216 protein-coding genes, 1 tRNA gene and 5 pseudogenes (1 of these 222 running past the window's edge) are annotated in these 227,119 nt (G+C 70.4%); 105 read left to right on the plus strand and 117 right to left on the minus strand.

All coding sequences use genetic code 11. The features are described from left to right. Positions 1-171, plus strand: the end of a protein-coding gene (locus AB0K15_RS13985) for a hypothetical protein (protein ID WP_364049300.1). Its footprint begins 285 nt before the window's first position; the window shows 171 of its 456 coding nt (coding positions 286-456); the start codon falls outside the window, past its left edge; its stop codon occupies positions 169-171. A 725-nt stretch (positions 172-896) separates the two neighbouring features. Here AB0K15_RS13985 and AB0K15_RS13990 read toward each other — a convergent pair. The 7 genes from AB0K15_RS13990 to AB0K15_RS14020 form a co-directional block, all read right to left on the minus strand. After that, complete coding sequence (locus AB0K15_RS13990; RefSeq protein ID WP_364049302.1) at positions 897-2,312, minus strand: trypsin-like peptidase domain-containing protein; 1,416 nt, start codon at positions 2,310-2,312, stop codon at positions 897-899. Between the two features lie 79 nt (positions 2,313-2,391). Further along, positions 2,392-3,474 (minus strand): galactose-1-phosphate uridylyltransferase, encoded by a 1,083-nt coding sequence (gene galT, locus AB0K15_RS13995; RefSeq protein WP_364049304.1) that lies wholly within the window; start codon positions 3,472-3,474, stop codon positions 2,392-2,394. After that, positions 3,471-4,271, minus strand: coding sequence for a DeoR/GlpR family DNA-binding transcription regulator (locus AB0K15_RS14000; RefSeq protein WP_360593821.1), 801 nt, complete (start codon positions 4,269-4,271; stop codon positions 3,471-3,473). Before AB0K15_RS14000 ends, galT begins: the two co-directional genes overlap by 4 nt. Before the next feature lie 105 nt (positions 4,272-4,376). Beyond that, on the minus strand, positions 4,377-5,807 hold the full coding sequence (locus AB0K15_RS14005; RefSeq protein ID WP_364049306.1) for a HAMP domain-containing sensor histidine kinase: 1,431 nt from the start codon (positions 5,805-5,807) through the stop codon (positions 4,377-4,379). Further along, positions 5,804-6,496, minus strand: a complete 693-nt coding sequence (locus tag AB0K15_RS14010; RefSeq protein WP_364049308.1) for a response regulator transcription factor — start codon at positions 6,494-6,496, stop codon at positions 5,804-5,806. Before AB0K15_RS14010 ends, AB0K15_RS14005 begins: the two co-directional genes overlap by 4 nt. 52 nt (positions 6,497-6,548) lie before the next feature. Next, positions 6,549-7,169, minus strand: coding sequence for a trimeric intracellular cation channel family protein (locus tag AB0K15_RS14015; RefSeq protein ID WP_364049310.1), 621 nt, complete (start codon positions 7,167-7,169; stop codon positions 6,549-6,551). Between the two features lie 3 nt (positions 7,170-7,172). Continuing rightward, positions 7,173-7,826 carry a response regulator transcription factor gene (locus tag AB0K15_RS14020; protein WP_364049312.1) on the minus strand — a complete coding sequence of 218 codons (654 nt, stop codon included), beginning with the start codon at positions 7,824-7,826 and terminating at the stop codon, positions 7,173-7,175. 368 nt (positions 7,827-8,194) lie between these two features. Between AB0K15_RS14020 and rph the strand changes: the two genes are divergently transcribed. Further along, entirely contained in the window at positions 8,195-10,783 is a 2,589-nt protein-coding gene (gene rph, locus AB0K15_RS14025) for a rifamycin-inactivating phosphotransferase (RefSeq protein ID WP_364049314.1), read from the plus strand. Between the two features lie 51 nt (positions 10,784-10,834). Here rph and AB0K15_RS14030 read toward each other — a convergent pair whose 3' ends face one another. Next, positions 10,835-11,305: a DUF4190 domain-containing protein gene (locus AB0K15_RS14030; protein WP_364049315.1), complete on the minus strand. Its 471-nt coding sequence runs from the start codon at positions 11,303-11,305 to the stop codon at positions 10,835-10,837. A 225-nt stretch (positions 11,306-11,530) separates the two neighbouring features. Between AB0K15_RS14030 and AB0K15_RS14035 the strand changes: the two genes are divergently transcribed. Further along, positions 11,531-11,603, plus strand: a tRNA-Arg gene (locus AB0K15_RS14035). Between the two features lie 223 nt (positions 11,604-11,826). Here AB0K15_RS14035 and AB0K15_RS14040 read toward each other — a convergent pair. Then, positions 11,827-12,153, minus strand: a complete 327-nt coding sequence (locus tag AB0K15_RS14040; RefSeq protein WP_364049316.1) for a transcriptional regulator — start codon at positions 12,151-12,153, stop codon at positions 11,827-11,829. A 1-nt stretch (position 12,154) separates the two neighbouring features. Then, positions 12,155-12,649, minus strand: coding sequence for a hypothetical protein (locus AB0K15_RS14045; RefSeq protein WP_364049317.1), 495 nt, complete (start codon positions 12,647-12,649; stop codon positions 12,155-12,157). Between the two features lie 122 nt (positions 12,650-12,771). Here AB0K15_RS14045 and AB0K15_RS14050 point away from each other — a divergent pair, with 122 nt between their 5' ends. Next, positions 12,772-13,200 (plus strand): SDR family oxidoreductase, encoded by a 429-nt coding sequence (locus tag AB0K15_RS14050; RefSeq protein WP_364049318.1) that lies wholly within the window; start codon positions 12,772-12,774, stop codon positions 13,198-13,200. Positions 13,201-13,365: 165 nt separating this feature from the next. Here AB0K15_RS14050 and AB0K15_RS14055 read toward each other — a convergent pair whose 3' ends face one another. From AB0K15_RS14055 to AB0K15_RS14080, 6 genes are all read right to left on the minus strand, one after another. Next, on the minus strand, positions 13,366-14,961 hold the full coding sequence (locus AB0K15_RS14055) for a ubiquinol-cytochrome c reductase cytochrome b subunit (RefSeq protein ID WP_364049319.1): 1,596 nt from the start codon (positions 14,959-14,961) through the stop codon (positions 13,366-13,368). Between the two features lie 146 nt (positions 14,962-15,107). Beyond that, the gene (gene catC / locus AB0K15_RS14060; RefSeq protein ID WP_364049320.1) at positions 15,108-15,389 is read right to left on the minus strand and encodes a muconolactone Delta-isomerase; all 282 of its coding nucleotides are present in this window, start codon (positions 15,387-15,389) and stop codon (positions 15,108-15,110) included. Between the two features lie 7 nt (positions 15,390-15,396). Beyond that, complete coding sequence (catA, locus tag AB0K15_RS14065; protein ID WP_364049322.1) at positions 15,397-16,242, minus strand: catechol 1,2-dioxygenase; 846 nt, start codon at positions 16,240-16,242, stop codon at positions 15,397-15,399. A 27-nt stretch (positions 16,243-16,269) separates the two neighbouring features. Then, complete coding sequence (locus tag AB0K15_RS14070; RefSeq protein ID WP_364049324.1) at positions 16,270-17,370, minus strand: enolase C-terminal domain-like protein; 1,101 nt, start codon at positions 17,368-17,370, stop codon at positions 16,270-16,272. Positions 17,371-17,394: 24 nt separating this feature from the next. Then, entirely contained in the window at positions 17,395-17,808 is a 414-nt protein-coding gene (locus AB0K15_RS14075) for a hypothetical protein (protein ID WP_364049326.1), read from the minus strand. A gap of 396 nt (positions 17,809-18,204) precedes the next feature. Beyond that, a complete protein-coding gene (locus AB0K15_RS14080) occupies positions 18,205-18,729 on the minus strand; it encodes a PadR family transcriptional regulator (RefSeq protein ID WP_364049328.1) in 525 nt (174 codons plus the stop codon). A gap of 56 nt (positions 18,730-18,785) precedes the next feature. Between AB0K15_RS14080 and AB0K15_RS14085 the strand changes: the two genes are divergently transcribed. The 3 genes from AB0K15_RS14085 to AB0K15_RS14095 all read left to right on the plus strand — a co-directional run bounded on the left by AB0K15_RS14085 (position 18,786) and on the right by AB0K15_RS14095 (position 20,836). Continuing rightward, positions 18,786-19,379 carry a hypothetical protein gene (locus tag AB0K15_RS14085; protein WP_364049330.1) on the plus strand — a complete coding sequence of 198 codons (594 nt, stop codon included), beginning with the start codon at positions 18,786-18,788 and terminating at the stop codon, positions 19,377-19,379. A gap of 349 nt (positions 19,380-19,728) precedes the next feature. After that, positions 19,729-20,421: a class I SAM-dependent methyltransferase gene (locus AB0K15_RS14090; RefSeq protein ID WP_364049332.1), complete on the plus strand. Its 693-nt coding sequence runs from the start codon at positions 19,729-19,731 to the stop codon at positions 20,419-20,421. Between the two features lie 7 nt (positions 20,422-20,428). Then, positions 20,429-20,836, plus strand: coding sequence for a hypothetical protein (locus AB0K15_RS14095; protein ID WP_364049334.1), 408 nt, complete (start codon positions 20,429-20,431; stop codon positions 20,834-20,836). 20 nt (positions 20,837-20,856) lie between these two features. Here AB0K15_RS14095 and AB0K15_RS14100 read toward each other — a convergent pair whose 3' ends face one another. Both AB0K15_RS14100 and AB0K15_RS14105 read right to left on the minus strand, forming a co-directional pair. Then, positions 20,857-22,278 (minus strand): neutral zinc metallopeptidase, encoded by a 1,422-nt coding sequence (locus tag AB0K15_RS14100; protein ID WP_364049336.1) that lies wholly within the window; start codon positions 22,276-22,278, stop codon positions 20,857-20,859. A 57-nt stretch (positions 22,279-22,335) separates the two neighbouring features. Further along, positions 22,336-23,259 (minus strand): hypothetical protein, encoded by a 924-nt coding sequence (locus AB0K15_RS14105; RefSeq protein ID WP_364049338.1) that lies wholly within the window; start codon positions 23,257-23,259, stop codon positions 22,336-22,338. Between the two features lie 178 nt (positions 23,260-23,437). Between AB0K15_RS14105 and AB0K15_RS14110 the strand changes: the two genes are divergently transcribed. Beyond that, positions 23,438-25,438: a BTAD domain-containing putative transcriptional regulator gene (locus AB0K15_RS14110; RefSeq protein WP_364049340.1), complete on the plus strand. Its 2,001-nt coding sequence runs from the start codon at positions 23,438-23,440 to the stop codon at positions 25,436-25,438. Next, a complete protein-coding gene (locus AB0K15_RS14115; protein ID WP_364049342.1) occupies positions 25,375-26,151 on the plus strand; it encodes a tetratricopeptide repeat protein in 777 nt (258 codons plus the stop codon). The genes AB0K15_RS14110 and AB0K15_RS14115 overlap by 64 nt, the downstream gene beginning before the upstream one ends. Here the strand turns inward: AB0K15_RS14115 and AB0K15_RS14120 are convergent. Beyond that, complete coding sequence (locus AB0K15_RS14120; protein WP_364049936.1) at positions 26,137-26,409, minus strand: SRPBCC family protein; 273 nt, start codon at positions 26,407-26,409, stop codon at positions 26,137-26,139. The genes AB0K15_RS14115 and AB0K15_RS14120 overlap by 15 nt on opposite strands. A 59-nt stretch (positions 26,410-26,468) precedes the next feature. On the opposite strand from AB0K15_RS14120, the gene AB0K15_RS14125 reads away from it, so the two are divergent. Together AB0K15_RS14125 and AB0K15_RS14130 are read left to right on the plus strand one after the other, a co-directional pair. Next, positions 26,469-26,594, plus strand: coding sequence for a hypothetical protein (locus tag AB0K15_RS14125; RefSeq protein WP_364049344.1), 126 nt, complete (start codon positions 26,469-26,471; stop codon positions 26,592-26,594). After that, positions 26,591-26,770 carry a hypothetical protein gene (locus tag AB0K15_RS14130; protein ID WP_364049346.1) on the plus strand — a complete coding sequence of 60 codons (180 nt, stop codon included), beginning with the start codon at positions 26,591-26,593 and terminating at the stop codon, positions 26,768-26,770. Before AB0K15_RS14125 ends, AB0K15_RS14130 begins: the two co-directional genes overlap by 4 nt. A gap of 384 nt (positions 26,771-27,154) precedes the next feature. On the opposite strand, the gene AB0K15_RS14135 is transcribed toward AB0K15_RS14130, so the two are convergent. After that, on the minus strand, positions 27,155-27,943 hold the full coding sequence (locus AB0K15_RS14135) for a CDP-alcohol phosphatidyltransferase family protein (protein ID WP_364049348.1): 789 nt from the start codon (positions 27,941-27,943) through the stop codon (positions 27,155-27,157). 69 nt (positions 27,944-28,012) lie between these two features. Between AB0K15_RS14135 and AB0K15_RS14140 the strand changes: the two genes are divergently transcribed. Genes AB0K15_RS14140 through AB0K15_RS14150 form a run of 3 tightly spaced genes read left to right on the plus strand, consistent with a single transcriptional unit; the run spans position 28,013 to position 30,162 of the window. Continuing rightward, complete coding sequence (locus AB0K15_RS14140; protein ID WP_364049350.1) at positions 28,013-28,987, plus strand: zinc-binding alcohol dehydrogenase; 975 nt, start codon at positions 28,013-28,015, stop codon at positions 28,985-28,987. Positions 28,988-29,014: 27 nt separating this feature from the next. Continuing rightward, complete coding sequence (locus AB0K15_RS14145; protein WP_364049352.1) at positions 29,015-29,413, plus strand: 6-carboxytetrahydropterin synthase; 399 nt, start codon at positions 29,015-29,017, stop codon at positions 29,411-29,413. A 5-nt stretch (positions 29,414-29,418) separates the two neighbouring features. After that, complete coding sequence (locus AB0K15_RS14150) at positions 29,419-30,162, plus strand: class I SAM-dependent methyltransferase (RefSeq protein ID WP_364049938.1); 744 nt, start codon at positions 29,419-29,421, stop codon at positions 30,160-30,162. 22 nt (positions 30,163-30,184) lie between these two features. On the opposite strand, the gene AB0K15_RS14155 is transcribed toward AB0K15_RS14150, so the two are convergent. Together AB0K15_RS14155 and AB0K15_RS14160 are read right to left on the minus strand one after the other, a co-directional pair. Beyond that, on the minus strand, positions 30,185-31,153 hold the full coding sequence (locus AB0K15_RS14155) for an ATP-dependent DNA ligase (protein ID WP_364049354.1): 969 nt from the start codon (positions 31,151-31,153) through the stop codon (positions 30,185-30,187). Positions 31,154-31,194: 41 nt separating this feature from the next. Continuing rightward, positions 31,195-31,992 (minus strand): oxygenase MpaB family protein, encoded by a 798-nt coding sequence (locus AB0K15_RS14160; RefSeq protein ID WP_364049356.1) that lies wholly within the window; start codon positions 31,990-31,992, stop codon positions 31,195-31,197. 117 nt (positions 31,993-32,109) lie between these two features. Between AB0K15_RS14160 and AB0K15_RS14165 the strand changes: the two genes are divergently transcribed. From AB0K15_RS14165 to AB0K15_RS14175, 3 genes are all read left to right on the plus strand, one after another. After that, positions 32,110-32,961 carry a class I SAM-dependent methyltransferase gene (locus AB0K15_RS14165; protein ID WP_364049358.1) on the plus strand — a complete coding sequence of 284 codons (852 nt, stop codon included), beginning with the start codon at positions 32,110-32,112 and terminating at the stop codon, positions 32,959-32,961. Positions 32,962-32,965: 4 nt separating this feature from the next. Beyond that, entirely contained in the window at positions 32,966-33,409 is a 444-nt protein-coding gene (locus AB0K15_RS14170; RefSeq protein ID WP_364049360.1) for a transcriptional regulator, read from the plus strand. A gap of 222 nt (positions 33,410-33,631) precedes the next feature. Then, positions 33,632-35,092 carry a SulP family inorganic anion transporter gene (locus AB0K15_RS14175; RefSeq protein ID WP_364049362.1) on the plus strand — a complete coding sequence of 487 codons (1,461 nt, stop codon included), beginning with the start codon at positions 33,632-33,634 and terminating at the stop codon, positions 35,090-35,092. Here AB0K15_RS14175 and AB0K15_RS14180 read toward each other — a convergent pair. Next, positions 35,089-35,964, minus strand: coding sequence for a LysR family transcriptional regulator (locus AB0K15_RS14180; RefSeq protein ID WP_364049364.1), 876 nt, complete (start codon positions 35,962-35,964; stop codon positions 35,089-35,091). The two genes, AB0K15_RS14175 and AB0K15_RS14180, sit on opposite strands and share 4 nt — an antisense overlap. A gap of 70 nt (positions 35,965-36,034) precedes the next feature. On the opposite strand from AB0K15_RS14180, the gene AB0K15_RS14185 reads away from it, so the two are divergent. The 3 genes from AB0K15_RS14185 (at position 36,035) to AB0K15_RS14195 (ending at position 40,048) form a co-directional block, all read left to right on the plus strand. Beyond that, positions 36,035-37,177: an FAD-binding oxidoreductase gene (locus AB0K15_RS14185; protein ID WP_364049366.1), complete on the plus strand. Its 1,143-nt coding sequence runs from the start codon at positions 36,035-36,037 to the stop codon at positions 37,175-37,177. A 111-nt stretch (positions 37,178-37,288) separates the two neighbouring features. Next, a complete protein-coding gene (locus AB0K15_RS14190; protein WP_364049368.1) occupies positions 37,289-37,717 on the plus strand; it encodes a hypothetical protein in 429 nt (142 codons plus the stop codon). Positions 37,718-38,008: 291 nt separating this feature from the next. Beyond that, positions 38,009-40,048: an alkaline phosphatase family protein gene (locus AB0K15_RS14195; RefSeq protein WP_364049370.1), complete on the plus strand. Its 2,040-nt coding sequence runs from the start codon at positions 38,009-38,011 to the stop codon at positions 40,046-40,048. A 58-nt stretch (positions 40,049-40,106) separates the two neighbouring features. Here the strand turns inward: AB0K15_RS14195 and AB0K15_RS14200 are convergent, their stop codons facing one another. Then, positions 40,107-40,322 carry a hypothetical protein gene (locus AB0K15_RS14200; RefSeq protein WP_364049372.1) on the minus strand — a complete coding sequence of 72 codons (216 nt, stop codon included), beginning with the start codon at positions 40,320-40,322 and terminating at the stop codon, positions 40,107-40,109. Between the two features lie 119 nt (positions 40,323-40,441). Between AB0K15_RS14200 and AB0K15_RS14205 the strand changes: the two genes are divergently transcribed. After that, a complete protein-coding gene (locus AB0K15_RS14205; RefSeq protein ID WP_364049374.1) occupies positions 40,442-41,593 on the plus strand; it encodes an acyltransferase in 1,152 nt (383 codons plus the stop codon). A gap of 18 nt (positions 41,594-41,611) precedes the next feature. Here the strand turns inward: AB0K15_RS14205 and AB0K15_RS14210 are convergent, their stop codons facing one another. Then, positions 41,612-42,019: a nitroreductase family deazaflavin-dependent oxidoreductase gene (locus tag AB0K15_RS14210; RefSeq protein ID WP_364049376.1), complete on the minus strand. Its 408-nt coding sequence runs from the start codon at positions 42,017-42,019 to the stop codon at positions 41,612-41,614. A gap of 119 nt (positions 42,020-42,138) precedes the next feature. On the opposite strand from AB0K15_RS14210, the gene AB0K15_RS14215 reads away from it, so the two are divergent. Then, positions 42,139-42,600, plus strand: coding sequence for a MarR family winged helix-turn-helix transcriptional regulator (locus tag AB0K15_RS14215; protein WP_364049378.1), 462 nt, complete (start codon positions 42,139-42,141; stop codon positions 42,598-42,600). Here the strand turns inward: AB0K15_RS14215 and AB0K15_RS14220 are convergent. Both AB0K15_RS14220 and AB0K15_RS14225 read right to left on the minus strand, forming a co-directional pair. Continuing rightward, the gene (locus tag AB0K15_RS14220; protein WP_364049380.1) at positions 42,581-43,153 is read right to left on the minus strand and encodes an oxidoreductase; all 573 of its coding nucleotides are present in this window, start codon (positions 43,151-43,153) and stop codon (positions 42,581-42,583) included. The genes AB0K15_RS14215 and AB0K15_RS14220 overlap by 20 nt on opposite strands. Before the next feature lie 90 nt (positions 43,154-43,243). Further along, positions 43,244-43,912: a GNAT family N-acetyltransferase gene (locus tag AB0K15_RS14225; RefSeq protein ID WP_364049382.1), complete on the minus strand. Its 669-nt coding sequence runs from the start codon at positions 43,910-43,912 to the stop codon at positions 43,244-43,246. 52 nt (positions 43,913-43,964) lie between these two features. On the opposite strand from AB0K15_RS14225, the gene AB0K15_RS14230 reads away from it, so the two are divergent. After that, entirely contained in the window at positions 43,965-44,813 is an 849-nt protein-coding gene (locus AB0K15_RS14230) for a PaaX family transcriptional regulator C-terminal domain-containing protein (RefSeq protein WP_364049384.1), read from the plus strand. On the opposite strand, the gene AB0K15_RS14235 is transcribed toward AB0K15_RS14230, so the two are convergent. Then, on the minus strand, positions 44,803-45,195 hold the full coding sequence (locus AB0K15_RS14235) for a RidA family protein (RefSeq protein ID WP_364049386.1): 393 nt from the start codon (positions 45,193-45,195) through the stop codon (positions 44,803-44,805). The two genes, AB0K15_RS14230 and AB0K15_RS14235, sit on opposite strands and share 11 nt — an antisense overlap. A gap of 68 nt (positions 45,196-45,263) precedes the next feature. Between AB0K15_RS14235 and AB0K15_RS14240 the strand changes: the two genes are divergently transcribed. Genes AB0K15_RS14240 through AB0K15_RS14250 form a run of 3 tightly spaced genes read left to right on the plus strand, consistent with a single transcriptional unit; the run spans position 45,264 to position 49,543 of the window. Next, entirely contained in the window at positions 45,264-47,612 is a 2,349-nt protein-coding gene (locus tag AB0K15_RS14240; RefSeq protein ID WP_364049388.1) for a bifunctional salicylyl-CoA 5-hydroxylase/oxidoreductase, read from the plus strand. Next, positions 47,612-48,751, plus strand: coding sequence for an acyl-CoA dehydrogenase family protein (locus AB0K15_RS14245; RefSeq protein WP_364049390.1), 1,140 nt, complete (start codon positions 47,612-47,614; stop codon positions 48,749-48,751). The genes AB0K15_RS14240 and AB0K15_RS14245 overlap by 1 nt, the downstream gene beginning before the upstream one ends. Positions 48,752-48,811: 60 nt before the next feature. Beyond that, a complete protein-coding gene (locus AB0K15_RS14250) occupies positions 48,812-49,543 on the plus strand; it encodes a dienelactone hydrolase family protein (protein ID WP_364049392.1) in 732 nt (243 codons plus the stop codon). Here AB0K15_RS14250 and AB0K15_RS14255 read toward each other — a convergent pair. Continuing rightward, entirely contained in the window at positions 49,540-50,256 is a 717-nt protein-coding gene (locus tag AB0K15_RS14255; RefSeq protein ID WP_364049394.1) for a decarboxylase, read from the minus strand. The two genes, AB0K15_RS14250 and AB0K15_RS14255, sit on opposite strands and share 4 nt — an antisense overlap. Positions 50,257-50,266: 10 nt before the next feature. After that, a complete protein-coding gene (locus AB0K15_RS14260) occupies positions 50,267-50,980 on the minus strand; it encodes a DUF2306 domain-containing protein (protein ID WP_364049396.1) in 714 nt (237 codons plus the stop codon). Between the two features lie 187 nt (positions 50,981-51,167). Here AB0K15_RS14260 and AB0K15_RS14265 point away from each other — a divergent pair, with 187 nt between their 5' ends. Next, positions 51,168-52,007: a TIGR03619 family F420-dependent LLM class oxidoreductase gene (locus AB0K15_RS14265; RefSeq protein ID WP_364049398.1), complete on the plus strand. Its 840-nt coding sequence runs from the start codon at positions 51,168-51,170 to the stop codon at positions 52,005-52,007. Here AB0K15_RS14265 and AB0K15_RS14270 read toward each other — a convergent pair. The 8 genes from AB0K15_RS14270 to AB0K15_RS14305 all read right to left on the minus strand — a co-directional run bounded on the left by AB0K15_RS14270 (position 51,998) and on the right by AB0K15_RS14305 (position 61,367). After that, positions 51,998-52,354, minus strand: a complete 357-nt coding sequence (locus tag AB0K15_RS14270) for a nuclear transport factor 2 family protein (RefSeq protein WP_364049400.1) — start codon at positions 52,352-52,354, stop codon at positions 51,998-52,000. The genes AB0K15_RS14265 and AB0K15_RS14270 overlap by 10 nt on opposite strands. Before the next feature lie 128 nt (positions 52,355-52,482). Further along, the gene (locus tag AB0K15_RS14275; RefSeq protein ID WP_364049402.1) at positions 52,483-53,889 is read right to left on the minus strand and encodes a GH1 family beta-glucosidase; all 1,407 of its coding nucleotides are present in this window, start codon (positions 53,887-53,889) and stop codon (positions 52,483-52,485) included. Between the two features lie 13 nt (positions 53,890-53,902). Then, positions 53,903-54,919 (minus strand): ABC transporter ATP-binding protein, encoded by a 1,017-nt coding sequence (locus AB0K15_RS14280; protein WP_364049404.1) that lies wholly within the window; start codon positions 54,917-54,919, stop codon positions 53,903-53,905. Beyond that, positions 54,916-55,914, minus strand: a complete 999-nt coding sequence (locus AB0K15_RS14285) for an ABC transporter permease (RefSeq protein WP_364049406.1) — start codon at positions 55,912-55,914, stop codon at positions 54,916-54,918. The genes AB0K15_RS14280 and AB0K15_RS14285 overlap by 4 nt, the downstream gene beginning before the upstream one ends. Before the next feature lie 3 nt (positions 55,915-55,917). Beyond that, positions 55,918-56,898, minus strand: a complete 981-nt coding sequence (locus AB0K15_RS14290) for an ABC transporter permease (protein ID WP_364049408.1) — start codon at positions 56,896-56,898, stop codon at positions 55,918-55,920. Beyond that, the gene (locus tag AB0K15_RS14295; RefSeq protein ID WP_364049410.1) at positions 56,895-58,007 is read right to left on the minus strand and encodes an ABC transporter ATP-binding protein; all 1,113 of its coding nucleotides are present in this window, start codon (positions 58,005-58,007) and stop codon (positions 56,895-56,897) included. The genes AB0K15_RS14290 and AB0K15_RS14295 overlap by 4 nt, the downstream gene beginning before the upstream one ends. A gap of 21 nt (positions 58,008-58,028) precedes the next feature. After that, on the minus strand, positions 58,029-59,699 hold the full coding sequence (locus AB0K15_RS14300; RefSeq protein WP_364049412.1) for an ABC transporter substrate-binding protein: 1,671 nt from the start codon (positions 59,697-59,699) through the stop codon (positions 58,029-58,031). Between the two features lie 201 nt (positions 59,700-59,900). Continuing rightward, positions 59,901-61,367, minus strand: a complete 1,467-nt coding sequence (locus tag AB0K15_RS14305; protein WP_364049414.1) for an ROK family transcriptional regulator — start codon at positions 61,365-61,367, stop codon at positions 59,901-59,903. A 121-nt stretch (positions 61,368-61,488) separates the two neighbouring features. On the opposite strand from AB0K15_RS14305, the gene AB0K15_RS14310 reads away from it, so the two are divergent. The 5 genes from AB0K15_RS14310 (at position 61,489) to AB0K15_RS14330 (ending at position 69,206) form a co-directional block, all read left to right on the plus strand. Then, entirely contained in the window at positions 61,489-62,739 is a 1,251-nt protein-coding gene (locus tag AB0K15_RS14310; protein WP_364049416.1) for an ROK family transcriptional regulator, read from the plus strand. Between the two features lie 350 nt (positions 62,740-63,089). Further along, positions 63,090-64,334: a family 16 glycosylhydrolase gene (locus tag AB0K15_RS14315; protein WP_364049418.1), complete on the plus strand. Its 1,245-nt coding sequence runs from the start codon at positions 63,090-63,092 to the stop codon at positions 64,332-64,334. Between the two features lie 531 nt (positions 64,335-64,865). After that, a complete protein-coding gene (locus tag AB0K15_RS14320; RefSeq protein ID WP_364049420.1) occupies positions 64,866-65,948 on the plus strand; it encodes a ricin-type beta-trefoil lectin domain protein in 1,083 nt (360 codons plus the stop codon). A gap of 2 nt (positions 65,949-65,950) precedes the next feature. After that, positions 65,951-67,822, plus strand: coding sequence for a lectin (locus AB0K15_RS14325; protein WP_364049422.1), 1,872 nt, complete (start codon positions 65,951-65,953; stop codon positions 67,820-67,822). 19 nt (positions 67,823-67,841) lie between these two features. Then, positions 67,842-69,206: a ricin-type beta-trefoil lectin domain protein gene (locus AB0K15_RS14330; protein WP_364049424.1), complete on the plus strand. Its 1,365-nt coding sequence runs from the start codon at positions 67,842-67,844 to the stop codon at positions 69,204-69,206. A 609-nt stretch (positions 69,207-69,815) separates the two neighbouring features. Here the strand turns inward: AB0K15_RS14330 and AB0K15_RS14335 are convergent. Next, a complete protein-coding gene (locus AB0K15_RS14335; protein WP_364049426.1) occupies positions 69,816-70,523 on the minus strand; it encodes a GntR family transcriptional regulator in 708 nt (235 codons plus the stop codon). A gap of 124 nt (positions 70,524-70,647) precedes the next feature. On the opposite strand from AB0K15_RS14335, the gene AB0K15_RS14340 reads away from it, so the two are divergent. The 6 genes and pseudogenes from AB0K15_RS14340 (at position 70,648) to AB0K15_RS14365 (ending at position 75,915) form a co-directional block, all read left to right on the plus strand. Then, positions 70,648-71,922 (plus strand): MFS transporter, encoded by a 1,275-nt coding sequence (locus AB0K15_RS14340; RefSeq protein WP_364049428.1) that lies wholly within the window; start codon positions 70,648-70,650, stop codon positions 71,920-71,922. Next, positions 71,919-72,706, plus strand: a pseudogene (locus AB0K15_RS14345) (putative hydro-lyase). The gene AB0K15_RS14340 and the pseudogene AB0K15_RS14345 overlap by 4 nt, the downstream one beginning before the upstream one ends. Then, positions 72,697-73,446: a 5-oxoprolinase subunit PxpA gene (locus AB0K15_RS14350; protein WP_364049430.1), complete on the plus strand. Its 750-nt coding sequence runs from the start codon at positions 72,697-72,699 to the stop codon at positions 73,444-73,446. The pseudogene AB0K15_RS14345 and the gene AB0K15_RS14350 overlap by 10 nt, the downstream one beginning before the upstream one ends. After that, positions 73,446-74,046, plus strand: a pseudogene (pxpB, locus tag AB0K15_RS14355) (5-oxoprolinase subunit PxpB). The gene AB0K15_RS14350 and the pseudogene pxpB overlap by 1 nt, the downstream one beginning before the upstream one ends. Then, entirely contained in the window at positions 74,046-74,912 is an 867-nt protein-coding gene (locus AB0K15_RS14360; RefSeq protein ID WP_364049432.1) for a biotin-dependent carboxyltransferase family protein, read from the plus strand. The pseudogene pxpB and the gene AB0K15_RS14360 overlap by 1 nt, the downstream one beginning before the upstream one ends. Positions 74,913-75,327: 415 nt before the next feature. Continuing rightward, on the plus strand, positions 75,328-75,915 hold the full coding sequence (locus tag AB0K15_RS14365; protein WP_364049434.1) for a helix-turn-helix domain-containing protein: 588 nt from the start codon (positions 75,328-75,330) through the stop codon (positions 75,913-75,915). Here AB0K15_RS14365 and AB0K15_RS14370 read toward each other — a convergent pair. The 6 genes from AB0K15_RS14370 to AB0K15_RS14395 form a co-directional block, all read right to left on the minus strand. After that, positions 75,884-76,513, minus strand: coding sequence for an alpha-ketoglutarate-dependent dioxygenase AlkB (locus tag AB0K15_RS14370; protein WP_364049436.1), 630 nt, complete (start codon positions 76,511-76,513; stop codon positions 75,884-75,886). The genes AB0K15_RS14365 and AB0K15_RS14370 overlap by 32 nt on opposite strands. Before the next feature lie 198 nt (positions 76,514-76,711). Continuing rightward, positions 76,712-77,782 carry an alcohol dehydrogenase catalytic domain-containing protein gene (locus AB0K15_RS14375; protein WP_364049438.1) on the minus strand — a complete coding sequence of 357 codons (1,071 nt, stop codon included), beginning with the start codon at positions 77,780-77,782 and terminating at the stop codon, positions 76,712-76,714. A gap of 225 nt (positions 77,783-78,007) precedes the next feature. Beyond that, on the minus strand, positions 78,008-78,328 hold the full coding sequence (locus AB0K15_RS14380; RefSeq protein ID WP_360593710.1) for a transcriptional regulator: 321 nt from the start codon (positions 78,326-78,328) through the stop codon (positions 78,008-78,010). A 74-nt stretch (positions 78,329-78,402) separates the two neighbouring features. After that, positions 78,403-79,224, minus strand: a complete 822-nt coding sequence (locus AB0K15_RS14385; RefSeq protein ID WP_364049440.1) for an LLM class flavin-dependent oxidoreductase — start codon at positions 79,222-79,224, stop codon at positions 78,403-78,405. A 69-nt stretch (positions 79,225-79,293) separates the two neighbouring features. Next, on the minus strand, positions 79,294-79,977 hold the full coding sequence (locus tag AB0K15_RS14390; protein ID WP_354874811.1) for a metal-dependent transcriptional regulator: 684 nt from the start codon (positions 79,975-79,977) through the stop codon (positions 79,294-79,296). Positions 79,978-80,088: 111 nt separating this feature from the next. Beyond that, positions 80,089-80,529: a GNAT family N-acetyltransferase gene (locus AB0K15_RS14395; RefSeq protein ID WP_364049442.1), complete on the minus strand. Its 441-nt coding sequence runs from the start codon at positions 80,527-80,529 to the stop codon at positions 80,089-80,091. Positions 80,530-80,584: 55 nt separating this feature from the next. On the opposite strand from AB0K15_RS14395, the gene AB0K15_RS14400 reads away from it, so the two are divergent. After that, positions 80,585-80,914: a hypothetical protein gene (locus AB0K15_RS14400; RefSeq protein WP_364049444.1), complete on the plus strand. Its 330-nt coding sequence runs from the start codon at positions 80,585-80,587 to the stop codon at positions 80,912-80,914. Position 80,915: 1 nt separating this feature from the next. Here AB0K15_RS14400 and AB0K15_RS14405 read toward each other — a convergent pair whose 3' ends face one another. Beyond that, the gene (locus AB0K15_RS14405) at positions 80,916-82,493 is read right to left on the minus strand and encodes an amidohydrolase (RefSeq protein WP_364049446.1); all 1,578 of its coding nucleotides are present in this window, start codon (positions 82,491-82,493) and stop codon (positions 80,916-80,918) included. Between the two features lie 47 nt (positions 82,494-82,540). Here AB0K15_RS14405 and AB0K15_RS14410 point away from each other — a divergent pair, with 47 nt between their 5' ends. The 4 genes from AB0K15_RS14410 to AB0K15_RS14425 are packed head-to-tail and all read left to right on the plus strand — an operon-like array spanning position 82,541 to position 85,827. Next, positions 82,541-83,284, plus strand: coding sequence for an enoyl-CoA hydratase/isomerase family protein (locus AB0K15_RS14410; protein ID WP_364049448.1), 744 nt, complete (start codon positions 82,541-82,543; stop codon positions 83,282-83,284). Further along, positions 83,281-84,813 (plus strand): ATP-dependent acyl-CoA ligase, encoded by a 1,533-nt coding sequence (locus tag AB0K15_RS14415; protein WP_364049450.1) that lies wholly within the window; start codon positions 83,281-83,283, stop codon positions 84,811-84,813. Before AB0K15_RS14410 ends, AB0K15_RS14415 begins: the two co-directional genes overlap by 4 nt. Continuing rightward, complete coding sequence (locus AB0K15_RS14420; RefSeq protein ID WP_364049452.1) at positions 84,804-85,457, plus strand: TetR/AcrR family transcriptional regulator; 654 nt, start codon at positions 84,804-84,806, stop codon at positions 85,455-85,457. The genes AB0K15_RS14415 and AB0K15_RS14420 overlap by 10 nt, the downstream gene beginning before the upstream one ends. 46 nt (positions 85,458-85,503) lie before the next feature. Then, positions 85,504-85,827, plus strand: a complete 324-nt coding sequence (locus AB0K15_RS14425; protein ID WP_285972176.1) for a hypothetical protein — start codon at positions 85,504-85,506, stop codon at positions 85,825-85,827. A gap of 107 nt (positions 85,828-85,934) precedes the next feature. Here the strand turns inward: AB0K15_RS14425 and AB0K15_RS14430 are convergent, their stop codons facing one another. Continuing rightward, on the minus strand, positions 85,935-87,104 hold the full coding sequence (locus tag AB0K15_RS14430; protein ID WP_364049454.1) for an acyl-CoA dehydrogenase family protein: 1,170 nt from the start codon (positions 87,102-87,104) through the stop codon (positions 85,935-85,937). A gap of 147 nt (positions 87,105-87,251) precedes the next feature. Here AB0K15_RS14430 and AB0K15_RS14435 point away from each other — a divergent pair, with 147 nt between their 5' ends. Beyond that, complete coding sequence (locus AB0K15_RS14435; RefSeq protein ID WP_364049456.1) at positions 87,252-87,941, plus strand: 4'-phosphopantetheinyl transferase superfamily protein; 690 nt, start codon at positions 87,252-87,254, stop codon at positions 87,939-87,941. A gap of 10 nt (positions 87,942-87,951) precedes the next feature. Here the strand turns inward: AB0K15_RS14435 and AB0K15_RS14440 are convergent, their stop codons facing one another. Next, on the minus strand, positions 87,952-89,106 hold the full coding sequence (locus tag AB0K15_RS14440; RefSeq protein ID WP_364049458.1) for an isochorismate synthase: 1,155 nt from the start codon (positions 89,104-89,106) through the stop codon (positions 87,952-87,954). A 103-nt stretch (positions 89,107-89,209) separates the two neighbouring features. After that, entirely contained in the window at positions 89,210-89,521 is a 312-nt protein-coding gene (gene mihF, locus AB0K15_RS14445) for an integration host factor, actinobacterial type (RefSeq protein ID WP_204093133.1), read from the minus strand. Positions 89,522-89,984: 463 nt separating this feature from the next. Here mihF and AB0K15_RS14450 point away from each other — a divergent pair, with 463 nt between their 5' ends. The 4 genes from AB0K15_RS14450 to AB0K15_RS14465 all read left to right on the plus strand — a co-directional run bounded on the left by AB0K15_RS14450 (position 89,985) and on the right by AB0K15_RS14465 (position 94,756). Further along, positions 89,985-91,613 (plus strand): long-chain fatty acid--CoA ligase, encoded by a 1,629-nt coding sequence (locus AB0K15_RS14450; protein ID WP_364049460.1) that lies wholly within the window; start codon positions 89,985-89,987, stop codon positions 91,611-91,613. A 100-nt stretch (positions 91,614-91,713) separates the two neighbouring features. Further along, positions 91,714-93,018, plus strand: a complete 1,305-nt coding sequence (locus AB0K15_RS14455) for a sugar ABC transporter substrate-binding protein (protein WP_364049462.1) — start codon at positions 91,714-91,716, stop codon at positions 93,016-93,018. Continuing rightward, entirely contained in the window at positions 93,015-93,929 is a 915-nt protein-coding gene (locus tag AB0K15_RS14460; protein WP_364049464.1) for a sugar ABC transporter permease, read from the plus strand. Before AB0K15_RS14455 ends, AB0K15_RS14460 begins: the two co-directional genes overlap by 4 nt. Positions 93,930-93,973: 44 nt before the next feature. After that, on the plus strand, positions 93,974-94,756 hold the full coding sequence (locus tag AB0K15_RS14465) for a carbohydrate ABC transporter permease (RefSeq protein ID WP_364049940.1): 783 nt from the start codon (positions 93,974-93,976) through the stop codon (positions 94,754-94,756). On the opposite strand, the gene AB0K15_RS14470 is transcribed toward AB0K15_RS14465, so the two are convergent. Further along, positions 94,714-95,649, minus strand: a complete 936-nt coding sequence (locus AB0K15_RS14470) for an FAD-dependent monooxygenase (protein WP_364049466.1) — start codon at positions 95,647-95,649, stop codon at positions 94,714-94,716. The two genes, AB0K15_RS14465 and AB0K15_RS14470, sit on opposite strands and share 43 nt — an antisense overlap. A gap of 124 nt (positions 95,650-95,773) precedes the next feature. Between AB0K15_RS14470 and AB0K15_RS14475 the strand changes: the two genes are divergently transcribed. From AB0K15_RS14475 to AB0K15_RS14485, 3 genes are all read left to right on the plus strand, one after another. After that, complete coding sequence (locus tag AB0K15_RS14475; protein ID WP_364049468.1) at positions 95,774-96,253, plus strand: DUF4190 domain-containing protein; 480 nt, start codon at positions 95,774-95,776, stop codon at positions 96,251-96,253. A gap of 161 nt (positions 96,254-96,414) precedes the next feature. Then, positions 96,415-98,142 (plus strand): TIGR03767 family metallophosphoesterase, encoded by a 1,728-nt coding sequence (locus AB0K15_RS14480; RefSeq protein ID WP_364049470.1) that lies wholly within the window; start codon positions 96,415-96,417, stop codon positions 98,140-98,142. A gap of 52 nt (positions 98,143-98,194) precedes the next feature. Beyond that, positions 98,195-98,578 (plus strand): PaaI family thioesterase, encoded by a 384-nt coding sequence (locus AB0K15_RS14485; protein ID WP_364049472.1) that lies wholly within the window; start codon positions 98,195-98,197, stop codon positions 98,576-98,578. On the opposite strand, the gene AB0K15_RS14490 is transcribed toward AB0K15_RS14485, so the two are convergent. Continuing rightward, the gene (locus AB0K15_RS14490; RefSeq protein WP_364049474.1) at positions 98,575-99,363 is read right to left on the minus strand and encodes a hypothetical protein; all 789 of its coding nucleotides are present in this window, start codon (positions 99,361-99,363) and stop codon (positions 98,575-98,577) included. The genes AB0K15_RS14485 and AB0K15_RS14490 overlap by 4 nt on opposite strands. A 122-nt stretch (positions 99,364-99,485) precedes the next feature. Between AB0K15_RS14490 and AB0K15_RS14495 the strand changes: the two genes are divergently transcribed. After that, positions 99,486-100,748: a peptidase C39 family protein gene (locus AB0K15_RS14495; protein WP_364049476.1), complete on the plus strand. Its 1,263-nt coding sequence runs from the start codon at positions 99,486-99,488 to the stop codon at positions 100,746-100,748. A gap of 48 nt (positions 100,749-100,796) precedes the next feature. On the opposite strand, the gene AB0K15_RS14500 is transcribed toward AB0K15_RS14495, so the two are convergent. The 3 genes from AB0K15_RS14500 to AB0K15_RS14510 form a co-directional block, all read right to left on the minus strand. Then, positions 100,797-101,423: a gamma-glutamylcyclotransferase gene (locus tag AB0K15_RS14500; RefSeq protein WP_364049478.1), complete on the minus strand. Its 627-nt coding sequence runs from the start codon at positions 101,421-101,423 to the stop codon at positions 100,797-100,799. Next, the gene (locus AB0K15_RS14505; RefSeq protein WP_364049480.1) at positions 101,424-102,521 is read right to left on the minus strand and encodes an S-(hydroxymethyl)mycothiol dehydrogenase; all 1,098 of its coding nucleotides are present in this window, start codon (positions 102,519-102,521) and stop codon (positions 101,424-101,426) included. Between the two features lie 1,136 nt (positions 102,522-103,657). Continuing rightward, positions 103,658-105,067, minus strand: a complete 1,410-nt coding sequence (locus AB0K15_RS14510) for an FAD-binding oxidoreductase (protein ID WP_364049482.1) — start codon at positions 105,065-105,067, stop codon at positions 103,658-103,660. A 217-nt stretch (positions 105,068-105,284) separates the two neighbouring features. Between AB0K15_RS14510 and AB0K15_RS14515 the strand changes: the two genes are divergently transcribed. From AB0K15_RS14515 to AB0K15_RS14535, 5 genes are all read left to right on the plus strand, one after another. Next, positions 105,285-105,929, plus strand: coding sequence for a TetR/AcrR family transcriptional regulator (locus AB0K15_RS14515; RefSeq protein ID WP_364049484.1), 645 nt, complete (start codon positions 105,285-105,287; stop codon positions 105,927-105,929). A gap of 34 nt (positions 105,930-105,963) precedes the next feature. Further along, positions 105,964-107,499, plus strand: a complete 1,536-nt coding sequence (locus AB0K15_RS14520; RefSeq protein ID WP_364049486.1) for a glycerol-3-phosphate dehydrogenase/oxidase — start codon at positions 105,964-105,966, stop codon at positions 107,497-107,499. A gap of 87 nt (positions 107,500-107,586) precedes the next feature. After that, complete coding sequence (locus AB0K15_RS14525) at positions 107,587-108,498, plus strand: ATP-binding cassette domain-containing protein (RefSeq protein ID WP_364049488.1); 912 nt, start codon at positions 107,587-107,589, stop codon at positions 108,496-108,498. Further along, positions 108,495-109,688 (plus strand): ABC transporter permease, encoded by a 1,194-nt coding sequence (locus AB0K15_RS14530; RefSeq protein ID WP_364049490.1) that lies wholly within the window; start codon positions 108,495-108,497, stop codon positions 109,686-109,688. Before AB0K15_RS14525 ends, AB0K15_RS14530 begins: the two co-directional genes overlap by 4 nt. A gap of 96 nt (positions 109,689-109,784) precedes the next feature. Next, positions 109,785-110,954, plus strand: coding sequence for a serine hydrolase domain-containing protein (locus AB0K15_RS14535; RefSeq protein ID WP_364049492.1), 1,170 nt, complete (start codon positions 109,785-109,787; stop codon positions 110,952-110,954). Positions 110,955-110,993: 39 nt separating this feature from the next. Here the strand turns inward: AB0K15_RS14535 and AB0K15_RS14540 are convergent, their stop codons facing one another. The 4 genes from AB0K15_RS14540 to AB0K15_RS14555 all read right to left on the minus strand — a co-directional run bounded on the left by AB0K15_RS14540 (position 110,994) and on the right by AB0K15_RS14555 (position 115,492). After that, positions 110,994-112,334 carry a deoxyribodipyrimidine photo-lyase gene (locus AB0K15_RS14540; RefSeq protein WP_364049494.1) on the minus strand — a complete coding sequence of 447 codons (1,341 nt, stop codon included), beginning with the start codon at positions 112,332-112,334 and terminating at the stop codon, positions 110,994-110,996. Positions 112,335-112,404: 70 nt separating this feature from the next. Beyond that, positions 112,405-113,721 carry a citrate synthase gene (locus AB0K15_RS14545; protein WP_364049496.1) on the minus strand — a complete coding sequence of 439 codons (1,317 nt, stop codon included), beginning with the start codon at positions 113,719-113,721 and terminating at the stop codon, positions 112,405-112,407. A 191-nt stretch (positions 113,722-113,912) separates the two neighbouring features. Continuing rightward, complete coding sequence (locus tag AB0K15_RS14550; RefSeq protein WP_364049498.1) at positions 113,913-114,854, minus strand: carbohydrate kinase; 942 nt, start codon at positions 114,852-114,854, stop codon at positions 113,913-113,915. Between the two features lie 41 nt (positions 114,855-114,895). Further along, positions 114,896-115,492: a TetR/AcrR family transcriptional regulator gene (locus tag AB0K15_RS14555; RefSeq protein ID WP_364049500.1), complete on the minus strand. Its 597-nt coding sequence runs from the start codon at positions 115,490-115,492 to the stop codon at positions 114,896-114,898. A gap of 126 nt (positions 115,493-115,618) precedes the next feature. Between AB0K15_RS14555 and AB0K15_RS14560 the strand changes: the two genes are divergently transcribed. Continuing rightward, positions 115,619-116,764, plus strand: a complete 1,146-nt coding sequence (locus AB0K15_RS14560) for an acyl-CoA dehydrogenase family protein (protein ID WP_364049502.1) — start codon at positions 115,619-115,621, stop codon at positions 116,762-116,764. Positions 116,765-116,815: 51 nt separating this feature from the next. Here AB0K15_RS14560 and AB0K15_RS14565 read toward each other — a convergent pair whose 3' ends face one another. The 3 genes from AB0K15_RS14565 to AB0K15_RS14575 are packed head-to-tail and all read right to left on the minus strand — an operon-like array spanning position 116,816 to position 119,438. After that, the gene (locus tag AB0K15_RS14565) at positions 116,816-118,036 is read right to left on the minus strand and encodes an amidohydrolase (RefSeq protein ID WP_364049504.1); all 1,221 of its coding nucleotides are present in this window, start codon (positions 118,034-118,036) and stop codon (positions 116,816-116,818) included. Between the two features lie 11 nt (positions 118,037-118,047). Continuing rightward, positions 118,048-118,566 (minus strand): GNAT family N-acetyltransferase, encoded by a 519-nt coding sequence (locus tag AB0K15_RS14570; RefSeq protein WP_364049506.1) that lies wholly within the window; start codon positions 118,564-118,566, stop codon positions 118,048-118,050. Next, on the minus strand, positions 118,533-119,438 hold the full coding sequence (locus tag AB0K15_RS14575; RefSeq protein ID WP_364049508.1) for an aldose 1-epimerase family protein: 906 nt from the start codon (positions 119,436-119,438) through the stop codon (positions 118,533-118,535). The genes AB0K15_RS14570 and AB0K15_RS14575 overlap by 34 nt, the downstream gene beginning before the upstream one ends. Positions 119,439-119,526: 88 nt before the next feature. Between AB0K15_RS14575 and AB0K15_RS14580 the strand changes: the two genes are divergently transcribed. Further along, positions 119,527-120,105, plus strand: a complete 579-nt coding sequence (locus AB0K15_RS14580; protein WP_364049510.1) for a TetR/AcrR family transcriptional regulator — start codon at positions 119,527-119,529, stop codon at positions 120,103-120,105. Continuing rightward, positions 120,105-120,908: an MBL fold metallo-hydrolase gene (locus tag AB0K15_RS14585; protein ID WP_364049512.1), complete on the plus strand. Its 804-nt coding sequence runs from the start codon at positions 120,105-120,107 to the stop codon at positions 120,906-120,908. The genes AB0K15_RS14580 and AB0K15_RS14585 overlap by 1 nt, the downstream gene beginning before the upstream one ends. Here AB0K15_RS14585 and AB0K15_RS14590 read toward each other — a convergent pair. From AB0K15_RS14590 to pdxH, 4 genes are all read right to left on the minus strand, one after another. After that, a complete protein-coding gene (locus tag AB0K15_RS14590) occupies positions 120,886-122,256 on the minus strand; it encodes an APC family permease (RefSeq protein WP_364049514.1) in 1,371 nt (456 codons plus the stop codon). The two genes, AB0K15_RS14585 and AB0K15_RS14590, sit on opposite strands and share 23 nt — an antisense overlap. A 38-nt stretch (positions 122,257-122,294) precedes the next feature. Next, positions 122,295-122,825 carry a hypothetical protein gene (locus tag AB0K15_RS14595; RefSeq protein ID WP_364049516.1) on the minus strand — a complete coding sequence of 177 codons (531 nt, stop codon included), beginning with the start codon at positions 122,823-122,825 and terminating at the stop codon, positions 122,295-122,297. Positions 122,826-122,849: 24 nt separating this feature from the next. After that, a complete protein-coding gene (locus AB0K15_RS14600; protein ID WP_364049518.1) occupies positions 122,850-124,190 on the minus strand; it encodes an MFS transporter in 1,341 nt (446 codons plus the stop codon). A gap of 238 nt (positions 124,191-124,428) precedes the next feature. After that, positions 124,429-125,112 (minus strand): pyridoxamine 5'-phosphate oxidase, encoded by a 684-nt coding sequence (pdxH, locus tag AB0K15_RS14605; protein ID WP_364049520.1) that lies wholly within the window; start codon positions 125,110-125,112, stop codon positions 124,429-124,431. A gap of 230 nt (positions 125,113-125,342) precedes the next feature. Between pdxH and AB0K15_RS14610 the strand changes: the two genes are divergently transcribed. Next, complete coding sequence (locus AB0K15_RS14610; RefSeq protein ID WP_364049522.1) at positions 125,343-127,019, plus strand: hypothetical protein; 1,677 nt, start codon at positions 125,343-125,345, stop codon at positions 127,017-127,019. A 22-nt stretch (positions 127,020-127,041) separates the two neighbouring features. Here the strand turns inward: AB0K15_RS14610 and AB0K15_RS14615 are convergent, their stop codons facing one another. The 7 genes from AB0K15_RS14615 to AB0K15_RS14645 form a co-directional block, all read right to left on the minus strand. Then, positions 127,042-127,659, minus strand: coding sequence for a TetR/AcrR family transcriptional regulator (locus AB0K15_RS14615; protein WP_364049524.1), 618 nt, complete (start codon positions 127,657-127,659; stop codon positions 127,042-127,044). A gap of 497 nt (positions 127,660-128,156) precedes the next feature. Next, positions 128,157-128,855 (minus strand): urease accessory protein UreD, encoded by a 699-nt coding sequence (locus AB0K15_RS14620; protein WP_364049526.1) that lies wholly within the window; start codon positions 128,853-128,855, stop codon positions 128,157-128,159. Then, positions 128,852-129,571: an urease accessory protein UreG gene (ureG, locus tag AB0K15_RS14625; RefSeq protein ID WP_364049528.1), complete on the minus strand. Its 720-nt coding sequence runs from the start codon at positions 129,569-129,571 to the stop codon at positions 128,852-128,854. The genes AB0K15_RS14620 and ureG overlap by 4 nt, the downstream gene beginning before the upstream one ends. Then, the gene (locus tag AB0K15_RS14630; RefSeq protein ID WP_364049530.1) at positions 129,561-130,247 is read right to left on the minus strand and encodes an urease accessory UreF family protein; all 687 of its coding nucleotides are present in this window, start codon (positions 130,245-130,247) and stop codon (positions 129,561-129,563) included. The genes ureG and AB0K15_RS14630 overlap by 11 nt, the downstream gene beginning before the upstream one ends. After that, positions 130,247-131,968, minus strand: coding sequence for an urease subunit alpha (locus AB0K15_RS14635; RefSeq protein WP_364049532.1), 1,722 nt, complete (start codon positions 131,966-131,968; stop codon positions 130,247-130,249). The genes AB0K15_RS14630 and AB0K15_RS14635 overlap by 1 nt, the downstream gene beginning before the upstream one ends. 2 nt (positions 131,969-131,970) lie before the next feature. Beyond that, positions 131,971-132,276: an urease subunit beta gene (locus AB0K15_RS14640; RefSeq protein WP_364049534.1), complete on the minus strand. Its 306-nt coding sequence runs from the start codon at positions 132,274-132,276 to the stop codon at positions 131,971-131,973. 9 nt (positions 132,277-132,285) lie between these two features. Next, entirely contained in the window at positions 132,286-132,588 is a 303-nt protein-coding gene (locus AB0K15_RS14645) for an urease subunit gamma (protein WP_364049536.1), read from the minus strand. 305 nt (positions 132,589-132,893) lie between these two features. On the opposite strand from AB0K15_RS14645, the gene AB0K15_RS14650 reads away from it, so the two are divergent. Then, positions 132,894-134,039, plus strand: a complete 1,146-nt coding sequence (locus AB0K15_RS14650) for a citrate synthase 2 (protein ID WP_364049538.1) — start codon at positions 132,894-132,896, stop codon at positions 134,037-134,039. Between the two features lie 149 nt (positions 134,040-134,188). On the opposite strand, the gene AB0K15_RS14655 is transcribed toward AB0K15_RS14650, so the two are convergent. Continuing rightward, complete coding sequence (locus AB0K15_RS14655; RefSeq protein WP_364049942.1) at positions 134,189-134,776, minus strand: TetR/AcrR family transcriptional regulator; 588 nt, start codon at positions 134,774-134,776, stop codon at positions 134,189-134,191. A 14-nt stretch (positions 134,777-134,790) separates the two neighbouring features. Next, on the minus strand, positions 134,791-136,494 hold the full coding sequence (locus AB0K15_RS14660; protein WP_364049944.1) for an SDR family oxidoreductase: 1,704 nt from the start codon (positions 136,492-136,494) through the stop codon (positions 134,791-134,793). Between the two features lie 228 nt (positions 136,495-136,722). Between AB0K15_RS14660 and AB0K15_RS14665 the strand changes: the two genes are divergently transcribed. The 7 genes from AB0K15_RS14665 to sepH all read left to right on the plus strand — a co-directional run bounded on the left by AB0K15_RS14665 (position 136,723) and on the right by sepH (position 143,895). Continuing rightward, a complete protein-coding gene (locus AB0K15_RS14665) occupies positions 136,723-137,562 on the plus strand; it encodes an ABC transporter ATP-binding protein (RefSeq protein ID WP_364049540.1) in 840 nt (279 codons plus the stop codon). Further along, a complete protein-coding gene (locus tag AB0K15_RS14670) occupies positions 137,559-138,383 on the plus strand; it encodes an ABC transporter permease (RefSeq protein ID WP_364049542.1) in 825 nt (274 codons plus the stop codon). The genes AB0K15_RS14665 and AB0K15_RS14670 overlap by 4 nt, the downstream gene beginning before the upstream one ends. Beyond that, the gene (locus AB0K15_RS14675; protein ID WP_364049544.1) at positions 138,380-139,552 is read left to right on the plus strand and encodes a sensor histidine kinase; all 1,173 of its coding nucleotides are present in this window, start codon (positions 138,380-138,382) and stop codon (positions 139,550-139,552) included. Before AB0K15_RS14670 ends, AB0K15_RS14675 begins: the two co-directional genes overlap by 4 nt. Next, entirely contained in the window at positions 139,549-140,172 is a 624-nt protein-coding gene (locus AB0K15_RS14680) for a response regulator transcription factor (RefSeq protein WP_220244584.1), read from the plus strand. The genes AB0K15_RS14675 and AB0K15_RS14680 overlap by 4 nt, the downstream gene beginning before the upstream one ends. A 24-nt stretch (positions 140,173-140,196) precedes the next feature. Then, complete coding sequence (locus tag AB0K15_RS14685; RefSeq protein WP_364049546.1) at positions 140,197-141,543, plus strand: serine hydrolase domain-containing protein; 1,347 nt, start codon at positions 140,197-140,199, stop codon at positions 141,541-141,543. Positions 141,544-141,659: 116 nt separating this feature from the next. Then, a complete protein-coding gene (gene serC, locus AB0K15_RS14690; protein WP_364049548.1) occupies positions 141,660-142,787 on the plus strand; it encodes a phosphoserine transaminase in 1,128 nt (375 codons plus the stop codon). Positions 142,788-143,046: 259 nt separating this feature from the next. Beyond that, entirely contained in the window at positions 143,047-143,895 is an 849-nt protein-coding gene (gene sepH, locus AB0K15_RS14695; RefSeq protein WP_364049550.1) for a septation protein SepH, read from the plus strand. Positions 143,896-143,898: 3 nt separating this feature from the next. Here sepH and AB0K15_RS14700 read toward each other — a convergent pair whose 3' ends face one another. The 4 genes from AB0K15_RS14700 to AB0K15_RS14715 form a co-directional block, all read right to left on the minus strand. After that, positions 143,899-144,249, minus strand: a complete 351-nt coding sequence (locus tag AB0K15_RS14700) for an MmcQ/YjbR family DNA-binding protein (RefSeq protein ID WP_364049552.1) — start codon at positions 144,247-144,249, stop codon at positions 143,899-143,901. Positions 144,250-144,267: 18 nt separating this feature from the next. Further along, positions 144,268-144,864 (minus strand): DUF2537 domain-containing protein, encoded by a 597-nt coding sequence (locus tag AB0K15_RS14705; RefSeq protein WP_364049946.1) that lies wholly within the window; start codon positions 144,862-144,864, stop codon positions 144,268-144,270. 129 nt (positions 144,865-144,993) lie between these two features. Beyond that, complete coding sequence (locus AB0K15_RS14710) at positions 144,994-145,311, minus strand: DUF6176 family protein (protein ID WP_364049554.1); 318 nt, start codon at positions 145,309-145,311, stop codon at positions 144,994-144,996. Between the two features lie 140 nt (positions 145,312-145,451). Beyond that, entirely contained in the window at positions 145,452-146,255 is an 804-nt protein-coding gene (locus AB0K15_RS14715) for an RNA methyltransferase (RefSeq protein ID WP_364049556.1), read from the minus strand. A 226-nt stretch (positions 146,256-146,481) separates the two neighbouring features. Here AB0K15_RS14715 and AB0K15_RS14720 point away from each other — a divergent pair, with 226 nt between their 5' ends. The 5 genes from AB0K15_RS14720 to AB0K15_RS14740 all read left to right on the plus strand — a co-directional run bounded on the left by AB0K15_RS14720 (position 146,482) and on the right by AB0K15_RS14740 (position 151,142). Beyond that, positions 146,482-147,981 carry a glutamate-cysteine ligase family protein gene (locus AB0K15_RS14720; protein WP_364049558.1) on the plus strand — a complete coding sequence of 500 codons (1,500 nt, stop codon included), beginning with the start codon at positions 146,482-146,484 and terminating at the stop codon, positions 147,979-147,981. 63 nt (positions 147,982-148,044) lie between these two features. After that, positions 148,045-148,662, plus strand: coding sequence for a TetR/AcrR family transcriptional regulator (locus AB0K15_RS14725; protein WP_364049560.1), 618 nt, complete (start codon positions 148,045-148,047; stop codon positions 148,660-148,662). A gap of 66 nt (positions 148,663-148,728) precedes the next feature. After that, the gene (locus AB0K15_RS14730; protein WP_364049562.1) at positions 148,729-149,397 is read left to right on the plus strand and encodes a biliverdin-producing heme oxygenase; all 669 of its coding nucleotides are present in this window, start codon (positions 148,729-148,731) and stop codon (positions 149,395-149,397) included. Positions 149,398-149,606: 209 nt separating this feature from the next. Then, positions 149,607-150,230: a superoxide dismutase gene (locus AB0K15_RS14735; RefSeq protein WP_364049564.1), complete on the plus strand. Its 624-nt coding sequence runs from the start codon at positions 149,607-149,609 to the stop codon at positions 150,228-150,230. A 99-nt stretch (positions 150,231-150,329) separates the two neighbouring features. Further along, entirely contained in the window at positions 150,330-151,142 is an 813-nt protein-coding gene (locus AB0K15_RS14740; RefSeq protein WP_364049566.1) for an arylamine N-acetyltransferase, read from the plus strand. 311 nt (positions 151,143-151,453) lie between these two features. Here AB0K15_RS14740 and AB0K15_RS14745 read toward each other — a convergent pair whose 3' ends face one another. The 3 genes from AB0K15_RS14745 to AB0K15_RS14755 all read right to left on the minus strand — a co-directional run bounded on the left by AB0K15_RS14745 (position 151,454) and on the right by AB0K15_RS14755 (position 154,931). Beyond that, positions 151,454-152,713, minus strand: coding sequence for an MFS transporter (locus AB0K15_RS14745; protein ID WP_364049948.1), 1,260 nt, complete (start codon positions 152,711-152,713; stop codon positions 151,454-151,456). Between the two features lie 200 nt (positions 152,714-152,913). Continuing rightward, positions 152,914-153,345, minus strand: a complete 432-nt coding sequence (locus tag AB0K15_RS14750) for a MarR family transcriptional regulator (protein ID WP_360593601.1) — start codon at positions 153,343-153,345, stop codon at positions 152,914-152,916. A gap of 119 nt (positions 153,346-153,464) precedes the next feature. Then, on the minus strand, positions 153,465-154,931 hold the full coding sequence (locus AB0K15_RS14755) for an NCS2 family permease (RefSeq protein WP_364049568.1): 1,467 nt from the start codon (positions 154,929-154,931) through the stop codon (positions 153,465-153,467). 107 nt (positions 154,932-155,038) lie between these two features. Here AB0K15_RS14755 and AB0K15_RS14760 point away from each other — a divergent pair, with 107 nt between their 5' ends. Then, positions 155,039-155,266 carry a DUF2530 domain-containing protein gene (locus AB0K15_RS14760; RefSeq protein WP_364049950.1) on the plus strand — a complete coding sequence of 76 codons (228 nt, stop codon included), beginning with the start codon at positions 155,039-155,041 and terminating at the stop codon, positions 155,264-155,266. A gap of 7 nt (positions 155,267-155,273) precedes the next feature. Here the strand turns inward: AB0K15_RS14760 and AB0K15_RS14765 are convergent, their stop codons facing one another. Next, a complete protein-coding gene (locus AB0K15_RS14765) occupies positions 155,274-158,039 on the minus strand; it encodes a molecular chaperone Hsp90 (protein ID WP_364049952.1) in 2,766 nt (921 codons plus the stop codon). Positions 158,040-159,232: 1,193 nt separating this feature from the next. Next, positions 159,233-160,111: pseudogene (locus AB0K15_RS14770) on the minus strand (DUF3027 domain-containing protein); the annotation flags it as partial. Positions 160,112-160,162: 51 nt separating this feature from the next. Here AB0K15_RS14770 and AB0K15_RS14775 point away from each other — a divergent pair. From AB0K15_RS14775 to AB0K15_RS14785, 3 genes are read left to right on the plus strand one after another with little or no spacing between them, the layout of a single operon-like run. Further along, positions 160,163-160,960, plus strand: a complete 798-nt coding sequence (locus tag AB0K15_RS14775; RefSeq protein ID WP_364049570.1) for a glutaminyl-peptide cyclotransferase — start codon at positions 160,163-160,165, stop codon at positions 160,958-160,960. Between the two features lie 38 nt (positions 160,961-160,998). Further along, positions 160,999-162,996 carry an MFS transporter gene (locus AB0K15_RS14780; RefSeq protein ID WP_364049572.1) on the plus strand — a complete coding sequence of 666 codons (1,998 nt, stop codon included), beginning with the start codon at positions 160,999-161,001 and terminating at the stop codon, positions 162,994-162,996. A gap of 10 nt (positions 162,997-163,006) precedes the next feature. Beyond that, a complete protein-coding gene (locus AB0K15_RS14785) occupies positions 163,007-163,483 on the plus strand; it encodes a DUF2771 family protein (RefSeq protein WP_364049574.1) in 477 nt (158 codons plus the stop codon). Between the two features lie 60 nt (positions 163,484-163,543). Here the strand turns inward: AB0K15_RS14785 and AB0K15_RS14790 are convergent, their stop codons facing one another. After that, on the minus strand, positions 163,544-163,930 hold the full coding sequence (locus AB0K15_RS14790; protein ID WP_016337551.1) for a cold-shock protein: 387 nt from the start codon (positions 163,928-163,930) through the stop codon (positions 163,544-163,546). Positions 163,931-164,061: 131 nt separating this feature from the next. Here AB0K15_RS14790 and AB0K15_RS14795 point away from each other — a divergent pair, with 131 nt between their 5' ends. Further along, positions 164,062-164,292, plus strand: a complete 231-nt coding sequence (locus tag AB0K15_RS14795) for a hypothetical protein (protein WP_364049576.1) — start codon at positions 164,062-164,064, stop codon at positions 164,290-164,292. 3 nt (positions 164,293-164,295) lie between these two features. On the opposite strand, the gene AB0K15_RS14800 is transcribed toward AB0K15_RS14795, so the two are convergent. Then, positions 164,296-164,901: an HAD hydrolase-like protein gene (locus AB0K15_RS14800; RefSeq protein WP_364049578.1), complete on the minus strand. Its 606-nt coding sequence runs from the start codon at positions 164,899-164,901 to the stop codon at positions 164,296-164,298. A gap of 102 nt (positions 164,902-165,003) precedes the next feature. Between AB0K15_RS14800 and AB0K15_RS14805 the strand changes: the two genes are divergently transcribed. Beyond that, entirely contained in the window at positions 165,004-165,618 is a 615-nt protein-coding gene (locus AB0K15_RS14805; RefSeq protein WP_364049580.1) for a TetR family transcriptional regulator, read from the plus strand. 16 nt (positions 165,619-165,634) lie between these two features. Continuing rightward, positions 165,635-166,603 (plus strand): R2-like ligand-binding oxidase, encoded by a 969-nt coding sequence (locus AB0K15_RS14810; RefSeq protein ID WP_364049582.1) that lies wholly within the window; start codon positions 165,635-165,637, stop codon positions 166,601-166,603. Positions 166,604-166,989: 386 nt separating this feature from the next. Here the strand turns inward: AB0K15_RS14810 and AB0K15_RS14815 are convergent, their stop codons facing one another. Both AB0K15_RS14815 and AB0K15_RS14820 read right to left on the minus strand, forming a co-directional pair. Next, on the minus strand, positions 166,990-167,808 hold the full coding sequence (locus tag AB0K15_RS14815; RefSeq protein ID WP_364049584.1) for a hypothetical protein: 819 nt from the start codon (positions 167,806-167,808) through the stop codon (positions 166,990-166,992). Between the two features lie 367 nt (positions 167,809-168,175). Continuing rightward, complete coding sequence (locus AB0K15_RS14820) at positions 168,176-169,834, minus strand: AMP-binding protein (protein WP_364049586.1); 1,659 nt, start codon at positions 169,832-169,834, stop codon at positions 168,176-168,178. A 157-nt stretch (positions 169,835-169,991) separates the two neighbouring features. Between AB0K15_RS14820 and AB0K15_RS14825 the strand changes: the two genes are divergently transcribed. The 8 genes from AB0K15_RS14825 to AB0K15_RS14860 all read left to right on the plus strand — a co-directional run bounded on the left by AB0K15_RS14825 (position 169,992) and on the right by AB0K15_RS14860 (position 176,127). Continuing rightward, positions 169,992-170,741: an ESX secretion-associated protein EspG gene (locus AB0K15_RS14825; RefSeq protein ID WP_364049588.1), complete on the plus strand. Its 750-nt coding sequence runs from the start codon at positions 169,992-169,994 to the stop codon at positions 170,739-170,741. 239 nt (positions 170,742-170,980) lie between these two features. Then, the gene (locus tag AB0K15_RS14830) at positions 170,981-171,316 is read left to right on the plus strand and encodes a hypothetical protein (RefSeq protein WP_364049590.1); all 336 of its coding nucleotides are present in this window, start codon (positions 170,981-170,983) and stop codon (positions 171,314-171,316) included. A 113-nt stretch (positions 171,317-171,429) separates the two neighbouring features. Then, positions 171,430-171,984, plus strand: a complete 555-nt coding sequence (locus tag AB0K15_RS14835; RefSeq protein WP_364049592.1) for a hypothetical protein — start codon at positions 171,430-171,432, stop codon at positions 171,982-171,984. Between the two features lie 57 nt (positions 171,985-172,041). Continuing rightward, positions 172,042-172,596, plus strand: a complete 555-nt coding sequence (locus AB0K15_RS14840; protein ID WP_364049594.1) for a hypothetical protein — start codon at positions 172,042-172,044, stop codon at positions 172,594-172,596. Positions 172,597-172,695: 99 nt separating this feature from the next. Then, complete coding sequence (locus AB0K15_RS14845; RefSeq protein WP_364049596.1) at positions 172,696-173,172, plus strand: hypothetical protein; 477 nt, start codon at positions 172,696-172,698, stop codon at positions 173,170-173,172. After that, a complete protein-coding gene (locus AB0K15_RS14850; protein WP_364049598.1) occupies positions 173,172-174,626 on the plus strand; it encodes a hypothetical protein in 1,455 nt (484 codons plus the stop codon). The genes AB0K15_RS14845 and AB0K15_RS14850 overlap by 1 nt, the downstream gene beginning before the upstream one ends. Positions 174,627-174,988: 362 nt before the next feature. Further along, positions 174,989-175,753 carry a PhzF family phenazine biosynthesis protein gene (locus tag AB0K15_RS14855; protein ID WP_364049600.1) on the plus strand — a complete coding sequence of 255 codons (765 nt, stop codon included), beginning with the start codon at positions 174,989-174,991 and terminating at the stop codon, positions 175,751-175,753. Then, positions 175,753-176,127 (plus strand): YccF domain-containing protein, encoded by a 375-nt coding sequence (locus tag AB0K15_RS14860; protein WP_364049602.1) that lies wholly within the window; start codon positions 175,753-175,755, stop codon positions 176,125-176,127. Before AB0K15_RS14855 ends, AB0K15_RS14860 begins: the two co-directional genes overlap by 1 nt. On the opposite strand, the gene AB0K15_RS14865 is transcribed toward AB0K15_RS14860, so the two are convergent. The 6 genes from AB0K15_RS14865 to AB0K15_RS14890 all read right to left on the minus strand — a co-directional run bounded on the left by AB0K15_RS14865 (position 176,124) and on the right by AB0K15_RS14890 (position 180,962). Further along, a complete protein-coding gene (locus AB0K15_RS14865; RefSeq protein ID WP_364049604.1) occupies positions 176,124-176,918 on the minus strand; it encodes a metallophosphoesterase family protein in 795 nt (264 codons plus the stop codon). The genes AB0K15_RS14860 and AB0K15_RS14865 overlap by 4 nt on opposite strands. 37 nt (positions 176,919-176,955) lie before the next feature. Next, the gene (locus tag AB0K15_RS14870; RefSeq protein WP_364049606.1) at positions 176,956-177,750 is read right to left on the minus strand and encodes an HAD-IIA family hydrolase; all 795 of its coding nucleotides are present in this window, start codon (positions 177,748-177,750) and stop codon (positions 176,956-176,958) included. A 108-nt stretch (positions 177,751-177,858) separates the two neighbouring features. Then, on the minus strand, positions 177,859-178,935 hold the full coding sequence (locus AB0K15_RS14875) for an ABC transporter ATP-binding protein (RefSeq protein ID WP_364049608.1): 1,077 nt from the start codon (positions 178,933-178,935) through the stop codon (positions 177,859-177,861). Then, positions 178,932-179,732, minus strand: coding sequence for an ABC transporter permease (locus AB0K15_RS14880; protein WP_364049610.1), 801 nt, complete (start codon positions 179,730-179,732; stop codon positions 178,932-178,934). Before AB0K15_RS14880 ends, AB0K15_RS14875 begins: the two co-directional genes overlap by 4 nt. 22 nt (positions 179,733-179,754) lie before the next feature. Beyond that, positions 179,755-180,561: a molybdate ABC transporter substrate-binding protein gene (gene modA / locus AB0K15_RS14885; RefSeq protein ID WP_364049612.1), complete on the minus strand. Its 807-nt coding sequence runs from the start codon at positions 180,559-180,561 to the stop codon at positions 179,755-179,757. Further along, positions 180,558-180,962 carry a TOBE domain-containing protein gene (locus AB0K15_RS14890; RefSeq protein WP_354875326.1) on the minus strand — a complete coding sequence of 135 codons (405 nt, stop codon included), beginning with the start codon at positions 180,960-180,962 and terminating at the stop codon, positions 180,558-180,560. Before AB0K15_RS14890 ends, modA begins: the two co-directional genes overlap by 4 nt. 426 nt (positions 180,963-181,388) lie before the next feature. Between AB0K15_RS14890 and moaA the strand changes: the two genes are divergently transcribed. The 3 genes from moaA to AB0K15_RS14905 all read left to right on the plus strand — a co-directional run bounded on the left by moaA (position 181,389) and on the right by AB0K15_RS14905 (position 184,054). After that, entirely contained in the window at positions 181,389-182,462 is a 1,074-nt protein-coding gene (gene moaA, locus AB0K15_RS14895; protein ID WP_364049614.1) for a GTP 3',8-cyclase MoaA, read from the plus strand. Between the two features lie 25 nt (positions 182,463-182,487). After that, complete coding sequence (locus AB0K15_RS14900; RefSeq protein ID WP_364049616.1) at positions 182,488-182,739, plus strand: MoaD/ThiS family protein; 252 nt, start codon at positions 182,488-182,490, stop codon at positions 182,737-182,739. Between the two features lie 667 nt (positions 182,740-183,406). Continuing rightward, positions 183,407-184,054, plus strand: a complete 648-nt coding sequence (locus AB0K15_RS14905) for a transglycosylase family protein (protein WP_364049618.1) — start codon at positions 183,407-183,409, stop codon at positions 184,052-184,054. Between the two features lie 143 nt (positions 184,055-184,197). Here AB0K15_RS14905 and AB0K15_RS14910 read toward each other — a convergent pair whose 3' ends face one another. The 4 genes from AB0K15_RS14910 to AB0K15_RS14925 form a co-directional block, all read right to left on the minus strand. Then, positions 184,198-185,229, minus strand: coding sequence for a molybdenum cofactor biosynthesis protein MoaE (locus AB0K15_RS14910; protein WP_364049620.1), 1,032 nt, complete (start codon positions 185,227-185,229; stop codon positions 184,198-184,200). Then, entirely contained in the window at positions 185,226-185,699 is a 474-nt protein-coding gene (gene moaC, locus AB0K15_RS14915) for a cyclic pyranopterin monophosphate synthase MoaC (RefSeq protein WP_364049622.1), read from the minus strand. The genes AB0K15_RS14910 and moaC overlap by 4 nt, the downstream gene beginning before the upstream one ends. A 90-nt stretch (positions 185,700-185,789) precedes the next feature. Continuing rightward, a complete protein-coding gene (locus tag AB0K15_RS14920; protein ID WP_364049624.1) occupies positions 185,790-187,187 on the minus strand; it encodes an NAD-dependent malic enzyme in 1,398 nt (465 codons plus the stop codon). 126 nt (positions 187,188-187,313) lie between these two features. Continuing rightward, positions 187,314-187,496: a hypothetical protein gene (locus tag AB0K15_RS14925; protein WP_364049626.1), complete on the minus strand. Its 183-nt coding sequence runs from the start codon at positions 187,494-187,496 to the stop codon at positions 187,314-187,316. Positions 187,497-187,588: 92 nt separating this feature from the next. Between AB0K15_RS14925 and AB0K15_RS14930 the strand changes: the two genes are divergently transcribed. Further along, positions 187,589-189,829 (plus strand): helicase-associated domain-containing protein, encoded by a 2,241-nt coding sequence (locus AB0K15_RS14930; protein WP_364049628.1) that lies wholly within the window; start codon positions 187,589-187,591, stop codon positions 189,827-189,829. 4 nt (positions 189,830-189,833) lie between these two features. Here the strand turns inward: AB0K15_RS14930 and AB0K15_RS14935 are convergent, their stop codons facing one another. Both AB0K15_RS14935 and AB0K15_RS14940 read right to left on the minus strand, forming a co-directional pair. After that, the gene (locus AB0K15_RS14935; protein WP_364049630.1) at positions 189,834-190,241 is read right to left on the minus strand and encodes an aldo/keto reductase; all 408 of its coding nucleotides are present in this window, start codon (positions 190,239-190,241) and stop codon (positions 189,834-189,836) included. 79 nt (positions 190,242-190,320) lie between these two features. After that, positions 190,321-190,821 (minus strand): annotated as a pseudogene (locus AB0K15_RS14940) (aldo/keto reductase); the annotation flags it as partial. 52 nt (positions 190,822-190,873) lie between these two features. Here AB0K15_RS14940 and AB0K15_RS14945 point away from each other — a divergent pair. Continuing rightward, entirely contained in the window at positions 190,874-191,398 is a 525-nt protein-coding gene (locus tag AB0K15_RS14945) for a helix-turn-helix domain-containing protein (protein ID WP_364049632.1), read from the plus strand. Positions 191,399-191,402: 4 nt separating this feature from the next. On the opposite strand, the gene AB0K15_RS14950 is transcribed toward AB0K15_RS14945, so the two are convergent. The 6 genes from AB0K15_RS14950 to AB0K15_RS14975 form a co-directional block, all read right to left on the minus strand. Continuing rightward, positions 191,403-193,010 carry a DUF742 domain-containing protein gene (locus tag AB0K15_RS14950; RefSeq protein ID WP_364049634.1) on the minus strand — a complete coding sequence of 536 codons (1,608 nt, stop codon included), beginning with the start codon at positions 193,008-193,010 and terminating at the stop codon, positions 191,403-191,405. Positions 193,011-193,013: 3 nt separating this feature from the next. Continuing rightward, on the minus strand, positions 193,014-193,439 hold the full coding sequence (locus AB0K15_RS14955) for a roadblock/LC7 domain-containing protein (RefSeq protein WP_285972090.1): 426 nt from the start codon (positions 193,437-193,439) through the stop codon (positions 193,014-193,016). Between the two features lie 393 nt (positions 193,440-193,832). Continuing rightward, complete coding sequence (locus AB0K15_RS14960; RefSeq protein WP_285972089.1) at positions 193,833-194,441, minus strand: ATP/GTP-binding protein; 609 nt, start codon at positions 194,439-194,441, stop codon at positions 193,833-193,835. After that, positions 194,422-195,186 carry a DUF742 domain-containing protein gene (locus tag AB0K15_RS14965; RefSeq protein WP_364049636.1) on the minus strand — a complete coding sequence of 255 codons (765 nt, stop codon included), beginning with the start codon at positions 195,184-195,186 and terminating at the stop codon, positions 194,422-194,424. Before AB0K15_RS14965 ends, AB0K15_RS14960 begins: the two co-directional genes overlap by 20 nt. A 27-nt stretch (positions 195,187-195,213) precedes the next feature. Then, a complete protein-coding gene (locus tag AB0K15_RS14970; RefSeq protein WP_220247186.1) occupies positions 195,214-195,672 on the minus strand; it encodes a roadblock/LC7 domain-containing protein in 459 nt (152 codons plus the stop codon). 14 nt (positions 195,673-195,686) lie between these two features. After that, a complete protein-coding gene (locus tag AB0K15_RS14975; protein WP_364049638.1) occupies positions 195,687-198,821 on the minus strand; it encodes a nitrate- and nitrite sensing domain-containing protein in 3,135 nt (1,044 codons plus the stop codon). 708 nt (positions 198,822-199,529) lie between these two features. Here AB0K15_RS14975 and AB0K15_RS14980 point away from each other — a divergent pair. From AB0K15_RS14980 to AB0K15_RS14995, 4 genes are read left to right on the plus strand one after another with little or no spacing between them, the layout of a single operon-like run. Further along, positions 199,530-200,492 carry an ABC transporter substrate-binding protein gene (locus AB0K15_RS14980; protein WP_364049955.1) on the plus strand — a complete coding sequence of 321 codons (963 nt, stop codon included), beginning with the start codon at positions 199,530-199,532 and terminating at the stop codon, positions 200,490-200,492. Position 200,493: 1 nt separating this feature from the next. Beyond that, entirely contained in the window at positions 200,494-201,261 is a 768-nt protein-coding gene (locus tag AB0K15_RS14985) for an ABC transporter permease (RefSeq protein WP_364049640.1), read from the plus strand. Beyond that, the gene (locus AB0K15_RS14990; RefSeq protein WP_364049642.1) at positions 201,258-202,085 is read left to right on the plus strand and encodes an ABC transporter permease; all 828 of its coding nucleotides are present in this window, start codon (positions 201,258-201,260) and stop codon (positions 202,083-202,085) included. Before AB0K15_RS14985 ends, AB0K15_RS14990 begins: the two co-directional genes overlap by 4 nt. A 22-nt stretch (positions 202,086-202,107) precedes the next feature. Further along, positions 202,108-202,965 carry an ABC transporter ATP-binding protein gene (locus tag AB0K15_RS14995; protein ID WP_364049644.1) on the plus strand — a complete coding sequence of 286 codons (858 nt, stop codon included), beginning with the start codon at positions 202,108-202,110 and terminating at the stop codon, positions 202,963-202,965. A gap of 51 nt (positions 202,966-203,016) precedes the next feature. Here AB0K15_RS14995 and AB0K15_RS15000 read toward each other — a convergent pair whose 3' ends face one another. The 5 genes and pseudogenes from AB0K15_RS15000 to AB0K15_RS15020 all read right to left on the minus strand — a co-directional run bounded on the left by AB0K15_RS15000 (position 203,017) and on the right by AB0K15_RS15020 (position 209,796). After that, entirely contained in the window at positions 203,017-204,234 is a 1,218-nt protein-coding gene (locus tag AB0K15_RS15000) for an acyl-CoA dehydrogenase family protein (protein ID WP_364049646.1), read from the minus strand. Between the two features lie 44 nt (positions 204,235-204,278). Beyond that, positions 204,279-205,862 (minus strand): benzoylformate decarboxylase, encoded by a 1,584-nt coding sequence (mdlC, locus tag AB0K15_RS15005; protein ID WP_364049648.1) that lies wholly within the window; start codon positions 205,860-205,862, stop codon positions 204,279-204,281. Between the two features lie 35 nt (positions 205,863-205,897). Continuing rightward, positions 205,898-206,815, minus strand: a complete 918-nt coding sequence (locus AB0K15_RS15010) for a class I SAM-dependent methyltransferase (protein WP_364049650.1) — start codon at positions 206,813-206,815, stop codon at positions 205,898-205,900. A 96-nt stretch (positions 206,816-206,911) separates the two neighbouring features. Then, positions 206,912-207,876 (minus strand): annotated as a pseudogene (locus AB0K15_RS15015) (IS481 family transposase). Between the two features lie 279 nt (positions 207,877-208,155). Next, positions 208,156-209,796 carry a S53 family serine peptidase gene (locus AB0K15_RS15020; protein ID WP_364049652.1) on the minus strand — a complete coding sequence of 547 codons (1,641 nt, stop codon included), beginning with the start codon at positions 209,794-209,796 and terminating at the stop codon, positions 208,156-208,158. Positions 209,797-210,215: 419 nt separating this feature from the next. Between AB0K15_RS15020 and AB0K15_RS15025 the strand changes: the two genes are divergently transcribed. Continuing rightward, positions 210,216-210,800 carry a sigma-70 family RNA polymerase sigma factor gene (locus AB0K15_RS15025; RefSeq protein ID WP_364049654.1) on the plus strand — a complete coding sequence of 195 codons (585 nt, stop codon included), beginning with the start codon at positions 210,216-210,218 and terminating at the stop codon, positions 210,798-210,800. Positions 210,801-210,812: 12 nt separating this feature from the next. Here the strand turns inward: AB0K15_RS15025 and AB0K15_RS15030 are convergent, their stop codons facing one another. The 4 genes from AB0K15_RS15030 to AB0K15_RS15045 all read right to left on the minus strand — a co-directional run bounded on the left by AB0K15_RS15030 (position 210,813) and on the right by AB0K15_RS15045 (position 215,831). Beyond that, on the minus strand, positions 210,813-211,553 hold the full coding sequence (locus tag AB0K15_RS15030; RefSeq protein WP_364049656.1) for a GAF and ANTAR domain-containing protein: 741 nt from the start codon (positions 211,551-211,553) through the stop codon (positions 210,813-210,815). A 24-nt stretch (positions 211,554-211,577) separates the two neighbouring features. After that, complete coding sequence (locus AB0K15_RS15035; RefSeq protein ID WP_364049658.1) at positions 211,578-212,315, minus strand: hypothetical protein; 738 nt, start codon at positions 212,313-212,315, stop codon at positions 211,578-211,580. A 66-nt stretch (positions 212,316-212,381) separates the two neighbouring features. Next, positions 212,382-213,059, minus strand: coding sequence for a copper homeostasis protein CutC (locus AB0K15_RS15040; RefSeq protein ID WP_364049660.1), 678 nt, complete (start codon positions 213,057-213,059; stop codon positions 212,382-212,384). Positions 213,060-213,074: 15 nt separating this feature from the next. Beyond that, positions 213,075-215,831, minus strand: coding sequence for a nitrate- and nitrite sensing domain-containing protein (locus AB0K15_RS15045; RefSeq protein WP_364049662.1), 2,757 nt, complete (start codon positions 215,829-215,831; stop codon positions 213,075-213,077). Between the two features lie 196 nt (positions 215,832-216,027). Between AB0K15_RS15045 and AB0K15_RS15050 the strand changes: the two genes are divergently transcribed. Next, positions 216,028-216,993 carry an ABC transporter substrate-binding protein gene (locus tag AB0K15_RS15050; RefSeq protein WP_364049664.1) on the plus strand — a complete coding sequence of 322 codons (966 nt, stop codon included), beginning with the start codon at positions 216,028-216,030 and terminating at the stop codon, positions 216,991-216,993. On the opposite strand, the gene AB0K15_RS15055 is transcribed toward AB0K15_RS15050, so the two are convergent. After that, positions 216,990-217,628 (minus strand): hypothetical protein, encoded by a 639-nt coding sequence (locus AB0K15_RS15055; RefSeq protein ID WP_364049666.1) that lies wholly within the window; start codon positions 217,626-217,628, stop codon positions 216,990-216,992. The genes AB0K15_RS15050 and AB0K15_RS15055 overlap by 4 nt on opposite strands. Positions 217,629-217,717: 89 nt before the next feature. On the opposite strand from AB0K15_RS15055, the gene AB0K15_RS15060 reads away from it, so the two are divergent. After that, complete coding sequence (locus AB0K15_RS15060) at positions 217,718-219,364, plus strand: DNA repair helicase XPB (RefSeq protein WP_364049668.1); 1,647 nt, start codon at positions 217,718-217,720, stop codon at positions 219,362-219,364. On the opposite strand, the gene AB0K15_RS15065 is transcribed toward AB0K15_RS15060, so the two are convergent. Further along, positions 219,365-219,811 (minus strand): nitroreductase family deazaflavin-dependent oxidoreductase, encoded by a 447-nt coding sequence (locus AB0K15_RS15065; RefSeq protein ID WP_364049670.1) that lies wholly within the window; start codon positions 219,809-219,811, stop codon positions 219,365-219,367. It abuts the gene before it with no gap. 338 nt (positions 219,812-220,149) lie between these two features. On the opposite strand from AB0K15_RS15065, the gene AB0K15_RS15070 reads away from it, so the two are divergent. Together AB0K15_RS15070 and AB0K15_RS15075 are read left to right on the plus strand one after the other, a co-directional pair. Beyond that, positions 220,150-220,911, plus strand: a complete 762-nt coding sequence (locus tag AB0K15_RS15070) for a DUF4253 domain-containing protein (protein WP_364049672.1) — start codon at positions 220,150-220,152, stop codon at positions 220,909-220,911. 983 nt (positions 220,912-221,894) lie between these two features. Continuing rightward, positions 221,895-222,740, plus strand: a complete 846-nt coding sequence (locus AB0K15_RS15075; RefSeq protein WP_364049674.1) for a DUF72 domain-containing protein — start codon at positions 221,895-221,897, stop codon at positions 222,738-222,740. 174 nt (positions 222,741-222,914) lie between these two features. Here AB0K15_RS15075 and AB0K15_RS15080 read toward each other — a convergent pair whose 3' ends face one another. Beyond that, the gene (locus AB0K15_RS15080; protein ID WP_364049676.1) at positions 222,915-225,668 is read right to left on the minus strand and encodes a BTAD domain-containing putative transcriptional regulator; all 2,754 of its coding nucleotides are present in this window, start codon (positions 225,666-225,668) and stop codon (positions 222,915-222,917) included. 57 nt (positions 225,669-225,725) lie between these two features. Here AB0K15_RS15080 and AB0K15_RS15085 point away from each other — a divergent pair, with 57 nt between their 5' ends. Both AB0K15_RS15085 and AB0K15_RS15090 read left to right on the plus strand, forming a co-directional pair. Then, entirely contained in the window at positions 225,726-226,661 is a 936-nt protein-coding gene (locus AB0K15_RS15085) for an o-succinylbenzoate synthase (protein ID WP_364049678.1), read from the plus strand. A gap of 164 nt (positions 226,662-226,825) precedes the next feature. Further along, entirely contained in the window at positions 226,826-227,047 is a 222-nt protein-coding gene (locus AB0K15_RS15090; RefSeq protein WP_220244657.1) for a PspC domain-containing protein, read from the plus strand. The last annotated feature ends 72 nt before the right edge of the window (positions 227,048-227,119 follow it).

Here is a 227,119-nt window from a genome sequence, read left to right on the forward strand (position 1 = left end):
ACCTACGGCGTCATCCCCAAGCCGGGCCTGCACGACGGCAACACGTGGGCCGGGCTGCTGCTGACGCTGGCGGTGGTGTGGGCCGTCGTGATCCTCACCGGAGTGGCCCGCATGGTGCTCGCTCGCCGGAAGCCGCGCCGTCCCGCGCCGGAGAGCGTCGCCGCTCAGTAAGCCGGGAAACGCCGGAGACCTCTCCGTACCGCCTCCGACTCGGTACGGAGAGGTCTCCGTGCGGGGTGTGAGGTGCCCACAGGTTGCGCGAGCCAAACATCAATTGCTCACGAATTTTCCTTGGTGGACAAAGAGCCTGGTCACAGTGTTGGGATTCGCTGAGGAATCTTCCGGACAACGCGGCCGGCCGCGCCTGGAGCGCTCGGAGCCGAGTGCGGCCCCCACCGCTCGAGGGGACCGAATAGCCGTGCCTACCTTGGCCGGCCAAGGGTTCTTCGAGTCGCCGAGCACATCGGGCCGCGAAGCCCGGGACCGCGCGCTGGACCGGCACCGACCGGCAACCGCAGCGAGGTGGTCGGCCCGAGGCTGTGGAAGCCCCGGCAACGCAGACGACCACGCGTGGCGCACTGCAAGCCGGGTGCTGCCGTGCCGCTCACGGTGACCGACGAAGGTGCCGGCCGAACTTGCCGGCCAAGGATTCTTCGAGCCGCCGAGCGCATCGGGCCGCGACGACCCCGGACCAGCTCGTGGAGTTCCGCCGCACGCTGGTCCCGGCGGCGATCGCCGCAAGGCCGTGCGTCCGTGGGCTGTCGAAAGCCCCGGCAACGCAGACGGCCACGCGCGACCGGCATCGAGTGCCCGGTCGCGCGTGGCCTTCAAGGGTCCGGCCCCTGCCCAGGGGGTCGAGCCGTGGCTGGTCTCGGCCGCGCACTGCGGCCGAGCGATCAGTTCGCCGGTACCGGCTGGCCGCCGAGGGTCACCTGCAGGGTGCGGCCGTCGGAGAGGGTGAACGTCGCCTTCTCGTCGGGGGCGCGGGTACGGATGGCCGCGATGAGAGTGTCGGCGCTGTCGATGGTGCGGTCGTCGATCTTCGTGACGATGTCGCCCGACTTGAGGCCGGCCTTCTCGGCGGGGCTGCCCGGCGTGATGTCACCGAGCTGAGCGCCGCCCTGCGGAGCGTCGGCGACCTTGGCGCCGATGAACGTCTGCGTGGCGTGGCCGGTCTTGATGATGTCGTTGGCCGTGCGGCGCGCCTGGTCGATCGGGATGGCGAAACCGATGCCGACGTTGCCGCCCTGAGCCTCGCCGCCCTGGCCACCCTGCCCGCTGTTCGGGCTGTAGATGGCGGAGTTGATGCCGATGACCTGGCCGTTCATGTTCGCGAGCGGGCCGCCGGAGTTGCCGGGGTTGATCGCCGCGTCGGTCTGGATGGCGTCCATGACCGTGGTCTGGTCGGTCTCGTCGCCGCCGGCCTGCACCGGCCGGTGCAGGGAGCTGACGATGCCGGAGGTGACCGTGCCGCTGAGCTCGAACGGCGAGCCGATGGCGACCACTGGCTGGCCGACGCGCAGGTCGTCGGACCGGCCGAGCTCGACCGGGGTCAGGCCGCTGACGTTGTTGACCTTCACCACGGCGATGTCGGTCGTCGGGTCGCGCCCGACGACGCTCGCGGCGGCCTTCTTGCCGTCCTGGAACACGGCCTGGATCTGGCCGCCGTTGGCGGCGACCTCGACCACGTGGTTGTTGGTCAGGATGTAGCCGTCGGTGCTGAGCACGAACCCGGAGCCCTCACCCGCGGCCGTGCGGCCGGAGACCTGCAGCTCGACGACGCTCGGCGACAGCTTCTGCGCCACGGACTCGACGGAGCCGGACGGCGCGTTGCCCGTCTGCTGCGCGGGCTTCGGCTGGTCGAGCGCGTTGACCGACGGACCGGACGAGCCGCCCGTGAGGTAGCCGACGGTGCCGCCCGCCACGCCGCCGATGACGAGCGCGATCGCGGCGACGCCCGCCAGCAGCTTGCCCGGGCCGGACTTCTTGGGCGCGGGGGCCGGGGAAACGCTGTAGGTACCCGGAGCGGCGTACTGCTGCTGCGTCGTGCCGCCGGTGGGCGGGTACGGGTTGTTGTAGCCCATCGGACCGGTCTGCGCGCCCTGCGCGGACCACGGGTTCGCCGTGGCGTACCCGGGGTTCTGCTGCTGCGCCTGCTCGGCGTACGTGGGCTGCTCACCGGAAGCGGGCGCGGGTGACGCGCCGGGGGCGGTGGGCTGACTCCAGGCCGCCTGACCCTCGGTGCCCGGCTGGGCACCCGGGTTCTGGCGACCCGCCGCGGAGTCGTGCGCGTGGGGGTCGTTCTCGGTCATGTCCTCACCTAAGCGGCCGGGCCTGAGAGGTTCCTGAGCCGAACCTGTGTTTCGGAGATGAGTATGCCGCGCCCGGTACTCAGCCCACCGCGCGAAGCCGCTCCGCGATCTGCTCGGGCGTCGCGTCGTTGATCCACACGGCCATGCCGGACTCGGAACCCGCGAGGTACTTGAGCTTGTCCTTGGCCCGCAACACGGAGAACAGCTCGAGGTGCAGCCACGCCAGGTCGCGGTCACGGCGCACGGGTGCCTGGTGCCAGGCGGCGATGTAGGGCAACGGGCGGTCGTACAACGCGTCGCAGCGGCGCAGCACGTCGAGGTAGACGCGGGCGAAGTCGTCGCGCTCGGCGTCGGTCAGCGCGGGGATGTCGGGCACCTGGCGGTGCGGCACGACCTGGATGTGCACCGGCCAGCGCGCGGCCGGCGGCACGAACGCCGTCCAGTGCTCGCCTTCCACCAGCACGCGCGCGCCGGACTTCCGCTCGGCCGCCAGCACGTCGCCCATCACCGCGCGGCCGTGTTCTTCGCGGTACGCGCGCGCGACGTCGAGCATCCGCTCGGTTTTGGGCGTGACGAAGGGGTAGCCGTAGATCTGCCCGTGGGGGTGCGAGAGCGTCACCCCGATCTCTTCGCCGCGGTTCTCGAACGGGTAGACCTGCTCGACGCCCGGAGTCTCACCCAGTGCGAGCGTGCGGTCGGCCCACGCGTCCACGACCAGACGCACGCGTTCGGGGCTCAGCTGGGAGAACGAGCCGCCGTGGTCGCTGGAGAAGCACACGACCTCGCAGCGCGCGCGGCCCGGCGCCGTCGGCACGAGGCCGAGCTCGTCCACAGTGGACGGGTCGCCGTGCGCGTTCTGGGAGAACGACGGGAACCGGTTCTCGAACACGACCACGTCGTAGCCGGGCTCGGGGATCTCGGTGGGCCGCCCCGGCGTCGTCGGGTCGAGCGGGCACAGGTCGGCCGGCGGCTTGTACGTGCGCGTCTGCCGGTGCGCGGCCATGGCGACCCACTCGCGGGTCAGCGGGTCCAGGCGGATCTCCGACGCGGCGGCCACCGGCGGGAGGTCGCGGGTGTCCTCGGCGGTGCGCTCGTGCTCGCCGTCGTGGTCGAAGTAGATGATCTCCCGGCCGTCCGCCAGGTGTCGCAAGGTGCGTTTCACGCGTCTTCTGCCTCGAGGTTCTCCGCCGTTTCGGCGATCATCAGTTCTCCGACCCGCTCGGTGAGGCTCTCCCTCGCCGAGTCGGGAAGTCCGTCGTCGGTCACCACCACGTGGGCCTCTTCGAGGTCGGCGATCGTGGAGATGCCGACGGTGCCCCACTTCGTGTGGTCGGCGAGCACCACCAGCCGCCGGCCGGCCTCCACGAGCGCGCGGTCCGTCTCGCTCTCGGTGAGGTTCGGGGTGGTGAAACCGGCACCCTCGGCCATGCCGTGCACGCCGAGGAAAACGAGGTCCAGGTGCAGCGAACGCAGGCTGTGCACGGCAACCGGGCCGACGAGCGCGTCGGACGGCGTGCGCACGCCGCCGGTGAGCACGACCGTGCGGTCGGGCTGCGTGGACGCGCGCAGCACGTCGGCGACCTGGATGGAGTTGGTGACGATGGTGAGCCCCGGGATGGGGTCGAGCGCGCGGGCCAGCGTCCACGTGGTGGTGCCGGCGGACAGGCCGATCGCGGTGCCGGGCTTGACCAGGCCGGCCGCGAGGTCGGCGATGGCCTCCTTCTGCGCGCGCTGGCGCACGGACTTCGCCTCGAAGCCTGGCTCGTCGGTGCTCTTGCCGACCACCGAGGTCGCGCCGCCGTAGACCTTCTCGACCAGGCCGCGGCCGGCCAGCACGTCGAGGTCGCGGCGCACCGTCATGTCGGACACGCCGAGGCGCGCGACGAGGTCACTGACCCGGACCGCACCGGTCCGGCGCGCCTCCTCGAGGATCACCGCCTGTCGCTGACGTGCGAGCACCCGCCACTCCTCAAGCACGAACCATCAACCACACAAAATCCTACACGATCAAACATGCGGTGTGCGGAACGTGCCATCCGAGACGTCCCCCGGACGGGCGAGGAGTCAGCCGGGCGCGCCCGGCAGCCGGATCGTGAGCAGCGCTCCACCTTCCGGGGCGTGCATGGCGTAGACCGCGCCACCGTGGCGTTCGGCGGCCTGCTTCACGATCGACAGGCCGAGGCCGGAACCCGGCAGCGTACGGGCTTCGGAAGAGCGGTAGAAGCGGTCGAACACCTTGGGCAGGTCTTCCTCGGCGATGCCCGGGCCCGAGTCGGCGACCTCGACCACGGCCGTGCCGTCGCCGAGCGGCCGCAGCGTCACCCGCACGCGCGAACCGGACGGCGAGAACTTGACGGCGTTGTCCAGCAGGTTCAGCACAGCCCGTTCGAGGGAGCTGTTGTCCCCCGTCAGAACCCACGGCTGCAGGTCCACTTCGAACTCGATGTCCCCGGCACGGCGGCGGGCGCGATCGAGCGCGCGCTCCACGACCTCGACCAGCTCCACGCGTTCGGTCTGCTCGCGCGGCTCGTCCTGCCGAGCGAGCTCCACGAGGTCGCCGATGAGCTGGGTGAGCTCGTCGAGCTGCCCGCGGATGTCGGCCTCGATGTCGGCGCGGTCCTCCTCCGGTAACGAGCGGGCGCCCGGCCGGCTGGCCGATAGCAGCAGCTCCAGGTTGGTGCGCAAGGAAGTCAGCGGGGTGCGCAGCTCGTGGCCGGCGTCGGCGACGAGCTGGCGTTGTCGTTCCTGGGAGTCGGCGACGGTGCCGAGCATCGTGTTGAAGCTCTGCGTGAGGCGGGCGAGCTCGTCGTCACCGCTCACGGGGATCGGCCGCAGGTCGCCGGTGGCGGCGACGCGCTCGGCGGCCGACGTCAGCCGGTCGACCGGCCGCAGCCCGGTGCGCGCGACGGCCGTGCCGGCACCCGCGGCGACCACGATCCCGGCGCCGCCCACGAGGAAGAGGACGACCGCCAGCTCGTTGAGCGTGCGCTTCGTCGGCTCCATCGACTGCGCGAGCACCATGGCCTCGCCGTGCCCGGACGGCAGCGCGACCACGCGCGTGTCCGTGGCCACGTCGGTACGCAGCGACTGCGGCGACTCCCCCGTGGCCACCGCCAGCTCGGACGGTCCGTACGGCGGCGGCGAGCCGGCCTGCGGGTAGATCAGCTTGTTGCTGTACGCGTTGAGCTGGCCGATCTGCAGGTCGGCGCTCGCCAGGAACGCGCCGGGCACCTGTTCGAGCTGCGTCTGCACCGGCGGCGAGTTCACGGCTGCCTGGGCGCGCGCGAGCAAGTTGTCGTCGAGCTGCTGGTAGAGGTTGCTCGACACGATCATGTACGCACCCAGCGACACGAGCGCCACGGCACCGGCCACGCAGGCGGCGGCCAGCAGCGTCACGCGGCCGCGCAGCGAGAAGCGGCGCGTGCCCCAGCGGTCGCCGCGCGGGTCGGTGACGTCGACGGTCGGAACCGCGGTGCTCGCAGGGGCGTCGGTCACGGCGGGGTTTCGCGCAGGACGTAGCCCACGCCCCGCACTGTGTGGATCAGCCTCGGTTCGTTGCCGGCTTCCGTCTTGCGACGCAAATAACCGACGTAGACCTCCAGCGCGTTGCCCGACGTCGGGAAGTCGTAACCCCATACTTCCTCCAGAATCCTTCCGCGGGTCAGCACGTGCTTGGGGTACGAGAGGAACAACTCGAGCAGCGCGAACTCGGTACGGGTGAGGCTGATCTCGCGGCCGCCGCGGCGGACCTCGCGAGTGCCGGGGTCCAGCGTGAGGTCGGCGAACGACAGCACCTCGCTCGTCTCGCCCTGCTGGGTGTCCGGCACGGCGCGGCGCAGCAGCGCACGCAGGCGGGCGAGCAGTTCTTCCAGGGCGAACGGTTTGGGCAGGTAGTCATCGGCGCCGGCGTCGAGGCCGGAGACCCGGTCGGAGACGGTGTCGCGCGCGGTCAGCACGAGGATGGGCAGGTCGTCGCCGGTGCTGCGCAGGCGGCGGGCCACCTCGAGCCCGTCGAGGCGCGGCATCATCACGTCCAGCACCATCGCGTCCGGCCGGTTGGCGATGATCGTCTCCAAGGCCTGCGCACCGTCGCTGGCGAGCTCGACGGTGTACCCGTTGAACTCCAGGGACCGCCTGAGCGACTCACGGACGGCTCGATCGTCGTCCACCACAAGGATGCGCATGACGTCAGTCTTACGCAGAGTGCTGAGACCCGCCTAAGAACACACGCAGAACTCACAAAGAGTCGGTGTCACCAGGCCGGGCCACAGGCGCGTTCCAGTGGCGCCACAGAGCCACCAGCCGAATCGTTACCACCACGGCCGCTGAGACGACTGTGACCGCGCTCGACGGCAGTGGCAGAGCGTGACCGACCGCGACGAGCACGGCCCCGGCGAGCGCGGCGACGGCGTAGATCTCCTTGCGGAGGACGAGCGGGATCTCGCGCAGCAGCAGGTCACGCAGTGCGCCGCCGCCGATGCCGCTGGTCATGCCGATCAAGCACGCGGCGTAGGCGGTGGCGCCGGCGTTGAGCGCGATCGTCGTGCCGGCCGTCGCGAAGACGCCCAGGCCCAGGGCGTCGGCGAGCAGCACGGCGCGCCGCAGCCGAGCGACCTGGGGGTGGAACGCGAACACGACCAGCGCCGTCGCCGCACAGACGGCCAGGTACGGCCAGTTCCGCAACGTCGTCGGCGGGTGGATGCCGAGCAGGACGTCGCGGATGATGCCGCCGCCCAGCGCCGTGGTGAGGCCGACGACGATCACGCCGAACACGTCGAGGCGCGCCCGGACGGCGGCCAGCGCTCCGGACGCGGCGAACGCCACCAGCCCGAGCAGCTCGAGCGCGGTGAGCACCATCCGCTACTGGTCGAGCAGCCCGCCGCGGTAGGCCAGCAGCGCGGCCTGCACGCGGTTGACGGCGCCGATCTTGGAGAGCACCGCCGAGACGTACCCCTTGACCGTGGCCTCCGACAGGTGCAGCCGCCCGCCGATCTCCGCGTTCGAGAGCCCCTGCCCGATCAGCGCGACGACCTCGCGCTCGCGTTCGGACAGCGACGCCAGGAGCTTGCGCGCCGGCTGCGCGGCCCGCTGCTCGTCGCGATGGGACTGGACCATGCGCGCCGCCACGCCCGGATCCAGCACGGCGCCGCCTTTGGCCAGGTCACGAATGGCGCGCAGGAGAGCCGAGGGGTCGATGTCCTTCAGCAGGAAGCCGTTGGCGCCGAGCCGCAGCGCGAGGCTCACGTACTCGTCGATGTCGAACGTCGTCAGCATCGCGACCATCGGCGGGTCCGGCAGCGCGAGGATGGCCCGCAGCGCGCGGATCCCGTCGTCGGGCGCCCGCATCTTGATGTCGAGCAACGCCACGTCCGGGTGATAGCGCCGCGCCACCTCCACCGCGGATCTGCCGTCGCTCGCCTCGCCCACGATCTCGATGTCCGCGGCCCCGGACATCATGGCGCGCAGGCCCGAACGAACCAGTTCCTCGTCGTCCGCGAACATGAGCTTGATCAACGAAGCCCTCCGGCAGCCGGTGGTCGAAGCGGCTCCCCGCTTCCCGTTAAGGAAGATTACCTACTGTTGTTCAAGGTTTCGAAACCAGACACGACCAGGTGATGCGACTGGTCCGGCCGGGTCCCTGATCGTGCTGGTCCCCGCCTACCGGGGTCCCCCACACGGGTGGGTCCGGTCGTCGGTTGACCGACAGCCGTGAGCTTCGGGGAGATGGTTGTCCAGACCGGACGGATACGGCGGAGAAGCAAGTGCTCCTCCTGCCCCTTCCAAGCTATAGCGCACCCCCGCTCTTGTGGCAAGACCCCGGTCGTCCTCCACAATCGTCCGCCTCGGCCGGAATCCCCGGCCATGGAAACGGGGGACGAAGAGTGGGTGGAACCGAGCTCGTGCTGGATTTCCGGGAGATCGACCGGAGTCAGGTCGACCTCGTCGGAGGCAAGGGCGCGCACCTGGGGGAGCTTTCGCGGATCGAGGGCGTGCTGGTGCCGCCCGGGTACTGCGTGACGACACGTGCTTTCCGGCAGGTGCTGGCGGAGGTGCCGGCGTTCGAGAGCGCGCTGGACCGCCTGGCACGGCTGGATCCCGATGACCGGGACCCGATCGCCGAGCTGAGCGCGCAGGTCCGTGAGGTCGTTTCCGCGGCGGCCGTTCCGGACGACGTCGCGGCCACGCTGATCGCGCCATCGGAGCCGGGAGCCGCGTACGCCGTGCGTTCCAGCGCGACGGCCGAAGACCTGCCGACGGCCTCGTTCGCCGGCCAGCAGGACACCTACCTCAACGTCGTCGGGTCGGCGGCGATCCTCGAGCACATCCGGCTCTGCTGGGCGTCGCTGTTCACCGACCGGGCCGTGACCTACCGCCTGCGCAACGGTTTCGACCACCGCCGGGTTCACATGGCCGTGGTGGTTCAGCGGATGGTGCTGTCGGAGGCGTCCGGGATCCTGTTCACGGCCGACCCGATCACGTCGAACCGGAAGGTCACGACCGTCGACGCCGGGTTCGGCCTCGGCGAGGCGCTCGTTTCCGGGCTGGTGAACGCCGACAGCTACCGGGTGCGCGAGGGGGAAATCGTCGAGAAGACGGTGTCGGCCAAGCAGCTCGCCATCCACGCGTTGCCGGGCGGCGGCACGCGCGAGGACAAGATCGCGCCGCAAGAGCAAGAGCGCCCGGCGCTGACCGACGAGCAGGTGTTGCGGTTGGAGGGGCTGGGCCGCCGGATCGAGGCGCACTTCGGCCGGCCCCAGGACATCGAGTGGTGCCTGGCCGACGGCGAGTTCCAGATCGTGCAGAGCCGGCCGATCACCACACTGTTCCCGATCCCGCCCGCCGCCGACGAGGGCAACCGCGTCTACCTCTCGGTGGGGCACCAGCAGATGATGACCGACGCGATGCGCCCGCTCGGCCTGTCCGTGTGGCAGCTGACCACACCGCGGCCCATGGCGGAGGCGGGCAGCCGGCTGTTCGTCGATGCCACCCCGGGCCTCGCGACGAAGGCCGGGCGCGCCGGGTACCTGGAGATGATGGGGGCGTCGGATCCGCTGATGCGCGACGCTCTGCAGACCGTGCTCGACCGCGGTTTCCTGCCGGAGCCGACGGAGGGCGGCGCCGCACCGCTGCCGTTCGGCGTCGCACCCGAGCCGATCGAGGCGGACCCGGCGATCGTCCACGGGCTGATCGCGGAGAGCAAGGCCTCGCTGGCCGCGCTAGAGCGTGACATCCGGGAGAAACGCGGCGCGGAGTTGTTCGACTTCATCCTCGAGGATCTGCAGGAACTGCGGCGGCTGTTGTTCAACCCGCGCAGCCACCAGGCGATCATGGCCGGAATGGACGCGACGACGTGGCTGAACAAGCAGCTGCGCGAATGGCTGGGCGAGGAGAACGCGGCCGACACGCTTTCGCAGTCCGCGCCCGACAACGTCTCGTCGGAAATGGGCCTCGCGCTGTTGGACGTCGCCGACGTGCTCCGCCCGCACTCGGAAGTGGTGGCGTTCCTGCGGACCGTGCGGGACGAGGGGTTCCTGGACGAACTTCCCGCGTTGCCAGGCGGAAGTGAAGCACGCGACGCGATCCGGGCGTACCTCGACACGTACGGCATGCGTTGTGTCGGCGAAATCGACATCACGCGGCCCCGGTGGAGCGAACGTCCCAGCACGCTGCTGCCCGTGCTGCTCGGCAACGTCGACAACTTCGAACCCGGCGAGGCCCGGCGGCGCTTCGACCAAGGGCTGCGCGAAGCCGGGCAGAAAGAACAACAACTGCTGGCGCGCTTGCGCATTCTGCCCGACGGCGAGCGGAAAGCCGAAGAGACGAAGGCCGTGATCGACCAGCTGCGCACGTTTGTCGGCTATCGCGAATACCCCAAGTACGGGATGATCAGCCGCTATTTCCAGTACAAGAAGGCGCTGCTGGCCGAAGCCGAGCAGCTCGTGGCGGCCGGCGTGCTCGACGCGGTGGAGGACAGCTTTTCGCTGCGGTTCCAGGAACTGCACGAGGCCGCCCGCACCGGCACCGCCGACGCCGACCTCATCCGCAGGCGCAAGGAACAGTTCACGGCGGACCAGGCCCTCACCCCGCAGCGGGTGCTCACCTCCGAGGGCGAAACCGTCGCCGGAAGCTATCGGCGTGCGGACGCCCCGGCCGGCGCGCTGCTGGGCCTGCCGGTCTCCACCGGAACGGTCGAGGGCCGCGCCCGCGTCGTCCTGGACCTCGCCGAAGCCGACCTCGAGGCGGGCGACATCCTCGTGACCGCCTACACCGACCCCAGCTGGTCACCGGTGTTCGTGACGATCGCCGGCCTGGTCACGGAGGTGGGCGGCTTGATGACCCACGGCGCGGTGGTCGCGCGCGAATACGGCCTGCCCGCCGTCGTCGGCGTCAACCAGGCCACGCGGCTGATCCACGACGGGCAGCGGATCCGCGTGAACGGCACCCACGGCTACGTCGAGCTCCTCGACTGACACCCGGCCGTCGGGGATCCCCCGATCCCCGACGGCCTCCGCGGCTTTGCGTCAGCGGTTCTGCACGTTGTCGCTGAACTGCTGCTGGCAGCTCTGGATCTGCGACGAGTCGGAGCCGGCCTTGTTCAGGCAGTCCTGCAGGTCGTTGAGCTGGCTGCCGAACGACGCGAAGATCGAGCCGATCGCGATGAGGATCACCGCACCGATGACCAGGCCGATGCTGCCCGTCACGATGCCGGCGATGGCGGCACCCTTGTTGGTCGCCTCACGGCGGTTGACGCGCTTCACGCCGAGGATGCCGAAGATCAGCGCGAGGACGCCCAGGACGATGCCGACCCACACCGTCCAGCACAGGACGAGGGCGATGATGCCCAGCACGAGGGCCGTGACGCCGAACCCGTTGCGCGGCGCGCCCACGGGCTGCTGCTGCCCGTAACCGGCGCCGACCGGCGGAGCGGCGAACGGGGCGCTCTGGCCGGCCGGGTACTGCTGGTACTGCTCAGGGTTGTCGGGCGTGCTCACGTGCGTCCTTTCAACGATGGGAACCGGAACTTTACGGCCCGGCGCACGCCTTATCGGACGGATTTCCTGATCGTTACCAATCGTGCGGACGTTGTTTGACCAGGCCTCTCGCAGCCCCGCCCCCACCGGCCGCCGGAGGCCCCCCTTCCGGGCGATACCGCCGGTCAGGCAGGTAGGTGCTTGCCAGGGGGTCGGGGACCGGTAAGCTGCTGGCTGGCTACACATGCCCTCGTAGCTCAGGGGATAGAGCACCGCTCTCCTAAAGCGGGTGTCGCAGGTTCGAATCCTGCCGGGGGCACACACGATTGGGCGATCTGTGTCCACGGGGAGCGTGGACCTTGATCATGTGTCGTATTTCTGGGGCCGAGCCCCCAAACCCCCGCCGGGGGTGAACCCCCGGACCCCCAAGTGGTTGCGTTGTGGTGGTGGGTGCGGGGTGAGAAGAGGGTTGTGGATCGCCCACATGGATTCGGTGGTGCGGGGTGTGGGTTGAGTGGTTGCTGTGCCCCGGCCGGGTGGCGTTAGGTCGCCGGAGCTTCGCGGGAATGAAGGGCGCCGTGTGTGCGGGCTTTCTCGGCGATGGCCTGGAGGGCGGAGATGTGGTCGGCGAGGGTGGTGCGGCCAGTGGTGGTGAGGTTGAGCCAGGTGCGCGGCCGCTTGCCGACGTAGCCTTTGCGGACTTCGACGTAGTCGTTCTTGGACAGTGTGGTGACCTGTTTGGACAGTGCGGAGTCGGAGAGCTTCACCGAGTCGCGGACGAAGCCGAACTCGGCCCATTCGGCGGCGGCCAGCAGCGAGACGATGGCGAGTCTGGTGGGGTCCAGCAGGAGCTGGTCGAAGTCGGCCACCTCAGTCGCGCTCCTGACGGCGCAGCAGCCACAGCTTGAACGCGGGGTCCAGGAACACGATGTAGAGCCCGGTCAGTGCACCGTAGTAGATCTTGGCGTGTGGCACGTCGAGCGTCTCGGTGACCACGGCGACGGCGATCCCGATGCCGAGGATGGGCGCGATGCGCAGCAGGCGCGCGGCGACGGACAAGCTTCGGTCCGACACCAGTACCGGGCGGCCGAGCAAGGTGCCGCCCGACCGGGTGGTCAGGCCGATGGCCAGTACGACGACGAGCCCCAAGATGGTCCAGCCGACCCAGGCTTGCGCGGGTGGCAGCAGGTCGCTGGCCGCGCAGCCGAGGAATACAGCCAGGCCCATGGTGATCGACAGCCAGCGCGAGCCCGCGCCGGAGGCGATCACCCGCTCTCGGCTCCTGTGGATCGTGCGAAGCGCTGCCACCGCCTCGTCCGGCGTGGGTTCGTTCACCATTGCCGCTGCTTTGTCGGTTCTGTCCACTTCACGGTCCGCCTCCCTGGGCAAGTGCTTTCCTGAGGAGAAAGGTAGTCTCTACTTTCTGCATAGGCAAGTACTTGCCTCAAGGAGGATGGAGTCGCGGATCGGCTGGCCGCGAGTGGTATGTGCAGTCCCTTGTGGACGTCCACTTCACCGGTGTCTACTTCCTCACCCAGCAGCTCGCTCCCCGCATCGCCGACGGCGGCTCGATCGTGAACATCTCCAGCGTGCTCGCGCGCTCCGCCGGCGAAGGGTGGTCGGTCTACGCGGCGATGAAGGGCGCGGTCGAGGTGCTCACCCGCTACCACGCCCAGGAGCTGGGCAACCGTGGCATCCGCGTCAACGTGGTCGCGCCGGGTCCCGCCGCCACGGACTTCCTCGACGGCACCATCCGCGACAACGCCGACGTGCGCCAAATGCCGGGTGCACAAGCAGTTCTGGGTCGCGTGGCCGCGCCCGACGACATTGGACCCGTGATCGCCGCCGTGCTGTCCGACCGCTTCGGCTGGGTCACCGGCCAGCGCATCGAAACGTCCGGCGGCGCTGCGGTGTAAACCGAGCGCAGGCGGGGCGGCGTCACCACCAGCGTGACGCGGCCCCTTCGCGCCGCTGGTTTCGCCCGAGATCAGTGCCGCAAGGGAAATCCGTCCGGACACCAAGATGCCGCCGGGGCGAACCTCGCGTGAGGTTTGCCCCGGCGGCCGCGGTGGTCGGTGTGGTCAGTGATGTCGGTCGAGGCGCTGCACGGCCGCCGTTTCCTCCGGTGGGTCCGGTGTCAGGAGCGAGCCGGGCACCGCACGGCCGGCGGCGCCGAGTTTGTTCATCTTCTTCGGGACCGTCGCGCCCTGGTAGTCGAGCGGGACGGGGTGGCCGTGGCCGTCCACGGTGCCCAGCGGCTGGTGGATCTCCAGGTAGCCGCCCGAGGGCGAGCGCGTGATGATGCCCGTCTCGATGCCGTGTTCGAGGACCTCGCGGTCGGCGCGTTGCAGGCCCAGGCAGATGCGGTAGGTGAGGAAGTAGGCGAGCGGCGGCACGATGAGCACGCCGATGCGGCCGGCCCAGGTGGTCGCGTTGAGGGAGATGTCGAACTGGTCGGCGATGATGTCGTTGAAGCCGGACAGCTCGATCACCAGGAAGAAGCCCAGCGCCATCATGCCGAGCGACGTGCGGACGGGCGCGTCGCGCGGGCGTTGCAGGATGTTGTGGTGCGCGGTGTCCTTCGACAGCCGGCGTTCGATCCAGGGGTAGGAAAGCAACAGCGTGAACAACAGCGGCAGCCCGATCGCGCCCGGGAAGAACACGGCCGGGATCGTGTAGTTCCCGAGGTAGACCTCCCAGGCGGGCCAGATGCGCAGGAGGCCGTCGGCCCAGGCGAGGTACCAGTCGGGTTGCGAGCCGGCGGAGACCTGCGACGGGTTGTACGGGCCGATGTTCCAGATCGCGTTGATCTGGAAGAGCCCGGCCAGCAGCGACAGCACCCCGGTGACGATCGTGAAGAACGCCAGCGCCTTCAACGCGAACGCCGGGAAGATGCGGATGCCGACAACGTTCGTTTCTTTACGCTTCACACCCGGGAACTGTGTGTGTTTCTGGTACCAGACGATCGCGAGGTGTGCGGCGATCAACGCCAGCATGATGCCCGGGATGATCAGGATGTGGACCGTGTAGAGCCGCGGGATGATCTGGTTGCCCGGGAACTCGCTGCCGAACACGGCCCAGTGGAGCCACGTGCCGATCACGGGCACCGACAGGATGATGCCGGACAGCGTCGCGCGGATGCCGGTGCCGGACAGCAGGTCGTCGGGCAGGGAGTAGCCGAAGAAGCCTTCGAACATCCCGAGGATCAGCAGCGTCGCGCCGATCAGCCACGTCGCTTCGCGCGGCCGGCGGAAGGCGCCCGTGAAGAACACGCGGCACATGTGCACCGTCATCGCGGCGATGAAGATCAGCGCGGCCCAGTGGTGCAGCTGCCGCACGAACAGGCCGCCGCGAACCTCCATCGAGATGTCGAGCGTGCTGGCGAAGGCCCGCGACATCTCCAGGCCCTGCATGTTGGTGAAGCTGCCGTGGTAGGTGACCGGCTCCATGGACGGGTCGAAGAACAGCGTGAGGTAGACGCCGCTGAGCAGCAGCACGATGAACGAGTACAGGCTGATCTCGCCCAGCAGGAACGACCAGTGCGTCGGGAACACCTTGTTCATCTGGTGCCGCAGGCCCTTGGCCACGCGATAGCGGTCGTCGACCGCCTTCGCCGCCACGCCGGCGGCCTTGAGCGCGCCCGGGTCGGACTTCGTCGGACTGGTCAGTGAGCTCATGTGATCCTCACTCGCCTACGCAGGACGGCCACCGCGAACACGGCGTCCAACCCTTCGACGACGCAGACCACCCCAAATGTGACAGCCCCGCGGCCCATCACGTTCCGCACACGAACGACACCACCGCGTAAAAACGGGCGAAAACCTCAGCCCACCAGCGCAGACGGGTGCTGCGCCAACGGCGTCACGCTGACAGTCATGTACTTGAACAACGGCAGGTTCCACAGCAGGTCGTGCAGCTCGCCGTTGTCCGAGACGTCGAACACGCTCAGGTTCGAGTACTCACCGACGACCCGCCACAGGTGGACCCACTTCCCCTCCCGCTGCAGCTTCTGGCTGTACGCCTTCTCCGTCGCCAGCAGCTCGTCCCGGAACCCGGGGTCGAGGTCCAGCGGCAGAGAGACGTCCATCCGCACCGCGAACAACATGCCGGCCTCAGGCGGGGTCGAGCACGAAGTCGTACCGGACCTCTTCGCCGGCGCCCGAGGCAGCCGCGGTCGGCGCGAGGATCAGCGCGTCCTTCACCGCCGTGGCGATGTCGTCGCCGACGTGTTCACCGCCGGAGAAGTACAGCTGCGTCGTGATCAGCTGGTGGCCCGGTGCGGACACCTTGATGTGCAGGTGCGCCGGCCGCCACGCGTGCCAGCCGGCGGCGGCGATCAACGCACCCGTCGCGCCGTCGGTCGGGATCTGGTACGGCGCCGGGTGGATCGTGTGGATCGAGAAGTTGCCCTCGGCGTCGGTGGTGAAGCGGCCGCGCAGGTTCCACTCCGGGATGCCCGGCGCGAACTGCGAGTACAGACCGTCGTCGTCGGCCTGCCAGAAGTCCACGACCGCGCCCGCGAGCGGTTCACCCGAAACCGAGCGCGCCTGGCCGAAGAAGCGCAGCGGCTGCCCGCCCTCACCTTCGCGCATCGGCAGCGTGCCTTCCGCGCCGAACTCCGGCGCACCTTCCACGTAGTACGGACCTTCGATGCTCCCGGCGGTGCCCTCGCGGCCGGCGTTCGCGACCTTCTCCACCTCGTGCTCGATGAACACGTCGAGGAACAGCGGCCACTCACCGTCTTCGCCGACCCGGATCAGCCAGGCCTTGAAGGCGTTGTACTCGTCGTAGGTCAGCTGGTGCTTGCGGACGACCTCGTGCAGCGCGGCCAGCGCGTCCGTCGCGATCGCGTCCACGCGGGCCGCGTCCGCCGCGGCGGAACCCTTGGCGCGCTCCTGGAAACGCTCGGTCGCCGACGCACCCGAAGCTGCGGCTGTGGGCGAAACGACTTCAGTCATGGCAAATACCTCTCTTCGTGGTGGGAATCAGTCCTGGCGGTAACGCGCGAGCTTGCCGTCGTCGAGGTGGATGCCGAGGCCGTGGCCTTGCGGCACGCGCAGCTCGCCGTGCTCGATGCGCAGGGGTTCGGCGAGCAGGTCGTCGGTCATGTCGAGGAAGTTCGACAGCTCACCCGCTCGCCGGGAGGTGAGCTCGAACGCGGCCCCGAACGTCGCCGCGCACAGCGAGCCGATCTGCCCGTCGATCTGGTTGCCGAGCACGACGTCGACGCCGAGCCCGGCACACAGGTTGAGCACCCGCTGCGAGTACGTGAAGCCGGTGCGGGCCGTTTTGATGCTGACGCCGTGGGCCGCGCCGGCCAGCAGCTCTCGCGTGACCTCGCCGGGCCGCGTCGCGCTTTCGTCGGCGTAGAGCGGAATCCGGCTCTGGGTGGCGAGCCACCGTCGGCCGAGCACGTCGTCGGCCGGGCACAGCTCCTCGGCGAACAGCAGCCCGACGTCCTCCAGCGCCCGCAACGCGGCGGCCGACTCCGAGGCCGTCCAGCCGCGGTTGCCGTCGATGTAGAGCTCGACGTCCTCACCGAGCCCGGCCCGCAGCGCGCGGCAGACGTCCACGTCGAGGCGGATCGGCTTGCGGCCCACCTTCACCTTGAACGTCGTGATGCCGTAGAGGTCGCGCACCCGCTCGGCCTCGTCGACCATCTCGCCCGGCTGCGCGAACCCGACCATGTGGCACACGCGCATCCGGTCGGTGTACCCGCCGAGCAGCTCGGTCACGGACACGCCGAGGCTCTGTCCGATGAGGTCCCACAGCGCCATGTCGATCGCGCTCTTCGCGGCCGGGTTCCCCACCGTGCGGTCGAGCTTGGCGTGCACGGCCTCGCGCGCCAGCGGCGACATCCCCAGCAGCTGGGGTGCGAAAACCGAGTCGATCACGGCCTTGATCGAGCCCTGGGTCTCCCCGTAGGTGAACGGCCGGGGCGGGGCTTCGGCGGTGCCCACCAGGCCCTCGTCGGTGTGCACCCGCACGAGGATGTGCGCGGCCGTGTCCACCTCACCGCTCGCGAACCGCAGCGGTTTGCGGTACGGGATGGCGAACGGGATCGCCTCGATTTCGGTGACTTTCATCGCGGTCCTTTCACCGGGGCCGGATCAGCGCCTGATCAGCGGACTGCGCACCACGTGGGTGCCCGCGGCGCGGTCGGCGGAGTCGAAGAAGTCCTCGCGGTAGATGTCCCGGGGGAACAACCGTGCCTTCATCAGCGCCTTCATGGTGTCCGAGACCATGTTCGGGCTGCCGCAGATGTAGGCGACGTTCCCGCCCGCCCGGGGGTAGTCCTCGGCCAGCAGCGCCGGGACCCGCCCCGAACGGCCGTTCCAGTCTTCGCGTGAAAGCGCCGGCCGGTAGGTGAACCAGTCCGTGCGCGCTTCGAGCTCTTCGAAGTACTCCCGGTCGTAGAGATCGTCCTTGGTGGCCACTCCGTGGTACAGCGTGACCTGGTACTCGCCGCCGCCGTCCTCGTCGATGTGGCGGATCATCGCCGCACCGGTCGAGACCTCCCTCATCGCGACCCTCGACACCCTGTCGGCCCCCGGCAGCCGCGTCGGCCTGGAAACCCTCCCCGGCCAGGACTCCCTCCGGGACCACACGCTCTTCGACACCAGCGCGTCGGAAACCGGGACCCACTTGGGGAGCCTGTTCGATCCCGACCCGCGCCCGGATACGCCCGGTGCCCCGCGCGCCGCCGGGTGGACCCTGACCACGTCTCCGGTGGACACCTTCACCAGGCGGTACGGGCGAGGTCCGGACCCGTCGATTCCGGGGCCGATCCTTCAATCGCGGTTCACCTTTGGCGAGAAGGACGCCTGACCGCCCGCGACCAGTGCTCCTCAGGTCAGCACGTCGGGGCGGATGATCGACTGGCCGCACCTCAGCCACGTCCTTTGTGGAGCGATCCCGCCCTACTCCTTCAAGGCGGCCTTGACCTCCGTCGCCGCCCATTCGGCCCATTCGGCCTGCATCGCGGAGTACCGCTTCCCGAACTCGAGCGCGAGGCGGCCGTAGACGGACGGGTCGTCGTCGCCCCAGTCGATCGACGCCTCCAGCGCCTTCAGGTGCTCGCCGCGGCGCTCCGCCGTCTCGCCGACCTGTTCGAGGTAGCCCCGCGCCTGGGCCGGCTGGAGCGAGCCGAGGAAGTACACGCGTAGCAGCATCTCGCTGCGCGGCGGCGCGGCGAGCGGCGACAGCAGCCACTCCCTCAGCTCCGCACGCCCGGACTCGGTGATCTCGTACTCCTTGCGGCCGCGCGGTCCCTCGTCGGTGACCTTGATCAGTTCCGCCTTCTCGAGCTTCGCCAGCTCGCCGTACAGCTGACTCTGCGTCGCGGACCACACGTTGGCCATCGCCGTCTGGAAGCGTTTCAGCAGGTCATAGCCACTGCCGGACTGATCGGCCAGCAACCCGAGCGCAGCGTGTCGGAGACTCATGAGACCAGTCTACCTTCCACTCTTGACATGTCTATTCAGAACGTTTTATCTATGACATGTCAGTAGTGGAATATCGGAGGATGCGCGCCGTGAACTACCTCAAGAGCTTCGTCCCGTGGATCGGCTTCGCGATCGTTTCCACGCAGGCCGACTGGCGGTATTCCGGTCTCGTCGGCCTGCTGCTCGCCGGCGGCCTGCTCCTGCTCGAACGCCTGCGCGGCAAGGCTTGGGACACGTTGATCATCGAACTGAGCGCCACGGTGTTCTTCGCCCTGCTGTCCGCCTACTCGTTCGCCGACCCGACGTCGCCGCTGCACACCTACGTCGGCACGCTGTCCGACGCCTGGCTGGCCTTGACGGCGTGGGGGTCCGTGCTGATCCGCCGGCCGTTCACGCTCGGCATCGCCCGCACGATGGCCCCGCGCGAGGTGTGGGACCACCCGCTGTTCCGCCGGATCAACGTCGTCATCACGACAGTGTGGGCGGCGAGCTTCACGGCCTCCGCACTCGCCGGCGGCTTGCTGCTGCACTACGCGCCGCACGCCACCGTGGCGTTGGTCGTGATCAAGGTGCTGGGCTTCGCCGTGCCGGTCGTGTTCACCATTCGCTACACACGGAGATCCAGAGCCCGAGCGCAACAGGGCGAGTGACTTGTCAGCGCATTTCCCGGTCGTAGCCCGGGTTCTCGCGGGCCCGGTACTCGGTCTCGATGGCGTCGGTGATCACCACATCGGCGTGACCGGGCAGGAGCTGGGCGAAGCACTTCGAGTTGTCCTGCGAGACGACGAGGGTGACATTGGGCAGGTGCTGTTTCGCGAAGGGATGTCGGTCCCGCCGGCGTCCTCAACCGCGGGTGTCGATCCGGGCGACGGCCTGAAACTCGGCGCCGTAGGCGGCGATACGCATGACCTCCTTGGCCTGATTGCTCACGCTGCCTCAAGATCGTAATTCGCTTCGCGCGGAAACGGTGGCGAGTGCGGTGGCGCGAGGGGTCCACTGGTGCCTGTGAAGGCGGCGTACGACGAGATCGCGGACTGGTACGAGGGGCAGTTCCTGGGCGAGCAGCGGTCGGATCCGCTCGGGATCGGAGCCGCGCTGCGGGAGCTGCTCGGGGCGGGCACCGGTGTATGCCTCGAGGTCGGGTGTGGCACGGGGGTCCACGCGGGCGTGGTGCGGGAGCTGGGCTGGACGCCCGTCGGTGTCGACTTGTCGGCCGGGATGTTGCGGTACGGGCGCGAGCGGATGCCGGTCGCCCGCGCGGATGCGCAGCGGTTGCCGGTGAGGGACGGCGGCGTGGACGCGGTCGTCGCGGTGATGGTGCACACCGACATGCCGGCGTACCCGGCCGTGCTGCGCGAGGTGGCGCGCGTGCTGCGGCCGGGCGGGGTGTTCGTGCACGTCGGGGTGCATCCGTGCTTCTGCGGAAGCTTCGCGGATCGCAGCGACCCCGCCGCGGTGGTGATCCGGCCGGGCTACCGCGAGCGTCACTGGACGAAGGATTCGTGGACCGATCAGGGCATCCGGGACAAAGTGGGTGCGGCGCACCGGCCGTTGCCGAACCTGCTCAATGCCTTGGTGGACGCGGGATTCGGTCTCGAACGGTTCCGTGAGGGCGGGGTGCCGTTGCCGATTGTGTTGTCGGTGCGGGGCCGGAAGAATTCGGCAGACGGCGAAGTAACCGGGTCGGCATAATCGGTGCGTGCTCATCAACTCGCGAGCCTTGCCCTACCCCTTCCGTGAGGTCCCGTGGCCGCGGATCGCCGAGAAGTTTCGGGCGATGGCGGACCTGCACCCGCAGTTCGCGCACATGGCGGACATCGCCGACAGCGTCCTCGCCTGTGACGGCGCCTCGCGGCTGGCCGGCCTGACGTCGATGCACGACCTGATCGTCACGCCACGCCCGGTGCCCGACCGGCCGCCGGTCGAGGTCGTCGTGGTGCGGTCGCCTTTGTCGGGCCACGTCGGCGCCGACGGGGTGTTCATCGAGCACCGCTCGTACACCGGGTTCGACGATCGGATCTACCGGCCGAGTTCGCGGGCCGTTCCGCTGTTCTGGCGGTTCATGATCGAGAAGTTCGCTGTGGCGCCGGTGCGGGCCGACGCGTAGAAGACGGCGAAAAACGAAACTCAGCCGCCGTACTTACTCGTGCACGTGGCGACCGTCGGTGAAGTGAACCCGTCGCGGAAAGCCTCCACGCGGGCGAAGCCCGAGGGCACCGTCGTGCCCGAAGGATCCGACGCGATGACGCTCTTGGGCGACAACAGTTCCGCAATGGCCTCGTCCAGGTCACCCGGCGAGAGCTCCAGCGCAGCCTTCTTGTCCGGCGTCAACGTCCCCGCCCACATTCCCGTCAGGCAGGCCGTGAGCTGGCCCGTGGAAGCCGTGTCCAGGCGCAGGCCGTAGGCCTTTTCCACCGACAACGCGTAGCGGGAAGCCACCTCGGCGAACGCGGCGAAGTCGCCGAAGCCGCCGGAGGTGCCGGGGGACGGTGGGGTGCCGACGCGGCGCAGGGAGTTCAGGTCGACCGACACGGTGTCGGTGGACGGGCAGTACGCGGAGGGGGTGGTCGCGCGAGCGTCCGAGCAGGACTCGGGGTCGGAGGTGAGCTTGGGGGCGCCCTTGGGGAACGCGGCGCGCAGGGTCGACTCGAGGTCCTGCAGGTTCGCCGGGTCGACGACGTCCAGGTTGCCCTTGCCGTCGCCCGTGGCGAGGTCCTTCGCCGAGAACGGCAGCTGGCTGGTGCGGCTGACGACCTCGGCGTTGTCGATGGCGGCGCAACGCTTCGGGCCGTCGGTGAAGCCGAACTGGAAGGCGGACACGCGGTCGAACGCGCTGCCGTGGGCGCCGGCGGTGTCGAAGCTGGAGCCGGCGGAGTCTCGGATGAAGAAGAGCGTCGCCATGATCTGGTTGAGACCCGTGCCGGTGGACACCTGGAAGTGCGGGGAATTGCCTTCGGCGACCCAGCGGAAGAAGGTGCCGGCGTAGCAGTCGGCCTGCTGTTCCTTCACGATCGACGGGGTGTTGGGGCTCAGGCCCAGGCGCGTCTGGACGGCGTGGCCCAGTTCGTGCGCCAGCACGGCGACCACGGACATCGGGCCGAACGAGTCCTTCAGCATCGGCAGGAGCTCGCCGCGGTCCCACGCGACCAGGTCTCCGGAGGGGCAGTAGAACGCGTTCACGAGGCCGGCGGTGCTGGAGCCGCAGAGGTTCAGGCCCTGGCCGCGCGAGTCGTAGGAGACGAGCTGCCCGACGGGCTTGTAGTCCTTGCCGAAGTTCTCCGGCAGCTGCTCGGTCCAGTACTGCTGCACGTCGGCGACCGCATTGGCAGCGAGCTTGTCGATCGCGCCGCCGTCGGTGTTGGCGACGGGCAGGTCGGTGTCCGCGACGCCGGCCTTCGCGCCGCTCGGACCGTCGGTGATGGCGAGGCCGGCGACCTTGGCCGGGTCGGGCCGGTCGACGCCCGCGCTGCCCTCGACCGCCGTGGTGCACCCGGCCACCAGCACGGCGCCCACGACCAGCGTCGCCACCCACGTGAACCGCGAAGTCATAGCTCCTCCAAGAAAAAGAGCCGGTGCGACCGAAAGGCCGCACCGGCTCGTCGTAGATCAGGCGCCGAAGTGGACAGACTGGATGACGTCGTCGAAGCCGACCGTGGAGAGGTCCTTCACGTCGCTGTCGACGACCGTGGACTTGCCGGTGCAGTTCGGGCCGGTCCACAGCTTGAGCTTGCCGTCGGTGGTCAGCGAAGAGGTGACGCCGGGGCGGGCCAGGTTCTGGCACGCGTTGTCACCGGAACCGAAGGACAGGCCCTGCGAAGCACCGTTGTCGCTGAAGAACGCGTCGTCGAACAGGATCGTGCTGGTGGCGGCCTTCGAGTCGCCCGACGGGGCCGGGTTGTCCGACGGCGGGGTGGTGGTGCCGGAGCCCGAACCGTCGAGCACCTTGCCGCCGGTGGGGCTCATGCCGAACCACGTGCCGCCGACGCCTTCGCCGTTGGTGTCGCCCGGGTTCTTGTCGCCGGAGAACGTGTATGCGGGCCAGTTGCCGATCGTCAGCTGCAGCGAGCCGTCGTCGCGCTTCACGACGCCGATCGCGGACTTCTTGATGCCGGCGATGAAGACCTTGGTGCCCTTGGTGACCTTGACCGGCGGCCACTTCTTCTCGCAGTCGGCGTTGCAAGTGGACTTCGGCGGCTTCGGGGAGTCGTTGTCGAAGCGGTAGATCGTCATCCCGGCGCCGTTGATCACGACCGGGTTCAGGTTGCCCGCCTTGCCGGCGCGCAGCGACACCCACTTGGTGCGCACCTCGGCGGGCGCGCCGGCCGGGGCGAGGTCCCCGGTGTCACGAGCGGCGTTGTTGCTGCGGGCGGTGCCGCTCAGCAGGTCGAGGCCGCCGGTGTCGCCGGCGTCCACCGCGGCGCCGGCCGGGGCCGCGCTCGGGGTGCCGTCCGTCTGGCCGCCGCAGGCCGACAACAAGGCCGCGCCCGCCGTCACGAAGGCAGCAAAAAACAGGGCATGCTTGCGGAACATGGGGGGAACTCCAAGGGGTTCGACCGGGGCTCCTGGACCGTCCGGAGCCGCTCTTGACACGGGGCTGGGGTCGTGTTCGGTTCACGTGAGTTCGAAAGTTTTTGAGGAATCGCCGAACTCGCAGGTCACGCGGGATTCCCGGTCGCACGCCCCGGCCCGGGTGCGGTAAGCATGGGCCATGACCAAGGTCCGGTTCGGCCTGCTCGGCCCCGTGGAGGCGCACGTCGCCGGCGAGCCCGTCGACCTCGGGCACGCGCGGCAGCGGTGGGTGCTGGCGGCGCTGCTCGCCGACGCCAACCGGCCGGTGTCCACGGAACGGCTCGTCGAGCGCGTGTGGGCGGACGAGCCGCCGTACCGCGCGCACCGGCTGCTCGCCAGCTACCTCTCCCGGCTGCGCCGCACGCTCGCCGAGGCCGAGGGCGTCGAGATCAAGCACGGGCCGAGCGGCTACATCGTGACCACGCCGCCCGGGAGCGTCGACGTGCTGCGGTTCCGCGCGCTCGTCGCGCAGGCCCGCGCGCAGCGGCGGCCGGAGCTGTTCGACGAGGCCCTCGCCCTGTGGCGCGACGACGCCTTCGCCGGTCTCGACACCCCGTGGGCCGAAGCCGCTCGCGAAACGCTCGCCGCCGAACGCCTGTCCGCCCAGCTCGACCGCACGGATCTCGCACTGCGGCTCGGTGAGCACAACGCCGTGCTCGCCGACGCGGCCCAGCGCGCCGCGGCCTTCCCGCTCGACGAGCGGATCGCCGGCCAGCTGATGCTCGCCCGTTACCGCGCCGGACGGCAGGCGGGCGCGCTCGAGGAGTACGACCGGATCCGCCGCCGGCTCGCCGACGAGTTCGGCGCCGACCCCGGACCCGCGCTGCGCGAGCTGCACCAGCGCATCCTCACCACCGACCCGGAGCTCAGCCCACCGCGCGAGACGCCCGTGCCGCGCCAGCTGCCCGCGCCGCCGCGGTGGTTCGTCGGGCGCGACGCGGAGCTGGCCGAGCTCGACGCCGCGATGGCCGGCGGCTCGGGCACGGTCGCGATCTCCGCGATCGGCGGCGCCGGCGGTATCGGCAAGACGTCGCTCGCCCTGCGGTGGGCGCACCGGAATGTCGCACGGTTCCCCGATGGCCAGCTGTACGTGAACCTCCGCGGCTTCGACCCGGCCGGTTCACCGCTGCGGCCCGAGGCCGTGGTGCGCCAGTTCCTCGACGCGTTCGGCGTCGCGCCCGCGGCCGTGCCCGCCGACCCCGAAGGCGGCTTCGCGCTGTACCGCAGCCTCGCCGCGGGCCGGCGCCTGCTCGTGGTGCTCGACAACGCGCGTGACGCGGCGCAGGTCGAACCGCTGCTGCCGGGCAGCGAGACGTGCACCGTGATGATCACCAGCCGCCACCGGCTCGGCGGCCTCGGTGTGCGCGGCGCGCAGCTGCTCGACCTGGGTGAGCTCGCCGAACGCGAAGCGCGTGAGCTGCTCACGCGTCACCTCGGCGACCGGCGCGTGGCCGCGGAACCGGCGGCCGTCGACGACCTCGTGCGCTGGTGCGGCGGCCTGCCGCTGGCGATCAGCGTCGTCGCGAGCCGGGCCGGGGCGAACCCGCGCTTCCGCCTGGAGGTGCTGGCGCGCGAGCTCGAGGACGCGTCGGCGCGGCTCGACGCGCTGGACGCCGGCGACCTGGCCACGAACGTCCGCGCGGTGTTCTCGTGGTCCTGCGAAGCCCTCGACGCGGAAGCCCGGCGCGTGTTCCGGCTGCTCGGCGCCGTGCCGGGGCCGGACGTGAGCCTCGCGGGCGCGGGCGCGCTGGCCGGGCTGGAGCGGCCCCGGGCGTTGCTGCGCCGGCTCGTCGACGCGCACCTGCTGCAGGAGCACCTGCCCGGCCGCTACCGGATGCATGACCTGCTGCGGCTGTACGCGGACGAGCTCGTCACCCCGCCGGAACGCGCCGAAGCACTCCGGCGCTTCACCGACTTCCTGCTGCACACGGCCGGCGTCGCGAACCGGTTGCTGCGGCCGGAACGCCAGTCGATCGACCTTCCGGAGGCGAGCGCCCCCCGCTGGCCGACCGCCGAGCCGCGACGCGCTGGTTCGACGACGAACAGCACAGCCTGCGCGCGACGCTGGATTCCGCCGTGCAGCGCGGCGCGCACGAGGACGTGTGGCGCCTGGCGTGGAGCGTCAGCGGTTACCACGTGATCCACGGCCAGCTCGTCGAAGACCTCACGGCGTGGCAGGCCGGGCTCGCCGCCGCCCGCGCCCTCGGTGATCCCGAACCGCAGGCCATCGCGGCGATGTACCTCGGCACGGCCCACACGCGCACCGGGTCCCACGACCACGCCCTCCGGCACCTGCGCGAAGCGCTTTCCCTTGCGCGGCAAGCGGATCTCGCCGCCGACGCCTCCCGTGCTCTCGGCTGGGCGCTGGGCCAGAGCGGCGACTTCGACGGCGCCCTGCACCACACCGCCGTCGCGCTGAAGCACTACCGCGCCACCGACAACGGCCTGCGCCAGGCCGACGCGTTGAACACCCTCGGCTGGTACTCCGCGCAGCTCGGCTTCCTGGCCGAAGCCCGCGAACACTGCGAACAGGCGCTCGTGCTGTGCCGCAAGCACGACCACCACCGCGCGGAGACCGTGACGCTCGACAGCCTCGGCTACATCGCCTCGGCACTGGGCGAACGCGAGGAGGCGCTGGCGCACTACACCGCCGCTCTCGCGCTCGCCCGCGACACCGAAGACGCCTACGACGAGCCCGTGATCCTCGCCAACCTCGGCGACACCCACGCCGCGCTCGGCGACCTGGCCGCCGCCCGCGACGTCCGGGCCCGGGCGCGCGAGCTGTTCCAGGCCCACGGCCGCACCGGTGACGCCGAGCGGATGACCGCGAAGCTCACGTCAGCCGAGCAGTGACGCCAGATTGTCCAGCGCCGCCTGGAAAGTCGTCTCGACGTACGGGCGCACAGCGTCGGGAGCGGTGAAGGTGCCCGTGTACTCCAGAGCTGCGCCGCCGCCCGGTTCCGCGTGGACGACGAACGTGCCGACGTAGCCGCGGATCGGCCCGTTGTCGCCGAGGACGCGCCAGCGCAGCGTGCGCGTGTCCGCGGAGCACTCCATGAGCTCTTCGTACCCGACGGCACCGGTTTCGGTGGTCACGCGGCGCGTGTCGATGAGGCCCGGCGCCGGTTCGCTGAATTTCGTGGCGGGGAACCAGCGGGAACGGCGACGAGATGGACCCGACGTGGTTCCGCGTGCCCGACCCGTTCGTCTCCCTCGGCGCGGTGGCCGCGGTTACGGAGCGGCTCAAGCTCATCCTCGCCGTGACGCTGCTGGTGCAGCCCCGAGGACCTGCATGAACGCGCGGGCCACCCGGTGCCCGTCACCGCCCGCGTTCACCCCGACCGACGCCGGCGTGATCCACGCCTACGAGGATCTCGGCGTCGAGCGCGTCGCCCTGATCCTGCCCACGCTCTCGCGCGACGAGTCCCTGGTGGCGCTGGACGAGCTCGCCGCGTTCGTCGCGAAGTACTGAAGGGACCGGACCTGACCACCGTGCAGCTGCGCAAGCGGATGACCGCCGACCCGGCCGTGGTGTGGGAGCGGATCGCGGACTTCCACAACGTCCACAGTCGATCCGCGGGCCGTCGGTGACGGGGATGTGCGTGTGCTCGGGGACGAGCAGCGACTCGAAGCCCCGCTCCTCCAACGGCCGGCCGAGCTCCGGGTAGGTGATGCCGCCGGTGTTATGACCGTCCAGATGCCGAATTTCACGCCAGCCCCTCGTGCTGTCGAAGATCGTTCGTGATCAACGCTGGCACGCGGGGGCAGCGCAGACCTGCCCCTGAGGTGGGTACCCGCAAGACCCCGTGACGAGGGAAAACCGGGCAACCCGGGCGCGTGATACCCGTCTCTCCGGTTACGGGTTGCGGGTCGCCAGGTGGTGGCGGCGACGCAGGGTCGAGCGGGGCCGGACGACGCACGTCGGGTGGCTGACGTGGGCTTGCGGGCGAGCGGCGGCGCGGTGGGCGCGGTGCAGCCACAGGACGTCGCGGCCGAAGGACCACACGAGCGTGGCCAGGGCGGCCACCGCGACGGCCAGGCCCGCGAGGTGCGGCAGCAGGCCCGAGCCCGCGGCCACCAGCAGCACACCCTGCAACGCGGCGACCACCTTGCGCGCCCGGCTGGGCGGCAGCGCGCCGTTGAGCCACGGCAGGGCCCAGGACGCCGCGACGAACGCGTAGCGCATCAGACCGATGGCGAGGACCCAGTAGCCGAACGTCTCCGCGGCCAGCACGCTGAGCACCAGGATGAGGAACGCGTCGGACTCCATGTCGAAGCGCGCGCCGAGTGCCGAGGACGTGCCGGTGCGGCGCGCGACCTGCCCGTCGACGGCGTCCAGCGCCAGTGCGACGGCCGCCAGTGGCACGAGCACGGCGAGCGGCGCTCCCCCGTTCAGGTGGTCTGCGACCAGAGCCGTGACGCCGCCGATGAGGATGGCGCGGGTGAGCGTGACGTGGTCGGCAGGGCCCAGGGACCGGGCTCCGGCTTTCCGCGCGGCGCCCGCGAGCAGGGCCCACAGGCCGACGGTGTACGCCAGGCCCGCGGCCCAGCCGGCGGCACCGAGGCCGACGGTCAGAGCGAGCACGCCCAGCAGCGCCACCTGGGCTCCGGCACCCGCGGCCTGCTGCCGAACGAGTGAACCCACGGTGGAACGTGATCGTGTAGTGGTGGTGACAGCCATATCGCCTCGATCTCGCGGCAGAGGAGGACGACCATGACACGTACGGGACAGGCCTTCTGGTTCAAATCCGCCGGAATCGGTGAGATCCGGGCGGCGGAGGTGCCTGCGCCGGGACCGGACGAAGTGCTGGTCAGGACCCTGTTTTCCGGCATGAGCCGCGGCACGGAAAGTCTCGTGCTGCGCGGCGGCGTGCCCGAGAGCCAGCGCGAGGTGATGCGCGCGCCGTTCCAGGAGGGCGACTTCCCGTTCCCGGTGAAGTACGGCTACCTGAACGTCGGGCGCGTCGAGGCCGGGCCGGATGAGCTGCTGGGGCGGACGGTGTTCAGCCTGTTCCCGCACCAGACCGAGTTCGTCGTGCCGGCCTCGGCGGTCACGGTGGTGCCGGACGACGTGCCGGCCGTCAGGGCGATCCTCGCGGGCACCGTGGAGACGGCCGTGAACGCGCTGTGGGACGCCGCGCCGCTGGTCGGCGACCGGATCGCGGTGGTGGGGGCCGGGATGGTCGGCAGCAGCGTCGCCGGGCTGCTCTCCCGCTTCCCGGGCGTGGACGTCCAGCTGGTGGACACCGATCCGGCCCGGGAGAAGGTCGCGGCGGCGTTCGGCATCCGCTACGTGCGGCCGGAGGACGCCGAGGGCGACCTCGACCTCGTGGTGCACGCCAGCGCGACCGACGCGGGGCTCGCGCGGTCGCTGGAGCTGCTGGGCCGTGAGGCGACGGTGGTGGACCTGAGCTGGTACGGCGACCGGCGCGTGAGCGTGCCGCTGGGCGAGAACTTCCATTCGCGGCGGCTGACGATCCGCAGCAGCCAGGTGGGCACGGTCTCCCCCGCCCGCTCCGCGCGGCGCACCTACGGTGACCGCATGACCACGGCGCTGCGGCTGCTGGCCGACCCGGCGTTCGACGCGCTCGTGACCGGCGAGACCGCGTTCGGGGACCTGCCGGACCTGATCTCCCGCCTCGCCGGCGGGGACCTGCCGGGGCTCGCGCACCGGATCGTCTATCCGTGATTTCTCGTGATTCCTAAGGAGACAACCTTGTTCAGCGTCACCGTCCGCGACCACATCATGGTCGCCCACAGCTTCCGCGGCGAGGTGTTCGGCCCGGCGCAGAAGCTGCACGGCGCCACGTTCGTCGTCGACGCCACGTTCCGCCGCACCGACCTCGACGCCGACAACATCGTGGTCGACATCGGCCTCGCGACGCAGAAGCTGGGCTCGGTGCTGGCCGACCTCAACTACCGCAACCTCGACGACGACCCGGCCTTCGAGGGCATCAACACGTCCACGGAGTACCTGGCGAAGGTGATCGCCGACCGGCTGGCCGACGCCGTGCGCGCCGGGGAGCTCGGCGAGGGTGCGCACGGGCTGTCGGGGATTTCGGTGACACTGCACGAGTCGCACGTCGCTTCGGCCGGGTACGAGCGTTCGCTTTGACCGAGGTGGATCCGTCCGGCTACGCGCCGGAGTGGTTGCGACTTCGGGAAGGTGCGGACTCCGTCGCGCGCGCGGCGTCCCTTGTGGACTCCCTCGCGCCGGCCACGCCGGTCGTGGTCCGTGATCTCGGCTGTGGCACCGGTTCCATGAGCCGCTGGCTCACGGGCCGGTTGCCGCGGCCGCAGCGGTGGATCCTGCACGACCAGGATCCGGGCCTCGTGCGGCTGGCTGTCGCGGCTGTCGAGAACGCGACAGGCGAAGTTCGTGATGTCACACGGCTGACGGCGGCAGACCTTTCGGGAACCTCGCTGGTGACGGCGTCGGCGTTGCTGGACCTGTTCACGGCCGAGGAGATCCGACGGCTGGTCGACGCTTGCGCAGGGGCGCGGGTGCCGGCCTTGCTGACGTTGTCGGTGGTCGGGCGGGTCGCGCTCACCCCGGCGGACCCGCGTGACGAGGCGGTGGCGGCGGCGTTCAACGCCCACCAGCGCCGGGAGGGCCGGCTGGGGCCGGAGGCGGTGGCGTTCGCGGCGGCCGAGTTCGCCGAGCGCGGGTTCACGGTGCATCGGGTGCCGACGCCGTGGCGGCTGGGCGCCGGGGACACGGCGTTGATCGAGACGTGGTTCTCCGGCTGGGTTTCCGCGGCGGCGGAGGAGAATCCGACGTTGGACCTGTCGGGGTATCGGCGGACGCTCGAGTCGGTGGTGGTGGAGCACGAGGACTTGCTGGCTCTGCCTTGGCCGCCGTGACCGACTCGGCTCCCTCGGCCGTTCAGCCGCCTTGGCTGTCGGCTTCGCGGCGGGCCTTGGCTCGCCGTTTGCCCTCGTGCATCGCGGCGACGCGGGCGATCGGGATGGTGTGGCCTTCGGCGACGAGGTCGTCCGGAAGTGCCTGCGGCGCGGGCATCTCCGTGGCCCACGGGTCGGTGTCGCCGAGAAGCCCGAGTGCCGTGTGGACGGTGAAGTCGCGCGGGGTCACGTCGTCGGCCGCCGACCACGGGATCGGGAACGACACGGTGAGGCCGGGCCGCACGCGCGGGCTGTAGGCGGCGACCACGGTCGCGCCACCGGCGCGGGTGGAGTCGAGGAACACCTTGCCGTGGCGGTCTTCGCGGATGAACGCGGTGGTCGCCAGCTCCGGGTCCAGGCGTTCGGCGCGGGCGGCGATCGCGCGGGTCGCCGCGGCGACGTCCTCGTGGGCCAGCCCGGGTTCGAGAGGCACGAAGACGTGGACACCCTTGGAGCCGCTGGTTTTCAACGCGCCGGCGAGCCCGGCGTCGACAAGGGCTTGGCGGACCAGGCGCGCCCCGGCCACCGCGACGCCGAACGGCGCGCCCTCGGGCGGGTCGAGGTCCATGATCAGGTGGGTCGGCCCCTGGGTGTGGTCGAAAAGCGTCAACGTGGGGTGGTATTCGATCGCGCGCTGGTTGCCGAACCACAGGAGAGTGGGGCGGTCGTTGCACAACGCGTAGGAAACTTCCCGCTTCGAACTCTCGGCCCACAGCTTCACGCGCGGCACGAACCCGGGCGTGTACTTCGGCAGGTTCTTCTGCATGAACGCGTCCTGCCCGCGCAGCACGCGCACCACCGACAACGGCCGGTCGTGCAGCACCGGCAGCAGCCGCTCCGAGACGCCGTCGAGGTAGTCGAGCAGGTCGCGTTTGGTCGCGCCGGCGTCGGCGAACAGCGGCTGGTCGAGATTGGTCAGTTTGACACCCTCGCGTACGTCGTCGCTGCTCATCGGCCTACCTTCGCCCACCGCGCGGGCGCCGGTCAACCGCTTCACACGAGCGGACGGCCTTCGCGGCGGCGCTTGCGGAGGTCGCGCAGGTACGCGTTGTAGGGGAACTGCTGCACGCTGCGCGGGAGGCGTCGCACGACGTGTCCGATCGCGCGCGTGAGACGTTCGAAATTTCGCTGATCTTGTTCGGTCCACGACAGCCGCATGTGCTCACGGAAACACCCGGGCAGGAACCCGGTCGTCACGAACCGGTGGAACCGCCCGAACACCAGCGCGAACGGCCACGGCAGGAGCCGCAGGTCGACGAGGTCCCCGAGGTACGCACGGGTGCGGTCGTCGATGACGACGCGGTCGAGCCCGTCGGCCCAGTACTTCGCGAACGCCTCGCGGTTCTCGGGCCACATCTGCGGCCGCACCTGCAGCGTCGTGCCGAGGCCCACCGCCTCGGCGTACAGCTCCTCGGGCGCGGCCCCGCCGAAGAACGCCACGTGGACGTCCTCGAGTCCCTTGTAGAGGCACGCGGCGACCCACAGCTGCAGCTCCGGATCGAAGGCGTTGTATGCGACAGGGCTGTCCTTTGTAGATCGAACCTGCCGATGAGAACCGTTGACCGCCTTGCGGTACGCCTTGCGCTCCTCGTCCGTCCCCAAGGTCGCGACCGCCAGGTACGTCCCCGTGGTGCGCGCGCGTTTGACCGGGTGCCTGAACAGGTTCCCGCTCTCGACGCGGCTCTCCATCACCCCGTACCCGACCGCGGGCCGCCCGAGCTGCATGATCACGTTGGCGCTGCCGGCCATCAAGCCGATGCCGACCATCGCCTGCTTGAGCACGTCACCCATCGCGCCTCCTCGTGGATCAAGGAAACGCGACTGTTTACCTCAGGTCAAGAGACGTCGCCGGCCTTGACTTTGCCAGCTGTTTCAGTAAAGACTGAAATTACTAGCAAGGGGGTACGAATGATCAGCACCGCGACACTCACCGGCGTCGAAGAGACCGCGTTCATCACCCTCCACGCCCGCGCCCTCGACGCCGCGGCCGAGCAGCCGATCCTGGCAGACCCGTACGCGAAAGCGCTGGTCGACGAGATCGACTACGACTTCCGCCGGCTCGGGCCGACGCCGAAGCTGGACCTGAAGGAGCGGCTGAGCGTCGGGATCCGGGCGGTGATCTTCGACGGCTGGGTCCAGGAGTTCCTGGACCGCAACGCGGACGGCGTGGTGCTCGATCTCGGGTGCGGGGTGGACAGCCGGGCGCTACGAGTGCGGCGGCCGGCGGGCGTGGACTGGTACGACGTGGACCTGCCGGCCGTCATCGAGCTGCGGCGGCGGTGCTACCCGGACACCGCGGGCGTCCACCCGGTCGCCGGTGAGCTCGCCGAGGGCGGCTGGCTCGCGGACGTACCGCGCGACCGGCCGATGATCGCGGTGATGGACGGGCTGTACCCGTTCATGACGCCTTCGTCGTTCCCGCGGCTACTCAACCGGCTGACCGGCCATTTCGACCGCGGCGAGCTGATCGTCCTGGGCTACTCGCGGTTCTCGTCGCGCATGATGCCGCGGGTCCTGCCGGCGGTGAAGACGCTGGGGATCGCGATCAACGAGGGCTTCGACGACCCGCGCGAGGTCGAGCGGTGGGCGCCCGCGTTGCGCTTCACCGAGCAGCGGCGGCTCATCGATTCGCCCGACGTCGCCAAGATGCCGCCCGGCTTCCGCTTCCGCTGCCGGGTGATGCGACGGATCCCGTGGCTCGCGCGGATGGACAAGGGCGTGCTGCGCTACACGTTCGGCCCGGCCGGCGTGACACAGTGAGCGCATGAGCGACGACGCGGCGCTGGCCTGGGTGGAGCGCGTGGCGACCTTCTGCGTGGACGAGTGGGGGCTGCCCCCGATCACCGGGCGCGTGCTGGGGTGGCTGATGATCTGCGACCCGCCGGAGCAGTCGGCCGGCGCGATCGCCGAGACGATCGGCGCGAGCCGCGCGTCGCTGACGTCCAACATGCGCTACCTGACGGCGATCGAGCTCATCCGTCGCGTCCGCAAACCCGGCGACCGCACCACCTACTTCCGCATCGAGGACGACGCGTGGCGCAAAGTGGTGCACCGCAAGCTCGCCGGACTGTCCACTTTCACCACCATCGCCCGCGACGGCCTCGACCTCACCGGCGACGGGCCCCGCTCCGAACGCATCCGCGCGGCCGACGCGTCGATGTCGTGGCTGCAGAAGCTCGCGACGCAGGACCCGCCGCCCGCGCTGTGACGGGGTGATCTCCACCGCACTCGGCCGGGGAGGTCGCGACCACGCGGTTCACACTGATCTAACGTGACGCCCCGAGCCGCCACTGAGGGCGGCCCGCTCCCGGCGACGGGTCGGGCGGCGCCCCGCAGTGGCCGCCAGGCCGGAGAAGCCGGGGCGAACCCCAGGCGCGTCGGTGACGCGTCCGAGCGAGTCAGGGCGTGTTGCGTGCCGAAGGTGTTCCGGATGGCCCGGCCGGCGTGGTTGTCGCCGAAGGTGGCGCGGGTCGAGGTGCTCGGCGGGCTCGTCGTGGCACTCGCGCTGATCCCCGAGGCGATCTCGTTCTCGATCATCGCCGGCGTCGACCCGCGGGTGGGGCTGTGCGCGTCGTTCACGATGGCCGTGGTGATCTCGATCGTGGGCGGGCGCCCGGCGATGATCTCGGCCGCCACGGGGGCGATCGCGCTGGTCGTGGCGCCGCTGGCGCGTGAGCACGGGTTCGGCTACCTCGTCGCGACGGTGATCCTCGGCGGTCTGATCCAGATCGTGCTCGGCGCGCTCGGCGTGGCCAAGCTGATGCGGTTCGTGCCGCGCAGCGTGATGGTCGGGTTCGTCAACGCGCTGGCGATCCTCATCTTCCTGGCGCAGCTGCCGTCGCTGATCGACGTGCCGTGGCCGGTCTACCCGCTCTTCGCCGGCGGCCTGCTGCTCATGGTCTTCCTGCCCAAGCTGACCAAGGTGGTGCCGGCGCCGCTCATCTCGATCGTCGTCCTCACCGCGCTCACGATCGGCGCCGGCATCACCGTGCCGACCGTCGGCGACAAGGGCGCGCTACCGTCCTCGCTGCCCGTGCCCGGGGTGCCCGACGTGCCGTTCACGATGAGCACCCTCACCCTGCTCGCGCCGTACGCGATCGCGTTCGCGCTGGTCGGGCTGATGGAGTCGATGATGACGGCCCAGCTCGTCGACGACATCACCGACACCCCGTCGAGCAAGACCCGCGAGGCGATCGGCCAGGGCATCGCCAACGTCGTCACCGGCGTCTTCGGCGGCATGGGCGGCTGCGCGATGATCGGCCAGACCATGATCAACGTCAGGACCGCCGGCTCCCGCACGCGCCTGTCGACGTTCCTGGCCGGCACGTTCCTGATGATCCTTTGCATCGTCTTCGGCCCGCTCGTCTCGCGCATCCCCATGGCCGCGCTGGTGGCCGTGATGGTGCTCGTCGCGTTCGGCACGTTCGACTGGCACAGCATCGCCCCCGCCACGCTCAAGCGAATGCCCGCCGGCGAGATCGCGGTCATGGTGATCACCGTCGCCGTCGTGGTGGCCACCAGCAACCTCGCGATCGGCGTGGTCGTCGGCACGATCACCGCGATGGTGATCTTCGCCCGTCGCGTCGCGCACCTGCTAGACGTGACCGCCGCCGTCGACCCGGACGGTAACCAGGTCGTCTACGCGGTGACCGGCGAGCTGTTCTTCGCCTCCAGCAACGACCTCGTCTCCCGCTTCGACTACGCCGGCGACCCCGCCCACGTCGTCCTCGACCTCACCGACGCCCACATCTGGGACGCCTCCACCGTCGCCGCGCTCGACGCCATCACCACGAAGTACGCCGCACGCGGCAAAACGGTCGAGATCGTCGGCCTCAACTCCCCGAGCGCCCGCATCCACGGGCGGCTCACCGGGGAGCTCACGGCGCGCTAGAGGACCGAGCGCGCGAACTCGATCAACGTGCGCGCGGCGGGACCGCTCGGACCTTCGGCGCGCCACGCCAGCGCCAGCTGGCCACGCAGCCGCGGCCGCAGCTGCAGCGTGTGCAGCTCGGTGGCGTAGTACCGCGCGAGGGATTCCGGCACGATCGCCACGCCGAGGCCCCGCATGGCCAGCTGCGCCAACACGTTCGGGTCGCTGGCCTCGATCGTCACGCGCGGGTGCACGCCCGCCGTCGCGAAGCCGCGGTCGAGGACGCCGCGCACGCCCGTGCCCTTCGGCAGGCAGATCAGGCCGAGGCCGGCCAGATCGGCGAAAGCGACTTCGTCGCGCGAGGCCAGCGGATCACCGGGCGCGGTGACGGCGACGACGGCCTCGTCGAGCACGACCTGCGCGGAGAGGCCCGCGGGCACGCCGTCGGCGAGGCCGATCACGGCGACGTCGAGGCGGCCTTCGCGCAGCGCCTCGACCATCACGTCGGAGTTGGCCTCGCCCAGGGTGATCTCGACACCCGGGTAACGCTCGGCGAAGCCGGCGAGGAAATCGGGCAGCGCGACCGGTCCCGCCGACGTCACGATCCCCATCGCCACCTGCCCGCGGATGAGGCCTTCGTGCTCGGCAACGGTCTCGCGCACGGCGGCCACCGCGGCGAGCGCGGCGCGGGCGTGCGGCAACGCGGCGGCGCCGACGTCGGTGAGCCGGACCGCGCGTCCCGAGCGGTCGAACAACGGCTGCCCCAGCTCGCGTTCCAGGCGCCGGATCTGCGCGCTGACGCCGGGCTGCGCGACGTGCATCCGGGCCGCAGCGCGCGTGAAGTTGGCTTCCTCGGCGACGGCCACGAAGTACTCGAGCTGGTGCAGTTCCATAAGCACTGATTCTAGCTTCGGGAAGCACTATCTCTTGGACTTCTCGAAGGTGGCTGGTCAGGCTGGAGTCATGCACACCTTCACCCCTGGCCATGACGGCTACCGCGAGGAAATCGCCGGCTTCCAGACCGGCATCCCGTCGACACCGAAGCTGGTCGTCGCCGCCAGGACGGCCGACGACGTCGCCGAGGCCGTGCGCCACGCCGCGGCCCACGACCTGCCCGTGGCGGTGCAGGCGACCGGCCACGGCCTGCGCGCCCCGGCCGACGGGGTCCTGATCTCGACGAAACGCATGCAGGGGGTCGAAATCGACCCCGTCAACGCGGTCGCCCGGGTCGAGGCCGGCACCACCTGGGGCAAGGTGCTCGAAGCCGCCGCGGAGCACGGACTCGCGCCGCTCAGCGGTTCGGCGCCCGGCGTCGGCGTGGTCGGCTACACGCTCGGCGGCGGCTTCAGCCTGCTCGGGCGCCGCTACGGCCTCGCCGCCGGCCGAGTGCGCTCCGCCGACGTCGTGACCGCCGACGGCACGATCGAACGCACCACCGACCTCGGCGACGGCGTGATCACCGCACTGGAGTTCGGCCTCGTCCCCGTGACCAGCCTGTACGGCGGCGGTCTCCACTTCGACACCCCCCGGCTGCCCGACGTCCTGCACACCTGGCGCGACTGGACCGCCGACCTCCCCGACACGGTCACCACGTCACTCGCCCTGATCCCCTACCCGGACCTGCCGATGGTGCCGGAACCGTTGCGCGGCAAGCACATCGCCCACGTCCGGGTCGCCCACCTCGGCGACGACGGCCCGCGGCTCGTCGCACCCCTGCGCGCGCTGGGACCGCTCGTGGACACGCTCGAGACCATGCCGTTCACCGAGTCCGGCTCCATCGCCGCCGAGCCGCCGCACCCCCACGCGTACCTCGGCGACAACCGCGTGGTCGCGCAGCTGCCCGACACCACGATCGACGCGATCCTGGAGCACGCCGGACCCGGCGCGCCCGTGCCGACGGTTCTGATCATCGACCTCCTCGGCGGCGCCTACGCCCGGTCGAACGCCCCGGACTTCACGCCCGCATCGCGCTACACGATCCGCGCCCTGTCCGTTTTGGACGAATCCGGGCCGGACCCCGTGCGCGCGGCCCACGACAAACTGTTCGTCCCACTCACCGCCACCGGCCGGTTGCGCAGTTTCGTGTACGGCCAGCCGCTCTCCTAAGTCGATCTTAAGTTTTCACCGGAGCTCTCGACGCCCGCCGCACGCCGAGTAGATTCTGCGCCAGGCCAGTCGAATTCTGGGGGCTGGCACTACTGGGAAGGTTCACCGCGAATGGGTATTCAGGATTCTTCGCGCCGTTTTTCCCGGCTGGGCGCGGTCGTCGCGGCGGCCGCGGTCGCCGGGGGCGTGCTGCTCACCGGCGCCACGGCCGAGGCGGCACCGCAGTCGCCCAACGCGTGCTCGGGCGCCCACCAGGCGGGCGGCGCGCCGCAGGTCTGGAGCAAGGCGTCGCACTCGGGCTGCAGCGTGTTCGGCTCGCCGGGCCGCAAGCAGGGCTACAGCTTCACCGTGACGAACAACCAGACCGCCTGCGTGCAGGGCTGGGGATTCGACTCGGCGCACCCGAAGGGCGGCTGGTTCGACATCGGCTGCGGCGTTTCCGGGCACATGACCGTGCCGTGGGGAAATGTGCTCGGCGAACCGCAGGTGCGCGTGAAGAGCGTTTCCCTGCTGCCGACACTGCTCGACTGGTACAACTGATTCTCTGAAACCGCGGCCGGCGAAGTCATTTCCCCGATGAATTCGCCGGCCGTTCCTTTTCGCTTCTCGCCCCGGCGGTTGCCCGTTCTCCCCTCAGTCCGCAGGCGCGCCAACACCTGACGAAAACTGAGCGTTTTGTGCGGTTTCGGGGCACTTGACCCGGCTTCGGGGGGCCGTCTGCCCTCAACCGTCGGCCGCCTGCCAGAACTTGCTTCGCAAGTGTTCACGCGGTGTTGGTGTCCGCTGGATTGGATCAACGGTCGACACCACCCCCGCGTGAGGAGTTTTGCCTTGTCCGCCGACCCCACCACCCCCACCCCCGAGCCCGACTCCGGCACCACCCGCCGCCGGTTCCTGCAGGGCGCGGGCGTCGCCGCCGGAGCACTGATGTTCGGCGGGCTCGCCGACGCGGGCACCGCGGATGCCGCCACCCTGGGCGGCAACGGCCTGCCGCGAGGGTTCAGGGGCGACATGTCCGACCTGAAACACGTCGTGATCCTTATGCAGGAGAACCGTTCGCTCGACCACTACTTCGGCACGTTCCCCGGCGTGCGTGGCTTCAACGACAAGCAGGCGCTGAAGTTCCAGGACGGCACCAGCGTCTTCCAGCAGAAGGACAAGACCGGCGCCATCGTGACGCCGAAGGTCGACGACGGCATGTGGGGCAACGACCACGGTGCCTGGGGCGACGTCGCGCACCGCAGCTGGGACCAGTGGGTGCAGCACAACGGCGCCAGCTGCATGAACTACCACAGCGACGGCTACATGAGCTTCTACCACTCGGTGGCCGCCCAGTACACGATCGCCGACCAGAACTTCTGCTCCGAGTTCGGCCCGACCGACCCGAACCGCAAGTACCTGTGGAGCGGCTCGTCCAACACCGAGACCGGCAACACCGACGAGTCGAACTACAGCCGCCCGTGGATCACCGTGCCCGAGCAGCTGCAGGAAGCCGGCATCGACTGGCGTCTCTACTCCGACAACAGCGGCAACGGCCGCCAGGGCTACCTCAGCTCGTGGATCGGCGACTACGGCGACAACGAGCTCAAGTACTTCAAGGGTTTCGAACCCAACGGCCTGAGCCCGCTGGACCCGAAGCTGCAGCCCGGCACCGGCCTGATCTGGCGCGGCAACGCCACCTACTACGCCGGCAAGACCACGCCGGACGACGACTCCGACGCCAACCTGCAGGCCGTCCTCAAGGACTTCCGTGACGCCTGCCAGCCGGGTGCCGAGCACCCGCTGCCTGCCGTTTCGTGGATCGTCGCGCCCTACGGCTGGTCCGAGCACCCGGACGCCGACACGCTGCACGGCGAGCGCTACACCAAGGCCGTGCTCGACATCCTGCAGAGCAACCCGGACATCTGGAACCACACGCTCTTCATCCTCAACTACGACGAGAACGACGGGAAGTTCGACCACGTGCTCCCGCCGTGGCCCGAGGCCGGCACCGCGGGCGAGTACACCGGCTCGTACCCGCTCGGCTTCGGCCCGCGCGTGCCGATGCTGCTCGTGTCGCCGTGGTCGCGCGGTGGTTACGTCGCTTCGGAGGTCTTCGACCACACGTCGACGATCAAGTTCCTGGAGAAGTGGGCGGCGCACCTCGGCAAGCCGTTCACCTGCCCCAACATCAGCGACTGGCGCCGCTCGATCGCCGGGGACCTGACGAGCGCGCTCGACTTCGCCCACCCGCAGACCGGGCCGGCGACGTTCGCGGACCCGACAGCCGAACAGCCGGTGAAGGTGGCGGCCGGCCACATGAAGCCGCGGCCGCTGAACTTCCACCCGCACGCCACGGTCACGCAGGACCACAAGGGCCACGTCACGGCGAAGATGACGCTGGCCGGCGGCGACAAGGGCAAGGCCGTGAGCTTCCAGGTCTTCCCGGACAAGCTCAAGCCGTTCACCAGCACGCCGTTCACGGTCACCGAGCGCAAGTCGCAGTCCTACACCTGGGACACCTCCGCCACCGGCGGCGAGTACGCGTTCTCGATCTACTCGAACGACGGTTTCGTGCGTTCGTTCGCGGGCAAGGTCACCTCGTCCGGGCACGACCCGCGCGTGGACGCCGACCTGCTGCAGCCGACGCTGCTGGTGCGTGAGCAGCACGTGCGCTTCACGCTGCACAACGACAACCTGCTCAAGCCGATGCACTACAAGCTGACCGCGAACGACTTCAGCGGCGGGACCAAGACCGTCACGGTGCTCGGCCCGCTGCCGGCGATCGTGAACTGGCCGACCGAGAACGGCTACTACGACGTGGTCATCACGGTCGAGGGCGACTCGACGTGGCAGCAGCGCTACGCCGGCCGGATCGGCGAGGACTGCTAGTTCGGGTGTTCACGCAGGCGGCCGGTGGATCCTGCTCGGGTCCGCCGGCCGCTTTCCGTCAGCGCTTGTTCCGGCGGACCCGGTCGAGCCAGGAGAAGTCGCTGCTCTGGTAGCGGGCGAGCTCGGCGGCGTGGAAATCGCGGCGCGTCTCCTTGAGCGCGTCCCAGCCGTCCTCGGCGGCGCGGCGGCCGCGTCGGCGCGTCCGGATGTCGAGCCCCGCGGCGATGCCGATCACCACGAGCACCGCCCCGACCAGGATCACCAGCAGCGTCACAGCCCCCACCACCCAGAGTAATCGCAGGTCACGGGCGTGGGCCCGCCGCGCGGGTACCCGTGATCGTCCACCTATACTCCCACCGCAGCCAGGCGATGGGGGTCGATTTCTTGCGAACGATGAGCCATGACGAGTACCTCGGCATGCGCAGGTTCCCCGGGCTCGACGGTCTGCGCGCCATCGCGGCGACGATCGTCGTGTTCTTCCACTTCGCCGGGCCGAAGTTCGTGTGGCCGTCGGGCTGGGTGGGCGTCTACATCTTCTTCGTGCTGTCCGGCTTCCTGATCACGACGCTGCTGCTGCGCGAGCAGGACCGCACCGGGCGCATCTCGCTGAGCGGGTTCTACGTGCGGCGCGTGTTCCGGATCCTGCCGCCGTACCTGGTGATCCTCGGCGGGATCATCGCGTTCGTGCTGCTGCGCGGCGAGTTCCTCGCGCGCGACTTCCCGCACGCGCTGAAGTACTACCTGACGTTCCTCAACGAGTTCTTCCCCGGCTCGCACGGCAATGGCTCCGACAACTTCTTCTCCGGCTCGTGGACGCTGGGCATCGAGGAGAAGTTCTACCTGGTGTGGCCGTTCCTGCTGGTCGCGATCGGCGTCGGCGCCGCGCGGCGCAAGCTCGCGCTGGTGCTCGCCGCGATGGCCGTGCTGCTGGCGCTCGTGCCGCTGACCACGGGCGGCTGGCTGCTCGACTTCTCGCCGACGGCCATCTACCGGTCGAGCATCCACTACGCCATCCTGCTCGGCGGCTGCCTGCTCGCGATCCTGCTGCACTACCGCCGCAGCTTCGCCGTGCTGCGGCCGTTCACGCACCCGCTGGCCGCGATCCCGATCGTGGGTGGGTTCCTCGTGCTGCACGCGAACCTCGACCCGCTCTGGCGCGAAACGCGGCAGAACCTGCTGGTGCTGCTCGCGTACGCGGTGGTCACCATGCTCTTGCTGATCGTGCTGCTGTCACCGGGCCCCGCGCGCTGGCTGCTCTCGACGGCGCCGATGCGGTTCGTCGGCGAGCGGTCGTATTCGCTGTACCTGCTGCAGGGCCCGGTGCACTTCGTGGTGGTGCAGGCCGTGCCGGCGCTGGGCCACACCCGGCTGATCACGGCCGTGACGGTATTCCTGGTCGACCTCGCGATCGCCGACCTGATCCACCGCTGGGTGGAACAGCCGATGATCGCGACCGGCAAGCGGCTGCTCACGCGCCGGCAGGCCCGCAAAGCCGCACGGGCCACGGTTCCTGCCGACGCGCCGCCGGTGCCGGCTCGTGTTTGAGCGGTCTGCCGCGGGCGCTCAGCGCTCCAGCACGAAGACCGGGATCAGGCGCGTGGTCTTCTTCTCGTAGTCGGCGAAGCCCGGCATGTGCTTGACCATGCCGGCGTAGAGGCGGTCGCGCTCGGCGCGGTCCTCGACCAGCTTGGCGGTGGCGTCGAACTTCTCGGTGCCGATCTCCAGCGTGACCTTCGGGTTGGCCACGAGGTTGTGGTACCAATCCGGGTTGGTGTCCGCGCCGCCCTTGGACGCGGCGATGACGTAACGGCCCTCGCCATCTGTGGTGTAGACCAGCGGCACGACGCGCTGCGTGCCGCTCTTCGCGCCGGTGTGGGTCACCAGGATCATGCTCGCGCCCTCGAACATCCCGCCGACCTTGCCCTCGTTGGCGCGGAACTCTTCGATGATCTGGTCGTTCCAGTCAGACACAGTGGTGTCCCTCCAGTTTGTTTTGCGACCAAACTTACTTTGTTTACAAAACTGATGTCAACGCGAGGTATCCTCTTGCGCGACAAGGTGTTTCGCGTGGTTCTGGTCGAAGGAGCGGGATGACCACCGGGCCGAGCCTCGAGGACGGCGTGCGCGAGCTGCTGCTGCTCATGCCCCGCCTGGCCGGCCGCGGCAAGCGCACCCCGGTGCCACCTGAGCTCGCGGACCTGTCCCTGGCGCCGCGCCACCTGTGCCTGTTGTCCATCTTGCTGTTCGACGGTCCCCTGACCGTCACCGAGCTCGCCGGCCGCCTCGAGATCGCCCCCACCACCGCCAGCCTCATGATCGGCGACCTCTCGCGCCAGGGCGTGCTCGTCCGCGCCGAAGACCCCGCCGACCGCCGCCGCACGATCGTCAGCATCAGCCCCGCGCAGCGCGCCGCCGTCGACGCCTGGCTGGCACCGGGGGCGCGGGCTTGGGAACGGGCGTTGGCGCCGTTGTCGCCCGCCGAGAGGGCGTTGGTGATCGATACCTTGAAGGCGTATTCGCTTTCACTGGAGTTCACGGACGGGTGCTGCTGAGGGCTCCTTCCGCGAGAGCCTTGGCGTGGGCTTCTCCCGGGCAGGCGTGGGGGCCGGCCCCGAAGGGGAAGCCCTTGAGCTCGACGGTGACTTCGGCACCGTCGACCCAGCGGCGCGTACTGGGGACGGGCGGGTATTGCGTGCCGTTGATCAGGCTCTCGGTGGCTGCGGCCTGGACCAGCAGACCGACCTTGGCGGCCGTTCGCTCATCGGGTTGCCCCACTGCTTCGACCAGCCGCCGGCAAGCTTCATCGGCCTCGGCGCTCTGGGGGAAGTGCGGCTGGTAGGCCCGGGCCACTTTGCCGACGTCTCCGGGGTCGACCTCGAACCCGAGCACCTGCGCGAGCGTCGCGACCGGTCCTTGGCGGGGCTTCTCGGCAGCCACTTCACGCAGTGATTCGGGGTCTGCCTTGGCGAGTTCCTCGACGACCAGCTTTCGCCGCCTGGCGTGGTCCTCGCCGCTGCTGAACCTGGCCACCATCGCCCGCAGCCAGGCCACGTTCACCTCGACCGGCGGCACGGGTGCGTTGGTGAGGAGCTCTCGGGAATCCATGCCTGGGACGGTAGGGCCGGGAAGCCTCGGCGCCGGCCGAAGTGTGGTGGTCGCGGGCGCTGGCCGACACAACCCCCACAGCCACTCCCCTCAGAACGACAACCACTCCGCCTGCGGCCCCTCACACCGATGCGGCCGTGGCGCGTCGTGCTGGTACCACCAGGCCTCGCTCACCCGGCCGTTCGGCAGCGTGTACCGCGGCGGCCCCGCGGCCCGCCGCATGCCGGCCGCCTCCAGGGACCGGCCGCTGGCCACGTTCCCCACCTCGGCCCCCGCCCGGACGCGTGGCAGGCCGAGGTGCGAGTGCGCCAGCACCAGGCCCGCCGTGAAGAGGTCGCCGCCCAGGCCGCGGCCCCGGTAGGCCGGCGCGAGGTAGCCGCCGGTCTCCGGGCCGCCGTTCTCGCCGGCGTGCACGCTGACCAGGCCGGCGCACCGGTTCTCCCGCAGATCGATGGCCACGATGTCGACGGACTGCGGATCCGGATAGGTCCAAGCCGGTCCGGTGCCGGGCGTCACGCGGAGGGCTTCGGACCGCATCGGTTCCGCGATGACCGAGTCGGCCAGCCAGCCGAGCCACCGCTGGGCGGCCGGGTCGCTGCCGGAGGCCACGGCGGCGGCGTATTCCCAGGCGGTGGGGGTGCGGAAGAGGAACCGGCCGAGTGCGAACGCGTGGCCCCTGCGGTCGCAGGTGCGTTTCGCCATGAGCCGGCCTCGGCGGGTCAACCGGCCGAACAGCGGTGCTTCACCCAGGTTCACCATCGCGGGCCAAATGGTACCCGCAGTCACAGCTCGCGGTTGTTATGGTGACCAGGTGACGGCCGTACCGGAGTCAACCGAGCTCGACGCCGGGCGTGCCGCCCAGCCTCGGCAGCTGATCGTGTCCGTATACGGCTTCTACCACCGCATCGAGGGTGGCTGGTTGTCCGTGGCGTCGCTCATCGACCTGCTCGCGGCGCTCGGCGTCGACGAGCCGGCGGTGCGCTCGTCGATCTCGCGCCTCAAGCGCCGCAGCATCCTCGACGCCGTGCGGCGCGACGGGACCGCGGGCTACGAGCTGTCGGAGACCGCGCTGGCGATCCTGCGCGAAGGCGACGACCGCATCTTCCGCCGCGACCGCGCGACACTGGCCGACGGCTGGCTGCTCGCCGTGTTCTCCGTGCCCGAGACCGAGCGGCACAAGCGCCACGTCCTGCGCACGCAGCTGGCGCGCCTCGGGTTCGGCACGGCGTCGTCCGGCGTGTGGATCGCGCCCGCGCACCTGCACCAGGTCACGGCCGAGGCGCTGACCCGGCTGGGCCTCGCGAGCTACGCCGACCTGTTCCGCGCCGAACACCTGGCGTTCGGAAACGCACAGGACAAGGTGCGCGAGTGGTGGGACCTCGACCAGCTCGACGAGCTGTACACGGCGTTCCTCGACGAGCACGCCCCCGTGCTCGACCGCTGGAAGCGCCGCCGCACCGTGCCCGGCGACGAGGCGTTCGCCGACTACGTGCGCGTGCTCACCGGGTGGCGCCGCATGCCCTACCTCGACCCGGGGCTGCCCGCGGAGCTGCTGCCCGCCGACTGGTCCGGCATCCGCGCGGCCGAGGTGTTCTTCGCGCTCCACGAACGCCTCGAAGCCCCGGCCCGCGAGTACCTGCTGCAGGTCCTCAGCGGCTGAGCACCGCGAATCCCTGCACCTCCACCAGCGCCTCGACGTCCCACAGCCGGCTCACGCCGATGCCCGCCATCGCCGGGTACTCGGTGCCGGCGAGGCGCTTCCACACCTTGCCGATCTCGCGCGCGTGGGCCTTGTAGTCGTCCACGTCGACGATGTAGACGGTCACGCTGCACAGGTCCGCCGGCTCGCCGCCGGCCGCGCGCAGAGCCGTGAGCAGGTTGCCCAGCGCCTGCGCGAACTGCTCGACCACCCCGTCGCCGACGATCTTGCCCTCGGCGTCGAGTGCGGTCTGTCCGGCAAGGAACACGAGCTGTCCGGTCGCGGACACGGCGTGGGAAAAACCGGACGGGCGGCCCAGCTCGGGCGGGTTGATGCGCTCCATGTCGCGGAAGCCTAGCTCATGTATCGCATTCTTGACGATCGTAGGCCAGACGACATATCCTTGCTCTCGTGCGGATATCGGTTCTCGGCGGCGGCCCGGCGGGCCTGTACTTCGCCGCCCTCGCGAAGCAGCTCGGGCCCGGCCACGAGATCACGGTGTGGGAACGCAACGCGCCGGACGACACCTTCGGGTTCGGCGTGGTGTTCTCCGACGAGACGCTCGGCGGCATCGAGCACGCCGACGCCCAGGTCCACGAGGCCATGGGCCGCGAGTTCGCGCGCTGGGACGACATCGACGTGCACTACCGCGGCGAGGTCCACACGTCCGGCGGCCACGGCTTCGCCGCGATGAGCCGCAAGCGCCTGCTCGCGATCCTGCAGGAACGCTGCCGTGAGCTGGGCGTCGACCTGCGCTTCCGCACCGAGGCCCCCGACCCGGAGCAGCTCTCGCGCGACTACGACCTCGTGATCGCCTCCGACGGCGTCAACTCGGGTGTGCGCCGGCGCTTCGCCGACTCGTTCCGCCCGTCGGTCGAGACGCGCCGCTGCCGCTACATCTGGCTCGGCACCGACCTCGTCTTCGACGCCTTCAAGTTCCACGTGCTCGAGACGCCCCACGGGATCATGCAGATCCACGGCTACCCCTACGGCCGCGACGGCAGCACGTTCATCCTCGAACTGCACGAGGACGTGTGGCAGCAGGCGTTCGCGCCCATCGCCGCCACCGACCTCGGGCCGGGCGAGAACGACGAGAAGTCCATCGAGCTGATCCGCGAGCTGTGCGCCGACGTCCTCGGCGACCACCACGTGCTGGCCAACAACTCGAAGTGGAACACCTTCGGCACCGTCCGCTGCGAAAGCTGGGTGCACGACAACGTGGTGCTGCTCGGCGACGCCGCCCACACCGCCCACTTCTCCATCGGCTCCGGCACGAAGCTGGCGATGGAAGACGCCCTGGCGCTGGTCGCGTGCCTGCACGAGCAGGACACCGTGCCCGAGGCGCTGGCGGCGTACGAGGCCGAGCGCAAGCCGGTCGTCGAATCGACGCAGCGTGCGGCGCAGGCGAGCCTGGAGTGGTTCGAGAACCTCGCGCAGTACACCCACCAGGAGCCGGAGCAGTTCGCGTTCAACCTGCTCACGCGCAGCCGCCGCGTCACCTACGACAACCTCAAGCTGCGCGACCCGGAGTTCGCCACGGAGCTCGACGAGTGGTTCGCCCGCTCGCTGGGCACGGCCCCCGCGCCGCCGATGTTCCAGCCCGTGAAGATCGGCGAGCTCCAGCTGCCCAACCGCGTGATCGTGTCGCCGATGGACATGTACGTGGCCGTCGACGGCGTGCCCGGCGAGTTCCACCTCGTGCACCTGGGCGGCAAGGCGCTCGGCGGCGCCGGGCTGGTGATGACGGAGATGATCTGCGTGTCGCCCGAGGCGCGGATCACGCCGGGCTGCCCCGGGCTGTACAACGACGAGCAGGAGCGGGCCTGGAAGCGCATCGTCGACTTCGTGCACGGCGGCACGCCGGCGAAGATCGGCCTGCAGCTGGGCCATTCCGGGCGCAAGGGCTCGACGAAGCTCATGTGGGAAGGCATGGACGACCCGCTGCCGGAGGGCAACTGGGAGGTCTGCGGGCCGTCGCCGCTGCCGTACCGGCCCGACAGCCAGACGCCGCGTGAGCTCGGCGTCGAGGAGCTGGCGGAGATCCGCGAGCAGTTCGTGGCTTCGGCGCGCTCTGCGGCTCGCGCCGGGTTCGACCTGCTGGAGCTGCACTGCGCGCACGGCTACCTGCTGTCGTCGTTCATCTCGCCGCTCACGAACCGGCGGACGGACGAGTACGGCGGCTCGCTGGAGGACCGGCTGCGGTACCCGCTCGAAGTGTTCGACGCCGTGCGCGAGGTGTGGCCGGCCGAGCGGCCGATGACGGTCCGCATCTCGGCCAGCGACTGGTACGACGGCGGGATCGAGGCCGACGAGGCCGTCGCCATCGCGACGGCGTTCGCCGAGCACGGGGCCGCCGCGGTCGACGTGTCGACCGGGCAGGTCGTGAGCGAGGAGAAGCCGAAGTTCGGCCGCAGCTACCAGACTCCGTACGCCGACCGGATCCGCAACGAGGTGGGGCGCAAGTACGGCATCGCCGTGATCGCCGTCGGCGCGATCTCCTCGTACGACGACATGAACGCACTGATCCTCGCCGGCCGCGCCGACCTGTGCGCGCTGGGGCGGACACACCTCTACGATCCACAGTGGACTTTGCACGCGGCGGCGGAGCAGGACTACGTGATGCCGTGGCCGAAGCCGTGGGCAGCCGGGAAGCGCCGGCCGCAGACGGGCCGCACCGACGGGCCCGAGCCGCGGCTGGAACTCGTACGCACCGGCGGGCACCAGACCGCGCACGCCCGCTGGCGACCGGAAAGGGACTGATGAACGCCTTCGCACTGACGCCCGAACAGCAGGCTTTCACTGCTTCCGTTCGCACCGTTGCCGCGGAACAGCTGCGGCCGCTCGCCGAGGCGGGCGAGGAAGGCGCGGTGAACCGGCCGCTGCTCAAGGCCATGGGCTCGCACGGTCTGCTGGCGCGGCTGTTCCCCGGCGTCTCGGCGGGCCACCCGACGCGCCAGGCCGCGGCATTCGACCTGTGCTTGCTGCGTGAAGCGCTGGCGTCCGTGAACACCGAGGCCGAGACGGCGCTCGCGTTGCAGGGCCTGGGAAGTTACCCGGTCCTGCAGTCCGGAAAGGACGAACAGGTCGCGCGCTGGCTGCCGGCCGTGGCGGCGGGTGACGCGGTGGCGGCGTTCGCGCTGACCGAGCCCGACGCCGGTTCCGACGCGGCCGCGCTGCAGCTGGCGGCCGAGGCCGACGGCGACGGCTGGCGGCTCACGGGGCAGAAGATGTGGATCTCCAACGCTCCCGAGGCCGACTTCTACACGGTTTTCGCGCGCACGACGCCGGATGCCGGCTCGCGGGGCGTGAGCGCGTTCGTCGTGCCGGGCGACCGCGCGGGCCTGACCGGCGAGCACCTGGACCTGGTCAGCCCGCACCCGATCGGCACACTGGAGTTCGACGGCGTGCGCGTGCACCGCGACGAGCTGCTGGGCGAAGAGAACCGCGGGTTCGCCGTCGCGATGCGGACGCTGGACCTGTTCCGGCCGAGCGTCGGGGCGTTCGCGGTGGGGATGGCGCAGGCCGCGCTGGACGCGACCGTGGAATACACCGGTCAGCGCATGGCTTTCGGTGGGCCGCTGGCGAAGCAGCAGACCGTGGCGCACACCTTGGCGGAGATGGCAACGCGGACGGAGGCGGCGCGGCTTTTGGTCTACGCCGCGGCGTCGGCTTACGACGCGGGCGAGACCGGCCTGGCCGGCCGCGCGGCGATGGCGAAACTGTTCGCGACGGAGTCGGCGCAGTACGTCGTCGACTCGGCGGTGCAGCTGCACGGGGCCCGGGCGTTGCGGCGCGGGCACCTGCTGGAGCACTTGTACCGGGAGGTCCGGGCGCCGCGGATCTACGAAGGCGCCTCGGAGATCCAGCGGACGATCATCGCGCGGTCGCTGCGTTCCTGAAGTTTCCGCTCAGCGCGATACCGGCTCCGCTGCGTCGGCCCGGCCGGTAGTTTCGGCGACATGTCGAGGATCGCGGTCACCATCACCACGCCGGACGGCCTCTGCACGGCCACGCTGCACACGCCGCTGAGCGCGGGGCCCGCGGTGATCCTATACGCCGACGCGGCCGGGGTCCGCGAGACGTTCGCCGAGATGGCGGACCGGCTGTGCGCGCTGGGTTACGTCGTCCTCCTGCCGGACGGCTACTACCGCACGCCGTACTCGCCGTTCGACGTCACCACGGTGTTCACCGTGCCCGAGGAACGCGAGCGGCTGACGCGCCTCGCGCGGAGCGTCACGGCGGAGATGGCGGTGCGCGACACCGGCGCGTACCTCGACTTCCTGGCCGACCGGAGCGAGGTCGCGGGCTCGCTGGTGGGAACGACCGGGTACTGCATGGGCGGGCGGTTTTCGCTGTGGGCTGCCGCTCACCACCCCACGCGAGTGGCGGCCGCCGCGTCGTTCCATGGTGGCAACCTCGCCGCCGACGATCCCGACAGCCCGCACCTGCTGGCCGACCGGATGCGCGCGGCCGTGCTGGTCGCGGCGGCGGAGAACGACAGCGCGTTCCCGGCAGAGCAGTTCGACCGGCTGCGTGGGGCGTTCGTCGCCGGCGGAGTGCGGCACGTGCTGGAGACGTACCTCGCCAAGCACGGGTTCGCGGTGCCGGACAACGACACGTACGACCGCAGTGCCGACGAGCGCCATTGGGCCGCGTTGAGAAGGCTGTTCGCGGAGAACCTGCCGCGTTAGGGGCGGAAAAGCGGTCCGGTGCCTTCGGCGGTGGGCCGCGCGCCGACGAGCCGGGCAGCGGCCCACAGCGTGACCTGGGTGGCGGTGAGCACGGGGCAGCCGGCGGCCCGTTCGAGGTCGGCCGTGAGGCGGTTGGCGTGCAGCGCGGTCTCCGGCAGGAGTACGGCCTGCGCGGCCGGGTGCGCGGCCCGCGCGACGAGGTCGACGATCCGCTCGGCCGGCCACGCGGCGAGCTCTCGGTCGGAGCCGGCGGAGGCGTCGACGCGGTGGACGACGTCGGCGTCGAGACGCGCGATGAACTCGTCGCTCAGACTCGGGTGGTAGACCGAGGCCAGCGAGACCGTGTCGAGGCCAAGGAAGCGGATCGCGTCCTGGAACGCGGCGGTGGTGCTGGTGGCCGGGGCGCCGGCGAGCCGGCGCAAAGTCTCGAGCTGGTGCCGGGTGTCGGTCAGGAAGCTGGAGCTGCTGACGGCGAAGGCGACCGCGTCGAACGGCTCGAGGTCGCGCAGTGCCGCCTCCAGGTGGGCGTCAGAGCCCAAGCTGCGGACGGCGTCGGTGACGGCCGCGAGGTCCAGCGCGCCCACATCGTCCACATCGGACGGCCACGGGAAGTAGCGGACAACCAGGTCGAGCGGGGGACGGAGCCGGCCGGCGAGGTCGAGGAAGTCGTCCTCGCCGGCGTTCCTGGTCGGGTACAGCAAGCCGAGACGCATGGGGCCGAGACTAGGCGGCGACGGCCTTCTTCGGCTTGCGCTCCAGCCACAGCTGGGCGCCGAGCAGCGCCACCGTCCAGCTCACCCAGGCGGCGATGGCCGCGACGGACTGCATGAACGCGACCTCGCTGCCGCCGAACGTGGTGGCCATCTGGGGTTCCAGGACGATGATCGCGATCGGCGAGATGAAGCGGTTGAGGATGATCGACATGGTCAGCGCGAAGCTGCGGATCATCCAGCGCCGGTGGTCGCCGAAGCGGCGGTCGCGGGCGGCGCGGTAGCCGGCCCAGGTGCAGCCGATCCAGATGACCGCGAGCATGACGTCGCTGGCTCGCGTGGCGGGACCGAAGGGGCTGACCGCACCGATCGTCAGGGCCATCACGCCGGAGGGCAGCACGCCGCCGAACACGTAGGCGCGGCCCGAGTAGCGGTGCAGCACCGGGAAGCGGCGGCGGACCCACGGCCAGATCTGCACGACCGCGCAGATCATCGCGATCGAGCCGAACACCACGTGGCCCACGAGGAACCAGTAGTGCGCACCGAAGCCCGCCGGGGCCGGCACGCGCGACTGCGCCGGGTCCAGCGCGAGGTACGGCGGCAGCCCGTAGGCCAGGAAGGCCACCACGACCAGCCCCAGCACCCCGATCCACGGGCGGCGCTTCTTCGCCGTGCGCGGCTGCTGCGCCGGTACCCGCGGTGGTCGCAGATCCGTCCCCGCCGTCATGGCCACTCTCCCTCGCTCGTCGCCTGATGCTCTCCGAACGTAGGTCCGGCGGGGGTGGCGCGACCATGGTGTGCGCTGGCGTCGGCGGGGTGGGGACAGCCTTACCCTCGCCCGGGTGATCTTCGTGCTTGCCTTGACGCGCACGGCAACGTTTAGCGTCACCGCCATCCACTCGAGCGGAGGCAGAATGCGGTTCGCGGTCAGCTACAACCCGGCATTCCACGGGCTGGAGGGCCTCGTGGACTTCGCGCGCCACGCGGAGGCCTGCGGCTTCGAAGGGCTCCTCCTGCCGGAACACCTGGCGTCGCGCCCGGGCGTCAAGCTCGGTGGGTGGGAGATCCCGCCGACGCTGCCCTATGCCGACCCGCTCGAATGCCTCGCGCACGTCGCCGCGGTCACCGACCGGCTGCTGCTCGGTACGGGGGTGCTCCTGCTGCCGTACCACCAGCCAGTCGAGCTGGCGAAACGCCTGGCCACTCTCGATGTCCTGTCCGGCGGCCGGTTGCGGCTGGTCACCGTCGGCGTCGGTGCGCTGCCGCACGAGGCTTCGGCCGCCGGGGTGGACTACCGGACCCGGGGCCGACGCGCGGACGAGGCCCTCGACGTGCTCCGTCTACTGTGGACAGGCTGCCCCGAAGGGGTGAGCCATCACGGCGAGTTCGTCGAGTTCGACGAGTTGTGCAGCTACCCGAAGCCGGTCGGCACGATCCCGCTTCGCGTCGGCGGGTCCAGCCGGGCGGCCGCGCGGCGAGCGGGTCTTCGGGGTGACGGCTGGTTCCCGGGCGGGTCCCTCACCGCGGACGACCGCGTCGCACTTTTCGACCTGGTCCGCAGGACCGCCGAGGAAGCGGGCCGCCCCGCGCCGGACTACACCCGGTGGGGCTCGACGGACCTGACTCCCGGAGGGGTCGACGCACTGGCGGCCGACGGCGTGACCCGCGTGGTCGTCTCCACCTCCGGCGCCGATCCGCGGGAACGGCTCGACGAGCTGTCCGCGTTTGCCGCGAAGTTCCTGGGTCACGCGTAGCTCGCGTGCGCGGCGATCACCCGCCAGCCGTCCGGCGTGCGCAACCAGGTGCGGGTGTAGCGCATCCGTGCGGTGAACGGCTCGCCGCCGAGCGAGCCCGTCAGCCGGCCGAGGAACCACGTGACGCCGGTCGTCCCTTCGGAGAACATCCGCAGGTCTTCCTCGAAGAGCTCGGTCAGGACCTGGCTGCCACCGCGGTGACCGGCCAGGTCGTCGGCCTTCGAGGCGACCACCTCACCGAATGTGAAAGTCAGCCGGTCGTCGAGCAGTTCGTCGAGAGCGGCGACGTCACCGGCCAGCTGCGCGGCCTGGAGCCGGTGTTCGGCGTCGAGCAGGGTGTGGTCCAAGGTGCAGCTCCTTACCGCGAGACGCTGCCATCGTGCACCGGAACCCGGTTGAGCGACAGGAAGTTCGCGCAAAGCCGAAGGGCGCCCGCGCGAAGGCGGACGCCCTTCTTGTCACCCCCCGGGGTGAGTCAGGAACCGCGGACCCGCCGAACGGTGTCGCGGTAGAACAGGCCGCTCTGCTTGATCGTGCGCACCTGCGTTTCGTAGTCGACGCGCACCAGGCCGAAGCGCTTGGCGTAGCCGTAGGCCCACTCGAAGTTGTCCAGCAGAGACCACGCGAAGTAGCCCCGGATGTCCACGCCTGCCAGACGCGCGGCAGCCACCGCCGCCAGGTGCGAAGCGAGGTACGCCGTGCGGCCCTCGTCGCGGACGAAACCGTCGGCATCGGGCGTGTCGTCGAAGGCGGAGCCGTTTTCCGTGATGTACATGGGCAAACCGGGGTAGTCGCGGCCGAGGCGGGTGAGCAGCTCGGTGAACTTGCCCGGCAGGATCTCCCAGCCCATGGCCGTCGTCGGCTCGCCGAACGGCACGGCGCGCTGCACCGGGAAGCCGTCCTCGCCGACGGTTCGGCCCTGCTCGTCGACGCCGGAGTACTGCTGGCCGAAGTAGTAGTTCACACCCAGGAAGTCCAGCGGCGTCGAGATGACCGCCAGGTCTCCATCCTCAATGGGCAGTGAAGCACCGCGAGCGGCCATGTCCGCGACGACGTCCGCCGGGTACTCGCCGCGCACCAGGGGGTCGAGGTACACGCGTACACCCATGCCGTCGGCGTTGCGCGCGGCCTCGCGGTCGAGCTCGCTGTCGGACGCGGCGTCGGACGTGCCCATGTTGAGCGTGATGCCGAACTGCGTGCCGTCGGGCGCGGCCTCGCGCATGCGCTGCGTGGCCAGGCCGTGGCCGAGCAGCAGGTGGTGGATGGCCTTCATGCCGGCCGCGAAGTCGCGCCGGCCCGGGGCCATCACGCCGTGCACGTAGCCGTGCATGGCCGAGCACCACGGCTCGTTGAGCGTGGTCCAGTGCCGCACTCGATCGGAAAGCCGGTCGAACACCAGCATCGAGTAGTCGGCGAACCGGTACGCCGTGTCGCGGGCCGGCCAGCCGCCCACGTCTTCGAGCTCCTGCGGCAGGTCCCAGTGGTACAGCGTGAGCCACGGCGCGAGGTCCTTGGCCAGCAGCTCGTCCACGAGCCGGTCGTAGAACCCGATCCCGGCCTCGTTGACCGGGCCCTTGCCGTGCGGCTGCACCCGCGGCCACGCGACGGAGAAGCGGTAGGTGTCGGCGCCGAGCTCCTTGACGAGTCCCACGTCCTCGGGCATGCGGTGGTAGTGGTCGCACGCGACGTCGCCGTTGTCGTTGTTGTCGATCGCCCACGGGACCCGGCAGAAAGTGTCCCAGATGGACGGTGTGCGCCCGTCTTCGGCCACCGCGCCCTCGATCTGGTACGCGGCCGTCGCCACGCCCCACCGGAAGTCCGGCGGCAGCGAGTCGATCAGCGCCTGCTGCTCGCGGGTCGCAGCGTCGGTGGTCTCGGTCAAGGGGTCTCCTTATCTACGACTTGACGGCGGCGACGGGGTCGGCCGGGTGCAGCCAGCACGCCACGGTGCGCGCGGGATCGTCACGGTCGGCGGGCACGCCGAGCACCGGAACCTCGGTGGTGCAGCGGTCGAACGCGTGCGGGCACCGCGGCGAGAACGCGCACCCGATCGGCAGCGACCGCGGGTCGGGCGGCGAGCCGGGGATGCCGGTGAGCTCACGACGCGGCCCGCGCAGCGCGGGGAACGAGTGCAGCAGGCCGTCGCTGTACGGGTGCAGCGAATCGCGGTACAGGTCCACGCCGCGGGCCTGCTCCACGATCCGGCCGCCGTACATGATCGCGATGCGGTCGGAGAACTCGACCAGCAGCGACAGGTCGTGGGTGATGAACAGGACCGAGAAGCCCAGCCGCTCGCGCAGTTCCACGAGCTGCGCCAGGATCTGGCGCTGCATCACCACGTCGAGCGCAGTCGTAGGCTCGTCCATGATCACCACGCGCGGCTCCAGCGCCAGCGCCATCGCGATCATCACGCGCTGGCGCATACCGCCGGACAGCTGGTGCGGGTACGCGTCGAGCCGGTCGGCCGCGATGCCCACCAGCCGCAGCAGCTCCCGCGCCCGGGCGAGCCGGGCCGCCTTGGTGCTGCGGGGGTCGTGGGCCTTGATCACGTCCATCAGCTGCACCGACACCTTGTGCACCGGGTTGAGCGAGTTCATCGCGCCCTGGAACACGATGGACGTCTCGGCCCAGCGGAAGTCGCGCAGCTGCTTGGGTGTCAGCTTCAGCACGTCGTACGGCTCGCCGTCGCCGGGGTGGTAGACCACGCTGCCACCGCGGATCACCCCCGGCGGCGGGAGCAGCCGGGTCAGGCCGTAGGCCAAGGTGGACTTGCCGCTGCCGCTTTCGCCGGCCAGGCCGAGCACCTCGCCGCGGTGCAGCGTCAGGTGCACGTCCTGCACCGCGTGCACGGCGTCGGCGCCGAGGCCGTAGTCGACATCCAGGCCCTTGATCTCGAGTACGGGTTCGTTCATTCCTTCTCCCGGCCGAGCACGGGCGTGAAGCCGACGCGCAGGCGCACCGTCTTGCCCTCGGCGTTCTTCGCCTTGGTCTTGCCGCTCGAGCGCAGCCGCGGGCTCACGAACTCGTCGATGCCGAAGTTCAGCAGCGACAACGCGGTGCCGAGGATCGCGATCGCGAGCCCCGCCGGCACGAACCACCACCACGCGCCCTGCGCCAGTGCCTGCTGGCTCTGCGCCCAGAACAGGATCGTGCCCCAGTTCCACTCCGAGAAGCTGGAGACACCGACGAACGCCAGCGTGATCTCCGACATCACCGCGAACACCACCGTGCCCACGAAGCTCGACGCGATCACCGCGGTGAGGTTCGGCAGGATCTCGAAGAAGATGATCCGCCACGTCGACTCGCCGCTCGCGCGCGAAGCCTCGACGTATTCGCGACGGCGCAGCGAAAGCGTCTGCGCTCTCAGGATCCGCGCACCCCAGGCCCACGACGTGAGGCCGATGATCACGGCCACCAGGTAGTCGCCACCGCTGGGCAGCGCCGTGCCGATGATGATGATCAGCGGCAGCGCCGGGATCACGAGGAACACATTGGACAGTGCCGACAGTCCCTCACCCGGTGTCCCGCCGAGGTAGCCGGACGTGACACCGACGATCACGGCGAGGACGGTCGCCACGATGCCGGCGGTGAGCCCCACGAGCATCACGCTGCGCGTGCCCACGATGACCTGGCTGAAGATGTCCTGCCCGAGGTGCGTGGTGCCGAACCAGTGCTTGCCCGAAGGCGATTCGAGCAGGTCGTTGCTGCGCGCGGACGGGTCGAACGGCGCGATCCACGGTCCGATGATCGCGATGACCACGAAGAAGGCCAGCACCACGAGCCCGGTGATCGTCTTGCCACCGGTCAGGAACCGGAAGCGCCGGCGTTGCGCGGCGGGCCCGGCGATCGCCTCGGCCGGGAGCGGCTCGGGCGCGGCGGCCTTGAGGTCGGCTGCGGGAAGTGCCACGGCTCAGCCCTCCTTCCGGGTGCGCGGGTCGAGCACGAGGTAGGCGACGTCGGCCAGCAGGTTCGCCACCAGCACCGAGAGCGTGATGATGAGGAAGATGCCCTGCATCAGTGGGTAGTCCTGCGAACCGACGGCCTGGAACAGCTCGTAGCCGACGCCCGGGTAGGAGAACACGATCTCCACCAGCAGCGTGCCACCCACGATGAAGCCCAGCGCCAGCGCGAAACCGGACACGCTCGGCAGCAGCGCGTTGCGAGCCGCGTAGCTCACCATCACGCGGCGTTCCTTGAGGCCCTTGGCGTGCGCGACGGTGATGTAGTCCTCCGACGCGACGGTGACCATCATGTTGCGCATGCCGAGGATCCAGCTGCCCATCGAGCTGATCAGGATGGTGATCGCCGGCAGCAGGCTGTGCTGGATCGCGCTGCCGATGAAGTCGCCGCCCCACCCGGGCACCAGGCCCGGGTCGTAACCGCCGGACGCCGGGAAGAAGCTGCCCGGGCCGGCCAGCAGCGTGATCGCGATCAGGCCGAGCCAGAAGTACGGGATGGACGACAGGAACGTCGTCACCGGAAGCAGACCGTCCACCCAGGACCCGCGCCGCCAGCCGGCGACGACGCCGAGGCCGGTGCCGATCAGGAAGCCGACCACCGTGGTGAACCCGACGAGGATGATCGTCCACGGCAGACTGTCGCCGATCACCTGGGACACGGGCGAGGGGAAGAAGGTGAACGACAGCCCGAGGTCGCCGCGGAAGAGCTGGGCCCAGTAGTGGAAGTACTGGGTGATCAGGCTTTCGTTCTTGTCGAGTCCGAACAGGACGTACAGCGACTGGATCGCGTCCGCGGACAGCGTGCCCTGGTTCTTCGTGATGAGCGACTGCACCGGGTCACCCGGGATCAGCCGCGGGATGAAGAAGTTGATCGTGACGGCGGCCCACGCGGTGAACACGTAGAAGCCGAGCCGTTGGAGCAGGTACCTCACGGGCGCACCGCCGAGTCGTACAGCCAGCACGCGGCCCAGTGGCCGGGGGCGTCGTCCACCTCGAACCTCGGCGGCAGGTCGGTTTTACAGCGTTCCATCGCCACGGGGCACCGCGGGTGGAACCGGCAGCCCGACGGCGGGGCGATCAGGCTCGGCGGCTCGCCGGAACCCTTCTCCGCCGGCGCCTCACCGGGTGCGGCTTCCGTGCCCGGGTCGAGCCGGTCGGGATCCGGTGCCGATTCGATCAGCAGCCGCGTGTACGGGTGCGCGGGCTGCTGCGTCACGGTCTCGGAGTCGCCGCCCTCGACCATGCGCCCGGCGTACATCACCAGCGTCTCGTCGGCGAAGTAGCGCGCCGACGCGATGTCGTGGGTGATGTAGAGGATCGCGAGGTGCAGGCGTTCCTTGAGGTCTCGCAACAGGTTCAGCACGCCGAGGCGGATGGAAACGTCCAACATGGACACCGGCTCGTCGGCCAGCAGCGCCTCGGGGTCGGCGCCGAGCGCTCGCGCGATCGCGACGCGCTGGCGCTGGCCGCCGGACAGCTCGTGGGGGAACTTGTCGACGTAGCGCTGCGGCGGAGTCAGCTGCACCCGCGTGAGCAGCTCGTGCAGCGCCTGCTCCAGGTCAGCGTCGGACTTGCCCGCACGGTCGTGGATCTTCAGTGCCCGGGTGAGGTGGTAGCGCACGGTGTGCACGGGGTTCAGCGACGCGAACGGGTCCTGGAAGATCATCTGGACCCGGCGGCAGTAGGCGCGGAACGCCTTGCCGCCCTTCACAGACGTCGACTTCCCGTGCAGGCGGATGTCCCCGCTCGTGCGCGGGTAGAGCTGGGCGAGCAGCCGCGCGACGGTCGACTTGCCCGAGCCGGACTCGCCCACCAGCGCGGTCACGCGGCCACGCCGCAGCACCAGGTCGACGTCGTCGACGGCCTGGACGCTGCGGCGCCCCTTCGTGAGCACCTCGCGCCCGCGCTTGCGCACGGGGAAGTGCTTGGTCAGCCCGGAGGCCTCGAGCACGATCGTGTCCGAGGCCCCGGTTTCGATCTCGCCGGCCGGGGAGGCCACCCCCGCCTCGAGTGAGGCGGAGGTGGCTTCCCGGGTGGCCACTGCGTTGTCCTCGGCCATAGATCAGGCCGCGGGCTTCAGGTGCATGACGATGTCCAGCGCGTTGCGCAGGGTCGGCTGCGCGGGGCCGTACGGGTTGGCTTCGTCGGGCCAGCCCGTCCAGTTCTTCGTGCTGTACTCGCCGCCGGAGTTGGCCGCCATCAGCGGAACCATCGGCTGCTGGTCGATCATGATCTGCTGCAAGGTGTTCATCGCGGTGGCGCGGCTCGCGTCGTCGGCGGCGTTGGCGTAGGTCTCGAGCGCCTGCGTCGCCTGGTCGTTCTTGAAGCGGCCGTAGTTGCCGTTGATGCCACCCTGGCCGGTCGGCTTGTAGCGGTTGCCGTCCATCACGTCGCGGTACAGGTCGTACGGCGTGGCACCGTCGTTGGTCCAGTGCAGCAGACCTTCGAAGTCACCGGTGTCGACGGACTTCGTCCACGCGTCCTGGTTCATCTTCTCGACGGTGGCGGTGATGCCGATCTGCGACAGGTTGTCCTTGATGATCTCGAGGTCGGTGATGTAGTCCGACCAGCCCGAGGGCACCGTGAGCTTGAGGTTCACCGGCTTGCCGCTCGGGTCCACGAGCTGGTTGCCGTTGTACGTGAAGCCCGCGCCGGTGAGCAGCGACTTCGCGCCCGGCACGTCGACCTTCACCGTCTGGCCCTTGTACTGCGGCGCGATGAACGAGTCGCCCGCCGGGGTCGGGATGCCGGTGACCTGGTCGTCCTTCGGGTAGAAGTAGCCGGCTTCGCCCTGGTTGAAGATGTCGTCGCGGTTGATGACCTTGTTGACCGCCTGGCGCAGCTTCGCGTTGTTCCACGGCGCCTTTTCGGTGTTGAACCACAGGCCGTGCACGGCGAGCTGGGCCGGGAACCACAGCTTGTAGTGCTGCGGGTCCTTGTTCACGTAGACGGACTTGTAGTTCGGGATGAAGACGAAGCTCCACTCGGCCGCACCGCTGGTGAGGGCGGCGACCTGCGCGTTGTTGTCGTTGTAGGAGGTGTAGCGGATCTCCTTGACCGCGGGCGCCTGCTGCCAGTAGCCGGTGCGCTGGCTCACGGTGATCGTCTGCGGGGTGAACGACTTCAACGTGAACGGGCCGGTGCCCACCGGGTTCTTCACGAGGTCGGTGGACGGGTCCTTGATCTGCGACCAGATGTGCTTGGGCACCACGATCGTCTGAAGGATCTTGACCTGGTTCACGAACTGCGAGGTGTCGAAGCCCAGGGTGACCTGGTTCCCGCTCGCGGTGATGTCCTTGTACGGCACCGAGTCGATGTTCAGCGCCTTGTTGTCACGCAGCAGCTGGAACGTGTAGGCCACGTCGTCGCCGGTCATCGGCGTGCCGTCGGAGAACTTCACTCCGTCGCGGATGGTCAGGACCAGCTTCTTGTAGTTGTCCGACCAGTCCCACTTCGTGGCCAGCCACGGCTTGCCGGCTTCCTGCGGCTTCACGCGGTTGAGCATCACGAGGGGCTCGTAGATCACGTAGCGGTACCCGAGCGACGCAGCCGCCGAGGTCTCCAGGAACGGGTTGTTGTTCTCGGCCTGCGGGCCGTTCGGCATGCCGACGTTCAGCACGGCCGCGGCGTTGCCGCCGCCACCCGCGCTGCTCGAGCCGCCGCCGCAAGCGGCGAGCACCGCGGCTGCCACCACGGCGACGAGCGCTGCGACGACGGAGCGCTTCACTCGCATTCGTCCTCCTAGGTCCTGGTGCTACGGATGCCGCCCGCGCTCTTCGCCAGCTCGGTCCGGCCGCGCGACAGGAGGAGTCAACCCGGGTGACTCGGGTCACGTCAATAACACGGCGGTAACATTTTGTGCCTAAGTTTAAGTACTGAAAGAAAGGCTCACGCTCGGTACCCGACTGTCGATCTCCTTGCGGGGCAAGGAGATTCAGCCGGCTGAACGCCCGCCCGACGCCAGCAGCGCCGCGACCGGCAACGTCGCCGCGCCCAGCGCGACGGCCTCCGGGCCCAGCTCCCCGAGCTCGACCACGGTCGCCTCGGCGAGGTAGCCGAGCGCGTGCCGGGCGGCGGCGGCACGGACGTGCGGCAGGATCGCCGGGCCCATGATCGCCCCCGCCGAGCCTGCCAGCACGACCCGGTCGGGCGCCAGGAGGTTGATCAGATTGGCGATGCCGATGCCCAGGTATTCACCCATAGCGGCGAGTGTCTCGGCCGCTGGACCAGACCTTTCGGCCGAAGCCCCCGGGTCGGTTGAGTCGTGGCCGCGGGTGGTGGCGGAAGCGAGGGTTTCGGCAGGTGGACCAGACCTTTCGGCGGGTCCGGCCGCTCCGCGGGACGTCGACGTGGCCGGCCCGAGGTGGGCGGCCCTCCCCGCACGGTGGGCACCGGCAGCGAAGCCGAGTGCGGCGGTTGGCGCGCCGGCGCGCCCGGCCGCCGGCGCGAGATCGGCGCCAGGTGCGCCGATGCCGAGTCCATGAGCAGCGACGGCGGTCTCGGCGTCGGCCAGCGCGACGAGCTCCGCGAGCCGGCTCTCGCTGTCCGCGCCGGGCAGCGGCCGGGCGCCCGGGGTCTCGGCGTAGCGGCGGACCACGGCCTCGGTGCCGACGTAGGCCTCCAGGCACCCGCGCGAGCCGCAACGGCAGGCGGCGCCCGCGGCCTGCACCACGGTGTGACCCCACTCGCTGGTCGTGATGCCGGGAAAAGACCCACCGTCGGTGACGAAGGCGGCGCCGACGCCCACGCCGAGCAGAGCGATCACGGCGCGGTCGGCCCCACGGCCGGCGCCGAGCCACATCTCGGCCTGACCGAGCGTGCGGGCGCGGTTGTCGAGGTGCAGCGGCGCATCCGCGAACTGTGCGTGAGCGCGCAGCAGGTCGGCGAAGGCGACCCCGGCCCAGCCGAGCGTGGGGGCGTGCACGATCCCGCCGTCCCGCACCGCGCCCGGCACGCCGACGCCCACGCCGAGCACGCGAGACGCCCCGGCCGAAAGCACCTCGGCGACGCCGGCGCGGGCGAGCTCCACCACTTCCGCCGGGTCGGGGTCGCTGCCCGCGAGCGGGTGCTGCACGGTCGCGAGCGTCCCCAGCGCGCAGTCGAAGAGCCCGGCGCGCACGTGGGTCTCGCCGACGTCGACGCCCACGACCTGCCCGTACTCGGGCCGGACGCGCAGCAGCGTGCGCGGCCTGCCACCATCGGACTCGACGGAACCGGCCTCGGCCACCACCCCGTCGCCGATGAGCTCCGCGACCACGTTCGTCACGGTCGCGGGACTGAGCCCGGACTCGGCGACGAGTTCGAGCCGGCTGACCGGCCCTCGCAGGTAGAGCGACGACAGGAGCGCCGCTCGGTTGTGCCGCCTCAGGTCACGGGTTGTCTGCCGAAGCACCCTCGTCACCTGGGGGATTCTGCCAGACGACCATATGTTCGGGACTTAGTTCACTAGTTAATACATGGCCACAACTTACGGTGATCAGGCATCCTGGTGCCGGGAGAGTTCGAGGCCAGATGGGTGTCACATGGCGACCAAGCGCACGACCGTCCGAGATCTGCGGCGGCACAACCGTTCCCTGCTGCTGTCGAAACTGTACTTCGACGGCCCGCTGTCGCGGCACGAACTGAGCCAGCTCACCGGCCTTTCGGCGGCGACGGTCAGCAACGTGACCGCCGAGCTCGGCGAGGAACGGCTCATCACCGAGGCCGGCCTGGTCGAATCCGACGGCGGACGGCCGCGCGTGCTGCTGCGCGTGGACCCGGCATACGGCTACGTCGCGGGCGTCGACATCGGCGAGACGGGCGTGCGCGTGGAGCTGTTCGACCTCGCGATGCAACGGCTGGCCACCGTCGAACACGAGCTGTCGCCGGCGCGCACCGAACCGGCCGCGGTCGTCGCCGCCGTGGTCTCCGGGCTGCGCGAGGTGATCGCGTCCGCCGGGGCCGAGGAGTCGGCCGTGATCGGCGTGGGCGTCGGCGTGCCCGGCACGGTCGAGCAGGGCGAGCGCGTGCTGGTGCACGCGCCCACCATCGGCTGGGACTCCGTCGCGCTCGCCGACGACCTGCGCGCAGCCGGCATCGAGCTGCCCGTGTTCGTCGACAACGGCGCCAAAACGCAGGGCCAGGCCGAGATGTGGTTCGGCGCGGGCCGCGGGGCGCGCCACGCGGTGATCGTGCTCATCGGCTCGGGTGTCGGCGCGGCCGTGATCGCCGACGGCACCACCTACCGCGGCTCCACCAGCAGCGCCGGCGAGTGGGGCCATACCACGATCGTCTACGGCGGGCAGGCCTGCCGCTGCGGTTCGCACGGCTGTCTCGAGGCCTACATCGGCGCCGAGGCCGTGCTCTCCCGTTACCGCCGCGTCCGCGGCAAGCCCGTGCCCGGCGAGACCGAGCAGGACCAGTTCGCCGCTCTCCTCGCCGCGGCCGACCGGTCGAAGTCGGCTCAGAAGGTCCTCGAGGAGACCGCCGGCTACCTCGGCGCCGGCATCGCGAACCTGATCAACCTGTTCAACCCCGAGCGCATCGTCGTCGGCGGCTGGGCCGGTCTCGCTCTCGGCGAGCGTCTCCTGCCGCTGATCCGCTCCACCGCGTCGGCCCACGCGCTGAGCCACCCGTTCGGCGAGACCACGATCCAGCTCGGGTACCTGGGTCTCGACGCCGTCGCGACGGGCGCGGCCACCCTGCCTGTCGCCGACCTGCTGGAGCAGGGCGCCGATCCCCGCCTGCTGGTCAAGCCGGCCCCCACGATCCGGTCGGGCGCAGGCGCGGCCTAGGACCCCGCGGTCACCCAGCGAACACTCCCGAGAACCCCAGGTGATCGGCGGCGATCACCGCCGATCACCTGGGCGGCAACCGTCACCCCTTAATTCGGGTTGAAAAAATTCTCACATCCGGCATTGCCGCAGTGGTACGGACCATGCATACTGCTTTTACTTTGTTGCCAGGCACAACAAAGTAGTCCGATTAGTCCGACCCCTGCCGCCCGCCTGCGGTCCACCTCCGGAGTGGACACGAAGCGCTCGGCCGAGAACCGCACGGTCCCCCGCCGTGCTCTCCTCCGCCCCACCGCGTTTTCGTGCTGCGCGTGAAAGCGCGGTCCCCTCCGCAAGAAGAGGTGACAACGATGTCCATCTCACGTTCTCTGAGACGTTCCCGCTGGGCCGGGCTCTTCGCGGCCGCTTCGCTGCTGGCCGTCGGAGTGCAGGCGACGCCCGCCGTCTTCGCGCCCACGGAAGCCGCGGCGGCGGCCAGCTTCACCGACGACTTCAACGGGCCGGCAGGCAGCCCGGCCGACGGTTCGAAGTGGAACTACGAAACCGGCGACAACGTCAACAACCACGAGCGCCAGTACTACACGTCCGGTACGAACAACGCCGCGCTCGACGGCCAGGGCCACCTGGTGATCACGGCCAAGCGCGAGAACCCGGGCAACTACAACTGCTGGTACGGCCGCTGCGAGTACACGTCCGCGCGCCTCAACACCTCCGGCAAGTTCAGCCAGGCCTACGGCCACTTCGAGACCCGCATGAAGCTCCCCCGCGGCCAGGGCATGTGGCCCGCGTTCTGGATGCTCGGCGGTGGCAACTGGCCGACCGACGGCGAAATCGACGTGATGGAGAACGTCGGCTTCGAGCCCAACACCGTGCACGGCACCATCCACGGCCCCGGCTACTCGGGCTCGGGCGGCATCGGCGCCGGCTACAGCGGCCCCAACTTCTCCGACGACTTCCACGCCTACGCCGTGGACTGGTCGCCGAACAAGATCGTCTGGTCAGTCGACGGCAACGTCTACCAGACCCGCACGCCGGCCGACCTCAACGGCAACCGCTGGGTCTACGACCACAACTTCTTCATCATCATGAACCTCGCCGTGGGCGGCTACTGGCCCGGCGACCCCAACGGCAGCACGCAGTTCCCGCAGCAGCTGGTCGTCGACTACGTGCACGTGACCACGAGCACCGGCGGCGGCACCACCCCGCCGAGCGGGAGCACCGGGCGCATCACCGGCATCGCCGGCAAGTGCGTGGACGTCGCGGGCGCCAACAGCGCCAACGGCACGCCCATCCAGATCACCGACTGCAACGGCAACGCGGCGCAGAACTGGACCGTCGGCAGCGACGGCACCCTGCGGGCGCTGGGCAAGTGCATGGACGTCACCGCCGCCGGCACCGCCGACGGCACGCCCGTGCAGCTCTACGACTGCAACGGTTCCGGCGCCCAGCAATGGGTCGTCACCGCGGCGCACGACATCGTGAACCCGGCCGCGAACAAGTGCCTCGACGCCACGGGCAACAGCTCGGCCAACGGCACCCGTCTGCAGATCTGGACCTGCACCGGTACGGCCAACCAGAAGTGGACCGCACCCTGATCCACTGACCGGCGATACGCGTTGCGCCGCAACAAAAGCCGACGCGGATCCCGGTGCCCCTGAAAGCCGCCGCGCGGGGCTGCTCGTCTCCTCTCCCTCCTCCGGCAGCCTCGCGCGGTGTTCCACTCCGGTCCCCACCGGCTCCCCGTTCGCCCGGGCGACACGATCCCGACCGGATCGCGCCGCACGGCGCCCCGGATCCCCACCGGCCCGCCTCCACCCGCGAGGCACCGCCGGGGCGTCCGCGAACGCGCTCGATCCGCCTGGTCCCCACCGGGCTCTTCCCGTCCCCACACGCCCTCTCCCCCAACCGCCCGACACACAGCCCCCGCCCGACACACAGCCCCCGCCCGACACACAGCCCCCGCCCGACACACAGCCCCCGCCCTCCCAAGGGGGGCGTCCCCATCCCATTCTACCGGCGAGGTCTGACAAGAAGTGGCCGAGCGGCCGCGGAGGGTCGACCTATCCACAACTCGCCTCGCCTGTGGACAACCGCAATCTCCCTTCCCCCCCAAGGAGAACCCGACCGTGCGGCGATTCCTCGTCGCGTTGGCAGGCTGCTTGCTGCTGACGCTTTCCTTCCTATCCGCAACCTCAGCCAACGCGGCACCAGCCGCCCCGGCGGCACTCGCCGCCGCGCCCACCGCGGCGCAGTTGCTCGCGAAGACCAGCTCGTGCCAGCAGATCTCCAACGGCAAGTACAGCTACGACGAAGGCGGCGCGGCCACCGTGCCGGTCTGCCAGTCCAGTGGTGCCGTGTTCTTCAAGGCCGACATGGACATCGACTGCGACGGCCAGCGCACGACGCAGTGCAACGAGAGCACCGACTGCTGCTTCTACCCGGACACGGCGTTCCACACGTCCACCGACCAGCCGTTGAACGCGGCGCAGCTGCCCTACATCGTGCTGCCGCAGCCGACGTCCACATGGGACTACCGCCAGTACGGGATCGACGGTGGTTCGGTGGTCGCCGTCATCTACAACAACAAGGTCACCTACGCGGTCGTCGGTGACACCGGTCCGACGAGCATCATCGGCGAGGCCTCCTACGCCACGGCCGTGAGCCTCGGCATCGACCCCGACCCGAGCACCGGCGGCACCGAGGGCCCGGTCACCTACGTCGTGTTCCCCAACACACACGTGAACCCGATCGAGAACCACAACACCGCGGTGAGCGTCGGCGAGTCGTCGGCGAGCAGCTGGGTGGGCGGCGGCCAGAGCGACCCGCCGACGGGTGGCGCCGGCCAGATCACCGGCCTCGGCGGCAAGTGCGTGGACGTCGCGGCGGCCAACAGCGCCAACGGCACCGCCGTGCAGCTCTACGACTGCAACGGCACCAACGCGCAGCAGTGGACCGTCGGCTCCGACGGCACGATCCGCGCGCTCGGCAAGTGCCTCGACGCCGCCGGCACCGCCAACGGCACCAAGACGCAGATCTGGGACTGCACCGGCGGCGCGGTCCAACGCTGGACGCGGAACTCCACCGGCAACCTCGTGAACGCCGCCTCCGGCAAGTGCCTCGACGCCACGGACAACAGCTCCGCCAACGGCACCCGCCTGCAGATCTGGACCTGCGCCGCCACCGCCAACCAGAAGTGGACGGTGTCCTAGGCATGCGCAAACGCCACCTGCTCCCATTGCTCGGCGCGGCGGCCCTGGCACTGTCCACCATGGCCGTACCGGTCGCGCAAGCGGCCAACGAAACCGTGAACGTCTGGCTCACCACGACCGACGACTCCCGGGGCGTGAACGTGACCCGTGGCCTGCAGCAGCAGCCGCCGGTCTCGTTCTCGGCCGGCACGGGCAGCGGCCAGCAGACGATCAACGTCAACGAGAACACCACATACCAGCAGTTCGAAGGCGGCGGCGCGTCGTTCACCGACACCGCGGCGTGGCTGATGAACTCCTCCGGCGCGCTGTCGGCGAGCACCCGCAGCTCGGTGATGCAGAAACTCTTCGACCCGAACAACGGGATCGGCCTGAGCTTCCTGCGCAACCCGATCGGCGCGTCGGACCTCGCCCGGTTCAGCTACACGTTCGACGACATGCCCGCCGGGCAGACCGACCCGAACCTCACCCACTTCTCCATCGCCCACGACCAGGCCGATGTGCTGCCGCTGACGCAGCAGGCCAAGCAGCTCAACCCGCAGATGAAGATCATGGCGTCGCCGTGGAGCGCGCCGCCCTGGATGAAGGACAACGACAGCTACAACCTCGGCTGGGTCGAGTCCCAGTACTACAACGCCTACGCCCAGTACTTCGTCAAGTACCTCCAGGCCTACCGCAGCGCCGGCGTGCCGATCGACTACCTCTCCGTGTCGAATGAACCGACGTGCTGCAACGGCTACCCGTCCACGAACTGGAACGGCTCCGGCCTGGCCTACTTCACGAAGAACAACCTGCTGCCGGCACTGCACACCGCGGGGCTGCCCACGAAGGTCCTCGCGCTCGACTGGAACTGGGACCAGTACCAGGCGTACGCGGCACCCACCATGGACGACGCCGCGATCCGCAACGACCCGAACTTCGGCGGCATGGCGTGGCACGGATACGGCGGCAACGTCGCGCAGCAGACGACCGTGCACAACCAGTACCCGAACGTGAACGCGTACTCGACCGAGCACTCCGGCGGCACCTGGATCGCCAACCAGCAGGCCGAGGACATGAACAACATCATCGACTACACCCGCAACTGGAGCCGGTCGGTCACCAAGTGGAGCCTGGCCGTGGACCAGAACATGGGTCCGCACAACGGCGGCTGCGGCACGTGCACCGGGCTCATCACCGTCCACAACGGAGACTCGCGCAGCGGGCAGGTCGACTACACGGTCGAGTACTACACGATGGGCCACCTCACCAAGTTCGTGAAGCCGGGCGCGGTGCGGATCGACTCGAACGACACTTCGGCCGTGCGCAACGTCGCGTGGAAGAACCCCGACGGGTCCAAGGCGCTCATCGCGTACAACTCCGGCACGGGCAACCAGAGCGTGCGCGTGAACTGGGGCGGGCAGTCGTTCACCTACACGCTGCCCGGCCACACTTCGGCCACGTTCACGTGGAACGGCACGCAGGCGGGCGGGGGCACGACCTCGCCGCCGACCGGTCGCACCGGCCAGATCACCGGGCTGGGCGGCAAGTGCCTCGACGTCGCGGGCGCCAACAGCGCCAACGGCACCGCGGTCGACCTCTACGACTGCAACGGCACGGGCGCGCAGCAGTGGACCATCGGCTCCGACGGCACGATCCGCGCGCTCGGCAAGTGCCTCGACGTGACCTCGGCGTCCACAGCGGACGGTGCGAAAGTGCAGCTGTACGACTGCAACGGCACCGGCGCGCAGCAGTGGACGGCCAACTCGTCGCGCGACATCGTGAACACCGCTGCCGGCAAGTGCCTCGACGTCACCGGAAACACCTCGGCCAACGGCACGCGCACGCAGATCTGGACGTGCACCGGCGCGGCCAACCAGAAGTGGACCGCACCGTAACCCTCCCCAGGAGTCCCCGATGAGAAGAAGAGTCCTCGCGGCGCTCGGCGGCCTGCTCGCCGCCTCCGCCATCACCCTCGTCCCGGCCGACGCGCAGGCGGCGACCGGGCAGATCACCGGCCTCGGCGGCAAGTGCGTCGACGTCGCCGGCGCGAACAGCGCCAACGGTTCCGCCGTGCAGCTCTACGGCTGCAACGGAACCACCGCACAGCAGTGGAACGTCGGCTCCGACGGCACGATCCGCGCGCTGGGCAAGTGCCTCGACGTGGCCTCGGCGTCCACAGCGGACGGGGCCAAGGTCCAGCTGTACGACTGCAACGGCACGGGCGCCCAGCAGTGGTCGGTCACCGCCGCCCACGACATCGTGAACACGGCGGCCGACAAGTGCCTCGACGCGACCGGCCAGAGCTCGGCCGACGGCACCCGGCTGCAGATCTGGACGTGCACCGGCACGGCCAACCAGAAGTGGACCGCGCCTTCCGGCGGCGGCGACACGACTCCGCCGCCTTCGGCCGGCGCGATGGCCGTGGCTCCGTACCTCTACAACGGCTGGGGCGCGCCGCCGAACCCGACCACGATCATGAACGCGACGGGCGTTAAGTGGTTCACACTGGCGTTCGTGCTGTCCAACGGGTACTGCAATCCGCAGTGGGACGGCGGGCGTGCGCTCACCGGCGGCGTGGACCAGGGCACGATCAACACCGTGCGCGGCGCGGGCGGCGACGTGATCCCGTCGTTCGGCGGCTACAGCGGCAACAAGCTGGAGTCCTCGTGCGGCAGCGCGGGTGAGCTCGCGTCGGCGTACCAGAAGGTGATCAACGCCTACGGCCTCAAGGCGATCGACATCGACATCGAGGCCGACGCCTACAGCAACCCGACGGTGCAGCAGCGCACCGTCGACGCGCTGAAGACCGTGCGCGCCAACAACCCGGGCATCAAGATCTACGTCACGTTCGGCACCGGCATCAGCGGTCCGGACTCGAGTCTGGTCAACCGCGCGGCACAGTCCGGCTTCGCGGCCGACGGCTGGGTCATCATGCCGTTCGACTTCGGCGGTGCCGGGCAGAACATGGGCACGCTCACCACGCGTGCGGCCGAGGGCCTGAAGAACGTCGTCAAGAACGCTTTCGGCTACTCCGACGACAACGCCTACCGGCACATGGGTATCTCGTCCATGAACGGCATCACCGACCAGAACGAGACGGTGACGGTGGCGGACTTCACCACCATCCTGGGTTACGCGAACCAGCACCACCTGGCCCGGCTGACGTTCTGGTCGGCCAACCGCGACCGGCCGTGCACGGGTGGTCCGGACGACAGCTGCTCGAAGGTCTCGCAGCAGCCGTGGGACTACACGAAGGTGTTCGCCCGGTACGCCGGCTGAGGCTCCGAAGTGGACTGACCCGCGAGCACTGATCCGGCCGAAAGCAGGCCGACCCCCACGCGCCACGGAACCGTTGCTGCGAAGCCATTCGGCCGTGGCGGCGGGCGGATTGGCAATGATCGGCGCAGTACGCAACGGCGAACCGTGATCTCCCCCCGGGGACCACGGTTCGCCGTTGCTCCACCATCTCCACCATCTCCTGGCCACGCACGCCGGATCGGGCACTGGGGGCGACCATCCCGACTCGATCTTCGCGAAGGCGGCAGGCCCCGTCTGGGGGTTCCGGAGCCTGCGACGCCCGTCGCTTCACGCGACCTGCTGAAGACGTTAATCAGGTGCCCGCGATCTTGACACCACCCAGACTACGGACGGCCCGAACGGCCACAATCGGGTGTCCATCCGCGCGCAAGCACGCTATGTAAGCAAGTGCTTCATCCCTTTTGCGACGGAGTAGTGCCGTTCCTGCGTCACGGAGGCGCAACTCATGACAAACGTTTTCCATGGCGCAGCACACACTTTCCCGTCGGGTCACGGCGATTTTCGTTCCCCTGACACGGATCCCGCCCCGCTGCGCAACGCCGGGAGTCCGGCGTGGACCACTACCATGAGCTACCGGTTGACGCCCTCCGCCGAACGCTCCGAGTACGCCTCGACGAGCTGCGCTTCCGCGTCGGAGAGGTAAGCCGCGAGCAGCTTCTCCGCGCGCCGGCCGTCGCCCTCGCCGAGCGGACCGAGCAGTTCGCGGTTGCGCGGCAGGTAGCGCTCGTGGAACCGCCGCGGGTCGGCCGTCACGTGGAAAACCAGCCGCAGCTCGGCAGTGAGGCCCTGCATCAGCTCGACCACGCGCTCGCTCCCGGTCAACGCGACGAGCTCGCTGTGGAACCGGATGTTGGCCGTGCCGAGGTCCTGCCACCGGCCGGTTTCGGCGGCTTGGTCACCCTCGGCGACCGTGGCCGCGATCTTGCCGTAGGACGCCGGCCGTTCGGTGATCCCGCGGACCGCGGCGCACTCGACGAGCTTGCGGACGCGGTAGATGTCGCACACGTCGTCGACGGTCGGCACGCGCACGAAGACGCCGCGGTTGAGCTCGTGGGTGAGCAGCCGCTCGTGGGTGAGCAGGCGGAACGACTCGCGCAGCGTGTTGCGCGAGACGCCCAGCGCGTTGCCGATGTCCTGCTCCGACAGCCGGTCGCCGGGCAGGAAGAAGCCCTCGGAGATGCGCGTGCGCAGCACGCCGGCGACCCGCTCCGCGGTGCTCGTCCGGCTCAGCAGGCCGCGGTCGGCTTCCAGGCCCAGCGGACTCTCGTCGGTGGCCACGTCGCCCAGCGTAGCCGCAGGGTTGAGAACAATAAAATGAGAGACTTGTGGAATTGTTGAACGATCCGTACGGCGACTGCCCTGTGACTCGCGCCACAATGAGAACTCTCCTAGCGAGGTACCCATGAACACGAACGTGACAGCAGGCACCACGAGTGCGGCCCGGCCGTTCGAGTGGTTCCGATCCCTCGGGCCGAAGGGCAAGCGCGCCTTCTTCGCCGCCTTCGGCGGTTACGGGCTCGACTCCTTCGACTACCAGACCCTGCCGTTCGGCCTCGCCGCCATCACGGCGTACTTCGGCATCTCCTCCGGCGAAGCCGGGCTGCTCAGCACGACCACGCTGGTCGTCTCCGCGATCGGCGGTGTCGGCGCCGGTGTGCTGGCCGACCGCATCGGCCGCGTCCGCACGCTGCAGCTGACCATCGCGCTGTACACGGTGTTCACGGTGTTCTGCGGTTTCGCGCCGAACTTCGAGACGCTGCTGGTGTTCCGCGGTCTGCAGGGCCTGGGCTTCGGTGGCGAGTGGGCCGTCGGCGCGGCGCTGGTCGCCGAGTACTGCTCGGTGCGCTACCGCGGCCGGACCGTCGCGTTCGTGCAGAGCGCGTGGGCCGTGGGCTGGGGCCTGCTGGTGATCGTCTACACCGTGCTGTTCAGCGTGCTCGACGACGCCGTCGCGTGGCGCGTGCTGTTCTGGGTCGGTGTGCTGCCGGCACTGCTCGTGCTGTGGGTGCGCCGCCGCGTGGCCGACGCCGAGCACGTGACCGAACGCCGCCTGAAGACGCTCAAGACGAAGACGCGCAATTCGCTCGCCGGCATCTTCCGCCCCGGCCTGCTGCGCACCACGCTCTTCGCGGCGCTGCTCGCGACCGGCGTGCAGGGCGGGTACTACACGCTGTTCACGTGGATGCCCCAGTACCTCAAGACCGCCCGCGGCCTGTCCGTGGTCGGCACGGGCGGGTACTTCGCACTGCTGATCCCCGGCGCGTTCATCGGCTACGTGTGCGGCGGCTACCTCACGGACCTGTTGGGGCGCAAGCGAACCTTCCTGCTGTTCTCCGTGCTGTCGGCGGTGCTGATCGTGCTGTTCGTGCAGCTGCCGTACGGCGCCAACGGCCTCATGCTGCTGATCAGCTTCCCGCTGGGCTTCTCGACGTCGGCGATCTTCAGCGGCTTCGGCGCGTACCTCGCGGAGCTGTACCCGACCGAGGTGCGGGCGACGGGCCAGGGCTTCACGTACAACTTCGGGCGCGCGGTGGGTGCCGCGTTCCCCGCGGTGGTCGGGTTCATGGGCGCGGGTGGCGCGATCGCGCTCGGTGCCGTCGGGTACGCCATCGCCGCGCTCGCGTTGCTGGGCCTGCCCGAAACCCGCGGACGGGAACTGACCGGGATCGGGTCATGACCACGTTCCGCGACCCCGCCACGCTGACGCCCGCGGAGGCCCGCGCGCTCTTCCGCGCGGGCACCGAGCGGCCGACCGCGGGCTGGGCGCGGGGTTACGCGCAGGCCAACCTGATCGCCGTGCCGCAGGACTGGGCCGACGACGTGCTGTTGTTCTGCGCGCGCAACCCGAGCGCGTGCCCGGTGCTCGAGGTCAGCCGGCCCGGCGACCCGGGCTCACGGCTCGCGCCGGGCGCGGACCTGCGCACCGACCTGCCGCGCTACCGGGTGTGGCACAACGGGGTGCTCACCGGCGAGGTCACCGACGCGACCGGCCTGTGGCGCAGCGACATGGTGGCGTTCTCGATCGGCTGCACCTACTCGTTCGAGGCGCCGCTGGTCGCGGGCGGCGTGCCGCTGCGGAACCGGACGCAGGGGCGCATGGCGATGTACGTGACCGACCGGCAGTGCACGCCGGCCGGCTGCACGGGCCTGTGGTGGTGACGATGCGGCCGGTCCCGGCGGAGCTGCTCGACGACGCCGTGCGGATCACCTCGGCGTCACCCTCGCTGCCCGGCGCCCCGGTGCACGTCGGCGACCCGGCGGCGCTGGGCATCACGGACCTGGCGCGGCCGGACTTCGGCGACGCCGTGGACCTGGAGCCCGGCGACGTGCCGGTGTTCTGGGCCTGCGGCGTCACCCCGCAGGCGGCGGTGATGGCTTCGCGGCCGCCGTTCGCCATCACGCACGCGCCGGGGTACATGTTCTTGACGGACCAACGCGAGATGGGAGTGCCATGGATCTGAACAGCGACCTCGGCGAAGGCTTCGGCGCGTGGCGGATGGGCGACGACGAGGCGATGCTCGACATCGTGACCAGCGCGAACATCGCGTGCGGCTTCCACGCGGGCGACCCCGGCGTGATGCGGCGGGTGTGCGCCCGCGCGGCCGAACGCGGCGTGACGATCGGGGCGCACGTGGGTTACCGCGACCTCGCCGGCTTCGGCCGGCGGGCGCTGGACATCTCGCCCGCGGACCTCACGGACGACGTGCTGTACCAAATCGGCGCGTTGGACGCTTTCGCGCGAGCGGCCGGGTCTTCAGTGAAGTACGTGAAGGCGCACGGTGCGCTGTACAACACGGCGGCGGTGGACCCGGCGCAGGCGGCGGCGCTCGTAGAGGGCGTGCGGCAGTTCGGGACCGGGTTGGCGCTGTTGTGCCCGCCGGACTCGGAGATGCTGCGCGCGGCTTCGGCGGCCGGGGTGACGGGGTATGCGGAGGCGTTCGCGGACCGGGCTTACACGTCGGAGGGACGGCTCGTGTCGCGGAAGCTGCCGGGCGCGGTGCTGCACGACGCCGACGAGGTCGCCGCGCGTGCCACGGCCATGGCCACCTCGGGCTCGGTGATCGACGTGGACGGCGGGAAGCTCGAGCTGCGGGCAGTTTCCCTGTGCGTGCACGGTGATACGCCGGGGGCCGTGGACATCGCGCGGCGGATTCGCGCCTCGTTGGCGGAGGCGGGGGTCACGGTGGAGTCGTTCGTGTGATTTCCGTGTTGCCTTACGGCGGATCCGCGGTGCTCGTGAAGTCCCAGGACGTGCTCGGGTTGCAGGCGGCGCTGGAGTCGGCTCCGCCGGCCGGGGGTCGTGGAGCTGGTGCCGGCCGCGCGGACGCTGCTGGTGCGGTTCGATCCTGCGGTGGTGGAGATCGCTTCGTTGACCCGGTTGTTGTCTTCTGTGTCCACTGTGGATGTTGTCGCGGGCTCTTCGGCCCAGGTCACCGTGCCGGTGCGCTACGACGGGGCGGATCTCGCCGACGTCGCGGAGGCTTCCGGCTTGTCGGTGCGGGAGGTCGTGTCCTTGCACAGCTCGGCTTCGTACGTGGTGTCGTTCTGCGGCTTCGCCCCGGGCTTCGCTTACCTGACGGGCCTCGATCCCGCGCTGCACCTGCCACGCCGGTCCGTGCCGCGCACTCGCGTGCCCGCCGGTTCGGTCGCCATCGCGGGCGAGTACTCGGCCGTCTACCCGCGCCCGTCACCCGGCGGCTGGCACCTGGTGGGCACCAGTTCCCTGCCGGTGTGGGATGTCGAGCGCGACCCGCCCCACCGGCTCACACCGGGCACGCGCGTGCGGTTCGAGGCGGTGTGATGACCGGGAAGGTGGAAGTGCTCGCGACCGGTCCGTTCGCGACCGTGCAGGACCTGGGCCGGCCCGGTTTCGCCGCCGTCGGCGTCGGGCGGTCCGGGGCAGCTGACCGTTCGTCGGTGCGGCTGGCGAACCGGCTGGTCGGCAATCCCGAGACGCACGCGGCCCTGGAGGTGACGCTCGGCGGGTTGCGGCTGCGGGTCTCCGAAGCCGCGTTGGTCGCCGTCACCGGGGCGGAAGTCGACGTGCGGGCCGGGCGGCGGACGGCCGCACCGAACGGACCCGTCGCGCTGCGGGCCGGCGAAGAGCTGGTGCTCGGAACGGCCACCCGCGGCCTGCGCTGCTACGTCGCCATCCGCGGTGGGTTCGACGTGCGGCCGGTGCTCGGCGCGCGGGCCACCGACACCATGGGTGGGCTCGGGCCTCCGCCCCTGGCTCCGGGAACGACGCTCCCGGTGGGCGACGTCGTCACCGGGCAGCCGGTCGTCGACCTGGCTCCACTGGCCCGGCTTTCGGAAGAGCCGATCCTGCGCATCACCCCCGGGCCGCGCCTCGACTGGTTCACCCGCACGGCACTGTCCACTTTGGTCACCTCCGGGTACGCGGTGACCGCCGACCTGGACCGCGTCGGCGTCCGGCTCGACGGGCCGGCGCTCACCCGCTCGCGCTCCGGCGAGCTGCCGCCGGAAGCCGCGGTGCCGGGTGCGCTGCAGGTGCCACCCTCGGGCGTGCCGATCCTGTTCCTCGCCGACCACCCCGTGACCGGCGGTTATCCCGTGCCCGCCGTCGTCCGCGAACCCGACCTCGACGTCGCCGCGCAGCTGCGGCCCGGTCAGCGCGTGCGCTTCACGCTGAGCCATGAAGGCTGACACGAGGCAGAACACCGCCAGCGGCACCTCGACCACAGCCATCGCCACCGACGCCGCGACGTCCGGCCCGGCCGTGGTCACGTCGAACCACGCGTCGGCCAGCAGGAGTGCCCCCGTCGCGGCCGCGGGGGCCGGCGCGCGGCGGTCGCCGCGCAGCAGCCACCAGCCCGTGAGCAGCAGGCCGACCGCCTCCAGCACGTCGAGCCCCACCCACGCGAGGCGCCAGTGCTGCGCCGCGTACGTGTCGGGCAGCGTCGCCACCAAGATTCCCAGCCACGGCACCAATCCGGCTCCGGCGAGCGCCGGCACCCAACCCCTTTTCATGACTTCCCCCTTCGTCCCGGCCAGGCTAGCCAATTGCAGAGACTCTCTGCAAACTTTTTCTGCAATAGTTCTCTGCACTACGCTGAGTGGCATGGCGGAACCACCGGAACAGCGGGTCCTCACCGGCCCCGACCTCAAGGCCCTCCAGAAGGCACTCGCCAACCCGGTGCGCCGCGACATCCTCCGTTACCTGGGCAAACACGGCGAGGCGAATTCGACGAGCGTCGCCAAGGCGCTCGGCGAGAGCACGGGCACCACGAGCTACCACCTGCGCAAGCTCGCCGAGCAGAAGCTGATCGCCGAGATCGAGGAGCGTTCGTCGGGCCGTGAGCGGTGGTGGCGCTCGATGATGACCAACGTCTACACCCCGCCCGGCCTCGAAATGACCGACGACGAGCGCACGGCCGCCACCCAGATCGGCGCGCTGAAGATGAGCCACGACCTCGACCTCGTCGTCCGCGCGTACGCCGGCTACGACAGTTCGGAAGGCTGGAACCAGATCTACCGGGCCGGGCTCACGCTCACCAAGGACCAGGTGGAAGCGTTTGCGACCGACTTCCGGGCGCTGCTGTGGAAGTACACGACCGAAGGGGCGCCCGGCGCGCGGGACATGGCCGTCCGGCTCGTCGTACTACCGGAGGACAACCTCACAAACCCGAGACCCGCAACGTCAGGTTGAGCCGCCCCGTCAGGCCCAGCGCCGGGTCGGCCGTGCCGGGCAGGGTGCGGGGCACGCCGTGGTACGCCAGCCGCGAGGGGCCACCGAAGACGAACAGGTCGCCGGAACGCAGCTCGACGTCGGTGTAGGGGCGGTTGCGGTTCTCGGTGTTGCCGAAGCGGAACACGCAGGTGTCGCCGAGGCTGAGGGACACGACCGGCTCCGGGGAGCGCTCGTCCTTGTCCTGGTGCTGGCCCATTTTGGCCGTGGCGTCGTAGTAGTTCACGAGGGCCACGTCGGGGTCGTAGCCGGCGGAGTCGTAGCCGTCGCCGTACGCCGAGGCGACCGCGCGCCGACCGAGGTCGCCGAGCCAGGGCGGGAACGGTTCCACGGGCGAGCCGTCCTCGCGGGTGCGGGAGTAGCGGTACGGGAGCCAGTGCCAGCCGAGGCAGACCATGCGCACGGACATCACACCGCCATGGGGCAGGCGGGTCTGGCGGTAGCCGCGCCAGCCGCGGCAGGCCTCGACGAGCGAGCGCTGATGGTCGAGATCGAGCCAGTCGGGGACGTGGACCGCGCCAGGCGCGAGTTCGACCCGGGGACGTGGCAGCAGTTCCATCGCGAACATTGTCGCATCGCACCGGCGGGACTCGGCAGACCGCAGGAGCCACCCGAAGGGTCCAGCCGGGTGCTCCTGCGGCGGTACCCCTCGCCGGAACCGCCGCCTCGACACTCCCACACTCGGGTGTAACAGACCAGGTTTCGATCAGCTACAACATGGACACGTGACGCGACGGCCGAGGGTCATCACCGTGCGTCATCCGGACCTCGCCGGCCCGAACTCGACCACGGTCACGCCGGCTCGCGCGGGCACGGGGTCGTTCATCGCGGCCAGCGCGGCCGGCACGTCGTCGAGGCCGATCCGAGTGCCGATCAGGCCCGCGAGGTCGATGCCCGACCGCTCGACCACGCTCAGCAACTCCGGGTACTCGTGCGCCTGCAGGCCATGGATGCCCACGATCTCCAGCTCGCCGCCGATCACGCGGTGCATCGGGATCGGCGCGACGCCCTGCGCGGGCGGCATCAGGCCCGCCTGCACGTGGCGGCCGCGTTTGCGCAGGCTGCCGACCGACGCGGCGCACGTGGCCGGCGAGCCCAGGCAGTCGAGCGACACGTGGGTGCCACCGCCGGTCAGCGACCGGACGTGCTCGGCCAGCGCCTCCGGCCCGTCGAACGCGCCCGCGTCGACGCTCAGCACCGCACCCGAGCGCTCCGCGAGCGCCCGCGCGGCCGGCGAGACGTCCACGGCCACGACCTTCGCGCCCGCAGCCGCGGCCAGCAGCACGGCGGAGATCCCGACTCCGCCGCAGCCGTACACGGAAACCCACTGGCCCGCCCGCACACCGCCCTGCCGGAGCACCGCGCGGAACGCCGTGCCGAAGCGGCAGCCGAGCGCCGCGGCCTCCGCCGCCGACATCGCGTCCGGCAGCGCGACGAGGTTGGCCTGCGCGTGCTCGATCGCCACGAACTCCGCGAACGACCCCCAGTGGGTGGCGCCCGGCTGGAACTCGTCGTCGCAGATCTGCTGGTCACCGCGCGCACACTGCGCACAGCTACCGCACGCGCACACGAACGGCACCGTCACCCGCGCGCCGGCCTCCCAGCCGCGCACGCCCGCACCGACCGCCGCGATCCGCCCCGCCAGCTCGTGGCCGGCGACGTGCGGCAGCTTCACGGCTTCGTCGTGGCCCTGCCACGTGTGCCAATCGCTGCGGCACACGCCCGTCGCCTCGACCGCGATCACCACCCCACCGGGCGGCGCCACCGGATCCGGCACCTCGACCACCTGGGGCAGCACCCCGAACTCTCGCATCACGACCGCACGCATGGGAGTGATCGTAAGGAGTCCCGGGGTTCCCGTTCGCGCCCTGCTCCGGCCACGCACTTCCGCCCTGCCCGAGCCACTCGAACCCAGCCCCGGCGCGAGATCGCGCCGGTTTCTGGATCGGGCGACGTGATCGGCCGCCAGGCCGATCCGCCCGCTCGATCCGGAAGCCGGCTCACCGGCGATCTCGCACGCCTCGGCGAAGCCGAGGCAGAAAACACGGCGGAGTCAGCGCCGCGAGCGCGGCGGGCCCAGCAACCTCCGCAGGGAATTCGGCGGCACCCCGAGGATGTCTTCCAAATTCCTTAGTGCCTGCAATGATTCCGGCCGTTCCGGGCGGCACCGCCCCGACTGCCAGTGGCTCAATGTCGCGAGACTCAGGGAAGTTCCCCTGCCACGCAAGCGGTATCTGATCCTGTCCAGTCCCAGCCCCCTCGCCCTGATTGCCGCTCGCAGGGCGTCCGCGAACGGGCCGGCCTCGAGCAACCGCCCGAGATCCCGTTCCGCCGTTTCCGCCCTGTCCATCGTCGACGTTCGCTGACCGGTCATCGCACACGCTCCGAACCATGTCGCTTCCCGAAACTTCGGAGCGTAGGCCGGACTCCACATGATCGGAAGGGCACTCACCCGCCTGCGGAGAGAGAACGAGCGATCTCCGCGAAGGGTTCTGCGTAGCCGGAATTCACGGTGACGTAGGTAATCCCCCACCGTTCGCGCCACCGGAGAAGAGTTTCCGTTGCTGCGCCGGGGTTTTCCGGCAGAACCGTGACAGCGCCGTTCGCGGCGAGCTCGGGAACATCCACTCCGGTGTACTTCGCGATGTGGGGTGCCGGCGCATTTCCGACGGCTATCAGATTCACCGAAAGTTCGATCGCACCGAATCGCGTCCCCGCCATTTCGTGAAAGTTGTCCACAATAGAGTCGGCTTCGGATTCCGTCGTCTGGGGTGCCCAGGACAGAGTGACCACATCTGCCTCGCGCGCGGCGAGCGCGAGCATCTTCGGCCCGCCGCCGGAGAGCAGCAGCCGCGGCCGCTCGGGCGTCTCCTTGAGGAACGCGATGGTGTCGGCCAGGCGCGCGATGCGCTCACCCGGCGCCGCGAACTCCCGGCCGAGGCCGCGCGCGAACGCATCGGCGCCGGGCCGGCCGACGCCCAGGCCGAGCTCGAAGCGGCCGCCCGTCACGCGGTGCAACGTGGACACCTGCCAGCCGAGCTGGCGGGCGTCGCGGAACGGGTCGGCCAGCACGAAGGTGCCCAGCGTGAGGCGGCTCGTGACGGCGGCAGCCGCGGGCACGAGCGTGAGCGGGTCGGCGTCGCCGACGGGGTCGGTGGCGAGCAGGGTGTCGAGGCCGAGGTCCTCGATCCGGCGGGCCTGGTCGGTCCAGGCTTCGAGGTCGGGGGCGTACCCGGCGACGATCCCGAAGCGAAACGGTTTCGTGGTCATGGCGACCATCGTCGGCGCCGGCGGGGGTAGCCCACATCCGCCGAGGAGCGACACCGCGGCGTACGCCCGTCAGCGCACGGCGACAGACAGCGCTTGCGCGATCTCCTTGCCGATGGCGTGCGTCGCGGCGTCCGGCGGCTGGCCCACCTTCACGACCATCGGCCCGCCGAACGGCTGGCGCTCGACGACCTCGATGCGCTCGCCCAGGCCGATGGCGTGCTCGGTGAGGTAGCGCAGCAGCTCCGGATCCGTGTCCCACACGCGCACGATCTCGCCGACGGCGCCGGGCGGCAGGTCGTCCAGGATGCGCATCGGCACCTCCTCGACACTGCCGTCGGGAGCCGGGATGGGGTCGCCGTGCGGGTCGCGCAAGGGGTTGCCGAGCTTCGCGGCGATGCGCTCGACCAGCCGGTCGGACACCGCGTGCTCCAGCGCGTCGGCCTCCGAGTGGACCTCGTCCCAGGTGTAGCCCAGTTCGGAGACGAGGTAGGTCTCGATCAGCCGGTGGCGGCGCAGCACCGAGCGCGCCAGCAGCCGCCCCTCGGCGGTCAGCTCGATGCCCCGGTAGGGCACGTGGGCCACCAGCCCGAGCTGCGAAAGCTTCGTGACCATGCCCGACGCCGACGACGGGCTCACCTCGAGCCGTCCCGCCAGCGTCGCATTGGTCACGGCCTCACCGCGCTCGACGAGCCCGTAGATCACGCGCACGTAGTCCTCGACCGACGACGACCTCCGGACGGAACCATCTTCCATAACGCATACGATACGGGCTCACCCCTCACCGTCCGGACGCCGTGGGGCGCCCGAATGTGGTTCAACGCTGAACGACTCGGTCCGGACCAGCGGTGGTCCGGACAGCGGGTCTCACGGCCGCCAGCGGTACCGGATCCAGCCCGGCACGGGGTCCGCGCCCAGCTGCGCGTAGAACGCCTCGGCCTTCTCGTTGCCCGCCTGCATGTCCCACTCGACGCGGCCGGTGGTGCGTGACCGCAGCTCGTCGAGCAGCTCGCGACCCAGCCCGTGCCGGCGGTACTCGGGGCGGATGAACAGGTCGTCGAGCCAGATCCCCGGCCGGGCTTCCCACGTCGAGAAGTTCCAGCTGCAGAACGCGAAGCCCGCGACCACGTCCGGGCGGTCCGGCGGCGTCGCGAGGACGACCCACGCCTTCGGCTCGGGCCCGAACAGGTACCCGCTCATCTCGGCGCGGTCGAGCTTGAGGTCGTGCTTGTCCTCGTACACGGCGTGCTCTTCGATGAGCGCGCAGATCTCTTCGGCGTCTTCGAAGACGGCGTCGCGGACGGGCATGCGAGGAGCCCCAATCTGGTCGGTTCTTGTCGGTGGTCGCGGTTACGGTGCGGGCATGAGCCCCGAAGACCGGTTCGAGGACCTGATCGACGAGCTGCTGGGCGGCGAAGACGCCGACGGCGTCGAGCCGCCGCGGCCCGGAAGCGGGTTCGGGTCGAGTGCCCTGCGTGTGGACAATCGCATCTTCGCCATGCTCGTGCGCGGGCACCTCGTGGTGAAGCTGCCGAAGCCCCGCGTCGACGCACTGGTGGCCGAGGGCCACGGCGTGCGGTTCGACGCGAACAAGGGCACGCCGATGAAGGAGTGGTTCACGCTCGCCGAGGAGTCGCCGCTCGACTGGCCCGCGCTGGCGCGCGAGGCGTGGGCGTTCGTCGGCAAGCGATAGGTCACGATGCCTCGTAGCGCAGTTCGCCGCCCACGGCCGTGGCGAGCACGCGGAGATCATCCATAGTGGACAGTGGATCACCCGAAAGGACCACGAAGTCCGCCAGCTTGCCCGGCTCCAGCGTGCCGAGGTCGTGTTCGGCGAACGTCGCGTACGCCGAGCCGTAGGTGTACGCGCGCAGCGCCTCCTGCGGGGTCAGCGCTTCCTCGGGCGAGAACGGCACGCCCGAGGACGTGCACCGGCGCACCATGTCGGCCAGGCCCAGCAGCGGCGCGCCGTCGACGACCGGACGGTCGGAGCTCGCGGGCAGCACGCAACCGGCGTCGAGGACGCTGCGCAGGCGGTAGCACCACGGCACCCGTGCTTCGCCGAGCGCCGCGCGCATGCCGTCACCCAGCTCGTTCACGAACCGGCCCTGCGGCGACGCGATGAGCCCCAGCCGGGCCAGCCGAGTCAGCTCCGCCGGCTGCAGCACCGCGCAGTGCTCGATGCGGTGCCGGTGGTCCTCGCGCGGCGAAGCGGCCAACGCGGCTTCGTACGCGTCGAGCACCACCGTGATGGCGCGATCGCCGATGGCGTGTGTCGCGATCTGCCAGCCCGCGTCGTGCGCGAGGCGGATCGTGCGGGCCAGTTCCTCCTCGGGCACCTGGAAGTAGCCGCGGTTGTCCGGCTCGCCGGCGAACGGCTCGTGCATCGCGCAGGTGCGCCCGACCAGGGAACCGTCGGCGAAGAGCTTCATCGGGCCGACACGCAGCCATTCGTCGCCGAAGCCCGTGCGCAGGCCCAGGTCGAGGCCGAACCCGGCACCGTCGGGCAGGTCGTGGAGCACGCTCGCCGCCACCATCACCGTGCTCCGCACGCGCAGCACCCCGCGTTCGCGAGCCAGCTGGTACGCGGCCAGCTCGGCGGGTGTCTCCCCGACCAGCCCGCCGCCGATGCCGGCCTCCTGCACGCTCGTGATGCCCTCGGACAGGAACTGCTCGCTCGCGCGGTCGAGGCCGCGGACCACGGACTCCAGCGGCGTCGGGTAGGTCAGCGGCCGCAGCAGCAGCTGGGCCTGCTCGCGCAACAGCCCGGTCGGCGACCCGGCAGCGTCGAGCACGACGTCGCCGCCCACCGGTACGTGCGCCAGGTCGAGCTGGTGCAGCACGGCGGAGTTGACCACGGTCATGTGCCCGGACGTGTGCTTGAGCCGCACGAGCATCCCGGGTGCGGCACGGTCGAGGCCGTGGCGATCCGGGTGCGCGCCACCGGCCAGCTTGTTCTGGTCGTAACCGCTCCCGATGACCCAGCTGCCGGCGGGCAGCTCGGCGGCCCGGCGCGCCACGGCGTCGTAGACCTCCTCGACGCTGCGGCAGTCGCTGAGCGGCACGTCGTCCAAGCCCATACCGAACCACGCCATGTGGTTGTGGGCGTCGTGGAACCCGGGCACCACGTACGCGCCGCCGAGGTCGATCCGCCGGCGCGCGGAAAGCTCCGAAGCGTCTTCACCCAGCGCCACCACCCGGCCGTGCAGCACGGCGAGCGCACCCTCCCCGGTGAGCAGCCGGGCGTTCTCGTACACCGCGTCGACCCGCATGAACGAGACCCTATCGATCGATCGATCGAACGTCTAGGCTCGCTGCCATGAGCACCGTGGACCTCGCCGTCGAGGGCGGCATCGCGCACATCCGGCTGAACCGGCCCGAGCGGCTGAACGCCGTGGCGCCCGTGCTGGTGGACGACTTCCTGACCGCCCTGGACGGCGTCGCGCGCAGCACCGCCCGCGTGGTCGTGCTGTCCGGCAACGGCCGCGCCTTCTGCGCCGGCCACGACCTCAAGGAGCCGACGCCGGAAGGCGACTCGCGCGCCCGGCTGGACCGGCTGCAGGACGTGACCCGCCGGCTGCGCGCGCTCCCGCAGCCGGTGATCGCCGCCGTGCACGGCTACGCCCTCGGCGCCGGAGCGGAGTTCGCGCTCGGCTGCGATCTGGTGCTGGCCGCCGACGACGCCGTGTTCGGCTTCCCCGAGGTCTCGCTCGGGCTGAGCGTGACGGGCGCGGCCTCGCGCCTGCTGCCGCTGCTCGTCGGGCCGATGAAGGCCAAGGAGCTGCTGCTGCTCGGCGAGCGGTTCGACGGTCTGCGCGCCCACGACCTCGGCCTGGTCAATGCCGCCGTGCCCGCCGCCGAGCTCATGACGCTGGCGCTGGGCTGGGCCGAGAAGATCGCGCACCACCCCGCCGAGGCCGCCACCATGGCCAAGCGGGCGCTCGACTCCGGCCTCGACCACGCGCTGGAATCAGCCCTGGAGCTGGAGGTCAGCCACGCGCTGATCACCGAGCACTCGGCCGCGGTGCGCGAGTCCACCGAGGCGTTCCGGAGCCGTGCGTGAAGACCCTGCAGCAGGCCGACACGCTGGTCGCGCTGGTGGACCGCGCCGCGCGGCTGTGGCCGGGGCGCACCGCCTGGGTCTTCGACACGACGGGCGAGCGGTTCACCTTCGCCGAAGTCGACGAGCGCAGCGGCCGGTTCGCCGCCGGGTTGCACGAGCTGGGCGTGCGGCCCGGCGACCGCGTGGCCGTGATGTTGCGCAACCAGCCGGAGTTCCCGCTGCTGTGGCTCGCGCTGGCGAAGCTCGGCGCGGTGCTGGTGCCGGTGAACACGAACTACCGCGAGTTCGACGGCGCCCACGTGCTGCGCCACTCCGGCGCGCGGTTCGCCGTCGCGGCCGACGAGTTCGTGGAGCTGCTGGAGAAGATCGCGCCGGACACCGCCGTGGAACGGGTGCTGACGCCGGCGGACCTGCGGGCGCCGGACGCGAGGCCGGCCGCGGACGTCGTCGCCGAGCAGCCCGTGAACATCCAGTACACCTCCGGCACGACCGGCGCCCCCAAGGGTTGCGTGCTGCCGCACCGGTACTGGACCACGCTCGCCGTCAGCCTCGCCACGGACTTTCCTTCCGTGGGCGAGGAAGACGTGCTGCTGACCGCGCAGCCGTTCCACTACATCGATCCACAGTGGAACGTCGCGTTGGGACTCGCGGGCGGTGCCACACTCGTGGTGCTCGACCGCTTCCACCCGTCCACGTTCTGGGCCAAGGTGCGCGAGCACGGCGTCACGTGGTTCTACTGCCTCGGCCTGATGCCGACGCTGCTGCTGCGCCAGCCACCGCACGCGGACGACCGCAACCACCGCGTGCGCGCGATCTGCGCGTCGGCCATTCCGCGCGAGCTGCACGCCGAGCTGGAACAGCGGTGGGGCGCGCCGTGGTACGAGGCGTTCGGCATGACCGAGACCGGCGGCGACATCCGCGTGCCGGAGGCGGACCACGACGTCGCCGTGGGCACCGGCTGCATCGGCCGGCCCAGCCGCGACCGCGAGGTGCTGATCGCCGACGAGCACGGGAAACCCCTGCCGCGCGGCGAAACCGGCGAGCTGCTCATCCGCGGCATCGGCCTGATGCACGGCTACCACGACGACCCGGAAGCCACCTCGCGCGCGTTCGCCGGCGGCTGGTTCCACACAGGCGACCTGGCGAGCATGGACGCCGAGGGCCGCGTGTTCTTCGCAGGCCGCACCAAGGACATGATCCGGCGCAGCGGCGAGAACATCTCGGCCGACGAGGTGGAACGCGCGCTGCTGCTGCACCCCGCCGTGCGCCTGGCGGCGGTGCTCGCGGTGCCCGACGAGCTGCGGGGCGAAGAGGTGAAGGCCTACGTCGTCTGCGAAGGCGAGGTGGCGCCTGAAGAGCTCGCCGAGTTCTGCGCCGAGAAGCTGGCGTATTTCAAGGTGCCGCGCTTCTGGGCGTTCGCCGGCGAGCTGCCGCTCACGCCGTCCGAACGCGTCGCGAAGGGCGAGCTGCGGAAGGTTGCGGACCTGCGCGCCGGCGCATGGGACCGGACCACGGGGACATGGCTGTGAGCAGCGGCGAACGCGTGCGCGCGGCGGCCGTGAAACTGTTCGCCGCCAAGGGTTTCCACGGCACCGGGATTCGCGATCTCGCGAGCGAGGCCGAGCTGTCGTCGGCGAGCCTGTACCACTACATGGGCACCAAGGAAGACCTGCTCGTCGAGATCATGACCACCGCGTTGCGGCGGCTGCTCGACGCGGCGGGCAAGGCCACCGCCGGTGCGGCCGATCCGGTGGCGCGCCTGCGTTCGCTCGTCGCGCTGCACGTGCTCGCCCACGCCGCGCGGCCCGCCGAAACCCGCGTGGTGGACAACGAAGTCGACGCGCTTTCGGATGCCGCGCGTACGCGAGTCGTCGCTCTGCGGGACGAATACGAGGGTTTGTGGGCGCGGGCGATCGCCGACGGCGTGACGGCGGGCGTGTTCCACACCGCACACCCGGCTGTGACGCGCCTGGCGCTGCTGGAGATGTGCAGCGGGGTGGCGCGCTGGTACTCGCCGCTGGGGCCGTTGCCGCTCGAAGCGCTGGCCACGCACTACGCGGAGCTGGCGCTGGGCGCCCTCGGCCACCCCGTCACCGTGGCTGTTCCCGATCTGCGACAGTGCCTGGAGGTAGTCGCCCAGGTGTGGGACATGCCTGTTCAGCCGGGGTTTTAGCGGCCTACGCCTTGCTGATTGGGCGAACGTGGGGGACGCTCGAAGGGTGACTGAGCAAACGATCCACCTGGAATTGGACGACTCGGGTCTCGCACCTAGCCTGCCCGCTCCAGCAAATCCCCGCGACCAGGTGCAGGATGTGCCTTACCGCCCGGTTGAGTTCCGCGACGACGATCTGCCGACCGCACTAGAACGCTGTGCCGTGTGGCTGCGTCAAGCTCAGGAGTGGCTCGGTGAACCGCTCGACGTCCTGGCGATTCACCTCGACTACGACGACCGCCAGGGGTCGCCCTACTACGACGTCAAGGTGCTCTGCAACGAAGAGGACCTGGCCGGCGTCCCCATCGCCCTCCGCAACAGCAGCAAGTGATTCACTGAGAACACCGTTCATCCCCTGAAGGCCTCGTGGCCGGACCGCGCGTCCCGCCACGAGGCCTTCACGGTTTTCATGCCGTTTTTACAAGGCGCTTACCAGCGTCAGCCGAGCGCGCCGCCGACCTTCACGTGGCCCTTGAGGAGGTTGCGCGCGATGGTGCGGCGCTGGATCTCGTCGGTGCCCTCGTAGATGCGCAGCAGCCGCAGCTCGCGGTACCAGCGCTCCACCGGCAGCTCGCGCGTGTAGCCCATGCCGCCGTGGATCTGCAGCACGCGGTCCACGATCTCGTTGGCCTTCTGGCCGCCGTAGAGCTTCGCCATCGACTGCGCGTGGCGCGAGTCCATCTTCTGGTCCACCTGCCACGCGGCGTGCAGCACGAGCCAGCGCAGCGCTTCGAGCTCCACGCCGGAGTCGGCGATCATCCACTGGATCGCCTGGCGTTCGGCGATCTTCTGCCCGAACGTCTCACGCGTGTTGGCGTGCTCGATGGCCATCGAGATCAGGCGCTCGCACGAACCGATCGCCCGGGCGGGCAGCAGGTAGCGGCCCTGGCCGATCCACTGCATCGCGAGCTCGAAGCCGCGGCCCTCTTCACCGAGGATCTGCGTCTCGGGCACGCGCACGTCCTGGAACACCAGCGCCGCCGGGCCCCACTCGCCCATCGTGTCGATGTACTCGGACTTCCAGCCCATCTCGCGGTCAACGAGGAAGCAGGTGACGCCGCCGTTGGCACCCTTCTCAGGGTCGGTGATGGCGAAGACCATCACGAAGTCGGCTTCGTTGCCGCCGGTGATGAAGGTCTTCTCGCCGTTGATGACCCAGTCGGAGCCGTCCTTGCGCGCGGTGGTGCGGATGGCCTTCGCGTCGGAGCCGGCGCCGGGTTCCGTGATGGCGAAGCACGACTTGCGCTCGCCGGAGATCGTCGGCAGCAGGTAGGTCTGCTTCTGCTCCTCGTTGGCGTGGAAGAGGATGTTGTCCGCGGCACCTCCGAAGCGGAACGGCACGAAGGTGCGGCCCAGCTCGGCCTCCAGCAGCGCGGCCATCACAGCCGAGAGCCCCATGCCGCCGTACTCCTCCGGCGTGAGCACGCCCCAGAAGCCGGATTCCTTCGCCTTGAGCTGCAGCTGGGTCAGCTCCTCGGCCGTGACCCCCGGCTGGCCGGCGCGCTCGCGGCGGAGCACCTCCTGCTCACGCGGCACGAGCTCGCGCTGCACGAACGTGCGCACCCAGTCGCGCACTTCGCGTTCTTCGGTGCTCAGGGTGAAATCCATCGAGTCGTCCCTTTCCAAGCCGTGCGGCTAAGCGCTTGCTTAGCCGAGGGTACCGCGTTGTCTCGGGGTCCCCCCAGTACCTGGCCGGTTACCGTGACAACACGCCCCGGCGCCGGGAAGATCGAGGGTGGACGAGGAGGGTGCCAGATGACGCAGATCGTGGTCCGGTGGTCGGAGCCGCTGGCAGCGGAGGACCGCTTCCTGCGGCTGCTCGACGAGCTCGAGCGCGGCCGCTACGAGGCCTACCGGCTGGAGCTGGACAAGCGCCGCTTCCTGACCGGCCGCGTGCTGGCCAAGACGCTCACCGCCGCGCGCCTGGGCGTGCCGGTGGAGTCCGTGGTCTTCGACGCCACCTGCGAGGACTGCGGCAAGCCCCACGGCCGGCCCCGCGTGCCCGGCTCGGACCTGACGTTGTCCATCTCCCATTCGGGTCAGCTCGTCGGCGTGGCGGCCACGGACGGCGTGCCGGTGGGGCTGGACGTCGAGACCTCTTCGCGCCGGGCCGACAAGTCGCTCGTCGAGTACGCGTTGAGCCCGGCCGAGCAGCAGGCCGTGGCGGGGTTGCCCGAGGCTTCGCGGTCGGCCGCCTTCTTCGTCTACTGGACCCGCAAGGAGGCCGTCATGAAGGCCACCGGCAAGGGCCTGAAGATCCCGCTGCAGAGCATCACGTTCTCGCCCTACGACGCTCCCGCCGAGCTCGTGTCCTCCGGCGACCCGGCGCTGGACCCGGCCCGCACCCGCCTGGCGGACCTCAAGGCCGCCGAGGGTCACCGCGCCGCCGTCGCCGCCCTCACCGCGGAGGCGCTGGAGGTCACCGAGGAGCACTGGCTCCCCTGACTCGCACGGGTCAGTCGAGCCCCATCGCGCCCAGCAGCGTCCGGAACTTCGCAATCGTCTCGTCGAACTCCGCCTGCGGGTCCGACGCCGGCACGATGCCGCCGCCCGCGTACAGCCGCATCGACGTGTCCGCCACTTCCGCGCAGCGGATCGCCACGGCCCACTCGCCGTCGCCCACCGCGTCGACCCAGCCGGCGCTGCCCGCGTAGTAGCCGCGGCCGAAGGGCTCCAGCTCCTGGACCAGGTCGCGCGCGGCGGCGGTCGGGGTGCCGCAGATCGCGGGGGTCGGGTGCAGGGCCGCGGCGAGGTCGAGGGCGGTGACGGAGCGGTCGACGAGCTCGCCGGTGATGGCCGTGCGCAGGTGCCAGATGGCGGGCGTCGACACGAGCTCCGGGGCCGACGGCACGTCGAGCTTGCGGCAGAACGGCCGCAGGGCCTCCACGACGTAGTCGATCACCACGGCGTGCTCTTCCTGGTCCTTCGCGGACGCCAGGAGGGCCTCGCCGTTGGCGCGGTCCGCGACGGGATCCGCCGAGCGCGGCATGGACCCGGCGTGCGGGGTCGTGTACACGGAGTCGCCGGCACGGGAGAGCAGCAGCTCGGGCGTGGCGCCCACGAGCGTGCGCCCGCCGGGCAGCTCGGCGGCGTAGGTGAAGTGGCGCGGGTTGCCGCGCGCCAGGTTGCGCACGATCTTCTCGACCGGCACCGGCGAAGCGAACTCCAGCTCCAGCGCCCGGGCGAGCACGGCTTTGCGCAGGCCACGGTCGCGCAGGGCCGCCACGGCGGCTCGCACGTTGGCCTTGTGACCCTCCTCGGACGGCACCTCACGGGTGACGCTCGGGGCGGGCAGGTCTTCCGACGCGGCGACGCCACTGTCCTCGCCCTCGGCCTGCGCCCGGTGGACCGTGCGTGGCAGGACGAGATGACCCGGCGTGGTCGTGTCCGGGCCGGTGTCGAAGGGCAGCACCCCGACCGCGAGCGGCACGCCCGAGCTGGTCAGCTCTTCGGCCACGGTCCGGGCCAGCCGCCGTGGATCGGTGTCGGTCACGGCAGCGACCGAACCCTGGGCGAGGAGCGCTCGCCGGGCCGTCGCGAACAGGAAGTCGCCGCGCTGGTAGCGGACGGTTGTCTCGACCGGGGTCGCCGGTGCGGTACTGGTCGTCACCGCTCCAGCGTCCCAGGATCCGGGAGCTCCGCGGGGAAAGTGTTGCCAGAAGAACACCTTCGGCGCACTCGGCGCGCACCTTCCCCGCGGTCGTCCCGGAGTGCTACTTCAGCGCGTCGATCAGAGCTTCGCGCTGGCGCTCGCCGAGGCCCGCGGCCCGGCGGTCGGGGTCGATCCCCGCCTGCTCGAGCAGCGCGGCGACCTTGACCGCGCCCAGGCCGGGGACGGCCTTGAGCAGCTGGGTGACCTTCGTCTTCCCGATGGTCTTGTTCTCCTTGGCCTGCTTGAGCACCTTCTCGATGCTCGTGGTGCCGGACTTGATCGACGCGAGCAGCTCCGAACGCGCCTTACGAGCCTCTGCCGCCTTGGCGAGGGCCTCGGCGCGCTGCTCCGGAGTCAACGTGGGCAGAGCCAACGTAGTGTCCTTTCCTCTCAGGTCTCCGCTTGCGCGGCCGACGGCTTTTTTCCGATGCTTGCAAGCGCAAGCGCTGGCCAGCCGTCTCTTACCACGGCCCCAGTAAACGCCACACCTTCGAAGAGCGCGCAACCGACACGCACTTATCACCCTCCGACCACCCGGTGGACAAGTCACGAGGGGACCCCTCGCAGCCTGCGGAAACGTCAGACCTCCCTCGTTTTCGACGCCATTACCTCACCCGAATGAGGCTCTATTTCAACACGGTTACGACGCCATTTTTTGTTGCCCTGCAAGGAAAATTCCAGTATGCAGTTGATCATGGACGCAGGAGGCCGCCACCCGATACGGGGATGGCCGTGACCGAACGGTTGCCCGAGTTGACCATGCCCCGGCGCCCTGTCCGCCGTTAGAGTCGGCGGCACCCCAGTTCACCGGCGAACGAGCACCACGGGAGTCACCCATGTTGAGCACGATGCAGGACGGGCAGCTTTCGCTGGCGAAGTTGCTGCGCCACGGCACGAAGGTCCACGCGCGGAGCGAAGTCATCACCTGGACCGGTTCAGAAGCCCGCCGGGAGACCTACGCCGAGCTCGGGCAGCACGCCGCCCGCCTGGCCAACGCGCTGCGCACCCTCGGCGTGACGAGCGACCAGCGCGTCGGCACGTTCATGTGGAACAACGCGGAGCACCTGGCCGCCTACCTCGCGGTGCCGGCGATGGGCGCGGTGCTGCACACCCTGAACATCCGCCTGTTCCCCGAGCAGCTCACCTTCGTCGCGAACCACGCCGAGGACCACGTGGTGATCGTCGACGGCACGCTGGTGCCGCTGCTGGCCAAGCAGCTGCCGCACTTCACCACCGTCAAGCACGTGATCGTGGCCAACGGCGACGCCTCGACGCTGGAGGCGCCCGAGGGCATCACCGTGCACTCCTACGACGAGCTGCTGGCCGCCCAGCCGAGCGAGTTCGACTGGCCCGAGATCGACGAGCGGTCGGCCGCCGCGATGTGCTACACGTCCGGCACGACGGGCGACCCGAAGGGCGTCGTCTACTCGCACCGCTCGATCTGGCTGCACTCGATGCAGGTCTGCATGACCGACAGCATGCGGCTGGCCCAGGAGGACACCGCGCTGGCGATCGTGCCGATGTTCCACGCGATGTCGTGGGGCCTGCCGTACGCCGCGATGATGGTCGGCGCGTCGCTGCTCATGCCCGACCGCTTCCTGCAGCCGGCCCCGATCTCGGCGATGCTGGCGGCCGAGAAGCCGACCTTCGCGGCGGCCGTGCCCACGATCTGGCAGGGCCTGCTCGCCCACCTCGACGCGAACCCGCAGGACATCTCCCACGTGCGTGAGGTCGTGGTCGGCGGGTCGGCCGCGCCGCCTTCGCTGATGCACGCGTTCGAGGAGCGCTACGACGTGCCGATCCTGCACGCGTGGGGCATGACCGAGACGTCGCCGCTGGGCAGCGTCGCGCGTCCGCCGGGCAGCGCGACCGGCGAGCAGCGCTGGGCCTACCGCTACACGCAGGGCCGGTTCCCGGCGTCGGTGGCCGCGCGCCTGATCGGCGACAACGGCGAGGAACTGCCGTGGGACAACGAGGCCGTGGGCGAGCTCGAGGTGCAGGGCCCGTGGATCGCCGGCGCCTACTACGGCGGCGACGCCATCGACCCGGACAAGTTCCACGACGGCTGGCTGCGCACGGGTGACGTCGGCAAGATCAGCCCCGACGGCTACCTCACGCTCACCGACCGCGCCAAGGACGTGATCAAGTCCGGCGGCGAGTGGATCTCGTCGGTCGACCTCGAGAACCAGGTCATGGGGCACCCGGCCGTCGCCGAGGCGGCCGTGGTCGGCATCCCCGACGAGAAGTGGGACGAGCGCCCGCTGGTGGCCGTCGTGGTGAAGGAAGGCCAGAAGGTGACGGCGGAGGAGCTGCGCGACTACCTGACCGACAAGGTCGCGAAGTGGCAGCTGCCGGAGAACTGGACCTTCGTGGACGAAGTGCCCAAGACCAGCGTCGGCAAGTTCGACAAGAAGCGGATCCGCGCGTCCTACTCAGAGGGAAAGCTCGACATCTCACAGCTCTAACGGGTAAATCTCCGGCGAGTCGCAGTTCATCCGGCGCCTGTCTTGAGGGAGTCTGACGCTCTCAAGGCAGGCGTCGGAGCACGTCGGAGGAAGTACGGGGATGCAGTCACGCAGCAGGAGGTCGTTCCTGGCCCTCGCCGGAACGGCGGCAGTGGGCGCGGTCGCGGCCGCGTGCGGTTCGAACACCGGGCGTCCGGGCGACCCGCCGCCGTCCACGGCGATGTCGGCCGGGCCGCCGCCGTCACAAGCGCCCGCGAAGGTCACGCTCCAGCAGTGGTACCACGCGTACGGCGAAGACGGCGTGCAGGACGCGGTGCGCGGCTACGCGGCCTCGTACCCGGGCGCGACCGTGAAGGTGCAGTGGAACCCGGGTGATTACGACTCGAAGATCGTGACCGCGCTGCAGAACAGCGCCGTGCCCGACGTGTTCGAGGCGCAGGTGAAGATCGACTGGGTGCGCCAGAACCAGGTCGTGGCGCTCGACGACCTCATCGGCCCGGTGAAGAACGACTTCAGCCCCGCCGTGCTGGCCGCGCAGACCGTGGAGGGCAAGGTCTACGGGATCCCGCAGGCCACCGACACGCAGGTGCTCTTCTACCGCCCGAGCCTGCTGCAGGCCGCGGGCGTGCAGCCGCCGCAGACCGTGGACGAGCTGGTGGACGCCGCCGGCAAGCTCTCGCGCGACGGCGTGAAGGGCCTGTTCGCGGGCAACGACGGCGGCGTCGGCACGCTGACCGGCCCGCTGCTGTGGTCGGCCGGGCTCGACTACCTCAAGCCCGGTGGCCGCGAGGTCGGCTTCGACGACCCGCGCGCGGCCACCGCGTTGAGCAAGCTGCGCACGTTGAACGCCAACAACTCCCTGCTGCTCGGCGCGCCCACCGACTGGTCCGACCCGGGCGCGTTCGTCGACGGCCTGTGCGCGATGCAGTGGACCGGCCTGTGGAACATGCCGAAGATCCGCGACGCGTTCAACGACGACTTCGCCGTACTCCCTTTCCCCAAGCTGGACAACAGCGGCGCGCCTTCGGTGCCGGTCGGCGCGTACGGAGCGATGGTCAACGCGAAGAGCAAGCACGTGGCCGAGGCCAAGGCGTTCGTGAAGTGGCTGTGGATCGACCAGACGGCCGATCAGCTGGAGTTCGCCACACGCTTCGGCTTCCACGTGCCGGCGCGCCAGAGCCTGATCGACAAGGCCGACACGCTGCGCTCGGGCCCGGCCGCCGACGTCGCGCGGTTCGTGAAGGAGAACAGCCACCTGGTCGGCGGTCCGGTGTGGACCCAGCAGGCGAACACCGCGCTGTCCGACGCCGTCGCGAAGATCGCCAAGGAAGGCGCCGACCCGGTGGCGCAGACGAAGGCGGCGGTGACGGTCGCGCAGTCCGAGCTGAAGCGCTTGTTCGGATGAGCGTGTCCCGGAAGACCCGGGACACGCTGGCGTTCTGGGGGTTCGTCGGCCCGTTTCTCATCGGGCTGGCCGTGTTCGCGTACCTGCCGATGGGCTGGAGCGTGTACCTGTCGTTCTTCGACGCGCGCAACACCGTGACGCCCAGCGTGTTCGTGGGACTGGACAACTACGCGCACATGCTCACCGACGGGCCGTTCCTCGCGAGCCTCGGCACGTTCAGCGTGTTCGCGCTCGCGATCGTGCCGCTCACGTTCGTGCTGTCGCTCGCGCTCGCGGTCGGGGTGCACCAGCTGAGGTTCGCGCGCGCGTTCTTCCGGTCGGTGTTCTTCCTGCCGTTCGCCTGCTCGTACGTGGTGGCTTCGCTGGTCTGGAAGACGTCGCTGTTCTCCGGCGTGCGCTACGGCCTGGCCAACACCGTGCTGGGCCTGTTCGGCGCCGACCCGGTGGCGTGGACGGGCACGGTCGACCCGCCGCTGTACTGGATCGTGCTGGTGACCGCGCGGTTGTGGCTGCAGCTCGGGTTCTACATGATTCTGTTCCTCGCGGCGCTGCAACGGATTCCGGGCCGGCTCTACGAAGCCGCGTGGCTCGACGGCGCGAAGCCGGGCTGGCAGGTGTTCCGCCACATCACGCTGCCGCAGCTGCGCGCGACGTCCGTGGCCGTGCTCCTGCTGAACCTGATCAACGCGTATCAGGCGTTCGACGAGTTCTACAACATCATGGGCGACTCCCGTGGTTATCCGCCGTTCGCGCGGCCGCCGCTGGTGTACCTCTACTACACGTCGCTGGGTTCGGGCGGCCAGGACCTGGGCCGCGGCAGCGCGGGCGCGGTGCTGCTGGCGCTGCTCATCGCGCTCGTGACGTTGGTGCAGGGCAGGCTGTTCCGCTTCGACCGCGGTGCCCTCTCGTGAACGGCGCCGTCGTGAAGGCCGTGCTGCGCTGGACGGCGCTGATCGTGGCCGCGGCGCTGTTCCTGCTGCCGTTCTACCTGCTGCTGCGCAACGGGCTCGCCTCGCGCGCGGAGATCACGGCGCCTGACTGGACGCTGTGGCCTCGGCAGGTGCACTGGGAGAACTTCGCCCGGTTGTTCTCTTTGGAGGACGTGCCGTTCGCGCGCAGCCTGCTGAACTCCGCGGTCGTGGCGACGCTGCAGACGCTGGGGCTGCTGGTGATCTGCTCGCTCGCCGGCTACGGATTCGCGCGGATCCCTTACCGCCACTCGAAAACCGTGTTCTACGCGGTGCTCGCGACGCTGATGATCCCGACGTCGGTCACGTTCGTGCCGAGCTTCGTCGTGGTGTCCTCGCTCGGCTGGCTCTCGGACCTGCGCGGCCTGGTGATCCCGGGCTTGTTCAGCGCGTTCAGCGTGTTCCTGTTCCGCCAGTACTTCCTCGACTTCCCGCGCGAGCTGGAGGAAGCCGGCCGCGTCGACGGGCTCACGCGCTGGGGCGTGTTCCGGCGGATCGTGGTGCCCAACTCGCGCGGCTTCTTCGCCGCGATCGCCGTGATCTCGGTGATCGGCAGCTGGAACGCGTTCCTGTGGCCGCTGATCATCGCGCAGTCGCCGGACTCGTGGACGGTGCAGGTGGCGCTGTCCGGCCTGCTGACCTCGCAGAACCCGCAGCTGAACCTGCTCTTCCTCGCCGCGGCGGTGTCGATCCTGCCGATCGTGCTGCTGTTCGCGTTCCTGCAGCGTTACCTCGTGCGCGGGGTCACGGAGTCGGGGCTGAAGGGCTGAGCCGCGGCGGGCCCCAGCGCACCACCCTCGTCGACGCCCTCGCCGTGACGGTCGGGGGCAGCGGCAGGAGCGTCGCGCAGCGCCGCCGGCAGGTGCAGCGACATCCGGGCGGCCAGGCGCGCGGCCTTCACGACCGGCACGCGGACCTCGTCGTAGCGGCCCAGCGCGGTGGCCGGGTCCTGCTGGAGGTAGGGCACCAGCGTGAGCGCGTCTTCCAGCGCCAGGCACGCGCCCTGCCCGAGGTTCGGCACCACGGGGTGGGCGGCGTCGCCGAGGAGCACGAGCTTGCCGCGCACGAAAGTGGCCAAGGGCCGCGGCAGCACGCGGATCCCGTGGCGCAGAACGGCTTCCTGCGGCGTGGCGAAGACCAGCCGCACGCACCCGAACTCGAGGCCGGCGCCCCACCTGAGCTCGAAGTCCCCCTCGACGCCGCCGGGATCGTCGACGACCGCGCGCACGACCGTGTAGCCGCCGGTCACCGAATCGACGGGCTCGACGTGCCGGCGCAGCACGCTGGGCACCCGTCGCGGCACGACCGGGTCGGCTCGCAGCGTGGTGCCGTCCTCGCGCCGCACGGTGCCCGTCTCCGGGTCCGCCGAGACGACCGGCGAGCCGACGTCGTGCACGCCCTCCGGGAGCGCGTCGAGCAGTAGTTCGCGCAGGTCGCGGCGGCTCACGTCGGTGATCGCGAAGCCGACCTCGCGTTCGAGCTTGTGGCCTTCGAGGCGCTGCAGCCGGCGGCCGCCGCGCGTGCGCACGCCGCCGCCGTACTGGGTGCGGCTCACGGCCGCCATCGCGTCGCCGAGCCCCGGCTCGGTGAGCACCCGCATGCCGTTGGCGGCGAGCGAGATCCCCGCTCCGTCATCGCTCCAGCGGGCCGCGCGGTCGAGCACGGTGACGCGCCACCGCGATCCGGTGCAACCCGATCGCGGGGGTCAATCCACCGATTCCGCCCCCGACGACCACCGCATCCCCCATAAGCTCTTTGTACCCGACGTCCGGAACCTGGAGCACCCGATGACCGATCCGTACCAGCAGCAGCCCCACCAAGAGGGCCAGTTCTACGGCGCAGACGGTTACCCGACGCCCCAGCAGCCCCAGCAGCAGCCCTCGGCGCCGCTGCCCGTGCCGTACTCCGCGCCGGTTTCGGGGCCGTACTCAGGGCCGTACCCGGGGTCGCAGCCCCTGCCGTACGGGCCGTTCCCGGGCTACGTGCCGCTGCGCACGAGCGGCATGGCGATCGCGGGGATGATCATCGGGATCCTCGCGCTGATCACGTTCTGGGTGCCGTTCTGGGATGTCGTGGCGGCGTTCACGGCGATCGGGCTGTCGTGGGCGGGCATGGTGCAGGCGCAGAAGCCCGGCTACACGGGTCAGGGCATGGGCATCGCCGGGCTCGTCTGCGGGATCATCGCCGCGATCCCGGCCGTGATCTTCCTTGTGCTGTTCTTCGCGGCGATCGCGGCGACGAGTACGTCGTGCGCGTTCTACTGCTGAACCTCCCCTCTCAACCCACCTTCGTCGGGTAGCCGAACCGCGGTGCCTGTGACAGAGTCAGCCGCACTGTCACGGTGAATGTGAGCGAGATTCACGTTGCGTTCACCGGAGGTCCACCGCCGTCCGGCAGCGTGCTGGGCAGCCGACACCGGGGAGCGAAGATGGCCCAGCTGACCAGGCGGACTTTCACCGCGGCAGGTGCCGCGGGCGTGGGGTTGCTGCTGTGCACCCCGACCGCCAACGCGCTCGACCGGGCGCTCAAGCGCACGGCCTCGCGCACCGTCAGCACCGCCGGCACGACCCTCGAACAGGTCGCCACCGCCATCACCCCCGGCACGGCCACGTACTCGCGCCTCACCGGCGGCCCCGGCTGGCCGCTCGTGGTCCGCGCCGACCTCGCCGCCCCGAAGGACGGCCGCGACGACCGCCGGACGGCGCTGGGCGCGTTCGTGCAGTTCACCGACCTGCACATCACCGACACCGAGTCGCCGGCGCGGTTCGAGTACCTGCACCCGTACGTCAGCTCGGCGCACCGGCCGCAGGAAGCCCTCGGCACGACCGCGACGAGCGCGCTGGTGCAGCGGGTGAACAGCGTCGCGAAGGGACCGTTCACCGGCCGGCCGTTCGACTTCCTCGTGACCACCGGGGACAACACCGACAACCACGAGCTGCTGGAGCTCGACTGGTTCCTCACCAGCCTCAACGGCGGCGCCATCACGCCGAACTCCGGTGACCCGAGCCGATACGAAGGTGTGCAGGCCTCGGGCAACGACGCGTTCTGGAACCCGTCGACGCCGCTCGCCGACGACTACTCGAACAAGGGCTTCCCGCAGCTGCCGGGTCTGCTCGAAGCAGGCATCGCGCCCTTCACCGCGCCCGGGCTCGACGTGCCGTGGTTCTGCACGTTCGGCAACCACGACGACAGCGTGGTCGGCACGCTGCCGGAAGGCATCCCGGGCATCGAGAACTGGTACACGAGCCGGTACAAGGTGATCGGCAAGGACGAGAGCACCGCGAAGAAACTCGGCGCGGCCATCAACAGCGGCAAGAGCGTGCCGCTGTTCGAGCTGTTCGGCGGCACCGGCACGATCCGCGAGGTCACACCCGACGCGCGCCGGCGGCCGTTCACCACGGCGGAGTTCGTGACCGCGCACCTGGAAGCCGGCAACACCGGCCCGGGCCCGGTCGGCCACGGCTTCTCGGAGAACAACGCCGACGGTCGCAACGTCTACTACACGTTCCGCATCGCCCCGGGTGTCACCGGCATCAGCCTCGACACCACGACGCTGGGCGGTTTCGCCGACGGCTCGATCGGGCTCGGCCAGTTCAACTGGGTGGAGTCGACGCTCAAGCGCAACTGTTCGACGTACTACGACTTCTTCGGCCGCAAGGTGAAGCAGTCGGTGACCGACGAGCTGCTCGTGCTGTTCAGCCACCACACGAGCGACACCATGGGCAACCTCCTGCCCGACTCGCGTCACCTGGTGGAGCCGCGCCTGAACGGCGACGCGTTCGTGGGGCTGCTCAACCGCTTCCCGAACGTGGTGGCGTGGGTCAACGGCCACACGCACCTCAACAAGATCACCCCGCACGTCGGCAAGACGCCCGCGCAGAGCTTCTGGGAGATCAACACCGCATCCCACGTCGACTTCCCGCAGCACGCGCGCATCCTCGAACTGGCCGACAACGGCGACGGCACCCTGTCGATCTTCACCACTCTGATCGAAGCTGACGCGCCTTACGCCGTGGACTACTCCGCGCGCACGCCTGCTGCCCTGGCTTCGCTCTACCGCGAGCTCTCGTACAACGACATCCACGTGGACCTGGGCCGCGTCGGTTCCGATGGCGACCACAACACGGAGCTGCTGCTCACCAACCCGCTCGGTTGATTACCTCGCGGGTAATCGACGCTGCGCGCCTGGCTGCGGTTAGGTGTGCGGCATGACCGAGCTGTTCCAGACCATGCCGTTCGCCGAGCGGTTGGGCCTCGAAGCACTGTCGCAGACCCCCGAGCTCGTCCGCGCCCGCCTCGCCTGGGACGCCTCGCTGTGCACCCTCGGCGGGACCCTGCACGGCGGCGTTCTGATGTCCCTGGCCGACTCGACGGGTGCGGTGTGCGCGTTCCTGAATCTGCCTCCTGGCGCCTCGGGCACCACGACCTTGGAGTCGAAGACCAACTTCCTGCGTGCCGTCCGTTCGGGCTATGCGATCGCGTCGTCCCGGCCGCTGCACGCGGGCCGCCGCGTGGTCGTCGTGGAAACCGAAATCCACGACGACGAGGGGAAGCTGGTCGCGAAGGTGACCCAGACGCAGGCGGTGCTCTAGGTGTTCCAGGGGAGCCGGACGGCTTCGAGCTCGGCGTCGTTGAGCAACGCTTCGATCAGCTCCGGCGAGCCGGCGACCTTGGTGCCCCAGCGGTCGTAGTCGGTGCAAAAGCACCACGAGTGGTCCGCGACCCAGAGGTTGGACGGGCTGAAGTTCGTCTCGGGGTCGTCGTAGAGGACCGCGGCGTCGGCGAGGCGTCCGGTGAGGACCCGGACGGTTTCGTAGTCCTCGAACCCGCGAGTCGCCGGGCCGAAGAAGGCAACGCACGGGGTGTCGGGACCGCTGTGTTCGACGAGGAGGCCGATCAGCCGGGTCCAGGTCTCGCGGTCCAGTGCGCCCTCGGTGGGCGGGATGATGCCGAGGGGCCAGCTGCCATCCTTTTGGGCCGACGGGAAGCACCGGAAGCAGGGCAGCACCCCTTCCGGCACGATCGGATCGCCGACGCGTTCGGCGAGGTCGGCCCAACGCAGCCGCCGCCAGCCCGGGCCGGGGTGCTCCTCGCGGCCCAGTCCACCGCCCGTGGTCACCGAGACGGCATCGAGGTCGTAGTCGCCGATCAGGTGCGGTTCGACGACACCTTCGGCGATCTGCGCCTGGTGGTGTTCGTGGTAGGTGATGTCCGCCGGGCCTCGCTCGTGCTCGTAGATCGAGTTGAGCACCCAGGCCGCGTCCGGCATCGCCGGCGGCATGAATCCGGTCAGGCCGTCGTCGCCGGACAGCTCGCGCAGCCAGTCGACGGCAGCGGCCGGCGCGGGTGTCCACCGCTCGATAAACGAAGTCAGCACGCCCTCATTGTCCCGGCGACCACCACCGATTTCACAGCCTTGCCCTGGTCGGCTCTTTACGAACCCGCCCCGACAGGCGAAAATCTCTCGCTATCACTGGGGTCTCGGGGACGGAGCACGGCATGCGGGTGCGGAGCTTGATCACGCTATTGTCGATCGCCATGGTGACGGCAGGAGCGACGCAGGTCGCCGACGCGGCGCCGGCGCACCCGGCGAACGACGAGGCGATCAACTACCACGAGTGGTCCGGCGGGGGTTTCCACGCGGGTCACCTCGACGGGCTGGCGCTGGGCCGCGACGGGCTGCACATCTCGCGGCCCGAGGGCACCGTCGAGCACACCGAGCCGGGGCTGGGCACGACGAAGACCTACGAGTACGGCTCGTGGACGTCGCCGCTGTTCCGGCAGGGGTTCGACGCGACGCAGCTCATCGCGTCGTGGAACGCGCTGACGCCGGCGAAGACGTGGCTGGAGGTCGAGGCGAAGGGCCGCACGTCGGCGGGCGTGGAGACGACCTGGTACGTGATGGGCCGCTGGGCCAGCGGTGACACCGACATCCAGCGCACCAGCGTCGACGGCCAGAGTGACGACAACGCGTCGGTGGACGTCGACACGCTGGCCACCAAGACCGGCGTCACGCTGCGGTCCTACCAGCTGCGCGTGAGCCTCTACCGCGAGGCGGGCACGCGGGTGACGCCGACGGTGTCCACGCTCGGCGCCATGACCTCGAACGTCCCGGACCGCTTCGACGTGGCGACGACCAAGCCGGGCCGCGCGCGGGGCATCGAGCTGAAGGTGCCGGCGTACGCGCAGAACATCCACAAAGGACAGTTCCCGCAGTACGGCGGCGGCGGTGAGGCCTGGTGCAGCCCGACGTCCACCGAGATGGTCGCCGAGTACTGGGGCAAGAAGCCGACCGCGCAGCAGATGAGCTGGATCCCGTCGGACTACGTCGACCCGTCCGTCGTCTACGCCGCGCGCAACACCTACGACTACGCCTACGACGGCACCGGCAACTGGCCGTTCAACACCGCGTACGCCGCCTCCCTCGGTCTGCGCGGCCACATCACGCGCCTGCACGACCTCAACGAGCTCGAGGACTACATCGCCCGCGGCATCCCGGTCATCACCTCGCAGTCCTTCCTCTCCGACGAGCTCGACGGCGCCGGCTACGGCACGGCCGGTCACATCATGGTGGTCGTCGGCTTCACCCAGGCCGGCGACGTGATCGTCAACGACCCGGCCTCCAGCACCGACGCCCGCGTCCGCAACGTGTACAAGCGCGACCAGTTCGAGAAGATCTGGCAGCGCACGAAGCGCTACACGGCGGACGGCAGTGTGGCCGGTGGACCGGGTGGCGTGGTGTACATCGTGACGCCGGCCTGAGCCTGACACCGACGAGGGGATCCGGGCGGATCGAGAGGCGCAAGCTGCTCAGCTGAAGATCTGCTCCGGCTCCACCACCGTGCACTTCAGGCCGTGTTCACCCGCGGGCTCGCCGAGGAGGAGGGCGGCTTCGGCCTGGGGGACGTCGGTGACGCGGACCGGCTGGCCGTCGACGAGGAGCGGGTAGCGGACAGCGGAGGCGCCGACGTAGGCGTGGACGCCCTCGACCCGTGCGCCATCGGAGGTCTCGACGGCGTAGCCGTCCAGGTGGGCGAGGTGGTAGCGGGTGCCGCGGCCTTCGCAGACGTCGAGGACCTCGCGCTGCTCCGGCGTGACGAACCACAGGAAGTGGTGCTCGACGCCGGGCCGTGCGGTGAGGGTGGCGGGGCGCTGGTCGTCGACCTTGCGCAGGCCCGAGGCCCACACCGCGGCCAGGCCGGTGCAGCGCACGCGGGCGGCCACGACGGGACCGGTCAGGCCGAGCTCGGCACGCAACCAGGTGATCTTCGACGGGCACGCGTTGGACCCGTACGCCAGCACGGGCAGCCGGTCGCGCCAGCCGGGTGGGGCGGTGTCCAGGGAGTGGCCTGCGCCGTCGAGGTGGACGAACGACGTACCCGGCCGTGCCCCGGGGTAGGGGACGGCCGGGTAGTCGGCGTCGGTGAAGAGCCGCACTCAGAATTCGACGACGCTGCGCAGGACGTCGCCGTGGTGCATGCGCTCGAACGCCTGCTCTACGTCGCCGACGCCGATACGCTCGGTGACGAACTTGTCCAGCGGCAGCCGGCCCTGCAGGTAGAGGTCGACGAGCATGGGGAAGTCGCGCGAGGGCAGGCAGTCGCCGTACCAGGACGACTTCAGCGAACCGCCGCGGCCGAAGAAGTCGATGAGGGGCAGGTCGTTCAGGCGCATATCCGGCGTCGGCACGCCGACCAGCACGACGGTGCCGGCGAGGTCGCGGCCGTAGAACGCCTGCTTCCACGTCTCGGGCCGGCCGACGGCGTCGATGACCACGTCGGGGCCGAACGAGTGCGTGGCGTCCTGCATGGCCGCCACCACCTCATCCTGGCTGAGGCCCTTGCTGTTCACGGTGTGCGTGGCGCCGAAGCCCTTGGCCCATTCGAGCTTCCGGTCGTCGGTGTCGATGGCGATGATCGTGGTCGCGCCCGCGAGGTTGGCGCCGGCGATGGCCGCGTCACCCACGCCGCCGCAGCCGATCACGGCCACGGAATCACCGCGCGTCACGGCGCCGGTGTTGATCGCCGCGCCGAGTCCCGCCATCACGCCGCAGCCGAGCAGGCCCGCCACCGCGGGTTCCGCCCGCTCGTCCACCTTCGTGCACTGTCCACTGTGGACAAGCGTCTTCTCGAGGAACGCCCCGATGCCCAGCGCGGGCGACAGCTTCGTGCCGTCGGTGAGCGTCATCGGCTGCTCGGCGTTGAACGTGGAGAAGCAGTACCACGGCTTGCCCCGCTTGCACGCCCGGCACGTGCCGCAGACGGCGCGCCAGTTGAGGATCACGTAGTCGCCCGGCGCGATGTCCGTGACCCCGGCGCCGACCTTGTCGACCCGGCCCGCGGCCTCGTGGCCGAGCAGGAACGGGAAGTCGTCGTTGATCCCGCCCTCGCGGTAGTGCAGGTCGGTGTGGCAGACCCCGCAGGCCTGCACCGACACGACCGCCTCGCCCGGACCCGGGTCCGGCACCACCACGGTCTCGAGCGCCACCGGCTCGCCCTTCGCGCGGGACACGATCCCCTGGACCTCGTACGGCATGCGCTCACCCTTTCCGGCACCGAAAGCTTGCCGGGGCAGCTAATCACGGAACATGCACACGTGGCCATACCACGATGCGTGGGTGTCGCATCTCGGCAACGAGGTGCTCGGGATTGTTTTCACCCTCGGGAAACCGGGGTTGCGCTCCAGCCGACGCACGGGTCGGGAATCGCCCGGATGGCCAGAAACCCCGTCCGCTCGCGGGCGAGCGGCGTAGCGCACGGGGTCCGTCTCGGCCCCGGCGTCCGTGGGCCGAGGTTCCACGAGCGCTCGATCAGGAACCCCGCGTCCCCCAGCTCGGCGCCCGTGTCCTGCAGCGGGGAGGGCCAGAAGCGTTGAGGATTTGCGCATTCATGTCCTCGGCGACCCCCAGCCAGGACCAGGCTTTCGATGCCGGCTCGGCTCCAGCTTTCGCAGCTTGTGGGCGCTGGGCCGGGCCGGGACAAAACCCCGCCCTGGCGGATTCCAGGGGTGGTCGCAACACGGGTCCGGCGTTGGTGAGGCGCTCGGCCGGGGTGCCCCAGTCGAGCGTTCTGCGTGGGCGGGCGTTGAGTTCGACCTGCGCCGCAGCCCCCGGCTGATCGCGGGACGGGCCGCGGCCCGGCTCCCCGGCGATGTGCCGGATCGTGGCCTTCTGCCGCCGCCGGCCAGCGATTCACAAGATCAAGATAGGTGGCCCGGTCCCGGACCAACCTGCCGTATTCCTGCCGTAACCGGTCCTTGCGAACCTCGAAGTCCATCGCAATCCCGGAGATCCGGTGCTGCAACGCCCCCTGGCACCCAAAGCCTCCCCGGGGGCGTGCCCATGCCCCGTCTATCCGCCACCCCCGACAGAAACTGGTGCTGCGAACCCAGTGAGGGCAATTGTCCACAACCCGGACGAGTGGTCACAAACGGCCACGCGCAGTCACTCGACCAGAGAGAAAGCCACGCGCAGCCCCTCGACCAACCGAGGCAGGCTTCCTGGTCGAGCAGTTGGCGGCGCATCGGCCCCGGCGGCCATCGACGCCGCGGGCGGCCGGTGCAGGAGCACGCCGAGGTCGCGCACGCGGAACGACCCCGCCGGAGCCCGTGCGCGGCTCAGTGAAACCACGCGGGGGCTCAGGTCGAGGCCGGTCATGCGGGCGCGCCCAGGTTCAGCCGAGCAGTTTTCCCGGGTTCAGGATCCCCGTCGGGTCGACCGCGGACTTCGCGGCGCGCAGCACGGACAGCCCGAGCGAGCCGATCTCCGGCTCCAGGTACGGCGCGTGGTCGAGGCCCACCGCGTGGTGGTGGGTGATCGTGCCGAGGCCGACGATCGCCTCCGAGGCGGCGTGTTTGGCGCGCTGCCACTGCCCGGCGGGGTCGGTGTCGTCGCGGGAGGTGAGCACCGTGAAGTACAGCGAAGCGCCCGTCTCGTAGACGTGCGAAACGTGGCACATCACGATCGCGCGGCCGAGCGAAGCCACCAGAGCCGCCCGCACGGCGTCGTGCAGGTCGTCCAGCCGGGACCAGTACGCGGCGGTCTCCAGGGTCTCGACGCACACGCCCAGGTCCATCAACGCGTCCCGCTGGCGCGGACCCGAGAACCGGCCGTGCCGCCACGACTCGCCGAGTGCGGCGCCGATCCGCAGGGCGCCCGCGCGACGCAGGAACCGCGAAGTGCGGCGCCGGCGGGCCCGCACGTCGCTCTCCCAGCCGACGATCAGCAGGCAGGGGTGCTTCACGCCCCGCGCCGCCAGGTACGCCCGCAGCGCGGAGGTCTTCAGGCCCGCGTTCAAGGCGAACGACACCGCCGTCTCGTCCACATCGGACAGTCGCGTGACGTCGGCCGTGGCGCGGTTCTGCGCGAGCGCGCGCATGGCCTCGGCGCCGGCGGCCCAGCCGTCGATCACCCAGCCCTCGTAGCGGCGCTCGGCAGGCACCGGCCGCACCCGCAGCGCGACCTCCGTGATCACACCCAGCGCACCCTCGCTCCCCACCGCGAGCTGGCACAGGTCCGGCCCCGCCGCCGAAGCGGGCGCGACACCCAGCCGCCACTCGCCCTGCGGCGTCGCCACGCGGACGCCGGCCACCATGTCCTCGAAGCGGCCGTAACCCGCCGAGGCCTGCCCCGCCGAGCGCGTGGCCGCGAACCCGCCGATGGTCGCCCGCTCGAACGACTGCGGCACGTGGCCGAGCGTGAACCCGTGCTCACCGAGCAGCCGCTCGGCCTCGGGCCCGCGCACGCCGGCCTGCAGCACGGCGAGGTGCGACTGCTCGTCCACCGACACCAGCGCGTCGAGCCGCACCAGGTCGAGCGCGATCACGGCCGCCTTGCCGCCGCGCAGCGCCGCGACGCCGCCGACCACCGACGTGCCCCCGCCGAACGGGACGACCCCCACGTCGTGCCGCACGCAGACCTCGAGCACGGCCTGCACCTGCTCCGGCGACGCGGGCAGCACCACCGCGTCGGGCGCCGGCACCGAATCGCCGAGCCTGCGGTGCAGCAGGTCCAGATAGGACAGACCACCGGCGCGCGCGAGCCGCTCGTCGGCGTCGACCAGCACGTTCTCCGCGCCGACCACGTCCGAAAGGTCCTCGCGAGCCCGGTCAGGAAGGGCAGAACCGGTCAGGTTCGGGACGGAATCCGGTTTTCGCCCTCGATCAGCACCCACCGGGCCGATACGCTGGCCGAGCCACCGGACCGCCCGATCGGGCAGCGAGGCGGCGCCAGCACCCTCGCCGGTCCACGACTGCCGGATGCGGTGGTTTATGAGATCACTCACGACTACAGTGTGACATATGGACGTCAAACGTCACTCCCCGCCGGGAGAGACTCCCTCGGCCCTCGCGGGGGCCCGCAGCCGCCAGACCTCAGCGCGCGTTGCCGACGACGTGCTGCTCGACGCCGCGCGCGAGTGCGTGCTCGCGGTCGGTGTCCGGCGCACCACGCTCGCCGAGATCGCGCGCACCGCGCGCGTGAGCCGCATGACCGTGTACCGCCGGTTCCCCGACGTGCGCAGTGTGCTCGCCGCGCTGATGACGCGCGAGTTCAGCGGCCTGCTCAAGCACGCCAGCCACGCGGGCGACGACGCGGCCAACACCCGCGAACGCCTCGTGCTCATCGCGGCGGCCGGCGTCAGCGCACTGGCGGCCGACCCGCTGTTCCGCACGCTGCTCGACGTCGACCCGGAGCTCGTGCTGCCCTACATCGTGGAGCGGCTCGGGGCCACGCAGATCTTCGCCGAACAGGTGCTGCGCCAGCTGCTCGAGGCCGGGCACCGCGACGGTTCCGTGCGCCGGGCCGAGGTCACCGCGCAGGCGCGCTCGATCCTGCTGGTCGTGCAGTCGTTCGCCTTCTCTCTGCGGCCCGCCACCGCGGACCTCGACGAGCAGGTGCTGCTCGACGAGTTCCGGTACCTCGTCGACGCAGCGTTGAAACCATGAGCACCGCCGACGTACTCCTTCCCGCGGAGGCGGCATGAGCACCGGTTCACTGAACGCACGCCGGCGCGAACGTGAGCTGGACCGGCTCACGAACGGTGAGCGGGTGGACGTCATAGTGGTCGGCGGCGGCGTCACCGGCGCAGGCATCGCGCTCGACGCGGCGGCCCGCGGGCTGTCGGTCGCGCTGGTCGAGGCCCACGACCTGGCGTTCGGCACGTCGCGCTGGTCGAGCAAGCTCGTGCACGGCGGCCTGCGCTACCTCGCGAAGGGCGAGTTCGGGCTCGCGCACGAGAGCGCCGTCGAGCGCGGGATCCTCATGACGCGCACAGCGCCGCACCTCACGCGCGCCATGCCGCAGCTGTTCCCCTTGTACCCCAGTACTTCCCGGGCGCAGCAGGCCGTGATCGCCACCGGCCTGCACGCGGGTGACGCACTGCGCCGGGCCGCGCGCACGCCGTCGTCGGTGCTGCCGCGGCCCCGGCAGATCCCGGTGGCCGAGGCGGTGGCGCTGGCTCCCGGTCTCGCGCCCGCCGGTCTACGCGGCGCGCTGCTCGCCTACGACGGGGCCCTGGTCGACGACGCGCGCCTGGTCGTGAACCTCGCCCGTACGGCCGCGATGCTGGGCGCCCGGATCCTCACGCACCTGGAGGCCGTGTCGCTTTCGGGCACCGGCGTGCGCGTGCGCGAAGGCTCGGCGGAGTACGACCTCCACGCCCGCCAGGTCGTCAACGCCACGGGCGTGTGGGCGGGCACGCTCACCGACGCCGTGCGGCTGCGCCCCTCGCGCGGTTCGCACCTGGTCCTCGCGCCGGGCGCCGCCGCGGTGGGCGGGACGTCGGTGAACGTCGCCGTGCCGGGCGAGAGCAACCGGTTCGTCTTCCTGCTGCCGCAGGTCGACGGCCGCGTCTACTTGGGACTCACCGACGAGCCCATCGAGGGTGAGATCCCGCCGGTGCCCGAGGTGCCGGAGTCCGATGTGGACTTCCTGCTGTCCGTGGCGTCGTCGGTACTCGCCCGGCCCCTGACCCGCGCCGACGTGATCGGGTCCTACGCCGGCCTTCGTCCCCTGGTGGCCGGCTCCGCGGGCAGCAGCGCGGACCTCTCCCGCAAGCACGCCGTGGTCACCGGCACCGACGGCGTGCTCACCGTGGTCGGCGGCAAGCTCACCACCTACCGCCGGATGGCCGAGGACGCCGTCGACGCGGCGCTGGTGCACTCGGGCCTGCACGCCGGCCCATCGCGCACCGCGCGCCTGCCGTTGCTGGGCGCCGCCCCGCGCGCCCGGCTGTCCCTTGTGGACGCCCCGGCCCGCCTGGTCGCCAAGTACGGCACGGAAGCTCCCCGCGTCGCCGCCCTCGGCGAGGTCGACCGGACGTTCGCCGCGCCGCTGTTCGACGGCACGCAGATCACCGCGGCCGAGGTCGTGTGGGCCGTCCGCCACGAGGGCGCCCTGGACGTCGAAGACGTGCTCGAACGCCGCACCCGCCTGTCGCTCGTGCCCGCCGAGGCCGACGCCGCCCGCGCCCGCGTGGCGGAGCTGGTCGAGAAGGCCCTGGCCGGGCTGTCCTGAACACCGGGAGAGGACCCGCGCCGTTCGCTACAGTTGGCGGCGCGGGGCTCACCACTGTCCACACAGGTGTTCGGAGAGGGGGCGGTTTTGCCAGGAGGAGCACTCGAGATCGACGCGATCTCCAAGCGCTACGGCCGCAAGCTCGCCCTCGACGGCGTGACGTTCGACGTGCGGCCGGGCGAGCTGTTCGGCTTCGTCGGCAGCAACGGCGCCGGCAAGACCACCACCATGCGCATCGCGCTCGGCGTGCTCGCGGCCGATTCCGGCGAGGTCCGCTTCGCCGGCGAGCCGGTGACCCACGAAACCCGCACGCGCATCGGGTACATGCCCGAGGAGCGCGGTTTGTACCCGAAGATGAAGGTGCTCGACCAGCTCGTATTCCTCGCGGAGCTCCACGGCCTGAGCACCAACGACGCCCACCGCGCCACCGAGCTGTGGCTCGCGCGGCTCGGGCTGGGCGAACGCCGCAAGGACGAGGTACAGAAGCTGAGCCTCGGCAACCAGCAGCGCGTGCAGCTCGCGGCCGCGCTCGTGCACGACCCCGAGGTGCTGGTGCTCGACGAGCCCTTCTCCGGCCTCGACCCGATCGCCGTCGACGTGATGAGCGTGGTGCTGCGGGAGAAGGCGGCGACCGGTGTGCCCGTCGTGTTCTCCAGCCACCAGCTCGACCTGGTCGAGCGCCTGTGCGACCGCGTCGGCATCATCCGCGACGGGCGCATGGTCGCCGTCGGCACGGTGGAGGACCTCACGCGCGGCGCGGGCAGCCGGCTCGTGGTCACGGCGCCCGCCGCGCGGCCCGGCTGGGCGTCGACCGTGCCCGGCGCTCGCGTGGTCGAGTCTTCCGGCGCGACCACGGTGCTGGAGCTGGCCTCGAGCGCCGACGACCAGGCTGTGCTCGCCGCCGCGCTGGCCACCGGGCCCGTCACGGAGTTCAGCCGGCAGCGGCGATCGCTGGGAGAGCTGTTCCGCGACGCCGTCGCCCAGGGAGAGCCGGCGTGAGCCGCATCAGCGCCGCGCGGGCCGTCCGGCTCGTCGCGAAACGCGAGGTGAACACGCGGCTGCGCACCCGAGCGTTCGTGGTCAGCACGGTGGTGCTGGTGCTGCTGCTTGTCGGATATGTGGCACTGCAGGCGTTTCTCATCGGTTCCGCCACCACGACCAAGGTCGCGCTGACCGGTCAGGCGCAAGGTATCGCGCAGCAGCTGCAGCTCGCCGGGAAGGCGGGCGGGGAGACGATCGAGGTCGTCACCGTCGCGTCCGAACAGGACGGGCTCGCCAGGGTCCGCAGCGGCGACGTCGACGCGCTCGTGTCCGGCAGCGCCTCGCGGCTGCGCGTCACCGTCAAGTCCACTGTGGACCCGACCGTGCAGCACTCGCTCGACGGGATCGTGCAGCAGCAAGTGCTCGACGCGCAGCTCTCCGCCGCAGACCTCGACCCGGTCGCCGTGCACCAGGCTGTGTCCGCCGCCCACGTCGACGTGCTGCCGCTGGAGAAGCGCGATCCGCGGGCCGGGCAGAAGCTCGTGGTCGGCGTGGTCGTGGCGGTGTTGCTCTACCTGAGCATCATCACGTACGGGATGCTCGTGGCGCAGGGCGTCGTGGAGGAGAAGTCGAGCCGGGTCGTGGAAATCCTGCTGTCGGCCGTGCGGCCGTGGCACCTGTTGCTGGGCAAGGTGATCGGGCTCGGGCTGGTCGGGCTGGCGCAGCTCGGGATCCTCGCCGTGGTCGGGCTCGCCGCGGCGCTGGGCACCGGCGTGCTGGGGTCGATCTCGGGCATCGCCGTGGGCGCGGTGGTGTGGGGCGTCGTCTGGTACCTGCTCGGGTTCCTGCTCTACGCCATGATCTACGGCGCGGCGGGCTCGCTCGTCTCGCGCCAGGAGGACACGCAGTCGGTGGTGGCGCCGGTGAACATCGCGCTGGTCATCGGGTTCGTCGCGGGCATCAACCTCCTCACGCAGTCGCCCGACGGAGCGGCGACGAAGATCCTCTCGCTCATCCCGCTGCTGTCGCCGGTGCTGATGCCGGCGCGGATCGCGACGGGTTCGGCCGAGCTGTGGGAGATCGTGCTGTCGCTGGTGCTGACGGCGGCGCTCATCGCGCTCGTGACGTGGGTGGGGGCGCGGATCTACCGCAACGGTGTGCTGCGCGTGGGCAGCCGGGTGAAGCTGTTCGAGGCCCTGCGCGGCTGACCCCGCTTGGCCGGCCCCGCGCGGCTGACCCTTAGGTAACCGAGCCCGGGTTTCTCCCCGATGGCAGGTCGTTCGCCAGTCGAAAGACTCGCTGCCATGAAGAGAAACCCGCTGATCCGCATCGCCGCGGCCGCGAGCGCCGCCCTCCTGCTCACCGCCGCCGTGACCCCGGCCGCGCTCGCCGAGCCCCCGTCCTTCTCACACTCCGCGGTGCCCCCGAAGAACACGCTGCCGCCGATGAACCCGGCCTCGCTGGCGGGCGCCATCGCCGGCCTGCCCAACGCCCAGGCCACCGGCGCGCTCGTCCAGGTCCGCGGCTCGGCCGGCGCGTGGAGCGGCGTGTCCGGGACAGCCGACCTGAGCACCGGGGCACCCGTCCCGGCGAACGCGCACTTCCGCATCGGCAGCATCACCAAGACGTTCACCGCCGTCGTCGTGCTGCAGCTCGCGGCCGAGCACCGTCTCGACCTCGACGCGCCCGTGCAGCGCTACCTGCCGGGCCTGCTGCCGGCCGGCTACCCGCGGATCACCGTCGCGCAACTGCTCAACCACACCAGCGGCCTGCCGGGCGTCGATCTGCCCGAGGATCCACAGTGGATCGTCGACCACCGCTACACGGTTTTCACCCCGCAGCAGGTGCTGGCCACGGCGTTCCGGCACGACCTGGTCTTCGCACCCGGCACGAGCCAGCAGTACACGAACACCAACTACCTCGTCGCCGGGCTGCTCGTCGAGAAGCTCACGCACCACTCCTACGGCGACGAGGTGCGCGACCGCATCCTGCGCCCGCTCGGCCTGCGCGACACCTCCGTGCCCGGCAACGACCCGAACCTGCCCGCGCCCTACGCCCACGGCTACCAGGTCGTGAACGGGCAGCTCGTGGACCTCACGCGCATGAACCAGTCGATCCCCTGGGCCGCGGGCGAGATGATCTCCACGGCGGGCGACCTCGACAAGTTCCTGATCGCCCTGTTCCAGGGCCGGCTGGTGCCGAACCCGCTGCTGCAGCGCATGTTCACCGTGCCGGACGTGACCACCTTCGGCACGGACGACCCCGCGATCTACAGCCAGGGCCTGATGACCTCGACCGTCAACGGCGTCACCGTCTGGGGCAAGACCGGCAGCCGCTACGGCTACACCAACGGCATCTGGGCCACCCGCGACCTTCAGCGCCGCGCGGTCTACTCGATCAACACCACGGACAAGGACTTCGACGGCCAGCCCGAGATCGTGCAGAAGCTCGCGCTCGCCATCGGCGGCCTCTGAGGCCACGGACGGCCCGGTCTCCGGGTCCGGGCCGTCCACTCAGGACCCGGTGATCGCCCCGTACCGCGCCAACGCCACCTGCCGCTCGTGCGCGTGGTCGACCAGCGGCGCCGGATAGTCCTCCGGACGATCCTTCAGTTTGTGCACCGCTTTCCCCGACACCCCACGCAGTTCCGGCACATAACGCCGCACGTAGTCGCCGTCCGGGTCGAACTTCTCCCCCTGCGTGGTGGGGTTGAAGACGCGGAAGTACGGAGCCGCGTCAGTACCCGAGCCGGCAACCCACTGCCAGTTCAGCTGGTTGGACGCGAGATCGCCGTCGACGAGGTGCCGCATGAAGTGCCGCGCACCCCACCACCAAGGCAGGTGCAGGTCCTTCACGAGGAAGCTCGCGACGACCATCCGGACCCGGTTGTGCATCCAGCCCTCGGCGAGCAGCTGGCGCATGCCGGCGTCGACGATCGGGTAGCCGGTGCGGCCGGCGCACCACGCGTCGAACGCGTCCGAGTCGGAGTCGTGGTCCATGCGGTCGAAGCGGGAGTCGTAGTTCTCGCGGGCGGTTTCCGGGCGGTGCCACAGAACGTCCGCGTGGAACTCGCGCCAGCACAGCTCCGAGCGCAACGCCTGGGCGCCGTCGCTGGAGTCACCCGACAGATCGGCGAGCATCGTGCGCGGGTGGATGGCGCCCCAGCGCAGGTAGGGCGACATCCGCGTCGTGCCCGGACGGTCGGGGCGGTCGCGGTCGGTGGCGTAGGAACGCACGCCCGAGTCGAGGAAGTCGTGCCAAGCCGACAGCGCCGCCGCCTCGCCCGGCGAAGGCAACGCCATCTCGCCGAGGTCCGGGAGCGCGGGGAGCTTCCGCGACGCGGCGGGTTCGACCCAGTCCACAAGGGACGCACCCGTGTCCGCCGGCCGCCGCCACCCGTGTCGCGTCCACGCGCGGTGGAACGGCGTGAACACGCGGTACGGGTCACCGTCCGGTTTGGTCACCCGCCCGGGCGCCACGGCGTAGGGCGAGCCCGTGGCGACCCACGAAATGTCGTGCTCCGCCAACGCCTCCGCCACTGCATCGTCGCGGCGACGGCCGTACGGCCCGTGATCGGCGCTCACGTGCACCGCCGAAGCACCCACCGACCGCGCCACCCGCACGACTTCCCGCACCGGATCGCCGTGCACCACCATCAGCCGGCCGTCCAGCGCGGCGCCCAGCGATTCCAGACACCCCACCAGAAAAGCCCGTCGCGGCGCGCCCGACGGCTTCAGCAGCTTCTCGTCGAGCACGTACAACGCCAGCACCGGCTCGCCGGCCTCCGCGGCCGCCAGCAGCGCCGCGTGGTCGCCGAGCCGCAGGTCTCGCCGGAACCACAGCACGCTCGTCATACCCGCCAACGCTAAACGCCCCGCCGTGCGGCTGCACGGCGGGGCGTTCGGAGCGGTTCGGAAGCGGGACTCAGCGCTCCGAGATCGACTTGTAGTCGCGCGACGCGTGACCGGTGTAGATCTGGCGCGGGCGCCCGATCTTGGTCTGCGGGTCGTTGATCATCTCGCGCCAGTGCGCGATCCAGCCGGGGAGCCGGCCGAGCGCGAACAGCACGGTGAAGAACTTCGTCGGGAACCCGAGCGCCCGGTAGATGAGACCGGTGTAGAAGTCCACGTTCGGGTACAGCTTGCGCTCGACGAAGTAGTCGTCGGAAAGCGCCGTCTCCTCAAGCTTCTTGGCGATGTCGAGCAGCTGGTCGCCACCCGCGATCTTGCCGAGGATCTCGTCGGCGGTGTTCTTGATGATCTTCGCGCGCGGGTCGTAGTTCTTGTAGACCCGGTGCCCGAAGCCCATGAGCTTGACACCCTTTTCCTTGTTCTTCACGCGGTTCACGAACGAGGCGACGTCGCCGCCCTCGTCGCGAATGCCCTCGAGCATGTCGAGAACGGCCGCGTTGGCACCGCCGTGGAGCGGGCCGAACAGGGCGTTGATGCCCGCCGAGATGCTGGCGAACAGGTTCGCCTCCGACGAGCCGACCAGGCGCACCGTCGAGGTCGAGCAGTTCTGCTCGTGGTCGGCGTGCAGGATGAACAGCAGGTCGAGCGCCTTGGCGACGGCCGGGTCCACCTCGTACGGCTCCGCGGGGAAGCCGAAGGTCATCCGCAGGAAGTTCTCCACCAGGCCCAGCGAGTTGTCCGGGTACAGCAGCGGCTGGCCCACGGACTTCTTGTACGCGTAGGCAGCCAGGGTCGGCACCTTCGCGAGCAGGCGGATGGTGGACAGCTCCACGTTGGGCTCGTCGAACGGGTTCAGCGAGTCCTGGTAGAAGGTCGACAGCGCCGAGACCGCGCTCGAGAGCACGGGCATCGGGTGCGCGTCGCGCGGGAAGCCCGAGAAGAAGGCCTTGAGGTCCTCGTGCAGCAGGGTGTGCCGCTGGATCTTCTCGGTGAAGTCGGCGAGCTGGGCCTCGGTGGGCAGCTCACCGTAGATGAGCAGGTAGGACACCTCGATGAAGCTGGACTTCTCGGCGAGCTGCTCGATCGGGTACCCGCGGTAGCGCAGGATGCCCGCATCACCGTCGATGTAGGTGATGGCCGACGACGCGGCACCGGTGTTCACGAACCCGGGGTCGTAAGTGATGTACCCCGTCTGCGCGAGCAGCTTCCCCAGCTCGATCCCGGGTGCACCCTCCACCGGGTGGACGACCTTGAATTCGTGCTCGCCACTCGGCAGGCGCAGCGTCGCGGTTTCGCCGCCGGACTGCCCCGCATTCGTCGCGTCGGACATGCAGGTCCCTCTCACGTTGGCACGGGCCGGCGGCGCCTGTACGTTCCACAGGTAGCCACGTGTTCACGCGAGGAAACACGCGCCTCGCTGCACACCGCCCCGCTGGGGTATGAATTCCCCCCTACGCTAGTCGAAATAAGGGTGTGCGCGCAGCCGCTGCGTTGCCCCCAATAGCCCCTTTGGGACCAGGTTCACACGGTGGAAGCCATTTCCCGCGCCGTCGGCGGCTCCGCGCCACTGCGGGAGACGGTGATCGAGGCCGCTTTCGCGGCGTAGCCGAGAGCCTCGCGCCACGCGTCGGCGTCGAGTGCGGCCAGGTCACGGACCTCGCGGGCGTGCAGCCACGCCAGCAGCGCACCCTGCACGGTGTCGCCCGCCCCGATCGTGTCGACCACCGGTACCCGCCGCGAAGGCACGTGGGCCAGCTCACCTGCGGCGGTGATCACGGACAGGCCTTCGGCGCCGCGTGTCAGCACGACCGCGTCCACACCGGACTCGACCCACGTCTTCGCGGCTGCCACCGGATCGGCTCCTTCGGTGAGCCACGCCGCGTCGTCGTCGGAGATCTTCAGCAACCGGACATCGGGAAGCCACGACGCGAACCGTGCACGGTAGGCGGCCGGGTCGGCGATGAGCGCCTCGCGGATGTTCGGGTCGAGCGCGGTGAGCGTGCCGCGCGCGGCCTCGCGGCGCAGCATCGCTTCGTACGCGCCGGCGCCGGGCTCCAGCACCAGGCCGAGCGTGCCGAGCGAAAGCGCGGTGGCCTCGTCGGGCAGCGTGCCCGGGTCGGTCACGAGCCGGTCGGCCGTGCCCTCGACGTAGAAGGTGTAACGCGCGGCACCCGATTGGTCGAGTGCCACCACGGCGAGCGTGGTCGGCTCGTCGCCGCGCTGCAGCAGCGAGGTGTCCACGCCGGAGTCGACGAGCCGGTCGACGAGCGCGACGCCGAACCGGTCGGTGGACACGCGGGACAGGAACGACGCCGGCACACCGAGCCGTGCGGCGGCCAGCGCGACGTTGTAGGGCCCGCCGCCCAGCCGTGGCAGCAGAGCACGCAGCCCACCGTCCACATTGGAGTCCAACGGTTCACCCGGTACGAGGTCGACCAGCGCCTCTCCACCCACCACGATCACGAGCGCGAGTGTAGAGGACCTGCCCGTGACAAATCCTGTCCTCAGTCCTTGTTCAACCCACCGAGCAGGAGCTCGCCGAGCGCGGTGAACGCCTCCGCGTCCGACACGTCGGTGCGGCGCCCGAGCACGCCGGTCTGGATGCCCTCGACGATCAGGCCCGTCATCTCGGCGACGAGGCGGGCGTGCACGTCGCGGAACACGCCGTCGGCCACGCCCTTGTCGATGAACGCGCGGATGCGGCGGGCGGCGGCCCGGCTGTTGAGCTGGTAGGTGTCGCGGGCCGGCTCGAACTGCGCGATGTCGGTCATGAACGCGGGCGACGCGCGGTTCAGGTGCTCCGAGACGCCGGCGAGGTACTCCCCGATCAGCTTGCGCGCGTCGTCGATGCCCTCGATGCGGGTCTCGATGCGCTTCGCGGCGCCCCGGAAGAAGTGGGCGACGACCTTCACCGCGAGCTGCTCCTTGCTGGGGGCGAGCGCGTAGAGGGTCGACTTGGAGCAGCGCAGGCGGGCGGCCAGGTCGTCGAGCGTGAAGCCGGCGAAACCCTCCGCGAGGAACAGCGTCTCCAGCTCGGCGAGCAACGCCTGCTGCCGCGCCGTCGGACGACGGCGACCTTCGGGTTCGGACTGTACTGCCATCGGGGGGCCACCAGCTTTCCTGATCGCGTCACTATCCCTCATGAAGTCAGGACAGCTCCCACCTCCGTACGGTACTCTGAAACGTCCCACAGTACTGTTTTCAGTACTCCTGCCACTGGAGGAGCCATGCCGGCGGACCGTTTGCTGCCCACGCCCGAGGCGGAGGACCTGCTCGCGCTGGTCAGGGAGATCGCGCGCGACGAGCTGAAGCCCCGTGCCGCGGCGGCCGAGGAGGCCGAGGAGTTCCCGCGCGACGCGTTCACGCTGCTGGGCAAGTCCGGGCTGCTGGGTCTGCCGTACGCCGAGCGCTGGGGCGGCGCCGACCTGCCGTACGAGGTGTACCTGCAGGCGCTGGAGGAGATCGCCGCCGCGTGGATGACGGTCGGCGTGGGCCTCTCGGTGCACACGATGTCCTGCTACGCGCTGGCCAACTACGGCACCGACGAGCAGCGCGGGCAGTGGCTGCCGGACATGCTCGGCGGCTCACTGCTGGGCGCGTACGCCCTGTCTGAGACCCAGGCCGGCTCCGACGCGGCCGCGTTGTCGACCCGCGCCCGCCGCGACGGCGACGACTACGTGGTCAACGGCACCAAGGCTTGGATCACCCACGCCGGCGTCGCCGACTTCTACACCACCATGGTCCGCACGAGCGACGACGGCGGCCACGGCATCTCGTGCCTGCTCGTCGACTCGTCGACTCCGGGCCTCTCGGCCGCGGCTCGCGAACGCAAGATGGGCCTCACCGGCTCCCCGACGGCCCAGATGATCTTCGACAACGCGCGCGTGCCGGTTTCGCGCCGGATCGGTGCCGAGGGTTCGGGCCTGAAGATCGCGCTGTCGTCCCTGAGCTCCGGCCGCCTCGGCATCGCCGCGTGCGCCGTGGGCCTGGCGCAGGCCGCGCTGGACGAGGCCGTGGCCTACGCCAAGGGCCGCACGCAATTCGGCAAGCCCATCATCGAGTTCCAGGGCCTGGAGTTCCTGCTCGCGGACATGGCCGCCACCGTCGAATCCGCTCGCGCGACCTACCTCGACGCCGCCCGCCGCCGCGACCGCGGCCTCGACTTCCAGCGCCAGTCGTCCATCGCGAAACTCGTCGCCACCGACGGCGCCATGAAGGTGACCACCGACGCCGTCCAGGTCCTCGGCGGGTCGGGGTACACGCGCGACTTCCCGGTGGAGCGCTACATGCGCGAGGCCAAGGTCCCGCAGATCTTCGAGGGGACGAACCAGATCCAGCGCATGGTGATCGCGAGGGCGTTGAAGGCTTCCTAGCCCCCGTTTCGTGGGTGCCGCCGGCCGAAGCGGGCAGCACCCACGCACAGGTCAGCGGGTTTCGCGGTACCGGCGGTCCGCCGCGACGCCTTCGCCGGTGGATTCGTCGTAGTGGTAGACCTCGCGGCCCCGGACGAAGACGCGCAGGGCGCGGTTCATGACGTCCAGCGGGTCGCCCGACCAGAGGACCACGTCCGCGTCCAGGCCGGGCGCCAGCGAGCCGATGCGGTCGTCGAGGCCGAGCATCTCGGCCGGGTGCACGGTGAGGGCGCGCAGCGCCGTCTCGGGGTCCAGGCCGTCCTTCACGGCGAGGGCCGCCTGGTAGACGAGGAAGTTGATCGGCACCACGGGGTGGTCGGTGGTGATGGCGATCTTCACGCCCGCGCGGGCCAGGATGCCGGCCGAGCGCAGGGAGCGGTTGCGCAGCTCGACCTTGGACTTCGTGGTGAACAGGGGGCCCAGGATGACGGGCACGCCGCGCTCGGCCAGCAGGTCGGCGATGAGGTGGCCCTCGGTGCCGTGGTTGATCACGAGCTTGTAGCCGAACTCGTCGGCCAGCCGGATGGCCGTGACCATGTCGTCGGCGCGGTGCACGTGCTGGTCCCAGTACAGCTCGCCGTCGAGGACCTTCGACAGCGTCTCGTGTGTCAGGTCGACCTCGTGCGGCTTGCCTTCCTCGAGGGCGTGCGCGCGCTTGGCCTGGTAGTTGCGGGCCTTCGTGAACGCCTCGCGCAGGATCGCGGCCACGCCGAGGCGGGTCGACGGCGTCTGCTTCTTGTCGCCGTACACGCGCTTCGGGTTCTCGCCCAGGGCGCTCTTCACGCTCACCTGCTCGGCGAACGTCATGTCAAGGATGCTGCGGCCCCACGTCTTCACGCCGATGGTCTGGCCGCCGATCGGGTTGCCCGACCCCGGCTTGATCACCACGCTCGTGACGCCGCCGGCCAGCGCGTCGTCGAAGCCCGGCTCGTACGGGTCGATGCCGTCGACCGCACGGAAGCGGGCGCCGTTCGGGTCGGTCATCTCGTTGGTGTCGTTGCCGGCCCAGCCTTCACCGTCCTCGTGGACGCCGAGGTGCGCGTGCGCGTCGATGAAGCCCGGCAGGACCCAGCTGCCGGACGCGTCGACGAGCTCGGCGTCTTCCGGCACGTCCACGTCGGCGGCGGCGCCGACCTGGACGATCCGGCCGTCTTCGATGAGCACGGTGCCGTCTTCGATGGGAGCCGCACCGACGGGGACGACGTAGCCCCCCACAATCGCCTTAGAAGCCATAGTTCGACACGCTAACGAATTGCCGCGGGTGCGTGTTCGCGGGGTTTCTCCAGGTGGATGAGCTGGTAGTCCGCCTCGGGGCTGCGGTGGGTCTCGCGGTAGCCGAGCTTCGCGTACAGCCGCAGCGGCCCCGCGGAGCGTTCGCCGGTGAACAGCCGGAACCGCGTGACCTCCGCGGGAGCCAGCTCCTCCGCCGCGAGCAGCAACGCGGTGCCGAGCCCCTCGCCCTGCCGGTCCGGCGCCACGGCCAGCCGGCCGACCTCGCCGACGTCGCCGTTCACGCGGACCCGCACCGTCGCGATCAGCCGCGAGCCGGCGCGCAGACCCCACACCGGCAACGCGGGGTCGGCGAGCGACGCGCGCACGCTTTCCAGCGGCTCCACCAGCGGCGGGAGCTCGAAGTTGGCGTGCGCGCGGGCCTCGCTGAGGTACGCGGCGCGCTGCAGCGTGAGCAGCTCACCGGCGTCGGCCTCGGTCAGCAGCTCGGGCGACACGGTCACCGGACGCGGATGCCCCAGCTGCCGGTCCACGACGTCGCGGGCTCCAGCTCGATCAGGTCGGTGCCGGCGTTGAGCGCGTCGGCCGGGCAGGTCATCGGTTCCAGCGCGACGGCGCGGCCGCGGCCGGTCAGGTCGTCGGGCGTGAACACCTGCACCCAGCGGAAGTCGGGACCGGTCCAGACCACCAGCTGCTGGTCCTCGTGGGAGAGCACGTGGTGGTGTGTGCCGTCGTCGGCGAGGGAAAGGGAGCCGAAGGCCGTGTCGAGGTCGACGCCCGCGAGCACCCGGCCGCCGCGGAAGTCGTACTCGGTGCCCGCGACATCCTGCTCGTCCGCGTACGGCATCTGCTGGTCGCCGACGTACGGGCGCACGCGCGAAGCCGGCAGCGTGAGCGTCAGCTCGTCCGTCGGCACGTCGCCGATGCGGAAGTACGGGTGCGTGCCCACGCCGACGCCGATGGGCTGCTCACCCTCGTTGCGGATCTCGTGCGTGATCGTGAGCTCGCGCGGCTGCAGGTCGTAGGTGATGGTGGCGCGCAACGGCACCGGCCAGCCCGGCTGCACCTCGACGTCGACCGCGAGCGTGATCGACGACTCGGCGTGCTCCAGCAGCTCCCACTCCTTGTGCCGGGTGAGGCCGTGGATCGCGTTGCCGCGCGCGGCTTCCGTGATCTCCAGCTGCTGCTTCTCGCCCTGGAACTCCCACTCCCCGCCCTTCGTGCGGTTCGGCCACGGGAGCAGCACCTGGCCGAGGCCCTTCGGCGGCTGCTCGTCGGCCGCGAACTCCTCGACGTAGGGCACGCCGCCGACCTCGAACGCGCGCAGCCCGGCACCGATCTCGGTGACGATGGCGCGCGCGCTGCCGCGGGTGATTTCGAACTGCTCTCCGGTGGGGTTGGCCATGCCGCAGACATTACCGGCGGACACCAGGTGGATGCGGCCGGTCAAACTAACTAGACCGGTCGTCATAGTTTGAGCTACGGTGAGCCGCATGGTCCGCCGCACCGACTCCCGCCGCCGCATGCTCGACTCCGCCGCCGAGCTGTTCCAGGCGCAGGGTTACCACGCCACCGGCCTCACGCAGCTCGTCGCCGCGGGCGGGGCCCCGAAGGGTTCGCTGTACTTCCACTTCCCCGGCGGCAAGGAACAGCTCGCAGCCGAGGCCGTGCGACTCTCGAGCGAACGGGTCGCCGACGTGCTGACCGCCGTGGTCGCCGCCGCGCCGGACCCGGCGTCGGCGATCGACGCGGTGGTCGACACCCTCGCCGTCTCGCTCACCGAATCCGGCTTCCGGCGCGGGTGTCCACTTGCGACAGTCGCGCTGGAGGCCGCCGCGGAGAGCGAACCGATCCGCGAGGCCTGCGAGGACGGTTACGCCGACTGGCACACGCGGCTGGCCGAGTACTTCACGCGCGAAGGCCTGCCCGCCGAACGCGCCGGCTCCCTGGCCACGGTGGTGCTCGCGTCGATCGAGGGCGCACTGCTGTTCGCCAAGACCCGCCGCGATGCCACGCCCCTGCGCGACATCGCCGCGCACTTGCACACCACTGTCGAGAGGGAGTTCGCCTGATGCGCGTGCACCACCTGAACTGCGGCACCATGACACCGATCGGCGGCCGGCTCGTCGACGGCCGCCCCGGGCTGTTCCGGCACGCCACGCTCGTGTGCCACTGCCTGCTGCTCGAGACCGACACCGGCCTCGTGCTGATCGAGACAGGCATGGGCACGCCCGCCGTCGCCGACCCGGAACGCTGGCTGGGCCGCCGGTTCCTCACCCTGTCCAAGCCTGTGTCGCGCGCCGAGGAAACGGCCGTGAGCCGGATCCGCGCCCTCGGCTTCGACCCGGCGGACGTGCGCGACATCGTGCTGACCCACCTCGACCTCGACCACGCGGGTGGCCTCGTGGACTTCCCGCAGGCGCGCGTGCACGTCTACGCGGCCGAGCTCGCGGCCTACCACGCCGGGAACAAGCGGTACCGCAGGATCCAGTTCGCCCACGGTCCACAGTGGACTCCTCACGAGGACGCCGGCGACGACTGGTTCGGCTTCTCCGCCGTCAAGGAAATCGTCCCCGACGTCGCGCTGATCCCCCTGGCCGGCCACACCCCCGGCCACGCCGGCATCGCCGTCCACACCGACACCGGCTGGCTCCTCAACGCCGGCGACGCCTACTTCTTCCACTCCGAAATCGACGAACCGGCCCACATTCCGCCGGCACTCGCGTTGTTCGAACGCATGGTCCAGACGCTGCCCGAGGCCCGGCGGGCGAACCAGCAGCGGCTGCGCGAGCTGCGGCGCACGAGCGACGTGACCATCTTCGCCGCCCACGACCTCACCGACTTCGAACGCCTCAGCCGACCCGCTCGCGCCTGAGGTCCCGCCGATCCAGGCCACGTTTGGCCAGCCAGTTGACGAACCAGAGGATCACGCCCACGCCCAGCAGGATCGCCCCCACGGTGTAGTCGCTCGCCGGCCGGCCCGACAGCGGGCTCACGAGGTAGAGGCAGAAGATCGCGGCCAGCACGGGGATCGCCGTGGGCGCGCGGAAGTGCTTGTGCTCGACCTTGTCCTTGCGCAGCACGAGCAGGGCGATGTTGACGATGGCGAAAACCACCAGCAACAGCAGCGCCGTGGTCCCGCCGAGCGCACTGATGTCCACGAACGACACCAGAAGGATCGCGATCGCGCTGGTGAAGATGATCGACACCCACGGCGTGCGCCGCGTCGGGTGCACGCGACCGAAGACCGACGGCAGCACGCGCTCGTTGGCCAGGCCGTAGAGCAGGCGGCTGGCCATGAGCATGTTGATCAGCGCCGAGTTGATGACCGCGAACAGGCCGATGGCCGAGAAGACTTCGCGCGGGAAGCCGGGGGCGCCGACGTCGAGCACGGTGAGCAGCGCGCTGCTCTTGGCCGCGGCCAGGTCGTCGGCCGGGACGAGCAGCGACGACGTGATGGAGACCAGCACGTAGATCGTCGCGGCGACCACCATGCCCCAGAGCATGGCCTTCGGGAAGATGCGCACCGGGTCGTGGCATTCCTCGGCCATGTTCACGGAGTCCTCGAAGCCGACCATGGCGAAGAAGGCCAGCGAGGTGGCCGACGTGATCGCCACCAGCCACGTCTTGTCGGCCGTGTTGATCTCGACCAGCCGGGACGGCTCGCCGGCACCGTTGATCACGGCCCACACGCCGACGCCGATGATGATCAGCAGACCGGACAGCTCGATGCAGGTGAGCACCGCGTTGGCCTTCACCGATTCGCCCACGCCGCGGAAGTTGATCAGCCCCAGCGCGATCACGAACACGATCCCGACCAGCACCATCGGCAGCTTCACGAACGCCGCCAGGTACGTCGCACCGAACGCGACCGCGGCCGATGACGCCGACGTGATCCCGGAGCACATCACCGCGAACGCGACCATGAACGTCAGGAACGGCACCCCGAACGCCTTGTTCGTGTACAGCGCAGCGCCCGCGGCTCGCGGGTACTTGCCGACCAGCTCCAGGTAGCTGAACGCGGTCATGAACGCGACCACGAACGCCAGCAGGAACGGCAGCCACAGCGCACCGCCGACCCGGCCGGCGACCTGGCCGGTCAGCGCGTAGATCCCCGTACCGATGATGTCGCCGACCACGAAGAACAACAGGAGCTTCGGCCCCATCACGCGTCGCAGACCCGGCCCACCCACCTGCGGACCGTCCGCCCTAACGTCCGTCATGGGCGAATAGTCTGCCTTGTCCGGCTGCCTCGCGAAAGTCAGACGGCGGTGACAGCCGTTTTGACCAGCGGAATCATCATCTGCTGGGTCATCTTCACCGGGCCGGTGTAGTTGACGAGCACGGGCACGCCCTTGACGATTTCGGCCGTGGCGAGCGTCGCGGTCTTCTGCTCGTCGACGTAGTACACGGCGCCGTTGGGGAAGCCCGGCACATCGACGGCGCCCGGCTTGGCCTTCTTGATGGCCGCGACCATCGCGGCCGGGTCGGCCTGGCGGCCCTCGTAGCGGGTCACGGCCAGCGCGCCGGCCTGCTTGTCGCCGACGAGGTACTCGCAGCTCGTGGCCTTGCCGCCATTGCCGGCGTTCTCCTGGTTCGGGCCGACCTTCGAGGTGACGCCGGGGATCTTGATGGCGTTGCCGACCTCACTGGCCGACAGCAGCGAGCACGTCGAACCCGGCGGCGCGGGCTTCGTGGCGGACGGTTGCGGCGGAGCGGCCTGCTGCTCACCCGAGGAGCAGGCGGTGAGCGCGGCGGCGGTGAGCAACAGGGCGACCGGGTAAACACGCATGCCCGGCATGTTAGGCCGTTTGGACTAGTCCCCCGCGACCGGTTCGGCGCCCGCCGCCGCGACCGGCTCCGGCCGGGCCCCTCCGCTGGGCGCGCGGTAGCGCCAGAACGCGGGCAGCACCAGCATCGACGCGAGCACCAAAACGATCACCAGCAGCCCCCCGCCCGTCGCGGCGGCCTCGGTGCCCCATTCGGCGCCGGCCCAGCCGTGCGTCAGGTCGGCCAGCCGCGGACCGCCGGCGACGACGACCGTGAACACGCCCTGGAGGCGGCCGCGCATCTCGTCGGTGGTGGCGGTCTGGAGGATGGCCTGGCGGTAGACGGAGCTGACCATGTCGGCGCCGCCGGCCAGCGCCATGAAGATCACGGCGAGCCACAGCGAGTGCGCGAGCCCGAACGCGGCGATCGCCGCGCCCCACAGGCAGATGGAGACCACGACGGCCACGCCCTGGCGCGAAACGCGGTGCAGCCAGCCCGAGAACAGGCCGATCAGCATCGCGCCGGCCGGGAGCGCCGCGTAGAGCAGGCCCAGCGCCGGACCGCCGCCCGGCGGGTCGCCGAACGTGCGCTCGGCCATCTCGGGAATCAGCGCGCGCGGCATGCCGGCGACCATCGCGATGATGTCGGCGACGAACGACGCCAGCAGCACCTTCTGCGTGGCCAGGTAGCGGAACCCGTCGACGACGTCGCCGAACCCGGCGCGCCGCGACGGCCCGTTCAGCGGCGGGATCGGCGGCAGCCGCCACACGGCGATGAGCGTGATCATCAACGCGCACACGTCGACGAGGTACAGCGTCGACAGCCCGATCACGGGGATCAGCGCCCCACCGAACAGCGGCCCGAACACCGCACCGAACGTCGACATCGTCGTGTTCAGCGCGTTGGCCGACGGCAGCAGCTCGGGCGGCACCAGCCGCGCCACGACGGCGCCACGCGTCGGCATGTTGATCGCGAAAAACGCCTGGTTGGCCGCCAGCAACACGAGCACCAGCGTCACGGAGTGAAAATTCGCGAAGGCCTGCAACCACAGCAGCGCCGACGACACCGCCACCCCGATGTTCGTGACCAGCAGCAACTTCCGCCGGTCGACCGCATCGGCGATCGCCCCGCCCCACAACCCGAACACCAGCAGCGGCACCAGCGCGACCGCCCCGGTCAGCCCCACGTACCCGGACGACCCGGTCAGGTCGAACACCTGCTTCGGCACCGCCACGGCCGTCAGCTGCGACCCGACCGCGGTCACCGCCGTCGACACCCACAACCGCCGAAACGCCGGAATCTTCAACGGGCGCGTATCGACCACAATGCGCCCGAGGACTCCACGCGCCCCGCGACGGGGGCGCGACGACCCCGGATCAGAACTCACGACTCACTATCTTAGCCGCGCTAACTATCTCCCCGCGGGTGATTTTGATCGCCGCCCGTTTTGTCTTTTCCACCACACAACCGCCGGCCGACAACGCACCCCACCCACGCACCCAGCCCCGCCCCTGCACCTCGATCCCCGCGCCCTTCACAATCAAAGATCGGGGTGCGCCCCCACCAAGCTCAAAACCGCAAGCAATCCACGACCAGCACCCAGCGGACACCCACCCAACAGCAGATCAGGGAGCCAACCTCTCCACCTGCCACCCATCATCCGTCCGCCTGAACCTCAACCGGTCATGCATCCGGTCCTCCCGCCCCTGCCAGAACTCGACAAAGTCAGGCCGGATCCGCCACCCACCCCAATGCGGCGGCGCCGGAATCCGCTCCACGTCCTCGAACCGCCGCTCGATCCCCCGCAGCGCGTTGTCCAACGCCCGCCGGCCGTCCACGATCCGCGACTGCGGCGAAGCCCAGGCCCCCAGCTGCGATCCCCGCGGCCGCTGCGCCCAATACGCAGCCGTCTCCGCGGAGCCCACCTTCTCGACCTCCCCGCGCACCGTCACCTGCCGCTGCAGCGAGTACCAGGGGAAGGTCGCCGACGCGTACCGCGTGGCCGTGAGGTCGTGGCTCTTCGCCGACGTGTAGTTCGTGTAGAACACCACGCCCCGCTCATCCAGCCCCTTGCACAGGACCGTGCGCGACGAGGGGTGGCCCTCGTGGTCCGCGGTGGCGAGAACCATCGCGTTGGGTTCGGCGACGCCCTCGGAGATCGCCTGGCTCAGCCAGTTCTGCAGCTGCTCGGTCCAGGTGGCCGCGAGCGCCGTCTCGTCGAACGGGGCGCCGTCGTAGGCCACCCGCATGCCGGGCAGCCGGACCACCGCGTCGGCTACGTCGGCCACCTCGTCGGTCTCCGGCATCATGGGCCCCAACCTCCGTACCCCTGGTGAGGGTGTCGACTCATCGGTATCCGCCGACGGTATTGGGTCCTCAGCTGCGGCGAAACCCACCGAACGGTGACTCCTGCCACCCTCTGGTGCTCACCAGGCCGTAACCACAAGACCCCGAACCGTAACCCCCGGGTTACCTTGCGGACCCTGATCGATAAAGGCGCGGCCTAGCGTCTGGCCTCCCCACCGTCTGGAGGCAGGCCTTGACCGACACCCTGTCCGAAACCGGCGAAGGCACCACGAAGCCGCAGCGGACGTACACAGCTCTCGCCGCCAACGAGAACCGCGAGGACTACTCGCTCCGGTTCGCCGCCCACTCGTTCCGCCGCTGGTCCCCGCTCGTGGTCGCGACCACCGCGCTCGGCGGCATCGCCTACCTCGCCGACTTCGCGATCGGCGCCAGCATCGTGCTCTCCTACGGCTTCACGTCCGGCGTGCTGGCGATCCTCGCCGCGGCCGTCGTGATCTTCGTGACGGGTGTCCCCATCGCGCGCGCCTGCGCAACGTACGGCGTGGACATGGACCTGCTCACCCGCGGAGCCGGCTTCGGCTACTTCGGGTCGACGCTCACGTCACTGGTCTACGCCAGCTTCACCGTCATCTTCTTCTCGCTCGAAGGCTCGATCATGGGCCAGGCCTTCGAGCTGGCGCTCGGCATCCCGCTGCCGATCGGCTACCTGCTCGCGACGCTGATCGTGCTGCCCTTCGCCCTGTACGGCATGGGCGCGGTCGCGAAGATGCAGACGTGGACGCAGCCGCTGTGGATCGCGGGCCTGGTGCTGCCGTTCGTGGTGGTGCTGGTGCGCGAGCCGGGCCGCTTCGCCGACTTCGCGTCCTTCGGCGGCACCGAGGGCGCGGGCGCCGGGTTCTCGGCTGTCGGGTTCGGGTTCGGCATGGGCGTGGCGCTGTCGTTGATCGGGCAGATCGGCGAGCAAGCCGACTACCTGCGGTTCATGCCGGAGAAGACGGCGGAGAACAAGCGTTCTTGGTGGGCCGCCGTGCTCGCCGCCGGCCCGGGCTGGGTCGTTCTCGGCGCGGCGAAGCAGATCGGCGGCGCGCTGCTCGCGTTCCTCGCGCTCGGCGCGGTGGGCAAGGCGGCCGCGCTCGAGCCGATCGCGCCGTACCTGGCGGCAGTGAAGCCCGCGCTGGGACCAGTGGCGCTCACGTTCGCGGCCCTGTTCGTGGTCGTGTCGCAGATCAAGATCAACACCACCAACGCGTACTCGGGCTCGCTGTCGTTCGCCAACTTCTTCTCGCGCGTGCTGCACAAGCACCCCGGCCGCGCGTGGTACGTGCTGGTCAACTGCGGGATCGCGCTGGCGCTCATGGAGTTCGGCGCGTTCGCGTTCCTCAACAAGATCCTGGGTTTCTATTCGAACGTCGCGATCGCGTGGATCGGCGCCGTGTGCGCGGACCTGGTGATCGCGAAACCGCTGGGCCTCTCGCCGCGCTACATCGAGTTCAAGCGCGCGTACCTGCACAAGGTCAACCCCGTGGGCTTCGGCTCGATGCTCGTCGCCTCGGCCGTGTCGATCGTGGCCTACTTCGGCGCGTTCGGTCCGGTGCTCGCGGCGTTCAGCCCGCTGCTGGCGCTGGTGATCGCCGTGGTGCTGGTGCCGACGCTGGCCGTCGCGACGAAGGGGAAGTACTACCTGGCGCGGCCCAACACCGTGTCCGGCCCCGGCGTCGAGGCCGACCCGCGCGCCACGCACACGTGCTCGGTGTGCGGCGACGCCTACGAGCTGCCCGACATCGCCGACTGCGCCAAGCAGGGCGCGGCGATCTGCTCGCTGTGCTGCACGCTCGACAGCACCTGCCACGACCTGTGCCGCACCACGGGGCCGGTCGACCTGCCGCTGCCCACGCCCAGGCCGGCCTGACCCCGCACCGAGGTCGGGGACGTCAGGGCCGGGTGATCGCCGCGAGCATCAGCGCCCGCAGCTCGGCACCGACGTCCTCGACCGGCAGCGGTGGTTCGTGCGCCTGCCATTCGCGCAGCAGACCCGTGGCGGCTCCGACGAGCGCGATCGCGGTGAGGCGGTAGTCGCGGTTGGGCGCGACGCCGGCCTCGGCCGCGCGGCGCGCCTCCGTCTCGATGAAGGTGGCCCAGCGGTCCACCCACACCTGGTGCTGCTCCTCGAGCTCCGGACTCACGCCCACGGCCTCGACGTAGTTCAGCCGCGGCATGCGCGGGTCGATGGTCACGGTGGCGACGAAGACGTCGAGCAGCTTCGCGATGCGCGTCATCGCGTCGGCGTCCCTGACCTCCTCCAGCGCGGCGGAGACGTGTGTGAGGGCGAGCGAGTTGATCCGGTCGTGCAAGGTCCGCAGCACTTCTTCCTTGCTGCCGAACTCCTCGTAGAAATTCCGGGTGGACACCCCGGCACGAGTACACAACTGGGTGATCTTCGCCTGCCGGAAGCCCGTCGAGGTGAACAGCTCCAGTGCGGCCGTCAGCAGCCGCTCCCGGCGCTCGGCGCGTCTCTGCTCCGGCGGGACGCCACCGTAGGTACGGGCCACCGGCCCTCCTTCCCGCCGCGCGCCGCCCAGGGGCGACACCGGCGTCCATCTTGTGAAAATCCCAATTACCGATCAAACGGACGCGGGAGCGCTCGAAAATTGATTCCGGTAATCGCGGTGGCCACTCCGCCGAGCACTCGCGAAACGCGGCCCACGCGCACGGTCCGGCGGCCGGTCGCGCCGTCGAACCGCGGCGATCACGGTATCGAGCAGCGGAACACCGGCTCGCGCAGGCCCCACCCCAGGCGATCACCGAATGCTAAGTCGTTGCCACGCCTGGGAATCGTCCCTGCACCTCGCGCTTGAACGCTGTTCTGCACCGGTGCGTCACGGCGGCACGCGCCGTTCTGTGGTCCGGCGTGCGCGAGGGCGCGCGGACACCGCCGCGCGCTCGGTACCGACGTGGACTGGCAGGGCTTCCCCTCGCTGGAACACCGCGTCGGCGTTCCTGGTCGACGTGCGCTGGCAAGGCACGAAGTTTTAGCAGCCCAAGCGTTTCAAGGCAACAGCCTCGAGGCAACCACCGCGTCTTCGGCCAGCGCCGTGGTGAGCGTGACCCCGGCGGCCGGCGAGGTGCGCGCCCACCAGTCGCCTGAAGCCGTGGGACGCGCGGGAAAACCCACTTCGAGGTCCGTCACGAGCACCCGCTTCCCCGCCAGCACGGCCAGTCCGGCGTCCAGTGCCGGGTCGCCGATCGTCTGCGTCTGGCGCAGCAGCGGAATTCCGTCGCGAACCACGTGCGTGGTCGTGGTGAGCAGGCCGGGCCGTTCACCCGCGCGGCCCAGTACCAGGACCTCCCGGGTGTGGAAACGGGAATTTTCCCCGAGGGTCGCGCGCAGCACCGCCGTGTGGTCCGCGCGGGCGGTCACGACCGTCGGCTCGGGCAGGTACGCGAGCTCACCACCGTCGGCCACCTCGATGTCCACAGTGGACGAACTGCGGCCACCGGACGGCCCCGGCAACGCGAGCGTCGCCGCCACCCCGGACAGCCGCAGCACCGCGCCGGGCCCGACGCGGACGTCGAGCTGCAGCTCGTCACCACCCAGCGGCGCGGTGGCGGAGCTGACGAGGTGCACCACGGCTTCCCGCCCGGTGCGGCGGCGCGGGAACAACGTCAGCGGCGCCATCGAGCGCAGCTCGCGCAGCACCGTCCGGCCGTCCTCGAAGCACGCGACCACCCGCGCGTGGGCCTTCACCCCGCGCGCACCGGCAGCACCGATCGCACCCACTGCGCGACGTCGGGCGCGTCCGGCGTGTCCACGAGCGATTGGGCGATGACCGGCAGCTCGCCGCGCATGCGGTGCGCGTCGGACGTCATCACGCCGAGGTCCGCCCCGACGAGGTGGGCGATGTCGATCTTGTTGATCACCAGCAGGTCGGCCGTCGTCACGCCGGGGCCGCCCTTGCGCGGCACCTTGTCGCCGCCGGCGACGTCGACCACGAACACCTGGCTGTCGGCGAGGCCGCGGCTGAACACGGCGGTGAGGTTGTCGCCGCCGCTTTCGATGATGACCAGGTCCAGGGCCGGGAAGCGCTCCTCGAGCTGCTCGACGGCGTCGAGATTGGCGGTGATGTCGTCGCGGATCGCGGTGTGCGGGCATGCACCGGTCTGCACGGCCGCGATGCGTTCGGGCGCGAGCACGCCGGCCCTGCGCAGGAAATCGGCGTCTTCGGTGGTGTAGATGTCGTTGGTGACCACGGCGAGGTTGAGCTCGCCGCCCAGCGCGCGGCACAGCGCCGCGGTGAGCGCCGTCTTGCCGCTGCCGACGGGGCCGCCGATGCCGATGCGGTAGGCGCGCCCGGCGGTCGGGGCGGGGGCGTAGTGGTCCGGTTCGGTCTTCGTCGGATCGAAGCTGACCGGGTGGACGTGACCGTGGCCATGACCGTGGTGATGGTCGTGTTCAGCTGGCAAAGAGACGCACCTCTTCCTCGTGATGCCGGGCGTGGGCCTCGGCGAACAGGTCCAGCGCGGGCGAGCCCGGCGCGGGCAGGTCCACCGGGTCCAGCCCGGCGACGTCGGCGGCGGCTCCGGCCACGGCGCGCACCTCGGCGCCGAGCCGCGCGATCACGGCGTTGACGGCGAACGGGTCGAGCCCCAGCAGCCGCACGGCCGCGCTCGCCGGCCCGCTCACGGCCAGGTACGCCACGGCGGACGCGGCCTCGGCAGGCTCGCCACCGGCGATGCCCACCAGCGCCCCGCAGACGATCGGGTGGTGCGGCCGCGGCGTCTCGGCCAGCAGTGCGGTCAGCACCGGCGACGGCCACGCGACGGCCCCGGCCCGCGCGGTGCCACGGCCCTGGGCCCGCGACGCCACACGCTGGGCGGGCGAGGGCGTCCGCGCGTCGAGCTCCTGATCGAGCCGCCGCCAGTGTCCACTGTGGACGCCGCGGCCGGCGGCGTGGGCCGAGGCCGCGGCGAACGCGGCCGACAGCGCGCCCGCCGTGCGCAGGCGGCTGAGCAGGAAACCCGGCAGGTCGGCCTCGGTCGTCACGAGCCCGCGGCTCACGGCCTCCTCCAGGCCGCCGGAGTGCACGTGGCCGCCCCCGGGGAAACGGGAGTCGGCGAGGATCAGCGCGGAGAGGTCCATCAGAACAAGAAGTACCGTTGGGCCATCGGCAGCTCCGTCACCGGCGTCGGCTCGATCAGCTCGCCGTCCACGCGCACGGCGAAGCTGTCGGGCTCCACGCGCACGTCCGGGGTCGCGTCGTTGAGCACCATGTCGGCCTTGGTCCGCGCCCGCGTGTTCGCGACGGCGACCAGCGGCCGGTTGATGCCGAACGTCTCCGCGAGCCCCGAATCGAGGGCCTCCGGCGCCACGAAGTGGAGGCTCGACGCGGCGGCCACGCGCGGCACGGCGCCGAACATCGGCCGCGCGAGCACCGGCTGCGGAGTGGGGATCGACGCGTTGGCGTCGCCCATCGCCGCCCACGCCGGGAAGCCGCCCTTGAGCACCACGTGCGGGCGCACGCCGAAGAACTTCGGTTCCCACAGCACGAGGTCCGCGAGCTTGCCGACCTCCACCGAGCCGATCTCGGCGTCGATGCCGTGGGCGATGGCGGGGTTGATCGTGTACTTGGCGACATATCGACGCGCGCGCAGGTTGTCGGCCGCGCCGTCGCCGGGCAGGGCGCCGCGGCGGCGTTTCATCACGTGCGCCGTCTGCCAGGTCCGGATGATCACCTCGCCGATGCGGCCCATCGCCTGCGAGTCGGAGCTCATCATCGAGATTGCGCCCAGGTCGTGCAGCACGTCCTCGGCGGCGATGGTGCTGGGCCGGATCCGGCTCTCGGCGAACGCGAGGTCCTCGGGCACCGACGGGTTGAGGTGGTGGCAGACCACCAGCATGTCGAGGTGCTCGTCGAGCGTGTTCACGGTGTGCGGGCGCGTGGGGTTGGTCGAGGACGGCAGGATGTGCGCCAGCGAGACGACCTGGATGATGTCCGGCGCGTGCCCGCCGCCGGCGCCTTCGGTGTGGTAGGCGTTGATCGAGCGGCCGCGGATCGCCTCCACAGTGGACTCGAGGAAGCCGGCCTCGTTCAGCGTGTCGGTGTGGATGGCCACCTGCACGCCGGACTCGTCGGCCACGGTGAGGCACGCGTCGATGGCGGCGGGCGTGCTGCCCCAGTCCTCGTGCAGCTTGAACCCGCCGGCGCCGGCGGCCAGCTGCTCGCGCAGGGCCTCGTGCCGGACGGTGTTCCCCTTGCCCAGCAGCAGGACGTTGACCGGGTAACCGTCCATTGCGGACAGCATGCGGCTGAGGTTCCACGCGCCGGGTGTGACGGTGGTGGCCTTGGTGCCCTCGTTCGGCCCGGTGCCGCCGCCCACGAGCGTGGTCAGGCCTGCGGCGAGCGCGGTGTCCACGAGCTGCGGGCAGACGAAGTGCACGTGGCAGTCGATGCCGCCCGCGGTGAGGATCTTCCCGTTGCCCGACAGCACTTCCGTGGCCGGGCCGATCACCAGCGCGGGGTCGACGCCGTCCATCGTGTCGGGGTTGCCGGCCTTGCCGATGCCGACGATCCGCCCGTCGCGCACGCCGACGTCGGCCTTCACCACGCCCCAGTGGTCGAGGATCACGGCACCGGTGATGACCAGGTCGGGGGCGCCCTCCGCGCGCGTGGCCATGCCCTGGCCCATCGACTCGCGGATGACCTTGCCGCCGCCGAACAGCACCTCGTCACCGGAGCCCGACGGGCCCATCGACCGGTCTTCGGTCACCTCGATGAGCAGATCCGTGTCGGCCAGCCGGATCCGATCACCGGTGGTGGGGCCGAACAATTCCGCGTAACGCTCACGATCGATCTGCGGCATTCTCAGAACTCCCCGGCATATTCGGTGCGCAGCCCCGGCACCCGCCGGTCTCCGCGCAGCGGAACGAGATCGACTTCCCGCTCGACCCCGGGCTCGAACCGCACCGACGTCCCGGCCGGCACGTCGAGCCGGTGCCCTCGCGCGGCCTCGCGGTCGAACTCGAGCCCCGGGTTCACCGCCGCGAAGTGGTAGTGCGAACCGACCTGCACGGGCCGGTCACCGAGGTTGCGCACGAGCAGCCGCACGCGCTCCCGTCCGGGGTTCAGCTCCACCGGCTCGTCGCCGGGGATGATCTCGCCTGGCCGCACTCGGGTCTCCTAGACGATCGGGTCGTGCACGGTGACGAGCTTCGTCCCGTCCGGAAAAGTGGCCTCCACCTGCACGGAGTCGACCATTTCGGGCACTCCGGAGAGCACCTGCGCACGTGAGAGCACCTTGCGGCCGCTCGCGGCGAGCTCGCTCACGGAAAGCCCGTCCCGCGCGCCCTCGAGCACGTGGTCGGTGATCAGCGCGACGGCCTCGGGGTAGTTGAGCAGCACGCCGCGCTCCAGACGGCGGCGCGCGACATCGGCGGCGACGTGGACCAGCAGCTTGTCGCGTTCCTGTGGGCTCAGGTGCATGCGACAGGTTGTATCACCGGGCTCGCCGCGACACCGGGTTCGGAAACACAGGATTTACCTGGGGTACACCGGGTGTACTCGGGCTCGGTCACAGCCCGTTGCCGAAGAACTTGCCGTGACACGCCTTCCTGGACTGAATCGTTCTCGGAATCGTGACCGAAACCACCACATCTTTCATTGCTCACGGCTCGGCAGAGGAGCAAGGTTTGTCCAACCGTGCGATGAGGCGCGCCGAGGTTGCGTGTATCCCGTCAGCGCGAGTGGTCAGACAAAGCCGGGGAAATGCGCATCGAAAGGTTCGCGAAGTGACTACCTCCACCATCAAGCAGACGAACTCCGACCAGGCCGACGACGGCTTCCGCCCCGGCCTCGAAGGCGTGGTGGCGTTCCGCACCGAAATCGCCGAACCCGACCGGGACGGCGGCGCGCTGCGGTACCGCGGTGTCGACATCGAGGACCTCGCCGGCAAGGTGACCTTCGGGGACGTGTGGGGCCTGCTCGTCGACGGCCGGTTCGGCAACGGGCTTCCGCCCGCCGAGCCGTTCCCGCTTCCCGTGCACACGGGCGACGTACGCGTGGACGTGCAGGCGGCGCTGCCGATGCTCGCGCCGATCTGGGGTTTCGAACCGCTGCTCGACATCACCGACGAGCAGGCCCGCGACCAGCTCGCGCGCGCGTCGGTGATGGCGCTGTCCTACATCGCACAGTCGGCGCGCGGCATCTCACAGCCGGCCGTGCCGGAGTCGAAGGTCGACGAGGCCTCGACGATCACCGAGCGCTTCATGGTCCGCTGGCGCGGCGAGCCGGACCCGGCCCACGTGAAGGCGCTCGACGCCTACTGGGTCTCCGCCGCCGAGCACGGCCTCAACGCGTCGACCTTCACCGCGCGCGTGATCGCGTCGACGGGCGCCGACGTGGCCGCCGCGCTCTCGGGTGCCATCGGCGCGATGTCGGGCCCGCTGCACGGCGGCGCGCCCGCGCGCGTGCTGCCGATGATCGAAGAGGTCGAGCGGACCGGTGACGCCGTCGGTCTGGTCAAGGGCATCCTCGACCGCAAGGAACGCCTGATGGGCTTCGGCCACCGCGTGTACCGCGCGGAGGACCCGCGCGCCCGCGTGCTGCGCCGCACCTGCCAGGAGCTCGGCTCCGAGCGCTACGAAGTCGCCGCGGCGCTGGAGCAGGCCGCGCTGACCGAGCTGCGCGAGCGCCGCCCGGATCACCCGATCGAGACCAACGTCGAGTTCTGGGCCGCCGTGATCCTGGACTTCGCGCAGGTGCCGCCGGCCATGATGCCGTCGATGTTCTCCTCCGCCCGCACCGCGGGCTGGGCGGCGCACATCCTGGAGCAGAAGCGGACCGGCCGGCTCGTGCGTCCGTCGGCGAAGTACGTGGGCCCGGGCCCGCGCAAGCCGGAGGACATCGAGGGCTGGGAAACCGTCACCAAGCACTGACCGAAGCACCCCAATGTGGCGTTCGGTGCGCCCAGCGCACCCAATGCGGCGTTCGGTGCGTTGAATCGGGCCTGGGCGCGTAGCGCCTCCGTTGAGGGTGGTGGCGGGGGCATGGATGGAGCAACCAACGCCACATCGGGGTGGTCGGGTCAGGCGCGCGAGGTGGCCGGGTCGTGGGCGGCGGTCGTGGCGAGCATGGCCGTGAGCTGGTCGACGAGCCAGCCGTCGAGGAGCTCGCGGGGCACGTTGCGGTCCTGCAGCCACGACAGCAGCGCGCCCTCCACCACGGCCGTCCAGCACCGCAGCGTGAGCAGCACCAGCGGCGACGGCGCGGTGAGGCCCAGCGCGTCGAGGATCAGCTCCACGGACCGGTTGCGCACCTCGTCGATGGCCGCGTCCGTCTCCGACGTCGCGATCACCGAACCGCTGCGCAGCAAGGCGACGTAGCCCGCGCGGTAGTGATCGGCCACGTCGATCAGCCCCCGCACAGCCGTGCGCAGCCGGTCCTGCGGCGGCCCCTGCTCCAGGTGCGCCAATCCGTCGACGAGACCGTCGGTGACCGTGCGCAGTGCTTCGACCTGCAGCTCGCGCAGGCTCGGGAAGTAGCGGTAGAACAGCGGCCGCGACACCTCGGCGCGCGCGACGATGTCATCCACCGTCACCAGCTCCGGCGCGCGGCTGCCGAACAGGTCCAGCGCGGCGGCGATCAGGTCGTCGCGCCGGGCCTGCGGGGTCATCCGGCGCGGGCGGCTCACGGGGTGACGTCCAGCTTCGCCGCCGCGCGCAGCAGGCCGGGCGTCAGCCGCGAGAGAACCAGCGCGACCTTCGCCTCCGGCGTCGACGGCTGGATCGCACGGTCGCGCTCGACGGCCCGCAGGATGTCGCGCGCCACCTTCTCCGGGCCGAAGCCGCGCCGCGCGTAGAGCTTCGTCGACGCCTTCTGCCGCCGCGCTTCCTCCTCCGGCGCGACGCCGACGAATCGCGTGGTGCTGGTGATGTTGGTGTTGACCAGACCCGGGCAGATCGCCGTGACGCCGATGCCCTCGCCCGCCAGCTCCGCGCGCAGCCCGGCGCTCAGCGCGAGCACCGCGGCTTTCGTCGTGCCGTACGCCGTGAGGACCTTCGACGGCAGGTACGCGGCGGCCGAGGCGAGGTTCACGATCTGCCCGCCCTCGGCGCGCTCGACCATCATCGGCGCGAACGCGCGGCACCCGTGGATCACGCCCCACAGGTTCACGTCCACGACCTTCTCCCAGTCGGCCAGCGAGGTGTCGAGGAACGGCCCCGACATGCCGATGCCCGCGTTGTTCACCACGATGTCGGGCACGCCGAACTCCGCGCGCACCTGCTCGGCGAACCGGGCCACGGCATCGCCGTCGGCAGCGTCCACTGTGTACTTACCGGCCTCGGCACCCTTGTCCCGCACCAGCTTCGCCGTCTCGGCAGCCGCGGTCGGGTCCAGGTCGGTGACCACCACGGCGGCCCCCTCGTCGGCGAACGCCAGCGCGGTCGCCCGCCCGATCCCGCTGCCGGCCCCGGTCACGACCACGAGCCGGTTCGGGAACCGGCCGTGCTCGGCACCGCCGACGCGAGCGCGCTTCAGCGCCCGGCTCTCCTCGCCGCCTTCGACGTGGTCGATCAGCTCGGCGGTCGCGGCGGCGACGACACCGGGATTGCTGCGGGTGATCCAGTGCGAGCCGACGAGCCGGCGCACCCGCAGATCCGGCACCCAGCGCTCGATCTCCGTCTGCAGCGGAGTGGTCACGTAGGCGTCGCCGGTCGGCGCGAGCACCTGCACCGGCACGTCGGCGGTCCGCGGCACCGGCCGCGAAAGACGCGAGCCGATGTTCGCGCGGTAGAGCTGCAGCCCGTGCAGGCCGTCGACGGTCGAGGGCGTGGCTTCGGCCGGCTCCAGCCGGCGCATGAGCGCGCGCATCAGCCCGGTGCGCCAGAACAGTTCCGGCACGAGCGGGAGCTGGAACAGCAGGATGTAGTACGAGTGCAGGAATTGCCTCAGCGCACGCGGCAGACCCGACGGCCGCCGCAGCTGCGTGCGGAACCACGCACCGGCGTGGTCGAGGCTCGGGCCGGAGATCGACGTGTACGACGCGATCCGCCCGCGCAGCTCGTCGCCGGTGACCGCGTGCCAGGTCTGGATCGAACCCCAGTCGTGGGCGAGCAGGTGGACCTTGCCGGTCGGCTGCACGGTGTCGACGACCGCCGCGAGGTCCGAGGCGAGCTGGTCGAGGCGGTACGCGCTGCGCGCCTTCGGCTTGTCGGACCCACCCGCGCCGCGCACGTCGTAGACCACGACGCGGTGGCGGCGGCCGAGCTCGGCGGCCACGCCGTCCCACATCGAGCCGTTGTCGGGGTAGCCGTGGACGAGCACGACCGTGGGCCCGTCCTCGGCGCCGGTCACGCGGACCGAGAGGCGGACACCGTCACTGGCGGTCACCTGCTTGTGAGACACACTGTCATGTTAGACAACTTGTCAACAAGGCGGTTCACCTCGGCGGCGGTTGCCGTCTGCCAGGTGTTCGCGCACGGGGTGATTTTCGGGGTTCACAACGGCGTTTTCGCTGGTTCCACGGGAAACACCGGCTCGTGTCCACCGTTCGGTGGACAGCCGGATTCCACTGCCCGGACGTCCCGTGGCGACGGTGCGTGGCCGCAGGATTGAGCCATGACCACAGCAGTGAGGGTGCGCGGACTGCGCAAGGAGTACCCCGGCCACGTCGCCGTGGGTGGACTCGACCTCGACATCCACCACGGCGAGGTGTTCGCGCTCCTCGGGCCCAACGGCGCGGGCAAGACCACCACCGTCGAGATCCTCGAAGGACACCGGCAGCGCACGGACGGCGAAGCCGCCGTGCTCGGCGAAGACCCCGGCAAAGCCGGCCGCGAGTGGCGCTCCCGGCTCGGCATCGTGCTCCAGACCGCGACGGACGCGGCCGAGTTGACCGTCACGGAAACCGTGCGGCACTTCGCGAAGTACTACCCCAACCCGCGAGACCCGGAGGCGGTGATCGACCAGGTCGGCCTCACGGAAAAGGCCGGCGCCCGCGTGAAGTCGCTTTCGGGCGGGCAGCGCCGCCGCGTCGACGTGGCGCTCGGCATCATCGGCCGGCCCGAACTGCTCTTCCTCGACGAGCCCACCACGGGGTTCGACCCCGAGGCGCGGCGGCAGTTCTGGGGCCTGATCGAAGGTCTCGCCGAGGAGGGCACCACGATCCTGCTGACCTCGCACTACCTCGACGAGGTGGAGGCGCTGGCCGACCGGCTCGTGGTGATCGCCGACGGCAGCGTGGTCGCCCAGGGGACTCCCGAAACTCTCGGGGGGCGCGGCCAGGCCGAGGCGATCGTGCGGTGGAGCGACGAAACCGGGGAGCACGAGGAACGCACCGCGTACCCGACGAAACTCGTCACGCAGCTGTCCGGTGGGGCGAGGGAGCTCACCGGCCTCACCGTGACGCGCCCCAGCCTGGAGGACATCTACCTTGAACTGATCGGGGAGAACCTGTGACCACCGCCGTCAACGCGCCGGCCCTGCCGGGCACCTTCACTCTCGGCGCCGCCCGCGGCAGCTTCGAGCTGCGGCAGTTCTTCCGCAACAAGGAGCAGGTGGTCTTCACCTTCTCCCTGCCCGCGGTGCTGATGATCCTGCTGGGGTCCATTCTGGACGGTCCGACCGGCCAGGCCGGGGTGTCGTCCGGCCAGTTGCTCGCCGCGAGCATGATCGGCGCCGGCATCGTGTCGACGTCGTTCAACAGCGTCGGCATCGGGATCGCCGCCGACCGCGAGGTGGGCGCGCTCAAGCGCCTGCGCGGCACGCCGATGCCGGCCGCGTCGTACTTCATCGGCAAGATGATCATGGTGCTCGTCACGAGCGTCGCCCAGACGGTGATCATGGCCGCGGTCGCGATGCTCCTGTTCGGGCTGAAGCTGCCCGCCGACGGCGAGAAGTGGGCCACGCTGGTGTGGGTGATGCTGCTGGGCGTGATCTCCTCGACGCTGCTCGGCATCTCGATCAGCTCGCTCACCCGCACCGCCAACGGCACGGTCGCCGTGGTGCAATTGGTCTACCTGGTGCTGCAGTTCATCTCGGGGGTGTTCGTCACGCCGATCACGCACCTGCCGAAGATCATGGTCGACATCGCGTCGTTCTTCCCGCTGAAATGGATCTGCCAGGGTTTCCGGTCGGTGTTCCTGCCGGAGGCGGCCGCGAGTCAGGAGATGGCGGGGACATGGGAACTTCCGACGGTGGCGCTGGTGCTGGGCGCCTGGTGCGTGGCTGGGCTCGTGCTCGCGAGGCTCACGTTCCGGTGGACGAACGAGCCCCGGTGACCTCGCTCGACGACGCGTGGGAGCGCTCGTTCTGGGTCTGGGAGGTGCTGTTCGCGGTCGTCTACGTGGCGACCGCCCTCCTGGTGTTCTTCGACGACGTCTCCCTCGCCGAGATGGTGGTCGCGGAGACGGCGCTCGCGGCGTTGCTCATCGGCTACTTCGCGGCGGGGCGCCGGATCGTGCGCACTGACGACAACCCCGTGCCCCGCACCGTCGCGACGGGCGTGCTGGTGGTGCTCGTCGCGACGGCGATCTTCTCCGACACCACCGCCTCGTTCATCCTGTTCATGGCGTGCCCGATGCTGTTCATGCTGCAGGAGATCCGGCCGGGCATCGTGCTCACGACGGTGCTGATCCTGCTGGACCCGGTGGCCGCCGTCGTCCGGGGCGGGTGGGAGAACCCGAGCCTGCCGATCCTGCTGCCGATGACCGCGATCCTCGTGGTGTTCAGCGTGCTGGCCGGCAAGTTCACCACCGACGTCATCAAGCAGAGCGCCGCGCGGGCCGAGCTCATCCGGCAGCTGGAAGACAGCCAGGCCGAGGTCTCGCGGCTCTCGCGCGAAGCCGGTACCGCGGCCGAACGCGAGCGCCTGGCCCGCGAAATCCACGACACACTGGCGCAAGGCTTCACCAGCATCGTCACGCTCACGCAGGCCATCGAGTCCGAACTGGACACCGACGTCGGGGCGGCCCGCCGGCACTTGGCGCTGGCGTCGGCCACGGCCCGCGAGAACCTCGCCGAGGCCCGCGCGATGGTGGCGGCGCTCGCGCCTTCGGACCTCACGGCCGGCACGCTGACCGACGCGGTGCGCCGCGCGGCCGAGCGCCTCGCCGACGAGGCCGGCCTGCACGTCGAGTACGAAGTGGACGATCCCCTGCCGCCGCTGGCCACGGCCACCGAGGTCGTGCTGCTGCGCGGCGCGCAGGAGGCGCTGGCCAACGTCCGCAAGCACGCGGGCGCGGAGTCGGTGCTGGTGCGGCTGTCCGCTGTGGACGGAACGATACGGTTGCGCGTGCGCGACGACGGCTGCGGCTTCTCCCCCGAAGCGCCCACCGGGGGCTTCGGGCTGCGCGGGATGCGTTCACGCGTGGAGCAGGTGGGCGGCCGGCTGAGCCTGCGCGGCGGCACGGACGGCGGGACCGAACTGGAGCTGGAGGTGCCCGCGTGATCACGATCATGCTGGTCGACGACCACCCCGTGGTGCGCGAAGGCCTGCGCGGGATGCTCGAGGCGGAGGCCGACCTGACCGTGGTCGGCGAAGCCGGCTCGGGCCACGAGGCCATCGCGCTCGACCGCGTGAAACAGCCCGACGTCGTGCTGATGGACCTACGCATGCCGGGTCTCGACGGCGTCGGCGCGATCCGCGGCATCCTCAAGGAGACGCCGAAGCGGCGGATCGTCGTGCTCACCACGTACGAGACCGACGCCGACATCCTGCGGGCCGTCGAAGCGGGCGCGGCGGGGTATCTGCTCAAGGACGCGTCCCGCGCCGAGCTGGCGGGCGCGATCCGGGCGGCGGCGCGCGGCGAGACGGTGCTGGCGCCGTCGGTGGCGGGCAAGCTCGTGAACCGCGTGCGGAACCCGGAACCCGCCTCACCCCTGTCGGCGCGCGAGGTCGAGGTGCTGCGGCTCGTCGCGAAGGGACTGACGAACGCCGAAATCGGGCGCTCGCTGCACATCGGCGAAGCGACGGTCAAAACGCACCTGCTGCGCGTGTTCGGCAAGCTCGGCGTGTCCGACCGCACCGCCGCCGTGACCACGGCGCTGGACCGGCAGCTGCTGGGCTGAGCCGCGCGGGGCAGAATGGCCGGCATGCTCGCTTCCACCGAACTCGCCCTGTACCGCCGGCTCGCGCGGGAGCAGGCGTCCTCCCGCACGCCGTCCCTCGTCGCCGCCGTGGTGCGCGACGGGAACCTCGTGTGGTCCGGCGCGCGCGGCCGCGTCGGATCCGCGCGCCCCGACGACGACACGCAGTACCGCCTCGGCTCGATCACCAAGACGCTGATCGCCACGGCCGTGCTGCGCATGCGTGACGAGGGCCGGCTCGAGCTCACCGACCCGATCGAGAAGCACCTGCCCGGCACCGCGTTCGCCACGGCGACGGTGGCGCAGCTGCTCTCGCACACCTCCGGCCTCACGTCGGAATCGCCGGGCCGGTGGTGGGAGCGCACGCCGGGCGCCGACTGGGCCGCGCTCGTGGCGAGCCTCGACAAGGACGCGACGAAACTGCGCCCCGGCTTCAAGTTCCACTACTCCAACGTCGGCTTCGGCGTGCTGGGCGAGCTCGTGGCCCGCCAGCGCGAAAAGCCGTGGTTCGACGTCGTGCGCGAGGAGATCCTGACGCCACTGGGCATGACCCGCACGACACCGCACCCCGAGGGCGCGCACGCCGAGGGCTTCGCCGTGCACCCGTTCGCCGACGTCCTGCTGCCCGAGCCCTCGCCCGACGCCGGCGCGATGGCCCCGGCCGGCCAGCTCTGGTCCACGGTCAAGGACCTCGGCCGCTGGACTTCGTTCCTGGGCGGGCACACCGGTGGCGTGCTGAGCGAGGACACCGTGGCCGAGATGCGCACGATGAACACCGTCGACGACACCGAGGTCTGGACCACGGGCTTCGGCCTCGGCGTGATGGTGGTGCGCTACGAAGGCCGCCACCTCGCGGGCCACACCGGCTCGATGCCGGGCTTCCTGGCCGCGTCCCTCGTCGACCCGGCCACCGGCACCGGCGCGCTGTGCCTCACCAACGCGACCGCGGGCGTCGGCATCACCCAGCTCACCCTCGACCTGCTCACGATGACCGACGAGCTGGAGCCCGCGCTGCCCGACGAGTGGGAGCCGTCCACTGTGGACCCGGCGCTGCTCGCGCTCACGGGCCTGTGGCACTGGGGTCCGACGCCGTACCACCTGCGCGTGCTCGGTTCGGACCTCATCTCGCTCGATCCCGCCAACGGCGCCGGGCGCGCGTCCCGGTTCCGTCCCACCGGTCCGGACACGTGGGTCGGCCTCGACGGCTACTACACCGGCGAAACCCTCACCGTCGGCCGCGACGCGTCGGGCACGGCCAACCACCTCGACCTCGCGACGTTCATCTTCACCCGCACCCCGTACGACCCCGCCGCGCCGATTCCGGGCGGTGTCGACGAGAACGGGTGGCGCTGAGCGTTCCGGCCGGGGTGTGTCCCGTTCGCCGGGAGCGGCCGAGGTGTCCGATTCCACATGCCGGACACCTCCCCACCGCATTGAGCAGGCGCATCCCGACCTGAGAGACTGCCCACATGACCGATGCAGCGGAGTTGAGCATCCCCGAAGACCTCAAGCCGGCCGATGGGCGCTTCGGTTGCGGACCGTCCAAGGTCCGTGACGAGCAGCTCGCCAAGCTGGCTGAGTCCGGCCACACCTACCTCGGCACGTCGCACCGCCAGAAGCCGGTGAAGTCGCTGGTCGGGCGCGTGCGCGCGGGGCTGTCCGAGCTGTTCTCCCTGCCGGAGGGCTACGAGGTCATCCTCGGCAACGGCGGCACCACCGCGTTCTGGGACGCCGCCGCGTTCGGGCTCGTGCGCGAGCGCGCGCAGCACTTCACCTACGGCGAGTTCTCCTCGAAGTTCGCGAGCGTCACGAACAAGGCGCCGTTCCTCGCCGACTCGATCATCGTGAAGGCGGACGCGGGCAGCGCGCCCGACATCGCCTACGAAACCGGTGCCGACCTCGTCGGCTGGGCGCACAACGAAACCTCGACCGGGGTCGCGGTACCGGTGCGCCGCCCCGAGGGCAGCGACGGCGCGCTGGTGGCGATCGACGCGACGTCCGGCGCCGGCGGCCTGCCGGTGAAGGCCGAGGACTTCGACGTCTACTACTTCGCGCCGCAGAAGTCCTTCGCGTCCGACGGTGGGCTGTGGATCGCCCTCGCGTCGCCGGCCGCGGTCGAGCGCATCGGCGAGCTCGGCGGCGGTGACCGCTGGATCCCCGAGTTCCTGTCGCTCACCACGGCGCTGGACAACTCGCGCAAGGACCAGACGTACAACACGCCGGCCGTGGCCACGCTCTTCCTGCTCGCCGACCAGATCGAGTGGATGAACGGCCAGGGCGGGCTCGCCTGGACGACCGCGCGCACGCAGGACTCGTCGAACCGGCTGTACGAGTGGGCCGAGAAGACCTCCTACACCACGCCGTTCGTGAAGGACCCGGACCTGCGCTCGCAGGTCGTCGGCACCGTCGACTTCGCCGACGAGGTCGACGCCGCCGCCGTGGCCAAGGTCCTGCGCGCCAACGGCATCGTCGACACCGAGCCGTACCGCAAGCTGGGCCGCAACCAGCTGCGCATCGGCCTGTTCCCGGCCATCGACCCCGACGACATCACGAAGCTCACGAAGAGCATCGAGTACGTCGTCGAGCGGCTGGGCTGAGTTCCCGGTTCGCCGACGGGCCCCTCTCGCTCCGGGAGGGGCCCGTCGTGCGTTGCGCGACGAACACGGAACACCACTCATTCGTGACGGAACGTGGTCGGCGTGTCCCACGGGTTCCCGGTGAGCGGGCCCGGGAGGATGACGCAGACCGTCTCCAAAAAGGTGACGGATGGGTGATGCATCGGCGCGCCTCGCGCGTCAAGCCGACGCGCCGTTCTAACGTGAGCACCCACAAAGGTGAAGATCGGGGAGGCGAGAAATGCGGGCGCTACGGGTGGTCGGGCTGCACGAGGACGGCAAGTCCATCGTGCTCGAGGACCCGGCGAGCCGTACCCGTTTCCTGCTTCCGGCCGACGAAACACTGAGAGCGGCGGCGAGGGGGGACATCGCTCGGCTGGGCCAGATCGAAATCGAGTTGGAGAGCCAGATGCGGCCACGCGAGATCCAGGCGCGAATCCGCGCCGGCGAGTCCGTCGAACAGGTCGCGAGCGGCGCCGGTGTCTCGGTGCAGCGCGTGGAGCGGTTCGCCTACCCCGTGCTGCTGGAGCGCTCGCGCACGGCCGAGCTCGCCCAGAGCGCCCACCCCGTCCGCGAAGACGGCCCCGACGTGCAGACGCTCGGTGAGGTGATCGCGTACGCGTTCGGCGTCCGCGGCCACGACTACAGCCAGGCCCGCTGGGACTCCTGGCGCGGCGACGACGGCAAGTGGGTCGTCGTGCTGCAGTGGAAGGCCGGGCGCTCCGACAACCGCGCCCACTGGTCGTTCTCGCCCGGCGCCCACGGCGGCACCGTGCACGCCCTCGACGAGAACGCCGAGGTGCTGCTCAACCCCAACTCCTACCGCCCGCCGCGCACGGTCCGCGCGCTCGACCCGGCGCGTGACGCCGTCGTGCAGCCGACGCTGGACTCGGCCGAGGACGAGCGGCTCGCCATCGAAGCGCCGGCCGACCCGCACGAGGAGGACGACGACACCCGGGAGATCCCGCGCGTCCCGTCCGACGACGAGGCCGCCGACGACGACCAGCCGCGCGCGAAGCCGAAGAAGAACCACCCCATTGTGCCGTCGTGGGAAGACGTGCTGCTGGGCGTGCGTTCCCAGCGCGGCTAGTTCTCAGTCGAGCAGCGCGGCCAGCGCCTTCGGCGCGACCAGCCGGTAGGCGTCGCGCACGATGTGGTCGATCTCGGCCCAGTCAACGTCCACGTCGAGGCGCACGCCGAGCCAGCCGCGGTGCCCGACGTAGGGCGGGCGGAAGAAGCGTTCCGGCTCGGTGCGCACGAGGTCCTCCTGCGCACCGGGCGGCGCCGGGCACCAGAAGGCCAGGCGGCCGTCGTCGTGGTGGTTCGCGAACGTCACGAACGTCTTCTTCCCGCGCACGAACCACGTCGGCTCGCCGTGACTGAGCCGTTCGGTGGCCTCCGGCAGCGCGAGGCACAGCCTGCGCAACTCGTCGAGGGGTGCCATCGGGCCAGTATCGGCCGGTCAGAGCACGATCGCCAGCACACCCAGCCACGCGGCGACGATGCCGGCGCCCGCGCCGTAAACCGCCCACCGCACGATCGGCAGCCGCCGCCCGAGCCACAGCGACGGCCCGATCCCGGCGGTCACCACGACCGACGCCACCAGCGCGACCCACACGCTCGTCTCGCGCGCGAGGGTTCCCGCCAACGCGAGCATCGCCACGGTCACGAGCACCGCGGCGAACGCCGACACCGTCAGCCCGGTCAGCCACGGCGTCGGCTCGGCCGCGGCGCCAGGCACCCCACGCCGCCGCGCCACCACGCGCGCAGGCGGCTCGATCACCGTCTCGACGCCGGACACCGGATCCACGAAGCGCACCGTCGTCCCCATCACCGTCGCCAGCCGCCCGGCCAGCTGCCGCCCCCGCTGCGACACGACCGAAGTGGCGACCTCCGCGTCGCCCCCCGCCCGAGAGACCGCCGACGCGACGCGCGCCCACTCGTGCAGCGCCTGGGCCAGGTCGGCCCCGATCGCCAGCCGCCGCGGGTCGACTTCGCGCGCACCCTCGCCACCCGGGCCGGCGAGCACCGCGCGCTCGCCCCGGATCCGCAGCTCCACTGACGTCCTCCTGCCGGGCATTCCCACCAGCAGGTGCCTGCCGTCGAACACGACCGCACCTGCCCGCAGCAGCGTAAGCCCCGCGAACCTCCCGGCGGGACCGGCACCCGGCGCAGAAACCGACCGGAATCAGAGCCGCACGTCGAACAGTTCCTCGACTGCCACCGGCGTGCCGCCCACCTCGGCCATCACGCGCTTGTGCTCGGCGTCGATCGGGTGCGCCGACTTCGCGAACACGGCGAGAGCCGCCTCGATGTCGTCGCACTCCACCGCGTAGATCAACAGCGGGCCGTCGGAGGTGTCCACGAGCAGCGCGCGCTCGTGCCGCACGCCTTCGTCCACCAGCGTCGCCTTGACCTCGGCCGCACGCTCCCCGGCTTCCGCGAGCCACGAGCGCAGCAGTTCGACCTTCTCCGGCGAAATCCGGCTCACCCTGATGTTGATCATTCCGCGAAACTAGCGAACCGGCCCGGGCCGTGCCAAGGTCTGCCGCGCAGCCGGGGACGGACGGACCACGGTCGTTGACCGATCGACATTTCCGCCTGTGGTTATCGGCGCGGAATGGGTATCCCGGAAAGGTGAGCACCTCAACGCGTGGCGGCGACCTCGTGGAACGCGACCGCGGCGGCGGTGGCGACGTTCAGCGAGTCGACCCCCGCCACCATCTCGATGCGCACGGCCAGATCCGCGGCCGCGAGCGCCTCGTCGGTGAGCCCTGGTCCTTCGGCGCCGAGCATCAAGGCCACGCGCTCGCCCACCTTCTCGCGCAGTCCGCGCAGCGGAACGGAACCCGGCCGCGGTGTGAGCGCCGCCACGGTGAAACCGCTCTCCCGCAAGAGATTCAGGCCGCCGGGCCACCCGTCCAGCGCAGCGAAGGGCACGCGGAGCACGTGGCCCATCGACACGCGCACGCTGCGCCGGTAGAGCGGGTCCGAGCAGCCCGGCCCCAGCAGGACACCGTCGACGCCGAGCGCGGACGCGTTGCGGAAGATCGAACCGAGGTTTTCGTGGTCGCCGACGCCTTCGAGCACGGCGAGCACCTGCGCGCGGGCAATGATCTCCGAAACCGCGGGCGGCGCGGGACGATCGGCCACCGCCAGCACCCCACGGTTGAGGTGGAACCCCACGACGGAAGCCATCGTTTCCGCCGAAGTCACGTATGCGGGCGCGTCGACGCCGGAAAGATCGAGGTCACGCACCCGCCGTTCCACGCCGAGCAACGCACGCACGGGGTACCGCGAAGCGAGCATCCGCTCGACCACCACGGTGCCTTCCGCGATCACGAGCCCCCGCCCGCCCGGACGGTCCGGCCGCCGGTCCGCAGTGGACAAGTCGCGGAAATCGTCGAGCCGGGGATCTTCCGGATCCTCGGTGAAGATCAGTTCAGCCACACCGCACAGTGTGACACCCGCAGGTCGGAACCTCATCCCGCGCAAAGCTGGTCCGAACGACCGGAGAACTCTGGTACGAATGGGCCATTTTCGCGCACGGTCAACCCCCCGTGACGGAGAGCACCAGTTTGGCCGCTAGCCCGGATGCGCCGCACTGTGCGACGGTGGGCGGCCTGGCAGTCCCCGCCCGGACACCCGCGGACAGCAGCCAAGGAGCGCGTCAGACATGGGTACCGATCTTTCGGCGAAACCGTTCGACCAACTGGACCGAGGACGGTACCGCCGCAAGGTCCAACGCTGTCTCGACACGCTCGCCCGGATGCTCACGGACGGCAGTTTTTCCTTTCCCCGCAAGAACATCGGGCTCGAAGTGGAGCTGAACCTCGTCGACGGGCAGCTGCGCCCGTCGATGACCAACACGGCGGTGCTGGAAGCGCTCGACGACCCGTCGTTCACCACCGAGCTCGGGCAGCACAACCTCGAGCTGAACGTGCCGCCGCGCCCGCTCGCCGGCGATTCGGCTCTGCAGCTGGAAGAAGATCTTCGCGCATACCTCGGCAAAGCGTCCGCCAAGGCCGCGGACGCCGGTTCGACGCTCGCGATGATCGGGATCCTGCCGACGCTGCGGCAAGAACACTTCGATCAGAAATGGCTGACCAACAACGCGCGGTATTCGTCGCTCAACGACCAGATCTTCGCCGCCCGCGGCGAGCGAATCGCCCTTTCCATGGACGGCGCCGCGCTTCCGGGCGAACAGCCGGAAAGGCTGCGCAGTTTCGCGGAATCCATCCTCCCGGAAGCCGCGTGCACGTCCGTTCAGCTGCACCTCCAGGTAGCGCCTGAGGAATTCGCCGCGCACTGGAACGCCGCGCAGTGCCTCGCCGGCGTGCAGACGGCGCTGGCCGCCAACTCGCCCTTCCTGCTCGGCAAGGCGTTGTGGCACGAGACGCGCATCCCGCTGTTCCAGCAGGCCACCGACACGCGCCCGGAAGAGCTGAAGAACCAGGGCGTCCGGCCGAGAGTGTGGTTCGGCGAGCGGTGGATCACCTCGATCTTCGACCTGTTCGAGGAGAACGTGCGGTACTTCCCCGGCCTGCTGCCGCAGACCGACACGGAAGACCCGCTCGAGACGCTGGAGTCGGGCCAGGCGCCGAAGCTCACCGAGTTGCGCATGCACAACGGCACGATCTGGCGCTGGAACCGGCCCGTGTACGACGTCGTCGACGGCCTGCCACACCTGCGGGTCGAGAACCGCGTGCTGCCGGCCGGGCCCACGATCGTCGACATCGTGGCCAACGCCGCGTTCTTCTACGGCGCTCAGCGCGCGCTGGCCGAGCAGGAACGCCCGGTGTGGACTCAGATGTCGTTCCAGGCCGCGGAGGAGAACCTCTACGCGGGCGCGCGCAAGGGCTTCGAGGCGCAGCTGTACTGGCCGGGCATCGGCTGGATCCCGCCCGACGAGCTGGCGCTGCGCGTGCTCCTGCCGCTCGCCCACGAGGGCCTGCGCCGCTCCGGGGTGTCCGACGAGGCGCGCGTGAAGTACCTCGGCGTGATCGAACGGCGCTGCCTCGCCCGCCGCAGCGGCGCCACCTGGCAGCGCGACTACGTGCTGCGCGCCCAGGAGCGCGGCGCCGACCGCGAGGCGGCGCTCAACCGCATGCTGGGCCGCTACCTCGAGCTCTCGGCCGCCGGCGAACCCGTGCACACCTGGTCGCTCACCGACTGAGTACGAGCCCCCGTCCGGCCTTATGGTGGCTGGAGCAGGTCCCAGGCAGGCAGGGGAACAACGGTGCCGAAGGTACTCGGCGGCTCGCTCGAAGCGCACCGGCGCGAGGTTCGCGCGCGGGTGTTCGAGGTGCTGCGCGCGCAGCTGTACGAGCGTGGCTTCGACGCGATCACGCTCGCCGGCGTCGCCGCCGAGGCCGGGCTGGGCCGCACCGCGCTGTACAACCACTTCCCCGACAAGGAAAGCCTGCTCGTCGCGTTCGTCGAGGACGAGGCGGCGCGCTACGTCGAGCGCCTGCGCGCGGCCGTGGAAGCCGAGACGGACCCGATCGCACAGCTGGCCACGTTCGTCCGGCTGCAGCTGCGCGTGCTCGCCGAGCACCACCTGCCGCCCGGCGGCGCGCTGGAGTCGGCGCTCGCGCCCGCGGCCTACCGTCGCATCAGCGCCCACGCCGACCCGATCACCGGGCAGCTGCGCGCGGTACTGCTCGCCGGGGTCGACGCGGGCAGCTGGCCGGCGCAGGACGTGGACGTGGTGGTCCCCATGATCACCGCGGCTCTCGGCACGCGGCAGGTGATCGACGTGCCCGCCGAGCGGCTGGCCGGCGTGATCGAGGCGGCCGTGCGGTTCGTGCTGCAGGCCGTCGGTTCGAGTGAACTTCCGGATCCCCGTCCGATTTAGGGTAGCCTAAGTCGCGGTCGTGGCCTACCCTCGTTCTGACAGCGTGTCAGAACGAGGGAGGCCGCCATGTCGGTGACCACTGAGCTCGAAGCCCGGCCGTTCTCGGGACAGCTACGGGAGTCGACCAGGGGCGTGCACGACCAGGCCAACCACTCCACGTACATGAACGCGCTGCTCGGCGGCGAGCTCTCGCTGGACGGCTACACGCAGCTCGCGATCCAGTACTACTTCATCTACCAGGCCATCGAGCGCGTCAGCGACACGATGACCGGCGACGCCGTGGGCCGCGAGTTCGTGTTCGACGAGCTGCGCCGGCTGCCCGCGCTCGAGCTCGACCTCGCGCGGCTCGTGGGCCCGGCCTGGCGCACCGAGATCCGTCCGCTCGCCAGCACCGAGGAATACGCCGCGCGCGTCGCGGAGGCGTCGGAGTGGGCCGGCGGGTATGTGGCGCACCACTACACGCGCTACCTCGGCGACATCGCGGGCGGCCAGATCATCCGGCGGCTGCTGGAGAAGAACTTCGACCTCGCCGAGGCAGGCTCGCTGTTCTACCACTTCGACGAGATCGGCAGCGCGCCCGCGTTCCGCGACCGCTACCGCGCGAAACTCGACGCCGCGCCGTGGGACGACGACGCCCGTGCCGCGGTGATCAACGAGACACTGGTCGCCTTCGAGCACAACGTCGCCGTGTTCGACGAGCTGGCACGAGACCTGGACCGCTACCGGATCGCCTGACGCCCGGGCGGATGAGGCTGATCACAAGAAGTTGACCTCCAGTTTGGTGGAGGTACGAAGCTCGGTTTCGCACAGTGCCCACCCGGGTACGCAGTGGCCGAACGAGTGGGTCCACCCTGTGGCACGGAGGCCGCCCCCGGTCGCCGCGAACCCGGGTGTGCTACTAGGTTCGGTAGTAGGAACTTGTGTCGAAGACTGAAGGAGGGCCAATGGCCCGGTACAACCTGCCCGATCTCGACTACGACTACGGCGCTCTCGCGCCCCACATCTCCGGTCAGATCAACGAGCTGCACCACAGCAAGCACCACGCGACCTACGTCAAGGGCGCGAACGACACGCTCGACAAGATCGCGGAAGCGCGCGAAGCCGGCGACTTCGGCAACATCGTCGGCCTGGAGACCACGCTGGCCTTCAACCTGGCCGGCCACGCGAACCACGTCGTCTGGTGGAAGATCCTTTCGCCGGAAGGTGGCGACAAGCCGACCGGCGAGCTGGCCGCGGCGATCGACGAGGCGTTCGGCTCCTTCGACAAGTTCAAGGCGCAGTTCACCGCCGTCTCCACCACGATCCAGGGCAACGGCTGGGGCGCGCTCTCCTGGGACCCGATCGGCAAGACGCTGATCACCCAGCAGCTGCGCGACCACCACAACAACCTGATCCTGCCCACCACGCCGATCCTGCTGGTCGACGTGTGGGAGCACGCGTTCTACCTGGACTACAAGAACGTGAAGCCGGACTACGTCAAGGCCCTGTGGAACATCTTCAACTGGGCTGAGATCAGCAAGCGCTTCGACAACGCCGTCGCCGGCGGCAACGGCCTGCTGCTCAGCTGAGCCGCGGTTTCCTGCAAAAGCGGGGTTCTCCTTCACGGAGGGCCCCGTTTTTCGTTTCTCGCTTGACTTCGAGTGCACTCCAGGTGTGAGGGTGGGGTCATGGACGTCGACGCCTACCTCGCCCGTCTCGACCTCGCGTTGCCCGCCAAGGCCGACCTCGCGGCCCTGCGGCAGCTGCAGGAACGCCACCTCGAACGCGTGCCGTTCGAAAACCTGAGCGTGCACCTCGGTGAACCCATCGAGCTGACCGAGGAATCGCTGCTCGACAAGATCGTGCGCCGTCGGCGCGGCGGCTTCTGCTACGAGCTCAACGGCCTCTTCGCGGCCCTGCTGCGCGAGCTCGGCTTCGACGCCGCGTTGCGCGGCGCACAGGTGTTCACCGGCGAGGGCGAGCCGGGGCCGCCGCTGGACCACGCGGCCGTGGTAGTGGAGCTCGATGACGAGCAGTGGCTGGTGGACGTCGGCTTCGGCCGCTTCAGCCGGGGCCCGCTGCGCCTGTCGGCCGTGGAGGTCCAGTCCGATCCCGACGGGGAGTTCCTCTTCCTGGACGCCCCGTTCGGCGACGTGGACGTGGTCATGGACGGCAAGCCCGTCTACCGCCTCGAGGCGCGCACGCGGCCGCTGACGGACTTCGTGCCGATGGCTTGGTGGCAGTCGACGTCGCCGCTTTCGGGCTTCACCGGACGGCTCACGTGCTCGCGCCCGACCTCCCAGGGCCGCGTGACGCTGTCGGGGCACCGGCTGATCGAAACGGTCGACGGCGTGCGCAACGAGGTGCTGCTGACCACGGACGACGCCGTGCGGACCGCGTACCGCGTGTACTTCGGCCTGGAGCTCTCGCGGCTGCCGACCCCGCCAGGTGAGCACCCCTTGACGGAGCCCGTGGCCGACCCGACCATGAACCCGTCATGAGCCGGTGAAGGACGCTTCGCCTGAGCCCTCGTGCCTGAACCCCGCGTCGATGAACACGTCGTCGATGACACGTCGCCAATGAACGGAGCCCCGCTCCTGGGGTTCCCAGGTGCGGGGCTCCGTCCGTTCCCGAACTGACTGCCGCTCCCACCACGAAGCGGACATGTATGAGGTTAGCCTAACCTCAGCAACTCCGGCAAGTCCCCCGTCGCGGAGACCCACCTCTCACTCGTCCGGGTGACCCCTTGAAAAGTCTCCGAAAAGCCTGAAGGGCACCTCGGCGAACCGAGATGCCCTTCGAATTCCGCAGGTCAGACGCGTTCGCGCTTGAGCACACGCAGGCCGTTGCCGAACCGGCGCACGGGCAGCGAGACGCCGCCGCGCCGGATGAGCACCAGCGCACACACCACGGCGGCGACCAGCGAGATCGCGCCGCCGATGTAGAACGGTGAGCGGCCGCCGAACGCGTCGGCCATCCAGCCGGTCATCGGGCCGCCGACGGGGTTGCCGCCGATGAGCACCAGCACGTAGATGCCCATCACGCGGCCGCGCATCTCGGGTGTGACGGACGTCTGCACCAGCGCGTTGGCCGTGTTCAGGAACGTGATGGTGGCGAAGCCGAGCGGGATGAGGCCCAGGCCGAAGGCCAGGTACGTCGGCATGAACGCCGTGACGAACTCGAACAGCCCGAGCGCGGCGGCGGCGATCAGCATCGTCCGCACCCGTGGCCGGCTCTTGATGCCGCGGCGCGCGGACAACAGCGCGCCCACGAAGGTCCCCACGGCGACGAGCGTGGACAACAGGCCGTAACCGTCGGCCTGGGTGTGGAAGACGTTGGCGGCGACGATCGGCAGCGACGTGAAGTAGGTGATGCCGAACGTGCTGACGAAGAACACCAGCACCATCACCGTGACCAGGTCGGAGCGGTGGCGCACGTAGCGCAGGCCCTCCATGAGCTGGCCCTTCGCGCGGGGGATCGCGGGGCCGCGGAAGAGCTTGGCGGGGTTCATCAACGCGAGCCCGGTGACCACCGCGACGGTGCTCACCGCGTTGGCGATGAACAGCCAGCCGGTGCCGACCCAGGTGATCGCGAACCCGGCGATGGCCGGGCCGACGATGCGGGCCAGGTTGAAGATGGAGGAGTTGAGCGCGACGGCGTTGGCGATCTGGTCGCGGCCCACCATCTCGGCGACGAACGACTGGCGCGTCGGCACCTCGATGGCGGAGGTGATGCCGAGCATCATGCACAGCAGGTACACGTGCCAGATCTGCACGACACCGGTCAGGTTCAGCACGCCGAGCAGCGTGGCCTGCACGCAGTTGATGCTCTGGATGAGGATCAGCATCCGCCGCTTGTCGACGCGGTCGGCGAGCACGCCGGCCCACAGCGACAGCAGCAGCGTCGGCGTGAACTGGAACGCGACGGCGATGCCGAGCGCCACCGGGTTGTTGCCCGAGAGCTGGAACACCAGCCAGTCCTGGGCGATGCGCTGCATCCAGGTGCCGACGTTCGAAATGACCTGGCCGCTGAAGAACAGCCGGTAGTTGCGCACGCGCAGCGAGGCGAACATGCCCTTGCCGCGCTGGGGCTCCGCGGGTCTCACGGGTTCTTCGGGCACGCGGTCGGCGCCGTCGGGCAGGCTCGGCATCCCGGCCGCCTTGGCACCGGGTGGTCCGGACGTGGGCGGGCCGACTGGCTGTGGCGCCGTCTCCCGGGTAGCAATGGTTTCGGTCGTACGCTCTGCTTCGCTACCCGTGGTCGCCACCGGTGTTAGTTCCCCGCCATCCTGTCGATGATCTCAGCGGCGCGGGAGAGCACATCCAGCTCTTCCTCGCCGAGTTCGGCCAGTTGCCGATCCAGCCACGCCTCCCGCACGGAAATGGCCTTTTTCACGTAGGCCATGCCGCTGTCGGACAGCTCGACGATGGCCTGCCGGCCATCGGTCGGGTGCGGGCGCCGCTCGACGAACCCCATCTCCTCGAGCGCGGCGATGACCCTCGTCATCGAGGGCGGCTGGACGCCTTCCTTGGCGGCGAGCTGACCAGGCGTCAGCGGGCCGCACTTGTGCAAGGTGGACAGCGCCGCGGTCTGCGTCAACGTCACGTCGTCGCCCACGCGCTGTGCCCGGAGCCGGCGGTTGAGCCGGACCACCGCGAGACGCAGGCGGCTCGCCAGGGAGCGCTCTTGCGTGTCGCCGGACATATAGTTAGCTTACCTCACGAAAATGGCGCCGGCGGGTGAACCCCGCCACCCCCCGCGATCACGCTCAGCTCAACGCCGGCCGCTGTCGGCACCTGGTCAGCGCGGCGCCCGTTCCTCACTCAGCTCAGCGCCGCCTGGATCGGACCCACCGCGAAGTACGCCACGAACGCCACCGCGATCACCCACATCAGCGGGTGGACCTGGCGGGCCTTGCCGGTGGCGGCGCGGATGACGACGTAGCTCACGAAGCCCGCGCCGATGCCGTTGGCGATGGAGTAGGTGAACGGCATGACGACGATCGTCAGGAAGGCCGGCAGCGCGATCGAGAAGTCCGTGAAGTCGATCTCGCGGACCTGCCCCATCATCAGCGCGCCCACGACCACGAGTGCCGGCGCGGCGGCTTCGACGGGCACGACCTGGTAGAGCGGCGTCAGGAACATGGCGGCGAGGAAGAGCACGCCGGTGACGACGTTGGCGAGGCCCGTGCGCGCGCCCTCCGCGATGCCGGAGGCGGACTCGACGAAGACGGTGTTCGAGCTGGCGGAGCCGAAGCCACCGGCCGCGCCGGCGAGGCCCTCGACGAACAGGGCGCGCCCGACGCTGGGGAGCTGGCCGTCCTTGCCGATCAGGCCGGCTTCCTTGCCGAGGCCGGTCATGGTGCCCATGGCGTCGAAGAAGTCGGCCAGTACGAGCGTGAACACGAGCAGGACGACGGTGATGATCGGCAGCCGCGTCCAGGCGCCGAAGGACACGTCACCGACCAGCGACAGGTCCGGGACGCCGATGACGTTCGACGGCAGCGCGGGGTAGCCGAGGTTCCAGCCCTTGGGATTGGTGCCGTTCGACGGCCCGGCCTTCACGAGCGACTCGACGACGATGGCCAGCACGGTCGAGCCCAGCACGCCGATGAGGATCGCGCCCTTGACCTTCTTCGCCACGAGGATCGCGGTGAGCAGGAGGCCGACCACGAACACGGCCGTCGGCCAGGAGGCGACCGAGCCGTTGATGCCGAGGCCGACCGGGACGGTGGTGTGCGCGTCGTCGGGCAGGCGGCGCACGAAGCCGGCGTCGACGAGGCCGATGAGGCAGATGAACAGGCCGATGCCGACCGCGATCGCCGACTTGAGCGCCGGCGGCACCGCGCGGAACACGGCCGTGCGGAAGCCGGTGAGCACGAGCAGGACGATGATCACGCCCTCGATCACGACCAGGCCCATGGCCTCGGGCCAGGTCATCTGGGGCGCGAGCGTGACGGCGAGCAGGCTGTTGAGGCCCAGGCCGGTGGCGATGGCGAACGGGTAGTTGGCGACCAGACCCATCAGGATCGTCATCACGCCGGCGACCAGCGCCGTCACCGCGGCGACGGCCGGCACGGGCAGGATGTGGCCGAGCACGTCGGCGTGGGCCGAGGGCGTGCCGGCCGCGAAGCTGCCGATGATGAGCGGGTTGAGCACCACGATGTAGGCCATGGTCACGAACGTGACGACGCCACCGCGGATCTCCCGCCCGGCCGTCGAGCCGCGTTCGGTGATCTTGAAGAACCGGTCCAGAGTGGACACGGCCTCCCGCTCGCGCTGATCCGTCATGCCCTGCCCCTGCCTTGCTCGCTGCCGACCTGCTCGTTCCGTGAACGCCCGGGGGTACCCTTCACCACGTGGATGAACCGATCAATCCCGCGGAGGTTACGGGCTCGTTGCGGCACACGCCGGACCTGCCCAAGCGCCTGACCGACCTGACCCCGGTGGTGATCGTAGGTACCTCGCTGTGGGCCGTCGCGCTGGTGGTGCTCTTTTTCGTCACCGACGGCGTGTGGGTGTGGACGGCGTTCGCCGGGATCGTCCTGGGGTTCATCGGTTTCGGCATCATCTTCTGGCAGCGCGCGGCGGCCCGGCGGGGGTCCAAGTCGGCGCAGCGGCTCTAGTTCGCCGCTAGTTGAGGAACGTGTGTGGCGCCGGGTCGTCGAGCAGTGCGGTGACGCGGTAGCGCTCGGCCCAGTGGTCGGTGGCCCAGGCGAACGCGCGGGCCAGACCTTCCGACGTGTCGGCGGCGTGGAGGCGGTTGTCCTCGTCCGACCACCACGGGACGTCGGCGGTGGTGCCGTCGACGGTCACGGTGAGCACGTCGTGCAGCAGCGGGCCGCCCTCGGGCACGGTGAGACCGAGCTGGTCGGCGACGAGGCGGATCGCGGGCAGGTCGGCCCAGGCGACGTACTCGCCGGTGCTGGTCACCTCGTTCGGCAGGGCGCTCGCGAGGGGCACGTCGAGCAGTTCGGCGAGGCGTTCGGGGTCTTCGGGGGCGGCGATGATCTTCGTCGCCGGCAGCGCGGAAGCCGGCCACGGCACGTCGAGGACCACGGCCTTGTCGGCGTCTGCCACGCTCGCGTCGGCCGCGCGGACGCGGACCGGGGCGCCGAGGTCGTCGACCTCCACGGGTGACTGCACGAGCGCGCGGTGGGCGCGCGCGGCGAGGCCCGGGGTGAGCGTGCGGGCGGGGTCGCCGAGGCGGTCGAGCAGGTCGGTGACGTCTTCGGGCGTCGCGAGGTCGAGCGTGGTCCGGACGCCGGCGGCCTGGAGCAGCTCGGTGGTGAGCTCGAGGTCGGGCACCTCGTCGTAGAGGCCGGCGAGGTCGGCCGCGGCCGGCAGGCGCCAGGAGCCGGGTGCTTCGCCGGCCAGCAGGGCGTAGCGGGCGAGCCACCAGCCCGCGTGACCTTCGGGCGCGTGCAGCGCCTGCCACGTCTCGGGGCGCGCGGCGATGAGGCGCAGCGCGGCGGGCCACGCGTCGTCGGCGACGAGGTCGAGGTCCCTGATCGCCAGGACGGTGGTGGGCTCGGACGAGTCCCACCAGGCGTCTTCGTCGGGCAGGCCGTGGTCGGGCTCGTGCGGCTCCTCGTCACGGACGACGGCGAACGAGTCGAGCACGCCGACCGCTTCGAGCGTCGGCTGTGGCCAGTCCTCGGCGAACTCCTCATCGAGAACGGAAAGGGCACCGTCCTCTTCGAACACTTCGGGGTCGAACACGTCGAGCAGAGGAGACGACGGCAGCACGAGCTCGTCGGCGCGGCGCCAGCCGTCTTCGGACGGGAGGGCGAGCGCACCGGCCCACTCGGGTGCGTCGTCGCCACACTCCGCGATCAGCCTCAGCACGGCGCCCGCGAGGTTCATCCCGTCCAAACCGGACCGGACGTCTTCCACGCTGCGTTCCACGGCGTACTGCACCTGCTCGGCTTCGAGCAGCTGGCGCGCGTCAGCGTGCTTGGCGCCCAGGCGTTCCAGCAACGGGTGCGCCGCGGCGGGGTGCACCAGCCTGAGGCCAGGAACGTCCACATCGGACAGCAGCGCGAGCAGCTCACCGGACCCGTCGACGAGCAGCGCACCCCTGGCACCGGGCAGCGTTCGCCCGTCGGACAGCGGCACCGGCAGCCCGTCGAGCTGCGCCGGCGACACGTCGTGCGTGTCCACGGCCACGGCGAGCGCCGCGTACAGCCGGTGCCACCACGCGGGTTCACGGTCGATCCCGGTGAGCACCTCCAGCACGTCTTCGATGCCGATCGCCTGCGCCGACACGGGTTTCAGCGTGCGTGCAGCTCCCGGCGGCGCGGGGACGAGCCCGGGCACGAGGTCGGCCAGTAGCGGCGGCAAGTCCGGCACGTCGACGTCGAGCACCTTGGCCTGCCGGCCGGACACCTCCGCGTTGTCCAGAGTGGACAACCACGGCCGCGTCGCCAGCTCGGCGAACACCTGATCCCTCAGCTGCGCGTCCACTGTGGACCGCGGGAACCCGGCCTGGGGCACCAGGGCGAACCGGTGCTCCTGCGGCACGGCCCTGACCAGCCCGACGTACTTCCCGGCCGCTGCCGCGATCGCCTCGTCCAGCGCCGCCCCCGGCAACACCCTCCGCCGCGACGGCTCCAACGGCACGGGCGCGATCAACCGTGCCGGCAACGACAACGCCTCATCCGTCGGCGTCGGCGCGTGCAACACGTCTTCGTCCAGCGGCTGCGGCACCCCGTCCGCGTCGATCGGCACGGCCCAGCCCTCGTGCGTCAACCACCGCCGGCTCTTCTCGGGCCCGGTGATCTCAACCTGATCGGTGCCCGCGCGCGTCCAAACGCGACCGTCCACTTCGGCCTCGCCCAGCCACGGCAAGGCCAGCAACAGGTCGGAAATCTCTTCCTGGAGGGCGTCCAGCAGCGCCTTCCCGCTCTCCGGCTCCCGCAGCGGCAGCCGCACCTCCGTGTCGAACCCCTCCGGCGGAGTCTCGTCGGAAGGCCACGGCAGCCTCAGCACGGGCACGTCCCCGTCCCGCCCAGCCACCTCCCGGGTGCGCTCCGCGGAGAACCGCACCCCACCGTGGGCGGAAACGACCCGCGGCTCGTCGGACACGGTCAACACCGCGGCAAACCCGACGCCGAACCGCCCGACCGTATCCAGCCGCTCCTTCGCCGACGCCCGCAACGACGCCAACGACTCCACACCCCGCGTATCCAGCGGCGCCCCGGTGTTGGCGAACCTCAGCTCACCGTCCACAACGGACACCCGCACCCGGCCGGGCGCGCCGGCCGCCTGAGCCGCATCCGCCGCGTTCTGCGCCAGCTCCACAAAGAGCCGATCCCGATACGCCCCGACCCTCAGGTCGCACTCGGCGTTGCTGTCCTCCACAAACCGCGTCGGCGAGTCCCGCCACGCGCGCAGCATCGCCTCGCGCAGCCGCCCCGTCCCGAACGGATCCGCCCCCACGCCCTCGTTCACCGGGGGCCGTCACCACTCTCAGCACCGGGCTCGCTGTGGCCGGCCTCGGCTTCGATGGTGTTGGTCGCTTCGACGGCGTGGGTCGCTTCGCCCGCTTCGGCACCTTCGCGCGCTTCGATCGCGGCGGCGGCTTCGGCAGAACCTCCGGCAGCTTCCTCGAACGACTCCGCAGCCGACTCCTCGACCGTCGCGCCTTCCGGCGCCGCGCTCGCCGCGATCTCGTCGCCCGCGGAAACCGCCTCGGCCTCGGGTTCCGCGACGTCCGCGAGCGCAGTGGTTTCCGCGCCATCCTGCGCAGGCGGCTCGGCGGCAGCGTCCTCAGAAGCTCCGGCATGAATCTCGCCGGCCCGGTCCGAACCCTGCTCGGCAGTGTGATCCGCCCACAGCCCCACCGCTTCCCAAGCCGCACCAGCCGGCTTAGCGGGGGCAGCGGCCTCAGGCTCCGCGGACACACCTGCGGAGTCCGCAGTCGTATCGGCCGCAGGAGCAGCGGCAGCCGACTCGGCCGCCTCATCTGCCTGGGCCGCCGCAACGTCCGCGGCCGAATCGGCGGGCGCTTGTTCCACCGCGGGCTCTGCGCCGGCTTCAACCGCAGGCTGAGCGATCGGGGCCGCCGCATCGGCCGCGGCCGACCCGGCAGAAGCAGTCGCATCGGGCTGCGCGGGCGCAGCCACAGTGTCGGCAACTGCATCCGGCGCAATCGGAGCCGCCTCGGCCGAGGTCGCCGAAGTTTCGGCGGCGGAAGCTTCCGCCGCATCGGCTGCGGTAGCCGTCTCCGGGGCCGCGGGCGCCGCAATTGGCTCGTTCGAGGCAACCGCCGCGGGCTCCGAAGTCGCAGCCGCAGTTTCAGCAGCCGCATCCGGTGCCGGGGTCACCGTGATCGAGTCGGCCGAAGCCTCGGCGTCCGGTTCGGCCGTCGGAGTCGCCTGCGAAGCCGCAACGTCACCGACCGAATCGGCAGGCGCCTCTTCCACCGCCGACTCAGCAGCCTCGACCCCAGGAGCGGCAACCGGGTCCGCCTCAGCGGCAGCGGTCTCAGCAGCGGTGTTCTCCGCGAGGGTTGCGGCGGCCGGAGTCTCGGTGATCCCCACCGAGGAAGCCTCCTCGACCGCCACCTCGGCAGCGGCGACCTCCGCGGCAGCCTCGGGCTCCACGGTCGCCACCGTGGAAGCCTCTTCAGCAGCAGCCGACGAAGCCTCCGCAGCCACCTCCGCCGAAGCCGAATCCGAAGCAGCAGCCGCCGAAGCAACCTCACGCTCGGCATCCGAAACGAAGTCGATCAGCGAATCGTCATAAACCAGTTCCGCCACCGGGATCGACGAGGTGATCTCCACCTCCACCTCGGAGTGCGCCCCGCACCCGTACTCGACGTCCACCGCGTGGCCGTCCGCCGGTGCGATGTCGTTGGTGCACACCCCGAACGCCCCGCGCAGAGAACCGGCGAGCGGCACGAAAAAGCCGCAGGACCCGCACGTCGCCGGAGCGCTGCGGGCCATGTCGGAGCGCGGGCCGAACTCGCCGCTGTGCCAGCGGGTGGCGGCGTCCTGGCGGCCGTAGCGGGAGAGGACGTGGACGCGGCCCAGGCCGACGTCGTGGGCGACCTCTTCGACGGCCGGGTCGTCGGACTGCAGGTAGGCCGGCGCGAGGCGCGGGTCGTCCTTGTCGGTGGGGAAGATGTCGCCCACGCCGAGGTCGCCGGCGCGCACGCGTTGCTCCCAGGGGACCCACGTGGGCGCGACCAGGGAGTCCGGGCCGGGCAGGAGGGCGAGCTCGCTCACGGTCACCGGCTCGTCCAGGCCGGCGACGGCGACCGTCACGGCCCAGCGCCAGCCGCGGTAGCCGGGTACCGACGCCTCGAACAGATGGGTCGCCGAGACGGCGTCCTCGGAGGTCACGCCGACGTGCTCGCCGACCTGCTCGGCCGGGGCGTCCGCCAGCACAGCTTCGCGCGCAAAGTCTTCCGCGTCCGCGAGCTTCCGCTGGATAGAGCCGTCGTCCAGGGTCAACAGCAACGTCATGCCCCCAATTGTGCCGCACGCATCCGCGCCGCCCGTGCCAGGCTGTTCGGTGTGCGCACCTCCCCGACGCGAACCCCGTTGATCTGGCCGCTGCTGGCGGTGGCCCTGCTCGGCGGCTGCGCCGGCACGCAGGCGACACAACCGCCGCCCGAAGACCTCACCGTGCAGGTGCTGCAGACGCTGCCGCACGACACGTCGGCCTTCACCGAGGGCCTCGAGTTCTCCGGCACGACGCTGTACGAGAGCCGCGGCCTCTCCGGCGAGTCCGCGCTCACCGCGGGCGCTGCCGGCCAGAAGCCCACCACGCGCGTGGCGCTGCCGTCGCCGCTGTTCGCGGAGGGCATCACGATCCTCGGGCCCAAGCTGTGGCAGCTGACCTGGCAGGACGGCTTCGCCATCGAACGCGATTCGAAAACCTTGGCCGAGCTGCGCCGCGTGCCCTTCGACGGCGAGGGCTGGGGCCTGTGCCACCAGCCCAGCGGGCGCCTGGTCATGAGCAACGGCACCTCGATGCTCACGTTCCGTGACCCGCAGACGTTTGCGGTCACCGGCAGCGTCGACGTCGGTGTGGACCAGCTCAACGAACTCGAGTGCGTCGGTGACACGGTGTACGCGAACGTGTGGAAAACCGGCACCATCCTGCGCATCGACTCCAAAACCGGACAGATCACCGGACGCATCGACGCGAGCAAGCTCCGCACCCCCGTCAACCCGGGAGAAGACGTGCTCAACGGCATCGCGGCCATCCCCGGCACCGACGAATTCCTCGTCACGGGCAAGCTCTGGCCCGCGATGTACCGGGTGAAGTTCGTCCCCGCCGGCGCCGCCGGGACACAGAACGGCACGTGATCGGGCGGAACGGCACCCGCATGAGGCAGGATTGACACGTGGCACTCTTCGGTTCGCACTCCGAACCCGACGGCACCTTCTCCGGGCGGTCGGGCAAGGGTCGCGGCCGGAAGTCCAAGCGCAAGTGGACGCCGGAGCCCAGCGCCGCCCAGGCCCGCTCCTGGCGCGACTCGCCGCAGCCCACCCGCGTCGACCCCGCCGCGCACCCGGTCGAACCACCGACCCGGCGCGCCCCGGCGGAGCCCCCGGCCCAGCACGTCCCGCCGCGCGCGCGGCCCGAGCGCTACGAAGAGCGGTACGAGCCCCGCGCCCGCCCCGAGCACATCCCCGCCGAGAGCCGGGAGCCCCGGGGCCGTCCCCGAAGCCCGTTCTACGACGAGCTCCGCACCCCGACGGCCGACGAAGCCCCCACCGGCGCCGTCCCCCTCGGCCACCGGCCGCCGCCACCCCGGGGCGCGCGGCCGTACCCGCCGCAAGACCACCGCACGGAACCCGTCCGGCCGCGCCCGGACAACTCCCGGCCCGGCAGCGGCGAATACGAGCACTACGACACCGGCGGCTACGCCGGCGAACCCCGCGTCGACCCTGAACGCGATGAAGAGCTCCGCACCACCGCCGCCCCCGGCGCCGGTTCGATCCCGAAGCTGCCGAAGAAGATCACCGTCACGCGCGTCGCCGCGTTGCGCAGCCGGCAGCTGAGCGGCCAGGCCATCGGCATGTTCCAGCGCGCCACGAAGGCCGACGGCGCGGACAAGTCGGGCCTCACGTCGCTGATGTACGCGGTGATGCTCAACTACGCCAGCGACGCGGCCATGGCCATCGCGCTCGCCAACACGCTCTTCTTCGCCGCCACCAGCGGCGAAAGCAAGGGCAAAGTGGCGCTGTACCTGCTGATCACCATCGCGCCGTTCGCGCTCGTCGCGCCCGTCATCGGCCCGGCGCTGGACAAGATCCAGCGCGGCCGCCGCCTCGCGATGTGCGTGGCCTCCATCGGCCAGGGCCTGATGGCCGTGGTCATGGCGCTGCACTTCGACGACTGGCTGCTCTACCCCGCCGCGCTCGGGATGATGGTGCTGTCGAAGTCGTTCACCGTGCTCAAGGCCGCCATCACGCCGCGCGTGGTGCCGCCGGAGATCACGCTGTCGAAGACCAACGCGCGGCTCACGATCTTCGGTCTCATCGCCGCCGGCGTGTTCGGCGGGCTCGCCAGCGGCGTCAACGCGATCAGCGGGTCCGCCGGCGCGCTGTGGTTCACCGCATTGATCTGCGTCGCCGCGGCCGTGCAGTCGATGCGGATCCCGTCGTGGGTCGAGGTGACCGAGGGCGAGGTGCCCACGTCGCTGTCGGCGCGGCCCGAACCGAAGCAGAAGAAGCAGCGCCAGCCGATGGGCCGCCACATCGTGGTCGCCTTGTGGGGCAACGGATCCGTGCGGGTGCTCACCGGCTTCCTCATGATGTTCGCCGCGTTCGCGGTGAAGGCGCAGACGGAGGGCACGGGCCACAGCCCGTTCATGCAGCTGCTCCTGCTGGGCATCATCGGCGCCGCGGCCGGAGCGGGCGGCTTCGTCGGCAACGCGCTGGGCTCGCGCCTGCAGTTCGGCTCGCCGGACCAGGTGATCGTGTGGTCCGTGGCCGCCTGCGCGGGTGTGACGCTCATCGCCACTCTCCTGCCCGGCCTCGCGACGGCCGCGGTCGTCGGCCTCGTCGGCTCCACGGCGAGCGCGCTCGCGAAGATCAGCCTCGACGCCGTGATCCAGCAGGACCTGCCGGAGCAGTCGCGCGCGTCGGCGTTCGGGCGCTCGGAAACGGTGCTGCAGCTGGCCTGGTGCTTCGGCGGCGCCGTCGGCCTGCTGCTGCCGCCGACCTACTGGATCGGCTTCCTCGTGGTCACGGTGCTGCTCGGCGTCGGCCTCACGCAGACCTACCTCGTACAGCGCGGCGGCTCTCTCGTGCCGGGGCTGGGCGGAAACCGGCCACTGCGGCCCGAACCGACCGGCAGCTTCCCCGCGCAGGGCGCGTCCCGGGAGCGCCGGTAATCTTCGGGCCATGCGACGTTCCCGATTGGTGGCCGTGCTCGCGGCCGGTGGTCTCGCCGTGGCCGGCTGCTCGGCGCCCGGGCCGGCCGAGGTGACGTTCTACGGCGACGGGCACACAGTCAACGTCGGGCCCATCGGCAACTGCGACGTCAAGACCGGCATCTGCGCCGCCAACCCCGGCGCCGCGGGCACGCTGAAGCTGCGCCCGGGCAAGCCCGTGCAGATCTCCGTGCCGAAGGAGGTCGCGGAAGGGCCGTGGAAGGTGACGGTGCAGTTCGTCAACGGCAAGGGCCAGCCCCAGCCGTTGAAGGAAGACATCATCACCAGCGGCGACCGCTACGCCTACACCGCGATGCCGCCCACCAAGGACGACCAGATCGTGGTGGTGGAGATCGCGCAGGCCACCGTGATCAGCCGCACGGGCGACCCCAACGACGCGGAGCCGATCACCTCGGCCCTGTGGTCCTTGCAGGTCCAGCCCGCCTGAAGCCACAACGAGTGAAGGGCACCCGTCGAGGTGCCCTTCACCACCGCGCCCGACGCGGGTTTAGGGGTCGAGGTCCCGGGCGACCGCGCGCATGATCTCCGCGATCTGCTTGGTGTTCTTGCGATCCGGGTACCGGTTGCGACGCAGGTCCGGCTGGACCTTCAGCTCGAGGAGCTTGATCATGTCCTCGATCAGGCCGTGCAGTTCCTCGGCGGGACGCCGGCGCGCTTCGGCGACCGACGGCGGCGGGTCCAGCAGCCGGACGGAGAGCGCCTGCGGCCCGCGACGGCCGTCGGCGACGCCGAACTCCAGCCGCTGCCCGGCCTTGAGCCCCTCGACGCCCTGCGGCAGCGCGGCCTTGCGGATGTAGACGTCGGCTCCGCCGTCCTGCGTGACGAACCCGAACCCCTTCTCCGCGTCGTACCACTTGACCTTGCCGGTCGGCACTTCCCTCACCAGTCCTTCTGCTGTGCTGCTCACGACGAACGCGCCCCGGGCGTACCCAGGGCGCGCGTCCGCTTAGCGTATCTCGCCACATGCCCTGGGGAGAAGCGGATACGGCCGATACGCTCAGCGCCATGGACAACGCAGCGAAGCAGACCGCGGGCAAACCGATCCTCATGCGGATCGGGATCGGCCTGTTCGCCATCGGGCTGCTCGCCGTGCTGGCGGTGTTCATCATGTTCGCCGCCGGCCTGGAGAACCTGCCGGTGTGGCTCAGCGCGATCGCCGGCGTGGTGACGCCGCTGGGCCTGCTGCTCGGCCTGATCGCGCTGGTCCGCGAGGCGCGCGCCGGCAAGCACGGCTGAGCCTCAGAACACGCGGGCGAACCACTCCGGGAACTGCGTGAGCGAGCCGAACACCACGTCGGCTCCCTCGGCGAGCAGTTCTTCCCTCGTGCACGGCCCGGTGGTGACGCCGACCGCGAGCGCGCCGGCCGCGCGGGCGCCCCGCACGTCGCCGAGGTGATCTCCGACATACGCCCGCGCACCGTGCTCCTTGAGCGCCACGGCTTTCTGCGTGGACCACAGCTCACCCACGAGCTCGTCGACCTCCAGCCCGAGCGCCTCGACGTGCAGCCGCGCGTTGGGCCCGTACTTGCCGGTGACCACGAGCGTGCGCCCGCCCGCCGCGCGCACGGCCTTCAGCGCTTCCGCTGCGCCCGGCAGCGCAACCGTGCTCGGCACGACGAGCCCGGGATAAAGCGCACGAAACCGGTCCACGAGCCCCGGAATCCGTTCCTCGGGCGCCTCGAAGCCACGCAGGATGTCATCGAGCGGCGGGCCGAGGTTGGCGGCGAAGTGCTCGCCGTCGAGCGGCAGGCCCGACTCCGCGCTCAGCGCGTTCATCGCCGCGACCATCCCCGGCCGCGGGTCGATCAGTGTCATGTCCAGGTCGAAGCCCACGGTGATGCCCACGTCCGCCACGGTAGCGGGGACCACCGACAGAACCGGCGTGTACATCCGATCGTGGTCAGTAAACCTTCTTGACACGATCCCGATCTGTGTCAAGCTGGCGATGTGACGAGCTTCACCGAGCGCACCAAGGCATCACTGCGTGAAGCACTGCTCGACGCGGCCGCGGACCTCCTCCCCGACCGCGGTCACCAGGCGCTGCGCATGGCCGACGTCGCGGCGCGCGCCGGCGTGAGCAGGCAGACCGTCTACAACGAGTTCGGCAGCAAGGCGGCGCTCACGCAGGCCGTGGCGCTGCGCACGGCGGCGGAGTTCCTCGACGGCATCCGCCGCCGCTTCGAGAGCGCCGACGGGCTGATCCCCGGCATCCACGGCGCCGTCGTCTACACGATCGACCACGCCCGGGAGAACCGGCTCGTCGCCGCCGCGCTCGGCACGGAGGCGGGCGAGGACCTGCTGCCCCTGCTCACCACCAAGGGCGAGCCCATCCTCACGGCCGCCGCCGACCTCGCGACCGAGCAGTACCGCTCGCTGGAGCCCCGGCTGTCGCAGAAGTCCGCCGCGCTGCTGGCTGAGACGGTGGTGCGGCTGTCGCTGAGCCACCTGGTGCTGCCGACGCACTCCGCGGTCGAGGCGGCCGACGCCGTGGTGGCGGTGCTGGCGCCGGCGATCGAGAGCTTCCTCGCAGGATCGTCCACGGAATCGTCCACAATGGAGTGACACGAAAGGGCCGGACATGACGGACACGCTTCCCGAGCTGCGCAGCGGGTTTTCTTCGCTGCGCAAGGGTGGGCTCAATTGGGACTCGTTCCCGCTGCGCCTGTTCGTGAAGGGCAACAAGAAGTTCTGGAACCCCGCCGACCTCGACTTCAGCCGCGAACGCGAGGGCTGGGAGAGCCTGACGCCCGATCAGCGCCGCTCGACGACCTACCTCGTGGCGCAGTTCATCGCCGGCGAGGAGGCCGTGACGGAGGACATCCAGCCCTTCATGCGCGCGATGTCCTCGACCGGCCGCTTCGGCGACGAGATGTACCTGACGCAGTTCTGCTTCGAGGAAGCCAAGCACGTCGAGGTCTTCCGCCGCTGGATGGACGCCGTGGGCCTCGACGACGACCTGCACCCCTACGTCGCCGAAAACCCCCACTACCGCAAGCTTTTCTACGAGGAGCTGCCGCAGTCGCTGCGGGCCCTGGAGGACGATCCCAGTCCCCTCAACCAGATCCGCGCGAGCGTCACGTACAACCACGTCATCGAAGGCAGCCTCGCGTTGACGGGCTACTACTCGTGGCAGCTCATCTGCACCCAGAACCAGATCCTGCCCGGCATGCAGGACCTCGTCCGACACATCGGCGACGACGAACGCCGCCACATGGCGTGGGGCACCTTCACCTGCCGCCGCCACGTCGCCGCCGACGACTCCCTGTGGGACGCCGTGCAGCAGCGCATGGGCGAACTGCTGCCGCACGCGCTCAACATGATCCAGTGGGTGCAGGACCAGTTCGAGGAGGTCCCGTTCGACAACGACCCGCAGGAGCTGATCCAGTACGCGGCCGACCGCGCCCAGCGCCGGCTGGGCGCCATCGAGTCGGCCCGCGGGACGCCCGTCGAGCAGATCGACCTGGACTACTCGCCGGAGCAACTGGAGGACACCTTCGGAGAGGAAGACGAGAAGGCCCTGGCGGAAGCCGCGGCGGCGGCTTACTGACGGGTGGTGGCGACGGCTCCGTGGCCTGCCGGCTGCGTGGCCGTTCCACGCACCGCCTCGGACCAGGCGCAAGCGAAAGGCTTGACCCTCGGAACTTCCGAGCGCATACGGCTGGTGCGCTGCTCCACAGTTCAGCCACGCACCAGCCGAGTCCGGCGTTCCGGCGAAGCCGGTAGTCGAGGCCGCCACGGGTTGTGATCCGTGGCGGCACCGGCAGTGTCCGGGCGAAGCGGCCCTCCCATCGCCGCGGCCGGCTCACGCCACGGCGCGGCGACGGCGACGGCGACGATTCAGCGGATCCCGCAGGCCGGACGGCAAGCGTCAGCGCGTGCAATCAGCCGCGGGCGGCGGCCGTCCGCGGATCGCGCCGGGGACGGCCACTGGCGTCACCTCCAAATGACGCCGCGCCAGATGTCGCCGTAGGACATGCCCGCAGTGAGGCCGCGGGTGTTGATCAGCAGCGCCGACGCGGAAGTGCGGCCCGGCAAGGGGTCCAGGCGCGTGCGGGTGCCGTCCGGTGCCCATTTCGCACCGACGCCCTTGGCTTGGCCGGCGATCGTGCCGGAGCGGTTGATGGCGTGGGCCGTCGCGTTGCGGGTGTCGCTCGGCAGGTAGGTCGGGCGGCCCGAGCGGTCCCACCGTGTCGCGTAGCTGCCGCCGAAGTCGGGGTCGACCAGGCCCACGACGGTGGCGTTGTCGCTGATCCCCATCGCCTGCCCGAAGCTCGGCGCCTCGGTTCCGCCCAGCGTCACGACGCGGCCCGAGGGGTCCCATCGCCTGGCCACGGAGTTGCCCCCGGGCAAGGTCGTCGAGCCGATGACCGTGCCGTCACGGGAAATCCCGGCGACGGTGCCGTATTCGCCGTCCGGCGTGAGGTCCGTGATCCGGCCGCGCTCGTCCCAGCGCACGAGGTGGGTGTGCCCGGCCGCGTCGGCAGCGGCGCCGGCGATGGTGCGACCGTCGGGCGTGATCTTGTCCGCGAACGCCGATCCGCCACCGGGCAGGCCGGGCAGCTCGCGGACGCGGCCGTCGCGTTCCCACAGCAGCGCGTGCGAAGCCACGCCGTCGTACGAAGCGCCGGCGATCCGGCCGGTGTCGCTGATCGCGCTCGCGCTGCTGCTCGCGCCCGTGTCCGCCAGTCGCGTGACCGTGCCGTCGGCGGCCCAGCGCACCGCGCGCTGAGCGCCCTGGACGTCCTCAGCCACCCGACCACGACGTCGTCCCCGTCGATCGCGACGGCCTGGCCCCGGGCACCCCCGAGCGTCGGCAACGCGGTGGGCACGCCCGCGGCGGACCACTTCATGGGGTGGTAGCGGATCCGCACGTCACGCGGGTAGGACTCGCCCACGACGGTGCCGCGGGCGTTGATCGCCTCGACGCCGCTGTACGTGCCGCCCGCCCGCGGCGCGAGCTCGATCGGGCCGACCACCGCATCGGCCACTGGTGCGAGCACAGTGATCGCCGCCGCCGCGACCCCCACGGCGAACGCTCTTCGACTGACCTTCACGATGTTCCCCCCTTCGGTGGTCTCCGAGGGGAACACGCGCGAGGCGAGTTGTCCGGTTGCCTGCCCTATGCGTGTTTCGCCGAGGCGGCGGCTTCGAGGCCCAGCAGCGTCACGGACTGCTCGCGCATCTCGACCTTGCGCACCTTGCCCGTCACGGTCATCGGGAACCCGTCGACGATGTGGACGTAGCGCGGGATCTTGTAGTGCGCCAGCTTGCCCTGCGAGAACTCGCGCACGGCCTCGGCGGTGAGGGGCTGCGCGCCCTCGCGCATCTGGATCCAGGCCATGAGCTCTTCGCCGTACTTGACGTCGGGGACGCCGATGACCTGCGCGTCGAGCACGTCCGGGTGCGTGTAGAGGAACTCCTCGATCTCGCGCGGGTACACGTTCTCCCCGCCGCGGATGACCATGTCCTTGATGCGGCCGGTGATGTTGAGGTAGCCGGCCTCGTCCATCACCGCGAGGTCGCCGGTGTGCATCCAGCGAGCGGCGTCGATGGCTTCGGCCGTCTTGTCGGGCTGTTCCCAGTAACCGAGCATCACGGAGTAGCCACGCGTGCAGAGCTCACCGGGCACGCCGCGCGGCACGGTGAGGCCCGTCTCGGGATCGACCACTTTGGACTCGAGGTGCGGCCCGACACGGCCGACCGTGGACACGCGGCGCTCCACCGAATCGTCCGCGCGCGTCTGCGTGGAGACCGGCGAGGTTTCCGTCATGCCGTAGCAGATCGACACTTCCGTCATGCCCATCCGGTCGATCACCTGCTTCATCACCTCGACCGGGCAAGGCGAGCCCGCCATGATGCCGGTGCGCAGCGACGACAGGTCGAACTCGCCGAAGTCGGGGTGGTTGAGCTCCGCGATGAACATCGTGGGCACGCCGTACAGCGACGTGCACCGCTCCGCCTCCACGGCCTCCAGGGTCGCCCGCGGATCGAACGCCGGCGCCGGGATCACCATGCACGCGCCGTGGCTGGTACACGCGAGGTTGCCCATCACCATGCCGAAGCAGTGGTAGAAGGGCACGGGGATGCACACGCGGTCTTCTTCGGTGTAGTTGCAGAGCTCGCCGACGAAGTAGCCGTTGTTGAGGATGTTGTGGTGCGACAGCGTGGCGCCCTTGGGGAAGCCCGTGGTGCCGGACGTGTACTGGATGTTGATGGGATCGTCGGCGCTCAGGTTCTTTTGGAGCTCGGCAATGGTTTCCGGAGCGCCACCCTCACCCTTGGCCATGAGGTCCGTCCAGGCGTCGGTGCCGAGCAGCACCACGAACTCGAGCCCGGAGCAGGTCGGCCGGACCTGCTCCACCATCGCCGCGTAGTCCGACGTCTTGAACTTGTCCGCCGCGACGAGCATCCGCACACCGGACTGGTTCAGCACGTACTCCAGCTCGTGCGAGCGGTACGCGGGGTTGATGTTGACAAGGATGGCGCCGATCTTGGCGGTCGCGTACTGGAGCAGCGTCCACTCCGCGCGGTTCGGCGACCAGATCCCGACGCGGTCCCCCTTGCCGATCCCGGTGGCGACGAGCCCGTGCGCGAGCTGGTCCACATCCCGTTTGAGCTCGGCATACGACCACTTCGTGCCGGCCGCGCGGTCCACCATCGCGTCGCGCTCCGGGAAGGCGGCCACGGTGCGGTCGAGGTTGTCCCCGATGGTGTCACCCAGCAGGGGGACATCGGACGTCCCGGAGGCGTAACTGGGCAGGGCGGGCGCGTCGGGCATGGTTGCCTCCCGGTGGGGTCTTCGTCGACACCCGCGAGTCTAGGAACCCGGGGTTCCGACGACCACCCGGCCGGGCGCCCGCCTTCCGCTACGCTCGGTGCGGGTTCTTTTCACGAGGGGTTGGGGTTGGGCCGTGCCGGAGGAGTTCTCCCTGAACTTGACCGAAGTCGACGTCGCCGTCCGCCGCAGCGGCCTGCCGGCTTCGTGGCACCCCTTCGAAATCCGCAGCCCAGGGCTGACGCTCTCTGAGAACCGCCGCTTGTCGGACTCGGCTTGGGACGCGTTGAGGTCCCGGAGCCTGGCTGTCTCGGACAAGCTGGACCACGACGTGTTGGCCACCTTGCAGGCCTGGACGCGGCCCGAGGTGCTGATCATCGTGCGGGCGGCGGAGCTTCCTGCGGGGACGGTGCTGTACCGGGCTTGCATCGGTGAGGGCTTGGGGGTGTTCTCGTCGTCCTCGCCCGAGGGGATCCGTTTCCAGCAGACTCGGCCGGATCGGCTGGTGGAGACGGTGTTGAGCATGTTCCCGGCTTACCCGCCTTTGCCGGTCGCGCCGGTGTCGATCACGCAGCCTCCGGCTCGGCATTCTTCGGGCTCGTCGGATGATTCTGACTTTTCGGACAGGGATTTCACGTCGGCTCCGCCGTCGCGCCGTGATCGGGATGCGTTGGGTGCGTACTCCCAGTGGGCTTTGCACCGGCACGGCACGGTCGAACTGTCGTTGCGTCCTCGGCACGGCGTACTGCGTCCAGTCTCGACGGCCACCTTCGTCGATACGGATGGGGGGCGGTATGTCACGTTCTCGGAGCCGCTTCGGGATGGGGGCTTCCGGCTGCGGTTCGTGCCGTCGGATGGATCTCACCTGCGGAGGTGGCTGTTCGAGACGATCGAGGAAGGGATCCGGTGAGCGTCTCCGGCGTTCATGGCGTGACCGGACCGACTCGTGGCCGTTACCCACTCGCGTCTCTCGCTGCCCTCACCCTCATCTTGACCGCCTGCGACGGCTCGGTCGACGGGAACCCGTCACCGGCGACTTCGGGCAGCCCGGGGACGAGCAGCGCGACACCGCCGCTGTCTAGCACGCCATTGGCAGAGATGCGCCCTTGCAAGACGTTGGACCAGGCACTCCCCGGGCAAGGATTTCCGGTGTCCGCTCCATCGAGCGCTGATCTGGAGCACGCTTGCGACACTACGAAACCCAGTAGCGGCACCTTCGGCGTGGACTTGCAAGACGACCAGAGCTACGACACCACCCTTGCCAATCCTGCTTCGACCCAAACCGGCAATGTGCGCGAACGGCAAGCCGTCCTCCAGCTCGAGACCAATCATCAAGCCGGCACCTGTGCCGTCAGCATCGAAGTCAAGCCGTGGTCTCGGGCAATTGTGTTCGGAGCCCTCACCTCAACCGACACCGACGAGGCGTGTATTGAAACGCGGAAGGTCGCAGAAGCCGTGGAGCTCCTGCTCCCGAGGGGCACGTGACCAGCCGGCTGTCGGAACTTGCTGACAAGCCCACAACGACCCATCCCGAGGGAGCGAGGGAGCACGTAGCAACCGGATCGCATCGACGGTCAGCTACCCGTAGTGTTCAGCGTGTGACTGGACCGATCCGTGGCTTCGCGACCATCGTCGGCCTCGCCGGACTCGCCTGCGCTCTGACTGCTTGTGGCAGCTCAGTAGGAGGTAACCCCACTGCGGTGAGCCCATCGCGGTCCGCACCGAGCAGTTCGCCCAGCTCGCAAACGGACACCCCGCTGGCCGGGATGAGTCCGTGCAAAACGCTGGACCAGGCACTCGCCGGGCAGGGCTATCCACATGCCAGCCCGTCCATCGCCGATCAGAAGACGGCATGCGACACACAAAAGTTCAGACAGGCCCATCTCAGCCTGGGACTACAAGACGGACAGAGCTACGACACGAGCATCCCCAACCCCGCGAATGCCACAACCGGTAACGTGCGTGCTCGACGAGCGATCCTGGAACCAGAGCCCACCCAGCAAGCCGGCAGCTGCGCCGTCTCGATCGAGGCCAAACCAAAATCCCGGGCAACGGTCTTCGCCGCACTCACCTCCGGTAACACTGATGATGCCTGCCTCAGGGCTCGGCTCGTGGCGGAGGGCGTCGAACGGCTGCTACCCAAGAACACCTGATGCTCGCTTCGGCAACAGGCTCGCCGCCGACGATCACCTACCCGTAGTGTTCACCGGGTGACCGGACCGATCCGTGGCTTCGTGACCTTCGTCGGCCTCGCCGCTCTCGCCTGCGCTCTGACTGCCTGCGACGGCTCAGTGGGCGGCAACCCCACCCCGGTGAGCCCGTCAGGGTCCCCCTCGAGCAGTGCGCCGAGCACGCAGTCGGACACCCCGCTGGCGGGGATGAGCCCGTGCAAGACGCTGGACCAGGCGCTTGCCGGGCAAGGCTATCCCCCGTCGACACCGTCGATCGCCGATCAGGAACACGCTTGCGACGCCAACAAGCCAGGACAAGACTATCTCGGCCTGGTTCTGCAGGACGGACAGAGCTACGACGCGAACCTCCCGAATCCGTCAAAGGCTCAAACCGGCCACGTTCGCGCTCGGCGGGCGATCCTCGAACTGGAGCCGACCGGACAAGAGGGCCTCTGCGCCGTCAGTATCGAAGTCAAGCCGAAGTCGCGTGCTCTCGTCTCAGCTTCACTCGCGCCCGGAACCACCGACGCGGCTTGTACCAGGGCCAGGGCTGTCGCCGAAGCGGTCGAACTTCTGCTCCCGAAGAACACCTGATGGCGACCAGGCGGTTGTCCCCAACTCCCTGACAGCTCACCTCTGGCCATCTAGAGTGGGCGGGGGAGCACGTAGCGTGTCCAGGAGGGTTGTACAGCGATGACGAGTGCGTCCGAATTCGGCGGTGGTCCCCCGGCCTCGGCCGACACGGGGCAAGGCAGTGTTCCGGATCTTCTGGTCAATCCTCTCGACACCGAGGGCGTACACCGCCTCAACGAAGGTGCACAGAAATTCAAAGCCCTGGCCGAAGGGGGCGGCTTCGCTGTCAACGAAGCAGGGTTTCAGGCGTACAACAAGGTATGTGACGATTTTATCGACGGCTACAACAAAGAGGCCCGAAACTTCTTCCATCTCTTGACGCGCGCCAAAATGGGTTCGAGCGACTACGCGAATCAAGTCGCCGACTTCAACATCAAGGTCGCCAACGGTGACAAGCAGTCCCTGATCCCCAACCTCAAGCTGCTCCTGGACAGCATTACACAGGTCCAGCAGGCTCTGCAGATCGCGCGCAACAACTACCGCGAAGCCGACAGCGAGCACGCCCAGACCTTCTCCGGCATCGGCAAGGCGGACTGATGAGCGAGCGCGCACAACCCCGCGAATACGAAGCCGACTACTACAGCCAGACCCACGCCGACCTGTCGAAGAAGGCAGCGCCGGGGCGGTTCGGTGCTGAGGATCAGCAGAATGTTCGCGATTCGGTCGATCAGCGCACCGGCCAGGCGGCGTCGAACTATTCGGTCACCCAGGGTGAGGAGCTCCTGCAGGGCCAGGCCACTCGCGGTGACGCCCCAGCCCCCGATGCGAACTACGCGGCGCACGATCACCAGCAGCTCTACGACATGGTCCACACCAACATGGACCCCGGCGACCTTGACGCTCGCGGGCGAGTCGCCAACGACCTTGGCAACTGGCTGGCCGACGTGTCCAACTCGATCAACGACGCGGCCAATTCGAGCCAGATCGAGTGGCAGGGCGCGGGCGCGTCGCAAGCGCACAACTTCTTCCAGAACACCGCGACCTACGCGGCGAACACCGCGAACGCCGCCCAGCTGAGCTCCAACCGCTACTCGCAGCAGGCCGCGGCGGCCGGGCACGCGCAGACGACCATGCCGGAGCCCGTGAAGTTCGACCAGCAGGCCGAGATGGCCAAGGCTACGCAGCAGTTGAGTGTCGCGAATCCTGCGGCCGCTGCGCAGACGATGCGAGACATCGGCGCCAAGCAGCAGCAGGCGGACGCCGCGCACCAGCAGGCTGTGCAGGTGATGCAGGGGCTCGACAACACGTACCACGAAACGTCCACGACTCAGCCCCAGTTCTCAGCCCCGCCGCCGATCGGAGGCGGGGACGACAGCACCCACGCGAGCAGCGCCGGCCCCGGTGCCGGTCTCGGCCACGCGGGCGCCCTCAGCGGTGGCAGCAACTTCGGCGCACCCGGCGGCGTCCCCGGCGGAGGAGCCCCTGGTGGTGCGGGTGGCCCCGCAGGCTTCAGCGGCAACGCCTACACGCCGCCCGGTGCGGGCTCCAGCACCGGCGCTGGGTCGTTCGGTGGGCCCGGCGGTACGGGGGGCACCGGGTTCCGGCCGCCCGCGGGTGGCGGTGGCTTCGGACGGCTGACCCCCGATGCGTTGACGTTCGGGGGTGGCCCGGGTGGCGCGGGGGGTGCCGGGGACGAGACCCTGCGCGGCGGACGAGCCGGCGGTGGATCCGGGCGGCCCGGCGGCGGGTTCGCCGGCAGCCGCGTATCCGGCGGCGGAGCGAAGCCCGGCGAAGGCGAAGGCCCCGGGTCCGGCAAGGGTGCCGGCGAGCGGTTGGAGCGCGGGGCGACCGCAGCGGCCAACGCGGGTAAAGCCGGGAAGGCCGGTGCGGGCGGAGCGGCCGGCGCAGCGGGGGCCGGTAAGAAGAAGGAAGACGACAAGGAGCACAAGAACAAGCTCCCCAACCAGGAAGACCCCGACGAGGTGTTCGAGGTGCGCCCCGAGCGGGGGCCCGACGGGGAGAAGATCACGCCCCCGGTCATCGGCGGCTGACTAGAGACTGACGGAGCGCGGCGCCATCCGGTCGATGGCGCCGCGTTGCTCGACGCCAACCGGGAGGGCGCGCCGCGTTGCTCGACGCCAACCGGGAGGGCGCGCCGTGTTGCTCGGCGCCATCCGGTGGGTGGCGACGTGTTGCGGTTCCAAGCGAAGCCAGAGGCGACGCGTTGAGCGAGTCGCCCTGGGGGACGAGCGCGCGTCGCTGAGCGAAGCCAGAGGCGACGCGTTGAGCGCGCCGCGCCCTGGGCGTCAAGCGGGTGCAGCCGGCAACCCGCACAAGTCGACAAAACGACATCCACAAAACCCAGGGGAAATCCCTGACACCCCCACCGACCCACGCCGGTACCGTCAACTCCATGCGGTTCTACGTGGTCGATGCGTTCACCGGGGAGGCGTTCGCCGGGAACCCGGCCGGCGTGGTGGTCCTGGAGGGGGACGTGGAAGCGGCCTGGATGCAGCAGGTCGCCAACGAGATGAAGCACTCCGAGACAGCCTTCGTCAGGACGAGCGACACCACGACAACCCTGCGCTGGTTCACGCCGGCGACCGAGGTGGACCTGTGTGGCCACGCCACCATCGCGGCGACGCAGGTGCTCGGCGGGACGCAGACCTACGAAACCCGCAGTGGCCTCCTCACCTGCACCAAGCACGACGACGGCTGGATCGAGATGGACTTCCCCGCCGATGAGCCGCGGGAAACGCAAGAGGACGTCAGCCACATCCTCACCGACGACAACATGAAGCCCCTCTACGTCGGACGCAGCAGGGAGAACCTGTTCGTCGAGCTCGAGACGCCGGAGCAGGTCGCCCAAGCCACGCCGAACCTCGTGGAGCTCAAGAACACCTGGACCGGCCGGATGATCATCACCGCACAAGGCGACGCCACAGCAGACTTCGTCAGCCGGTTCTTCGGCCCCGGCGTCGGCGTGGACGAGGACCCCGTCACGGGATCCGCCCACTGCGCCCTGGCGCCCTACTGGGGCAGGAAGCTCGGCAGGACGAAGCTGCAAGCCCACCAGATCTCGCGAAGGGGCGGCGTCGTCCGAACCGAACTCGACAACGACCGCGTCCGCATCAGTGGGCAGGCGGTCACCGTGGTGAGTGGGGAGCTGCACGTCTGATGCGCCTGCTGCTGAACATCATCTGGCTCGTGCTCTGCGGATTCTGGATGGCCGTGGGCTACGTCCTCGCGGGCATCGTGTGCTGCATCCTCATCATCACCATCCCGTTCGGGCTGGCGTCGTTCCGGATCGCGAACTACGCGTTGTGGCCGTTCGGCCGGACGGTGGTCGACCGGCGCGACGCGGGTGTCGGGTCGGTGCTGGGCAACATCATCTGGTTCATCTTCGCCGGCCTGTGGCTGGCGATCGGCCACGTGGTCACCGGCATCGCGCTGTGCATCACGATCATCGGGATCCCGTTGGGGATCGCGAACTTCAAGCTGATCCCCGTGTCGCTGATGCCGCTGGGCAAGGAGATCGTCGACGCCCCCTAGGACTCAGGCGTGAACGGCAACGGCACCACGAGACACGGCCCGCCCACGAACAGGCCGCCGTCGATGCCCAGCGCCTTGCCGCCGGCGTACAGGTACGGCCCCTCGATCTGCGCCGGGTGGATGCCCAGCTGGTCGGCGATCACGCTGTGGCCGTGGACGATCCGCGAGCCGCCCAGAGCCTCCATCAACGCGTCCGCGTTCTCCTCGCCCGCCGGGCCGCGGAACGCGTAGCGCGTGGTCATCCGGCGCCAGACGTCCCACCACGCCTCGATGTCGCTGCCGGTCAGGATTTCCCCCACCGAAGCGTTGATCGACGCGATGTCCGAGCCCCAGTCGAGGTACTCCAGCGTGTCCGAGTGCATCAGCAGGTGGTCGTCGACCAGCGCCACCAGCGGCCGCGCCGAGAGCCACTCGATGTGTTCCGGCGTCAGGCGGTCCTGATCGGACAGCAGGCCGCCGTTGATCTCCCAGCTGCGGGCGAAGCTGCGCGGCCCGAAGTCCGAGGGCACCTGGCGGTCGCCGAAGTGGTACATCCCCAGGAGCAGGATCTCGTGGTTCCCCAGCAGCATCTCCACGGCGCCGCCGGCCTCCGGCGCCTGTTCCTGCAGTGAACGCACGAAGTCGATCACGCCGACGCCGTCGGGACCGCGGTCCACGAAGTCACCGAGGAACCACAGCCGGTCTTCGGCGCCGCTCCACTTGCCGTCGCTGTCGACCAGCCCCTCGGCGCGCAGTGCGTCGGCCAGGGCGTCGCGGTGCCCGTGGACGTCGCCCACCACATACACGCTCATCGTTCGACGATAGGCCCTGCTCCGGCGCGCACGCCGGTCAGCCTTCGCCGAACGGGTCCAGGGTTCGCCCGATCAGGTCCGCGACCGTGTCGATCACCATCGTCGGCCGATACGGATAGCGTTCGGCCGACTCCTGGCTGGATATCCCGCTGAGCACGAGGACCGTCTGCAGCCCCGCTTCGATGCCCGCGTGGATGTCGGTGTCCATGCGGTCGCCGATCATCAGCGTCGACTCCGAGTGCGCGCCGAGGCGCCGCAACGCCGAGCGCATCATCAGCGGGTTCGGCTTGCCCACGAAGTACGGCGAACGCCCGGTCGCGCGCTCGATCAGCGCCGCGACGGACCCCGTGGCCGGCAGCGAACCCTCCATGCTGGGACCGGTCGCGTCCGGGTTGGTGGCGATGAACTTCGCGCCGCGCTCGATCAGGCGGATCGCGTTGGTGATGGAACTGAAGCTGTACGTGCGGGTCTCGCCCAGCACCACGTAGTCCGGGTCGCGCTCGGTCAGCACGTATCCGACCTCGTGCAACGCCGTGGTCAGCCCGGCCTCGCCGATCACGAACGCCGTGCCGCCCGGGCGCTGCGAGTCGAGGAACTGCGCGGTGGCCAGCGCGGAGGTCCAGATCGACTCCTCCGGGATGTCGAGGCCGGTGCGCAGCAGCCGGGCCCGCAGGTCGCGCGGGGTGTAGATGGAGTTGTTCGTGAGCACCAGGAAGCCGATGCCGTTGTCCCGCAGCTCGCCGAGGAACTCGTCCGCGCGCGGCACGAGGTGCTCCTCGCGAACCAGGACGCCGTCCATGTCGCTCAGGTACGTCCAGCGTCCTTCTGTCACCCTCGCCGTCCTCTGGTCTGCGGTACTTGATCGAAACAGGCGCACCGTACCACGGCACCCCGTCACAGTGCGCCCACAACGAAGGATTTCCGTTGGGGCACAACGCAGTCAGGCTTGCGCGGGGTGTACCGCCACCGTCGCGGCCTTCACCGACAGCGTCACGGACGAACCCGGCTCCAGCTCCAGGTCGGCCACCGCCGCCGGCGTGAGGTCCGCGGTCAGGCCCTCGGCCCAGCCCCCGCCGGTCACGCGCAGCCGGATCACGGGCCCGTGCGGTTCCAGGGCCGCGACCGTGGCCTCGGCCGTGTTGCGCGGGCTGCCGTGGTGCTCGCCGTCGTGCGGGTACACGGCCACCGCGTTGGGCTCGAACACGGCGACGGCCGCCTCGCCGACCACGGCGTCCGGCGACAGCAGTCCCGACACCAGATCACCCGACTTCGTGCGCAGCCCCCCGGCCTCCGCGACGCCCGAAACCAGGTTGAGCCCCGCGATCCGGGCGGTGAACGCCGTGCGTGGCGCGGCCAGCACCTCTCGGGTCGGCCCTCGTTCGACGATGCGCCCGCCCGACATCACGGCCACGTGGTCGGCCAGCGCGAGCGCGTCGAGCGGATCGTGCGTGACCAGCACCGTCGTCGGGCCGTCGCGCAGCACCCGCCGCAGCAGGCCGCGGATCGCGGGCGCCGCGTCCACGTCGAGAGCGGCGAACGGCTCGTCGAGCAGCAGCAACGACGGCGTCGAAGCCAGCGCCCGGGCGAGCGCCACCCGCTGCTGCTGGCCGCCCGAGAGCTGGCCGGGCCGCCGGCGCGCGAACGCCGACGCGTCCACCTCCGCCAGCCACCTTTCCGCCACCTCCCGGGACTTCACCCGCCCGGCCCCGGCCGAACGCGGGGCGAAGGCGACATTGTCCAAAGCGGACAGATGCGGGAACAGCAACGCGTCCTGCGACAGCAACCCGACACCACGCGCGTGCGGCGGCAGGTCCACCTTCTCACCCGCCAGCACGCGGCCGGACAACGTGATGTCGGCCGACGTCACGGGCACCAGTCCGGCCAGGCCACCGAGCACTGTGGACTTTCCGGAGCCGTTCGGCCCGAGCAGCGCGAGCACCGTTCCCTCGGGCACGGTGAACTCGACGTCGAGGGAGAACGTGCCGCGCGAGAGCGCGATCCGCGCCGAGAGCGTCACCGGAAACCACCTTCGAACGACCGCGGCCGCGCCACCGCGATGACCACGATCGCCACCACGATCAGCAGGAGCGCGAGCGCCACCGCGCTGTCGACGTCCACCTCGGCCTGCGTGTAGACCTCCAGCGGCAACGTCCGGGTGACGCCCTCCAGGCTGCCGGCGAACGTGATGGTCGCGCCGAACTCCCCCAGCGCGCGGGCGAAGCTGAGGACCACCCCGGAGCCGAGCGCCGGCAGCAGCAACGGCAGCGTCACGCGGCGGAACACCGTCCACGGCCGCGCGCCGAGCGTGGCAGCCACCTGCTCGTAGCGGTCGCCGGAGCCGCGCAGCGCGCCTTCGAGGCTCACGACCAGGAACGGCATGGCCACGAACGTCTGCGCGATCACCACGGCCGCGGTCGTGAACGGGATCTGCTGGCCGGTCAACGCGTTGATCAGGATGCCGAGGAAACCCTTGCGCCCCAGCAGGTACAGCAGGGCGAGGCCGCCGACCACGGGCGGGAGCACCAGCGGCAGCAGCACGATCGAGCGCAGCAGCCGCGTGCCGCGCACGCGCGACCGGGCCAGCACCACGGCCAGCGGCACGCCGAGGATCACGCACGCCACCGTGGACAGCGCAGCGGTGATCACCGACAGCTTCAACGCGGCCAGCGACGACGCGGAGATCAGGAGAGACGGGAAGCGGGCGACGTCCGAGCGCACGAGCAGCCCGACGACGGGCAGCACCACCAGCGCGAGCGCCGCCACGGCGGGGATCCAGAGAACAAGGGGAACCCGCGAGTGCGGCGGCCGGGACACAGCCGCCGCACCGCGTTGCCCCTTACTGCGCCGGGCCAAACCCGATCTTGGTCAGCTCGGCCTTGCCCTGCGCGCCGAGGACGAAGTCGTTGAACTCCTTGGCCAGAGCGGCCTGCGGAGCGTCCTTCACCACGGCGATCGGGTAGCTGTTGATCGCGCCGGAAGACTCCGGGAAGTCCACCTTGTCGACCTTGTCCGCGGCCGAGGTCGCGTCGGTGACGTAGACCAGGCCCGCGTCGGCGTCACCCGACTGCACCTTCGCCAGCACCTGCTTGACGTCGGTCTCCTCGCTCGCCGGCTTCAGCGTGACGTGGGTGTTGTCCTCGACCTTCTTGGTCGCCGAGCCGCACGGCACCTGCTGCGCGCAGACGACCACGGTCAGGCCCGCCTTGGTCAGGTCGGAGAAGGTCTTGATGCCCTTCGGGTTGCCCTTGGCCACGGCGATCGCCAGCTTGTTGGTGGCGAACACCGTCGGCTGCCCGTCGATCACGCCGCCCTGCACGGCCTTGTCCATGTTGGCCTGGTCGGCGGAGGCGAACACGTCGGCCTTGGCCCCGTTGTCCAGTTTCTGCACGAGCGCCGACGAGCCCTCGTAGTCGAACTTGACGGTGACACCCGGGTGCGCGGCCTCGAACTCCTTGCCGAGCTCGTTGAACGACTCGGTGAGCGACGCGGCGGCGAACACCGTCAGCGTGCCCGTCGCGCTCGAACCGGCGGGCGAGGGCACCGCCGGGCCGCCCGAGCCCGAGCTGGTGCTGGCCTCGTCGTTCGCGCTGCACGCACCGGCCAACAACGCGACCGCCGCGACGGCGATGGCGAGCTTCTTCATCTGTTTCCTTCCGGGGTCTCCACCACGACGGTGGTCGCCTTGACAACGGCCACCGCGAGCACACCCGGGCGCAGCCCGAGCTCGCGGACGGCTTCCGAACTCATCAGTGACACCACTCGGTGCGCCCCGCACTGCAGCTCGACCTGGGCCATCACCTTGTCGGCGGTGACCTCGGTGACGAGCCCCACGAAGCGGTTTCGGGCGGAGCGGCCGACTGCCGACGGGTCGTCGGGACCGGCGGCCTGCGCGCGGGCGAACCCCGCCAGCTGGGCACCGTCGACGACCTTCCGGCCGGCGGCGTCGTCCGTCGCGGTCAACTGACCGCCGCGGACCCAGCGCCGGACCGTGTCGTCACTGACGCCGAGGAGCCGGGCAGCCTCGGACAACCGAAATTGCGGCATGGCGGGAAGATTATCGCCGCAGTTGAGGAAAAGCTATGTGAAACGTGAATTGTCGAGCAGTTCGTTGTGTGACTCTTCGAGTATTGCGTTCTGGTAACGCTCGGGGTTTGGCCGGACGGTCCCGGCCGCCGGCCGCCGCGGTCGATCGAGCCGGCCGATGACCCGCGTCACAGCCGGTGTGGACAGTCGGGTCCGACCGGCGATCCACGTCACAGCCAGGGGTTTCCGCCTCCCGTCGTGCGAGGTCGGGGGTGGTGCGGTCGATTCCGGACAGTCCCGGTGGCGCCGGCGGGCGAGCGGCGTGGCCGAGCGCGTGAGCAGGCGGTCACGGGGAGGTCACCGAACGCTCGTGAGATCTCGTTCGTCGGCCGGCCGTGGATAAGGAGGAGTCGGCTTTTCACACCTGCGCGAGTTAAGCTGTGAGTAATGACGGCAGTACATCTCGGGTTTCCTCGCGTCCCCGGTACACGAGGTTCGTCCGGCGTGCCCTCGGCACCCCGCCCCGACCATCCGGGCTTGCTCGACCAGTTCGGCCGCGTCGCCACGGATCTGAGGGTCTCGCTCACGGACCGCTGCAACCTACGCTGCACGTACTGCATGCCCGCCGAAGGCCTCGACTGGATGCCCGGCGAGCAGGTGCTCAGCGACGACGAGCTGGTGCGGCTCATGCGCATCGCCGTCGAGACGCTGGGCGTCACCGACATCCGCTTGACCGGCGGAGAGCCGCTGCTGCGCCGGGGCCTCGAGGACATCGTGGCGCGCATCACGGCGCTCGAGCCGCGGCCGCGGGTTTCCATGACCACCAACGGGATCGGGCTCGCGAAACGGGCGAAGGGCCTCGCCGACGCCGGCCTGGACCGGATCAACGTGTCGCTCGACACCGTGGACCGCGCCCTGTTCGAGCAGATCACCCGCCGCGACCGGCTCTCCCACGTGCTCGCGGGCCTCGCCGCCGCACGTGACGCGGGGCTGGCGCCGGTGAAGGTCAACTCCGTGCTGATGCGCGGGATCAACGAGCACGAGGCCGTGCCGCTGCTGCGGTTCTGCCTCGACGAGGGCTACCACCTGCGGTTCATCGAGCAGATGCCGCTCGACGCGCAGCACGGCTGGAACCGCGGCGAGATGATCACCGCCGAGGAGATCCTGTCGATGCTGGGCGAGGAGTTCTCGCTGTCACCGTTCCCGGCCGCCCGCGGCGGCGCGCCGGCGGAGCGGTGGCTGGTCGACGGCGGACCCGGCGACGTGGGCGTGATCGCGTCGGTGACCAGGCCGTTCTGCTCCGCGTGCGAGCGCACCCGGCTCACGGCCGACGGCGCGGTGCGCTCCTGCCTCTTCTCCAACGACGAGACGGACCTGCGCGCCCTCGTGCGCGCGGGCGCGCGTGATGAAGAGGTGGCGGACGCGTGGCGGGCCACGATGTGGGGCAAGCTCGCGGGCCACGAGATCAACGAAGCCGGGTTCGCGCAGCCGATCCGGCCCATGAGTGCGATCGGCGGATGACATGTCACCCCAGTCCCTGGAACCGATGACCGTGCTGGTCCGCTACTTCGCCTCCTCCCGCGCGGCGGCGGGGGTGGAAGAGGAGAAGCTGAAGCTGCCCGAGGGCTCGACCGTCGCGGACGCGGTCCGCTTGGTGCGCGAGCTGCATCCGGGACCGCTGCCGCGCATCCTCGACGCGGCGAGCTTCCTGTTGAACGAGGTTGCCGTCCGTAATCAGAATCGCGCCCTCAGTGACGGAGCGCAACTCGACGTGCTCCCGCCCTTCGCCGGCGGCTGACCCTCCCGAGACCCCGTCAGACCCCGCTCAGGGGCTCACTGGGCCCCCGAACCCTCCCGTCCGGCCAGTTGGTCCGGACCACGCCGACCGGCGCTCAAGGCGCCGTGAGCGGCCATTTTCGTCAATACCTACTCTCCGAAGTAGTTCGCTCACGGCGTATTCCCGGGCACCCGTAGAACCACTCGGCGTGCACTGGCGGACTTCGCACTGAGTGGTTTAAGGTGCCCGACTCAATGGCTGCACGAATGGACCGTTGACGCCTTATCGACGTGATCCAAGCCTCACGATCCGTGAAATATCTCAGGCAGAAAACGGGCAGATAACGGCCCTCTGACCTGCGAAAACATGCCGATCGTGAGAGGTTGCTTGCTGTTACTGTGACGTAGGTCACATGCCGAATAATTTCCGATCACGGCTCTCGTTACGTACCGTCGCTTTTCGGTTGGCCCCGACCGACCGAGCAAGACCGGGAATCCGTAGCGCCTAGCCCTGTCCGACGGATACCCGGACCCATACCCCGAGCGAAAGCATTTCCGGACAGGGACGAGGGGACGAAGACCGCGCGTCGTGCGCTGTCCGCGTCTGCCGCCCGGCAACGGGCGGACGGGCTCCCAACCCGGCCCTCAGCCTTCGGGCTCGTAGGTGCAGGAAACCGAGAAGTATTCTCATGTCTTACCGAGGCAAGCACCGCAAGATGTCCGCCGCCACCCGCACCATCGCCCGCGTCGCTGTCGCGGGGATCGCGGTCGGCGCGCCCATCGCGATCGCCGCGACCCCCGCGTCGGCGACCAACTGGGACGCTGTCGCGCAGTGTGAGAGCAGCGGCAACTGGAACACCAACACCGGCAACGGCTACTACGGCGGCCTGCAGTTCACGCAGAGCACCTGGAAGGCCTACGGCGGCACCGGCAGTGCGGCGAACGCTTCCCGTGAGCAGCAGATCGCCGTGGCCGAGCGCGTTCTCGCGGGCCAGGGCGGCGGCGCGTGGCCGAACTGCTACGGCAAGGGTGCCGGCGGCTCGACCGCGGCGCACAAGTCGACGAAGTCGACCAAGTCGACCTCGAAGTCGACGACCAAGAAGGCGACCCCGAAGAAGAGCACCAGCGCCCCCAAGAAGGTCGCCAGCACTCCGGTCACCGGCGTGCCGAGCTCGAACCCGAACGGTGACTACACCGTCGTGGCCGGTGACAGCCTGTCGAAGATCGCCAAGCAGCTCAACGTTCAGGGCGGCTTCCAGAAGCTGCAGGACCTGAACAAGGCCTACATCCCGAACGCCAACCTGATCCTGGTCGGTCAGAAGATCGCCACCAAGTGACTCCTGGCCTCTTCGTGAGGTCGTGAAGTCCTTCAGGGCGCAGCGTTCGGTTGGCTGTGATCCGACGAAAGGGCCCCACCGCGAATTTCCCCCGGCGGTGGGGCCCTTCGTGGGGTCTGCGGAACGGCCATGGCCGCAGCGGATCAGGGCGAGTTGACCCATTCGTCGGAGCCGTCGGTGAAGTGCTGGTGTTTCCAGATCGGGAGCCGGGCCTTCACCTCGTCGACGAGCTCCGCGCAGGCCGCGAAGGCCTGGCCGCGGTGTTCGGCGGCGACAGCGCACGCCAGCGCCACGTCGCCGATGGCGAGCGGGCCGACGCGGTGGCTCACGGCCACGGCGCGCACGCCCGTCCAGCCCGCGGCGAGCTCGGTGACGACCTGGGCGAGCACGTCGCCCGCGGTGGGGTGGCCTTCATAGATGAGGTCGAGCACGCCCTTGCCGCCGTCGTGGTCGCGCACGACCCCGCCGAAGGTGACGACGGCACCGGCGGCGGCGTCCTCCACGAGGCGGGCGTGGTCGTCGACGGACAGCGGCTGGTCGCTGACCTCCGCGCGGAGGATGCGGACTCGAGGTGTGCTCGGGGTCTTGGCGTCGAGCGGATCCGCCGGCAGCGAGTCCGCGGCGAGTGCGTCGGCGACGGAGGCCGACTTCTCCGTGGATTCGGCGGCTTGGTCGGCCTTGGCCAGGTCTTCCGAAGCGGGCCGCGGGTGGTCGCCGCCGGCCAGCTGGTCCACGGCGTGGTCCAGGATCCCCTCCAGCACGCCCAGCCCGTCCTTCACGCCGCCCCGCGAGCCGGGCAGGTTGACGACGAGCGTGCGGCCCGCGACACCCGAGAGGCCACGCGACAACACGGCCGTCGGCACGTGCGGCAGGCCCGCGGACCGAATCGCGTCCGCGACGCCCGGAAGCTCGTAGTCCAGCACTTCGCGCGTGACGTCCGGCGTGCGGTCCGTCGGCGAAATACCCGTGCCGCCGGTGGTCAGGACCACCGCGACACCCTCGGAAATCGCCGCGCGCAAGGCGATCCCCACCGGTTCTCCGTCTTCGACGACCACCGGGTCGGGCACCGCGTAGCCGCGCCCCGCGAGCCACTCCACGAGCACCGGGCCGGTTTTGTCCTCGTAGACGCCCTTCGCGGCGCGGTTGGACGCCACGATCACCCGTGCCTCGCTCATGACTGCCGCTCCCACGTGCCGGTCTTGCCGCCGTCCTTGCGGATCAGGCGGACGTTGTCGAGCGTCGCGGCCGGATCCACGGCCTTGATCATGTCGTGCAGCGTGAGCCCCGCCACCGCGACGGCCGTGAGGGCCTCCATCTCGACGCCGGTGACGTCGGTGGTCTTCGCCGTCGCGCTGATGTGGACGGCGCTGGAGTCCAGTTCGAACTCCACTTTCACGCCGGACAACGCGATCTGGTGGCACAGCGGGATCAGCTCGGGCACGCGCTTGGCACCCATGATGCCGGCGATCCGGGCCGTCGCCAGTGCGTCGCCCTTCGGCAACCCGTTGGCGGACAACAGATCCACCACCTCGGCGGTGGTGTGCACCGTGCCGCCGGCGAGCGCCGTGCGCGCGGTGGCCGTCTTGCCGGAGACGTCGACCATCCGCGCGGCGCCGGTTTCGTCGACGTGGCTGAGTTCACTCACCCCAGGAGGCTATGCCAGCGGTGTCCCGGTCGACAAAAAGGCCCCGTCACCGCGGCGAGCGATGACGGGGCCTCGTGGCGCCCGGGAAACTCAGACGGCCGTGGCCTCCGCGCGGACGGCCGCCTTCACGGCCTCCGCGACGGCCGGGGCCACCGCGTTGTCGAACACGCTCGGCACGATGAACGACGCGTTGAGCCGGCTCTGGTCCACCACGTCGGCGATCGCGTCGGCGGCCGCCAGCAGCATGGTGTCGTCGATGTTGTGGGCGGCGGCGTCGAGCAGGCCGCGGAAGACGCCGGGGAACGCCAGCACGTTGTTGATCTGGTTCGGGAAGTCGCTGCGGCCGGTGGCGACCACGGCGGCGTGCTGCTGCGCCTCCAGCGGGTCGATCTCCGGGTCCGGGTTCGCCAGTGCGAAGACGACGGCGTCCTTGTTCATCGTCGCCACCTGGTCGGCGCCGAAGAGGTTCGGAGCCGAGACGCCGATGAACACGTCGGCGTTGACCAGGGCCTCGTGCAGCGTGCCGGCCTGCTTGTCGCGGTTGGTGTGGTTCGCGATCCAGGTCAGGTTGTCGTCGAGGTTGCCGCGGTCCGGGTGGACGATGCCGTCGATGTCGGCGGCCACGATGTCACCCGGGTTCTTGCGCAGCAGCAGCCGGATGATGGCCGAGCCGGCCGCGCCGACGCCGCTGACCACGATCTTGCAGTCCTCGATCTCCTTGCCGACCACGCGCAGCGCGTTGCGCAGCGCCGCGACGACCACGATCGCCGTGCCGTGCTGGTCGTCGTGGAACACCGGGATGTCGAGCTGCTCACGCAGGCGCGCCTCGATCTCGAAGCAGCGCGGCGCGGCGATGTCCTCGAGGTTGATGCCCGCGTAGACCGGCGCGATCGCCTTGACGATCTTGATGATCTCCTCGGTGTCCTGCGTGTCCAGGCACACCGGCCACGCGTCGACGCCCGCGAACTTCTTGAACAGCGCCGCCTTGCCCTCCATCACGGGCAGCGCGGCGGCCGGGCCGATGTTGCCGAGGCCGAGCACGGCCGAGCCGTCTGTGACCACGGCCACGGTGTTGCGCTTGATGGTCAGGCGGCGCGCGTCCTCGGGGTTCGCGGCGATCGCCTGGCACACGCGGGCGACCCCCGGCGTGTACGCGCGGGAGAGGTCGTCACGGTTGCGGAGCGCGACCTTGGGCGTGACCTCGATCTTGCCGCCGAGGTGGATCAGGAACGTCCGGTCGGAGACCTTGCGGACCTTCACGCCCGGCAGTGAGTCGAGTGCCTGGGTGATGTCCTGCGCGTGGTTCTCCGACAGCGCGTTGGCGCTGATGTCGACCACGATCGTGTCGGCGTGCGACTCGACGACGTCGAACGCCGTCAGCACGCCGCCGACGCGGCCGACGGCGGTGGTGAGGTCACCGGCGGCCGTGGAGGAAGCCGGGGCCTCGACCCGGACGGTGATCGAATACCCGGGACCGGGAACCGGCATGGCACTAACTCCCCGCTGGGAAACCTGTGGCTAGGACACTTCGAACACTAGCCCCGTGACCGCCGCCACCCGACCCCAACCGGGTGACTGACCAGTAACTACGGTCGTTTCCCCAGAAGCGGGGATTCAGCGGTTGATTTCCGTCTCCGGGTGCACGTAGGGCACCGAGTCGAGCGGGAAGGCCAGGTCACCGAACGGCGACAGCGCGCCCTGGCGGTCGGAGGCGAGCTCCGACACGGGGTGCTCACCGTCTTCCGCCGGCCAGGTGGGGTCGATGCCCTTTTTCCTGCCGTTCTCGCCCTTCGCCACAACGCCCTCCATTGACCTGGTGCCGCCGGTTCGCCCACAGTCTGCCCGAACACCCCCGGAGCCCGCTCACCCGCCCGGTATCCTGGACGTCTATGCCCGCGACCTCTCTGGCGGACTGGCTGCGTGCGGAGTCCGACGACGCACTCGCCGACCTGCTGCGCACCCGTCGCGATCTGTCGACCCCGCCGCCTTCCGACACCACCGTGCTGGCCACGCGCGCCGGCACACCCGGCTCGGTCGCGCGCGCTTGCGAGGACCTCGACACGTTCACGCTGGCCGTCCTCGACGGCTTCCTCGTGGCGGGCGCGGACACCGCGCCGGTGTCGCTGCCTTCGGTTGCCGCGATGGTCGGAACGGACATTTCGGGCCCGCTGGCGCGATTGCGGGCGCGGGCACTGGTGTGGGGTGCCGAGGACGAGCTGAGGGTGCCGCCGGCCGCGCGTGACGCGCTGGGGCCGTTCCCGGCGGGCCTCGGGGCGCCGTCGCCGGCGTTGGCGGCTTCCGACCTGGCCGCGCGGCTCGCGGAGGTCGGCGAGGACGAGCGCAAGGTGCTCACGGCGCTGGCCGCCGGTCCGCCGATCGGGCGCACGCGTGACGCGAGCTTCGACGTCTCGCTGTCCGATGCGGCCACGCCGGTGCAGAAGCTGCTGGCGCGCTCACTGTTGCTGCGGCGCGACGACCAGACGGTGGAGCTGCCCCGCGAGCTGGGACTGCTGTTGCGCGGCGGGGTGGCGTTCGACGCGGCCACGCTGGTCGAGCCCGAGCTGCCCATCCATCCACATCAGACGGACACTGTGGACTCCGCGGCGGCCGGCGAGGCGATGGAGTTGCTGCGGCAGATGGAAACGCTGCTGCGTTCGTGGTCGGTCACGCCTCCGCCCGTGCTCAAGTCCGGCGGGCTGGGCGTGCGGGAGCTGCGGAAGCTGGCGAAGGACCTGGAGACCGACGAGGCGCGCGCGTCGTTCGTCGCGGAGCTGGCCGTGGGCGCCGGTTTGGTGGCCGACAGCGAGGCGACCACGCCGGAGTGGGTGCCGACCACGCTCACGGATTCGTGGCTCGCGTCGCCGACGGTGCAGCGCTGGATGACGCTCGCGCAGGCGTGGCTGGAGCTGCCGCGGCTGCCCGGGCTGGCCGGCGGACGGGACGCGAAGGACAAGCCGATCGCGCCGTTGTCGGAGGATCTGCGTCGTCCGCTCGCGCCGGTTTCGCGTCGCCGGGTGCTGGTGGCTCTTGCGGACCTGGCGCCCGGCTCCGGCGTGAAGAGCGTGGACGAGCTGGTGGCGGTGCTCGCGTGGCGCGCGCCGCGGCGCGGTGGGCGGCTGCGCGACGAGACCGTGCGCTGGACGATGGCCGAAGGGGCGGCGCTCGGCCTGGTCGGGCTGGGCGCGCTGACCACCGCCACGCGGCTGCTGCTGGAGGACGACCGCCCCGGCGCGGTCGAGGCGATGCACGACGCGTTGCCCACGCCGGTCGACCACGTGCTCGTGCAGGCGGATCTGACGGTCGTCGCGCCGGGACCGCTCGAACCCGAGCTGGCGACCGCCATGGCCGCCGTCGCCGACATCGAGTCGGCCGGGCACGCGACCGTCTACCGCGTGACCGAGACGACCGTGCGCCGCGCCCTCGACACCGGCCGCACGGCCGACGAGCTGCACGCGCTGTTCCGCGCCAAGTCCGCCACCCCCGTGCCGCAGGCACTCACGTACTTGATCGACGACGTCGCCCGCCGGCACGGCCGCCTCCGCGGCGGCACCGCCGCGTCGTTCCTGCGGTGCGACGACGAGGCCCTGCTGGCCGAGGTGCTCGCCCATCCCGTCGCCGCGGAGTACGACCTGCGCATGATCGCCCCGACGGTCCTCATCAGCCCCGTGCCGCTGGGTGAAGTCCTGGAAGCCTTGCGCGGTGCGGGTTTCGCGCCGGCCGCCGAGGGTCCGGACGGCCGCGTCGTCGACATCCGCCCGTCCGGCCGCCGGCTTCCCGCGCGCGCCCGCGCGGCCCGCTCACGCCCGGGCGAGCAGGCCGTCCTCACCGACGACCAGGCCACGCGCATCGTCGCCAACCTCCGCGCCGGCGACGCGGCCACCGCACGCCGCCGCGGCTCCGCCGTCCGCGCCCCCTCCGGCGGCGGCGCCGACACCACCGCGACGCTGGAACTGCTCTCCCGCGCGACCCTCGAACGCCGCGAGGTGTGGATCGGCTTCGTCGACTCCCGCGGCACGGCCAGCCAACGCGTCGTACGCCCGGTGCGCGTCGGCGGCGGCGTGCTGGAGGGGACGGACCACGAGCGGTACCCGTTGCACCGCATCACTTCGGCCGCGCTGGTGGAGGAGTAGGTCCTCACCAGGCATAGGCCTCCGGCGCAGGTTTCGCGCCGTTCGGGCCCGGGAGAGGGAAGATCCGGTCCAGCTCGGCAAGCGTCTCCGCGTCCAGCTTCAACTCAAGGGCGCACAGGGCGCCGTCGAGGTGGGCGGACGTGCGAGGGCCGATGACGGGACCCGTGACGCCGTCCTGGGCCAGCAGCCAGGCGAGGCCGACGTGGGCGGGAACTTCGCCGAGGTCGGCGCAAAGCTTCTCGTACTCCGCAACGGAATCGGCGTGGGCGGCGAGGCCGGCCGCCCACAGGCCGGTGCCGCTGCGGTCGGCGCTGCCGTCGCGCTGTTTGCGGAGCACACCACTGAGGACGCCGCCGTGGAGCGGGGACCAGGGGATGACGCCGATGCCGTAGGCCCGGGCGGCGGGGAGCACTTCGAGCTCGGCCCCAGCGGGACAGCAGGTTGTAGATCGACTGCTCGCTCACCAGACCGAGGAAGTGCCGCGACCGCGCAGCCTCCTGCGCTTGCGCGAGGTGCCAGCCGGCGAGGTTGGACGAGCCGAAGTACAGCACTTTTCCTTGCTGGTGAAGGACTTCGAACGCTGACCAGATCTCGTCCCACGACGTGGCACGGTCGATGTGGTGCATCTGGTACAGGTCGACGTGGTCGGTCCGCAGCCGACGCAGGGACGCGTCGATCGCGTGGCGGATGTGGCGCGCGGACAGGCCGCGATCGTTCGGGCCGTCGCCGGTCGGCATGAAGAGCTTGGTGGCCAGCACGGTCCGCTCACGCCGATCGCCGCCGCGGGCGAACCAGCGGCCGAGGATCTCCTCGGTGCCGCCGGGCCGGTCACCGTAGGCGTCGGCGGTGTCGAAGAACCTGATTCCGTGCTCGTGCGCGCGATCCATGAACGCGTGACTGCCCTCTTCGGACGTTCGCGAGCCGATGTTCATGGTTCCGAGGACGAGCCGCGAGACCGTGAGCCCACTGCGGCCGAGGCGGGTGTACTCCATGGCGCCAACCTCCTAGTTGCGTCGACCCCTGCGCGCGGACGCCGAGCGGACGATGACCGCGATCCTCGAGGCGGCCGAGCAGACCTTCAGCCGTGATCCGGCGGCGACGATGGAGCAGGTCGCCGAGGCTGCCGGCGTCGCGCGAACCACCGTGCACCGGCGGTTCGCGACCAGGGAAGCGCTCGTCGACGCGCTGGCGTTGTGGGCCACGCAGCGCTTCGCCTCCGCAGTGGACGCCGCGCACCCGGATGCCGTGCCACCGCTGGTGGCGCTTTACCAGACGACGGCCAACGTCCTCGGCGTGAAGATCGGCTGGGGCTTCGCGATGAGCCAGGCGTCATCGGCGAACCCCGAGGTCGCGCGCGTGCACGCGGAGGTTCGCGAACCTTGCGTGCGGCTGTTCCGGCGCGCGCAGGAAGCCGGCGTGCTCCGCGCGGACCTCGACCTGGACTGGACCCGTCGCGTCTACTACGCGCTCATCCACGAAGCCGCGCAGGACATCGACGCGAAGAGCCCCGACGCGCTCGCGACGATCGTCGTCGACACGCTGCTGCGCGGCACCGGCACCGCACTCTGACGGCTCAGAGGTTGCGCAGGCCCTGCAGGACGCGCTCCATGAAGTCGCGCGAGGAGCGGTCGCCCAGCACGAGTTCGGTCTGGTGGATCAGGACCAGGCCGATGTCGGCCATGTCGCCGACCAGGATCTTCACCACGCCGAGCGGCAGGTGCAGGTGGGCGGCGATCTCGGCGACCGAGCGGGTGTCCAGGCAGAGGTCGCAGATGCGGCGGTGCTCGATGGAGCGCACGCCCCGGTAGCGGCGGCCGTCGTCGCTGGTCGAGACCAGGGCTTCGAGCGCGAGGTTGTGGTCGGAGCGCGTGCGGCCGCGGGTGCGGGCGTACGGGCGGACGCGGGATTTCGCCGGTTTCGCCGCGGGGACCGGGTCTTCGCGCGACCAGGCTTGCTCGGGCTCGGGTGCGTACGGCTCGGCCGGGTACTGGTCCTGTTGTGCCGCAACGGGTTCAGGCGCGTAGTGCTGGTGCGCGGCAGGCTCGGGCGCAGACGGCTCGGCCGGATACGAATCCTGTTGCGGCGCAACGGGTTCGGGAGCGCGGCGACGGCCGGTGGTGCGTTCCGGGGGCTCGGCGAGGCGGTGCTGGGCGTCGGCAGGCGGGAGGTAGCCGACGTCGGCCGGGGTGGGACGGTAGGGCCGGTCGCGGTCGGCGGTGTCGACGGCGGCGCGGCGGCCGCGCTGGTCCGGGTGCGAAGGCGCGACGACCGCGTGGCGGCCGGTCGGCTCGGCGGAGTCGTAGGCGGGCGCTTCGAAGTAGCCCGAGGAGTACTCGGTGGCAGGTGCCTGGTGGCGCTCGGCGGGGTACGACTCCGGTGCGGCAGAACGGTTGTAGCCCGTCGGATAACCGGCATCGGACGCCGGCAGCTGGTGCTGACCGGAGGAATACGGCTCGGCGTGCTGGTACCCGGAGGCGTAGGCATCGGAAGCGGGGGCCTGGTGGTACTCCGACGCGTAAGCATCCGACGCCGGCGCCTGGTGATAGCCCGACGCGTAAGCATCCGACGCCGGCGCCTGGTGATAGCCCGACGCGTAAGCATCCGACGCCGGCGCCTGGTGATAGCCCGACGTGTAGTCGTCGGCGGCCGGCGCCTGGTGATGGCCCGCAGCGTTCGAAGCAGGCGCCTGCTCGTAACCGTAGGACTCCGGAACCCGCTGGTACCCCGACGCTTGAGCAGCATCCTGCCCGTAGCCGGGCTCGTACCCCGCCGGACCCGCGGGCTCCTCCACCGCGGCCAGATGCCGCCGCTCCGGAGCCTGGTAGTAAGCCGAGTCCGCCGGAACCTGACGGTCCTCGTGCGTCAGGTACGACTCGGCGTCGTAGTACCCCGAGGAAGTCCCGGTCTCTTCCCAGTACCCCGACTCCCCGTCCTCGACCCACTCGTACCCGTCATCGTCGTAGTACTCGGAAGACGACGAAGGTGCGGCAGGAGCGGGAGCAACCGGACGAACAGGAGCCGGCGGCGGCACAGCGGAAGCAGCCGGGCGCCGGTGCGGCAGCATCGTCTTCAGCGTGCTCAGCTCGAAATGGCTCGGCGAGTCCACGCCTTCACGGTCGGTGCCCTTGTGCAGCGCGTCCCAAGCGCCCGTGTCCTGTTCGCCGAAGCCGGAGATCCTCATGTACTAACCCCGCACCCCGCCCTGGAGCTGGGCGCGCAGTTCGGGCGTGATCTGCTGGCCGACGCGCTCCACGAGCAGCGTCATCTCGTACGCGACCGTGCCGATGTCGCACGTGGGGGCGGCCAGCACGGCCAGCGACGACCCGTCGGACACCGACATCAGGAACAGGTACCCGAGCTCCATCTCGACCACCGTCTGGTTCACACCACCGGCTTCGAAACACCGCGCGGCGCCCTGGGTGAGGCTCACGAGGCCCGAGGCGACGGCCGAGAGCTGTTCGGCGCGTTCCTGCGGCAGACCTTCCGACGGCGCGAGCAGGAGACCGTCGGCCGACACCAGCACGGCGTGCGCGGCGCCGGGCACCCGGCGCACGAAATCCGTGATCAGCCAGCTGAACGTGCCCTGGCCTTCCTGGCCGGAAACGGTCACTGTCCCTCCAAACTGGTCGAACACCGCCGAACACCGCCATGATCGCCGGGCGGGCGTGAAGACGCCGTTCCAGCGTATTCACCCGCCCGACACTGTCGAGCCCGCGTCGGGCGAGCACCCGTGCACTGTGCGTACCGACACGGACGCAGATCGCGCGAACCCATACGGGACCACGCATACGTGGGTCACTCGGTGGTGGCACCGGCAACTGTGCGCAGCGGGGTGTCTGCGCAGGTCACCGGCCGTTCGGCTGCCCGTTCGGGCCTTGCCGGCCCCGACCGTACCGAAGAGCGGGCGGGGAGCCCTACTCCGGTCGGAGGCACCACTCCCCGAAGCGGGTGAAGCACGTGGAGTTCACTCCAACGGCCGCACCCGGTTCCGGGTACTCGGGTTCTAGCCGGCCCTCAGTGCCGTGTCGTGAGCGATGGCGTGCTGCACGACCGAGATCAGCACCTGCTTGGCGGAGTCACGCTCGCGCGCGTCGCAGGCCATGATCGGCACCGACGGGGAGATCGTCAGCGCGTGCCGCACGTCCTCGATCTGGTGGTGCAGCAACCGGTCGAAGCAGTTGATCGCGACCACGTACGGCAGTTTCCGGTTCTCGAAGAAGTCGATGGACGGGAACGCGTCGGCGAGGCGGCGCGTGTCCACCAGCACCACGGCCCCGATCGCACCGACGGCGAGGTCGTCCCACATGAACCAGAACCGGTGCTGGCCCGGCGTGCCGAACACGTACAGCACGAGGTCCGAGTCCAGCGAGATCCGGCCGAAGTCCATGGCGACCGTGGTGGTCGTCTTGTTCGGCGTGGCCGAAGTGTCGTCGTGGCCGACACTCGCCTCGGTCATCATGGCCTCGGTGGTCAGCGGGTCGATCTCCGAGATCGCCCCGACCAGCGTCGTCTTGCCCGAACCGAACCCACCCGCGACCACGATCTTGGCCGACGAGGTCGGACCCGTCACCTGCGGTGTGTTCGCGTCGGAGTCAAATTCTCCGAAGCCCACTGAGCACCCTTTCCATGAACTCGATACTGGGGCGGTCGCCCGAGGAAGTGCTGCTGGTGGTGTGCACCAGCACCAGGCCGAGACCCGCCACGTCACCAATGAGCACCCGCACGACGCCGAGCGGCAGGCGCAGCAGCGCCGCCACCTCCGCGACGGAGCGGGTGTCGATGCACAGATCGCAGATGGACCGGTGCTCGGGCACGCGCACGCGGTCCAGCACGCGCCCCTGCTCGCTGGTCGAGACCAGCGCCTCGATCGCGAGGTCGTAGGTCGGCCTCGTCCGGCCGCGCGTGCGGAAGTACGGGCGCACGAGCCCGGACGTCTCCACCTCGGCCACCGGCGGCTCGTCGACGTACTCACCCGCGGCCTGCAGCGGCAGGGCTTCGGCGAGCTCGTTGGACGACGGTCCCGGCGAGCCGTCGCGCTGGGCGCTGAACGCCGCGAACTCCGCGGAGTCGTACAGCGGCCCGCTCGCGCCGCCGAACAGCTCGGCACCCGGGCCGCCCAGGAGGCGGTCGCGGTACTCGCCGGTGATCGGCTGCTGCCCGGCATTGGAGTCCGTCAGCCAGTTCGGCGGCTCCCGCACCGGGTCCGCGTCGGATCCCGTGGCGCGCCGGGCGCGCCACTCGCGGTCCACTCGGTCCCGGAAGGACTTCCAGTCCTCCCGGCCCTCGTCCCGCTCGGCCCAACCGCCGGTGAAATCGTCACCGAGCCGGCCATCGCCCCTCAAGCGCCCGTCGTCCACGGTCTGCTCCTGAAGTTCCCGATCCGCCTAGCGGCGGATCGCAGCGCCCTGCAGTTGCGCGCGCATTTCCGGCGTCAGCTGCTGGCCGACTCGTTCGACCAGCAACGTCATCTCGTACACGACGAGACCGATGTCGCTGTCCGGCGCGCCCAGCACCGCGAGGCACGAGCCGTCGGAGACCGACATCAGGAAGAGGAAGCCGTTGGCCATCTCGACCACGGTCTGCGCGACCGGGCCGCCTTCGAACACCTTCGCCGCGCCGCGCGCCAGGCTGGTCAGCCCGGAGGCGACCGCCGCCAGCTGGTCGGCCCGGTCCTTCGGCAGCCCTCGCGAAGCCGCGAGCAGGAGCCCGTCGGCCGAAACGACCACCGCGTGGGCCGCGCCCGGAACCCGGTGGACGAAGTCCGTGATCAGCCACGCGAAGCTGCCCGCCACGCCGCCGCCGGCCCTGCCGTTCGGCTGCGCCGAGCCGCCCCCCGGCTGCACTGCACCCGCCCGTGTCACTGTCGCTCCTCACTGCTGTCGCTCACATACCCGGACCCGGTGACCCGTACGCCTTCGTCGTCGAGCCGGGCTTCGTCGGCCGGCCGATCCTTCAATGCGTGCCGTCCGGAGGTGTACCCACGCTGGAAGCTTGCCATCCTGTTGCGGGCCGCGGCGGCCGAGCGGGTGATAGCACCCGTTCCGGGCAGACCGGCAGTCGCGTCGGTGAACGAATTGTGCTGGTCATCCGGTGCCGAGTCGCCGCCGATCGAACCGGGCACGAGGTAGGCGTTGGGCACCCGCTTGGGCAGACCCGCCGGCGTGATCTCCTCGGCCTTCTTCTCCAGCAACGACTGCGCGGCCTGCCAGCCCTCGTCCGACGCGCTGCTCCAGCCGTCGTCGGAACCGGGGTAGAGAGGCGTCGCTTCGATCGGCTCCTCCTCACGGCTGTCGAAGGCGCCGTCGATCCCGGACGGCTCCTCGGCGGCCGAGGATCCGTTCGTCGCCGGGGCCCCGGGTGCCTCGGCGGCCTCCGGTTCCGCCGGGGCCGCGTCGGCCGAAGCCGCGTCGGCAGCCGGTGCGCCGAGCTCGTCGGCCGCACCGGGTTCGCCGTCCTCGCTGCCCTCGCTGAACCACCGCGAGAGCACCGACTGGTAGATCGGCAGGCGCCGCGTGGGCACGTCGTCCTCGAGGGCCGACGCGCCGTCGTCCACGGCCGGTTCCTGCCGCTGCGGTTCCTCCGGCGCGACGTACTTCGGTTCGCGCTTCGGGAGCACCAGCGGCGGGAACTGGGTCTCCGACAGGCTCGCACCATCCCCGTTGGACTGCTGGGTGAGCGGCGCGAGGTCCTCGGCCGTCGGCCACGCCGGCGCTTCCGGCAGCGCCGCCTCGGGGCTCAGGAACGGCCCGGCGGCACGGTTTCCCGCCACCAGGTCGTCGAGGCTGATCGGCTGGTCGAGCGGCACGAGGCCACCGTTGGCCTGCGCAGGCACGGCCGGTGCGGGCGGGGCCGCGGGCGGCGACGAAGGCGGTGTGGAACTCGGCGGCGTCGAGTCGAACTGCGAGTCGAACTGGTCGAACTGCTGCCGGTTGACCGGCGGCAGGCTCGGGTGCGAGACCTCGTTGCGGTTCAGCGGCGGCGGCGTGTGCCGCGGCGCGGGGTTGGTGACCCGCAGCTGCGTGAGCAGCTCCGCCGGCACCACCACGCGGGCGATCACGCCGCCCTCGATGTCCTCGTTCTCGCGCAGCCGCACCTCGATGCCGTGGCGCTGGGCCAGGCGCGCGACCACGTACAGACCCATTCGCCGCGTCACCGAGACGTCCAGGTCCGGCGGGTCGGCCAGGCGCTGGTTGACCTCGGCGAGCCGGTCCTCCGTCATGCCGACGCCGTGGTCGGTGATCTGGATCGCCAGGGCCTTCTTGCGCGTGACCACCGCGCGGACTGTGACCTTCGTCTCGGGCTCGGAGAAGTAGGTCGCGTTGTCCAGCAGCTCGGCGAGCACGTGCACGAGGTCGTGGATCGCGAGGCCCTGCACGGCGACCTCGGGGACGATGCCGACCTCGATGCGCGCGTACTGCTCGATCTCCGACACCGCGGCGCCGATCACGTCGGCCGCCGGCACCGGCTTGGGCACGGACTTCGCGAGGCCGGCGCCCGAGAGCACCAGCAGCGACTCACCGTTGCGCCGCAACCGGGTGGCGAGGTGGTCGAGCTCGAACAGGCTCGCCAAGTGGTCCGGATCCTGCTCGTCGGCCTCGAGCCGGTCGATCACGCCGAGCTGGCGTTCCACCAGCCGCTGCGACCGCCGCGAGAGGTTCACGAAGATGCCGTTGACGTTCTCGCGCAGCAGGGCCTGTTCGGCGGCCATCTTCACGGCCTGGCCGTGGACCACGTCGAACGAGCGCGCCACTTCACCGATCTCGTCGCGTGAGGTGACCGGCACCGGGTCGACGGCCTTCTTCGAGGCGTTGACCGGATCCGGATCGTCCAGAATGGACTGAACCGTCTCGGGCAGCCTCGTGTAGGCCACGTCGAGCGCCGTGGTCCGCAGCACGCGCAGCGGCCGCAGCATCAGGCGGGCGATCACGAGCATGAGGATCAGCGCCGCGATGAGCGCCGCGAGCACGATCACACCGCCGACCCACGCCGAGCGCACGGCCGAGCTGGCCAGGTCGTCGGCCTGGGTGCGCAGCTGCGTGAGCAGGTTCGTCTCGACCGCGCGCATCTTGTCGGAGGCGACGGTGCTGTCCTGCCCGAGCTGCGTCGGGTCGATGTTGAGCGCTTCGCCTTGCTGGGCGAAGGAGAACGCCTGCGTCTGGATGCGGCGCCGGTCGTCGACCTCCGGGCCCGAGACGGTGTCGGAGTACAGCTGCACCTGGTCGTCGGTGGCGTTCGCGAGGAACGCGGCGATCGACGCGTCGCCGCTGGCCTCGGCGGCGCGCGTCTCGTCGAGGAGGTCGCCGGGGAAGCCGTTGCGGAAGGCCGCGATCTCCAGGGCCGCGTCGCCGCGGAGCGTGAACTCCTTGGCCTCGCTGATGGCCTGCGTGCTGTTGCCCAGGCGCAGCAGGTCGCGGTCGGTGACCGCGGTGGTCACCTCGCGGCCCAGCTGGATCAGCGAGTTGAGGATGGAGGAGTAGGTGTCCAGCACCGCGATGTCCGAGTAGGACGAGGAGCTCACGGCCGCGCGCAGCGGGCGCAGCGCGTCGAGGCGCTGGATTCCGCGGGCGTACCGATCAGCGGTGGCCTGGTCATCGGGATTCAGGTTGACCAGCGAGTTGCGCAGGTCCTCGACGTCGTGGTCGACCTTCGCGATCTGCGCGTCGAGCCCGGTCTGGCGGAGCGCGTCGCCGGAGGAGATCCGCGCGACGGCGAGGCTGCGCTCGCCCTGCAGGTCGTGGATGACCGCGGTCACCTTGCCCGCGAACGCGACCTGGTCCGCGGTGTGGCCGAGCTGCACGGCCTGCTGCGCGTCGTCCGCCACCCGCAACGCGCCGAGCACCAGCGCGGTGAGCGTCGGGATGATCAGGATCAGGGCTAGCTTCGAGCGAAGCCGCCAGTTGTTCAGCGCGAAGACCGAACCCCGTCGTGCGGGATTCGCCCCACTTTCGCGCGCAGGGGCCCCTCCCACCCCCGCGGTGTCTTCGTTCGGCACCGCCGCACCACCATCTTCGTCCGGGCCCGAGGGACCCTGTGAGTTGAAGCCTGCCGTGCCCGCGACCACTACCCGCACGCTCCCGGCAGACCGCCCGGCGCCTCAGCGGCCCGGTCGACCTGGGCCATTACACCCTTTCGGGGGAAAAGATCCACTTCCAGGTGCGGTTTCGCGCCGCCCTGGACGCGGAATCGGTTCAGTACTTGCATGGCGTTCGGTCCCCGCACTGGTCGATCACTGGTCCATTAGGCCTAAGCCACCAGTCCGCCGACGAGTGCCGGCCTGCGCAGAGTGCCTCTCAGCGAGGCTGACTCTCACTACATCGGTGGTCCACACCTCACACTGCCGGAGCAGAGGGTAGCGAACGACTCGGTGATTTGTAACCCTCTTGACAGCCGATCCGGAACACCCAGGTAGCGGATCAAGCCGATTCGTAGTTGGCTCCGACGTGCCGGATGATCTTCAACTCGACCACCTCGATCCCCTGATCGAGTGATTCACGCCACTGTTGGACCGTTGATGAACACCCATTGTGATGGATGCGTCGCTTCTCTACAGTAGCCGCGTGACTCCGGACAATGAGCCACACCCACCAAACCCAGCACCGGTCAACACCCATGTGACCTCATTCTCCAAGGAGTGGCCTTGTTTGAAACAGCCGGGAGCAGCCAGGCAAGACTCGGGCGCCGTGGCTTCCTCTCCCTCGCCCTGGCGAGCGGCGTCGCACTGACCGCGAGCGGCTGCGGCCTGCTCGGGGGTTCGGACGACTCGGGCAGCACGAACGGCGCGTCGGGCCTCGAGAAGACGAAGATCAAGGTCTCGATCATGCCGACGATCGACGTCGCACCGTTCCACCTCGCCGTGCAGAACGGCTACTTCAAGGACGAAGGCCTCGAGGTCGAGTCCGTCGACGCCGCCAGCGGTGACGCTTCCGTGACGAAGCTCCTGTCCGGTGAGGTCGACGTCGCCTACGCGAGCTACACGCCGTTCTTCATCGCGAAGAGCAAGGGCAACGCGGACATCAAGTTCGTGTCCGACGCCTCCTCGGCCGGCCCGAAGAGCACCGAGATCGTGGCCATGCCCAACGGTTCGGTGAAGAGCGTGCGCGACCTGGCGGGCAAGAAGATCGCCATCACCGCGCAGAACACCATTTGCGACACCCTGACCAAGTCCGTGATGCGCGACAACGGCGTGGACTTCTCCAAGGTGCAGTGGGTTTCCCTGCCGTTCCCGAGCATCGGCGCGGCCGTGAAGCGCGGCGACGTGGACGCGGGCTTCCTCACCGAGCCGTTCATCACGGGCTCGGCGAAGACCAACGGCACGGTGCCGATCATCGACACCGCGACCGGTGCCACGCAGGACTTCCCGACCGCGGGCTATGGCTCGCTGGGCAAGTTCACTTCGGAGAACCCGAAGACCGTGGCGGCGTTCCAGCGGGCGATGCTGCGCGCCACCAAGGAATCGGCGGACCGCTCGAAGATCGAGCCGCTGATGGTGCAGTTCTCGAAGGTCGACGAGGCCACCGCCTCGCTCACCGCGCTGCTCACCTTCCAGTCCACTCTGGACGCTCGCCGCATCCAGCGCGTGCCGGACCTGCTGCAGCAGTTCGGGTCGATCCCGGCCAAGATCGACGTCGCGCAGATGATCGTGGCACAGCCGAGCGCCTCCTGACGTGCGACTCGTTCGGAACCTGGCCGGCCTGCTCGGCTTCCTCCTGATCTGGGAGGTCGTCGTGCGGGCCGGCCTGATCGACCAGAACGACGTGCCGCCGCCCACGGTCGTGTTCGCGCGCATCGGCGAGCTGCTCGGCGACACGGAGTTCGTGCGTGACGTGATCGCGTCGGTGCTGGCGTGGCTGATCGCGATGGCCGTGTCCATCGCCGTCGCGGTGCCGGCCGGGCTGATGCTCGGCAGCGTCCGCTGGCTGCGCGACGCGACCAAGGCGATCATCGAGTTCCTGCGGCCCATCCCTTCCGTGGCGTGGATCCCGCTGATCCTGATCGTGGTCGGCGGCGGACCCGAGTCGAAGATCCTGCTCGCGGTCTACGCGGCCGTGTGGCCGATCCTGTTCAACACCATCTACGCGATGGCCGAGATCGACCCGGTGCTCATCGAGACCGCGCGCTCCTACGGCACGCCGAAGTCGCGGCTGCTGACCTCGGTCGCGCTGCCGCACGCGGCGCCGTTCGTGTTCACCGGCATCCGGATGTCGGCGGCGATCTCGCTGATCCTGGTGATCAGCACGGAGTTCCTCGCCGGCGCGAAGCTGGGCATCGGGCAGTTCGTGCTCGAGGCGTCGTCCGGCTCCGGGCGGATGGACCTGGTGCTCGCGGGCACCGTCGTGGCCGGGGTGCTGGGATACCTCGCCAACGAAGGGCTCGAACGCCTCGGCAAGCGGCTGTTCCGCTGGAGCAGCAACGACGAAGGGGACATCGCGTGACCGTCGTCGGCAAGCCGGTAACCGCCGCGCGCGGCCGCGTGAGCCGCGGCCTGAGCGGTTTCGCGCGCAAGTGGCTGCTGTTCGTGGTGCTCGTGGTGCTCTGGCAGGTCATCACACAGTTCACCGAAAGCGTGTTCTTCCCGCCGCCCACCAAGATCGTCGCGGCGGCGGTGAAGCTGTGGTTCTCCGGCCCGGCTTCGCACGTTTTCCTCGGCCAGGCGGTATTCGACCACGTTCTGCCCAGCCTCGCGCGCGTGCTCGGTGGCTGGCTGCTCTCGGTGGTGCTGGGTGTCGCACTGGGAACAGCGCTCGGGCGTTCGAAGACCGGCATGGACTACGTGGGGCCGCTGTTCGCGTTCTTCCGCGCGATCCCGCCGCCCGCGCTGGTGCCGGTGTTCATCGTGTTGTTCCACATCGGACCGGGCATGCAGATCGCCACGATCATCTTCGGCTCCGTGTGGCCGATCGTGCTCAACACGGTGGACGGCGTGCGCTCGGTCGACAAGGTGAAGGCGGAGACCGCGCGGGCGTTCCGCACGCCGCGGTTCTACTGGATCACCACGGTCGTGCTGCCGGTCGCGATGCCGAAGATCTTCGCGGGTCTGCGGCTTTCGCTGTCGATTTCGCTGATCCTCATGGCGATCTCGGAGCTCGTCGGCTCGCTCAACGGCATCGGCTACGCGCTGATCGCCGCCCAGCGCGCGTACGACTTCGACCAGATGTGGGCATGGATCGTGCTGCTGGGCATCCTGGGTTACGGGTTCAACGCGGCCCTGCTCGCCGTCGAGCGCCGGGTGCTCAAGTGGCAGCCCGGCCGTCACTAGAACTTTCCGGAGGGTAGTCAGAATGTCGACCATGCTCGAGGTCTCCGACCTCAGCCACCGCTACGGCACGGGCGACAGCGCGCACGTCGCCGTGAACGACCTGTCGTTCACCGTCGAGGCCGGCCAGCTGGCGTGCATCGTCGGCCCTTCGGGGTGCGGCAAGTCGACGCTGCTGCGCGCGATCGCGGGCCTGGTGCCGCCGACCTCGGGCACGGTGAGCCTGCACGGCGACCTGGTGACCGGTGTGCCCGACGACCTCGCCGTGGTGTTCCAGGACTACAGCCGTTCGCTGTTCCCGTGGCTGACAGTGGCCAAGAACGTCGAGTTCCCCCTGCGCTGGACCAAACTCGACAAGGCCGAGCGGCGCAAGCGGGCCGCTGCGGCGCTGTCGGCCGTCGGTCTGGAGGGGGTCGGGGCGAAGTTCCCGTGGCAGCTTTCGGGCGGCATGCAGCAGCGCGTGTCGATCGCGCGGGCGCTGGCTTCGCGGCCGGCGCTGCTGATCATGGACGAGCCGTTCGCCTCCGTCGACGCGCAGACGCGCTTCGAGCTGGAGGACTTGCTGCGGCGTGTCCAGCGCGAGCAGGGCACCACGGTGCTGCTGGTGACGCACGACATCGACGAGAGCGTGTACCTGGGCGACCGGGTGCTCGTGCTGTCGAAGTCGCCGGCCTCGATTGTCGCGGACCTGCCCGTGGACCTGCCGGCGGAGCGGGACCAGATCACGACGCGGGAGTCTTCCGAGTTCGTGACGCTGCGCGGTGAGGTGGCTCGGTTGCTGCACGGGCCGGCTTCGGCGGCGGTGGCGGATGAAGCCGAGCGTGAGCGGGTGGAGTCCGAGGCCACGGAAGAGGCCGCGGTCAAGGCCGAAGCCAAGAGCTGAAGCTGCTCTCGCTGAACGGGGCACCCACGCCGGGTGCCCCGTTCTCGCGTCTCAGGCCTTGGCTCGCGAGTCCGGGCCCGTCTCGTCGGGGCCGATCTCCGGCAGCGTCCGCACGCCGAGCACGTTGGCGCCCACCAGCTTGCGCGTGGCGAGGTTGCCCATCGGCATGAACGTGCTCGCCTGCACGTCGCGCCACATCCGCTCGAACGGCAGCTTCTTCGTGTACGACATGCCGCCCAGCACGTCGACGAGGCGCTGCATCACCTGCACGGCGTTGTTGGCCGCCACGTACTTCACGACGGCGCAGCGGGCCACTCCGTCCTGCACGTCGCCGGTGAAGAGGCGGCGCGACATCACGTCTTCGGCGTGGTTGCGGATGAGCGCCCGCGAGCTCTCCAGCAGGATCTGGCACTCGCCGATCACGTCCTGCAGCACCGGATCGCCCGTCTTGCCCCGCTTCTGCAACGAGCGCACGGTCCAGTCGAGCGCACCGGCCGCGACTCCCGTGTAGACGGCCGAGAACGCCGGCATCGCCCAGGACCACACGGTTTCCAGCACCCGAGCGTCGAGATGCTTCACCGGCAGCGAGTGCACGACGGCGCTGTCCTCGACGAACACCTTGGTGAGCTCGACGTCGTTGCTCTGCGTGCCACGCATGCCCATGGTGTCCCAGGTCTGGTGGATCCGGACCCCGGGCTGGTCGAGCGCGATCTGGCACAGCAGCAGGCGCGGGCCGCCGTCGGCGTCCTCGTAACGCGCGGTGGTGGAGCAGTGCGTGGCCACCGCGGTGTTGGTGGCGAAGCTCTTGCGGCCGGTGAGCTCGAAGCCGCCCTCGACGCGGACGGCCTCGGTGTTCGAGTCCGTCATGTCGTTGCGCAGGCCCGTTTCGCTGGTCACCGACGCCCAGATCAGCTTGCCCTCGGCGGCTTTCGTGAGCAGCTCGGCCAGGCGCGGCGACTGCGTGCGCCGCCAGACGCTCGCCCACTGCCCCAGCGGCGAGAGGTGCATCGTGAACGCCAGCGCGGTGGCGCCGTCGCCCATCGCCAGGCGTTCCAGCACGGGCAGGATCTCCGGCAGGCCCGCGCCGAAGCCGCCCAGCTCCTCGGGCACGGACAGGCGCAGGAAACCCGCTTCCCGCAGGTCGTCGTAGTTCTCGTGGGGGAAGGAGTTCTCGCGGTCGTGCAGGCTGGCGCGCTCGGCGAAGACGTCGGCGAGCTTGCCGGCCTGTGCGACGAGTTCCTGCTGTCCGGGAGTCAGTAGAGGCTGCACCCGGTCATCCAAACAGCGTCACCCGGTCGGGTCAATCGCGAAGATCAATACAGTTTCTGCGGGTTCGGGTCCACCTTGACGTGCACGAGCGCGGGACCGTTTTCGGCGAGGGCGTCGGTGAGGGCCTCGCGCAGGTCGGCGCCTTCCTCCACGGTCCGCGCCGGCACACCCATGCTCTGCGCGAGCTGCGCGAAGTCGATGCCGCCGAGCTCGGTGCCCGGCACCTTCTTGCCACCGGCCGACTCGCCGAGGATCCGCACGGCCGCGTACTGCGCGTTGTCCAGCACCACGAAGGTGACCGGCACGTTCTCGCGCGCGGCCGTCCACAGTGCCTGCACGCAGTACATGCTGGAGCCGTCGCCGAGGATCGCGACGACCTTGCGGTCGGGGCGGCCCAGCGCCGCGCCGACGGCCGCCGGGAGGCCGTAGCCGAGCGTCCCGCTCGCGACGGTGAGGAACCCCGTGTCGGTGGAGGTGATCGGCAGGTGGTCGTGGAGGCAGTTGCGGTGGCTCGGGGTCTCCTCGACGACGATCGCGTTGTCCGGCAGGAGATCCGCGACAGTGGCGTAGGCGAAGTCCGGCGAGATCGGCGTGGTTTCGGCGGGTTTGGCGGGCTTTGCTTGTGGGGCCGGCGTTTCGCGGTTCTTCGCCGTGACGCCGGCGGTGAGGGCCTGGATGGCGAGCTTCGGCGTGGAGCGGATGCCGGTGCCATTGCCCGCGCGGGCGAGGATCTGCTCGTCGTCGCTCACGAGGTACAGCGGCGGCAACGGCTGCTCCGGCTCGCCGCGGTACACGTGGTAGGTGAACGCGGGCGCGCCCAGCACCACCACCACGTCGTGCTCGCTCAGCGCCTCGGCCACCGCCTTGCGCTCGGGCTGCAGGAAGCCGAGGAACAGGTCGTGGTCCTCGGGGAACGAGCAGCGCGACGACATCGGCGCCGCCCATACCCCGGCCTTGAGCTTCTCGGCCAGCGCGACCACGTCCGGCACGGCGCCGTCCCCGTCCACGCTGGCGCCCACGACCAGCGCCGGGTTTTCCGCGTGGTCCAGGGCTTCCGCGAGTTCTTGGAGAGCCGCGGGGTCGGGCGCGAAGCTCTGCGTCCTCCTGCCGGCGGGCAGCGGCATGGTCGCCTCGGCGTCCCAGTCGTCCACGGGCACGGAGACGAACACCGGACCCTGCGGCGCCTGCGTCGCGATGTAGTACGCGTGCGCGATCGCGGCCGGCACGTCCTGCGCCCGCGCGGGCTCGATGCTCCACTTCACGTAGGGCTTGGGGAAGTTCGCCGCTTCGACGGCCCCCAGGAACGGCTCGTCCGGCAGCAGCGAGCGCGTCTGCTGCCCCGCGAGCACGATCAGCGGCGCGCGGTCGCGGAAGGCGGTGAACACGTGGCCCAGCGAATGGCCCACGCCACCGGCCGAGTGCAGGTTCACGAGCACCGGCTTGCGCGTCGCCTGCGCGTAGCCGTCCGCCATCGCCACGACGGCCGACTCCTGCAGCCCGAGGACGTAGGTGAAATCGTCGGGCCACTCGGTCAGGAACGCGATCTCCGTGGTGCCGGGGTTGCCGAACACCGTGGTCAGGCCGAGGTTCCGGAGCAGTTCCCGCGTGGCGTCGCGAATCGTGCGCATGATCCGGAGGTTATCCCGGCTCCCGGCGGGTTGTCTCACCCACCCGAGTGAACATTGGTGCCGCTCACGTAGAGCACATCACTCAGGCGCAGCGAATCGTCTTCCAGGGGCAGGCCGTGGGCGGACAGCAGTTCCGCGATCGTGGCGCCGGTGAGGTCCCAGCCGAGGCCGGTGAGATACGGGGCGGCTTCGTTGCGCTCGCCGTAGTAGCGGATCTTCGCCATGTCCGTGTCGAAACCCTGCTCCCGCCAGCGTTCCGCGATCCGATTCAGACCTGCCTTGGTCTTCTCCTCGTCACCCGGCTTCGGATTGGGCCGGCTCTCGGTCGCCACGCGGCTGCCCCGCGCGCTGAGCTCGGTGATGGTGTCCAGCAGCCGATCCTGCGCCTCCGGCGGCAGGTACCCGAGCAGCCCTTCGGCACTCCACGCGGTCTTTTCGGTCGCGTCGAACCCGTTGGCCTTGAGTGCCGCCGGCCAATCCTCACGCAGATCGATCCCGACGACTCGGCGCTCCGCGGTCGGCTCCGCGTCGAGTTCGGCCAGGGCGCGGGTTTTGAACTCGACGACACCGGGCTGGTCGAGCTCGTACACGACGGTCCCTTCCGGCCACGGCAGCCGGTAAGCGCGGGAATCCAGCCCCGAGGCCAGGATCACGGCCTGCCGGATGCCCGCTTCGGTCGCTTCCCGGAAGAAATCGTCGTAGAACTTCCCGCGCACCTTGGCGACCTCGATCGCCACCCGCCCCACCAAGTCTCCCGGCGGCTCTTCCCCACTCGCCAGCCGCGTCAGCAGGTCGATGCCCACCGCCCGCACGAGCGGCTCGGCGAACGGATCGGCGAACAGCGAACCGCCCTCGCGCGTCGCGATCGCCCTCGCCGCCGCGGCCATCGTCGCCGTCGCGCCGACGCTGGAGGCGAGGTCCCAGGTGTCTCCGTCTTGCCGGGTGGAAGTCATGTGCCGCCTTGTCTTTCGGGGAACCAGCATTCTCGTGCACCGGGGGCAGCCACCCGCTGACACAAACCCCCGCCCGCCCTAGGTTTCCCGCCCTCCCTAGGTGTTCTGTCCTGGGAGATGGGGAAAGTGGGTGACCGCCGAGTGCGGTGTGGCCGCGGTGGTGATTGTAGGTGTGGAGCCAGGCGGGGAAGGTGTCGCGGCGCGCGATCTCAGGGGGGAGGGCTGGGTGCAGGACTGTTCGTCGAGCGGTGTGCGGTTGAAGCGTGCCGCTTTCCGTTGGTTTGTGGGCGGGTGCGTTTGTGGGTGATCCCCGCCTTGGTGAGCGTGTCGCGCCAGGGGCGTGCTGTGGAGCAGGCGCCGTTGTCGGTGAGCACTTTCTGCACCGCGATTCCGTGGGTGGTGAAGAAGCGCTGCGCGCGATGCCAGAACCCGGCGGCAGTCTCTGTGCGCTCGTCGGGCACGATCTCGCTGCAGGCCGGCCGGGAGTGATCGTCCACGGTGTTGCGCGGGTAGCTGTAGCCGGCATGACTCCCGGCCGCGGGCGTCGAGGGTCTTGCCCGGTGTACGGGTGCGGTGTCGATGTCCGGCCTGACGGCCCACGGCCCGGTGCCCGCCCACGTCAGGGATGTTGCCGAGTTTCTTGATGTCCACGTGCACGAACTCGCCCGCGGTGGCGCGCTCGGAGCGGCGGATCGACCGGCCGGTGGCCCGGTCGAGATGGGACAGGCGGGACAGGCCGTAACGAGACGGCACGCGGTGCACCGTCGAGGGCACCAGACGCAGCAAGAACGCGATCCGGGCCGGCCCCCAGCGCCGCAGCACGCGGACCTTGACGATCCGCCGTTCGGCGCGGGTCGGCGCGAGCTGGACCGCGGTCGGGAGGACCGGTCGATCATGCCGGCTTCGCCGTTCTGGCGGTCGCGGTCAGCCCAGCGTTTCGCGGTCGATACCGCGACCGGGAAGCGTTCCGCTGCTCGTCGCAGAGGCCAGCCCTCGTCGACGACACAACCGGCCAGGCGCACTCTGCCGATCGGGCTCAGCAGAGCACTACGGCGAGACACGAGGACCTCCGTGGCGTGGTGCAGATTGTGGTGATCCACACCAAAGTCATCCGATCACGTGTCCCCACATTCGCAGCCTCCCGAGACAGTACACCCAGGGGGCGCGCCCAGGCCCAGTTTATCGGCCACCTCCGACAAAACCGGGCCGCGAGCCGTTGGGGCCTCGAGTTGTCCACAGTTTCGAGTCGCTGTGGCCAAACCTCCCGGGGCCCATGCCCGGCCGCAAACGCCGAAGCGGGACCCTTCCCCGAAGGAAAGGGCCCCGCCGCAAGGAAAAACTCAGCCGATCAGACCCGAGAGCCCCGTGCCCTTGAACGAGCCCCAACCGGTCACCTGGTCATAACCCGTGCCGGCGCTGAAGCCGGTGGTGCCGTTGAAGGTGTTGTTGCCCGTGGTCACGTCGTGGAAGCCCGTGGAGTACGAGGAACCGTTGCCGATGCTGTAGAACGTCGGGTTCAGGTTGCCCAGCGAGCCGCCGTGGACCTGGTTCTGCAGGGCGGCGAAGGCGGCCCACAGCGGGGCGGCGCCGGAGGTGCCCCAGACGTTGCCGCTGCTGCCCTCGCTGACGATGGTGTACGCGGAGCCCGAAGCGGCGTCACCGGCGACGTCGGGGACCTTGCGCTTCGTGGTGCTCTGGTGCGACTGCCAGGACGGCGCGTTGAACAGCGTCGAGATGCCACCGCCGCCGGCGCCGGCCGAGGCGCCGTCGTTCCAGGCCTTCTCGCTGCTGTAGGTGTTGGACGAGGTCACGGTGAGCTGCGTGCCGCCGACACCGGTGACGTTGGGGCTCGAAGCCGGGAAGTCGACGGCCTTCGAAAGGCTGCCGGTCTGGCGGGCGCAGTCGGTGGTGCCGTCGTCGCCCGCGGCGGCGAAGTACGTGATGCCCTCGGCGGTGCCGGAGGCGATCGCGTTGTTCACGCTGCTGGCGGCCGACGAACCCTCGGCCGGCTCACACGAGCCCCACGAGATGGAGACGACGTTGACCCGCGCGTCCGACGCGATCTTCTGGTACATCGCCAGCTCGCCGGCGTTGGAGTTCGGGGCCTCGTAGACGAAGGAGCTCACCTTGGACGCGAGCGCGTGCACGACCTCGATGTCCAGGTCGACCTCGACCTCGCCTTCGCCCGGGTTGGAGTCGTAGTTGGCGCCGCTGACCGGCACGGTCGTGACGCTGCCGCCGGACAGGCCGTACTTCGAGTCGTAGCTGGTGATGTCGGACTTGCGGTAACCGTCGAACTCGACGAAGCCGACGTTCACACCCGAGCCCGTGGCCGAGAGGCCGCTGGTGGAGTACGCGCTCTTGAGGATGCTCGGCGTCACGGCCTTCACGACCTTCGGAGCGGCGGTGGTGGCCGAGTGCTCCTTCACGGCGTGGTTGTCGAGGCCTACCACGGCCTGCACCACCGACGAAACGGACGCGGGCAGCGCGGGGGCGGAGTCGTTGGCGAAGAACTTGCGGCCGGTGGTGGTGTCGGTGTAATTGCCGAGGCGGGTGTGGAATGTGGATTCGAGCTGTGCGGCCGAACCGGTGAACGTGATCGCCTGCCGGTTACCGGAAACCTCGATTCCCTTCGCGCCGTTTTGTTTCAGGAATGAAACGGCCTTCGCGACGTCGGCCTGCGTTGGGCCGAATGCCGCATTGAATTGCTCCGGAGTGAGGAAGTGGTGATACTGCGGCGAGGCCGGGTTCTGGACGTCGGAGAGGAACTGCTGGAGGGCCTGCTGGTTGTGCAGCTTGAGCGACAGGGCGGCGCTGATCTGCTGGCCAGCGTCGACGTCGCCACTGCGGGCGCTCGAGGCGAGCGGCGCCGTGTTGGCGCTCATCGTGACCAAGGGATCGGCGTGGGCCACGCCGGCCAGGGAAAGGCACAGCAACGCCGGCAGCGGGACCGCTGCGGCGACGAGCTTGCGCAAGCGCATGGCAATTCCTCTCAAACGGTGGGGGACCTGGCCGAAACACTCCGTGCCTCGACCTGGGAAGGAGCATAAGCCGCCGAGGAACCTACTTTTGGCTGAGCTTTTCACAGTCCGTTTATGTTTCACGAGAGCAATTTCGGCAGGTTTTCGCCGCAGCTGTCCTGAAACTGTATTATTTCCTTTAATACCGTTTTAGACGGATTTGGGGTGGTTCCCGAGCTGATCGCCCCGGACTCAGCGCTGGTGCACTGAAGCGGCTCTCGCGCGCCCTCCGTGCGCCGCGCCTATCCGATGGACAATCCCGGCCCCTCGGAGCAGGCTGTCGGAGGCTCGCAAAGCGTCCCCAGCCCCCGGTTGTCGAGCGTGCTCTCCCCGCCGCGACACTCCGGTCCGGCGGCCCGCTCGACCTGGGAACGATGAGGATGGCCACCGACGACCGCGCGCCGGCGCCGCGCCCGGACAGCCGGCTCGTCGCGGCTGCCGTGGCAGGCGATCGCGCTGCCGTGGCCGAGCTCGTGGAGTTCGTGCGGCCCTTCGTGCTCCGCTACTGCCGCGGCCGGCTCGGCCTGGGCGGCGGCGCCGAGGACTGTGCTCAGGAAGTGCTGCTCGCCGTGCTCGTGGAGCTGCCGCGGTACCGGTACGAGACGGACAGCTTCCTGCCGTTCGTCTTCGGCATCGCGGGCCACAAGGTCGCCGACGAGTTCCGTCGCCGCTCCCGCAACCGTGCCGACCCGTACGCCGACGCCGGCGACGAGGACCGCCCCGGCCCCGATGAGTTCGCCCAGACCGATTCACGGCTGCAGATCGAGGAACTGCTTGGGCAGCTGGCGCCCGAGCAGCGTGAATTGCTGACGTTGCGGGTCGTGCTCGGGTACTCGGCCGAGGAAACGGCCGCGGCGCTGGGGTTGCCGAGCGCCGTGGCCGTGCGGGTGAGCCAGCACCGGGCGCTCACGAAGCTGCGCCGGCTGATGCGGGGTGGGCCGGAGCCGAAGAAGGAGGACGACTGACGCGTCGGGATTTCAGCGCGTCGGCGGGTTCCGGAACAGGTCCCGCACGGTCTCCGACCGGCTCACCACCTCGGCCGCCACCACACTCAGCTTCCGGCTGTGGTTCCGCGCGAACCGCCGCAGCACCGCGAACGCCTCGTCCATCTCCAGGTTCAGCCGTTCGGCGATGAACCCCTTCGCCTGCTCGATCACGACCCGGCTGCTCAACGCGGTCTGCAGCTGCTCGACCAGCACCTCGTGCTGCTGGATCGTGCGCGCCTGCAGCAGCCCGATCGTCGCGACGTCGACCATCGCGCGCGCGACCTGCAGGTTCTCCTTCGAAAGCTCGCCGGGGCGGGCCGAGAAGAGGTTGAGGGCGCCGATCACCTCGGAGCGCAGCCGCATCGGCAGCGCGTGCACCGAGCGGAAACCGTGGCCGAGCGCGGCCGCGGCGAAGGAGGGCCAGCCGGCGTCGTCGAGCTCGAGGTCGGTCGCGCTCACGGGGTTGCGCGTGTGGAACGCGTCGAGGCACGGGCCCTCGTCGCGCTGCAGCTGGAAGAGCTCCAGCAGCCGCACGTGCTCGTCGGAGCTGGCCACGAGCTGCAGCGCGCCGCTCGGGCCGGCCAGCAGGATGCCGGCGGCGTCCACCGGCAGCAGCTCGACGCTGCGGGCAGCGAGGAGGTGGAGGAAGTCGATCACGTCGAAGTCGTCGGTGAGCGTGTCCGCCAGTTCCACGAACGTGTCCACCAGCTGCCCGTCAGCCACCTGTACCATCTCCCACCTCAACGAACGCGTGTTTCACCGAGTTCCCCCTTCCGGCTCGAACCGCAACCGTTTGTTCACCACGTCGGCGGCGAGGTCGGACAGAGGGCGCTGCTCCGCGAACGCCCTCGCCCGCAACGCGGCGAACGCGTCGTCGAGACGGACGTCGAGCTGCGCCGCGACCATGCCCGTGGCCTGGTGGACCTGCGCCGAGCGCAGTGACAGGTCCACGGACTCGTCGCCCGCAACGCCGACTTGCTCGTCGAGCAAAAGAAGGAGCGTCAACTCAGCGTAGGCCAGTGCGTCGGCCAGCAAAACAGGCTCCAGTGGCACGGGAGCCTTCCGGTGGTACACGACCGTGCCCACGTCGACGAGCCCCACGCGCAGCGGCAGCACGAACTGCGCGTGCACCCCGGCCTGCACGGCCAGCGGCGCGTACAGCGGCCAGCGGCGCGACTGCCCGGCCGCGTCGAAGTCACCCACCAGCACCGGCGAACCCAGCTCGCGCGCGCTGCGCACCGGGCCCTCGCCCACCATCACCTCGAGCTCCGCGAGCACGCTGGCGAGGTCGTCGGTGGCCACCCGCACCTCCTGGCTGCCCGGGCCGGTGCTCACCAGCACACAGGCCCCGGCAACCCCGAGCCACGCCACGGCCGATTCGCACAGACTCGCCACCGTAACGGTTGAGCGCAGCAGGTGCGCTTCGTCCTTGACCCGGCGCCAGGCACGAGACAGCGGGGTGTCGTCGCTTCTGCCGTCCTGACTCGCCTCCACGCCTCGCGCCTTTGGCTCGTACTGCCCGGACAGCCACCCGAGTGGGAGACTTCTGCTCAGACTAGCTCAGCTCTTGACGAGTTCAGCCCACTCCCGAACCGCCCCAGCGTCCACAGGGGACTCCCAGCCACCGGGACGCACCGCGCTGCCCACGTGAAAACCACGCACTCCCCCGGCGCGCAGGAGGTGCACCTGCTGCGCGCGCAGCCCGCCGCCGACGAGGAGCGCAGGGCCTTCGGCGCGCCGCGCGAGCCGCTGCAGCACCGAAAGCCCGCTGCCGACGCCGTGTGGGCTGCCGGCCGCCAGCACCGTGTCGCAGCCGAGCTCGGTGAGCACGTCGAACGCGGCCAGCGGGTCGCGTGCGCGGTCGATGGCGCGGTGGAAAGTCCACGGCGCACCGTCGAGCTCCTTCAACAGCGAACGGCACGCGTCGACGTCGATTTCTTTGTCCTCGGTAAGGAAACCGAAGACGAACTCGCGCGCGCCGGCGGCCAGGAGCTTCGCGGTGTCGGCGCGCAGGGCGTCGAGGTCACCGGCGGCGAAACCGTCGCTGCCGCGCAGCATCACGCGCACCGGAAGGTCGGTGGCGGCGAGGACGTCGCGCACGGTCTGCTCCGAAGGCGTGAGCCCGTCCCGCGCCATGTCCGCGACCAGTTCGAGCCGGTCCGCCCCGCCTTCCTGAGCGCGCTGCGCGTCTTCCGGCCCCAGCGCGATCACTTCCAGCAGGGCGGTCTTCGAGCTCATGGGTCATCCGTTCGATCAGGTCGTGGGGTTCTCGTCCCCCCGAGCGTGACGGCCACGCCTGAACCCGCCTTGAAGGCTCGTCATCCGCTCGCGCACCGCTTCGGGGGAAAGCGAGAGTATCGGCCGTTGCTCGGGCACCTGCCCGGGGCTGGCCTCCATGCCGTCTTCGCCTGCGTTTTCGATATCGGAGACGCGCAGGAACGGCCACGTGTCCTCGGCGCCGTCCTCCTGCTCCAGCTCGACCGAGGTCGGCCACTCCGGCTGTGCGGGGCTCTCGTCCGGGTCGGTGGTGGGGAACTGCTCGACCGGGAATGCCGGGTCGACGTGGTCCGGTTCCGCCACGGTCCGGGCGTGCCGCGCGGGCGGTTCGGGAGCCGGGGACGCCGGGACTGGTTCCGGCGTGCGCTCCGGCCGCGATTCCGGTTCTGCCACGGGTTCCGCCACCGGCATCGGTTCCGGCGGCGCCGGCGCACGACCCTCGGGCGGCGGCGCGGCCGCGTCGAACCAGCGCGACAGCACGTCCCGGTAAGCGGGCATCCGTTCCGTCGGCGCGTCCAGGTCGAGGTGCGAGCGGTCCTCCTGCGCCGGCCACGGCGGCGCGCTCTCCACCACCGGCGCGCGGCGCGGCGGGCCGGGCTCGAGCACCGGAACGATCGGTGCCTCAGCCGGCGGCTCGGGGTCGTTTTCCTCGACCACGGGCGCGGCGGCCAGCGGAGCCAAGGGCGGCAACAGTTCCGGCACCGGCTCGGGCTCGGCGGCAACGGGGGCGGGCGGCTCGGGCAGCGGCGGCGCGTCGACGATCAGTTCGCTGGGCACGAACACCGTCGCGGTGATGCCGGTGCCTTCGGCCAGGCGCAGCGAGACGTCGATGTGGTGGCGCTGGGCGAGCGTCGCGACCACGTAGAGACCCATCCGGCGCGAGACCTCGACGTCCACGTCCGGCGGGTTGGCCAGGCGCGCGTTGGTGCGGTCGATCTCGGCCTGCGGCATGCCGGCGCCGCGGTCGGTGATCTCGATGCGCCAGCCGCCGTCGGGGGTTTCGGCGCTTTCGACGGTGACGCCCGCGCGCTCCGACGAGTAGCGCGTGGCGTTCTCGAGCAGCTCGGACACCACGTGCACGAGGTCGTTCACGGCCTCGCCGCGCACCGCGAGCGTCGGTGCGGGGCCGAGCTCGATGCGCTGGTAATCCTCCACTTCGGACAGTGCGGCGCCCACGATCTCGTCGGCCACCACCGGTCCGCTGTCCTCGCGCACGAGGTCGGTGCCCGAGAGCACCAGCAGGTTCTCGCTGTTGCGGCGCATGCGCGTGGCGAGGTGGTCGAGCTCGAACAGGCCCGCGAGCGTGTCCGGATCCTGCTCGCCGGCCTCCATGCGGTCGAGCACGGACAGCTGACGTTCGACGAGATCTTGGCTTCGCTGCGAGAGGTTGACGAACATCGAGTTCACGTTCTCGCGCAACATCGCCTGCTCCGCCGCCAGCCGCACGGCCTCGCCGTGGACCGCGTCGAACGCGCGCGCGACCTGGCCCACCTCTTCGCGCGTGAACACCGGCACGGGCGCGACGGCCGCGCGGTGGCGCAGGTTCTCGGGCGCCGGATCGGGATCGGTCAGCAGCCGTTGCACGGCCTCGGGCAGCCGGTGGTCGGCCACATCCAGCGCCGTGCGCCGCAGCACGCGCAGCGGCCGCAGCAGCGAGCGCGCGATGACCACGGACAGGATGCCGGCCACGAGCAGCACGGCGAGCACGATGCCGCCGTCCCAGATCGTCGACGTGCGGGCGCGCGCGGCGAGCGAATCCGTCTGCTCCTGGAGCTGAACCAGCAGGGCTTCCTGCACCTGGTGGGCGAGGTTCACGGTGTAGGTGGCCGCGGTGTCCCACTGGTTGGGGTCCAGACCTTGCAGCGACTGGCCGTTCTCCGCGCGTGTCAACGCCGACTCGACCATGTCGTTGCCGATGTCGACGACGAGGCCGATCACCGTGTCGTCGTACATCCGCTGCTGGTCGGGCGTCGCGAAAGTGCGGTAGTCGTTGCGCGCGGCGTTGAGCTCGGCCTCCGAGCCCAGCAGCGCGCGCGTGCGGTCGCGGTTGAGGCTGCCCTCGGCGAGCGCTTCGGACATGATCGCGCGCTTGACCGACATCTGGTCCTTGATCCGCGCGAGGGCGTTGCCCGCGAGGCGAAGCCGGGCGAGATCGGGGTCGGACACGTCGGCGGCGGCCATGTCGCTGATGTCGAGCAGGCCGGAGATCAGCTCGCTGTAGGAGCGGAGCACGGCGTCGGCGGGGAACGCGGAGTGTTCGGCGGAGTAGCGCAGGCCGCCGAGCACGCGCAGCCGGTCGTCGCTCTGCTGCAGGCTGCTGGCGGCCACGGCGTCCAGGCGCGGCTTGCTGTCCGCGAGCGTCTTCTCGAACGTGCCGATCGCCTGGTCCACGCGCGTGCGCTGGCCCGTGAGGTCGGTGGTGGCGCCCTGGCGGTTGCCGGCGACGAAGCGCACCGTGACGTCGCGCTCGCGCTGCAGCTGGTGCAGGACCTCGGCGACGGTGCTGTCGACGCGGCCGCGGGCGGCGAACTCGGCGAGCTGCTGGGCGTCGCGCAGGTCCGTGCTCACGCGCAGGCCCACGAGCCCGATCACGGCGAGCGCGGGGATCAGCAGGACGACGAAGAGCTTGGTCCGCAGGTGCCAGTTGCGAAGGCGCCAGCGGCCCCCGACCTGTCTGGCGGCAGCGGGATCCGTCGCGTCGCCCGTTCGGGGACGCTGGTCGCGACGGCTCACCTAAGCTTCCTTTTCCACCGCGGCACCTCATCCGCGGACGACATCGGGGTGTCCGGTGCGAGCCTACTCGGCAGTAGCTTTGCTCGACCGGATCGGGAAGCCGCACTGGCGGGGTCACGGCCCTGTCGGGGATCGTATGGGCAGCGGCCCATACGATCCAGCGTGATGCGGAGATTCTCCCGGTGGGTGAGAGCGGATGAACGTGCGTGCACTGGTGTTGCCGCTGGTGGCGGTCTTGCTGGCCATCAGCGGCTGCTCGCTGTTCGGTTCCGGTGACGCAGCGGCGCCGGCGCCATTGGAGCGGACCACTCTGCGCGTGGGCGTCGGCGGGCCGATCGACACCGCGCCGCTGCGCATCGCGGCGGCCGCCGGGAAGTTCCGCGAGGCCGGCCTGAACGTGACACTCGTGGACCTCGGGACCGAGGACGGGCTGGCGAAACTCGACTCGGGCCAGCTGGACGTGACGTTCGCCAGCGACGTGTCTCTCTTCCGCGCGGCCAACGCCGGCACCGCGTTGCAGCTGCAGGGCGAGGCGTACACGTCGGGCAGCAACACGATCGCGCTCGTCACGCTGCCGAACTCCGACTACACCGAGCCGACGGCGAAGAAGTCGCCGAAGATCGCGGTGGACGACCTCGACGACATCGGCGCACTGACCGCCCGTTCCGTGCTCTCCACCGCCGGCGTCGACGCGGCGAAGATCCACTTCGTGGCCGAGCCGTTCGACCGGATGCCCGAGGCGTTGCAGGCCGGCGACGCCGACGCGGCGCTGATGGTGGAGCCGTACATCACCCGGGCGGAGAAGGAGCTCGGCGCGCAGATCCTCGCCGACGGGTCCACCGGCGCCACCCTCGACTTCCCGGCTTCGGGCTACGCGGCGACCGGCGGGTTCGCGCGCGACAACCCGCGCACGCTGGCTGTTTTCCGGCGCGTGCTCATGCAGGCGCAGCAGACGGCCGCCGACCCGGCGATCGTCCGCGACGCCCTGCCGACGTTCTCCGACATCGACCCGACGACGGCGGCGCTGATCTCGCTGGGCACCTACCCGACGACGCTGTCGGGCATCCGGCTGCAGCGCGTGGCCGACCTCATGCACACGTCGGGCCTGATCCCGAGCCGGCTCGACGTGCAGGCGATGCTGCCTGAGGAGGACCAGCCCTAGATGTTCTCGCCCGCGGGCTGCAGGCAGATCGTGCGCTCGGGCGGGCCGGCGTAGACGAGGGCGGTGTCGGCGGCACCGCAGGAGTCCTCGTCGCTGCTGCCCTGGTGCACGACCGCACGGGCCTCGGCGTCGGGGTCACTGCAGGTGACCTTGCTGATCTCGGCCTCGTCGTCGACGTCGCGCAGGCATTCGCCGGACGAGACGTTGAGCGCCAGGCACAGCGTCTCGCGCGGCGCACCGGTACGACTGGAGCTGCTGGTGCCGCGGAAGAGCTGGAAGCGCACGTAGTCGCCGCCGTGGCAGCTCGCGGTGCCGTCCTCGACGTCGTCGACGCGGTAGGTGGCGCGCTGCTCCGAGCAGCTCACGCCGTGGTAGCTCTGGGTGCCGACGCTCTCGTCGGACAGGTACAGGCAGCTGCCCGCCACCGGCGTACCCGACGAGCGGGCGATCGCGGCCACGCCGAACGCGGCGAGCACGCCCACGCCGAGCGCCACCACGATTCCCGCGGCGACCAGCACCTTCGCGGTGCTCGAGAGCGACCGGGGCGCACCCGGACGCGGCGGCGTGAACGAGCCGGTGCCCGGCGGCTGGAACGGGTTGGCGGCCGACGGCACGCCGAACGGTGGTGTGGTCAAAGGTCCCCTCCAGCTTTTCCTGCCGATCATCTTGGCACCCGGACGGCCGCGACGGGAGGGGACGGCTCGGGGGAACGTATAAAGGACGAGTGACTGATGGCCCCCTGATCGTCCAGTCCGACAAGACCGTGCTGCTCGAGGTCGACAACCCTCAGGCCAACGACGCGCGGATCGCCATCGCGCCGTTCGCCGAGCTGGAACGCGCACCCGAGCACGTGCACACGTACCGCATCACGCCACTGGCGTTGTGGAACGCGCGCGCCGCCGGGCACGACGCCGAGCAGGTGGTTGACGCGCTCACCACGTACTCGCGCTTCCCCGTGCCGCAGCCGCTGCTGATCGACGTGGTCGACGTGATGGGTCGCTTCGGGCGGCTGCAGATCACCAACCACCCGGCCCACGGCCTGGTGATGTCGACCACGGACCGCGCGGTGCTCGAAGAGGTGTCGCGGCACAAGAAGATCAGCCCGATGCTCGGCGCGCGCATCGACGAGGACACGGTGATCGTGCACCCGTCCGAACGCGGGCGACTCAAGCAGGCGCTGCTGAAGGTCGGCTGGCCCGCGGAAGACCTCGCGGGCTACGTCGACGGCGAAGCGCACCCCATCGATCTCGACGAGCAGGACTGGCACCTGCGCGACTACCAGCGCCAGGCGGCGGAGGCGTTCTGGGCCGGTGGCTCGGGCGTGGTGGTCCTGCCTTGTGGCGCGGGCAAGACGCTGGTGGGCGCGGCGGCCATGGCGCACGCCAAGGCGACCACGCTGATCCTGGTGACCAACACCGTCGCGGGGCGGCAGTGGAAGCGCGAGCTGGTGGCGCGCACGTCGCTGACCGAGGACGAGATCGGCGAGTACTCGGGTGAGAAGAAGGAGATCCGCCCGGTCACGATCGCGACGTACCAGGTCGTGACGCGCAAAACCAAGGGCGAGTACCGGCACCTGGAGCTGTTCGATTCGCGGGACTGGGGCCTGGTCGTCTACGACGAGGTCCACCTGCTGCCGGCGCCGGTGTTCCGGATGACGGCGGATCTGCAGTCGCGGCGCCGCCTGGGCCTGACGGCGACGCTGGTTCGCGAGGACGGCCGCGAGGGTGACGTCTTCTCGTTGATCGGGCCCAAGCGCTACGACGTTCCCTGGCGCGACATCGAGGCGCAGGGGTGGATCGCGCCCGCGGAATGCACCGAGGTCCGCGTGACCCTGACGGACGCCGAGCGGCTCGCGTACGCGACTTCGGAGGCGGACGAGCGGTACAAGCTCGCGGCGACGGCGATGACGAAGCTGCCGGTGATCAAGTCCATTGTGGAGCGTCATGCCGGCGAGCCCACCCTGGTGATCGGGGCGTACCTCGACCAGCTGGAGATGCTGGGCGCGGAGCTGGACGCGCCCGTGATCCAGGGATCGACGCGCAACAAGGAGCGGGAGGAGCTGTTCGACCGCTTCCGCCGCGGCGAGCTGCGGACCCTCGTGGTGTCAAAGGTGGCGAACTTCTCCATCGACCTGCCGGAAGCCTCGGTGGCCATCCAGATCTCGGGCACGTTCGGCTCCCGGCAGGAAGAGGCGCAGCGGCTCGGCCGGCTGCTGCGCCCCAAGGGCGACGGGCGGCAGGCGCACTTCTATTCGATCGTGTCGCGGGACACGGTGGACACCGAGTACGCGGCGCACCGGCAGCGGTTCCTGGCGGAGCAGGGCTACGCGTACCACATCGTGGATGCGGAGGACCTGCGCCGCCCGCTGTAGTCACTGCGTCGGGGTCAGCAGGACGATCGGGATCACGCGCTCGGTCTTCTGCGCGTATTCGTTGTACAGCGGGAAGATCTCGGCCATCTTCGGCCAGAGCGCCGCGCGTTCTTCGTCGGTCGCGACGCGGGCGCGCGCGTTGAACCGCTGCGCGCCGACCTGCACGCCGACACCGGGCTCGGCTTCGATGTTCTTGAACCAGTCGGGGTGGTCGTCTTCGCCGCCCTTGGAGGCGACAACCACGAAGTCGTCGCCCTCGGTGCCGTAGATCAGGCAGGTGCGGCGCGGCTCGCCGGTCTTGCGGCCGGTGCTGGCGAGGATGAGGGTGTAGAGGCCGTTTTGCTCGTGGCCCTCCCGGCCGCCGGAGCTGACGTACTTGCGGGTCTGCTCGGCGACCCAGTCCCACTTCGAGTCGGTGGCGCGGTCGATGTCCTCGGCGACGGCCATGGTGGTGGTCCTTCCTCTCGCGTCCTCTTGCATCCTCTTGCGGCCCCGTCGGCCGCTCGTGCCCGGGAGACGGAGCCGGTGGGGGGGTTCTCGACATCGGCTGAAGGGGAAATTACCGGTCTCCCCGTCGGGCGCCCTCGGCTTGAGGTGCTGCCCGGCTTTCGCATCACCCATCTGTCGCAGTGACCTCATCTGTCACAGCAGCCTCGCCACACTGGCCCTGACCTGCCGTTTTCCACATTCACTCGAACGGATGAGCGAAACTCTCCCTGGAAATTGTCGGTGCTTCGAACTACTGTTCGACACGCAGGACCGAACACCAGTTCGAGGGGAAGCTCATGACGATCGCACCGTTCCGCCCCGGCCTCGGGGCACCGCCGGTCCAGACGTTGCCGCCCGGGCGGTGGCACGGGCGCATCTGGGTGTCCGAGGAGCCGCTCGCGCGGCCGCACCGGTACCTGGAGTGCGTCGCGGAGTTCGAGCGCTCCGGGCTCTGGCCCGTGCTCATCCCGCACGACCAGCGGTTCGCCGCGCGCGGGGAAGACTGGCTGGACGACCGCGGCCGCCTCGCCCCGGCCGGCCACCGCGTCGACTCCGTCGACCCCGCCGCCGCCCTCGCGCGCTGGTGGGACACCTCCTGCTGCGACGGCGCCTGCCTGCGCCCCTTCGGCGCCCGCTTCCCCGGCCTCGCGCGCCGCTCGCACCGCCGCGCCGACCCTCTCGCCGAGGCGGGCAACACCGGCTCCATCCTGGCCAACCGCAGCGCCCACCGCCTCGGCCTGGTCCAGACCGACCGCCCGGCCGACATCCCCGCCCTCCTCGGCTGGACGGGCATGATCAAGTCCACCGACCAGGTCGCGGAGCTCTCCGCCGTCCTGCGCAGCTGGGAAGACCGCTTCGGCGCCACCCTGCTCTCCCTGGGCTTCGACTCCCTCACCCTGTCCGTCTCCGCCCCACCCCGCACGCAGGCCCGCGCCCTCACCGTGGCGGCCGAGCACCGCGCCTTCAGCCTCCCCACGTACCTCTCCCAGCCCGGCACCCTCCGCGAGTACGCGAGCGGCCTCGTGCAGGCCCGCCTGTGGACCTTCTCGTGGGCCTGACCCCACCCCCGCCGGCCGGCCTCCCGACCCCCGAGCCCGGCCGGCGCACCCACCCTCGGCCTGCAAGCCGCCCGCGGCAGCCCACTGCCGGCCACCAGCCCGCGCAGGCCGGCCTCCCAGACCCCGAGGCCAGCCGGCGCACCCACCGTCAGCCTGCGAGCCCGCCCCGGGCAGCCTCCGCACCACCACCAGCCCACGCCGACCCGCCGCCCGGCCCCCGAAGCCGGTCTGCGCGCCCACCGGCAGCCTGCGAACCACCCGGGGCAGCCCACTGCCCACCACCAGCCGACGCCGACTGGCCACCCGGGCCCCGGGCCCCGAGCCCTGCCGACGCACCCAGCCTCGGACTGCAAGCCACCCCGGGCAGCCCACCGCCCAGCGCCAACACCGCCCGCCAGCCTCCCGGCCTCGAGCCCAGCCGACGCACCCACCCTCAGCCGGCGATCCACCCGAGGCCGCCCTCCGCCACACCACCAGCCCACGCCGACCGGCCTCCCAGACCCCGAGCCCAGCCGGCGCACCCAACCTCAGCCTGGGAGCCGCCCGGGCAGCCCGCTACCCACCACCAGCTCGCGCCGGCCGGCGTCCCGGCCCTCAAGTCCGGCCGGCGCACGCACCCTCAACCGACGAGCCGCCCGCTGCCCATCACCAGCCGCGCCGGCCGGCCCCGGTCCCTAGACCGGCCGGCGCACGCACCTGCAACCGGCGAACCACCCGGGGCGGCCCACCGTCCACCACCAGCCCGCGCCGGCCGACCTCCCGGACCCCGAGTCCGGTCGACGCGCCCTCTTCGCCGTCGGTCCACGGCGGCGGGGGCGAGACCGTTCGCCGAATTTCCACCACTCTGAGCAAGACAGGACGTGAGACAGATGTCCTCTCGGTTGGGTCGGCTGTCCCGAAGTCCGGTGCGGGTGTCCGGGCGGCGGTTGCGCGGGCGGGTTTACCGGAATCTGCCGAGGGGAATCACGCCGCGGAGGAAGGCGGTGAGGGACATCGCCAGGATTCGGGTCGGGACGTCGGGGTGGCGGTATCCGCCGTGGCGTCGCGAGTTCTACCCCGAGGGGCTGCCGCAGCGCCGCGAGCTCGAGTACCTGTCGCAGCGGTTGAACTCCGTGGAGCTCAACGGGTCGTTCTACTCACTCCAGACGCCCGACCGCTACCGCGCCTGGGCCGACCAGACGCCAGCCGACTTCGTGTTCGCCGTGAAGGGCGGGCGGTTCATCACGCACCTCAAGCAGCTGCGTGACGTCGAGCCCGCCGTCGCCAACTTCTTCGCGTCCGGCGTGCTCGCGCTCGGCGAAAAGCTGGGCCCGGTCCTGTGGCAGCTGCCCGCGCGGCTCGAGTTCGACCCGGACCGCGTCGAGACCTTCCTCGGCCTGCTGCCCCGCACGACCGCCGAAGCCGCCGCGCTCGGCGCGAAACACGACGACAAACTGAAGGCCCCGCCCCACCTCGAACCCGGCAGGAACCGGCCCGTCCGGCACGCGCTGGAAGTCCGCCACCCCAGCTTCGTCACCCCGGAAGCCCTCGACCTGCTGCGCGAGCACGACGTCGCCCTCGTCGTCGCCGACACCGCCGGCCGCTGGCCCTACCGCGAGGACCAGACGACGGACTTCACCTACGTCCGCCTCCACGGCGACGTCGAGCTCTACACCAGCGGCTACACCGAACCCGCCCTGCGCACCTGGGCCGCCAAGATCACCGCCTGGCACGACGACGGCCGCCGCGACGTCCACGTCTACTTCGACAACGACGTCAAAGTCGAAGCTCCCCGCAACGCCATCACCCTCTCGAACCTCCTGCACCTCAAGCCGCCACCGGCACAGTGAGCGCACAGTGAGCGCCATCCGGTTGGCTGAGGCGTACGGGTGCAGGTGGTCTGCCTGCTGTCTCTGGGGGTCGGCACGCAGACCACCGCACCACGTGCCTGGCAACATTCCCCACTGACCGGCACATCGCCACCACCACCGGCGGCTCGCCACACCGAAGAACAAGCCGGCAGCTCAGCCCGAGACCATCGCCGCCAGCTTGGCCCTGACGTCGGCCGCATCGGGGTGGGCGAGGTCAGTGAGAAGGCGGACCGAGCGAAGCCAGCAGTCACGGGCGGCGGCGGGGTGGCCGAGGCGCAGGTGGGCCGTGCCGAGCTGGGCCAGGACGTCGGCGGCTTCGTAGTGCTCGTCCATCGCGAAGAACATGTCCACGGCGTCCGACATGCACTCGATGCCCTCCGCCGGCCGGCCCACGCCGAGGAGGGCTTTGGCGCGCGTGGTCAGGGAGAACCTGCCGTCGCGGGGCGTGGGTGCCAAGGCCAGCGCCTCGTCGGCCAAGACCAAGGCCCGCGGGAAATCCCCGAAACGACAGCACAGGTCCCCCAGTGCGCGCAGCACGTTGGCCTCGAAGCCGGTCATCCGCAGGTCCCGCACGATCTCCAGCGCCCGCGTGCCGTGGGCGAGCGCCGCCGGAAAATCGGCCGACGAATCGGCCGCCATGGCCAGGTTGTAGAGCGCGCGCGCCTCGCCCTCGCGCGAGCCGAGCTCGCGTTGCAGCACCAGCGCCTGTTCGAGGTACCGCCGCGCCGACGCGTAATCGCGCGCGACCCCGTCGATCACGCCGAGGCAGTTGAGAATCCCGGCCTCGCCACCCCGATCGCCCGACAGCCGCGCGCCCCGCAGGGCCAGTTCGTTGAGCGCCCGCCAGTCGTCGACGCGGGCGCGGCCGGCGAAGTACGTGAACATCAGCCACGTGAGCTTCCAGCAATGCTCGTACTCCCGCAGCCGGAACGCCAGGTGCACAGCCGCGACGAGGTTCCCGTACTCCGCGGCGAACCACGCCAGCCCCGCGTGGTAGTCGGCGAACTCGAGGCCACCGTCCCCCCGCAACTCCAATGACCCGTAGATCCGCTCGGGCCGCATCGCTCGCGAAGCGTTCAACGCCGAAGAAAGGTAGAAATCCAACAGCCGCAAACGGGCCGCCGACGTCTCCTCCGTACTGTCCACATGGTACGCGAGCTCCTCCGCATACGCTCGGATCAGATCGTGGAACTGGTACCGACCCGGCTGCGGCTGTGTGAGCAGGTGCGCGGACACGAGAGCGTCCAAAGCAGACCCCGGCGGCGACCCCAGCAGCACCTCGGCGACGACGGGCGTCACATCCGGGCCCGTAGGCAGGCCCAGCAACCGCAACAACCGCGCGGCATCCGCCGGCAACGCCCGGTACGAGTACGAGAGCACCGACCGGATGTTCGTCTCCTCACCGTCACCGAGGTCGAACAAGCCGAGCCGGTCGGGTTCGGCGTCCAGAGAGTCCACAAAGGATCCCAGTGGGTAGTCCGGGAACTGCGCCGCCCGCACGGCCAGGATCCGGATCGCCAGCGGAAGCCCACCGCAGTACTCCACAAAGCGCGCTGTGGCAGCGGGGTCCGCGTTGACGCGGTCGACCCCGATCGTCGAGGCCAGCAGCTCGACGGCGCCCGCCTCGTCCAGCTGCTCGAGCGCGATCCGACGCGCGCCGCGCGTCGCGACGAGGCCGCGCAACTGCCAGCGGCTCGTCACCACGACCAGACATCCCGGCCCCGGCAGCAGCGGCCGTACCTGCTCGGTGCTGTTGGCGTTGTCCAGCACCACGAGCAACCGCCGCCCCGCGGTGTGCGTCCGCCACGTCGCAGCGCGACCGTCCACGTCGGCCGGAATCTGATCACACGGGACACCCAGCGCCGACAGCAGGGTTTCCAGCGCCGCCAACGGTTCCACCGCCTCGCCGGGACCGTACCCGCGCAGATTCAAGAACACCTGACCGCCCGGGAACCGGTCCGCGATCTCGTGTGCGAAGTGGACGGACAGCGTGGTTTTCCCCATGCCACCCATGCCTTCCACGGAGGCGACGGGGGTCGACGTGCTGTCCTCCGGCGGAAGCAGAGCGCGCAGCGACTTCAAGTCCGCCTCACGGCCGGCGAAGGTACCGAGGTCGGCCGGCAACTGGTGCGGCACCTGAGGCTCGGCAGCCGGCTGATAAGGCGCCCCGCCCAGCACGAGCCGGTGCACGCGCTGCAGGCCGGCGCCGGGATCGAGGCCGAGCTCCTCGGCGAGCACCGCGCTGATCCGCCGGTACACCTCCAGCGCCTCGGCCTGCCGCCCGGAATGGAACAACGCGAGCACGAGCTGCTCGTGCAGCCGTTCCCGCAACGGGTTTTCCCGGGTCAGCCGCGTCAGCTCCGGCACGACGGTGCCGAACTCACCGACGGCGATCAGCGCGTCGGCCCACAGCTCGCGCACGCGCGTGCGTTCCTCGGCGAGCTGGCCGGCCTCGTCGCGGTGCAGCGCGTCGGACTCCACGTTCTGCAGCGCGGGCCCCCGCCACTCCGCGAGTGCGTCGGCGAACAACCCCGCGGCACGACGGTGTTCGCCTTGTTCGAAAGCGGTCCTCCCCCGAGCGGCGAGTGTGCGAAAACGACCAAGATCCGTTGCCAGCGAATCAAGCTCCAGCAGGTAACCACCACGTTCCGTGCGAATGGCGACACCCGGGCCCAACGCGCGCCGAAGCCTCAGCACATACGTCTGGAGCGCGCCCTTCGAGCGGCGCTGGTCGTCGTCCCACAGCCACCGGCCGAGCTCGTCCACGGACACCACGCGGTTGGCGCGCAGCAGCAGCCCCGCGAGCACGATCAGCGGGCGGCTCCCGCCGAGCGGCACAGCGCGGCCCCCGGCCACGACCTCGGCCGGGCCGAGCACCCGGAAGTCGAGGCCGTCCACACGTCTCATTCTGGCCGGTCGCCGCCCGATCGGCACGTGACTTCGCCAGTGGCATGATCTGCGGTGATGAAGGTCTACGCGCTGCCCCTGCACAACCGGTTCCGGGACATCACCGTCCGTGAAGGCGTCCTGCTCGAAGGGCCTGCCGGCTGGGGTGAATTCTGCCCGTTCGCGGACTATTCGGACGCCGAGAGCGTGCCGTGGCTGGTGAGCGCCCTGGAAGCGAGCGAGCAGGGCTGGCCCGCCGCGGTGCGCGAACGTGTCGAGGTCAACACGACCGTCCCCGTCGTGCCGCCGGACCGCGCCCACGCGCTGGTCCGTGCCTCCGGCTGCCGCACGGCGAAGGTGAAGGTCGCCGACAAGCGCGCCACGCTCGCCGACGACTGCGCCCGCCTCGAAGCCGTCCGCGACGCCCTCGGCCCGGCCGGCGCCATCCGCGTGGACGCCAACACGGCCTGGGACGTCGACACCGCCGTCACCGCGCTCGCCGCCCTCGACAAGGCGGCCGGCGGCCTCGAGTACGCCGAACAGCCGTGCCGCACCATCGACGAGCTGGCCGCCGTGCGGCGGCGCGTGTCCGTGCGCATCGCCGCCGACGAGTCGATCCGCCGCGCCGAGGACCCGCTGAAGGTCGCCGTCGCCGGGGCCGCCGACATCGCCGTGCTGAAGGTCGCCCCGCTCGGCGGCGTCCGGCGCGCGCTGGAGGTGGCCGAGGCGTGCGGGCTGCCGTGCGTCGTGTCGTCCGCCGTGGAAACCAGCGTGGGCCTGGCCGCCGGCCTGGCCCTCGCGGGCGCCCTCCCGCAGCTCGACTTCGCCTGCGGCCTTGGCACGATGTCCCTGCTGAACGGCGACGTCAGCACGACCTCGCTGTCCCCTGTGGACGGTTACCTCCCCGTCCTGCCCCAGGCGCCGGCGCCGGATCGGTTCACGGAGTTCGCCGCCGCGCCCGACGTCACCGAGGCCTGGCTGGCGCGGCTGGATCGGGTGCGCGCACTGCGCTGAGCCTCAGCGCCACCACAAGCGGCGGCCGGTGACCAGCCCGCGCCTGATCCGGCTTCGGCGCGCGCCCGAACTCCCCCTGACCCCGCCTCAGGGTCGGAGTCCAGGGTCGGTCTCCGGGCCGTTCCCCGATGTGCAGAGGGGCCGCGCGGCGGAGCATTCATGGCATGACGAACAGCGTGTACACCCCGGAAACCAAGAAGCTCTTCCGCAGCCGCACCGACCGGATGTTGACCGGGGTGTGCGGGGGCTGGGCCGACTACCTCGGCGTCGACCCGACGATGGTCCGCATCGCGGTCGTGGCCGCGACCGTGCTGTCGGCCGGGATCATGTTGCCGGTTTACGTCGCCGCCGCCGTGCTGACGCCCGAAGCGACCCAAGCCGCCTGACCCGCCGCGGCCGGGGAGGGCCGCTGCACGGGGGAACGGGGTGGCACAACCAAGGGGGAGAACGGCCCGGGC

The organism is Amycolatopsis sp. NPDC049253 (assembly GCF_040678995.1).
Classification (GTDB): Bacteria; Actinomycetota; Actinomycetes; order Mycobacteriales; family Pseudonocardiaceae; genus Amycolatopsis.

Excerpts from the sequence above, each read along its gene's own strand:
- AB0K15_RS14540 (WP_364049494.1), bottom strand. The coding sequence starts at position 112,334 with ATGACGAGCGTGCTGTGGTTCCGGCGAGACCTGCGGCTCGGCGACCAC.
- AB0K15_RS14235 (WP_364049386.1), bottom strand. The coding sequence starts at position 45,195 with ATGGAGCGCATCAACCCGCCCGAGCTGGGCCGCCCGTCCGGTTTTTCC.
- AB0K15_RS14710 (WP_364049554.1), bottom strand. The coding sequence starts at position 145,311 with ATGATCAACATCAGGGTGAGCCGGATTTCGCCGGAGAAGGTCGAACTG.
- AB0K15_RS14245 (WP_364049390.1), top strand. The coding sequence starts at position 47,612 with ATGAACGCCTTCGCACTGACGCCCGAACAGCAGGCTTTCACTGCTTCC.
- AB0K15_RS14485 (WP_364049472.1), top strand. The coding sequence starts at position 98,195 with ATGACCGAGCTGTTCCAGACCATGCCGTTCGCCGAGCGGTTGGGCCTC.
- AB0K15_RS14360 (WP_364049432.1), top strand. The coding sequence starts at position 74,046 with ATGACCGGGAAGGTGGAAGTGCTCGCGACCGGTCCGTTCGCGACCGTG.
- AB0K15_RS14255 (WP_364049394.1), bottom strand. The coding sequence starts at position 50,256 with ATGCGTCTCGGCTTGCTGTACCCGACCAGGAACGCCGGCGAGGACGAC.
- AB0K15_RS14080 (WP_364049328.1), bottom strand. The coding sequence starts at position 18,729 with ATGAGTCTCCGACACGCTGCGCTCGGGTTGCTGGCCGATCAGTCCGGC.
- AB0K15_RS14430 (WP_364049454.1), bottom strand. The coding sequence starts at position 87,104 with ATGGATTTCACCCTGAGCACCGAAGAACGCGAAGTGCGCGACTGGGTG.
- AB0K15_RS14315 (WP_364049418.1), top strand. The coding sequence starts at position 63,090 with ATGTCCATCTCACGTTCTCTGAGACGTTCCCGCTGGGCCGGGCTCTTC.
- AB0K15_RS14165 (WP_364049358.1), top strand. The coding sequence starts at position 32,110 with ATGATCAGCACCGCGACACTCACCGGCGTCGAAGAGACCGCGTTCATC.
- AB0K15_RS14405 (WP_364049446.1), bottom strand. The coding sequence starts at position 82,493 with ATGCGGGTCGACGCGGTGTACGAGAACGCCCGGCTGCTCACCGGGGAG.
- AB0K15_RS14515 (WP_364049484.1), top strand. The coding sequence starts at position 105,285 with ATGGACGTCAAACGTCACTCCCCGCCGGGAGAGACTCCCTCGGCCCTC.
- AB0K15_RS14395 (WP_364049442.1), bottom strand. The coding sequence starts at position 80,529 with ATGCCCGTCCGCGACGCCGTCTTCGAAGACGCCGAAGAGATCTGCGCG.
- AB0K15_RS14130 (WP_364049346.1), top strand. The coding sequence starts at position 26,591 with ATGAACGCGCGGGCCACCCGGTGCCCGTCACCGCCCGCGTTCACCCCG.
- AB0K15_RS14385 (WP_364049440.1), bottom strand. The coding sequence starts at position 79,224 with ATGACCACGAAACCGTTTCGCTTCGGGATCGTCGCCGGGTACGCCCCC.
- AB0K15_RS14075 (WP_364049326.1), bottom strand. The coding sequence starts at position 17,808 with ATGAGGGAGGTCTCGACCGGTGCGGCGATGATCCGCCACATCGACGAG.
- AB0K15_RS14535 (WP_364049492.1), top strand. The coding sequence starts at position 109,785 with ATGAAGAGAAACCCGCTGATCCGCATCGCCGCGGCCGCGAGCGCCGCC.
- catC (WP_364049320.1), bottom strand. The coding sequence starts at position 15,389 with ATGTTGTTCGCGGTGCGGATGGACGTCTCTCTGCCGCTGGACCTCGAC.
- AB0K15_RS14265 (WP_364049398.1), top strand. The coding sequence starts at position 51,168 with ATGCGGTTCGCGGTCAGCTACAACCCGGCATTCCACGGGCTGGAGGGC.
- AB0K15_RS14845 (WP_364049596.1), top strand. The coding sequence starts at position 172,696 with ATGACGAGTGCGTCCGAATTCGGCGGTGGTCCCCCGGCCTCGGCCGAC.
- AB0K15_RS14755 (WP_364049568.1), bottom strand. The coding sequence starts at position 154,931 with ATGACGGATCAGCGCGAGCGGGAGGCCGTGTCCACTCTGGACCGGTTC.
- pdxH (WP_364049520.1), bottom strand. The coding sequence starts at position 125,112 with ATGATGCCGGAGACCGACGAGGTGGCCGACGTAGCCGACGCGGTGGTC.
- AB0K15_RS14390 (WP_354874811.1), bottom strand. The coding sequence starts at position 79,977 with ATGGAAGATGGTTCCGTCCGGAGGTCGTCGTCGGTCGAGGACTACGTG.
- AB0K15_RS15020 (WP_364049652.1), bottom strand. The coding sequence starts at position 209,796 with ATGCGCTTGCGCAAGCTCGTCGCCGCAGCGGTCCCGCTGCCGGCGTTG.
- AB0K15_RS14140 (WP_364049350.1), top strand. The coding sequence starts at position 28,013 with ATGACACGTACGGGACAGGCCTTCTGGTTCAAATCCGCCGGAATCGGT.
- AB0K15_RS14900 (WP_364049616.1), top strand. The coding sequence starts at position 182,488 with ATGACCGTGCTGGTCCGCTACTTCGCCTCCTCCCGCGCGGCGGCGGGG.
- AB0K15_RS14735 (WP_364049564.1), top strand. The coding sequence starts at position 149,607 with ATGGCCCGGTACAACCTGCCCGATCTCGACTACGACTACGGCGCTCTC.
- AB0K15_RS14070 (WP_364049324.1), bottom strand. The coding sequence starts at position 17,370 with ATGAAAGTCACCGAAATCGAGGCGATCCCGTTCGCCATCCCGTACCGC.
- AB0K15_RS14325 (WP_364049422.1), top strand. The coding sequence starts at position 65,951 with ATGCGCAAACGCCACCTGCTCCCATTGCTCGGCGCGGCGGCCCTGGCA.
- AB0K15_RS14820 (WP_364049586.1), bottom strand. The coding sequence starts at position 169,834 with ATGCCCGACGCGCCCGCCCTGCCCAGTTACGCCTCCGGGACGTCCGAT.
- AB0K15_RS14950 (WP_364049634.1), bottom strand. The coding sequence starts at position 193,010 with ATGAGGATCTCCGGCTTCGGCGAACAGGACACGGGCGCTTGGGACGCG.
- AB0K15_RS14185 (WP_364049366.1), top strand. The coding sequence starts at position 36,035 with ATGCACACCTTCACCCCTGGCCATGACGGCTACCGCGAGGAAATCGCC.
- AB0K15_RS14330 (WP_364049424.1), top strand. The coding sequence starts at position 67,842 with ATGAGAAGAAGAGTCCTCGCGGCGCTCGGCGGCCTGCTCGCCGCCTCC.
- AB0K15_RS14350 (WP_364049430.1), top strand. The coding sequence starts at position 72,697 with ATGGATCTGAACAGCGACCTCGGCGAAGGCTTCGGCGCGTGGCGGATG.
- AB0K15_RS14655 (WP_364049942.1), bottom strand. The coding sequence starts at position 134,776 with ATGACCCCGCAGGCCCGGCGCGACGACCTGATCGCCGCCGCGCTGGAC.
- AB0K15_RS14545 (WP_364049496.1), bottom strand. The coding sequence starts at position 113,721 with ATGTCCGACGCGACGAATGCGGGGCAGTCCGGCGGCGAAACCGCGACG.
- AB0K15_RS14375 (WP_364049438.1), bottom strand. The coding sequence starts at position 77,782 with ATGCGTGCGGTCGTGATGCGAGAGTTCGGGGTGCTGCCCCAGGTGGTC.
- AB0K15_RS14370 (WP_364049436.1), bottom strand. The coding sequence starts at position 76,513 with ATGGAACTGCTGCCACGTCCCCGGGTCGAACTCGCGCCTGGCGCGGTC.
- AB0K15_RS15010 (WP_364049650.1), bottom strand. The coding sequence starts at position 206,815 with ATGACTTCCACCCGGCAAGACGGAGACACCTGGGACCTCGCCTCCAGC.
- AB0K15_RS14700 (WP_364049552.1), bottom strand. The coding sequence starts at position 144,249 with ATGGCACCCCTCGACGAGTTGCGCAGGCTGTGCCTCGCGCTGCCGGAG.
- AB0K15_RS14495 (WP_364049476.1), top strand. The coding sequence starts at position 99,486 with ATGCGGGTGCGGAGCTTGATCACGCTATTGTCGATCGCCATGGTGACG.
- AB0K15_RS14460 (WP_364049464.1), top strand. The coding sequence starts at position 93,015 with ATGAGCGTGTCCCGGAAGACCCGGGACACGCTGGCGTTCTGGGGGTTC.
- AB0K15_RS14740 (WP_364049566.1), top strand. The coding sequence starts at position 150,330 with ATGGACGTCGACGCCTACCTCGCCCGTCTCGACCTCGCGTTGCCCGCC.
- AB0K15_RS14665 (WP_364049540.1), top strand. The coding sequence starts at position 136,723 with ATGACCACAGCAGTGAGGGTGCGCGGACTGCGCAAGGAGTACCCCGGC.
- AB0K15_RS14645 (WP_364049536.1), bottom strand. The coding sequence starts at position 132,588 with ATGCACCTGAGCCCACAGGAACGCGACAAGCTGCTGGTCCACGTCGCC.
- AB0K15_RS14010 (WP_364049308.1), bottom strand. The coding sequence starts at position 6,496 with ATGCGCATCCTTGTGGTGGACGACGATCGAGCCGTCCGTGAGTCGCTC.
- AB0K15_RS14720 (WP_364049558.1), top strand. The coding sequence starts at position 146,482 with ATGGGTACCGATCTTTCGGCGAAACCGTTCGACCAACTGGACCGAGGA.
- AB0K15_RS14450 (WP_364049460.1), top strand. The coding sequence starts at position 89,985 with ATGTTGAGCACGATGCAGGACGGGCAGCTTTCGCTGGCGAAGTTGCTG.
- AB0K15_RS14865 (WP_364049604.1), bottom strand. The coding sequence starts at position 176,918 with ATGAGCGTGTATGTGGTGGGCGACGTCCACGGGCACCGCGACGCCCTG.
- AB0K15_RS14585 (WP_364049512.1), top strand. The coding sequence starts at position 120,105 with ATGCGCGTGCACCACCTGAACTGCGGCACCATGACACCGATCGGCGGC.
- mdlC (WP_364049648.1), bottom strand. The coding sequence starts at position 205,862 with ATGCGCACGATTCGCGACGCCACGCGGGAACTGCTCCGGAACCTCGGC.
- AB0K15_RS14455 (WP_364049462.1), top strand. The coding sequence starts at position 91,714 with ATGCAGTCACGCAGCAGGAGGTCGTTCCTGGCCCTCGCCGGAACGGCG.
- AB0K15_RS14100 (WP_364049336.1), bottom strand. The coding sequence starts at position 22,278 with ATGACTTCGCGGTTCACGTGGGTGGCGACGCTGGTCGTGGGCGCCGTG.
- catA (WP_364049322.1), bottom strand. The coding sequence starts at position 16,242 with ATGACTGAAGTCGTTTCGCCCACAGCCGCAGCTTCGGGTGCGTCGGCG.
- AB0K15_RS14520 (WP_364049486.1), top strand. The coding sequence starts at position 105,964 with ATGAGCACCGGTTCACTGAACGCACGCCGGCGCGAACGTGAGCTGGAC.
- AB0K15_RS14220 (WP_364049380.1), bottom strand. The coding sequence starts at position 43,153 with ATGGATTCCCGAGAGCTCCTCACCAACGCACCCGTGCCGCCGGTCGAG.
- AB0K15_RS14170 (WP_364049360.1), top strand. The coding sequence starts at position 32,966 with ATGAGCGACGACGCGGCGCTGGCCTGGGTGGAGCGCGTGGCGACCTTC.
- AB0K15_RS15030 (WP_364049656.1), bottom strand. The coding sequence starts at position 211,553 with ATGGTACAGGTGGCTGACGGGCAGCTGGTGGACACGTTCGTGGAACTG.
- AB0K15_RS14630 (WP_364049530.1), bottom strand. The coding sequence starts at position 130,247 with ATGGACCTCTCCGCGCTGATCCTCGCCGACTCCCGTTTCCCCGGGGGC.
- AB0K15_RS14765 (WP_364049952.1), bottom strand. The coding sequence starts at position 158,039 with ATGCTGCGCGCGTGGCGGGACTCGCCGACGCGGTTTGTGGAGGACAGC.
- AB0K15_RS13990 (WP_364049302.1), bottom strand. The coding sequence starts at position 2,312 with ATGACCGAGAACGACCCCCACGCGCACGACTCCGCGGCGGGTCGCCAG.
- AB0K15_RS14125 (WP_364049344.1), top strand. The coding sequence starts at position 26,469 with ATGGACCCGACGTGGTTCCGCGTGCCCGACCCGTTCGTCTCCCTCGGC.
- AB0K15_RS14380 (WP_360593710.1), bottom strand. The coding sequence starts at position 78,328 with ATGACCGGTCAGCGAACGTCGACGATGGACAGGGCGGAAACGGCGGAA.
- AB0K15_RS14480 (WP_364049470.1), top strand. The coding sequence starts at position 96,415 with ATGGCCCAGCTGACCAGGCGGACTTTCACCGCGGCAGGTGCCGCGGGC.
- AB0K15_RS14280 (WP_364049404.1), bottom strand. The coding sequence starts at position 54,919 with ATGAACGAACCCGTACTCGAGATCAAGGGCCTGGATGTCGACTACGGC.
- AB0K15_RS14685 (WP_364049546.1), top strand. The coding sequence starts at position 140,197 with ATGCTCGCTTCCACCGAACTCGCCCTGTACCGCCGGCTCGCGCGGGAG.
- AB0K15_RS14160 (WP_364049356.1), bottom strand. The coding sequence starts at position 31,992 with ATGGGTGACGTGCTCAAGCAGGCGATGGTCGGCATCGGCTTGATGGCC.
- AB0K15_RS14555 (WP_364049500.1), bottom strand. The coding sequence starts at position 115,492 with ATGGCAGTACAGTCCGAACCCGAAGGTCGCCGTCGTCCGACGGCGCGG.
- AB0K15_RS14855 (WP_364049600.1), top strand. The coding sequence starts at position 174,989 with ATGCGGTTCTACGTGGTCGATGCGTTCACCGGGGAGGCGTTCGCCGGG.
- AB0K15_RS14745 (WP_364049948.1), bottom strand. The coding sequence starts at position 152,713 with ATGTTCGCCTCGCTGCGCGTGCGCAACTACCGGCTGTTCTTCAGCGGC.
- AB0K15_RS14785 (WP_364049574.1), top strand. The coding sequence starts at position 163,007 with ATGCGACGTTCCCGATTGGTGGCCGTGCTCGCGGCCGGTGGTCTCGCC.
- AB0K15_RS15040 (WP_364049660.1), bottom strand. The coding sequence starts at position 213,059 with ATGAGCTCGAAGACCGCCCTGCTGGAAGTGATCGCGCTGGGGCCGGAA.
- AB0K15_RS14730 (WP_364049562.1), top strand. The coding sequence starts at position 148,729 with ATGTCGGTGACCACTGAGCTCGAAGCCCGGCCGTTCTCGGGACAGCTA.
- AB0K15_RS15080 (WP_364049676.1), bottom strand. The coding sequence starts at position 225,668 with ATGAGACGTGTGGACGGCCTCGACTTCCGGGTGCTCGGCCCGGCCGAG.
- AB0K15_RS14015 (WP_364049310.1), bottom strand. The coding sequence starts at position 7,169 with ATGGTGCTCACCGCGCTCGAGCTGCTCGGGCTGGTGGCGTTCGCCGCG.
- AB0K15_RS15085 (WP_364049678.1), top strand. The coding sequence starts at position 225,726 with ATGAAGGTCTACGCGCTGCCCCTGCACAACCGGTTCCGGGACATCACC.
- AB0K15_RS14205 (WP_364049374.1), top strand. The coding sequence starts at position 40,442 with ATGAGCCATGACGAGTACCTCGGCATGCGCAGGTTCCCCGGGCTCGAC.
- AB0K15_RS14155 (WP_364049354.1), bottom strand. The coding sequence starts at position 31,153 with ATGAGCAGCGACGACGTACGCGAGGGTGTCAAACTGACCAATCTCGAC.
- AB0K15_RS14105 (WP_364049338.1), bottom strand. The coding sequence starts at position 23,259 with ATGTTCCGCAAGCATGCCCTGTTTTTTGCTGCCTTCGTGACGGCGGGC.
- AB0K15_RS14595 (WP_364049516.1), bottom strand. The coding sequence starts at position 122,825 with ATGCGTGTTTACCCGGTCGCCCTGTTGCTCACCGCCGCCGCGCTCACC.
- AB0K15_RS14085 (WP_364049330.1), top strand. The coding sequence starts at position 18,786 with ATGTCAGTAGTGGAATATCGGAGGATGCGCGCCGTGAACTACCTCAAG.
- AB0K15_RS14635 (WP_364049532.1), bottom strand. The coding sequence starts at position 131,968 with ATGCCGCAGATCGATCGTGAGCGTTACGCGGAATTGTTCGGCCCCACC.
- AB0K15_RS14995 (WP_364049644.1), top strand. The coding sequence starts at position 202,108 with ATGTCGACCATGCTCGAGGTCTCCGACCTCAGCCACCGCTACGGCACG.
- AB0K15_RS14400 (WP_364049444.1), top strand. The coding sequence starts at position 80,585 with ATGAGCCCCGAAGACCGGTTCGAGGACCTGATCGACGAGCTGCTGGGC.
- AB0K15_RS14190 (WP_364049368.1), top strand. The coding sequence starts at position 37,289 with ATGGGTATTCAGGATTCTTCGCGCCGTTTTTCCCGGCTGGGCGCGGTC.
- AB0K15_RS14055 (WP_364049319.1), bottom strand. The coding sequence starts at position 14,961 with ATGAGCTCACTGACCAGTCCGACGAAGTCCGACCCGGGCGCGCTCAAG.
- AB0K15_RS14250 (WP_364049392.1), top strand. The coding sequence starts at position 48,812 with ATGTCGAGGATCGCGGTCACCATCACCACGCCGGACGGCCTCTGCACG.
- moaA (WP_364049614.1), top strand. The coding sequence starts at position 181,389 with ATGACGGCAGTACATCTCGGGTTTCCTCGCGTCCCCGGTACACGAGGT.
- AB0K15_RS14905 (WP_364049618.1), top strand. The coding sequence starts at position 183,407 with ATGTCTTACCGAGGCAAGCACCGCAAGATGTCCGCCGCCACCCGCACC.
- AB0K15_RS14860 (WP_364049602.1), top strand. The coding sequence starts at position 175,753 with ATGCGCCTGCTGCTGAACATCATCTGGCTCGTGCTCTGCGGATTCTGG.
- serC (WP_364049548.1), top strand. The coding sequence starts at position 141,660 with ATGACCGATGCAGCGGAGTTGAGCATCCCCGAAGACCTCAAGCCGGCC.
- AB0K15_RS14260 (WP_364049396.1), bottom strand. The coding sequence starts at position 50,980 with ATGACGGCGGGGACGGATCTGCGACCACCGCGGGTACCGGCGCAGCAG.
- AB0K15_RS14215 (WP_364049378.1), top strand. The coding sequence starts at position 42,139 with ATGACCACCGGGCCGAGCCTCGAGGACGGCGTGCGCGAGCTGCTGCTG.
- AB0K15_RS14310 (WP_364049416.1), top strand. The coding sequence starts at position 61,489 with ATGGCGACCAAGCGCACGACCGTCCGAGATCTGCGGCGGCACAACCGT.
- AB0K15_RS14795 (WP_364049576.1), top strand. The coding sequence starts at position 164,062 with ATGGACAACGCAGCGAAGCAGACCGCGGGCAAACCGATCCTCATGCGG.
- AB0K15_RS14890 (WP_354875326.1), bottom strand. The coding sequence starts at position 180,962 with ATGCCGCAATTTCGGTTGTCCGAGGCTGCCCGGCTCCTCGGCGTCAGT.
- AB0K15_RS14505 (WP_364049480.1), bottom strand. The coding sequence starts at position 102,521 with ATGCCGTACGAGGTCCAGGGGATCGTGTCCCGCGCGAAGGGCGAGCCG.
- AB0K15_RS14180 (WP_364049364.1), bottom strand. The coding sequence starts at position 35,964 with ATGGAACTGCACCAGCTCGAGTACTTCGTGGCCGTCGCCGAGGAAGCC.
- AB0K15_RS14590 (WP_364049514.1), bottom strand. The coding sequence starts at position 122,256 with ATGACGGACGTTAGGGCGGACGGTCCGCAGGTGGGTGGGCCGGGTCTG.
- sepH (WP_364049550.1), top strand. The coding sequence starts at position 143,047 with ATGCGGGCGCTACGGGTGGTCGGGCTGCACGAGGACGGCAAGTCCATC.
- AB0K15_RS14565 (WP_364049504.1), bottom strand. The coding sequence starts at position 118,036 with ATGGCTTCTAAGGCGATTGTGGGGGGCTACGTCGTCCCCGTCGGTGCG.
- AB0K15_RS14475 (WP_364049468.1), top strand. The coding sequence starts at position 95,774 with ATGACCGATCCGTACCAGCAGCAGCCCCACCAAGAGGGCCAGTTCTAC.
- AB0K15_RS14110 (WP_364049340.1), top strand. The coding sequence starts at position 23,438 with ATGACCAAGGTCCGGTTCGGCCTGCTCGGCCCCGTGGAGGCGCACGTC.
- AB0K15_RS14300 (WP_364049412.1), bottom strand. The coding sequence starts at position 59,699 with ATGCGAGTGAAGCGCTCCGTCGTCGCAGCGCTCGTCGCCGTGGTGGCA.
- AB0K15_RS14910 (WP_364049620.1), bottom strand. The coding sequence starts at position 185,229 with ATGAGCGAGGCACGGGTGATCGTGGCGTCCAACCGCGCCGCGAAGGGC.
- AB0K15_RS14575 (WP_364049508.1), bottom strand. The coding sequence starts at position 119,438 with ATGGCCAACCCCACCGGAGAGCAGTTCGAAATCACCCGCGGCAGCGCG.
- AB0K15_RS14410 (WP_364049448.1), top strand. The coding sequence starts at position 82,541 with ATGAGCACCGTGGACCTCGCCGTCGAGGGCGGCATCGCGCACATCCGG.
- AB0K15_RS15050 (WP_364049664.1), top strand. The coding sequence starts at position 216,028 with ATGAACGTGCGTGCACTGGTGTTGCCGCTGGTGGCGGTCTTGCTGGCC.
- AB0K15_RS14435 (WP_364049456.1), top strand. The coding sequence starts at position 87,252 with ATGACGCAGATCGTGGTCCGGTGGTCGGAGCCGCTGGCAGCGGAGGAC.
- AB0K15_RS15065 (WP_364049670.1), bottom strand. The coding sequence starts at position 219,811 with ATGGCCGTCGCCGAGGACATCGACCGCGCCACCGACTCGAAGTGGGAC.
- AB0K15_RS15090 (WP_220244657.1), top strand. The coding sequence starts at position 226,826 with ATGACGAACAGCGTGTACACCCCGGAAACCAAGAAGCTCTTCCGCAGC.
- AB0K15_RS14750 (WP_360593601.1), bottom strand. The coding sequence starts at position 153,345 with ATGTCCGGCGACACGCAAGAGCGCTCCCTGGCGAGCCGCCTGCGTCTC.
- AB0K15_RS14810 (WP_364049582.1), top strand. The coding sequence starts at position 165,635 with ATGACGGACACGCTTCCCGAGCTGCGCAGCGGGTTTTCTTCGCTGCGC.
- AB0K15_RS15025 (WP_364049654.1), top strand. The coding sequence starts at position 210,216 with ATGGCCACCGACGACCGCGCGCCGGCGCCGCGCCCGGACAGCCGGCTC.
- AB0K15_RS14850 (WP_364049598.1), top strand. The coding sequence starts at position 173,172 with ATGAGCGAGCGCGCACAACCCCGCGAATACGAAGCCGACTACTACAGC.
- AB0K15_RS14420 (WP_364049452.1), top strand. The coding sequence starts at position 84,804 with ATGGCTGTGAGCAGCGGCGAACGCGTGCGCGCGGCGGCCGTGAAACTG.
- AB0K15_RS14225 (WP_364049382.1), bottom strand. The coding sequence starts at position 43,912 with ATGGTGAACCTGGGTGAAGCACCGCTGTTCGGCCGGTTGACCCGCCGA.
- AB0K15_RS15070 (WP_364049672.1), top strand. The coding sequence starts at position 220,150 with ATGACGATCGCACCGTTCCGCCCCGGCCTCGGGGCACCGCCGGTCCAG.
- modA (WP_364049612.1), bottom strand. The coding sequence starts at position 180,561 with ATGAAGAAGCTCGCCATCGCCGTCGCGGCGGTCGCGTTGTTGGCCGGT.
- AB0K15_RS14560 (WP_364049502.1), top strand. The coding sequence starts at position 115,619 with ATGCCGGCGGACCGTTTGCTGCCCACGCCCGAGGCGGAGGACCTGCTC.
- AB0K15_RS14945 (WP_364049632.1), top strand. The coding sequence starts at position 190,874 with ATGACCGCGATCCTCGAGGCGGCCGAGCAGACCTTCAGCCGTGATCCG.
- AB0K15_RS14930 (WP_364049628.1), top strand. The coding sequence starts at position 187,589 with ATGCCCGCGACCTCTCTGGCGGACTGGCTGCGTGCGGAGTCCGACGAC.
- AB0K15_RS14920 (WP_364049624.1), bottom strand. The coding sequence starts at position 187,187 with ATGCCGGTTCCCGGTCCCGGGTATTCGATCACCGTCCGGGTCGAGGCC.
- AB0K15_RS14580 (WP_364049510.1), top strand. The coding sequence starts at position 119,527 with ATGGTCCGCCGCACCGACTCCCGCCGCCGCATGCTCGACTCCGCCGCC.
- AB0K15_RS14365 (WP_364049434.1), top strand. The coding sequence starts at position 75,328 with ATGGCGGAACCACCGGAACAGCGGGTCCTCACCGGCCCCGACCTCAAG.
- AB0K15_RS14175 (WP_364049362.1), top strand. The coding sequence starts at position 33,632 with ATGGCCCGGCCGGCGTGGTTGTCGCCGAAGGTGGCGCGGGTCGAGGTG.
- AB0K15_RS14340 (WP_364049428.1), top strand. The coding sequence starts at position 70,648 with ATGAACACGAACGTGACAGCAGGCACCACGAGTGCGGCCCGGCCGTTC.